Origin of the sequence: Mycolicibacter sp. MU0102 (assembly GCF_963378105.1) — a bacterium.
Taxonomy (GTDB): domain Bacteria; phylum Actinomycetota; class Actinomycetes; order Mycobacteriales; family Mycobacteriaceae; genus Mycobacterium; species Mycobacterium holstebronense.
The window spans coordinates 2751859-2979351 of record NZ_OY726398.1; the positions used below are offsets into that span (position 1 = coordinate 2751859).

Here is a 227493-nt window from a genome sequence, read left to right on the forward strand (position 1 = left end):
GACCCGCTAGGCCACCGCGACGGCCGGCTCGCCTGCCGTGGCCGCCTGATCCCGCGAGAGCGCCGCGACCGCGGCAATCAGCGCCGCCACCGCCAGTACCAAGGTGAACGCCGCATCGCGGCCGGGGTTGAGCACCTCGCCGAGCAGGACTATGCCCAGCGTCGCGGCCACTATGGGTTCGAGCACCGTGATCGTGGGCAGCGAGGCCGTCAGGGCGCCGGCCCTAAACGACGACTGCTGATACACGGCGCCGGTCAACGCGACCGCTGCCCACGCATACAGCTCCGGTGCGGTGAACATTGCGCGCGGACCGTGGCCGATCAGATCGACCACCCCCTTGGTCAACACCGCGAAAATGCCCCACGACATGGCCGACACCGCAGCCAGCAGTACGGCCGCCGCCGGCCACCCCGCGTAGGCTCGCGCCCCGATCAGACACAGCAACACCGTCGGCGCCAGCACCGCGATCACCCAGACCCAGGCCTCCAGCGAGGCCCTCGCCTGCCCGGCGGTGGGATGGCCGACGGCAATGATGATGGTCTCGGCGGCGACCAGCAGGGCCGACCACAGCCACACCGAACGGCGCAGGCGATGACCGGATTGGCGGGCACCCAGTGGCAACGCGAACAGCAATGACGTGACCAGCAACGACTCCACCAACAGCACCGACCCGAGGCCCAACGCCACGGCTTGCAGGCTCAAAGCCACCAGGCCCGACGCCGTGCCCACCCACCACTGCCGATCGGTCAACAGCCGGGCGAACAGTGCGGCGGCCCCGATCCCCTGGTCACCGAACCGGTGGGCACTGCGCTGCTGAATCACGTCGCTGATCGCGCCGAACAGCGCCGCACCGAGCGCAAACAGCACGGCGATGGTCTCTTTCGCCAATGCCGGCCTCCTACAGGTTGGCGGGTGCCGCGGGTAAGTCCGGTGGCGATCGGACAGGCTACCGCCCGGCCCATACGGCGGTCCCAGCATCGCCTCTCCCACGTCGAACCTCGCTGAACCGCCCGGCCCATACGGCGGTCCCAGCATCGCCTCTCCCACGTCGAACCTCGCTGAACCGCCCGGCCCATGCGGCGGTCCCAGCATCGCCTCTCCCACGTCGAACCTCGCTGAACCGCCCGGCCCATGCGGCGGTCCCAGCATCGCCTCTCCTACGTCGAACCTCGCTGAACCGCCGAGTTGGCGGCACAGTGTGGCGGGTAACTGCTTGAATACTCTTGAATGCTTCTAGGCAGATCGAAGGCGCCGCGGTGCGCGGCAGATGCGCGGGTTATCCCGCGAAGGGTTAGGTGACGACAGCGATGACCACTGACAGCGGTTCGTCCGCCCCCACCCCACGGCCGGGGCCCCGCCCCGGCCCCAGGCCTGGTGCCCACGTGGGACCCAAGCCAGGTGCCCGGCCTGCCCCGGCCGTTATCGCGCCGCCCACCTGTGACCCGCACCGATTCGGGCGGGTCGACGACGACGGCACGGTGTGGCTGGTCACGCCGGCCGGTGAGCGACAGATCGGCTCCTGGCAGGCCGGTGACCGCGAGGCCGCGTTCGCCCACTTCGGCCGCCGCTACGACGACCTGAGCACCGAGGTGACCCTGCTCGAGGAGCGGCTGTCGTCCGGCACCGGCGACGCCCGCAAGATCAAGGCATCCGCGGCGGCACTGGCCGAGCAGTTGCCGACGGCCAGCATCCTCGGAGACATGGACGCGCTGGCGGCGCGGATCGCGGCGGTCACCGAGCACGCCGACAGCGTCGCCGCAGCCAGCCGTGCGCAGCGCGATGAGCATCGGGCGGCCGCGACCGCACGCAAGGAGGCGCTGGCCGTCGAAGCCGAGGAGTTGGCCGCGACGTCGACACAGTGGAAGGCCACCGGCGACCGGCTGCGCGCCATTCTCGACGAATGGCGCACGATCACCGGCCTGGACCGCAAGGTCGACGACGCGTTGTGGAAGCGCTACGCCGCGGCCCGCGACGGCTTCAACCGGCGGCGGGGCTCGCACTTCGCCGACCTCGACCGCGGGCGAGTGGGGGCGCGCGAGGAGAAGGAACGACTCTGCAAGCGGGCCGAGGAGCTGTCGGGGTCCACCGACTGGGCATCAACCAGTGCCACGTTCCGCCAGCTGTTGGCCACCTGGAAGACGACCGGGCGGGCCTCCAAGGACGTCGATGAGGCGCTGTGGCAGCGGTTCAAGGCCGCCCAGGACACGTTCTTCTCCGCCCGGAATGCCGCGAACGCCGAACGCGACGCCGAGCTGGAAGCCAATGCCACCGCCAAGGAGGCCTTGCTGGTCGAGGCGGAGCGGATCGACCCGACCAACCAGAACGCCGCGCGCGCCGCGCTGCGCTCGATCGTCACCAAGTGGGATGACCTGGGCAAGGCGCCCCGAGAGCGTTCCGCGGAGTTGGAACGGCGACTGCGGGCGGTGGAGAAGAAGGTGCGCGACGCCGGTGCAGCCGCCGAGGCCGCCGTGGTGGACCCCGAAGCCGAAGCCCGGGCCGCCCAATTCCGCACTCGCGCAGAACAGTTCGAACGTCAGGCACTCAAGGCCCAAGCCGCGGGCCGGGACAAGGAGGCCGCCGAGGCCACCGCCAACGCCGAGCAGTGGCGGCAATGGGCGCAGGCGGCCGAACAGGCGCTCAACCGGCGCTGACGACCTGCCGATGTTTGAGCATCGGCACCACCGGGCTACCACCCCCAGTGAGGCAACAACCCACTCACTGGAGGTGGCACATGAGCAATATCACCGCGGCACTCGACGTCAAGCGCCCGATCCGGACGGTCTACAACCAATGGACCCAGTTCGAGTCATTCCCGAAGTTCATGGAGGGCGTGGAACAGGTACAGCAACGCGACGCCACCCACCTGCACTGGAGAATCAAGGTGGGCCCGGCGTCGCGTGAATTCGACGCGACGATCACCGAGCAACACCCGGAAGAACGGGTCGCGTGGCGTTCGGACACCGGCCCGAGCCACGGCGGTGTGGTCACGTTCCACAAGATCGACGACGGCACCACCCGGGTCACCACGCAGATGGACATCGACCCCGATGGTGTTCTGGAAAACGTGGCCGACAAGCTCAACATCCTCGACCACCGGGTCCACGCGGATCTCAAGCGGTTCAAGGACTTCATCGAGAACCAGCCCGCCGAAACCGGTGCCTGGCGCGGAGACGTACCGCGACGATGATCGACCCGACCGGGTGGGTGTTTCGCTGGGGTGCCGCGCTGCGCCATCGCCGGTTCTTTCACCCCGACGGTGTGCTGACGACGGGTTTTCTCGAACGAGACGCACCGGCAGACGAGGGGCTGCCGGTGCCTTCCGCAACCGTCGTTGCCCGCATATCCAAGGCCACCGGCACCCCTGGCAGGCTGCCGGACGCCGTCGGGCTGGCGCTACAGATACCTTTGCCGCCGGCCGATCACGGCTGCTGGGACATCTTGCTGGTCTCGGCGGGCTCCGGGGTGATCGGCCGGGCACTGGGCGTACGCCCCGTGGTGTCGTGGACGGGGCTGCGGATGACCACGCTCATGCCGCTGCACTATCGAGAGCAGCTGTGGTGGCTGCGGGCTCGACTGACGACACGAGTCGGTGGCTACGGATTGGCGCTGAACAGCCTCGGCGAGCAGCTCCACGGCGGCCAAATCCGCTTCGAACTCGACCAGGCCAGCGGCGCAGGCGAGTTTCGCCCGCTGGCCCACCTGGTTCTGCGCGACCATCAGGCGAACGACGGGGTGGGCCGCGACGTTTCATTCGACCCGATCGTGCACACCGCACCGGGGGTCCAACTGCGTCCCGGATGGCTCGCGGAGCTGCGAGCCCGCGCCTACCGCGGAAGCCGCGAAGGCCGCAGCGCAACCGGGGCTACTCGCCCGCTTGCGGGTCCTCGGGACGGCTGAGATCGTCCAACAAGTTTCGTGACTGCAGCTGCGCAGTACTCTGCCGGCGCTCGGCCTCAGCGGCTAGCTGCAGGGCGGTGCGTGACCACACCACGCGGGCCCAGTGAAACGTCAGCACGATCAGCGTGATCCACCCCAGGATCAGGCCGATACCCGGGCCCGGGTCGCCCAGTACCGCCGTCTGCCGAGACCACACGGCAAGGAGTCCGACCGCGGAGGCCACCGCCGAGCCCGCCAGGGCCACCCACGCCACCGTCCAGCGCCGGGTCACCAAAGCCAACAGCGAGAACCCCACTCCGAATACCAAGGCCAGCCACATGAACAGCTGTGACGGCAGCGTCACCAGGGCCTCGTCGGTGCCCTCGCCGGGGAACAGGACATCCCAGCCGCGGACGGAACCGGTGTGCGGCAACAGGAACGACCCGAGCAACACGAAGACGCAGATCGCGACGACCAGCCCCCTGCCACCGGGGTCGATTTCCCCGGCGACGCGCCGCTCTGCCGCCTCGATGTCGGCGCGGTAGGCCTCGAAGTTGGGCTGGTTTTCCCCGTTGCCGCTCATCGCGCCACCCCCGGCATCTTCGGCATGCCCAGTCCGACACCGGGCGCTGGTTCGGCATGGCTGTCACCGGCTCGGGTACGCCGGTGGCTCAGCAGCGCCCCGTCGGCCAGCAGGTGGTGCGGTGCCGCACCGGTGACCGTCGTGGTCACCACGTCACCGGGGCGCACCTGCGCGGGCCCCGGGGCGAAGTGCACCAGCCGGCCATCGCGCGCTCGACCGCTCATCCGCGCCGTCTGGGCGTCTTTGCGACCCTCACCGACTGCCACTAGCAGTTCGACGGTGCGCCCGACCTGGGCCTTGTTCTCGTCCCAGGAGATCTGTTCCTGCAGCTCGATCAGCCGGTCGTAACGTTGCTGGACAACTTCTTTGGGCAGTTGATCGGGAAGTTCGGCGGCCGGTGTTCCGGGCCGCTTGGAGTACTGGAAGGTGAAGGCGGCCGAGAATCGCGCGGCGGCAACCACCTCAAGGGTCTCGTCGAAGTCCTGCTCGGTCTCACCGGGAAATCCGACGATCAGGTCGGTGGTGATGGCTGCGTCCGGAATGGCGGCCCGAACCCGGTCGAGGATGCCCAGGTAGCGCTCGGCGCGGTAGGAGCGGCGCATCGCCCGTAGAACCCTGTCCGAGCCGGACTGCAGCGGCATATGCAGTGTGGGGCACACGTTCGGGGTCTGTGCCATCGCCTCGATGACGTCGTCGGTGAATTCGGCCGGATGCGGTGAGGTGAAGCGGACCCGCTCCAGACCGTCGATGTCGCCGCAGGCCCGCAGCAGCGACGCGAACGCACCGCGGTCGCGCGGCAGTTCCGGGTCAGCGAAGGAGACCCCGTAGGCGTTGACGTTCTGGCCCAGCAGGCTCACCTCGAGAACGCCTTCGGCGGCCAGCGCCCGCACCTCGGCGAGGATGTCCTCAGGGCTGCGGTCCACTTCGCGGCCACGCAATGACGGCACGATGCAGAAGGTGCAGCTGTTGTTACAGCCGACGGAGATGGAAACCCAGGCCGAATAGGCCGAGTCCCGCGCGGCGGGCAGCGACGACGGGAATTCCCGCAGCGATTCGACGATCTCGACCTGGGCGCTCCGGTTGTGCCGGGCACGCTCCAGCAGTGCCGGCAACGACCCCAGGTTGTGGGTGCCGAAGACGACATCCACCCACGGCGCACGGCTGAGCACGCTGTCCTTGTCTTTTTGCGCCAGACAGCCCCCGACGGCGATCTGCATGTCGGGGTTGCTGCGCTTGTTGGGGGCCAAGTGGCTCAGGTTGCCGTAGAGCTTGTTGTCGGCGTTTTCGCGCACCGCGCAGGTGTTGAACACCACCAGGTCGGCGTCGGCGTCATCGGGAGCCCGGCGGTAACCGGCCTGCTCGAGCATGCCGGCAATGCGTTCGGAGTCGTGAACATTCATCTGACAGCCGTAGGTACGCACCTCGTAGGTGCGCATCTGTTCGGAAATCACCGGCAAACTCACCCGGTCTATGGTACGGCGGCCGAGTCGATCGGAGTGACCAGGCCGATAGCGGCGCCCGCGCGAGGCCTTCCTGGGTAGGGTCAGATCCCATGACCAGCGGCGGCCCCGATTTGGTGCCGATGATCGCCATCCACCACGTCAACAAGTACTTCGGTGGCCTGCATGTGCTCAAAGACGTCAATCTCGAGGTCGCTCGCGGCGAGGTGGTGGCGATCCTGGGCCCGTCGGGCTCGGGCAAATCCACCCTGTGCCGCACCATCAACCGGCTTGAAGTCATCGACTCCGGTGCGATAACCGTCGACGGCCAGCCGCTGCCGGCCGAAGGGGCGGCGCTGGCCCGCCTGCGGGCGCAGGTCGGCATGGTGTTCCAGTCGTTCAACCTGTTTCCGCACAAGACCATCCTGGACAACGTCACACTGGCACCGATGAAGGTGCACAAGATGCCCCGAGCGCAGGCGCAGCGCCAGGCGATGGCGCTGCTGGAGCGGGTCGGCGTGGCCGATCAGGCCCACAAACATCCCGCAGAATTGTCCGGCGGACAGCAGCAGCGGGTGGCGATCGCACGGTCCCTGGCGATGAACCCGAAAGTGATGCTGTTCGACGAGCCGACCAGTGCCCTGGACCCGGAGATGATCAGCGAGGTACTCGATGTGATGACCACGCTGGCCGACGACGGGATGACCATGGTGGTGGTCACCCACGAGATGGGCTTCGCCCGCCGTGCAGCCGACCGGGTGGTGTTCATGGCCGACGGGGCCATCGTCGAGGAATCCGCCCCCGCAGAGTTCTTCGGGGCGCCGAAATCGACGCGGGCCCAAGATTTTCTCGCCAAGGTCCTTGACCACTGATGTGGACTGCGCGAACCCTGCAGGAGCTGGCACGGGCCTGGGCGGTCCTGGCGGCGGCGTCCGCGTTGGCCGCGCTCTGCACAGCGTGCACCGCTCACGACAGTGGCAAGATCACCGTCGGCGTCAAGTTCGACCAACCCGGCTTGAGCGTCAAGAAGCCCGACGGCACGCTCGGCGGATTCGATGTCGACGTGGCCCGCTACGTGGCGGCCCGGTTGGGCTACCCGCCCGACCGCATCGCCTGGATCGAGGCCCCGTCCGGTCAGCGCGAGATGCTGCTGCGCAACGGTCAGGTCGATTACCTGGTGGCCACCTATTCGATCACCGACTCGCGGCGCCAGAAGGTCGATTTCGCCGGCCCCTACCTGCTCACCGGGCAGTCGCTGCTAGTGCGCGCCGACAACACCGACATCACCGGCACCGCTTCGCTGCAGCGACACAAGAAGCTGTGTTCGGTCTCGGGCTCCACTCCGGCACAACGGATCAAGGACCGCTATCCGGGCGTGCAGCTGCAGCGCTACGACACCTACTCGGCGTGTGTGGAGGCGCTGCGCAACGGTGCGATCGACGCGGTGACCACCGACGACGTTATTTTGGCCGGCTACTCCGCCCAGAGTCCCGGCGCCTTCAAACTGGTCGGCGAACGATTCTCGCAAGAGCTCTACGGGATAGGTGTGAGAAAGGGCGCCGACGGGTTGCGCCAACGGATCAACGATGCCCTCGAGGAGATGGAACGCGACGGTTCGTGGCGAGCCGCGTTCGTGGACAACTTCGGCCCCGCCGGCTTCGCGGTGCCCGAACCGCCGCCGATCGAACGATGATGTTCACTGAGTATTGGGGACAGATTCTCCAATCCTTCACCGTCACAGTCGAGTTAGCAGTGCTATCCGGCACGCTCGCGCTGATCTTGGGCACCGGGTTGGCCGCGATGCGGCTGGCCCCGGTACCGGTGCTGCGGTGGCTCGGCGGCGGCTATGTCCATCTGGTGCGCAACACCCCGCTGACCCTGCTGTTATTGCTGTGCTCGTTCGGCCTGGCCCAAACGCTGGGGGTCTCGCTGACCGATCCGCAGTCGCCAACGTCGATCGACGACAGCAACTTTCGTCTGGCCGTGCTGGGCTTGAGTGTGTACACGGCGTCGTTCGTCTGCGAGGCGGTGCGCTCCGGTGTCAACACCGTGGGGATCGGGCAGGCCGAGGCCGCTCGCTCGCTGGGACTGAGCTTCACCCAAAATCTTCGGATCATCTTGCTTCCCCAGGCTTTTCGGGCCGTGATCATCCCGCTGGGCTCGGTGCTGATCGCGCTGACGAAAAACACCACCTTGGCCTCGGCGATCGGGGTCGCCGAAGCTGCGCTGCTGATGAAGTCGATGACCGAGAACACCGCGGCACTGCTCGGGGTCGGCGCGGTGTTCGCCGCCGGCTTCCTTGTGCTCACCCTGCCGCTAGGTTTGTTGTTCGGATATCTGGACCGGCGCTGGGCGGTGTCGCGATGAGGTCCGCGCCCCGCGCGACGGTGCTGTTCGACACCCCGGGGCCCCAAGCCCGCGCCCGCTACCACGCATTGTCGGTGGCAACGGTCATGGCGGCCGGACTGCTTGGTTGGGTGATCTATTCAAGGTTGTCAGCCAAAGGCCAGCTCACCGCGGAGAAGTGGACACCGTTTCTGACCGCGGACCTGTGGCGCACCTACGTACTGCCCGGCGTGGTGGGCACACTGACCGCGGCAGCCTGGTCCATCGGACTCGCGCTGATCCTGGGAGTCGGGCTCGGGGTCGGCCGACTGTCGCAGATCAAGCCGGTGCGCTGGACTTGCGCGGTGACGGTGGAGTTCTTCCGGGCGATCCCGGTGCTGATCATGATGATCTTCGCCTATTTCATCTACGGGCTACTCAACGTCTTCCCGCCGCAGCAGATCGCGCTGGCCGGAGTGGTCACCGGGCTGACCCTCTACAACGGGGCCGTCATCGCCGAGATCGTGCGGGCGGGCGTAAAAGCCCTGCCCGGCGGGCAATCCGAGGCGGCCGCCGCGTTGGGGCTGGGCTGGGGCGCCTCGATGCAGCTCGTCCTGCTGCCGCAGGCCGTTACCGCGATGCTGCCGGTGCTGGTGTCACAACTGGTGGTGGTGCTCAAGGACACCGCAATCGGCTACCAGATCACGTTTGTGGAGATGGTGCGCCAAGGCACCGTCGTCGGCTCTCAGTACAGCAACTACCTGCCCGCACTGCTGGTGATCGCGGCGCTGATGATCACCGGAAATCTGGTGCTCTCGGCCGGTGCCATCAGGCTGGAACGGCGACTGCGCCGGGCCCGCCACTCCCCCTTGGGGGCGGCCACAATTGAGCCGGAGGGCACCCCGGGCGCCCGGGTCGTTTAGGGACTGCGCGCACGGTGTCCGCCGTCTAGAGTCGGACTCGACAGCTAACGACAGGAGACTCGGATGGCCATCACCCCCAAGGACGCATTCAACGCTGCACGCGACATCGCCGCGCACGCCGTCGAAAAGGCCTCGGACATCGTCGAGGACGCCGGCGACATCATTCGCGGAGACATCTCCGGCGGCGTCAGCGCGATCGTCCAGGACTCCATCGAGATCGCCACTCACGCCGTCGAACGGACCAAGGAAGTCTTCACCAGCACGGACGAGGCCGAGGACTCCGAAGAGGTCTGACCTGATCCCTCACACCCGCCGGCGTTCGCGTTCGGCGGCCAACTCGGTGCTGACCACGTCATAGGCCATCGACGGGTTGTAACCGCGCCGGGCGAGCATCGCCACCAGCCGACGGGTGATCTTCACGTCGTCGGCGCCGAGTGTCTCCCGGCGAAGCTTGGCATGTACCAGTTGCTCGGCGCGGTCGCGCTCGGCGGCGGCGTCGATGCCCTCCAGCGCTCCGGCGATCACGTCCTCGTCGACACCTTTGGTGCGTAGCTCGGCCGCCAGCGCCTTGCGTCCCTTGCCCGCGTGTTCGCGTCGGGATCGCACCCACTGTTCGGCAAAGTCGGTGTCGTCGATCAATCCGGCGGTGGTCAGTCGGTCCAGCACCCGGTCACTGACGTCGTCGGGGTAGCCGCGTTTGGTCAGCTGGCCGGCGAGCTCGGCGCGGGTGCGGGCCCGGGCGGTGAGCAGGCGAAGGCACAGTGCCTTCGCCTGCTCCTCGCGTTTGGGCTCTGCTGCCTCGACCGACTCAGAAGTCGACGGGGGCGGGCAGAACATCATCGGCCAGCTCATCGGTCAGCACGGCGCCGATACCGAGCTTCTCCTTGATCTTCTTCTCGATCTCGTTGGCCACGTCGACGTTGTTCAGCAGGTAGTTGCGGGCATTCTCCTTGCCCTGCCCCAACTGCTCGCCGTCGTAGGTGAACCAGGAGCCGGACTTGCGGATGAAGCCCTGGTCCACGCCCATGTCGATCAGCGAACCCTCACGGCTGATGCCCCGACCGTAGAGGATGTCGAACTCGGCCTGCTTGAACGGCGGCGACACTTTGTTCTTGACCACCTTGACCCGGGTGCGGTTGCCGACCGCATCGGTGCCGTCCTTGAGGGTCTCGATCCGCCGAACGTCCAGGCGTACCGAGGCGTAGAACTTCAAAGCCTTTCCACCCGTGGTGGTTTCGGGGCTGCCGAACATCACCCCGATCTTCTCCCGCAGCTGGTTGATGAAGATGGCGGTGGTACCCGAGTTATTCAGCGCGCCGGTCATCTTCCGCAGCGCCTGGCTCATCAGCCGGGCCTGCAGGCCGACGTGGCTGTCCCCCATCTCGCCCTCGATCTCCGCGCGCGGCACCAGGGCGGCCACCGAGTCGATGACCAGGATGTCCAGCGCGCCGGAACGGATCAGCGTGTCGGCGATCTCCAGCGCCTGCTCCCCGGTGTCGGGCTGGGACACCAGCAGTGAATCGGTGTCCACGCCAAGCTTCTTGGCGTATTCGGGGTCCAGCGCGTGCTCGGCGTCGATGAACGCCGCGATCCCGCCGGCGGCCTGGGCGTTGGCCACTGCGTGCAGCGCCACGGTGGTCTTACCGGAGGACTCTGGGCCGTAGATCTCGACGACCCGCCCCCGGGGCAGACCGCCGATGCCCAGCGCCACGTCCAGGGCGATCGAGCCGGTCGGGATGACCGAGATCGGCTGACGCACCTCGTCCCCGAGGCGCATCACCGAGCCTTTGCCGAAGTTCTTGTCGATCTGGGCCATCGCCAGTTCGAGTGCTTTTTCGCGATCGGGCGCTTGCGCCATGATGCCTCTCCTGTGGTTCGGTAGTTCGGTGACCGGTTCTCGGTCGGTTGGCCGTGACGCTAGCGACGGGGTCTGACAGACCCGTCAGGCCGAACGAACTGCCTCCACAGTAGGCGAACGAATGTTCGAATCAAGTCCGACACGCGGCGTGTCGGCGTGTCGGACTTTGGCGCCCGGTCAGGCCACCGCCATAACGTGCGCGGACGCTCCGATCGTGGTGTCGCCGGCTCCCATCATGGTGCGCATGAACGCCTCCTGCTCGCGCCGCCCGCGCCGCGCCGCACGCTCCAGGCCGCCGGGCAGGGCCAGCGCCGCGGCACTACGGGCCAGGTTCACCGGCATCCGCAGCAGCGGGTACCAGGGCAGCACGAAGACCGGCAGGCCCAGCTTTCGCATCGTGCGCGGCCCGAGAAAGCTGCTGGTCAGCGAGAGATGCTGGGCACGGGCGATACGGCGTCGAAGACCGGGCATGGCAGCGAACTGCCATTCCAGCGGATCGTCGGCCATCGGGGCCGCCAACTGCTTGGTGGTCTCATCGGGAGCCGAAAGCGCACCGAGGGTCTGATAGAGGATGCGGATGCCATCCCGGAAGCTGCCGGGCAGCCAGTCGTCGCGGACCCCCATCAGCCAGCCGACGTAGCGGGTCAGGTGGGCGATGTCCTCCAGTTCGGCCGGAGACATCACGATGCCCAACGCCAGCCCGCCGGCCGGTGGCGCGATCAGCGCTCCCACCAGGGTGGCGGCCATATCGGTCTGATTGACCGGCAGACCCCATTCGTCACTGCGCCAATCCGGCAGCGCGGCCACGTGCCGGCGAACGTACTCATGGATCAGCCGGACTCGGATGGTGGCCTGATAGCCGACGCCGAGCGGCTCCAGTCCCCCGTCGGCACTGACGTCCAGCGCCCATTGCAGGGTCTCGGCGAAGCGCTTGTTCGAGCCCTTTTCCAGCACACCGGTGCGCAGCAGCGTCTTGTTGAACGAGGAGAACTGGTAGCCGCCGAGGAACGACACGTCCCGGGCGATGTAGGTGCCATCAGCACCGCCACGGCGCAGCGCTCGCTGACCCCGCCGCACCCGAGCCAGGTCGACCCAGTCCGGGATCGGCTCGAACTCACCGAAGAACTCCCGCAGCGGCGCAGGTGCGTCCGGCACGCTGTCCAGGCCGTGGGCCAGGATCTGCTCGAAGATCGGCCGCGTCTCGGCGGCTCCGGTATTCGACATCCACTCGACCAGCCGCTGCATCGGTTCGTCTCCGGCGGTCAGGTCTTCGCCGATCTGACGCCACCGCTGCGGCGTGGGTTTGGCGATCGCCAACACCGTCGCCAGCGCCCGAATGCTGACCGGAACCGCGCCCGGTCCACCCGGGTGACGAGCGGGGACGGTCAGTGCGGGCGCGTTCATCGGGCCACCTCCAGCGACAATTTGGATAACATCCGTATTCCGAATCTACGGTCGCTAGTAGGGTGATGTCAATGAAACGCCCTGAGGTGGTGCGTGATTACGGCGGTATCAGCGCGGTGGACCGCCGCGCCGAGCGCCGCAGCAAGCTGCTGGCCGCCGGCCGCCAGATCTGGGGCGAATCGGGCATCGGCGAGGTCACCGTCCGCGGAGTCTGCACCTCCGCCGGCCTCACACCGCGCTATTTCTACGAGCAGTTTCCCAACCGCGACGCGCTGTTCTTCGCGGTCTCCGACGACGTTCGCGACCAGCTGCTCGAAGCGATGGTCACCGCCGGCATCGGCGACCCCGGCACACTGGCCGACAAGCTCCGGTCCGCGCTGACCGCGTTTCTCGACCTGATCGCCGCCGACCCCTGCATCCACCGCATCGCCACCAGCGACCTGTCGGCGATTCCCGGGCTCAACGAGCACCGCGCAGGCATCCTCGACATGATCACCGACGCGGTCGTCGAACATGCCCCGGGCGTTCTCGACGGTCAGGACCTCGCACCCGAAGAACTACGCCGCGGTGCACTGTTCATCGTCGGCGGGGTCAACCAGATCATCGAAACCTGGCTCGCCAATCCGGTCGAGACGACCACCGAATTGGCTGCGATCTGCTCCGACCTTTCCGTCGCCCTAGTACGCAGCATCGTGGCGCGCAGCGATCAGCCTCACCACTGATCGCGCGGCACGTCGAAGTCCGAGCACAGCGCCCACCACACGTCACGCGGCTCCACACCGTCCTCGATGGCCTGCGCCGCGGTCCGTCCACCCACCGCGGCCAACACATGATCTGCCAGCACCGAGGCGCCATACGCGGCACCGAAACGCATCGCGACCCGTTCGTGGAATTCGGTCAGGCGCACGCACCCAACTTACCCAGTGCCTGACAGCGCCTCGTGGCACACCCGCACCGGATCGGCGACGTCGGTGGCGGTGCCGGCGGCCCGTCGCGCGGCATCGCGATAGCTCGGCGACGCCAATACGGCACCCACCGCCTCGGCCAATGCCGGCCCACTCAACGGCCGGATCAGCCGGCCACTGCCTTGGCGCACCACGCGATTGGCGATCTCCCACTGATCGCCGCCACCGGGCACCACCACCAGCGGCACCCCGCCCAGCAGCGTCTTGGCCACCATGCCGTGTCCGCCGCCGCAGACCACCACATCGGCGTGCGTCAACAGTTCGTCCTGGCGACCCAACCCGGCGACGGCCCACGATGGCAGCTCCAGGGGCGCACCGCCCAGCCGCGACACCGCCAGCCGGGCGCCGTCGGGCAGTCCGGCACCGGGCACCAGGTGCTCCAGGGCGAGCTCGGCCAGACCGGCGGCTCCGGTGGCGGCGGTCGACGGAGCCACCACCACCAGCGGGCCCGAGCCCGGTGGCACGGCCAGCACCTGCTCGGTCGGCTCAAAGTGCAGCGGACCGACGATGACGGCATCGGCGGGCCAGTCGGGCCGGGGCACCTCGAGTGCGGGCAGCGTGGCGATCAGGCGCCGCAGTGGCCCGGCATCGTCGGCTGGCAGACCGATCCCCACCCGCGCTTCGGCGCGCTGGCGCAGGCCGCCGCGCACCGACCGTGCCGTCAGCGAGCGCATCACCGCATCCCGCAGCCGCCCGCCTACCCCAGTGCCCGGCGCCAGCCCACTGCCGATCGGCGGCAGTCCCTTCGACGGCAGGTACAGCGGATGCGGACTGAGTTCGACCCACCCGATACCGAGTAGCTCGGCGGCCATTCCCCCACAGGCGGTGATGACGTCGGAGACCACCAGATCCGGCGCCAGAGCCCGCAGCTGATCACGGTTCTGGGCCGCCATCCGCGCCGCGCGGTGGTGCAGCTTGGCCCCGTCGTCGGCGTCGTCGTCGGCGGCGGTGGGGTCGAGTCCCAGCAGCTCTGCGGCGTCCACCCCGGCGGCCCGCGCGGTGTCGAGCCACTGCACCCCGGTCAACAGTGTGGGGGTGTCCCCGGCCGCCGCGAAGCGCTTGCACAAGGCGATCGCCGGGAACGCGTGACCGGGATCTGGGCCGGCAACCACTACGACTCGCATCGGCCTACCGTGCCACAGCCCCACAGGCTTAGGGTGGCAGGCATGACCGAACTGACCGGCCAGCCGAGTGCTGTCGAGGCCGCCGCCAACATCCGCACCGTAGAGACCTTCCTCGACGCCCTGCGCGACGAGGACCTCGACACCGCGGCAGCGGCTCTCGCCGAGGACGTCGTGTACCAGAACGTCGGCCTGCCGACCATCTACGGCCGCAGTGCCACCATCGGGGTGTTTGGGCGCATGGCGGGCCGGGCCGGCTTCGATGTGAAGATCCACCGCATCGCCGCCGACGGCTCATCGGTCCTCACCGAACGCACCGACGCGCTGACGCTGGGGCCGTTGCGGCTGCAGTTCTGGGTGTGCGGGGTCTTCGAGGTGCACCACGGCCGTATCACGTTGTGGCGCGACTACTTCGACTTCCTGGACATGTTCAAGGCGACGCTGCGGGCGGTGGCGGCCACCGTGTTTCCGGCACTGCGGCCGACGTTCTAGGGTCAGCTCTGTGCGTCAAAGTCCCAAGCCTCAGCGCCCAAGCCCGATCCAATACCTCCGGTACTGCTACGGACGCCCGCTGCCCCCGGAACTGCTGGACTGGGTCCGCAACGACCTGGCCGGGCCGGGTGCCACCGTCCGGATGATCCTGCGTGCCGCCGTGCCCACAACGCTGATCCTGATTCCGTTCTGGCTGTTCCCGACAGACTTCATGACGCGGTTCAGCATGACGTTTCCGATCTGGTTCATGGTGATTCTGTTCGCACACGCGCTCAACAAGGTGTGGCGCACCCACATGCTGCGGATGCACGGCCTAAACCCGGAGCTCGCCAACGCACGTAAACGCGAGCGCGACGCCCACATTCACCGGTCCTACGAGGAACGCTACGGTCCGCGGCCGGAATCGGTCGATCAGCGAACCGACGACATCTAGACGACGCGGGGCAACTCGGCCAGTTCGTCGAAGGCCTGCGCCCAGCCCAGCATCTTCTCGGTCGCACCGACCAGCTCCTCGCGATAGCGCAGCTGCGACATCGGGGATCCCGCCGGATCGCCCGCCGATGTCATCGAGCCGTCATTGGCCGAGGCCACCAGTTGCGCTGCGGCGGTAACCATCTCGTTGTACTGGCGAACACCGGCACTGAGCTGCGCGGTGAACGCATTAATCGTCGGCACCAGATATTGACGTGATTGGGCGCTGTGCTGCACGGCGCGCTCCATGGAGACCACCTCAGCCGCGGTGGCCGCCATGGTGGACGAGGCGCGGTTGACGGCGGCCGTCAGTTCGGTGATCTCATCGGCGGGCAACAGCCGGCCCCGCTCGAGCACGCCGAGCAGCGAGACCATCCCCCGCTCGGAGGCACCCAGCGCGTACATCGCCGGCCGCGCCGCCGAGCCGGGCGGCGGCAGGCGCCGTGCCGCGGTGGAGCGCACGGCCGGCAGCGGCGCCGCGCGCAGCCAGCGATAGCGCAGCAGCAACAGCGTCGCCGGTGCGGCCGCGCCCGCAGCCACCAGTCCGGTGATCAGCAGCACCCACACCGGCGTCGACCACGACGCCAGCACTGCGGTCACCAACGTCCAGAAACCGCATGTGGCAGTGAAGAACAGCCCCAGCCGAAGCGCCCACCGGCGCTTACGCAGCATCCTGGCCCTCGGGTCAGCGATCGCACCCAGCTTGTCGGCGAGCAGGTCGGCAGCCTCACTGGCTCGGTCTACGGCGCGCTGCAGTAGTGGGTGCCGTGCGCTGCCTCCGAGTGTCGCGGCCACCTGACTACCGTCCCAGCGGGTTCTCGGGGGTGGGGTTGGTGCCCGACTGCGGGGTTGCCGGGGTGGCCTGGCCCGGGGCGGTGGTAGAGCCACCCGCGGGCAGCGACTCGCCCCGCATGGACGCTCGGATCTGCTCCAGCCGGGAGTGGCCGGCCATCTGCACACCGGCCTGCTCGACCTCGAGCATCCGGCCCTGCACCGAACCCTGCGCCAACTCGGCGGCCCCGATCGCGTTGGCGTAGCGCCGTTCGATCTTGTCGCGCACCTCGTCGAGGCTGGGAGTGGTTCCGGGGGCGGCGATCTCGCTCATGGAGCGCAGCGAGGCGCTGACCTGCTCCTGCATCTTGGCCTGCTCGAGCTGGCTGAGCAGTTTGGTGCGCTCGGCGATCTTCTGTTGCAGCACCATGGCGTTCTGCTCGACGGCCTTCTTGGCCTGCATCGCCGCCGACAGCGCCTGGTCGTGCAGCGCCTTGAGGTCTTCCACGCTCTGTTCGGCGGTGACCAGCTGGGCCGCGAACGCCTCTGCGGCGTTGTTGTACTCGGTGGCCTTCGCGGCGTCTCCGGCGGAGGTGGCCTGGTCAGCCAGGGTCAGGGCCTGGCGCACGTTGACCTGAAGCTTCTCAATGTCGGCCAGTTGGCGGTTCAGGCGCATTTCCAACTGCCGCTGGTTACCGATCACCTGCGCGGCCTGCTGGGTCAGGGCCTGGTGCTGACGCTGCGCCTCTTCGATCGCCTGCTGGATCTGCACCTTGGGATCGGCGTGCTCGTCGATCTTCGAGTTGAACAGCGCCATCAAGTACTTCCACGCCTTGACGAACGGGTTGGCCATCAGTCAGCTCCGTCTGCTTGTTTTCCAGTGTTGTCGCTCTACCGCCGGTACCGGTGATCAATTTATCGGGTCGGCGGTTATCGGGTGAGTGTTCAGCCCGGGCGCGTCACGCCGAGGCTACCGATGCCAGCGTCCGAATCGGCGGGATGACAACCTTGGTGCCGGCATCGATGCGGGTCACTGCGCCGCCGCGGGCGTTGTGCACGGCCAGTTCGGCCCGCTCGGCATGCGCCAGCCGGGTCCCGGCGTCGAAGAGCACCGTCGACAGCGGGATCCGCAGCGCCGCGCAGATCGCGTTGAGCAGCTCGCTGGACGCTTCCTTGCGGCCCCGCTCGACCTCCGAGAGGTAGCCGAGGCTCACCCGCGCCGCGTCCGACACCTCACGCAGCGTGCGGCCCTGGGCGGTCCGGGCTTGACGCAGCACCTCGCCGACCGACTCCCGCAGCAATGTCGTCATCGTGCACTCCCCCTCACGGGTCAACCTTGGAAAACCGACAGTCACCAAGGTCAACGCGCGCGACTGCCGAATGGGTTCCCGGATTCGACAGATTCATGCGGCGGTCCTGGAGTCCACCGCCGGGTTCATGCGGTCAGGTCCTGACCGGCCCGCCGCGCAGGTCGGTCACCGCCGAAATGACGTAGTCCAGGCCGGTCAGCACCGTCAGGATCACCGCCGCGGTCATCACCGTCCACGCCGTCACCAGCCAGGGACCTTCCAGCGGCAAGACGAGCAGCCCGATACCGACCGCCTGCACCAGGGTCTTGAGCTTGCCGCCACGGCTGGCCGGAATCACCCCGCGGTGCAGCACGGCGAACCTGAGCAGGGTGATCCCGATCTCGCGGACCAAAATCACGACCGTCACCCACCACCAGAGGTCGCCCAGCATCGACAGGCCGATCAGCGCCGCGCCGATCAGCGCCTTGTCGGCGATCGGGTCGGCCAGCGTGCCGAACTCGGTCACCATGCCGTAGTTGCGCGCCAGGGTGCCGTCCAGCCGATCGGTGATGATCGCGATGGCGAAGATGACGAATGCCGCGATGCGCGTCTTCGGATCGTGGCCGTTCTCGGCGAACAGCGCCAGCAGGAAGACCGGGACCAACCCCATCCGCATGACGGTCAACGCGTTCGCAAGATTGACGACGGGGACATGCGTCACCGCTGGACCGGTTTTTGGCTGTCCCGACACGGAGGTCAGAATATCTGTTGCCCAGCCCGAAATGAGAAACCGATACTGTGCAGCTGTGAATCGTGCTGCGGATCGACCGGCCGGACGGCCCGTGGTCCGGCGTGCGCGCACCTCGGACGTGCCGGCGATCAAGCAGCTGGTGGACGTCTATGCGGGCAAGATCCTGCTGGAAAAGAACCTGGTGACGCTGTATGAGGCGGTCCAGGAATTCTGGGTCGCCGAGGACGCCGATCAGCGGGTGGTGGGCTGCGGCGCCCTGCATGTGTTGTGGTCGGACCTCGGCGAGGTCCGCACCATCGCGGTGGACCCGACCCTGACCGGTCGCGGTATCGGGCACGCGATCGTCGACCGTCTCCTGCACGTCGCACGCGAGCTGCAGTTGCAGCGGCTGTTCGTGCTGACCTTCGAGACCGAGTTCTTCGCCCGGCACGGCTTCACCGAGATCGACGGCACGCCGGTGACCGCGGAGGTGTTCGAGGAGATGCAACGCTCCTACGACGTCGGGGTGGCCGAATTCTTGGATCTGAGCTACGTCAAGCCCAATACCTTGGGCAACACCCGGATGTTGCTGGTCCTCTAGTCTCCCCCAGTCTTCGCCTAGTCGATGACCAGATCGCGTGCCCGGCGGGTGGCGCCGATGAGAAAACTGAACTGCCCGTCGGATTCCATCCGGCCCTCCCGGACTACGGACAGGTCGGCGATTCCCTGTTTGCGAGCCTGCTCGCGGACCTGTTCCTCGGTGATCATCTCTTTGCGCATGTTGGCGTAGAGGAAGGCGCCGTCGTAGATCACCAACAGCGGCCCCGGCCGCAAGATCCTGGCCACGCCGGGCCAGCGGTGCGCCATCCAGTTCAGCAGGTATGACCAGCCGATGATCACCCCGACGAGCAGGATGCCGTCGCTGATGGATCGGTAGCCACCGGCCATCCCGTTCTGCGCCGCGTCGGCGATCAACACCACGACGATGAGATCTGTGATGCCGTTGGTGCCCGCCTCGCGTTTCAATACCACCCGCAGCAGCGCGTAAATCGCGATGTAGATGACGGTTCCTCGGACAAAGATCTCCGAGGGCGGGGTATCGAAAGCGAAAAGTCGTGCCCAATCCACGTGGCGAGATTACGCGCCTTCCCGGCTCTGGAAGACCGCTGGTGTCCAGTCCGTGTCCAGCTCGTGTCCGGTGCGTGTCTAGTGGGGCAACAGTCAAACCTGGGGACTTCCGACCCTGCCGCACGCCGCCCAAACGGGAGATAGTGGTACTGACAGTTGCAGACAACTGGAGGTAGCCGTGGCCGAGCACCTGAGCCCCCTGGACGCCGGCTTTCTGGGCGTCGAGGATTCTGACCACAACGTCAGCTTGGCCACCGGGACGCTGGCCGTCCTCGACGGCCCGGTTCCCGACCACGCCGCACTGCAGGCAACGCTGGCCGAACGCCTGCGCGGCTGCCCGCGGTTCGGACAGCGACTGGTGCGCCATGCCTTGGATCTGAGCGCACCCGAATGGGCGGACGACCCCCACTTCGACCTTGCCCACCACATCGGCCGGATCGCGGTGCCCTCCCCCGGCGGAGACGCCGAACTGCACGCGGTGGTTGCCGACGTGATGTCCTGGCGGTTGGACCGCAACCGTCCACTGTGGGAGATCTGGGTGATCAGCGGGCTCAGCGGTGACCGGTGGGCCCTGCTGATGAAGGTGCACCACTGCATCGCCGACGGCACTGCGGCCGCACACATGCTGACCGGCTTGTCCGACAACGGATTCGCCCGTTTGGCAGCCCACACCGCCGCGGTGCCGCGCGATGCGGCGCAGCCGTCACACGGCCGGCCGGCGCTGGACCTCAACCCGGTGCATTGGATCTACAACCTGCGCGGCGTCGTGGAACTCGCGACCGGCTTGCTGCAACAGAGTGCGTCGTCGCTGAACGGTCCGATCACCAGCCGCCGTCGCTACAGCGCGGCACGGGTTCCGCTCGGCGACATCGAGCAGGTCTGTCGCGTCTTCGACGTGACCGTCAATGATGTGGTGTTGGCGGCCCTGACCGAGAGCTACCGCGACTTCATGATCCGTCGTGGCCAAGTGCCCCAACCCGATTCGCTACGCACCCTGGTTCCGGTATCGACCGGCTCGGCGGATGCGCCGGGGAACCTCGACAACCGGGTGTCGTTGCTGTTGCCGCGTCTGCCGATCGAGGAGTCAAACCCGGTGAAGCGGTTGCTGGCCGTGCGCTCCCGTCTGGCGCAGGCCAAAGCCGGCGGGCAGCGTCACGCCGGACGCGCGATCATGTCGGCCGCGGGCCTGCTGCCCGTCGCGTGGTCGGCCTGGGCGGCGCGGCTGCTCGGACAGGTCCACCAGCGCGGCGTGGTGGCGTTGGCGACCAACGTCCCCGGCCCGTCAGAGCCGCTGCAGATCATGGGCTGCGACGTGGTCGCGGTGCTGCCGGTGCCGCCGATCGCGATGCAGCTTCGCACCGGCGTGGCGGTCCTGAGCTACGCCGGGGAACTGTTCGTCGGAGTACTGGCCGACTTCGAGTTCGCTGCGGTCGACGAGCTGACCCGCGGGTTGGAGGCCGCGGTGGCCCGGCTGGTGGCACGCAGCAAACGACGCAAGCCGTTGCGCGACTGGCATGGTCTGGCCCTGGTGCACAGCGCGTAACCGCGTCTAGAACTCGTCGTCGTCGCCGTCGTCGTCGGGGGCGCTGCCGCCGCGGATCAACATCAGCGTCCCGGCCAGCTCATCGGGTTTGACCAGCACCTGCCGGGCCTTGGAGCCCTCGGAGGGGCCGACGATGTCGCGGGTCTCCATCAGGTCCATCAGCCGGCCAGCTTTGGCGAAGCCCACCCGCAGCTTGCGCTGCAGCATCGAGGTGGAACCGAATTGGCTGGACACCACGAGCTCAACGGCCTGCAGGAAGACGTCCATGTCGTCGCCGATGTCGGGGTCGACGTCGGCGCGGTCGCCCGTGGCCTTCACGACGGTGACGCCCTCGGTGTACTCGGGCTCGGCCTGGTCCTTGCAGGCGGTGACGACGGCCTGGATCTCCTCGTCGGAGATGTAGGCACCCTGCAGCCGGATCGGCTTGTTGGCGCCCATCGGCAAAAACAGCCCGTCGCCCATGCCGATCAGCTTTTCGGCGCCCGGCTGATCCAGAATGACCCGGGAGTCGGTGAGCGACGACGTGGCGAACGCCAGTCGGGACGGCACGTTGGTCTTGATCAGGCCGGTGACGACGTCCACGGACGGCCGCTGGGTGGCCAGGACCAGGTGGATGCCGGCGGCGCGGGCCTTCTGGGTGATCCGCACGATCGCGTCCTCGACATCGCGGGGGGCGGTCATCATCAGGTCGGCGAGTTCGTCGACGACCGCGAGGATGTAGGGGTAGGGCCGGTAGACCCGTTCGCTGCCCAGTGGCGTGGTGATCTCCCCGGAGCGGACCTTGTCGTTGAAGTCGTTGATGTGGCGCACCCGGGACGACTTCATGTCCTGGTAGCGCTGCTCCATCTCCTCCACCAGCCAGGCCAGCGCTGCGGCGGCCTTCTTCGGCTCGGTGATGATCGGGGTGATCAGGTGCGGAATGCCTTCGTACGGCGTGAGCTCCACCATCTTTGGGTCGATCAGGATCATCCTGACCTCTTCGGGGGTGGCGCGCGCCAGCAGTGACACCAGCATCGAGTTGACGAAGCTGGACTTGCCCGAACCGGTGGAACCGGCCACCAACAGGTGCGGCATCTTGGCCAGGTTGGCGCAGATGAAGTCGCCTTCGATGTCCTTGCCCAGTCCGATCACCAACGGGTGGTGGTCGCCGCGGGTGGACGGCGCGGTCAGCACGTCGGCCAGTCGCACCAGTTCGCGGTCGGTGTTGGGCACCTCGATGCCGACGGCGGACTTGCCCGGGATCGGGGCGAGCATCCGCACACTTTCGGTGGCCACCGCGTAGGCGATATTGCGCTGCAGAGCGGTGATCTTCTCGACCTTCACGCCCGGGCCCAGCTCGACCTCGTAGCGGGTGACCGTGGGGCCGCGGGTGCAGCCGGTGACCGCGGCGTCGACCTTGAACTGATCCAGCACCGAAGTGATCGCGTCGGCCATCTGGTCGTTGGCGGCGGTGCGTGTCTTCGGGGGGTCCCCGGCGACCAGCAGGCTCAGCGCCGGCAGCGTGTAGGGGCCCTCCACCACGCGGTCGAGGACCACGGTGGCGTCGGCGGGTTTGGCCGCCTTGGGTTCCTTCGGGGGCTTGCGCCGCACGGTTTTGACCGGGGGCGGCGGCGCGGCGGGCTCTTCATCGAGCGGGTAGTTGTCCAGCGGGGTACGCGATTGCCAGTCGGGGGTGTCGTCGACGCGGGCGTCAGGCTCGATTGCGCCGAACCGGCTGGTGCCGCCGGCCTGCGTGCTGACGCCGGAGTCGTAGGCGGCGTCGTCAGCGTCGGCGTCGTAGTCCTGGTCGTAATCCTGATCGTCGTAGTCGTCGTAATCGTCGTAGTAGTCGTCGTCGCCGTAGTCGCCGCGGAACATCGTGCGCAAGGTCTCGGGTGCCTCACGCAGGGTGGTGCCGGTCAGCAACAACACACCGAACAGCACACCGATGCACAACAACGGCGCGGCAATCCACGCCGTGAGTCCGTCGGCGAGCGGGCCACCGATCGCGAACCCCACAAAGCCGGCGCCATGCAGACGGCCGTCGGGGCTCTGCGGCGAGCCCGACCACAGATGCCACAGACCCAGGATCGGCAGGCCGATCATCGCCGATCCAAGGATCAGCCGAGGCCGGTTCTCCGGGTCGGGCTCGGTGCGCATCAGCAGTACGGCCGCGGCGGCTGCCAGCAGCGGAAGCAGCACCACCGCTCCGCCGACCACGGCGCGCAGACCGGTGTCGATCCACGCCCCGACCGGCCGGGCGGCGTCCAGCCAGCAGCTGGCGGCGGTCACCACGGCAAATCCCAGCAGAGCCAGTGCAATGCCGTCGCGGCGATGGCCGGGGTCGATGTCGTGAGCGCGGCCCACCGAGCGCGCCGCGCCACCAGCGCCCTTGGCCACCATCAGCCAGGTCGCGCGGGCGAGGCGTCCGCAGGCCATCCCGAGCGCCACCGGACCCGAATGCTGCCGGGCGGCGCGGCGCGGCTTAGCTGCCGGGCGGGACCGAGCGGGCCGCGAACCACCCTTGGGCGCTGCCTTGGAACCGGCCTTTGCCCTGGTCGTTCGGGTACCGGAACGCGCGGGAGCCCTACTAGCAGCGGTCTTACTAGCCATATGGGCAAGCCTAGTCGCAATTACCCCATCTGCACCATAAGCCACACTGGCCCCGACGGATCGGTTCACCGTGTATCCGGCCCCAGGCTGGGTATGGTGACCCTGAATCCCCCATCAGCCAAGGAGTCGCATATGCCCGTGGTCGTCGTTGCCACCTTCACCGTCAAGCCGGAATCGGTTGAGGCCGTCCGTGAGATCTGCACCAAGGCGGTGGCACAGGTGCACGAAGAGCCGGGTTGCCAGCTGTACTCCCTGCACGAAGCCGACGGGGCCTTTGTGTTCATCGAGCAGTGGGCCGACTCCGACGCGTTGAAGGCCCACTCGACGGCACCTGCGGTCGGTGAACTGTTCGGCAACCTCACCGAGCACCTGGCCGGCGCACCCGACATCAAGATGTTGCAGCCGGTTCCGGCCGGCGACGCGGGCAAAGGCCAGTTGCGTCCGTGACAGCGCGTCCGTCGAGCGGAAGCCTGCAGGGCAAGGTCGCGCTGATCACCGGCGCGGCGCGTGGCCAGGGCCGCGCCCATGCCCTGCGGCTGGCCGCCGACGGAGCCGACATCATCGCCGTCGACCTGTGCGAGCAGATCGACAGCGTGCCCTACCCGCTGGCGGACGCCGAGGACTTGGCGGCCACGGTCAAGTTGGTCGAAGACGCCGGTGCGCGCATCGTGGCCCGCCAGGCCGATGTGCGTGACCAGGTGGCGTTGAGCGCTGCACTGCAGGCCGGCCTGGACGAGCTGGGCCGGGTGGACATCGTGGTGGCCAACGCCGGTATCGCCCCGATGGCCGCGGCCGACGGCTGGCACGACGTCATCGACGTCAACCTGACCGGCGTTTACCACACCATCGAGGCCGCGATTCCGGCCATGATCGACCAAGGTGACGGGGGGTCGATCGTGCTGATCAGTTCGGCCGCCGGCCTGGCCGGCATCGGCAGCCACGATGCCGGGGCCATCGGTTACACCGCGGCCAAGCACGGGCTGGTCGGACTGATGCGGGTCTACGCGAACCTGCTGGCGCAGCACAGCATTCGGGTGAACTCGGTGCACCCGGCCGGAGTCGACACCCCGATGATCAACAACGACTACGTCCGGGGTTGGCTGGCCGAGCTCACCGCCGCGACGGGTGCGCCACCGGACATGGGCAATGCACTGCCGGTAGCGGTGCTGGAACCGGAGGACATCGCAAATGCGGTGGCCTGGCTGGTATCCGATGCGGCCCGCTACATCACCGGCATCACCTTGCCTGTCGACGCCGGGTTCATCAACAAGAGGTAGCGCGTTGGCAGGCAACCCGGTAGCTCAGACGGCCTACGGCCCGATGGTGCTGGCAGCAGTCGAGCACCATGAGCCACCCGGGCAACGCCTGGTCGACGACGACCTGGCGACACCGTTCTTGCCGGCCGGCATGCGCTGGCTGGTGGCGGCCACGCGGCCCGCGCCGCTGCGACGGTGGTTCATCGCCGCGGTGGATCGCTCCGGGCCGGGTCTGTGGGTCAACCTGACCTGTCGCAAGCGGTTCATCGCCGACCGCGTCGACGAGGCGACCGAGGACGTTGACGCGGTGGTGATCCTCGGTGCCGGCCTGGACACCCTCGCCTACCGACTCGCCCGACAAAGCCCCATTCCGGTGTTCGAGGTGGATCAGCCGGTCAACGTCGCCCGCAAGGCCGCCACGGTCCGCAGGGTGTTGGGTGAACTGCCGCTGTCGGTTCGACTGGTGGCGCTGGACTTCGAGCGCGACGATGTGCTGACCACCCTCGTCGAGCACGGCTATCAGACATCGTTTCGGAGCTTCTTCGTCTGGGAAGGGGTGACGCAGTATCTGACCGAGTCCGCCGTCCGCACGACCCTCGCGGGGCTGCGCCCGGCGGCATCGGGCAGCCGACTGGTGTTCACCTACGTCCAGCGTGACTTCATCGACGGCACGAACCTCTATGGCTCGCCGACGTTGTATCGCAGGATGGTCAACAAGCTGTGGCATTTCGGCCTGCAGCCTGCCGAAGTGGCAGATTTTCTAGCCGAATACGGCTGGCGACTGATCGAGCAGGCCGGACCCGAACAGTTCCTCCAGCGCTATGTCGAGCCCACCGGCCGCAACCTGGGCGCGAGCGACCTGGAATGGTCGGTGTACGCCGAAAAGCTCTGAGCCGGCCTGCTCAGACCTCGATCACCGTCGGCACGATCATCGGCTGACGCCGGTAGACCTCGCCCACCCATTTGCCCACCGTGCGGCGCACCGCTTGCGCGATCCGAGCCGGATCGGTGACCTGCTCTGCGGCAAGGGATTCCAGCTCCGCCTCAACCTTGCGCGCCGCCGGCTCCAGGGCCTTGGGGTCTTCGGAGAAGCCCCGCGAATGCAGGTGCGGCGGAGCCACCGGCTTGCCGGTCCCGCGGCGGACCACCACCGTGATCGCGACGAATCCGCTGGACAGGATCAACCGCTCCCCCAGCGTCGCATCGCCGACATCGCCGTCGACGAGCCCGTCGACGAACATCTTGCCGGTCGGTACCGCCCCGGCGATGCGGGCCTGCCCGGCAACCAGGTCGACACTGACCCCGTTCTCGGCCATCAGGATCGACTCCTCCGGCACCCCGGTACGGACGGCCAGCGCGGCGTTGGCGCGCATCATCCGCCAGGTGCCGTGTACCGGCATCACGTTGCGGGGCCGAATTCCGTTGTAGAGGAACAGCAGCTCGCCGGAGTAGGCGTGCCCGGAAACATGCACACGCGCCTGGGCATTGGTGACCACCCGGGCACCGATCTTGGCCAGTGCGTCCATCACGCCATAGACGGCTTCCTCGTTGCCGGGGATCAGCGACGACGACAACACCACCAGATCACCGGCGGTCAGCGTGATAGACCGGTGCTCGCCGCGCGACATCCGTGACAGCGCCGAGAGCGGTTCGCCCTGGGTTCCGGTGGTGACCAGCACCACCTTCTCCGGCGGCATCTCCTCGGCGGCCCCGATGTCGATCACATCGCGGTCTGTGACCCGCAGAAAGCCCAGGTCCTTGGCGATCCCCATATTGCGGACCATCGACCTGCCCACGAAGGCCACCCGGCGGCCCTGGGACACCGCGGCGTCGACGATCTGCTGGACCCGGTCCACGTTCGAGGCGAAGCAGGCCACGATCACCCGGCCCTCGGCGCCGCGGATCAGCCGGTGCAGGGTGGGACCGACCTCGCTCTCGCTCGGACCCACACCGGGAATCTCGGCATTGGTCGAGTCGCACAAGAACAGGTCCACGCCCTTGTCGCCCAGGCGTGACATCCCGGGCAGGTCGGTGGGCCTCCCGTCCGGGGGCAGCTGGTCGAGCTTGATGTCGCCGGTGTGCAGCACGGTTCCCGCGCCGGTGTGCACCGCGATCGCCAGTGCATCCGGGATGGAGTGGTTCACCGCGAAGTACTCGCATTCGAACACCCCGTGGGTGCTGCGCTGGCCCTCGGCTACCTGGACGAAGACCGGCTTGATGCGGTGCTCCCGGCACTTGGCGGCGACCAGCGCCAGGGTGAACTTCGAACCGACCACCGGAATGTCGGCCCGCAGTTTGAGCAGGAACGGAATGGCGCCGATGTGGTCCTCGTGGGCGTGGGTCAGCACCAGCGCCTCGACGTCGTCGAGCCGATCTTGAATGTGGCGGATGTCCGGCAGGATCAGGTCGACGCCGGGCTCGTCGTGGCCCGGGAACAGCACGCCGCAGTCGATGATCAACAGCCGGCCGAGGTGCTCGAAAACGGTCATATTGCGGCCGATTTCGCTGATACCGCCGAGTGCGGTGACGCGCAGTCCGCCTTCGGTCAGCGGTCCCGGCGGGGAGAGTTCTTCAGTCACCCGCACCTCACCCGAGTACGGACGCGGCGCGCATGTCGATGGCCAGTTCGTCGACCTCGGCGGCGGACGCCGGGACCATCGGCAACCGGGGGTCGCCGGCCTCGAAACCCTGCAACCGCAGACCGGCCTTGACGAAGGTCACCCCGCCGACGCGACCCATCGCGTTGGACAGCGATGCGATCGAAATGTTGATCTTGCGGGCGGTCTCGACGTCGCCGGCCGCGAAGGCGGCCAGCATGTCGCGCAGCTGAGCGGCCGCGAAGTGCGAGATCACGCTGACGAATCCGGTGGCACCCATGGCCAGCCAGGGCAGATTCAGCGCGTCATCGCCGGAGTAGTAGGCCAATCCGGTCTCGGCCATGATCTGCGCTCCGGCGTGCAAGTCCCCCTTGGCGTCCTTGATCGCGACGATGTTGGGGTGTTCGGCCAGTTCGAAGATGGTGTCCGGCGCGATCGGCACCACCGAGCGGGCCGGGATGTCGTAGAGCATCACCGGCAGCGCGCTGGCGTCGGCGACGGCGGTGAAGTGCGCCAACAGGCCGGTCTGCGACGGACGCGAGTAGTACGGCGTCACCACCAGCAGGCCGTGCGCGCCGACCCCGGCGCAGGCTTCGGCGAGGCGCACGCTGTGCTCGGTGTCGTTGCTGCCGGCGCCGGCGATGATGCGAGCCCGGTCACCGACCGCCTCGACCACCGCACGCAGCAGCGTGAGCTTCTCGTAGTCCGCGGTGGTCGGCGACTCGCCAGTGGTACCCGAGATCACCAAACCGTCGCAACCGGCGTCGATGAGGCGATTGGCCAGGCGTACGGCGGCGTCGGTGTCCACCGAGCCGTCCGCGCCGAAGGGGGTCACCATGGCGGTCAGCACGGTGCCGAACTGCGCCTTGGCGTCGAATCCGCTGCTGCTCACGGCCCCAAGATTACCTGGCCGCTGGAGTTGCTCAGACCTCGGTGGCGAGCGGACTGGTCGCGACTTCGGTGCCGTCGGCCAGCGTGCTGATCTGGAAGTCCTCGAACGCCGCCGGAGCCACGTCGGTGAGCTGCCGTAGGCACTCGACGGCCAGCCGGCGAATCTCGACATCGGCGTGCTCGCTGGCCCGCATCGCGATGAAGTGCCGCCATGCCCGGTAATTGCCTGTCACCACGATGCGCGTCTCGGTGGCGTTGGGCAGCACGGCACGAGCGGCCTGGCGCGCCTGCTTGCGCCGCAGCGCCCCCATGGTCTCGCCGGCCTGGCCCGCCGCGAATTTGGCTTCCAGCCGGGCCAGCAGCTCGACGTAGGCGGCGCGACTGGCGTCCGCGGCGTCGGTCAGGATCTGCTGCAGTTCCGGGTCGTCCTCCATGCCAGGCGGCACCACGACCCGCGAGTCCGGTTCGGGCACGTAGCGCTGGGACAGCTGGGAGAACGAGAAGTGCCGGTGCCGGATGAGCTCGTGGGTGGCCGACCGGGAGATGCCGGTGATGTAGAAGGTCACCGAAGCGTGCTCCAACACCGAGAAGTGCCCGACGTCGATGATGTGCTTCAGGTAGGCGGCGTTGGTCGCGGTTCGCGGGTTGGGCTTGGACCAGCTCTGGTAGCAGGCCCGGCCGGCGAACTCGACCAGTGCCGACCCGCCGTCGGCGTCGGTGCTCCACGGCACGTCCGACGGCGGACTGAACTCGGTCTTGGCAATCAGTTGCACGCGCAGCGGCGCCGTCTCGGCCACGGCACTCACCTTAAGGCGTGCCCGGCCGGTCTCAGCGCCACCGCGCCCACACGTAGGGCACCAGCGCCCGCAGGAACTCCAGATCCGGGCCGGGGCGGGCGTCGGCGAACGCCCGCTCGAAGTACGCCTGGGCGGCCAGCAGAATGCCCTCGGCGTACTGGCGCGTGAACGCGATGCTGCCGTAGTCGTCCATCAGACTGCGCACCTGCTGCACCAGAGCCGCTGAGCGCTGCGATCGACTGCGGTGCAGGTAGTCCGCCAGCAGGTCTCGGTCGGGCGCCCGCGCCACGGATAACAGGTGGACCAGCGGCAGCGTTCGCTTCCCTTCGTAGAGATCGCCCAGGATTTCCTTGCCGTAAATCCGTTCGTCGCCAACCAGGTTCAACAGGTCATCGCGGATCTGAAACGCGGCGCCGAAATGAAAGCCGAATCGCACCAGCGGCCCCAGCTCAGCGGTACCACGCGATCCCACCATCACCCCCACCCGCAGCGGATGAATGGTGGTGTACCAGCAGGTCTTGTGCAGGATCAGGTTCAGGTAGTCCTCTGGCCGCAGGTCGTCGATGTTGTCGGCCTGCCAGCCCACTTCGATCGCCTGCCCCTCCAGGGTCCGCAGCGCCATCGTGTCGAACTCGGCCCACACCAATTCGGCCAGATCCCGGTCCAGCTGCCGGGTCGCCCGCCGCAGTACCTGGCCGGCGACCAATGCCAATGCATCGCCGGCGTTGATCGCCGTCGCCATGCCGTACATGGCACCCAAAGTCGGTCTACCCCGACGCATTTCACTGCCATCGGCGATGTCGTCGTGTACCAGGAAGGCGTTGTGCAGCAACTCGATCGCCACGGCGATACCCAGTAACGCGTCGGTGTCCGCGCCGAAGGCTCGGCCGGCCGACAGGCACAGTGCAGGCCGCAGTGCCTTACCCGGTCGCTGGGGGTACGCCCGCAGCGGTGCGTACAGCCACTTGGCGGGCTCACCGTCGGGCAGCGCGTCGAGCATCGAGCTGCGGACGATCCTGGCGACCTCGCTCAAGCGCTCATCGACCGCGACCACCGATTCGCGGTCGGCGATGTCGGTCACGGTTGCTGCGCCGCGACGACGAGCACCACGGGCAGCCACAGGTCGGGATAGCCGACCGCCAGGAGGGTGCCGCGGTAGGTGCCCGGGCAGACCTGGGGGCCGACGTCGACGGTGATCTGCACGCCACGGCTGGACCGGCGCGGCATCGGCACCGCGGCGGGCTCGACCCGCACGGCATCCGCCTCGATCACCTGGCCGCCATGGCCGAGCAGCTCGCTGCAGCGCAGCCGGACTTCCGCGCGGTCGGCGCTCTCCCGGTTGTGCAACCACACCTCGCCGGTCGCCGAGCCGGAGCCGGTGACGCACAGCGCCAAGGCGTCCTTGGACGCCGGATTGTTGACGTCCAGCGCCACGGACCCGCCATCCCCGGGCGGCCGCGCCGGCAACGACCGAAGTAGGAACTGCCCGGCCGTCGACCACCAGGCCCGCGTCAGCTGTTCCCATTCCGACAGCCCGGTTGGATCGGCGCCGTTGTCGCCGTTCGCAGAGTTGCGATCGGGCGAGGTCTCGGCCGTTTGAGCGAATCGATCGATGATTCGGCGAGCCGCCCGAAAGCCTTCGACCTGGATGGCACTGAGGGCACGCGCATTCGCCGCGGGATCGAAAATTGACGCCCACGGTAAATCATCGATAGTGCCGTCATCGAAAGATTTATTCACCGATTTCCCCTTGTGGAAATTATCCGTGTTACCGAGAATTTAACGCTGCGGGGCTTGCCGATAAACGACCTGAACGCCGTATACTACCTGCTTATTCGGGAGATCGGAGGCCCAATGGTGGCGACCGATATGGCAACTGTGTCTCAATCTCTGTTGGCGCTTTACGGCGCTCTCGATCAAGCGGTCACCAACACCGGAGACCCGGAAATCGAAGCCGTCGTCGAGCGTTATCTTCCGGGCAGCACCGGGGCCAATGCCGGGTGGTACGAAGAATTGCTCGGATTCCTGGCCAGTCTGGATCACCGAGAGGTGGGCGCTCCCGCGGTCCCCGATCTCGACCTGGCGTTGGCGACTCTGCAAAACGGAAACGGATCTGTGACAGATACACAGTCACAGCAGCTGACCGCGGTGCAGTTGTCCCGCTTGGTTTTCGCGGTCGGGGCCCTGAGCCACCTGCCCCAGTACTACCCGCCGGACCGGTGGGATGAACAGTTCGCTGCGACCCTGACCAGCGTTGGGGACACGCACGGCAGTGATCTGCTCAGCCTGCTACGACGCGCCTTCCACGATCGCTCCGACTGGCCCGATGTCATGCACATCGCTGTCAGTGCGGGATTGATCCGCACCGACGTCGCCGCGGTGCCGCTGTGCCAAACCAAACCCAAGATCGTCCGCGGCCGACTGTGCGTGGTGTACAACACCGAATTCACCAGCACCGCGGTGTCACTCGATGAGTTGAAGAACGTCGTCGACCCGCTCAACTGGCATCACTGCCTGCCGTTCTTCTGCTACATGCAGGGTTGGCCTGCTCGACCGGACGGTTGGAGCCGGGTGCTGGAACATTGCAGCACCACCTGCCCGATCGCCGGGACACCGCAGCTGGTGACGGCGCTGAAGTACTGGAAAAGCGCCGGCGTAGTGGGCCAGCCATCGACGCCCACCGCGTGCGTCGATTTCGCACTCGACGACGATCCGGCAACGGGTGAGCACGGCGACGGCCGGATGGTGATCGACGAGGGCTTCATCAGGATGACCGCAACCGGCGCTGCTTCGGCCAGCCCCGGCGTGCGGGTGCGAACGAGAAAGGTCGCCGGCTTCCGAGACCTCGGTTGGGTTCCGGCGGCCATCTTCGGCTGCGTGATGGGATACGGCGATCAGGGTGTGGAGCTGCTGCTCGGAGGTGTGGCCAAGCGCGCTCAGGCCGGCGGAGAGGGCTGGACGGATTGGGAGCCGTCGGCGTCGGACCAGATCGCCGGCGTCGCGGCGGCCCGGACGTCGCCGGAAACGAGTGACGACACCGCCGGGCGCGCCGTGAAGCTGGCCGTCGAGATGGTCAACCAGTGCATCGATGACATGTCCGGCAGGAGCGCGGCCCTGGCCGCCAAGTGGGCGACCGGTGCGATGCCCCTTCAAGAGTCGATGACATTCGCCACCGATCTGGCGGCCCGGCTTGCCTCCGATCCCTGGCGTTATCTGGATCGCCTGCGCGCCGACCTAGGAGGTGGAATGTGACCGATGCCGCCAGCTGGATCACCCAGTACGCCACCACATCACAGCGCCTGGTGAACGAGACGGGTGAGCTAATGCAGCAGGTTGACCGCCAGATCCGCAACGGCACGTACGGTTCCGAACACGTCGCCAAGACGGCGAACCAGCTTCTCAATCTGGCGATGGCCGCAAGCCTTGAGTGGACTGCGGCGGCGTTCTCGTTCTGGAGCCCGCCGTCGACCGATGCGGTGGAACTGTCCGAGTTCATCGAAGCCGAACCCGACAGTGACTGCGAGCGGGTGCTGTCGGTCGCCAAGCCCTTCCGCCGGCTCGGCGCTGAATCCGATGTGATCGGCGCACAGTCCCTGGTGTTCGTGCCGGGGATCTTGCGGGTGCACGCGGCCCGTTTCCGGGTCGGTGTCAGAGGCCAGAACTATTCCAGCGGCACGTATCGGGGCAGCGTCCGGCTCACCAGTGTGCGGGACGGGGTTTCGCGGAGCCACGAGATGGACGTCACCGTCGACCTGTGACCATGTCCGAGCCACCGAACACGATCGACGAATTGCTTGATCACGCAGTGCAAGCAATCAACACCGGCGACCGCATGACCGCCAGCGCGCTGGCCGAGCAGGTACTCACCATCGACGGCGACAACCAAGACGCCGAAGACCTGCTCGCCTCACCGGCGGTAGGCGGTGACGTACTTCGGCGAATGACAATACTTTTCGCCGACGTCGTGGACTCGACCGCGCTGTCCACCCGGATCGAACCGGAAACCTACCGCACGGTGATCGGGCGCTACCGCCAGCAGGTCAACGCTGTTATCGACCGCTACGAGGGCCACGTGTTCTCCACCAAGGGCGACGGACTGCTTGCGGTGTTCGGACATCCCAAAGCGCACGAGAACGACGTGCGACGCGCGGTCCAGGCCGGTCTGGACATCACCCGGGACGTGGCCGCGCTCAGTGAGCGAGTGCGATCGCGGTTCGGCTTCGACATCTCGGTACGAGTGGGCGTGCACCGAGGTCTGGTCTATCTCGACGTCGCCCAAGACGACGTGTACGGGCTGGGCGCGAATCTGGCCGCCCGGGTCGCCGGCTTGGCTCCGCCGGGTTGTGTCGTAGTGTCCGCGGCGATCGCACCGCTGGTGGCCGGGCACTTCGAGCTCGATGCTCGGGCAGCCCAACCGGTCAAAGGCATCGACGAGCCGGTCGAACATTATCGCGTTGTCGAGGAGCACATCGGCCGGACGCGCACCCCACTGCGACCTCTGATCGGCCGCGACCTCGAGCTGGCACATCTGCAGGAGGCCTGGAATCAGGCCAAACACGCCACGCTGACCGTTCCCGGCGTCTGCTTCAGTGGTGAGGCCGGCATGGGCAAGAGCCGGTTGGCTACCGCCGCAGCGGATCTGGCGGAGCAGGCCGGCAGGCCGGCCCTCGCATTGATCGGGTCACCGTTTCAGGCCGATGCGGGCCTCTACCCGATCCGCGCGTTGCTGGAGCAACGGTGCGGGATCGAGCGAACGACCGCCCCGGCCGGCCGGATGCGGCTACTCGAAGATGAGTTGCAGGCACACGGTTTTGAGCCAGCTGCCGCCGTCCCGCTATTGGCGCCGGTGTTGGGCATCGCGGCCGAGCACGGTTACCGACCTGTGCAGGCCGAGGGCACCAAGCTCTACCAACAGATCATCGAAGCCATCGTCGGGTACTTGCATGCCTGCGCCGGTTCCGGTCCGGCCGTCGTGCTGGCCGAAGACCTGCAGTGGTTCGATGCCTCGACACTCGACGTCATCGCGGCGCTACTCGGGGCCAACACCGGCAGGCTGCTCGTTGTGCTCACCGCGCGCGACACGCACCCGCTTCGCGCCCTAGCGGCGCACGTCAAGGTGTTCGACCTCGCACCGTTGACCCGACAAGAGACCGACCAGCTGATCGGCGCGTTGGACCCGGCGTTGTCCGGTGACGAGCGGGCTGAAGTGCAGCGCCGCTGCGACGGTGTGCCGCTTTACATCGAGGAGGTGGTCGCGAAGTTCCACGAGCAGCCCACCGATGCAGCCGGGTGGGCGCGTGCCCCCGACGCGCTCTACGAGCCGCTGTTCTCGCGGCTTCGGGCCAGCGACACCACCATTCAGGTCGTCGAAGCCGCCGCCACCATCGGCCGCGAGTTTGACCGCACCATCTTGACCAGTGTCGTCGAGATGACCGAGTCCGGCCTCGACGAAGCCATCCAGGCGCTGGCGGCCGCGCGCGTCTTTCTCCCGGCAGGCAAGGACCGCTGGCGCTTTCGCCACGAGCTGCTCCGTGAAGTCGCCTACGAGCTGCCACCGCCCAGCATGCGCCGCACCCTGCACGGTCGGGCCGCCGACGCGATCGTCGCCACTTCGGACAACCCCGACTGGCACCTGGTGGCGCTGCACTACGAACACGCACAACGCTTCGACGCAGCTGCCGACGCCCACCGACGGGCAGCATCCGATGCCCGGCTTCGAGGCGCCATCAACGAAGCCCGCGCCAACCTGACCCGCGCCATCATCCAGATCGAACGGGCGGCACCCGCCCCGGTCCGTGACGGATGCGAGACCAACCTTCGCCTGGAGCGCGCGTTTCTCACCACCGCGGTGAATGGACCCCTGTATCCCGAGGTCTCCGCAGATCTCGAACGCTGCCTGCAGCTTGCCAACACCAGCCTGCGCGAGGAGGACCGCTCGGCAACCCTGGCCACGCTCTGGGCCTACTACCTGACGCGAGGCGACCTCCGTCGATGCCTGCAACTCGCCAAATCGAGCCGATTGGCCGGACAGAGCTGGTTTCGCTCCGCGTACGGCACCGCCGCATTGTTCGGCGGAGACTTCAACAACGCACGCTCGGCCCTGGAACTGGTCGCAGGAGTGCTCGCCACTACCAACATCGACTATGAATCGGTGTATTACATCCCCTGCGACCCGATCACCTCGGTGCACACTCATCTGGCGCTGACGCGCTTCGTCCAAGGTGATCTCGCCGGTGCCGAAGACCAGCTGACCGCGACGGTGCGTCGGGTGGCCCGTCTCGGTTTCCCGCAGGGCCCTTTCAGCCTTGGCTACCAACGGTTCTACCAGATCTGGATGACCATCGAGACCGGGCAACTGGACCTCGCCACCGACATCGCCGACGAATCCGCGGTGCAGGTGGAACGTCACGGCTTCGAGTACGCGGCGATGTTGGTCACCATCCAACGGGCCACGATCCGCGCCATGTCGGCGCTATCTGCCTGCGGAGGCCATCCGGACGCGTTACAACCTCACATCGACGTAATGTCAAGGATCGTCGACCAATTCGGTGAGACCGAGTGGAACATCTTCGTCAGCTTCTACCACGCGGTCCTGGTACGGCTGCTGATCGCCGCGGGCCGGACTCAACCGGCACGAGAACGCCTCACCATGGCGCTGCAGGCGGCCGACGACACCGGCGTGAACTTCTACCGCTCAGAACTGTTTCGGTTACGCGCGCAGACTCTCGACGATACCGATGCGCGCGAGGCGGACCTGTGCGAGGCAATCTCGACGGCACGCGCGCAGGGCGCGACGATCTTCGAATTGCGTGCCGCGGTGGACAACGTCGAGCTGCACGGTGAAACAGCAACGGGAACACTGCGAGACGCGATCAACCGGTTCCCGGCCGACAGTGCCTGGCCGGAGCTCAGCCGGGCGCGAGCGCTGCTCAGGTGAACCAAGCCGGAGGCGGCGTCGCCATCTTGGGCGGCGGCATGGCCGCACTGAGCGCCGCGTGGCGACTCAGTGAACCCGGTTGGCGTGACCGCTTCGACTCCATCACCGTCTACCAGCGCGGCTGGCGACTCGGCGGCAAGGCCGCATCCAGCCGAGGCCCACACGGACGTGTGGAGGAGCACGGACTGCATGTTTGGCTGGGCTGCTACCAGAACGCCTTCCGGCTGCTTCGTGAGTGCTACACCGAACTCGACCGGGCCACAACCGATCCGATGGCGCCGCTAGCCACCTGGGACCAGGCGTTGATTCCGGCGGACAACGTCGGGGTCGCCGATAAGTTCGGCGACGACTGGCTGACCTGGCTGGCCACCTTCACCGCCAACGACGGCCTGCCCGGCGAGCCGGGCAGTACCGGGCGCGAGATGACGGTGGTCGAGTTCACCCGCCGAGCAGTGCAACTGGTGTGTGACCTCGCCCAGTCGCAGCGCGGTGCCGCATCGGTCGGATTCACGTTGTCGACCTCCCCCGATCCGCCGCGGAACGCGCGATTGAGCGAGACGATCGTTGACGCAGCCCTCGCTGTCTTTGCCGTACTGGCCGAACCTCGGGCGGCGCATCTCACGGTCCCCCAGCTGATCGACGATGCCCTGCTGGCGGTGCGAGCGGCCCTCGACTACGACCATCGGCCCGACCATAAGCGGTACTGGCTGCTGCTGTCGATGATGACCGCCGTGATCCGCGGCGTCCTGGCCGACAATCTGGTCACCGATCCCCGGGGTTTCCGGTCGATCAACGACGAAGACTTCATCGCCTGGCTGCTGCGGCACGGGGCACATCCCGACGTCGGTGATTTCGCGCTGGTCCGCGGCCTATACGACCTTGTCTTCGGGTATGCGGACGCCGACCCGGAGCGGCCGGCGTTCGGGGCGGGGCTTGCCGTCCTGATGACCGGTTCGGCGCTCTTCAGCCACCAAGGCGCGATCTTCTGGAAGATGACCGCCGGGATGGGCGATGTCGTCATAGCTCCGCTGTATCAGGCGCTACGACAACGCGGTGTCGAGTTCGAGTTCTTCCACCGCCTCGATGCGCTGCACCTCGATGACCGGCGGCACGCGGTCGATGCGATCACGCTTGCCCGGCAAGTGCGCCTCGCAGACGACCGCACCCACTATGAGCCACTGACCACGGTGCGCGGACTACCGGTGTTTCCCAGCAGCCCGCTGACCTCCCAACTGTCCGCACCCGATCAGATCCCCAGCGGCGGTTGGCATGCGCTGGAAACACATTGGTCCGACCACACCGACGTCGAGACGCGGGTGCTGCGTCGCGGTGTCGACTTCGAACACGTCGTCCTGGCCGTATCCCTGGGCATGCTGCCGGAGGTGGCCGCAGAACTGATCCAAGACCGGCCGGAGTGGCGGCGAATGACCACCCAGGTGCGCACCGTCGCCACCCATGCCTTCCAGATCTGGTTGCGCCCGGATGAACCAACGCTGGGCTGGAACGATCCGGGCGTGACGCTCAGTGCTTACGTTCCCCCATTCGAGACGTGGGCATCCATGCCTCAGACGCTGTGGGCCGAGGACTGGCCCGAGCACGACCGCCCCGGCACAGTGGCCTACTTCTGCGGCACCCTGGACGCGGCATGGCCCACCGACGAGGCCGGCCCCGGGTATCTACACCGCCATCAGCAGCGGGTCCGTCAGCAGGCCGTCGACCACCTCGACCGTCACCTGCATCGGTTCTTTCCCAACGCCGTCAGCGAAGCGGGGTTCGACTGGAACCTGCTCAGTGGAGTCAACGGCGAACGCGGCAGTGCGGCGCTGAACACCCAGCACGTCAGCGTCAACGTCGATCCCTCTGACCGGTACGTACAGTCCATCCCCGGCACCGACCGTTACCGACTGCGCGCCGACGAAAGCGGTTACGACAACCTGGTTCTGGCCGGCGATTGGACCGATTCAGGAATCAACGCCGGGTGTATCGAAGCGGCCGTCATGTCAGGGCTGCAGGCCGCGAACGCCGTGGCAGGGCGCCACCGATTCCACCGCATTGGCGGCTGGTATCTGCCCTGAATGTCAGCCGTTCGGCACTTTCGCAGCGATCTGCCTCGCGATGACCACCGCGGTGTCCCTGGGATCCGCACTGCAGGTGTTGACGTCGATCACGACGTTGTTGGCCACGGTCAGCGCCCGCCCGCAGGCCCAGCTCACGTCGTTGCCCGCATTGTCTTGGGTCGCGACGGTGCTCAGCATGCCGTCGGCGTTGACGATCGGACCGGCGCTCCAGATGGTGCCGCTCTGCAGATGGCTGTATTCGTGGCAGGCCGGCCATTGCCGGGCGGCAGCGGCGAAGAACGCAGCGGCCTGCTTGGCCGATGGGAACGCGACGACGGCCTGTTCGGCGAAGTGCTCGAAATTATCGCCCTCGCTGAGCGCCTGTTCCCGCACGCCGGAGTAGCCGCTGCCGGCGTATACCGGCTCCTGCGCCGCGCCGTCGATGGCCAGACACTCTTGAGGCGCCATGGTGGCACTGTCATCCGACAGGGCGGTGTGGGTGCGGGTGACGGCCATATCGGTCGCCTCCATGATCGGGTTGACCTGCTCGGGGGTGAGTAACAGAGCGCGCAGGCCATCCTCGGCGATGGGCGCGGCCGTCATGGTGGTGGTCGGCACCGTCGCTGTGGGGTTCGGCAGGACCTTCAGTTCGTGACTCCCGCAGCCGGCAGCCAGCGCAGCACCCCCGACAACAAGCACCCATGCAGCACAAACCCGCATACGATCACCCCGACATCCCCGACCCGGATCGGTACGCCAGTCATCAGCGCTGCCGATCAGCTCCCGGTCGCCACCCTAGCGCCGTCCGGGAGGCTTCGCCGGTGGCGGCCGGTCCGCCGGCTCAGACGTTTACGTCGTAAGCCCCGACGGGTATCCCGCTCCAAGGCCGCTGCGCAGGAGGCACGCAGCGTGCCGACAGTGATTCCACCGGCGATAGGGAGACCAGTGTTGCTACGGAAGATCGCACGTCCACTGCTCGCAGCGGCGTTCATCGGTCAAGGTGTGGAGGCGTTGCGCCGGCCGCAGCAAGCCGGGCAGGCGGCCCGTCCGGCGTTCGACGGGCTCAAGCAGTTGCCCGGCGAGATAGCGGCCAAGGTGCCGTCCGACGTCGAAGCGTTCGCCAAGGCCAACGCGTTGGCGCAGGTCGGCGGTGGCGTCTTGCTGGCAACCGGCAAGCTGCCACGCATTGCGGCCGCGGTACTGGCGTGCACGGTCATCCCGGGTAGCGCCGGGGCGCACATGTTCTGGACGGAGCCCGACCCGCAACGCCGGGCAGAACAACGCAAAGCGTTCTTGACCGACGTCAGCCTGGTCGGTGGATTGATGATCGCGGCCGCCGATACCGAGGGAAGGCCTTCCCTGGGCTGGCGGGCCCGTCGCGCCTATCGGCGTGCAGCCGACGCGTTGCCCACCGCCTCCGGTGATGCCGCGCTCGAGACCGTCGGCGAGAAGGTCAGCGCGGGCCTGCAGGCCGGCGTGGAACACGGCCGCGAACTCGCCGAGATGGTGAGTGAAAAGGCCGGACCGTTACTGGAGTCGGCCGGCGAACGGGGCGCACAGCTCGCGGAAGTCGCCGCCGACCGCGGAACCGAGCTGGCGCAGGCGGCCCGCGAAGGCGCGACCACACTCGCGGACAGCGCACGCCGGCGTATTCGTCAACACCACTGGTAGACCGTCACGCGGAGCCGGCGAGCCCCCGTCGGCGCAGCTCGGCCACCAGGTCCCCGCGCTCCCCCACCCGAACCTGACTCAATCCGAGCCAGGACGCCATCGACCACAGTTCGGTGGCCAGTGCCCCGGCCACTCGTTCGCGCGACTGCCCCTCTTCGGCGAACGCCCCGACGACGTGCAACACACCCTGTTGCCGATCGGCCTTGAGGTCCACCCGGCCGACCAGCTCCCCGTCCAACAGGAATGGCCACACGTAGTAGCCGTACTGGCGTTTGGCCGCCGGGGTATAGATCTCGATGCGATAAAAGAAGTCGAACAACCGCTGCACCCGAGGCCGGAAGAAGATCAGCGGATCGAACGGGCACAGCAATGCGGTGCCGCGATCGGTTCGCGGAATCGACTGCCCGGCACGCAGGTATGCCGCGGCGTCCCAGCCGTCGACGGCCACCGGTTCCAATTCGCCAGCTGCCACTAACTGCGCGATCGCCGGTTTGACCTGGGCAGCCGACAACCGGAAGTAGTCACGCAGGTCCGCTTCGGTGGCAACGCCCAGGGCGCCGGCTGCGCGGCGGATCAGCTCGCGGATCGCCTCGTCGTCATCGACCTCGACAGCCAGCACCTGCGGTGGCAGCACGTTCTCCACCAGGTCGTAATGCCGAGCGAACCCTACCCGGGTGGCCGTGGTCAGCACCCCGGAGGCGAACAGCGCCTCGGCCACCCATTTGGTGTCACTGCGGTTCCACCACGGCCCCTTACCGGCCCGCCCGGACGCTGACCATTTGGAGGCCAGGTGCTCTTCGATCTCGCCGGCAGTCGACGGACCCAATTGCCCGATCGCAGCGGTGACGTCGGTGACCAATTGCGGGTTGGCCTCCACGATGGCCGAACCCCACCGGCCATGGGGCCACTGCCGCATCCGCCAGCGCAACAGCGGCCAATCCTCGACGGCCATCAGCGCCGCCTCGTGCGCCCAGTACTCGACCAAGAGCCGCGGCGAGCGGGTGCTGTGACTCCACGCGGCTCGATCCAACACGGTGCGGTCATAAGGCCCGAGCCGGCTGAACACCGGCGCGTAGTGGGCGCGTACCGCCACCGAGACCGAATCGAGCTGCAGTACTTGGATGCGGGAGATCAGCCGTTTCAGGTGCGCCCTGGTGACCGCGGCAGTGGGTTTGGGATCCGTGAAACCCTGTGCGGCAACGGCGATCCGGCGCGCCTGCGCGGCGGTCAGCGATACCATCAACGACGGTAGCTGTGGAACCGGTACCGCAGGCCGCTGTCGCTGGACAACCACGGCCCCGACGTGCCATGCCATGACTCGTCCAGCACCGGCGCGACTGCGTCCGCGTCCTGTCGCGGCAGGTCGACGTCGACCTCGGTCACTTCGCACCGGGTGGCCAGCGGCAGCGCCAGCGAATAGATCTGACCGCCGCCGATCACCCAGGTTTCGGCATTGGTCAAAGCGGCGTCGAGCGTCGCAACCACCTCAGCACCCGCGGCCTGGTAGTCCGGGTCGCGAGTCACCACCACGTTGGTGCGCCCGGGCAGCGGCCGCACGCTGGCCGGCAGGGATTCCCAGGTCAGGCGGCCCATCACCACCCGGTGGCCCAGGGTGATTTCCTTGAAGTGGGCTTGGTCTTCCGGCAGCCGCCACGGGATCCCGCCGGCACGACCGATGACACCGCTGGTGGACTGCGCCCAGATCAGAGCAAGCGAGCTCATACCGCCACGGGCGCCTTGATCGCCGGGTGCGGGTCGTAGCCCCGGATCTCGACATCCGCGTAGGTGTAGTCGAAGATCGAGTCACGCGGCGCCAGAACCAATTGCGGATACGGACGCGGATCGCGACTCAGTTGTTCGGTGACCTGATCGACGTGATTGTCATAGATGTGGCAGTCGCCGCCGGTCCAGATGAACTCTCCGACGCCCAGCCCGGCCTGCGCGGCCATCATGTGGGTCAGCAGCGCATAGCTGGCGATATTGAACGGCACGCCGAGGAACAGGTCGGCACTGCGCTGATAGAGCTGGCAGGACAGCTTGCCGTCGGCGACGTAGAACTGGAACAGCGCGTGACAGGGGGCCAGCGCCATCTCGCCGATCTCGCCGACGTTCCAGGCCGAAACGATGATCCGGCGCGAATCCGGGTCGGTGCGCAGCAGGTGCAGCGCAGCAGAGATCTGGTCTACGTGCTCACCGGCCGGCGTCGGCCACGACCGCCACTGCACTCCGTAGACCGGACCGAGATCTCCTGTCTCAGAAGCCCATTCGTCCCAGATCGTGACACCGTGTTCGTTGAGCCAGGCGATGTTGGAGTCGCCGCGCAGAAACCACAGCAGCTCGTAGATCACCGACTTGAGGTGCACCTTCTTGGTGGTGATCAGCGGGAATCCGGCGGCCAAGTCGTAGCGCAACTGGTGGCCGAACAGGCTGCGGGTGCCGGTTCCGGTGCGATCCGCCTTCGGCGTTCCCTCGGCCAAAACCAGCCGCAACAGGTCCTCGTACGGGGTCGCGATCGGCACGCCGCCAAGCTTAGCGGCGATCGCAAGCGCGGCGAAGCCACGCGCCGCGGGTCGCCGCATTGAGTCGGACGTTGACAGCGGAGTACAACGGAGGCCATGCCCACGATCACCGACACCATCACCACGACCGACGGGGACTGCCCCGTTCGCCTGTTCACTCCGGAGGGCTCCGGGCCCTGGCCCGGCGTGGTCATGTATCCCGACGCCGGCGGAGTCCGGGCGGCCTTCGACGAGATGGCCGCCGAACTGGCGAGCTACGGCTACGCCGTGCTGCTTCCCGATGTGTACTACCGGCATCCCGGCTGGGCGCCGTTCGACATGGCGACGGTGTTCGCCGACGCCAAGGAGCGCGGCCGGCTGTTCTCGATGATCGGCGACGTGACCCCGGACCGGATGACCACCGACGCGCAGGCATTCTTCGACTATCTGGCCAGCCGACCGGAGGTGCGCGGGGAGAAGTTCGGGGTTTGCGGCTACTGCATGGGTGGACGTACGTCGGTGATCGTCGCCGGACGCGTGCCTGGCCGGGTGGCAGCGGCGGCGTCGTTCCACGGCGGCGGTCTGGTCACCGACTCCGCGGACAGCCCTCACCTGCTGGCCGATCAGATGACGGCCACCGTCTATGTGGCCGGCGCCGAAAACGACGCGTCGTTCACGAAGGCGCACGCCGCAACCCTGGATGAGGCGCTGAGCGCCGCGGGCGTCACACACACCGTCGAGTTCTATCCGGCCGCGCACGGCTTCGCGGTGCCCGACAACGCGCCCTATGACGCCGACGCCGCGGCCCGGCACTGGGCGGCGATGCGCGACGTGTTCGGCGGCGCGCTCCCAGCCGGTTAGACGTCCACGAGTTCGGCGTCTTTGGTCTCCTGCATCGCCAGCAGCGCCATGAACGAGCACGCAGCCGCAATGGACAGGTAGCCGCCCACCCAGGCCACGCCGTGGCTGGTGGCCAGCCAGGTGGTGATGAACGGCGCCACCGCCGCGCCCACAATGCTCGCCGCGTTGTAGGCGACACCCGAACCGGTGTAGCGGACATTGGTCGGGAACAGTTCGGGCAGCAGCGCACTCATCGGCCCGAACGCCAAGCCCATCAAGGTCATCCCGATGATCAGGAAGGCCAGGGTCACGCCGACGGAGGCGGTCGGTTTCAGGAATACGCCGAAGGTGGTTCCGTACACCATGATTCCGGCGGTGAAGATCAGCAGCAGCGGGCGCCGGCCGAAGTGGTCGGCCAGCCTGCCGACGATCGGCAGCACCGCCACGAAGAACAGCACGGCGATCAGCTGCAGTCCGAGGAACTCGGCGTAGCCATAACCCAGCCCGAAGCCCTCGGGGGGAGGCTTCGCGGTCCCGTAGCTCAGGCTCCAGGTCGTCACCGTGTAGAAGAGCGTGTAGGGCACCACCATCACCAGCGTGCCGATGACCAGCCGGCGCCAGCTGCCCCGCAGCAGCGCTGCGATCGGAGCGCTCACCGCTGCACCGGCGGCTTTCGCCTGCGCGAACACCGGGGTTTCGGTGAGCCGCAGCCGGACATACAGACCGACGGCCACCATGACGGCACTGAGCAGGAACGGAATGCGCCAGCCCCAGGTGAGAAATGGCCCGGTCCCGTCCGCACCGGCAGTGGACTGTCCCAACCAGGTGAACAGGATCAGGAAGATCGTGGTGGCCAGCAGATAGCCCAGGGGCGCACCCAGTTGTGGCCAGATTCCCGCCGTCGCCCGGCGGCCTGGTTTGGCGGTTTCGGTGGCCAGCAGCGCGGCACCGCTCCATTCACCGCCCAGCGCCAACCCCTGGCAGAACCGTAGGGCGGCCAGCAGCACGGGGGCGAGCAGGCCGATGTGGTGGTAGGTGGGCAGCACGCCGATCAGGAACGTGGCGACACCCATAAGTAATAGGGAGACGACCAGGGTGGATTTGCGGCCCAGTCGATCACCGAAGTGACCGAACAGGATTGACCCCACCGGTCGGGCCACGAACGCCAAGCCGAACGTCGCCAGCGAGGCCAACAGCGCCGCAGTGGGATTGCCCGTCGGGAAGAACAGGTGCGGGAAGACGGTGACCGCGGCGGCCGCGTAGACGTAGAAGTCGTAGAACTCGATCGTGGTGCCGACCATCGCCGCCATCGCGATCCTTCGGCGCGGGACACCGTCGACGAGGTCGGTCCCGCCGGCGGCGGCGCCGGCGCGATAGGACGTGCTCATCTGGCGATGCCCGCCTCGTCGGCGACCTCACGCGCCTTGTCCACCAAGGCGTCGATCCACGCGGTGATCGGGGTGCCGGCGGCGGCCTTGTTCGCCGGGTTGTCGAGCACCCGCCGCACGATGCCCTCGGCGATGATCGCGACCTTCCACAGCCCGAGCGCATGCCAGAACTGCAGCGACGCCGCGTCGCGCCCGGTCTCTTCCAGATACACCCGGGCCAGCTCTGCCCGGTCCGGGAAGCCTTCCAGGGTGCTGATGACGAACTCCCCGGCGATGTGCTCTTCGCCGACCTGTGGCCAATACGCCAGCAGGCTGCCCATGTCGGCCAGCGGGTCGCCGAGGGTGGACAACTCCCAGTCCAGCACCGCGATCACCTCCCCGCTCTCCGGTGAGGTGATCACGTTGCGCAGGTGGAAGTCCCCGTGCACCAGCGTAAGTTCCTGCTGCGGCGGCACCGCGGCGGTCAGACGCCGGGTCAGATCATCGAGTGCGGGCAGCTCGCGCGTCTTGGACTTCTCCCACTGACCGGCCCACCGCTTGAGCTGACGCTGCGCGTACGGCTTGTGGCTGGCCAGATCACCCAGGCCGACCGACGTGATGTCGACGGCATGAATCTTGGCCAGCGTCCTGGGCATGGACAGCCCGATCTGTCGGCGCCGCTGGGGAGAGAGCGCCTGCGCCACCGACATCCGGTCGGCAACTACGCCGTCGACGAACTCCATCAACAGCAGCGGCGTCTGTTCTGCGTCGCGAGTCAGCCCGTACACCTTCGGTGTGGGGACGTCGGTGTCGCCCAGCGCCGCCAGGATTCTCGCTTCCCGGGCCACATCGTGGGCCGAAGCCAGCAACGTTCCCAGCGGGGGCCGGCGCAGCACCCAGCTGTGACCGGCGTCGTCGGACACCCGGTAGGTCAGATTCGACTGGCCGATTCCGATCCGCTCGAAGTTCAGCGGCCCGTCCACGGGCAGGCCCAGTTCGGTGATCCACGCGGTCGCGGCCGCCGGATCGATGCCCAGTGGCTCGTCAGCCACCGAGACCGCCTCGGAATCCGGTTGCGTCACCGAGGATCTGACCGCCATCCATGACCAGGGTCTGCCCGGTGATCCAGCTCGCCGCATCAGACGCCAGGAACAGCACCGCGTCGGCCACGTCGACCGGTTCGCCGATCCGGCCCAGCGGTATGCCAGTCGACAGCCCCTGCTCGTGTTCCTTCCACAGCACCTCGGCCAGCTTGGTGCGCACCACGCCCGGGCAGATCGCGTTGACCCGGACTCCCGGGGACAGCTCCAGCGCAAGCTGTTTGGTCACATGGATCAACGCCGCCTTGGTGGCGTTGTACATGCCCATCAGCGGCGCGTAACTCATCCCGCCGATGGAAGCCGTGTTCACCACCACCCCGCCGTGATCGCCCATCCATGCTTTGACCGCGCAGGACGTCCACAGCAGCGGCCCCCACAGGTTGACATCGAAGATCTTGGCGAACCGGGCGTGGTCCTGGTCGATCAGCGGTCCGAACGCTGGATTGGTGCCGGCGTTGTTGACCAGGATGTCGATGCTGCCGAACCGGTCCAGGGTGACGTCGATGCAACGCTGGGCGGCGTCGTCGTCGGCGACGTGGGCGGCCACGCCCAGCGCATTGCCGTTGACCTGGGCCGCTGCCGCGTCGGCGCTTTCCTGGTCGCGTGAGGTCAGGACCACGTTGGCGCCCGCCTCGGCCAGGCGCTGCCCGATCGCCAACCCGATCCCCCGCGACCCGCCGGTGATGATCGCGGTGCGCCCGGTGAAATCCTGTGCCGTCATCGGGCGTCCTCGCGGTACTTGCGCAGTTCCTGGCGGGCGATGGCACGCTTGTGCACCTCGTCGGGACCGTCGGCGAGCCGCAGGGTGCGCAGGTGGGCCCAGAAGCCGGCCAGCGGGAAGTCTTCGGTGACTCCGCCGGCGCCGTGCACCTGGATGGCCCGATCGACGATCTTGAGCGCGATGTTGGGCGCCGCGACCTTGATCGCCGCGATCTCCACCTGCGCCGCCTTGTTGCCGACGGTGTCCATCAGGTACGCGGTCTTGAGCGTCAGCAGCCGGATCATCTCGATGTCGATGCGCGCCTCGGCGATCCAGTCGCGGATGTTGGCGTTGTCGGAGACCGGCCGGCCGAAGGCAACCCGGGACTGTGCCCGCTTGCACAGCAGCTCCAGGGCCCGCTCGGCCATGCCGATGGCCCGCATGCAGTGGTGGATGCGGCCCGGACCGAGCCGGGCCTGAGCGATCGCGAACCCCTCACCCTCCCCCTTGAGCACGTCCTTGGCGGGCACTCGTACATCTTTGAAGTCGATCTCGGCGTGGCCCTCGCGGTCCTGATATCCGAAGACCGGCAGTCCGCGCATGATCGTGACACCCGGGGCGTCGATGGGAACCACCATCATCGACTGCTGGCGGTGGGTGGCGGTGTTCGGATCGGTCTTGCCCATCACGATCATCACCTTGCAGTTCTGGTGCAAGGCGTTGGAGGCGAACCACTTCCGGCCATTAAGGACGTAGCCGTCACCGTCGCGCGCCATCGACAGCTGGACGTTGGTGGCGTCCGAGCTGGCCACCTGCGGCTCGGTCATCGCGAAGGCCGAGCGGATGGTGCCCTCCAGCAATGGCTTGAGGTATTTCTCCTTGTGTTCGTCGCTGCCGAACAGCGTGAACACCTCCATGTTGCCGGTGTCCGGCGCGTTGCAGTTGCAGGCTTCCGGGGCCAGATGCGGGCTGCGGCCCATGATCTCGGCCAGCGGCGCATATTCGAGGTTGGTCAGGCCCGGCCCCCATTCACGGTGGGGGTGGAACAGGTTCCACAGGCCGCGCTCACGCGCTTGGGCCTTCAGCTCCTCCAGGATCGGGGGCTGGAAGTGCGGGTTGCCGGCTTCGGCCATCTGCGTCTCGTAGACCGCCTCGGCCGGGTAGACGCATTCGTCCATGAATGCCAGCAGATCGGTCTGGTATTTCTTTGCGCGCTCGGATATTTCAAACAGGGACATACAGGCTCCTCACCTAGGAATTTTCGGAGTCGAGCAGGCCGCGCTGGTAGCGGCGCATGCCGCGCAGCCAGCGGTCGTAGTCGCCTGCCTTGTGCCGGAACATCTCCAGCACCACCGGGTGCGGCAGGATCAGGAAGCGCTCGTCGTCGATGGCAGCGAGCACCTCGGCGGCGACGTCGGCGGGTTCCAGAACCTCGCCTGCGGTGGTGACTGCGCGGGTGGCCAGATCGCCCAGCGGGTCACCGGATTGTTCACCGGCGTAGAGCAACTTGGTGTTGACGCCCATCGGGCACAGGCAACTGACCCGCACGCCCTGATCGCCGTAGGTGATGTTGAGCCATTCGGCGAATCCGACCGCCGCGTGCTTGGTCACCGAGTAGGTGGCAGCGCCCAGTTGGGTGAGCAGTCCGGCGGCGGATGCGGTGGAGACGAAATATCCTTCGCCGCGGCGCACCCAGTCGGGGATCAGCAGCTGTGCGGCACGGATGTGCGAGCGCAGATTGACGTCGATGGCCTGGTCCCAGTCGGCTTCGCTGGGCAAGCCGGGGGCGCCGGTGATCCCGGCATTGGCGAAGTAGAAGTCGACCGGTCCGTAGCGCTCCTGCGCCAACACGATCAGTTCCCGGATGGTCTCGGTGTCCGAGACGTCGCCGCCGCGACCGACCGCAGCACCGGGATACGCGGCGTTGATCGCCTCGGCTACCGCCGTCGCTGCCTCCGCGTCGAGGTCAGCCACCACCACGTTGGCTCCGGCCTCGGCCAGCGCCGCGGCCAGTGCTCCACCGATGCCGCCACCGCCACCGGTGACGATCGCGACCCGCTCGGCAACCTTCATAAGCAACGTCCCCGTTCTTCAGTTCGCAACAGCAGTGACATTAGTTGAACCCGATCTCATGTTCGTTTTTGCCGGTGCGGAATTGCAAGGCATTGGCCCATAGTCGGGTGACCGTGGCGACCAGGGCCTCGAAGTCGGCACCCGACCCGTGCGCGGCCTCCTCACCCACGAAGGTGCCGTACGCGAGCCTGCTGACCATCCCCGACAGCGCCCGCGACGCCAGCAGCGGATCGACGTCGGCGCCGGCGATGCCGCGCGCCTGCAGATCGGCGATGCCCGCGGCATTGCGTTGCACGAACGCGTCGGCTCGTCGCGCACGGAAAGCACGGAATTTCGGATCGATCTGGGCCACTTGTTCGAGCAGTCCCATCAACTGGGCATTGCGCCGATACGCCTCCAAGTAGGCGCGATTGCTCGCCTCCAGCACGGCATATGGGTCGTCGGAATCGCTCACCCGGCCCATGCCCGGATGCATCATGTCCTGCTGGGCCTGTTCGAGGACCGCGGCGAAGATCTCCTCTTTGTTCGCGAAGTAGGTGTAGAACGACCCGGTCGCACACCCGGCGGCCTTGGTGATGTCGGTCAGCTTGGCATCGAGGTAGCCGTCGCGCTCGAAGACCTTGCGGGCCGCGGCGACCAACCCCGCCCGGGTGCGTGCCCCGCGCACCGTCGCCGGCAACTGGCGGGCCGGGGCGGCCGGGACGGCATCCATCCGGGCAGCCTAACTGAATTCGATGTCAACTTCACTGACTTCTTCGGCACCGACGCCGAGCTCGCCGAGCATGGCTTCGGCCTCCGATTCGGGCAGCGATTCCACCCCACGCAGCTTGCGTTCGATGGCGCGGGTACGGACTCCAGCGGTGTCGATGGTGTTGCGGGCGGTGTCGAGTTGCTTGCGGGTCTTCTCCAGCACCGCCGCGAACTTCCCGAACTCGGTCTTGACCGCGCCCAGCACCTGCCAGACCTCGCTGCTGCGCTGTTCGATCGCCAGCGTCCGAAAACCCATGCGCAGGCTGTTGAGCAGTGCCGCCAGCGTGGTCGGGCCGGCCAGGGTGACGTTGTACTTGGCCTGAATCCGCTCGAACAGCCCAGGCTGGCGCAGCACCTCGGCGTACAGACTCTCGGTGGCCAGGAACAGGATCGCGAAGTCCGTGGTGTGCGGCGGCTCGAGGTACTTGTCGTGGATATCGCAGGCCTCGGCTTCGATCCGCCGGATCAGCGCCTGGCGCGCAGCGGCCTCCCCCACGCTGTCGGCGTGTTCCTGCGCGTCGAGCAGGCGCTCGAAGTCCTCACGCGGGAACTTGGCGTCGATCGGCAACAGCACCTCGCGGGCTCCGGTGGCGCCCGGCAATCGGATCGCGAATTCCACCCGGGCGTTCGAGCCCGGCACGGTGATGACGTTGGTGGCGTACTGCTCGGGCGTCAGTGTCTCGGCAAGCAAGGCGGCCAACTGGGTCTCGCCGAAGATGCCACGGGTTTTGACGTTGGTCAGCACTCGCTTGAGGTCGCCCACCCCGGTGGCCAGGGTCTGCATCTCTCCCAGCCCCCGCTGCACGGCTTCCAGTCGCTCGGAGATCTGCGTGAACGATTGCGCGAGACGGGTTTCCAGCGTGGCCTGCAGCTTCTCGTCAACGGTGGCGCGCATCTTCTCCAGTTGCGCGGTGTTCTCGGTCTGCAGGCTCCGCAGCTGCCGATCCAGCGTGGCGCCCAGTTTGTCCTGCGTGCCCTGCAGGGTCGATCCGAAGCGGTGCAGGGTCAGCTGCCACTGGTGAAAGGCCTGGGCGAGTTCGGCCCGCCCGGCATGCTGCTCTTCACGCAGGGTCCGCTCCACCCGTTCACTGTCGGCGCGCAACGCCGAGAGCTGCGCGGGCGAGATCGCCCCGCCGGCGGGGCGCACCAGCACCACCACCTGGAGGATCACCGCCAGCAGCGCCAGCGAGGTAAGGAGGATCAGCAGTGCTGTGTCCATGCCGGCAAGGTAACGCGCGCCACCGACAAGTCCGGAGTTACCGCAGCGGCGCGCCCCATTGCACCTGATCGCGCAGCTGCGCCTTGAGCAGCTTGCCGCTGGCGGTGCGCGGCAGCGCTTCGGTCACCACGGTGATGTACTGCGGCACCTTGAAGTCCGCCAGTTGGCCGCGGCAGTACGCCAGTACTGCGGCCACGTCGACCTCGCGCTGGTCGCCGATCAGCACCGCGCCGACCTTCTCCCCCATCACCTCGTCGGGCACCGCGAGCACACACGCGTCGGCCACACCGGGCGCCGACAACAGGGCGGCTTCCACCTCGACGCTGGAGACGTTCTCGCCGCCGCGATTGATGATGTCTTTGAGCCGATCGATGATGTGCACCCGGCCGGCGCCGTCGACACGCACCACGTCACCGGTGTGCAGCCAGCCGTCGATGATGGTGGCCGCGGTCGCCTCGGGCCGGTTCCAGTAGCCCCGCATCACATTCGCACCGCGTACCACTAGTTCACCGGTACCCGGATCGTCACCGAGTGGTACCACACCGAGGTCTCCCGACGGCACGGCGTAGCCGACCGAGTCCGCGTGCGCCACCGCGTCGGAGTCCGGCAGTACCGTCATGAGCGAGGCGGTCTCGGTCATGCCGTAGCCGTTGAACACCGTTGCCGCGCCGAATGCCTCGCGCAACGCGCGGACCAGCGCGGGTGCTGTCGGCGCACCGCCGTAGCCGACCCACCGCACCCCGCTCACGGCGACCGCGGCAAAAGCTGGATCCCGCAGCAGCAGCGAGTAGATCGCCGGCACCGTCACCATCGATGAGATCCGTTGCGCGGGAAGCATTGCGATCAACTCGGGAAGATTCAACGACGGCATGATGACCGCCGTTCCGCCGGTGTAGGCGGCGACCAGTAATTGGGAGTTGCAGCCGGTCACATGGAACAGCGGGACCGAGATCAGCGTGCGATATTCCTCGCCCAAGGCCCGGGTCCGACCCAAGGTGCGCATCATGTTCTCGGCGTTGGTCACAAACGCCTCGTGGGTGGTGGGCACCCCTTTGGGGCTGCCGGTGGTGCCGGAGGTGTAGAACAGCGCCGCGGTGTCGCCGGCTTCGAGGCCGTCCACCACATACGGTTGGCCGTCGGGCAGTGCGACCCCGGGCGCCAGGTCCACCCGAACGCCGGCATCGGTGAGCACGAAGTCGACTTCCGGTGCGGCCGAACGGGTGTTGACGGCCACCGGTATTCCCCCGGCCATCAGAGTTCCCCAGAACGCCAGCACCCAGTCCAGTCCCGCAGGGTAACGCAACGCGACCCGGTCGCCGCGTGCCAGACCGTCGGAGCGCAGCCCGCCGGATACTCGCGCGGCCCGTTGCCACAACTGCCGGTAGGTCAGCCGGTCGCCTCCGAGTTCCACCACGGCCTCACCGTCGGGGCGCTGCTCGACCTGTTCGCTCAGCACATCGAGCAGCGTCGCCGGCAGCCGCTCGTAATGGGCGACACCGCCACGGTCGCGGATTAGCCCGGTCGCCGGAAAAGGGTTGTGGTGCCGCGCGATTTCGACGACGTGCATCATGACCCGCCCGTCATCGCCGGCGTCGCCAGTTGTGCGTCACCACCCGCAGCGTCCCGCGCAGCGCGTAGGCCGCGGACACGAGGCAGGCGAGGATCAGCACGATGAACATCGGCAGCCAATTGCCGCGGTCGTGGTTGATGTGCCACCAGACGTAGGTGAACAGCACCGAGGAGACGAAGAAGACCACGTCGCGCCAGTTGCCCTGATAGGACAGCGCCGCGGCCCGCAACGCCCTCGTTCGGTCGGAGGCCGCAACCAAATCATCAACGCGCTCGTCGATGGTGCGCTGCAAATCCGCTCGCCGCTGCGTCTGCTCGGAGGGAAGCCGGTCGAGCAGGTCGAGGTCCTGTTTGATCAGGGCGCGTACGTCCGGGCCTTTCAGCTGCCCGGCGGCCGCGGCGAACAGGGCTCCGCCGAAGACCGGTGCCGCGCCCAACGCCATGCTCAGCAAAGAGGGCATCGTGGTGGGTGTTCCTTTCCCGTTACGTCTCGGCCACCCTACGACGTCAGCCCAGATTTACCGTGCCATCGGGCGCGATCCGCCAGCCGGGGTTGTGGGCGATCTCCCAGATCAGTCCGTTGGGGTCTTGGGTGTGGGCGTGGAACACGCCGCCGAATTGGCCGGGTTGCGGCGGCTTGATCACGGTGCCACCCGCGGCGGCCATGGCGTCGGCGAGTGCGATGACGGCATCGGGGCTGTCGACGTTGTGCGCGACGGTGACCCCGGAGACCCGGGAATGATCGCCGGGCAGCGCCAGGTCTTGGTTGAACTTGTCGGCATCGAAGAAGCCCAGCACCTGGCCCGGCGCCGTCTGATAGAAGACGATCTCACCCTCGACGTCCAGCAGGGGCCGCCAGCCCAGCGCGCCGTAGAAGTTCCTGGTCGCGTCCAGATCGGTGGCCGCGACCGTGACGAAGTGCACCTGTTGCTCCATGCGGCCGAGCCTAGAGCGGCGCAGCATTGTGTCAGACCCCCTAGCTAAAATCGCACGTATGTTCGATTCGAACAGGCTGGAGCCGGAGTCCCTGGCCGAGGCGGACGACAAGGCCCTGGTAGCGGCCATCTCGGAGTGGGCCCGGGCAGAGGCCGCCGCCTCGGCGCGCCGCCTGGCCGCCATCGGCGAACTGGTCGCTCGGCGCACCCGCGGCTCCGATGCGGTGAACCGGTCGCGCTGGTCATGCGACTACTGGGATGCCGCAGCCTCCGAGGTCGGCGCTGCCGAGCAGATCAGCCACGGGATGGCGTCCTCGCAGATGTATCTGGCCACAGCGCTGCGGGAACGGCTGCCGAAGGTGGCCGCACTGTTTCTCGAGGGGGCGATCAACAGCCGGCTGGTCGCCACGATCGTCTGGCGCACCACGCTGATCACCAACCCCTACCTACTGAACGCCGTCGACACCGAACTCGCCGCGATCGCCACCGGCCTGGGGCCCCTGTCGGCGGCCAAGACCGCGGCCGCCATCGACGCCCTGATCGACCGGCACGACCCCGACGCCGTCCGGCGCCAAGAGCGCGACGCCCGCGGCCGCGAAATTGTCGTCGACACCCGCAACAGCGAAAACGGCACCACCGGCCTATGGGGCCGACTGTTTGCCACCGATGCCACCGCACTCGAACGGCGCCTAACCCAACTGGCCCACACCGTCTGCGACGACGATCCCCGCACCCTGGCCCAACGCCGCGCCGACGCCCTCGGCGCCCTGGCCAACGGAGCCGACACCCTGGCCTGCGCCTGCGGCAACAGCGACTGCCCGGCTGCCGGCGCCGACGCCCGCGCGACCAACGTCACCGTCTACGTCCTCGCCGACCAGACCGCGCTGAACACCGCGGCCGATCCGCGATTCGGCAACGGCCAAGAGCCGTCAACCGTCCCGGCCGACAAACCCGCAGCGCGCTCCGGGCAGATCATCGGCGGCGGCACCGTGCCCGCACCGCTGCTGGCCCAGCTCATCAACAACGGCGCCACCGTCAAACCGCTGCGCGACCCGGCCGACCTGCCGGCCGAACCGCACTACCGGCCCTCGACAGCGTTGGCCGCCTTCGTCCGGGCCCGCGACCTCACCTGCCGATTCCCCGGCTGCGACCAGCCCGCCACCTACTGCGACATCGACCACGCCGTGGCCCACCCGCATGGAGCCACCCACCCGGCCAACCTGCGCTGCCTATGCCGAAAACACCACTTACTCAAGACCTTTTGGACCGGCCGCAGGGGCTGGAGCGACCGTCAGCACCCCAACGGCACCATCGAATGGACCAGCCCCACCGGCCACACCTACACCACGCAACCCGGCAGCCGCCTGTTGTTTCCCAGCCTGTGTCTGCCGACCACCGCGCCACCGGCCAGGGCTCCCTCGTCATCGGCAGATCGCAGCCTCATGATGCCTACGCGCAAGCGCACCCGCATCCAAGACCGCGCCCACCGCATCAACAGCGAACGCGCTCTCAACAAGGCGCCACCCTGACGAGGGTGGGCACCTAGCTCTTGAAGGGCAGGATCTTATTGAGCTGGTCGAGTTGCTTACGCAAGTCGTGGATCAGCGCGGTGCCCCTCGCGGTCTGGGCCACGGCATAGATGCCGTCCTGATGCTGGGCCAGCTCCGCGATGTTCTCGTAGGCGACGCGCGCAGACTCCAGCGTGCGCGCAAGCAGGTCCGTGGTGGACTCCGTCGTGGACGCGGTGTCTTTTGCATGGGTCACGGCATCGCAGCCTATCGCCTCACGATAGGAACTGCGAGAGAACCGCGGGCATAATCTGCGACAAACATCGGCCGCGTCCGGCATAGTCACTCGACAACACGACGCGATGAGAAGGGGTCGACCGTGAAGCGCTACCTCACCGGGGGCCTGACCACCGCGCTGGCGGCCACCGGGCTGGCAGCCGGGTGGCTGATCGCCTCGGCGCCGGCGGCCCAGGCAGGCTGTCAGGACAACCCGCTGCTGTTCTTCTCCACCGCCCAAAAGTGCGACGGTCCGGTTCAGCCCGACGGCAGCTGGCAGCGCTGCGTCATCTACTACTACGAGCCGCCGAAATCACCGCCCTCACAGCAGGACTGCCACTCCATGGGGCCAGGCCGGGATTACCCGTTGCACTCGTTCTACATGCCGGAGAACCACATCGACCCGTAGTGGGCTCAGTCCATCAGCTGCGCAGCCACCGTCGCGCCCAGCTCCCAGCACGCTTCCAGTTCAGGCTTGCCGGGCTTACCCGACACCACCACGTAGTCGGCCGCTTTGACCCATCCCAGCCCCGTCGTGATGGAGTCGACGGCCCGTTCGGCGCCCTCGGTTCCCTCGTTGCCGTGCAGGTAGAGGCCGAACGGCCGGCCGCGGGTCGAATCCAGGATCGGGTAATAACAGACATCGAAGGCGTGCTTGAGCGCGCCGCTGATGTAGCCGAGGTTGGCCGGGCTGCCCAGCAGGTAGCCGTCGGCGGCCAGCATGTCGCTCGGCGACACCTCGAGCGCGGCGCGGCGCACCACGTCGACGCCTTCGATCTGCGGGTCCGTCGCCCCGGACAGCACCGCCTCGAACATGGCCTGGCAGAACGGCGAGGGCGTGTGGTGCACCACCAGCAGCGTCTTGCTCACTGCTGCGCCTGCAGCGTGACCGCGGTCTTCATCGCCTCCCGCGCGCGTCGACGATCGCCGGCGAACTCGTAGGCCCGGGCCAGCCGGTACCAGCGCCGCCAATTGTCGGGGTCGGCATCGAGTTCGGCACGAACCGTGTGGAACAGGGCATCAGCGGCGTCACGTTCGATGCGTCCGGATGGCCGCCGAGGTAAGGCGCCGGGGTCGAGTTCCATGCCGTCCTCGGCGATCAGCCGCGACAGCCGTTGGTGGGCGAATCCGTCCCGCAGGGTGGCGATCATCGCCCACAGCCCGATGAACGGCATGATCAGCAGTGCCAGCCCCATCCCGATCGGAGCGACCGAACCGGAGGCGATCAGCAGCACCGCGATCCGGCCCAGAAACGCCAGATACATCAGCAGCGCCAGGCACATGAAGGCGATGAGCACCTTCACCCGCGTGGCCGGCGACACCTTGTTCACGACTACTTCAGGTCGAGGAGGGGTTCGATGCCGATCGTGAGTCCGGGGAACTCGGCGATCCGGCGCACCGCCAGCAGCACCCCGGGAACAAACGAGGTCCGGTCGATGCTGTCGTGGCGGATGGTCAGCGTCTCCCCCATGGTCCCGAACAGCACCTCTTGGTGAGCGACCAGCCCGGCCAACCGGATCGAATGCACCGGCACACCATCCACGTCCGCGCCGCGCGCTCCGGGTAGACCGGTGCTGGTGGCGTCGGGGTTGGGCGGCAGTCCCTTTCGAGCTTCGGCGATCAGCGCGGCGGTGCGAGCCGCGGTACCCGACGGCGCATCGGCCTTGTGCGGGTGGTGCAGCTCGATGACCTCGACCGATTCGAAGTATTTTGCGGCCTGGGTCGCGAAATGCATCGACAGCACCGCTCCGATGGCGAAGTTGGGTGCGATCAGCACCGCCGAACCGGGCTTGGCCTCGATCCAGGAACGCACCTGGTCGAGCCGCTCCTGCGTGAACCCGGTGGTGCCCACGACCGCGTGGATCCCGTTGTCGATCAAGAACTTCAGGTTGTCCATCACGACGGCGGGATGGGTGAAGTCGATCACGACCTCGGTGCCGCTGTCGGTCAACAAGCTCAGTTCGTCACCGGCGTCGACCGCCGCAGACAGGGTCAGATCCTCCGCGGCCTGCACCGCCGCAACCATGGTGGCGCCGACTTTGCCCTTGGCACCCAAAACCGCTACCCGCATGGCTGCCACCCTAACGGTTGGGCGCTTCAGGACACCTCACGGCGGGTCTCGCCGGACTCACCGGGGTCGGCGAGGCGTTCGGCGACGAAACGGACCATCAGGTCAAACGCCGCCCGGCTGTCCGGCAGGAATGGGAACAGCGCCGGGAACGCGTGCACCTGGTGGTCCCACAGCTCGAGCCGGCTGGACCGGCCGTGATCCAACAGCGCGGCGTGCAGCCGTTCGTTGTCGCAGCGCAGGATCTCCGACTCGGCGGCGATCAGCAGCGCCGGCGGCATGGTCTCCAGCCGGCCGTTGATCGGCGACAGGTCGTGACGCATCGGCAGCGACGGGCACACATGCTCGACGAGGTCCGGCAGCGCGTCCGCTATGCCGAATGCGTCGGTGCCCATGTTCGAGTGAGTACTGCGGGCCGTTCCCTCGAGCTCCAGCAGTGCCGAGATCCCGATGACTCCGGCAGGTGCCGGCAATCCTTCCTGCTGGGCTCGCAGCGCGGTGGCGAACGTGAGAAAACCCCCTGCGGAGTCGCCGGCGATCACCGTCTTGGCGGGGTCGGCCCCCTGCTCGAGCAGCCAACGGTAGGCGCCGACGCAGTCCTCCACCGAGCCGTCGACGCTCACGTCGGGGAATTGCCGATAGTCGACGTGCACGACCGGCAGCCGGGTGCGCCGGGCCAGGGCCGCCACGACGTGCAGATGGGTGTCGAGACCGCCGGTGAAGAACCCGCCGCCGTGAAAGTACAAGATGGCGCCGTCGCCCAGCGGGGCGACGCAATCTGCTCGGCGCACAATCTCGACCGGCACCGTTGCGGCGAACTCGCGGGCGAATCGGATCCGGAAATACGGTCGCAGCCGTTGCAGGCGGGCGGCGGTGTTGGTGCGGCGGCCCAACTGCGCCAACAACCCGGGCATAGCCTCGGGGCCCCCGCGGCGGCTGACCCACCGAACCAACCGCGGCATTACCGCCGAAAAGACGGCGTAGATGATTCGGGCCCGCAAACTCCCACGATGAATCTCAGGCACACCAGACATCCGGGCATCCTATCTGCACCGATACGGCTCGACTCAGGCGTCGATGACGATGCGTCCCTCGTTGGCCCGCGAGACACAGACCAGCATCTCGTCGCCGCCCTCCGCGGTGCGTCCACGCCGGTCGACGTCTCCGGAGACCACCTTGACCTTGCAGGTGCCGCAGAATCCCTGCCGGCAGGAGTACGCGGTCGTCGGATCGGCGTCGAGCATCACGTCCAGCGCCGAGCGGTCCGCGGGAATCGCCAGTACACGCCGCGATCGGGCGAGCTCAAGCTCGAACGGCACCCCATCGACCACCGGCGGCGGGCTGAACCGCTCATAGTGCAGCGGGGCTTTGATATTCGAGCAATGTTCATTGCGAGTGACACGCACCGCTTCGAGCATCGCGCTCGGGCCGCAGACGTACACCGCGGTCTGTGGCCCGGCGCCGGCCAGTAGCTCCTCGGTGCCCGCGAAACGCCCGTGCTCGTCATCGGCCCACACCGTGACCCGCTCGGCATCCACCGCCAGTACCTCGTCGAGCAACGGCATGTCAGCCCGGCTGCGGCCGGCATAGACAGCGCGCCAATCGATTCCGCGTTGGGCGGCCTCACGCAGCATCGGCAGCATTGGGGTCACGCCGATCCCGCCGATGACGAACAGCACCTCATCCTCACCGGTGCCCAGATAGAACGCGTTGCGTGGACCTTCGAACAGCAGCGTGTCGCCCTCGGCGTAGGCCTGGTGCATCTCGACCGAGCCGCCGCCCCCGTCGTCGAGCCGGCGTACCGCGATGCGGTACTCGGTGCGACGTCCCGGCACGCCGCACAGCGAGTACTGCCGACGGCGACCGGAAGGCAGCTGCACGTCGATGTGCCCACCCGGGGTCCACGACGGCAACAGTCCGCCGTCGGGATCCGCCAGGGTCAGGGCCACCACGTCGTTGGTCAGAATCTCCCGCTTGGTGACGACGGCCGCGATCGTTCGCGACACCGGCGTCACTCGAGACGGCTCCCACCGCGAAACCGCAGCCATCCCACCGAATACGGTGATCGCGCCCCAGAGTGCGTTGAACAGCCGGTCGTGCTTTCGCCGGCCGTAAAGGTCGGCGGGGCGCGATTTCCAGATCTGCGCTGTCATGTCAGGCGTGCGGAATGTCATTGCCGGACGCGCCGGCACCGCCAGCAACGTTGTGTTGCACCCACTCGTCGGTGAGCCGGGCGATCACGTCTGGGCGATCGGTCACCACCCAGTGGCCGCCGTCGATGTCGATCACGCGGTGGTTGGCCGGGATGGATCCGGTGTAACGCTGCAGGGCCGGGCTGACGAAGACATCCAGGCGAGGCGCGAGCACCTGCACCGCGACATCGGTGGCCGGCAACGGCCGCGACGGCTTCAGAAAAGGCGCCGGCATGTTGGCGCGGTAGAGGTTGAGACCGTTGACGTAGTCGTTCTCACCCCGGGGCATGGCCGGTTGCGGGTTGCCGGAGCGACCGATGCGGTCAAGCCACCCAAGCACTCGGGCGCCCAGCCCGGACCGGAAGGCCGCTTCGGGAACCCGCGGGGTCAGGAATAGCCAGATGTAGCTCGACTCCAGCAGCTGCCTGACCACATCGCCGAGCGTGCGCAGGTTGCGCGCCGAGCGCAGGAACCGGCCGGCGTAATCCAGGTGCGGACCCGAAATCGAGGTGTAGGAACCGACTTTGGCCTCCACGGCCGGGTCGGTGATCGCGGCCCAGCCCTGGATCGAACCCCAGTCGTGGCCCAGGAGGTGAACCTTGTCGAGCCCCAGACCGCCCAGGTGCTCGAGCACCGCGGCGACGTCCGCGATCAGGTGCGGGAATCGGTAGCCGGACCTCTCCGCCGGCGCCGACGACGTCCCGGCACCGCGTACGTCGTAGGCGACGACGTTATAGCGGCCCGGATTCTGCTCGATGAGCTCGCGAGCCACCCCGTCCCAGACGTGGTGGTTGTCCGGGTAGCCGTGGATCGCCAGGATGGTCGCCCGCTGCGGGTCCAGATCGGTGTACGCGTGTACCGCCAGCGTCACACCGTCTGCTGATGTCACGGTGGTGGTGGTCGGGGTAGTCATGGACTGCACTCCTCGTTGTTGGCCCGGCTCGGGTCAGTGCGTGGCGCGGGCCGCGGGCGAGACGGCCAGGTAGTTGACCGCCTTCTCCACCCCGCCCAGTTGCGACGGATGGAAGCCCGGACGGTAGTAGGAGGCGATCGCGGGCAGGAATTCGAACGGCGAGGGCACCAGCCCGCGGCGCGCGGCGATGAACCAATCCCGCCAGCGCGGCTTGGTTCCGGCCGGCAATTGCGGGTCCACCTTGTACATGAACCGCAGGCCACGCACCCACAACAGCAGCATCAGGGGCGTGACCGCCAACTGCGTACGGACCTGCCGGAAGAAACCGGCCCGCAGGTGCTTCATGACGTCGAACGCGACAGCCTTGTGTTCAACCTCTTCGGCACCATGCCAGCGCAACATGTCCAGCATCACCGGATGGGTGCCGACCTCGTCCAGCGCGGGGCTCTCCAGGACCCACTCCCCGAGAATCGCTGTGTAGTGCTCGACGGCCGACACCAGTGCCACCCGCTCCAGTAGCCAACGCTGCTGGCGGCGCTCACTCCAGGTCGGCCGGTCCCCGAGCAGCTTGTCGAAGAGCCACTTGATCTGGCCGGTGAACGGCGACATGTCGACGCCGCGGGCGGCCAAGTGGTCGACAACGGCGGTGTGCGCCTGGGAGTGGGTGGCCTCCTGACCGATGAAGCCCTGGACGTCGAGCCGCAGCTGGTCGTCCTTGATCAGCGGTAGCGCCTGCTTGAACACCTCGACGAAGAACTCCTCGCCGGCCGGCAGCAACAGGTGCAGCACATTGCAGAAGTGGGTGACGAAAGGCTCGCCGGGCACGTAGTGCACCGGCAGATCCGACCAGTCGAAACCGACGTCGCGGGCTTGCAGGACGATGCGCTCGTGATCAAGTGAACCGTCGTGCGGGCCGGCGGCGCTGTCATCGACCTTGAGCATGACGAACCTCCAGGTTGGGTTTACAAAACCCTGTCGATTGTCTTCACAATGGACAGATTGTCCGACGGGGTACAACGATACCACCGGTACCGCCTAAATCAGATTGTGACCGTCGCCACCCCCCTCCCGCCAGCCACTCGGGGTCTCGTAGCGACTGAGAGCCGTCAAAACGACAAATTCTGCGTCTTTGTGTAAACGTTTTGCTGCGAACGTTAAGAGGCTGTTAACCAGCTTGGAGTCCGGCGGACCAGTCAGGAAATCTGGAGGATGTTCCCAGAAAACCCCGAGCAACCCAGGGTCCGACTCCGCAAGAAGCCGGCCCTTTTTGTTGCCGCCGTAAATTTCAAGGAGAGGCCTTTGTCGTTCGTCAATGCACATCCCGAGACCCTGACAACCGCTGCCGACAGTCTGTCGAGCACTGGCTTTGCGCTCGCTTCCCAGAACGAGGCCGCGCACATCGTGACCACAGCGGTAGTCCCCCCATCCGCCGACGAAGTGTCGGCCATGCTGGCTGCCCGCTTCGCCACTCAGGCGCAGCTGTACCACCAGATGAGCGCCCAGGCCACCTCTATTCACGAGATGTTCGTCGCCACTCTCAACGCCAGTGCGAACACCTACGCGACCGCCGAGGCCGCCAACGTGATCGCGGCCGGATAAGAGAGGAGGTATAGCAATGGATTTCGCAGCATTACCACCGGAAGTCAACTCCGCACGCATGTATGCCGGCCCTGGTGCAGGGTCGCTGTTGGCCGCCTCTGCGGCCTGGGATGAGCTGGCTGTCGACCTGCAGTCCGCGGCAGCGAGCTACCGCGCGGTCGTCCAAGAACTGACCAGTGGCCCGTGGTTGGGCGTGTCATCAACGAAGATGGCGGCGGCGGCCTCACCGTATGCCACCTGGCTCACCGCCACGGCCGAGCAGGCGGAGCTGACCAGCACCCAGGCCAAAGCGGCAGCCACCGCCCATTCGAGCGCATTCGCCATGACCGTTCCACCGCCCTTGATCGCTGCCAACCGTGCACAGTTGGCCACGCTGGTCGCAACGAACTTCTTCGGGCAGAACGCCCCGGCCATCGCGGCCACCGAGGCTCAATACTTCGAGATGTGGGCCCAGGACGCAGCGGCGATGTACTCCTACAGCGCTGCCGCGCACGCCGCAGCACAGATGGTGCCGTTCACCACGCCGCCGCAGACGGCCAACCCCGGCGGCATAGCGGCGCAGCAGGCAGCGACCGCCGAGGTGGCTGCGGCCGCCACCGGCCAGGCCGCGACCAACCTGGCGATGGAGACGTTGCCGGGTGCGCTGGCGGGCGCAGCCGAAGCGGGATCGCTCAACCTTCCGCCCATCTTCGGCGACCTGGCGACGTTGGGTGCGGCTCCGGTGTCAACCATGATGAGCACCGCCATCATTGCCGCGTTCATACCCGAATACCTCATTGCCGGCGCGGCGCTCCCGTCGCCGTTCGGCCTTGAGGCGGCAGCGCCCGCTGCCATCGCGGCGGGTCTGCCATTGGGCCTGACGCCGACGCTGGGAAGTGCCGGCCTGGCTTCGGCGACATCGGCAGCATCGGCCGGGGTTGGCAATGCGGCCTCGGTCAGCGGCTTGTCGGTACCCAAGGCATGGGCCACTGCAGCCCCGGAAATGCGCTTGGCCGCAGCCGAATTCGCGGCGCCTGCGCTGGCAACCGCAGGAACGCCGATGATGGGTGGCTCGCCGCTGTTGTGCGCTCCGCCGCTGATGGGGATGGGTCCGCGTGGCAGCGCTGCGGCGCGGGCCAAAGACGACCAGAACGAAGAGGCCAAGCGAAAGGCAGCCAAGGGGCGACGGTCGTCGATGTGGTGAGTCGCCTCCGGCCGCCGGCGATCCCGACCGGTATCAGCCCGATGCCAAGTCGGCGATGATGTCGGCGGCCGCCGCCGACCGAACGGTCCGGTAGGCGGTCCCGGCCCACAGGCTCGTCCCATGCGGGTCGTCCAGGGCCACGGCCGCCGCCCGGATCGGGGTGGTCATGTGGTTGATCTCCGGGTATCCCACCGGAGCCACGTCCTCGAAGGCGCGGGTGAAGTCGTTCTCCAGGCCGCGTGCGTAGCGGCCGGAGAACGCACACGTCACCGTGGTGTTGGTGAATTCCGGATTGGTCAGTGCCGCACGGTGTGTCGGATTGGTCCCGGCTTCGTGGGCCAGCAACAGCGCGGTACCGACCTGGGCCGCGACCACGCCGCCACCCAGCACCCCGGCCACGTCGGCCGCGGTACCGAGCCCACCCGCCGCCACCAACGGGACCTGGCCATGGGCGTGGGCGATCTCCGCCAGCACATGCTCCAGCGAGTCAGTGCCCGGGTGCACGTCCGGTGCAAATGTGCCCCGATGTCCGCCCGCCTTGGGGCCCTGCACCACCAGTGCCTCGGCGCCATGTCCGAGGGCGACGCCGGCTTCGTAGGCCGACGTCACCGTGACCACCGTCAGGATGCGCAACGCCCGCAGCACTTGCATCTCGTCGGGCGACGGCGTCCCGAACGTAAACGACACCACCGTGGGCCGCAGGTCGGCGATCACCTCGAGCTTCTCCGGCCAGCAGTCGTCGTCGCCGAAGCGGGGCCGGCCCAGCTCTACGCCGTAATGCTCGGCCAGCGGATCCAGGAGATCGGCGTATTCGTCGAGCAACACCACGTCAGCGCCGCTGGGTTGGGGCACAAACAGATTGACACCGATCGGACCGCTGGTGGCCGCGCGCGCCGAGGTGATCTCCTCGGCCAACTGTTGGGCGGTGCGATAACCCCCAGCGACGAACCCCAGCCCGCCGGCCTCCGACACCGCGGCCGCCAGCGCCGGTGTGCTGGGACCGCCGGCCATCGGCGCGCCGATCAATGGGACTGTGAGTTCGGAGAAGCTGAACGCCATCCCCCTAGCCTGCCATCAGCCGGCGAGCGCCCGCAGACGGGATGGCAGCGCCCCTTTCGAGCGGTACGGACCCAGAACGGCGACGCCGTAGGGCTGGCGCAACAGCTGGCGGGCCACGGCGTTGACCTCGTCGACGGTGACCGCGGACAGTTCCCGCAGGGTGCGCGCGATGGGCCGATGCCGGCCATAGTTCAACTCGTTACGACCCAGCCGGTTCATCCGGGAACCGGAATCCTCCAGCCCCAGCACCAATCCCCCGCGCAACGATCCTTTGGCGATCCGACACTCGTCGGCAGTGATCCCATCGCGCGCCACCGATTCGAGCACCTCGGTGGTCACGGCTGCTACCTCGGCGAACCGGTCCGGCTGGCATGCGGTGTAGACCGACAGCGCGCCGGCGTCCGCGAAGGTGTCCACCGACGAGTAGATCGAGTAGGCCAGGCCGCGGGTTTCCCGAACCTGTTGGAATAGCCGGGAACTCAAGCCCCCACCCAGAGCCGTGTTGAGCACCGCCAGCGCCTGACGGTGCTGCCAATAGCGTCCGGGTGCACGTACCCCCAGAGACATGTGCGTCTGATCGGCGTCGCGGTTGACCACGGTCAGCCCGGGCCTGCCCGGCACCCGGGAAGTGCCGCGCCGCGGCTCGGCGGGCTTCTCGCCTCGAATCAGGCGATGCCCGAAGTGTTCCCGCACCAGCGCCACGACCGTGTCATGGTCGATGTTGCCGGCAACCGCGACCACCATGCGCTCCGGTGTGTAGCGGCGCTGGTGGAACGACCGCAGCTGTGCGCGGGTCATCGACGACACCGAGTCGACATTGCCGATCACCGGCCGGCCGATCGGATGGTCGCCGAACAGCGTCGACAAGAACACATCACCCAGCGCGTCCTCGGGATCGTCATCGCGCATCGCGAGTTCCTCGAGAACCACGTCGCGTTCGAGGTCGACGTCGGCAGCCGCGCAGGACCCGTTGAGCACCACATCGCTCACCAGCGCGACGGCCAGCTCCAGATCGGTGTCGAGCACGTGGGCGTAATAGCAGGTGTGCTCTTTGCCGGTGAAGGCATTGAGCTCACCGCCGACCGCGTCCATCGCCTGAGCGATGCCCGCCGCCGTGCGGGTCGGGGTCGCCTTGAACAGCAGGTGCTCCAGGAAGTGCGCCGCCCCGGCCACCGTGGCGCCCTCGTCGCGCGATCCGACGCCGACCCAGACGCCCACCGACGCCGAACGAACCGCAGGCAGGTACTCAGTGACTACCCGCAGTCCGCCCGGCAAAGTGGTGCGTCGCAATGAGGCGCGCGTTGGCGCCGCGATGTCAGCTTTCGGTAGCCGCGGCATCGGCAGACTCAGCGGGCCCCGCCTCTGAGGTCGACTCGTCCACGGGAACCAGCGAGATCTTGCCGCGGTTGTCGATGTCGGCGATCTCCACGCGCAGCTTGTCGCCGACCTTCACCACGTCTTCGACCTTGGCGACCCGCTTGCCCTTGCCGAGCTTGGAGATGTGCACCAGGCCGTCGCGGCCCGGCAGCAGCGACACGAAGGCGCCGAAGTCGGTGGTCTTGACCACGGTGCCCAGGAACCGCTCGCCGATCTTGGGCAGCTGCGGGTTGGCGATCGCGTTGATCTTGTCGATCGCGGCCTGCGCCGACGGACCGTCGGTGGCGCCGACGAACACGGTGCCGTCGTCCTCGATCGAGATCTGGGCGCCGGTCTCCTCGGTGATCGAGTTGATCATCTTGCCCTTGGGCCCGATCACCTCGCCGATCTTGTCCACCGGAACCTTGATGGTGGTGACCCGAGGCGCGTACGGGCTCATCTCGTCGGGGGCGTCGATGGCCTCGGCCATCACCTCGAGGATGGTCATACGCGCGTCCTTGGCCTGGGCGAGCGCACCGGCGAGCACCTGCGACGGAATGCCGTCGAGCTTGGTGTCGAGCTGCAGCGCGGTGACGAAGTCCTTGGTGCCGGCGACCTTGAAGTCCATGTCGCCGAACGCGTCCTCGGCGCCCAGGATGTCGGTGAGCGCGACGAAGCGCCGCTCGGTCTTGCCGTCCACCTCGACATCATCGGAGACCAGGCCCATCGCGATACCGGCGACCGGAGCCTTCAGCGGCACACCGGCGTTGAGCAGCGCCAGCGTGGACGCACAGACCGAACCCATCGAGGTGGATCCGTTGGAGCTCAGCGCTTCCGACACCTGCCGGATGGCGTAGGGGAACTCCTCGACGCTCGGCAGCACCGGAACCAGGGCCCGCTCGGCCAGTGCCCCGTGGCCGATCTCGCGACGCTTGGGCGATCCGACCCGGCCGGTCTCACCGGTCGAGTACGGCGGGAAGTTGTAGTGGTGCATGTAGCGCTTGGACTTTTCCGGCCCCAGCGAGTCGATCTGCTGTGCCATCTTCATCATGTCCAGCGTGGTCACGCCCATGATCTGGGTCTCGCCGCGCTCGAACAGCGCACTGCCGTGCGCCCGGGGAATCACTGCGACCTCGGCCGACAGCGCCCGGATGTCGGTGATGCCACGGCCGTCGATGCGGAAGTGGTCGGTCAGGATGCGCTGACGCACCAGCTTCTTGGTCAGGCTCCGGTAGGCCGCGCTGATCTCCTTCTCGCGACCCTCGTAGGTCTCGGCCAGGCGCTGGGCGACCTCGGCCTTGATCTCTTCGGTGCGCTCGTCACGCTCGGCCTTGCCGGCGATGGTCAGCGCCTTCGCCAGCTCGTCGGTCGCGATGGAGGCCACCGAGTAGTAGACGTCCTCACCGTAAGGCGGGAACAGCGGGTAGTCGGCGGTCGGGCGAGCGGCCGCGGCGCCGAGCTCCTGCTGGGCCTTGCACAGCGCCGCGATGAACGGCTTGGCAGCCTCGAGGCCCTCGGCCACCACGGTCTCGGTCGGCGCCTGTGCGCCGGATTCGATGAGCTCGATGACGTTCTCGGTGGCCTCGGCCTCGACCATCATGATCGCGACGTCACCGTCGTCGAGGAGCCGGCCCGCCAGCACCATGTCGAAGGCCGCGCCCTCGAGCTGCTCGACGGTGGGGAACGCCACCCAGGTGCCGTTGATCAGTGCCACCCGCGCCGCACCGACCGGGCCGGAGAACGGCAGGCCGGCGAGCTGGGTGGAGGCCGACGCAGCGTTGATCGCCACCACGTCGTACAAGTCGTTCGGGTTCAGGCTCAGCACGGTCACCACGACCTGGACCTCGTTGCGCAGGCCGTCGACGAACGACGGGCGCAGCGGGCGGTCGGTGAGGCGGCAGGTCAGGATCGCGTCGGTGGACGGCCGGCCCTCGCGGCGGAAGAACGAGCCGGGGATACGACCGGCCGCGTACATCCGCTCCTCGACGTCGACGGTCAGCGGGAAGAAGTCGAAGTGGTCCTTGGGAGCCTTGCTGGCGGTGGTCGCCGACAGCAGCATGGTTTCGTCGTCGAGGTAAGCGACGACGCTGCCGGCGGCCTGCTGGGCCAGCCGGCCGGTCTCGAAGCGGATAGTGCGCTTGCCGAAGCTGCCGTTGTCGATGACAGCGGTGGTCTCGAATACGCCTTCTTCAATTTCAATTGCAGACATAAAAGCCCGTACGGCCTTTCCTGGTTTGTTCAACTGTTTCGCAACGTCGGACGTGCGTCAGTGATGGACCTGGATGCGGCTACGGTCGTCGATCGAAGCGGCCGGATCCTGGCTTACGTACTGTCAAAGCACTCCTCAGGCCCGGCTGCCACTACCGAAGACCGCCCGACTCAGGTCTGGCTGATCGCAGGAACGTGTCCCGTCGTGACGTGCCGGAGTGGCGCACGCGGATGCGGGGGCCACACCGATGCCCGGGCCTGGGCGGCCCGGGACGGCCTCACTCTACACGGAGGCGGCTGACGCCGGCCCGATTCGTTGTCAGCGACGCAGGCCGAGACGCTCGATGAGCGAGCGGTAGCGCGCCACATCGGTCGCGGTCAGGTACTTGAGCAGACGACGACGACGACCGACCAGCAGCAGCAGGCCGCGCCGGGAGTGGTGGTCGTGCTTGTGCTTCTTGAGGTGCTCGGTGAGGTCGACAATCCGCTTGGTCAGCAGGGCGACCTGAGCTTCGGGCGAGCCGGTGTCCGTCTCGTGCAGGCCGTAGCTGGCCAGGATCTCTTTTTTCTGCTCGACGGTCAGCGCCACGAAGAATCTCCATCAATCGGTCCCGCGAATATCAAGTCGGCGGCCACCGCGGACTGCAGCACACCGAGGGGCGAGTCTAGCAGCGTCCTGGGCGCCCTTCCCAATCGTGCGGGTGGTCAGTCACCGGAGAGCAGGCCGCGGGTCTTCTCGACGTCGGTGTTCATCACGGCCACCAGGTCCGCCACGGAGTCGAACTTCTCCTGGCCCCGGATCCGACTGACGAAGTCGACCGCCACGCGCTGCCCGTAGAGGTCGGCGGTTTCGTCGATCACGAACGCCTCCACGGTGCGGGCCCGCCCGGAGAACGTCGGGTTGGTTCCCACCGACACCGCGGCCCGGCAGCGTTGACCGGCGACGACGGTGCCGGGCACCTGGCCGTGCCCCAACACGGTGAACCATGCCGCGTACACCCCGTCGGCCGGAATCGCCGCAAAGGCCGACGGCGCCACGTTGGCGGTCGGGAAGCCCAGACCGCGCCCACGGCCGTCGCCGCGCACCACCAGCCCCTCGACTCGGTGCGGCCGGCCCAGGGCCTCAGCAGCCGCCGACACATCGCCGGCGTCCACGCAGGACCGAATGTAGGTCGAGGAGAAGGTGACCGATTGGGCGGCGTCGGGGCGCTCGGCCACCAGCGACACCGATTCGACGCCGAAGCCGAACTGCTCGCCGGCGCGGCGCAGGGTCTCGACGTTGCCGGCCGCCTTTCGGCCGAAGGTGAAGTTCTCCCCCACCACCACTTCCACCACGTGCAGGTGCTCGACCAGCAGTTGGTGGATGTAGCGGTCCGGGGTGAGCTTCATGAATTCGGGCGTGAACGGGATCACCAGGAACACGTCGATGCCGAACTGCTCGACCAGCTCGGCGCGGCGCGCCAGCGTGGTGAGCTGCGCCGGATGGTTGCCGGGATAGACGACCTCCATCGGATGCGGATCGAAGGTCATCAACACCGTCGGTACGCCGCGCGCCTTGCCGGCCTTCACCGCATGGGTGATCAGTTCCGCATGTCCACGATGCACACCGTCGAACACGCCGATGGTGAGCACGCACCTGCCCCAGTCTGTGGGGATCTCGTCCTGCCCCCGCCACCGCTGCACCAGGACAGCCTAAACTGTCGTGCGTGAGCCCTTGGGAGCAGTCGGACGGGCTGAGTAGCGTCGCCCAGGACTATCTGAAAGTCATCTGGACCGCCCAGGAATGGTCACCCGACAAGGTCAGCACCAAGATGCTGGCGGAGAAGATCGGCGTGTCCGCCAGCACCGCCTCGGAGTCGATCCGCAAACTCGCCGACGCCGGCTTGGTGGACCACGAGAAGTACGGCGCGGTGACCTTGACCGACGAGGGGCGCCGGGCAGCGTTGGCGATGGTGCGCCGACACCGGCTGATCGAGACCTTTCTGGTCTGTGAGCTCGGCTATGGCTGGGACGAGGTACACGACGAAGCCGAAGTCCTCGAGCACGCGGTGTCCGACCGGCTGATCGCGCGCATCGACGCCAAGCTGGGCTTCCCGCAGCGCGACCCGCATGGCGACCCGATCCCGGCACCGGACGGGCAGGTGCCCACTCCCCCCGCCCGCCAACTGTGGGCATGCGCCGACGGCGAGACCGGCACGGTGGCCCGCATTTCCGACAACGATCCGGAGATGCTGCGCTACTTCGCCCAGGTGGGCATCAGCCTGGACGCTCGTCTGCGGGTGCTGACTCGACGCGACTTCGCCGGGATTATCTCGGTGGGTGTTGAGGGCTCTGATGGCGAGCAGGTCACCATTGACCTGGGAAGCCCTGCCGCCCAAGCGATCTGGGTGGTGTGACCGCTACTTCACGTGCCCGGCCAGCTGCCCCTCAGCCCCGAAGAGTTCCTGCTGCCAGTGCGCGACAAGTTCGGCGGTGTCGATCTGGTCGGGGTGAAAATCCCGCTTCTTGAACGGCCGCATGTCGGAGTAGAAGCCCTTCCACATCGGGTTGCGCAGCATCTGCACCGTTTCCTTGAGGACCCGGAATGGCTGACGGCGACCCTCGACATCGGTGGTGGCGATCGAGAGCCAGGAGAACAGCACCAGGATCGGGATTCCGCAGTTCTGAGCGAAGCGCATCCAACGGATGCGCGTCGACTCCGGAACGCCCACCGCGCGGTACACGTCGAACGCGACCGACTTGTGCTCCAGTTCCTCCAGCGCATGCCAATTGAGCAGATTGCGGATCTCGGCGTCATACATCATCGCCTGGACCGCCGGGCGTTTGAGGATGTTCTCCGCCCACACCGCGGTGAAATGCTCTGCGGCCACCGTGAATCCGAGGAAGAAGTGGCGAAGGCGGGGCAGCCGGTCCGGGCTGGGGTATTGCTTGTCGAGGAACTTCTCCATGCGCTCAGTGCTCTGCAGCAAGTACTCGAACCATGCGGTCGGGTATCCCATGGCGGCGAGTTGCTCATTGAGCTCACGATGCTGGCGGCCGTGTGTCTTCTCCTGCCCGATGAATCCGGCTACCCGCTTGGCCAATTCGGGGTCGGCAAGCTGGCCGGAGTAGCGGCGCACCGAGCGCACGAAGATGTCCTCGCCGGGCGGGAAGATCGCGGACAAGATGGCGACCAGATGACTGAAAACGATGCTGCCGTCGGCGAAATACCGGCTGCCCGCGGACTGTTCACCGAATCCGAAGTTCAGTCGTCGCACGGCCGGGTATGTCATCACGTTCGTCATGTCAACGACGCTAGGTCCGCCGACCGGGCGAGCGGAATGAGCGAGTCGGACAAGGATTTGATGTTTTCGGACAGTCGGCGGTCAGGCCCTGCGGCGCCGGTGTTTGCTGGGCGGAGTTCCGGCCCACCGGATGAAGGCACGACTGAAGGCGGCCGTCTCCGAATACCCCAGTTGACGGGCTGTTTCCTCGACGGTGAGGCCCGATTCAAGCATGGCCACGGCCAGGGTCACCCGCACCTCGTCCACCAGCGCCCGGTAGCTGGTGTGTTCGGCCAGCAGGCGGCGATGCAGGGTGCGCTCGGTGATGCACAGTTCGTCGGCGATCACCGCCATCGACGGCAACACTCCGGGATCGCGGACCAGCCGGGAACGCACCTGCGCGGCGATTCCACGACGCCGCCGACGCGTCTGCAAGAGCTCTTCACACTGTTGAGCACAGGCCTCGGCCGCGGCCGTGTCCGCCGCCGGCATCGGAAGCTCCAGCAATTCGAAGGGAAGGGTGATCGCGCTGCGTGTCGCGGACACGTCGAGTTCAATTGTCAGCCCGGGGAACTCGAGACGTCCGGCCGGAAAGTCGATACCGGGTAGTTCGACCTTGACCGGAGTGTCCGAGCTCAGCTGGCCGATCAACAACGGCACCATGCTGGTCAGCGCGAACAGATCCCGTTCCATCATGAAACCGCGAACGTCAGCGGGCACGGCACTGTCGTCGAACACGAGGACGGCGCCGTCGGGGGTGTCGTGGCGACTCAGCCGCAGAAACGTCGACGACAACGTCGCGTACCGACAGGCCAGGTTGACCGCATCGCCCAACGTCGGGCTCGCCAGCAGCGCATAGCCGAGCACGCCGGTATTGGCGAAGTTGTACTGCAGGCCGACATCGCGCGCGAATTCATGTGGATCGTCTACCCGGCCAAGAATGTTTCGCAGGATCGCCAGCTCCTGGCCCGCTTGGACCTCGGTACCACTGTCATCGATGTCGGCGGGCGTGACACCGGTATCGGCTAGGCAATCCGCCGCCTCGATGCCATGTAGGCGAGCAGCCTCCAGAAGATGCCGACAGGTCGCCACCGGCCGCGGAATGTCCCAATCCGCCTGCGCGGCATCGCCGATCGACACCTGTCCGAATCTATCAAATTTGTGTCGGCAGGCGCCGTCGGCCCTACGATCTGCAGATGGCAAAGCTTGAGCTCTCTCGTGAACTGTCGCTGCCTCCCGACCAAGCCTGGGCCCACGCGTCGAATCTGGCTGAGTTGGGTGACTGGCTGTCCCTACACCAGGGGTGGCGCTGCGACATCCCGGCCGAGCTCACCGCCGGAACCACGTTGATCGGGGTGGCGGGGGCCAAGGGTATGCGCAACCGAGTCACTTGGACGGTCCGCAAATTCGACCCACCCGCACTGCTGGAACTGACCGGCGACGGCGTGGGCGGCACCAAGTACGCGCTGACCTTGGCGATCAGCCCGGCCGCAACGGGATCGAAGTTCCTGCTGCGGATGGACCTGGGCGGCCGGCCGCTGTTCGGGCCGATCGGGGCGGCCGCCGCCCGCGCGGTCAAGGGCGACATCGAGGGATCGATCAAGCGATTCGAGCAGCTTTACAGTTGAGGCGTTAACCGGCGCATCAGAGCAGCCGAATCAGCGCTCACCCGCTGAGCAAGCCCTTGGCGATGTGGGTGACCTGAACCTCGTTGCTGCCGGCGTAGATCATCAGCGACTTGGCGTCGCGCGCCAGCTGTTCCACCCGGTACTCGGTCATGTAGCCGTTGCCACCGAACAGCTGCACCGCCTCCATCGCGACCTCGGTCGCCGCCTCCGAGGAGTACAGCTTGATCGCCGACGCCTCGGCCAACGTCGGGATCTTGCCGTGCTTGGCCTTCTCCAGCGTCTGGAACACCATGTTCTGCACGTTGATCCGGGCCACCTCCATCTTGGCCAGCTTGAGTTGGATCAGCTGGAATTGGCCGATGTTCTGGCCCCACAAGGTGCGGCTCTTGGCGTAGTCGACGCAGAGCCGATGGCACTCGTTGATGATTCCCAGCGCCAGTGCGGCAACCCCGACCCGCTCGGCGACGAAGTTGGCCCGGGCACTGTCACGCCCGTCACCGCCGGTGTGCTCCTCGGTCTCGCCCAGCAGCCGGTCGCGCCCCAACCGCACGTCGTCGAAGAACAACTCACCGGTCGGCGAGGAGTGCATGCCCATCTTCTTGAACGGCTTGCCCTGGGTCAGGCCCGGCATGCCGGCGTCGAGAACGAAGGTGAGCACCCTGCGGTTACGCGGATCGGCGCCGTCCTGTTCGTCCAGCTTGGCGTAGACGATGAGCGTGTCGGCGTAGGGACCGTTGGTGATGAAAGTCTTCTGGCCGTTGAGAATGTAGTCGTCACCGTCACGCCGGACATAGGTCTTCATCCCCCCGAACGCGTCGGAACCCGCATCCGGCTCGGTGATCGCCCAGGCGGCGATCTTCTCCAGGGTGACCAGCTCCGGCACCCAGCGCTCCTGCTGCGCCAGGGTGCCGCGCGACAGGATCGTGGCAGCCCCCAGCCCGAGACTGACACCCGCGGCTGCGACCAATCCCAAGCTGACGCCGGCGAGTTCGCTGACCAGGATCAATCCCATCGAAGCCTGGGCGCCCAGATCGCCGAAGCCGCCTTCCGACGACCCGCCCGGCTTGCTCTCGCCTTCAGATGTCTGCTGCGCGTGCGCCTTTTCCAGTCGGCTCTTGATGGCTTCGGCCGCGAGCACGTCGATCCCGAAGTCGGCGAACAGCTTCCGCAGGATCGGGTACGGCGGCAGTTCACCGCTCTCCAGTGCGTCGAGGTTCGGCCGAACCTCCCGGTCGATGAATTCTCGGACGCTGTCCCGGATGAGCTCGTCGGTGTCGGACCACTCGATCATGGCAACCTCGCCGCGATGTCGTCGATCTGCCAGATGCCGTCGGTCTCGATGGTGTCGGTGTCATGCCAGCCGGCCAGTTTCGAAATGGCACCGCCCTGCACCGCATACACCGTGCCGGTGATCGGACACTTTTCGGTGGCCAGGTAGGCCACCAGCGGTGAGATGTTGGCGGGGCTGAACAGGTCGACCTCGCCCTCCTCCGGCTCGGCCATCAGTGCGCCCATGCCGGGAGTCGCCAGCGTGAGTCGGGTACGGGCGATGGGGGCGATGGCGTTGACCCGCACCCCATAACGGTCCAACTCCTCGGCGGCGATCAGCGTCAGTGCGGCGATCCCGGCCTTGGCCGCGCCGTAGTTCGCCTGACCGGCGTTGGGCAGCGTGACCCCGGACCCCGAGGCGGTGTTGATCACCGCGGCGTTGGGCTGATCCCCCGCCTTGGACTGCGCCTTCCAATACGCCGCGGCGTGGTGCAGCATCGCGAAGTGGCCCTTGAGGTGTACCGCGACCACCGCATCCCACTGTGCCTCTTCCATGCCGGGGATGAATGCATCGCGCAGGATTCCCGCGTTGTTGACCAACACATCCAGTCGGCCGAACTCGTCGATAGCCTGCTGGACAAGACCTTTCGCGGCGTTCCAGTCGGAGACGCTGTCGGTGTTGGCCACCGCCCGCCCGCCGGCCGCCACGATCTCGTCGACAACCTGCTGCGCGGTGGTGCTGTCGGAGCCCTCACCGGCATTGCTTCCGCCCAGGTCGTTGACCACCACCGCGGCACCTTCGGCCGCGAAGAGCAGGGCGTGTTCGCGCCCGATGCCGCGTCCGGCGCCGGTGATGACGGCGACCCGGCCTTCCAGTACACCCATTGATTTTCCCCTTCAGTCGGCGATGACGGCCAAGCCGTCAGTGATCGCCATTTCGCCGGCGCCTACGCGCGCGGTCTCGAATGCGTACGTCGTGGCGTCGTCGCCGCGACCGCTGGTCCAGATCCGGGTTTCCAGGTCGTCGCCGGGCAGCACCATCTTGGAGAACCGAACCGCCAACCGCCGTAGCCGGCTGACATCCGAGCCGGCCACCTCGGTGAGCACCGCCCAGGACGTGAACGCCATGGTGCACAGGCCGTGCGCGATGATCCCCGGCAGTCCGGCGTCGCGGGCGACTTCCTCGTCCAGGTGGATCGGCATCGGATCACCGGCGGCCGGCCCGTAGCGGAACGTCTGATCGGCATCGACGTGCTGGACGACCTTGGCCACCGGCGCCTGGTCGCGCAGTGCGTCGTCGAACTTGTGTCCGGGGCTGAGTTCGCCGATCCGCTTTCCGGCATTGTGTCCGCGGAAGAAGCAGGTCACGTATTGCTCGTTGACCAGTTCGCCGTCCTCGGTGCGGCATTCGAGCAGAATCGCCGCGCGGGTGCCCTTCTCCAGTCCTTCGTAGCCGATCATCTTGCCGCGGGAGACCAGCTTGTCTCCCGGTCGGATGGGCCGGTGGAACCAGAAGTCCTGTTCGCCGTGTACCACCCGCGGGATCAGCTCGACCGGTGCCACCTCGACGGCTGGAACCAGCAGTGACTCGAACACCGGCACAATCCCAAACACCGGCGGCGCGAGGTCGCCGCTGCGGTGCGCGGCGATCGGGTCATTAGTCGCCGCGGCGTACTCGACGATCCGTTCCCGGGTGACCTCGAAGCGGTCCTCGTCGCTCCACTTGTCCAGCCCGGCGTCGTCGAATGCCAGATCGTCGTCCACCTCAGGCCGCCTCAGACCGCCGACGCGGCCAGCGCCTCGAGCTGGGCGAGCGTCTTGTCGAGTTGCTTGGCGCCGTCCTTCTCGACCGCCTTGCCCAGCGCACCCTTGATCAGCGCGCCCTCGAAGTCGCCGGCCACGCTGAATTGCGAGCCATCGCCGTCGGGCGTGACGCTGAAGTCGAAGCGGCACTTCACGCCCGCCATGCCGGTGCCCGACAGCGTCAGGCTGGTCGGGGCGTCCACCTTCTCGACCGTCCATTCGATCTTGTTCGCCATCCCCAGCATGACGATCTTGGCCGTCAACGTCGAGCCCGGTACCAGTGCGGCCGGTGGTTCGGTGAGCCACTTCTCGTGGATGGTGAACCACTTGTCCCAGCTGGACAGGTCGCTGATGGTGTCCCACAGCGCGTTCGGGCTGACGGCAAGGCTCTTGGTGGCTTCGATGTGTCCCATGATGTGTTCTCCTGCGCTGTCGATGGTTTAGCGCTCGGCGCGCTGGTAGGCGGTGACCACGGCGGCGCCGCCGAGGCCGATGTTGTGTTGCAGCGCGGCGGTGACGCCCGGCACCTGGCGCTTGTCGGCGTCACCGCGAAGCTGCCAGGTCAGTTCGGAGCACTGCGCCAGGCCGGTGGCCCCCAGCGGGTGTCCCTTGGAGATCAGGCCGCCGGACGGGTTGACCACCCAACGACCGCCGTAGGTGGTGTCGCCGTCATCGATCAGCCTGGGCGCATCGCCCTCGGCGCAGAGTCCCAGCGCCTCGTAGAGCAGCAGTTCGTTGGCCGAGAAGCAGTCGTGCAGCTCGATCACCTGGAAGTCTTCCGGCCCCAGTCCGGATTGCTGGTAGACACGTTGCGCGGCTTGCACATTCATGTCGTATCCGATCAGGTTCTTGGCGCTGCCGTCGAAGGTGGAGCCGAAGTCGGTGGTCATCGCCTGCCCGACGATTTCGACAGCCCGCCCGGCCAGGCCGTGCTTGTCGACGAACGCCTCGCTGGCCAGAATCGCCGCCCCGGAGCCGTCCGAAGTCGGCGAGCACTGGAGCTTGGTCAGCGGGTCGTAGATCATCCGCGATCCCAGGATGTCGTCGAGGCTGTACTCGTCCTGGAACTGGGCGTAGGGATTGTTGACCGAATGCTTGTGGTTCTTGTAGCCGATCTTGGCGAAATGCTCGGCGGTGGAGCCGTGTTGCTTGATGTGCTCGCGGCCCGCGGCGCCGAACATCCACGGCGCCACCGGGAACAGCACCTCAGAGATCTCGGCCAGCGCGAGCACATGCTTTTCCATCGGCTGGGCGCGGTCGTCGTAGGTAGATCCCAATGAGCCGGGCTTCATCTTCTCGAAGCCCAGCGCGATGGTGCAGTCGGCCAGCCCGCCCCGGATCGCCTGGGCAGCAAGGTAGAGCGCGGTCGAGCCGGTGGAACAGTTGTTGTTGACGTTGACGACCGGGATCCCGGTCAAGCCCAACTCGTACAGCGCTCGCTGCCCGGAAGTGGACTCGCCGTAGACATAGCCGACGTAGCCCTGTTCCACCTCGCGGTAGTCGATCCCGGCATCGGCCAGCGCCTTGGTGCCGGATTCCCGGGCCATGTCGGGGTAGTCCCAGGCCGATCCGTCGTCGTTTTGTCGCCGGCCCGGCTTCTCGAACTTCGTCATCCCGACGCCGATCACATACACCTTGTTCGCCATGGTTGCCTTTCGCCTCCGACCAGTGGCTAGAAACATACAGACCTGATTGCATCTTTACAAGGGTGCGCAGCGGGACGCCGCAAGAGCGAAGCTGCGGTGAGTTCTCGGCCCGGGAAATCAGTCGGCTTGCGGCAAGACGCCGGCCGCGACCTGACGCAGGTGCACGCACGCGCGATCCCAGCGCCGCCGAGCGCGCTGCGGATCGTCGTCGACGAAATTCGACACCAGGATGCCGCGCAGCACGTCCATCGCGGTGAAGACGACGTTGCGAATCTCCTTCTGCGCCGGGTGCCCCGGCATCAGCTGGGCGATCGCGGCGACCAGAGTCCCGTTGACGACGCCTTCGACCCGCTCGATGTGTTGCGCCAGCACCCGGTCCGTGCGTGCGGCAACCCAAAGTTCCACGGTGGCAATGAACATCGGCCCCTGGTGGGCCTCCCAAAGGAAGTCCAGGGCGGTTGCCACCGGGTCCGGAATCGACCGAACTCGGCCGAGTTCACGAATGGCGGCCTGGGTGCGCTGCTGGGCGAGGTGCTCGACGGCGGCGACGACGAGGTCTTCTTTAGACCGGAAATGATGGATCTGGGCGCCCCGGGTAACGCCGGCCAATTCGGCGATACGCGGTGTCGTGGTGCCGGAATAGCCGTAGCTCACCAAGCAGTCGATGGTGGCGTCGAGCAGGCGGGTCCGCATCGCGGCACTGCGCTCGGCCTGGGTACGCCGCGCCGCAGGTGCACTACTGCTCGCAGCCATCCCGCCACCTCCACCAGTTTCCAACCGCAACTCGCGCGTCAGCATAACTGGCGGAGACACGTTTACATACGTTCTCGCTGGCATGTAACCATCCCGGAGCGGCGCTCACCAGAGCATGTGCACCTGTTCGGTCCAGCCGAGAAGACCGTCGACGGCCACACTCGCGCCGTCATCGGTGCGGATCCGGCCGTCGTAGTGCCCGAAACACTGATGGGTCCCCGGCAACGGTGACCGGTGATGGAACGGGGTGAACGTCAGCTCTACCTGATCGTCCTCGGGCGTGCGGATCGTCCACGGCCCACTGTATTCGGGGTAGTGCCAGGCCAGTTCGGCACCGATCTTGGTCAGTCGACCGTCCACGCAGAGCGCGTTCTCGGTGCTTGCGGTGCCGGCAGTCCATTTGCCGCCCAGCTGCAGTCCGACGGTGTGGCCGTCGGTGTGCCCGGAGGCCGCGCCCCAGTTCCACACGATGTTGGCCGGCCATCGGCCGCGTCCGTGGTCGAGCACACCCCACCCGTCGGCGAAGTCGTAGGTGTCGTCGCCGATCCGCACGACACCCGACACCGGCCGCGCGGTGTGCTTGGCGGTGTACTGAAATCTCTTCTCGTTCCACGGCACCACCACCGCCAACGTCTCGTGCCCGGGCGGCAGAGCCACAAACAGGTCACCGGTCATCGGGCCGGCGGAGGTCTTGCAGGAGAACCGGATCCGCGTGCCGTCCGGCTCGGTGGCGAGGTCGATCGCGACTAGGCCACGAGCGGCGGCCGGGCCGTCACCGAGGCTGGACGGCAGCGTGATCCCCCACCCGCCCGGGTGCAGACAGCTCCGGCTCACCTCACGCCCGGCATAGTCCAGAAAGAAGACGTTGCTCACCCCGAGGTAATCGAGGTCGGCGACGGTGATCGCGATCAGGTGGGTGGGCGTCGTCAGGCACCAGTACTCCCACCGCTTGGTGCGGCCCCAGCCACGCAGGTTGCAGCGGTGTAGCGGTGTTCGGGTCCAACCGACGGCGGCGGGGTTCAGCAATCCGGCCGCATCGCACAGATCGACCGGCTCGGTGATCTCGCGTTCCTCGGTGGCCATCGGCGGACTATAGCGTCGCCGGCCGGATGACGACCACCGATTTCGTCCGCCTTCCCGAATCCTCCAGTAGTGCGATCACCTGGCCGTCGGCGTCGGTTGCCGCGTAGATCCCGTCGATGCCCGCCGGGGCCAACGGCCGGCCGTGGCTGACATCGATTGCCTCCTCGACGCTCAGGTCCCGGCGCGGAAAGGTCTGCAGGCAGGCGTCATCCAGGCTGTAGCTCAGCGCTGCGCTCTCCCCCAGATCGTCGAGGGTGCGAGCCTGATCCAGCCCGAAGCTGCCGGCCCGGGTGCGTCGCAATGCGGTCAGGTGTCCGCCGACCCCCAGCTCGTTGCCCACGTCACGGGCCAGTGCCCGAATGTAGGTTCCCGCCGAACAGTCCACCTCGACGTCCAGGTCGACAAACGACTCGTCGCGCCGCAGCGCCAACAACTCGAAGCGCGCGATATGTACCGGCCGGGCAGGCAGCTCGACGGCGTAGCCCTCCCGGGCCAACTGATAGGACCGCTTGCCGGCGACCTTGATGGCGCTGACCGTCGAGGGCACCTGCGCAATATCGCCGCGCAGGCCGGCGATCGCCGCGGCGATCTGACTGTCGGTGATATGGCCCGCCGGAGTCGTCTCCAGCACCTCGCCTTCGGCATCCTCGGTCGAGGTGCTCTGGCCCAACCGGATGGTGGCGGCATAGGACTTCTGCGACGCGGTCAATAACCCCAGAATCTTGGTAGCCCGTTCGATGCCGACCACCAGCACCCCGGTGGCCATCGGGTCCAACGTGCCGGCGTGGCCGACCTTACGAGTCCCGAAGAACCTGCGACACCGCGCAACGACGTCGTGGCTGGTCATTCCGGCGGGCTTGTCGACGATCACCAGACCGGCCGGCGGCGGCGTACTCACAGGACGATCGCCGTCAGCACCAGGCCGCCCGCCACCGACCACCGCCCGCGCAGTTCCGTCAGCGGGGGTCCAGCCAGCGCCGCGGGATCGATCAGGATGCGGGAGACGAAGCTGCCGTCGGAGTCGAAGCTGATGTGGGCGTCCTCGAAGCCCAACCACCGCCTGGTCAGCGGGAACCACACCTTGTAGGTGGCTTCTTTGGCACAGAACAGGATTCGGTCCCAATGCCAGTCTTGCGGCAGCGCCGCGAGTTCGTCACGCTCGACCGGCAGGCTGACCGCTTTGAGCACGCCGTCGGGCAGCACGTCGTGTGGTTCGGCATCGATACCCACCGATCGCACGTCGCCACTGCGCCCTACCACCGCGCCGCGGAAGCCCGCGCAATGCGTCAGGCTGCCGACAACGCCGTCGGGCCACGTCGGCTCGCCCTTCTCCCCCTTGAGGATCGGGACCGGCGGTTGCCCAAGCTCTTCTAATGCCAGCCGCGCGCAGTACCGCGCGGTGATGAATTCGTTGCGGCGCTTGGCAACCGAACGAGCAACCAGCGGCTCTTCCTCGGGCAGCGGAGCCAGCCCGGGCGGATCGTCGTAGCGTTCGGCCCAGGCCAGCGAACCCGACGGTGCTCCAACAAGCACCCTGTCCAGCAGCTTGCTCATCGCGCCTGCCGCTGGCGCAGTCGTTCGGCGAACTTCGCACTGGCCTCGCGCATCTCATCGGTGATGGCGAAGTGGCCGCCGAACTCGTTGAGGTAACCGGGCGGGTAGTGCGGCTCGGGCAGTATCTGGCGCAGCCACCGGTGCGGCTGGCGTCGGCGCCATTCCCGCGGATAGCCCACCGAGACCTCTTCGAAGCGCACGTCGTCGTAGTACGTGGTGCGCGGGATGTGCAGGTGACCGTAGACCGAACACGTCGCGTTGTAGCGCGTATGCCAGTCGGCTGTTTCGACGGTGCCGCACCACAACGAGAACTCCGGATAAAACAGTGCGTCGCAGGGCTGGCGCACCATCGGGAAATGATTGACCAGCACGGTCGGGGTCATCCAGTCGAGGTCTTCGAGCCGCTTACGGGTGGCCGCCACCCGGTCGCGGCACCATGCGTCGCGGGTGCCGTAGGGCTCGGGTGACAGCAGGAACTCGTCGGTGGCGACCACGTTGTTCTGCCGGGCGATGGCCAGACCCTCGGCCTTGCTCGTCGCTCCGGCCGGCAGGAACGTGTAGTCGTAGAGCAGGAACAGCGGCGCGATGGTGGCCGGGCCACCCTGCTCGGTCCAGACCGGGAAGGGGTGCTCGGGGGTGATGACACCCATCTGGTCGCACATGTCGACCAGATAGTCGTAGCGCGAGCGGCCGAACACCTGCATCGGGTCCTTGTTGGTGGTCCACAGCTCGTGATTCCCCGGGACCCAGATCACCTTCGCGAACCGCTTGCGCAGCAGATCCAGCGCCCAGCGGATCTCGTCGGTGCGCTCCGCGACGTCACCGGCGACGATCAGCCAGTCGTCACCGGTGACCGGATGCAGCGCCTCGGTGATCGGCTTGTTGCCCAGGTGGCCGGTGTGCAAGTCAGAGATCGCCCACAGAGTTGGGCCGTCGGCGGCCCTGCGCTGGTGGGTGGTCACGGGGATTCAGCGTAGCGGCGATCGCGAGCGCGGCGGAGCCGGGCGAAGCGGGTCGCCGCCATTCAGCCCAGCGGGTGCGCAGAATTAGAACGTGTTCTCGCCTTCGGGGCAGTGGCCGGGGCCACAACTTGTACACTCCCGGCAGAACACCGGGCGGAAGCGAGGAGTGTCATGCTCACCAAACTGCGTCTTATCACCGCGCTGGGGGCGCTGGTGATGGCCGTCGTGATGGTCTGGCAACAGACACCCCCCAACCGGGACGTCGCCGGCGGGTCCGCGGTGCAGTTGCGGTCCACCGCGATACCGCTGGCACCCCCGACCACCTCGAGCAAGGCCGTCAACATCACCAACCCGCGGCCCTTCGACGCCTGCGAGGACATCCCCTACGACGTCATTGCACAGTTGGGCCTGGCATTCACTCCGCCCAAGCCGGTCGAGGGTGTGCGCTGCGAATTCGACTCCGGCAACTACCAGATGGCCGTCGAGACGTTCGTGTGGCGCAGCTACGACGAGTCCATCCCGGCCGACGCGATCGAGATGGACATCAACGGTCACCGGGCGGCGCAGTACTGGGTGATGAAGCCCACCGAGTGGAACAACCGGTGGTGGTTCTCCTGCATGGTGGCGTTCAAGACCAGCTACGGGTTGATCCAGCAGTCGCTGTACTACTCGCCGGTGTACTCCAACCCGGACGTGGACTGCCCCACCGAGAACCTGATGCGCGCCCACCAGCTGGCTCCGCACTACAAGTACTGATCCCGTGGCCGCCACCAGCTCGCCGCGTCTGGCCGATGTTGTGGTGAACCGGGCGCTGCGGCGACTGCCGCCGCCCACCACCGGCTACACCGTGCGCCGAGAACAGATCCCGATGCGCGACGGGGTCGCGCTGCGCGCCGATCACTATCAACCGACCGGCGATGTGGTCGGCACCCTGCTGGTGCGCTGCCCCTACGGCCGCAAATTCCCGTTCTCCCTGGTGTTCGCTCGGATGTACGCCGCCCGCGGCTACCGGGTGATTCTGCAGAGTGTGCGCGGCACCTTCGGCTCCGCCGGTGTGTTCGAGCCGATGGTCAACGAGGCCGCCGACGGTGCCGACACCGTGGTCTGGATGCGTACCCAGCCGTGGTTCACCGGGTCGTTCGGCACCATCGGGTTGTCGTATCTGGGCTTCACCCAGTGGGCGTTACTCGCCGACCCACCGCCGGAATTGAAGGCCGCCGTCATCACCGTCGGGCCGCACGATCTGTACCAGTCGACCTGGGGTGTCGGGTCATTCGCGCTCAACGACTTTTTGGGTTGGAGCCACATGATGGCCCACCAGGAAGTCCGCCCGCGGATCCGGGCCGGGCTCCAGCAGCTGACCGCGCAACGCAGGGTCCGACGTGCCACTGCGGCGTTGCCGCTGGGTTCGGCCGGCCGGGCCCTGCTGGGCGGCGGCTCGCCCTGGTACGAGTCCTGGGTCGAGCACCCTGATCGCGATGACCCGTTCTGGGACCGGTTGCGTCACCCGGTGGCGCTGGAGCAGACCAGAGTGCCGGTACTGCTACTCAGCGGCTGGCAAGACCTGTTCTTGGAGCAGTCGCTGACCCAGTTTCAGACACTGCGCGACCGAGGAGCCGAGGTCGCGCTGACCGTCGGCCCGTGGACCCACACCGAGATGTTGACCAAAGGACTGCGCACCGTCACCACGGAATCCCTGGCCTGGCTCGGCACTCACCTGGCCGGCGCCGACAGGCAGGCGCGAACCAGCCCGGTTCGCGTCAACGTCACCGGCGGCGGAGGCTGGCGTGACATGCCGGATTGGCCGCCCGAGACGACCGAGCGAAGCTGGTGGCTGCAGCCCGGCGGGCGGCTGGCCGACTCCCCCGTGGCCGACGGTACGACAGACGCGGCGAGCTTTCACTACGATCCCGCCGACCCCACACCCACGGTGGGCGGGCGGCTGGCCGACTCCCCCGTGGCCGACGGTACGACAGACGCGGCGAGCTTTCACTACGATCCCGCCGACCCCACACCCACGGTGGGCGGGCGGCTGCTCGCCCCGGGCGGCGGCTACCAGCGCGACGACGCGCTGGCGCGCCGCGGCGACGTGCTGACCTTCACCGGCCAGCCCCTGACCGAGGATGTCGACGTGCTCGGCGGCCCCGTGGTGGAGCTGGCGCATTCCAGCGACAACCCAAACGTCGACTTGTTCGTCAGGGTCAGCGAGGTCGACTCCCGCGGACGCTCACGCAATGTCAGCGACGGCTACCGCCGGCTGAGCCAGTCCTCGGGCACGGTCCGGATCGACCTGGATCAGATCGCTCACCGCTTCGCGGCCGGCTCCCGTATCCGGCTGCTGATCGCCGGCGGCTGTCATCCCCGGTTCGCACGCAACCTGGGCACCGACGAACCCGCGATCAGCGGCGCCGCTCAGCGACCGGCAACGCACACCGTCCAGCTGGCCGGCTCACGACTGCTGCTGCCCGCGGACCGCCGAAACGGCTTTGACCAGCAGGTCTGACATCAGCCGCTGCGGGTCCAGTTGCGCATCCGCACTGCCCATGACGACGACCGAGGTTCGATCGTCAAGCGCCGCCGTGTACAGGTAGTCGGGGTCTTCCTCGGGGCCCGCGACGCTCAGCTTGACCCCGGTCGTGGTGATGCCGGCGATGGCCGGTGCCGGGATACGCTCCACGGTCCCGGTCGCCTCCGGCGAACCGGCCAGCGAGATCTGATCACAGCCCGCCGGTTCCGACTCAGCCGCAACGGGATTGGGCGATCGCAGGGCGACAACGTACATGTTGCCCTGATCGCCCTGCCCGATCACGCCGGCAGCTTCGGTGCCGACTGTCGGATCGACGTACGGCGGGATGACCACCGACCGGCACTGTGCCGGATCCACCTGGGCATCGGTGAACGCCGCGACCGCCGACCCGTCGATATCGGATTGCCCCAGCGTCTTAGCCTGGTGCGCTTGCGCGGTGAAGCCTTGCGGAAAGTCGTCGGCGACGGCGCCGACTCGCGAGATGTCGTAAGGTGCCGGGCTGGGCTCGGCGGCGGGCGGCTGCGACGCAACCGGACCGGCTGCGGGAGCGACTTCGGTGCTAGCGCCGCACCCGGCGAGGGTTGCCCCAACGCCGAGTGCGGCCAGCACTACCAGTCCGTGCCTGCCGGCATGTCGCCGACCTCGATCAACACGTGGCATGACCGACACCTCGATCACCACCACCACCACCACCGGTGCCACAGGCGATGACGCCAGTGGTGGCCCCACCACTGCGGCATGGGCGCCATACGCAGGTCGGTGGCGAACACGGTGTCCGCCGGTGCGCGGTCGATACCGAGCCGGCTCCCTAACCCGGCCGGAGCGCCGACCTGGTTACCGGCCACCTGGACGGTGGCAGGCGGTGCCGCAACCTCCCCTGGGAAGGCCTGCGCCGGTCCCGCGGGGCCGACCAAGAGCGCGCCGGCGATCGTGCCGGCACTGATCGCTCCGACTGCCATGCGTCGGCACGAATTCCGCGAAATCAACATGATTCCCTCTCCCTTGTCAAGATTCCCGAAATTATCTTGATATTCGGAGGCTAGCATCGGATACCGCGCTCGACAACGGTTGGATTGACATTTTTTTCGACGCCCGCTCATTGGACATCTAACGAGCCCCAATGAGGCAGGTAGCAAGATATTATACCTGTTCAGAGGCCATCTACTGATCTACTGAACCACTGATTCACGGATGTCCGTATTTAATGCAATCATGACCGATCAAGCGCGTTTAACATTTCTCTAACCTTGCATTGATATTGCCGCAGATAATTGCTATCGACCGAATTAGCGCGCATCCGATCAGGTAGCGCTCTCCAAACAGTCCTGGGGCATGCGGGTATGCGATCGTGAAGCAGCAATACGAGCGCCGCAGTAAGGCGATGGCCGCCGACCGCCTAGATGCGACGTTGCGTACTGCGATCGAGGCCCATGCCGCCGAGAACCGGCTCGGGCGATCCCGATCGCGAGCACCGGACCGTGGCCCTGCTAACTGCGCACTACCAGGCGACGGTTGACGGGTTACGCTGGCGTGAGTACCAGGGTGAGGTTCCGCCGCAACCGAAGGTCTACACAATGAGCACTGCCAGCGATTCCCTCAATAACCGCAGTATCGGCGCCCCGGCCACCGGCTGGGCACCGACTCGCGACACGGGGATGAAGCCGACTGAGCCAATCCCGCTGCGTCAGACGCGAACCCGCCGCACGGTCGATCTGTCACCGGCCCAACATCGCGGCCTCGACCTCTGGCAGCGCGACGCCGCCGACCGGGTGGGATGTGCGCGCATCACCGGGCAGGAAGTCATGACAGCGCTGATCGACCAACTGCTCGCCGACCCCGAACTCTCGGCACAGATCATTCGGACCCTGCGGTCGCGGCGGTAGCATTCGCCGCGACCACCGGACCTGCACTCGCCCAATCGCGACGGAACATCACTCGGCCAGGATTGCCGAGCAGTTCGAGTTGGTCGAGACACCGTTGAAGCGATCGCTGACCCAGGCCATACTCCGCTCACCATCGACGAACTGGGGCAACAGGATGTTGATGTCCATCTTGTTCAGGAACGGAGGCTGTTCGTTGGTCCATAGTTCGACGTCCGCGCCCAACTTGCACCAGTCGCGCGCGGTGTCACGGGCCGAGGTATAGGGCGCCAACGGGTCCCAGCGGTTGTGCGATATATACACCGGCCCCTTGGGTTTAATGTTTCCAACCCGTTGTGCAGAAAAGATCGTCTTGAGCGGTTCGGCCGAGGCGAGTTCATTCAGGTCGTCCTTGAACCAGAACTGCAAGTGACGGAACGCGTAGTCAACGCCGCCCTGCACCAAGCAGGTGTGCCCGCTCCAGTCCAGCATCTGGACTCCGCGCGGGGTAAGCGCATCCCAAATGGCTTGGTCGGTCTCGGGATACGACGCCTGAATGCCGCGCAACAAGTAGCCGGCGAGCACGGCCAAGAAGTTGCCGTCGACGCCGGGGATCGCCTCGACCACATTGCTGAGCGGCGCGTTGGCGTAAGTGCCCACAACGTTGAGTTCTGGCGCGTACGTCGGTGCCAGCTCGGCCGCCGACAACGACGCCTGCCCGCCGGATGCCCAGCCCCAGAACGCGACCGGCCCGTGCGGGTCCAGCGATGTGCCGGGCAGCTTCTGGGCTGCGCGGGCCGCGTCGATCAGCGCGGTTCCGGCAGCAACCCGATTCAGGAACTGTGGCGACTGCGGTCCGTGTGTGCCCAGCCCGACCCCATCGGTCACCACGATGGCGAACCCGCGTGCCAACAGCGTCGCAATGAAGCCCTCTTCGTAGTTGAACGTCAGATCGAAACCTTGTGAGAAGTGGATGCCCTGGTCGAGTAATCGCGACGGGGCGCACTGCTCACCGACCCCGTACGGACCCGTCGCATAGGCGATCAGGGGACGCGGTCCGCGCCCCGGCCAGGGCACGTCGGGCTCGATGTAGGCGCCGGTGACCGCAACCGGATGCGCCTGAGCATCCGTGCCGCGGTACATGATCCGCGTTCCAGTCCCGACGAAGGCACCCAATTGACCCGACGGCTCCAGAACCAGCCGCAGCGGCTCGCTTCGAATCAGGTCCCCGGGACCTCCGGCCGGCAGCGGAGCCGGCGGTGTGTAGAACGCTTCGTATTTGACGTCGTCGGCGTTCGCTACCGGGCCAGGTATCAGACTCAACCAACCGGCAGCCACCAGGACCGCCGCCACCACCGCTGCCAGGTGCGCCTGCACCCTCCGGCCCGTCACCGGACTGACCACTGACCCCGGGACTGCGCAATCGGTGCGCGTCCGCCACCGACGGATCACTGCGGACAAGTCATCACGATTAGTCGTAAACCTCATTGGTTCTTCCTCTTTGGACGCTTGGACCGTCGGCACAGCTAGGCCCGCAAGATCACCGTGCGTCGGACGGCGATTCAGGACGGAAGCAAAATTCACTCCACGCCGATAAGCAACAGGCGGCGCACTAGTGCTCAGAGGTCACAAAGCTGTGAACAGCGGCTTAGCATTCGATAACGGTTAAGTCCTCGCCGAACGAAAAATGCTGCGCCGGCTACTACGTCGGGCGCCGCGATCCTCTACCGGCAGTCCGCACCGCCACGAGGCGCACCGTCGCTGCTTTCCCAGCTGAATATCTGCGCTGTCCCCCACGCAATTCGAATCGCTTTGCTTTTAGCTCGTCGAAACAGCATCGGCACTGCTCAGCAGCGGTCGGCCGCCGCGACCGGCCGAAGCTCATGCTGGCCGGGATCGACTCCGGCACGTTGTATCTGGTGACAAAGCCAGACATCCGGTGTGCCACTGAGCCTGTCCAAGGAGTTCCCCATGACCGTTGTCACCGAGCGGCCGGCCGCCAGCGGCCAAACCCTCGCTAACGTGCTTGCCACCGCTGACCGGGTCGCTGAACAGCTTCACCAGACCGCGGCCGAGCGCGACAAGGCCAATGCGACACCGCGCGCCGAGATCGAGCTGCTGCGCACCAACGATCTGCTTCAGATCCAGGAGCCGGTCGAATACGGCGGATCGGGGCTGGACTACGCGCAGGCCTCGCTGGTCGCCAGGCGGATCGCCCGCGGCGACACCTCGATCTCCCACCTGCTCGGCTATCACTTCGCCCAGACCCGGGTCGCCCGGCTGTTCGGCACGCCCGCGCAGGCAGATGCCCAGTCACGTCGCAACGCCACCGAGAAATTATTCTGGGGTGGCATCCAAAACCCGCGTGGCAGTTCGGGATTGGTTTTGACCCGCGACGGAGATGGCTTCCTGCTCAACGGCAGCAGGACCTTTGCCAGCGGCGCGAGCACGGGTGACCAGTTGTCGGTCACCGCATTGCTGGACGGGGCGCAGGTCTTCCTCTCCCTCGACGCCCGCGGAGGGCGGCAGGGTTTCACCTTCCTCGATGACTGGGACAACATCGGCCAGCGCCTGACGGACTCGGGCGGTGTCCGGGTGGTCAACGCGCGCATCGAACATCACGAGGTACTCGGTGAGGAACCGTTCACCGGTGGCACCCTCAGTCCGTACCAGACGCTGATCACCCCGCACTGGCAGTTGGCCTTCGTCAACTTCTACGTGGGCACCGCCGAGGGTGCGCTCACCGAGGCATTGGCTTGGACCAGGGACAAAGCCACACCATGGGAGTCCTCGGGCGTAGACCGCGCCACCGACGATCCGTACATCCTGCAGACCGTCGGCGAGCTGGTCAGTCAGGTACGGGCCGCAGCGCTGTTGGCCGACCGGGCCGGCGAGGCGCTGCAGGAAGCCATCAACATCGGCCCCACACTGACCGAGGACCAGCGCGCCGAGGCCGCGATCGCCGTGTACGAAGCGAAGTATCTGTCCACCGAGGTCGGCTTGCGGACCGCCAGCCGACTGTTCGAGATCCAGGGCGCCCGAGCTACCACCAGTGCCTACGGCTTCGACCGGCATTGGCGCAACCTGCGTACGCACACCTTGCACGACCCGGTCGCATACAAAGCGCGTGAGGTCGGTGACTGGGTGCTCAACCACCGGCACCCCGAGTTCTCGCTCTACCGCTGATGGCCATCACATTGCACTGGTTCCTGCCCACCAACGGAGATTCCCGCAGCGATCTGAGTCTGGGGAACGCCGTCGGTTCGGCAGGCAGCCGCGTCAACCCCTACGGCGCCGACCGCGCGCCGGACCTGGACTACCTGCGTCTGGTGGCTGGAGCGGCGGAGAAACTCGGGTTCACCGGGGCGCTGACCCCCACCAGCAGCTGGTGCGAGGACGCCTGGGTGTTCACCGCCGCGCTCAGCCAGCTCACCACGCAATTCAAGTTTCTGGTGGCCTTCCGTCCGGGGCTGCAGGCACCGACTCTGGTGGCCCAGGCGGCGGCGACCTTCCAGCGGGTCTCGGGGGGCCGGCTGCTGCTCAACGTCGTCACCGGCGGTGACGACGCTGAGCAGCGGCGGTTCGGCGACGACTTGGATAAGACCGCGCGCTACGCCCGCGCCGCCGAGTTCCTGACGGTCTTCCGGCAGCTGTGGGCGGGAGATCCCGTCACATTCCGCGGCGATCACCTCTTCGTCGAAGATGCGACCATCGTGCCCGCATCGACCTGGCCGGAGATTTATCTCGGTGGGTCCTCGGCCGCGGCTATCGACGTGGCCGCCAAGCACGCCGATGTCTACCTGACCTGGGGCGAACCACCAGCACAGGTCGCCGACAAGCTCGATGCGGTTCGCCGGCGGGTCAAGGACGTGGGTTCGGCGCGGGCGGCCTCGGGCGAGCTGCGGTTCGGGATCCGACTGCATGTCATCAGCCGGCCCACCGCGGCAGAGGCCTGGGCTCAAGCCGACCGATTGCTGGCCGGCCTGCGCCCCGAGCAGATCCAGCGTGCCCAGCAGATCCAACAAAAATCCGGATCGGAAGGTCAGCGACGGATGACTGAGCTGCACGGCGGGCGGACCGATCAGCTCGAAGTGTCACCGAACCTATGGGCCGGTGTGGGCCTGGTCCGAGGCGGCGCGGGAACCGCACTGGTGGGCAGCCACGAGGAGGTCGCCGACCGCATCGAGGAGTACTACCGCCTGGGACTGGACGAGTTCGTTCTGTCGGGCTACCCGCACCTGGAGGAGGCGTTCTCCTTCGGGGAGGGTGTGCTGCCGATTCTGGCCGAGCGGGGGCTGCTCGACCACCCCGTTACCTCACTGACAACCTAAGGAAGACAAGGCAATGCCGACCAATGCCCCCACGCCGCTGAGCTTCGCCTACTGGGTTCCCAACGTCAGCGGTGGACTGGTCACCTCGACGATTGAGCAACGCACCGACTGGAGCTACGACTACAACGTCGCCCTGGCCCGGATCGCCGAGGAAGCCGGCTTTGAATACGCACTGACTCAGGTCCGCTACACGGCCAGCTACAGCGCCGAATATCAGCACGAGTCGACCAGTTTCAGCCTGGCCCTGCTGCTGGCCACACAGCGGCTCAAGGTGATCGCCGCGGTGCACCCGGGCATGTGGCAGCCGGGAGTGCTCGCGAAGTGGCTGGCGACCGCCGACCATCTGTCCAACGGGCGGGTGGCGGTCAACATCGTCAGCGGCTGGCTCAAGGACGAGTTCACCAAGCTCGGCGAGCCGTGGCTCGAGCACGACGAACGCTACCGGCGCAGTGCTGAATTCATCCAGGCGTTGCGGGCGATCTGGACCGAGGACCCAGCTAACCTGGCCGGCGACTTCTACCGCATCCGCGACTTCAATCTGCAACCCAAACCCCTTTCCTGGGATGGCCGGCCCCACCCGGAGATCTTCCAGGGCGGCAACTCCACCGCAGCCCGCATCAACGGCGGTCGCTATTCCGACTGGTATTTCTCCAACGGCAACGACTTCGACGGGGTCACCGCGCAGTTGGCCGACCTTCGCAGGGTCGCAGCAGATTCCGGACGCGCCGAGCCGCCGCGTTTCGGCCTGAACGGCTTCGTCATCGTGCGCGACACCGAGGCAGAGGCCAAAGAGGTGCTGCGCGAGATCATCGCCAAGGCCGATGTTCCCGCGGTACAGGGGTTCGGTGCGGCGGTGCGTCAGGCCGGCGCGTCGACCACAGACCAGCGGGGCATGTGGGCGGACTCCAGCTTCGAAGACTTGGTGCAATACAACGACGGCTTCCGCACGCAGTTGATCGGCACCGCCGAACAGGTCGCCGAGCGCATCGTCGCCTACCGCAAACTCGGCGTGAACCTGATCTTGGCCGGGTTCCTGCACTTCCAGGAAGAAGTCGAGGCGTTCGGCCGCAACGTGCTTCCGCTGGTGCGCGAACTGGAGGCACATGCCGGTTTGGCGCCCGTACCGGCGCCGGCACTGCCGTGACCGGTTCAGCAGCCTCATTGGGCAGCCACGCCGAAGCAGTCGCTGCCGCTGAGGCCTTCGCGGCCGCCGTGCGTCCGGGTGCGGCTGACCGAGACCGAGCCGGGAACGTCCCGCGTGTCGAACTGGCCGAATTCGACCGCTCCGGTCTGGCGGCGATCACCGTCCCCGCCGCGGACGGCGGATCCGGTTTGGGCCCGGTGACACTGGCCGAGGTGATCAGAACCATCGCCGCCGCCGACCCGGCGTTGGCGCAGATCCCGCAGGGCCACTTTCTAGCCATCGATGTCCTGCGCCTGTTGGGCACGCCAGAGCAGCGCAGTCGGGTCCTGTCCGCAGTCACCGAGGGCGGACGGGTTGCGCCGGTGCTGGCCGAGCGTGGCGGTACCCACGCCCTCGACCTCAAGACCCGACTGGTTGCCGACGGTCCGAGCTGGCGCCTGGACGGCATCAAGTACTACAGCACCGGTGCCATCACCGCCCGCTGGCTGGCCGCCAGCGCGCTGGACCCCGACGGCCGGTTGGTGCTGGCACTGGTCGAGCGCGACCGTGCGGGGGTGACCATCGGCGAGGACTGGTCGGCGATGGGACAGCGCTCCACGGTCAGCGGCACAACAACTTTCGACGGGGTGCACGTCGATGCCGGATTCGTCGTGCCGTACTGGACAGCGTTCACCGAACCACAACTGCTCGGTGCGCGAGCCCAGTTGGTGCACGCGGCCATCGAAGCCGGGATCGCGCAGGGGGCGCTGGCCGATGCCGCAGAGTTCGTGCGAACCCGCAGCAGACCGTTCTCCGAGGCGTACCGGGCCGACCATGCGCCGACTGCCGCCGAGGATCCCAACATCCGGTTGCGGTTCGGCAGATTGGCCACCCGCAGCCGAGCCGCCGTGCAGCTGCTGCGCTGGGCAGCCGACGTCCTCGATGGGCTGGGCTTGGTGCCGACCGGCCCCGACACCGCCGCACACGGGTCGATCGCGGTTGCCCAGGCCAAGGCGTTCGCCAGCGACGTGGCGGTCGACGCGGCCAACGAGCTGTTCGCGTTGACCGGGGCCAGCGGAACCGACCTCAAGCACGGATTGGATCGGCATTGGCGCAACGCCCGTACCCACAGCGTGCACGATCCCGTGGATTGGAAGTACCACCACATCGGAGCATGGGAGCTCGCCGCTGTTCGGCCGCCCAATCACGCACAGATCTGACCCGCCAGGCCGCTCATCCGACGGTGTCGCGGACCCGGGCGGTCACCGCCTGGAGCTGTTCGGCGGTGAACACCGGGGCACCCAACTCCGGGTCGGTGACCGGGAGCTGCACCCAGCTGGCACAGCCGGCATAGTCGGGGCTGCGCGGCAGCCGCACCGGTGTCGACAGCGGCAACACCTGGATCACCAGCGCCGTCAACCGATGTTTGGGCCGGAAATCCAGCCGATCGGCACGCACCGATTCAGCGGTCCAGATGTGCAGGTCCGCGATGTCCTCCAGCGCCTCGGGCCGCTCGACAGGCAGCGCTGCAACGACTTTCGCAGCGGCCCGCACCAGCACCTGCTCCGCGGTGGAGTCGGCAGCGGCCGGCGCAAGCAGGTCGCGGTGTTCGGGCCGGACGCGCTCGGCGTGGCTGTGTACCGAGGTCGGGAACAGCAGGAACTCGTCGGCGCTGACATCGAAGCGCTTCTCGTGAATGCCGCCTTTACGCAGCAGGATTCGTTGCCGGCCGGCCAGCAGCGCGGCAATGACAGCGCTCCACTCCTTCAACGCCATACCGTGCATTCCGCCCAGCGTAGCCGGGGTTACGGTGAACCGGTGAGCGACGACATTCTGCTGGTTCAGACACAGGACCGCATCCGCACCCTGACCCTCAACCGCCCGAAGGCCCGCAATGCGCTCTCCGGCGCGCTGCGTGCGGCCATCTTCGGCGCGCTGGCCGATGCGGACGCCGACGACGACGTCGACGTGCTGATCCTGACCGGCGCCGATCCGGTGTTCTGTGCCGGGTTGGACCTCAAGGAGTTCGGTGAATCCACTGGCATTGCAGACATTTCCCCGCAGTGGCCACCGATGACCAAGCCGGTGATCGGCGCCATCAACGGTGCGGCGGTCACCGGCGGGCTTGAGTTGGCGCTGTACTGCGACGTGCTGATTGCCTCGGAGCAGGCCCGATTCGCTGACACCCACGCCCGCGTCGGTTTGCTGCCGTCGTGGGGCCTCAGTGTCCGACTCCCCCAGAAGGTCGGCGTGGGCTTGGCCCGCCGGATGAGCCTGACCGGCGATTACCTGTCGGCTGCCGATGCGCTGCGGGCCGGGTTGGTCACCGAAGTGGTGCCGCACGACGAGCTGTTGCCGGCCGCCCTTCGGGTGGCGGCGTCGGTCGTCGGCAACAACCAGGCCGCGGTGCGTGCGCTGCTGGCCTCCTATCACCGCATCGACGAGTCGCAGACCGCCACCGGACTGTGGTTGGAGGCGATGGCGGCCAAACAGTGGCTGAACGCCGTGACCGGCGCCGACGTCGCCGCCAACCGGGCGGCCGTACTGGAACGGGGACGCGCCCAGGTGCAGTGACAAAACACGTCCCGGACGGTGCTGGCGCACCGCCCGGGACGTGTTTGTTGAGGCGAACTGCTAGAAGTCGAGCCCCAGGAACGCAGCACCCGGGTCCATCAACGCCGAGGCGTCGAAGGCACCGAACAGCCCGCTCAGGTCGAAGTCGCCGAACGGGGTCACGAACGTGTCGGTGATGGTGCTGTCGGCGCCGTCGAGACCGGGGATGGCGGAGTAGACGTTGGCGAAACCGCCACCGAGGCTCAGCACGCTGTACACCGAACCGATCTCAGGCAGGCCAACGGCGTCGCCGTCACCGGGCGTCACACCATCGATGACGAACTCCGTGGTGGTCAGGCCCAACAACTGGGTGACGGTCTCCTGCGCGTGCGCGGTGCCGAGCAGGTCGGTGCCGTCATAGATGTTGAAGTCCTGCGACGTGATCGGGAGCGGGAAGTAGGTGCCCCCGAGGTCGAGGCCGGGGGTGCCGCCGCCGATGTTCAGGAACGGCAGGGCACCGACGGTCTGGAAGACCGGCGTGAACCCCGAGGCGGCGTCGGCGCCGGACCCGGTGAACGGGTCGAAGGTGGTGCCGCCGATGGTGAAAGCGTCCTCGCCCACAGCGCCGTTGCTCAGGGCGCCGAATGCGGCTCCGGGGTCCATCGAGATCCCGGTGGCCATGCCGCTGAACAGCCAGCTCAGGTCCATGCTGCCGAACGGGGTCACGAACGTGTCGGTGATCGTGCCATTCTCGCCCGGGGTGGCGACGTAGACATTCGCGAAACCGCCACCGAAGTTGAACGCGTCGTAGACCGTCCCCACCGCCGGCAAGCCGTCGCCGGTTTCCGAGCCGTCGGTGACGACAAGCTGGGTGTTGGTCAAGCCCAACAGGTTGGTCACATCCACCGCGGTGTTGATGGTGCCGATCTGAGTGGCGTCGTCACCGGTGCCGCTGTACACGTGGAAGTCCTGGGAGGCCAGCCCGTTGCCCTGGTGGCTCGGGTCGCCCAGGGATGCGCCGCCGATGGCCAGCAGCGGCGCCGCGCCGCCGAGCGCGGTGACCGGTGAGAACCCCTCGACCGCGGAGTCGCCGGAACCGGTGAACGGATCCAGCGTGAGGCCACCGATGGCAAAGGCGTCCGCGCCGCCGCCCGACGCTCCGGCCTGCAGCGCGGCGAAGGCGTCGCCCGGCTGCAGCGGGTCCGCCGCGTTGAATCCGGCGAACATCGAGCTCAGGTCCATGCTTCCCCAGGGGGTCACAAAGGTGTCGGTGACCGTCCCGTCCTCGCCCGGCGTAGCGACGTAGACGTTCGCGAAACCCCCGCCGAAGTTGAAGACGTCATAGACCGAGCCTGACGTCGGCAGATCTGCTGCCGATCCGCCGGATGCTGCGGTGACTTCGGTGACGGTGAACTGGGTGTTGGACAGACCCGCCAGGTTGGTGACGACGACGCTGGAGTTAATGCTGCCCAGGCTGGTGCCGTCGGCACCGAACACTTCGAAGTTCTGCGGCGCGGTGGGCAACAGGCCGCCGGGGCTACCGCCACCCAAGGTCAGCAGCGGAGCAGAGCCGGTAAGCGGGTGAACCAGGGAGAACCCCTCCGCGCCGGTGGCGTCGTTGAAGGGATCAAACGTGTATCCGCGGATCGTGAAGGCGTCGGCACCGGTGGCACTCGGCGACACGGCGTCGTCGCCCGGAGCCGCCACGGCGACCGCGGCCTGCAAGAACGCCGCAGTAAGCAGCCCACCCCCGGTGGCCAGACCTGCGGCGATCAGTCGGTAATGCATCATTGTGCGCTTCCCATCTCCGTCGTTTTCCCAAGTCAGTGGATTACACCTACGCGGTCAGGCGTGCGCCACCGGTAACAGCGGGCAAAACGCTACCCGCGAGTAACCTAAATGTATAGATAGGCACTGTAGGTTTTTTCCTGTCAATAAGCTGGACAAATAGAACGCCCCGACGGGCTGGAGCGCGGTTACGCTGAGACAGCAAACCGGACACACCCAGGTGGACTTAGCCGTGACACAGAACTACCCGCCCCGTCCCCCGCGGCCCTACGGCAACGTTGCTCCGCCGCCGCGTCGGCGGCCCGGAGATGTGATCGCCGCAACGCTGCTCGCGGTGCTACTGCTTCTGACGTGCGGCCTGGGTTTGATCTATTCGATGTTCGCCGGGATGGCGACCGACGTGTGTTCCAGTAACCATCGTTGTGACTACAACCTGATCAACGGGGCGTACCTGGTTGCCTGGGGCGGCATTGGCGCGGCGGTGCTCACCACCTTGGCGGGCATGGGTGTCGGCGCGCGCCGAGGGGGCCGCATGGTCGTTTGGCCGGCACTGGGCTGGTTGATCTTCGTGGTCACCTTCGTGGCCGGCGGCTTCCTGTTGAACGCCGGAGTGGACGGCTGAGACCTCGCCGACTAGCCGATCGGCCGAAGGATCCGGCACGGATTTCCGGCCGCGAGCACGCCGGCCGGCAAATCGCGGGTCACCACGCTGCCGGCTCCCACGACCGTGTCGGCTCCAATCGTCACGCCGGGGCACACGATCACCCCTGCCGCCAGCCACACGTTGTCACCAAGGGTGATCGGAGCGGCCGACTCCCAGCCGGCCCGCCGTGCCTCGATGTCATCGATGGGGTGCAGCGCCGTCAGCAGCTGGGCGCGGGGTCCGATCGACACATGGTCCCCGATGGTGATGGGCGCGCAGTCCAGAAAGACCGCGTCGTAATTGACGAAACAGTTGACGCCGATGCTGATGTATATCCCGTAGTCGCAAGAGAATCGGGGCAAAATCTCCGAGTCCGCCCCGAATGATCCAAGCAGTTCGCCCAGCAGCTCACGGCGGCTGTCTTCGTCGTCTGGCCCGGTGGCGTTGAACGCCGCGACCACGCGCTGACATGCCCGCCGGCCGGCGACCAGGTCCGGGTCGTCGGGCCGATACAGGGCCCCGCGCAGCATCCGCTCTCGCTGATCACTCACGCCAGTCGATCCTACGGCCGTCCGGCTCGCACCCAGTGCCCAGACAGTGCCCGCCACCCGACGAACAGCAATCGCAACACCAGAGAAGCGGTCAGCCCGGACCAGATTCCGGCAAGCCCCCAACCGAAGGCCAACGACAGCCACACCAGCGGCAGGAAACCGACGAGCGCGCTGATCACCGTGGCGGTCCGCATGAACGCCGTGTCACCGGCTCCCAGTAGCACCCCGTCGAGGGCGAAAACAATTCCGGCAATGGGCAATTGGGCCACCAGAAACCACCATGGCACCCCGATCGCGGCCAGCACCGCATCATCGTTGGTGAACAATCCCGGCAGCAGGTGCGCACCGAGGGCCAATCCCGCCGCCAGCGCGGCAGCAGCAACCAGGGAGAACACCGTGACCCGGCCGGCCACCGCCTTGGCGTGTCGGACGTCAGATGCGCCCAGCGCCGCACCCACTAACGCCTGCGCGGCGATCGCCAGCGAATCAAGGGCCAACGCCAGGAAGTTGAACAGCTGCAACACGATCTGATGAGCAGCCAACGCTGCGGCCCCGAATCGTGCCGCGACCGCGGCGGCCGAGACGAAGCTGGCCTGAAATGCCAGCGAGCGTGCGATGAGGTCGCGTCCCATGACCAGTTGCGCCCGCAGTACTGCGCCGTCGAGCTTGCATGACACCGGTTCGCAGTACAGGGCACGCAGGAACAACAGCGCGGCAAGCCACTGGCCCACACAGTTAGCCACCGCCGAGCCGGCAAGACCCCAGCGCGGCATGCCCAGCGCGCCGTAGACCAGCAGCGGGCACAACAGCGCCGAAAGCGCGAAGCCGGCCACCACATAACGCGGCGGCCGCGCCGTGTCCTGCACCCCGCGCAGCCATCCGTTGCCCGCCAGCGACACCAGAATTGCCGGAGCACCAAGAATGGCGACCCGCAGCCACGCCCACGCGGCTTGCGCGATGCTGTCGCGTCCGGCGATGGTCGAGACCAGCGGCTCTCCCACCGCCTGCACCGCCAGCACGACGACCACGCCCAGGCCAAGGGCCAGCCAGGTGGCCTGAATACCCTCGGCGACCGCGGCGGAGCGATCGCCGGCACCGAAATGCCGCGACGATCGCGCCGTCGTTCCGTAGGACAGGAAGGTGGCCTGCGAGGCGACCAGACTCAGGACCATCCCGCCGATCGCCAGACCGGCCAGGCCCAGGGCGCCGAGCCGGCCGATGACCGCGGTGTCGAACAACAGATACAGCGGTTCGGCGGCCAACACCACCAGCGCCGGCAGGGCCAGCGCCGCGATCCGTTTGGTGCCGGCGCCGGAATCCTCAGCCAAGGCCGGCGACCAGCCCGGCAACCACGTCCGCTGCCGTGCCGGTGACCGAGTATCCGGCGGCCAGCCGGTGCCCTCCGCCGCCGAATGCCACAGCCACGGCGCTCAGGTCCACCGCCGACTTGGCGCGCATCGACACCGCCCAGCATCCCGGCGCGATCTCCTTGAACACCGCCGCCACCTCGGCCTGCGCGGTGGTGCGCACGATGTCGACGATGCTCTCCACCTCCTCCGGCCGCGCCGCGGTCCACTCGGCATGGTCGACCACCGCATAGACCAGCCCGCGCCCGGCCGCTGCGTCCGGCAGCAGTCGCGCGCCCGCCAGCACCCGCGACAGCATCGTCAGCCATCCGAACGGGTGGGTGTCCATCACGGTCCGGGCGACCGCGGCATTGTCGACTCCGGCGTCCACCAGCCGCGCTGCCAGCCGATGCGCGCGGGGACTGGCCCACCGGAACGACCCGGTGTCGGTGGCCAGCCCCGCATACAGGCAGTGCGCCACGTCCGCATCGATCGGCTCGCCCCAGGCGTCGATCAGTTCTGCCACCATCATGGTCGTCGAATCTGCTGACGCGTCAACGTAATTGGCTGTGCCGAACAACTGATTCGACGCGTGATGGTCGATCACCAGCAGCTCGCGTCCGACCGCCAGCTGCCCCAGCTCCCCGAGCCGATCCGCGCTCGAGACGTCGACGGTCACCACCAGATCGACGTCGCGACGCATCGCGTCGGCAGCGACCAGCAACTCGCCGCCCGGTAACGATTGCAGCGACTGCGGCAACGCCGCCGGCCGGGCGAAACTGACTTCGACCGCCTTGCCGCGCCGTCGCAGGACCGAGGCCAGCGCCAGCCCGGCGCCGATGGTGTCGGCGTCGGGATGCACATGACAGATCACCGCCAGCGTGCTCGCGCCCGCCAGCAGTGCCACGGCTCCGACGGCGTCGACCCGCCGGCCCGTGGGCAGCGGGTCAGTCGCCCGACTGCTCACCGTCACCGCTGTCGTCGGCACCCGCTTGTCCAGGTGCCTCGCGATACGGGTTGGCGTCCCCGACCGGCTTCTTGCCCTCCCGTATCCGGGCCAGGTCGGCGTCGGCGGCTTGGGCTGCGGCCAGCAACTCCGACATCCGATGGGCGGCGTCGGGGACGGTGTCCCGCACGAACGTCAGGGTCGGCGTGAACCGCACCCCGGTGCCTGCGCCCACCTTGGACCGCAGCACCCCCTTGGCGCCCTCCAACGCGGCAGCGGCACCGCCGTAGTTGGGGTCGTCGTCCAGAGATCGGCCCAGCACCGTGTAGTACAGGGTCGCGTCGTGCAGGTCAGCGGTCACCTTCGCGTCGGTGATCGTCACGCCGGCCAGCCGCGGATCCTTGATCTCATACTCGATCGCCGAGGCGACGATCGTGGAGATCCGCTTGGCCAGCCGGCGTGCCCGTGCTGGGTCAGCCACTACGTCCGAGCCTTCTCGACGAGCTCGTAGGCCTGGATGACGTCGCCTTCCTTGATGTCGTTGTAGGTCAGCGTCAAACCACACTCGTAGCCGTCGCGGACCTCGGTGACATCGTCCTTCTCCCGCCGCAGCGAGGAGATCGTGACGGTCTCGGCGATCACCACGTTGTCACGCAGCAACCGCGCCTTGGCGTTGCGGCGCATGATGCCCGAGGTGACCAGGCAGCCCGCGATGTTGCCCACCTTGGAGGAGCGGAACATGGCGCGAATCTCGGCGCGCCCCAGCTCCTTCTCCTCGTAGATCGGCTTGAGCATGCCCTTGAGCGCGCTCTCGATCTCTTCGATGGCCTGGTAGATGACCGAGTAGTACCGGATCTCCACACCCTCGCGGTTGGCCAGCTCGGTGGCCTTGCCCTCCGCGCGCACGTTGAACCCGATGATGATCGCGTCCGACGCCGATGCCAGGTTGACGTTGGTCTCGGTGATGCCACCGACACCGCGGTCGATCACCCGCAGCTGCACCTCGTCGTCGATCTGGATTCCCATCAAGGCCTCTTCCAGCGCCTCGACGGTACCGGCGTTGTCGCCCTTGAGGATCAGGTTCAGCTGGCTGGTTTCCTTCAGCGCCGAGTCCAGGTCCTCCAGCGAGATCCGCTTGCGCGAGCGCGCCGCCAGCGCATTGCGCTTACGCGCGCTGCGCTTGTCGGCGATCTGGCGAGCGATGCGGTCCTCGTCGACCACCAGCAGGTTGTCGCCGGCGCCCGGCACCGAGGTGAACCCGATGACCTGGACGGGCCGCGACGGCAGCGCCTCTTCCACGTCGTCGCCGTGCTCGTCGACCATGCGCCGCACCCGGCCGTAGGCATCGCCGGCCACGATCGAGTCGCCGACCCGCAGCGTGCCGCGCTGGATCAGCACGGTGGCCACCGGACCGCGACCGCGGTCCAGGTGAGCCTCGATCGCCACACCCTGAGCCTCCATGTCGGGGTTGGCCCGCAGGTCCAGGGCGGCGTCGGCGGTCAGCAGAACCGCCTCTTCCAGGGCCGCGATGTTGGTGCCCTGCTTGGCGGAGATGTCGACGAACATGGTGTCGCCGCCGAAGTCCTCGGCAACCAGTCCGTACTCGGTGAGCTGTCCCCGGATCTTGGCCGGGTCGGCACCTTCCTTGTCGATCTTGTTGACCGCCACCACGATCGGCACGTCAGCCGCCTGGGCGTGGTTGATCGCCTCCACCGTCTGGGGCATCACACCGTCGTCGGCGGCCACCACCAGGATCGCGATGTCGGTGGCCTTGGCACCACGGGCACGCATGGCGGTGAACGCCTCGTGACCCGGGGTGTCGATGAACGTGATCAGACGCTCGGAGCCGTCGAAGTCGACCGACACCTGGTAGGCGCCGATGTGCTGGGTGATGCCACCGGCCTCGCCCTCGCGGACGTTGGCCTTGCGGATGGTGTCCAGCAGTCGGGTCTTGCCGTGGTCGACGTGACCCATGACGGTGACCACCGGCGGCCGGCTCTGCAAGTCTTCCTCGCCGCCCTCGTCTTCGCCGTAGGTCAGGTCGAAGGACTCCAGCAGCTCGCGGTCCTCGTCCTCAGGCGAGACGACCTGCACCACGAAGTTCATCTCGCTGCCCAGCAGCTCCAGCGTCTCGTCACCCACCGACTGGGTGGCGGTGACCATCTCACCGAGGTTGAACAGCGCCTGCACCAGGGCAGCCGGGTTCGCGTCGATCTTCTCGGCGAAGTCGCTCAGCGATGCGCCGCGGGCCAGCCGGATGGTCTCGCCGTTGCCGTGCGGCAACCGGACACCACCGACGACCGGGGCCTGCATGTTCTCGTACTCGGCGCGTTTCGCCCGCTTCGACTTGCGTCCGCGCTTGGGTGCACCGCCGGGACGGCCGAAGGCGCCGGCCGCACCGCCGCGCTGGCCGGGACGACCGCCGCCGCCACCGCCGCCGGGGCGACCGCGGAAGCCGCCGGCGCCGGCGCCTGCGGGGGCACCTCCGCCGCCGGGACCGCCGGCCCCGCCGCCGCGGTAGTTACCGCCCGGACCGCCACCGGGACCGCCGGGACGGCCGCCGGGAGCACCGGGTCGGCCACCGCCGCCGGGACGAGGCGGACCGCCGGGACGTGCCGGGCGGCCCTGTGCGCCGAAGTTGCTGGAGCGTCCGGGCATGTTGCCCGGCGTCGCGCCGCCGCCGGGACGCGGCATGCCGGGCCGGGGTGCTCCGCCCGGGCGGGGCGCCTGCGGATGCGGACGCGGGATGGCGCGCTCAACCGGCTGCGCCGACGAGAACGGGTTGTTGCCGACGCGCGGGGTGCGGGCGCCGGGCTTGGGACCGGGTGCTGCCGGCCGGGGGCCGGGAGCGGGCGGAGCCGCCGGGGAGGGTGCTGCCGCTGCCGGCGGCGGGGTCTCGGCCGCGGGCGCGGCCGGAGCCGCTGGAGCTGCCGGAGCCGCCGGCTTTGCGGCGGCGGGAGCGGCGGGCTTTGCGGCCGCACCGTCAGCGGCAGGGGCCGGTGCTGCCGGTGCCGGTGCCGGTTTCGCCGGTCCCGGGGTTGCCGCCGGGGCCGGGGCGGCCTTGGCGGGCGCCGGGGCCGCGGGCGCTTCTGCCTTCGGCGCAGGCTTGCCGCCGCCGAAGGCCTCGCGCAGCCGCCGCGCGACGGGGGCTTCCACGGTTGAGGATGCCGACTTGACGAATTCGCCCTGCTCGCTCAGGCGGGCGAGAACTTCCTTGCTGGTGACACCGAGTTCCTTGGCCAACTCGTGTACGCGGGCCTTTGCCACTACATCTCCTGTCTATGAGGCGACAGCGGTGGTGGGCCGCGCCTCGGGTTTAGCTATGACGCATGGTCATCGGGACTTCACGGTGTGCTCATGTTCTTCGCTACCTGTTCTGTTGCCCGGGGCGGTGAGCCGATCTTCGAATTCTTCGAAGTACTCCTCCACCCCGGATACATCCGGGGAACCGCTGATCCGCAGCGCGCGCACGAATGCCCGTCTCCGAATCGCCGCGTGCAGGCAATCCGATGCGGGATGCAACCACGCACCCCGCCCCGGTTGGTTGCCCGCGCGGTCAATGATCACGGCGCCGTTGCCGTTCTCCGTTGACACCGCGACCACCCGAAGCAATTCGACGGTCAACGCACGTTTCCGGCATCCGACACACGTGCGCACCGGTCCATCTGGGGAACGGTGCGTCCGCGAGGCGGTTGTCGAAATCTCGCGCTGGATCACGGCTCAGTCTACCCATACAACGGCGATGACCCGAACCACCCGAATCCGAACCCGGCGGTTCAGCGAGGCTCGACGCAGGAGAGCCGAAGCTGGAACCGCCGCATGAACCCGGCAGTGCACGTGTGGCGCGCTGGTCGGGTCCCGCTCAGTGCTCCTGGTCGGGTCCCGCTCAGTGCTCTTGCGGCACGCCCTGACCGGCCTCACGCTCGGCGCCGTTGGCGCCGGGTTCCGGGATATCACTGCGGATATCGATGCGCCAGCCGGTCAGCCGGGCCGCCAGCCGGGCATTCTGGCCTTCCTTGCCGATGGCCAATGACAGCTGGAAGTCCGGCACCACCACGCGCGCGGCTCGGGCAGCCTGGTCGATCACGGTCACCGACATCACCTTGGCGGGTGACAGCGCGTTGCCGACGAAGCGCGCCGGGTCCTCGTCATAGTCGATGATGTCGATCTTCTCGCCGGCCAGTTCGCTCATCACGTTGCGGACTCGCTGGCCCATTGGGCCGATGCAGGCGCCCTTGGCGTTGAGCCCGGGAACCTGCGAGGCCACCGCGATCTTTGATCGGTGGCCGGCCTCGCGGGCGACCGCGACGATCTCCACCGACCCATCGGCGATCTCGGGGACCTCCAAGGCGAACAGCTTGCGCACCAGGTTCGGGTGGGTGCGCGACAGCTCGATCCGCGGTTCGCGCAGGCCCCGGGTCACACCGATCACGTAGCAGCGCAGCCGGTCGCCGTGCTCGTAGGCCTCACCGGGTGCCTGCTCTGCGGGGCGGATGACGCCGTCGAAGCCCTTGGCCTCGGTACCGAGTCGCACCACGATGACACCGCGCGCATTCTCCCGCGCGTCGCGCTGGACGACTCCGGCGACGATATCGCCCTCCCGCGCCGAGAATTCGCCGTAGGCCTTCTCGTTCTCGGCGTCCCGAAGCCGCTGCAGGATCACTTGACGGGCCGTGGTCGCCGCGATACGCCCGAAGCCCTCCGGCGTGTCGTCGTATTCGCTGATCACATTGCCGTCGTCGTCGATCTCGCGAGCCAGCACCCGCACCACGCCGCTCTTGCGGTCGACATCGATCACCGCGTCGGCCTGATGACCTTCGGTATGGCGGTACGCGGTGAGCAACGCCGATTTGATCGTGTCCACGACCACGTCAACCGAGATGCCCTTGTCTGCCTCGATCGCATGCAGCGCGGCCATGTCGATGTTCATTGGCGCCACTCCTCTCCGTCCCTATGTCCCCCTAGCCGTTGACCGGCTGGGGGTGCCCCCACCGCATCGTCGCCGGCGCAATTCATGCTCCGGCCTCCGTTCCCGGCTCGGGGGCCTTGATACCCGCTAACTCCAACTCACGTTCGCTCGGCGGCGAGAATTCGACTTGCACCACCGCTCGACTGATTTCGCTCAGTGGCAGACGGCGACGGTTCCAGTCCCGCCCGGCACGCACCACCAGCGTCAGGATCTCGTCATCGACGACGCCCACTCGACCGGTCAGACCTGACCCGTCGGACAGCGTCAGGTCAACTTTGCGACCGTGCGCACGCCGAAAATGCTTGGCGGAGGTCAGCGGCCGGCCCACGCCGGGCGAGCTGACCTCCAGCACGTATTGGTGGTCGAATTCCAAGGTGTCGAGCAATTCCGACGCAGAGCGGGCCAGCGCCGCGGCGGTGTCCAGATCCAGTGGGGTGTCGCCGTCGGCGACCACGGTGATTCGCGGCAGCGGGTCCTGATCGTCGACGACGACGTCTTCGATCTCGAATCCGGCGCGGGTGAACTCAGCATCGAGCAGCTCGATCACCTGCGTCTGGGAAGGTAGCCCGGTGGCCACGGCGAGCTCCTCATCTTGAGTTGTTCAGTCGGCGCGTTCCCACGCGCCAGGCGCGGCCGGGAACCAGTTATCAACGATACGCCGTGGAAAACACAGCCACAGCAAACCGGCAAAAGCGCCCGTCAGCGTACCTTGGCCCGCTCGCGGCCACGTCGCGTCCCTGCCGCACAGTCGCAATGGCAGGATGTCAGGGTGCCCGGCCCCCTGTCCGCCATCGACCGACGGCGCGTGCTCACCGGTGCCGGGATGCTTGCCCTGCTGGCCCTTGCGGCGCCGGCCTGCGGCTCGGCTCCAACGGCGCCCCTCGTCGACGATCTGGAAGCGCAGCGACAGCTGGCACTACGCGACAGCGAGCTGGCCACCGCAGCCGCCACAGCACTGACCGACCCGGAGTCCAAGGCGCTGGCCGCAGCACTGGATCAGGTGTCGCAGGAACGAACCGACCATGCCCGAGCGCTGGCAGCCGAGATCGCCCGCGCCGCCGGAAAGACGCCGGCGGACGAGACCGAAACCAGCACGCCCAGTGCCGCGCCGGACGCGCCCGCTCCGACCGTCTCGCAGGTGATCAACGCGTTGCGGGCCGCCGCGGACAGTGCCGGGAAGCTGGCGGTCGCCTCGTCGGGTTACCGGGCCGGGTTGCTGGCCTCCATCGCCGCGGCCTGCACGGCCTCCTACGCAGTCGCCCTGGTGGTGCAGGCATGACATCTCCCGAGCCCCGCCCGGCGTCGGGCCCCGACGCGGCCCTGACCGATGCCTTGGCCACCGAATACGGAGCCGTCTACGGCTACGGGCTGGTGTCGGCGTACTCGCTGCCGGAATTCAACGATCTGGTGGTCACCACCATCCGTCAGCACCGCGAACGGCGGGACCGCACCATCGCGATCCTGACCAGCCGCTCAGTTGCCGTCCCGCCCGCCGCGGCCGGATATCAGTTGCCCATGCCGGTGACCACGTCCAACGATGCGCTGCGGCTGGCGGTCCGGATGGAGAACGACACCGCGGCGGCGTGGCGCGCGGTCGTCGAACAGACCAGCGATGCCGCCGATCGGGAATTCGCCGCGACCGCGCTCGGCCAGAGCGCCGTGCTGGCCGCGCACTGGAATCGCGCGCTGGGCAATTGGCCGATCACCCAGGCCTTCCCGGGCGGCCCGGACTGAGGGAGACTGACCTCGACCGGGCGAAGGGAGCAGGAATGCTGGTGGTGCATAAGCGTGGTGCCCTGATCGCGACCGTGGTAGCAGCAGGGGTGTTGTTCGGTGCCGGGCCGGCCGCCGCCTGGCCGATCCCCTACACCTCCGAGGACATCAGGTACCTCGATGCAACCCGCGGCAACTTCCCCGGTGACGACGACCAGCTCCTGCTGGCCGGCAAGCAGGTCTGCCGGCAGCTCTACACCGGCCAGTCTGCGGGTTCGGTGACCGACCAGGTCGCAGCGCAGTACGGGGCCAGCCCCGAGCAAGCCGCCATCGTGGTGCGCGCGGCGCGCAGCGCCATGTGCACGCAGGCGCCGGGTTAACTGTCCTGGCCGCGGACCGCGGCCGCGATCTGCCCGGCCAACTCCGCACCGACGGCCAGCTCGCGGGTCTGCCCGGAGAAGCGGTTGCGCAGTTCGACAACGCCGTCGGCCCAGCCGCGGCCCAGCACGGCGATCCACGGCACCCCGATCAACTCGGAGTCTTTGAACTTCACACCCGGTGAGGCCTTCCGGTCGTCGAACAGCACCTCCAGACCAAGCCGGTCCAGTTCGGCGGCCAGTTCGGTCGCGCCCGCGCGCGCGGCGTCGTCCTTGTTGGCGACCACCACGTGTACGTCGAAGGGAGCGACCTGCGGCGGCCAACGCAGGCCCAGCTCGTCATGCTGCTGCTCGGCGATGACGGCCACCAGCCGAGAGACCCCCACGCCGTAGGAACCCATGGTGAGCCGCACCGGACGGCCATCCTCGCCGAGGACGTCGACGGCAAACGCGTCGGTGTACTTGCGGCCGAGCTGGAATATGTGAGCGATCTCGATGCCCCGCGCGCTGACCAGCGGCCCGGCCCCATCCGGCGACGGGTCCCCGTCGCGGACCTCGGCCGCCTCAATGGTGCCGTCGGCATGGAAGTCACGCCCGGCGACCAGCCCCACGACGTGCTTGCCGGGGGCGTCGGCGCCGGTGATCCAGCTGGTGCCGTCCACCACGCGCGGGTCGACCAGGTAGCGCACCCCGTTGTACTGCAGCGCCTTCGGACCGATGTAGCCCTTCACCAGGAACGGGTGTTTGGCGAAGTCACCGTCGCCGAGCAACGCGTACTCGGCCGGTTCGAGCGCCGCGCCGAGCCGCTTCTCATCGATCTCGCGGTCGCCGGGGACCCCGATGGCCAACAGCTCCCATTCGCCGTCGGGCTGGCGGACCTTGAGCAGCACGTTCTTGAGGGTGTCGGCGGCGGTGACGAGGCGACTGAGGCCCAGATCAGCAGAGTTGGCCCAGTCCACCAGGGTGGCGATCGTCGGGGTGTCGCCGGTGTCGTGAACCTGCGGCTCGGCCAAGCCGTCGACCGGTCGGGCCTCGGGGCGGGCGGTGGTCACGGCTTCGACGTTGGCTGCGTAGCCGGACTCGACGCAGCGCACGAAGGTGTCTTCACCGACCGCGCTCTCGGCGAGGAATTCCTCGGAGGCCGATCCGCCCATGGCGCCCGAGACAGCGGAGACGATCACATACCGCACACCGAGCCGGTCGAAGATCTTCTGATAAGCCACCCGGTGCGCGTCATAGGCGGTGGCCAGACCGGCGTCGTCGACGTCGAAGGAATAGGAGTCCTTCATCACGAATTCGCGGCCGCGCAGGATGCCGGCTCGCGGCCGCGCCTCATCGCGGTACTTGGTCTGGATCTGATACAGCACCACCGGGAAATCTTTGTAGGAGCTGTACTCCCCCTTGACCGTCAGGGTGAACAGTTCCTCGTGGGTGGGACCCAGCAGGTAGTCGTTGTCGCGGCGGTCCTTGAGCCGGAACAGGCCATCGCCGTACTCGGTCCAGCGATTGGTGGTCTCATAGGGTGCGCGCGGCAGCAGCGCCGGGAACAGAATCTCCTGGCCACCGATGGCGTTCATCTCCTCGCGGACCACACGCTCGATGTTGCGCAACACCCGCAGGCCGAGCGGCAGCCAGCTATACAGACCGGGTGCGATCGGCCGGATGTAGCCGGCCCGGATCAGCAGCTTGTGGCTGGGGACTTCGGCATCGGCGGGGTCGTCGCGCAGGGTGCGCAGGAACAGTTCGGACATCCGGGTGATCACAGGCCGAGAGCCTATCTTCAGCCGCGAGTAGACGCGGACTTGCCCGGCGCCCCTACAGTTCCCCGGCCTCCACCGCCTCCAGGGTGTGCTGGGCGCGGGCAATCTGTTCGGCCGAGAACCTGATGAACAGTGCCGCCGCACCCACCAGAACGGCGAGCGCGGCCACCCACAGCAGCGAATAGGTGTAGCCGTGGCCGAGGGCATCCAGTTCACTGTCGGTCATGTTCTTCACCGGGCCGGTAGTGCCGCCCAGGTACAGCGTGCGGGAGGTCTGCACGGCCTGGATGATCACCAGCACCACCGGGCCGCCCAAGTTGTAGACCATCAAGGTGACCGCCGACACCGGGCCGATCTCGCGTGGGCCGACGTCGGTCACCGCGCACAGCGGCAGCACCACCGAGATCACGCCGATACCGAATCCGCCGACCACGAACAGCATCACCAGATCGGGGACGTATGGCACGCCACGGTCCAGCGTCGACCCGAACAGCATGGCGCCCCAGACCAGGCTGCCGGCCCCGATGATGAGCCAGCGCGGCGCGATCAGCGCGGCCGCCCAGCTGGTCAAAAGGTTGCCGACACCCATGGCCACCGCAAACGGGATGAAGCAGATACCGGCGCGCAGGGCCGAGTACCCCAGCACGTCTTGAACCAGTAGTCCGATCATCACGCTCACCGTGAGCATCACGCCGCCGGCCATGAAGTACGCCACGAAGGTGGCGACCCGGCTGGGGTTGTCGAACACCGCGGCCGGCACCAACGGGTTGGTGGCGTTGCGTTCGACGAGCAGGAACGCCAGCAGGAACAACGCCGCCGCGATCCCGGCGCCGATCACCCACGGGCTTACCCAGCCCTGGGGCGGGCCCTGGGTGAATACCAGCACCGCCGCGGTGCACCCGCCGGTGGCCAGCAGCGCCCCGGTGAGGTCGAGCCGGAGCCGTTCGGTGTTGGTCTCGGTCAACCGCGTCACGGCGATGGCCACGATGGTGATCCCGATCGGGATGTTGATCAGAAACGCCAGCCGCCACGAGATGACGGTGAGGGCGCCACCGAGCACCAGACCCATGACCGAGCCGATGCCCTGCATGGCTGCCGACACCGCCATCGCCCGGTTCCGGGCCTGCCCGGCCGCGTAGGTCGTCGCGATGAGCGCCAGGCCGGTCGGTGCGGCAACCGCGGCCCCAATGCCCTGGACCGCCCGGGCGGCGATCAAGGTGGCCGAGTCGGTGGCCACTCCGCAGACCAGCGAAGCGATAGTGAACAACCCGACCCCGGAGACGAACGCCCGCTTCTGTCCGATGGCGTCGCCCACCCGGCCACCGAGTAGCAGCAGGCCGCCGAAGGTCAGTACGTAGGCGGTGATGACCCAGCTCTTGGCGGCGTCGGACAGATCAAGGTCGGCCTGCATCCGCGGCAACGCCACTATGACGATGGTGCCGTCCAGCGTCGACATCAGTTGCATGCCGGTGATCGCCACGATGGCGATACCGAGCACGTTGGACGACAACGACCGGCCGGCCGACTGGGATTCCCCCGGCGCGGCCATAGCAGGTCAGCTTAGCTACCGACGGACCCGTCAGCGCGGCGTCCGGGCGAAGTCACATGGCGCCGAAGGCGTCCTGCACATCCTGGGCATGCGCGACCTGCTGGGCGGTGTAACCGATCAGCAGGGAGATCCCACCGACCAGGACCGCCACGGCGGCAATCCACAGCAGTCCGTAGGTGTAGCCGGAATCCAACGCGGCGATCTGCGCGGGATTCATGGTTTTGACCGGCATGTTGGTGCCGCCGAGGTACAGAGTGCGCGAGGTGATGACGGCCTGGATGACCGCCAGCACGATCGGCCCGCCCAGGTTCTGCAGCATCAGTGCGATCGCCGAAGTCGGGCCGATCTGGTCGAAGCCCACGCCGGCGATCGCCGACAGGGTCAATGGCACCACGATCACGCCGATCCCGAGCCCACCGAGCACGATCAACGTGACGAAGTTCGGGAAGTACGGAAGATTCCGGTTGATCGTCGAGCCGTAGATCATCGCGCCCAGCAAGACGACGCCACCGGCGATCACCAGCACTCGGGGCGGAAAGCGGCGCACCAGTTGGGAGGACAGACCCAGTCCGATGCCCAGCCCGATCACGAACGGGATAAATCCCACGCCGGCACGCAAGGCCGAGTAGCCCATCAAATCCTGTACGTACAGACCGATGGTCACGGTCAAGGTGAACAGCACGCCGCCGGCGAGGAAGATCGCCGCGAAGGTCAGCAGCCGGTTGCGGTCGCGGAACAGGCTGAACGGCACCACCGGATTCTCGGCAGTGCGCTCCACCACGGCGAACGCCAGCAACGCCACGACCGCGACCACAGCGGAGCCGATGGTGATCACCGAGATCCAGCCCTTCTCCGGGCCGATCGTGAACGCGAACACCGCCGCCGTGCAGCCCATGGTCGCCAGCAGGGCACCTGCGGCGTCCAGTTTCATCCGCTCCCGGTGGGTCTCGGTCAATGCGGTGCGGGCCAGGTAGACCATCAGCAGGCCGATGGGCACGTTGATCCCGAACGCCAGCCGCCATGACACCTCGGTCAGCGCGCCGCCGACCACCAGGCCCATCACCGACCCGACGGCGGTCATGGCTCCGAATATCGCGGTGGCGGCATTACGGGCAGGCCCCTTCGGGAAGGTGGTGGCAATCAGCGCCAGCGCCGTCGGAGAGGCGATGGCCGAGCCGACACCCTGCAGGAGCCGTGCGATAACCAAGGTGGGGGCGTCCCAGGCCACGGCGCACAGCACCGACGCGATGGTGAACAGCGTGACCCCGCTGATGAAGGTGCGCTTGCGGCCGATGGTGTCGCCGAGTCGGCCGCCGAGCAGCATCAGGCCGCCGAAGGTCAGCACGTACGCACTGATCACCCAGCCGCGTCCCGCGTCGGACAAGCCCAGGTCGTCCTGGATCTTAGGAAGCGCGACGATAGCGACAGTGCTGTCCATGGTCGCCAGTAGCTGCATGCCACCGATGGCGATCACGGCGTAGATGAAGCGACGAGAAGGCAGCCAGGACGACACATACTTGCTGGTCCAGCTCACGAGATCGGAGCCGGTACGTCCAGGGGGAACCGCCCCGGCCGCACCCTCGGACCACTGCGCGCTCGCCCGCCCTGCATCATCGAGTGCAGTCATAACGGGCTACCCTACAGTAATATTAAGAGCTGTTTAAACCCCGAAGCCTGCGACGGCCCCGATAATCACGATCGCGGGAGGTCGGATGCCTTCCGCGCGGATTTTCTCGGGCGCGTCGGCCAGGGTCGCCCGCAGCGTGTGCTGGGCCGGCGTGGTGCCGTGCTGCACCACCAGAACCGGTGTATCCGCAGGTCGACCGCCCTTTTGCAGCACGGCGCTGAATTGCTCGATGCGTTCGACAGCCATCAGCAAAACGATGGTTCCGCGCATTGCCGCCAGGGCATCCCAATTCACTAACGATTCGGGATCGTCGGGCGCAACGTGCCCGCTGACCACCACAAATTCGTGGTTCACGGCCCGATGGGTGACCGGCACACCGGCCAAGGCCGGGACCGCTATGGCACTGGTCACACCCGGCACAACCGTCACCGGGATCCCGGCGTCGGCACAGGCCAGCACCTCTTCATAGCCGCGCGCGAACACGAACGGGTCGCCGCCCTTGAGGCGCACCACGAACTTGCCGGCTTTGGCGCGTTCGATCATCAGCGCGTTGATGGCGTCCTGCGCCATGGCCCGCCCGTAGGGGATCTTGGCGGCGTCGATGACTTCGACGGTCGGGGACAGTTCGGCGAGCAGCTCCGGCGGCGCGAGCCGGTCGGCCACCACGACGTCGGCGTGCGCGAGCATGCGACGACCGCGCACCGTGATCAGCTCCGGATCGCCTGGTCCGCCGCCCACCAGCGCCACACCGCCGCGCACCACATCGGGGGCTGCCTCGGCGTCCACGGTGATGGTGCCGTTCTGCAGGGCCTCCCGGATCGCCGAGCGGATCGCCGCCGACCGGTTGTGCTCGCCGCCGGCCAACACTCCCACCGACAGTCCGGAGTAACCGAAGGTAGCCGGGGTGACCGCGGATCCCTCGACGGCCAGATCCGCGCGCACACAGAAGATCTGGCGACGGTCGGCCTCAGCCACGATGGCGGCGTTGACCTCCGGGTCGTTGGTGGCCGCGATCGCGTACCAGGCATCGGCCAGGTCCCCGTCGCGGTAGCTGCGCGAGACCAGCGTGATGCCGGGCTTGCGCTCCCCCAGCGCTTCGACCGCCGGGGTGGCGCTGGGTGCGATCACCAGCACCTGCGCACCGCTGTCCACCAACAGCGGAAGACGTCGCTGCGCGACGCTTCCCGCGCCCACGACAACAACCTTGCGGCCGGCCAGCCGTAAACCGGCCAGGTAGGGGTTCTCGGTCACCCGATAACTCTAGTGGCGACCGTCAGCGCGGCGAAGCCGGGCGCAACGGGTCGCCACCATCAACCCCCGCGTCGATCAGCCGAGCTGAAGTTGCCGGCTGCCCCACTCCCACACCTGCTCGAACAACGTGGGTTCGTCGGACAGTCGCGTACCTAGCGACGGCACCATCTCTTTGAGCGTCGGCAGCCAGTCGGCGAACTTGCCGGCGAAACAGCGCGCCAGCACCTCCAGCATGGCCGGCACCGCGGTCGAAGCCCCCGGCGAGGCGCCGAGCAGTCCCGCGATGCTGCCGTCGCCGGCGCTGACGATCGTGGTGTTGAAATCGAGCTGTCCGTGGCGAATCACCTGCACCCGTTGGCCGGCCCGGATCTCGTGCCAGTCCGCGTGATCCGCATCCGGCAGGAACTCCCGCAGTGCCTGGACCCGGGTGCCGTGGGTCCGCCGCAGTTGGCCGAGCAGGTACCCGACCAGTTCACGCTCTCGGATCCCGGCGCCCAGCAGCGACCTGACGTTGTCGAAGCGGACCGATCTCGGTAGATCCGTGGCTCGACCGTGCTTGAGAAACTTCGGCGACCAACCGGCAAATGGTCCGAACAGCAGCGACGACGAACCGTTGACCATCCGGGCGTCCAGGTGCGGGGCGGTCGTCGACGGCGCGCCTGGAACCGGGGCGCCGTACACCTTGGCTCGGTGTGCGGCGGTGAGCTCGGCGGCCCCGCAGCGCAGGAATACCCCGCCGATCGGGAAACCGCCGAAGCCACGCACTTCGGGGATCCCCGAGCGCTGCAGCAAGCCCAGGGTCGCTCCCCCGGCGCCGAGAAAGACGAATTTAGCGTTGAGTCTTCGGGTTTCGCCGGTTCGGCGGTTGGCCAGAACCAATGTCCAGCTGGCGTCGGACTCTCGGCGCAGCGCGCGCACCTCGTGACCGAAATGCACGGCGGTGCCGTGGCGCACCCCGTAGCCGATCAGCTGGCTCGTCAGCGCGCCAAAGTCGACGTCCGTGCCGTGCGGAGCCCAGTCCAGGGCCACCGGCACCTTGCGGTCTCTGCCGGTGGCCATCGCGGGCAGGCGCGCGGCGAACTCGCCGAAGTCAGTGATGAAGTCGGTTCCGGCGAACAGCGGGTTGTCGGACAGCGCACGATGACGCCGTCGCAGGTAGTCCACGCCGTCGGCGCCGTGTACGAAGCTCACGTGCGGGATCGGGTGCACGAAGTCACGCGGATCCTCCAGCAGACCGTTCTGCACGGCATAGGCCCAGAACTGCCGGGTCACCTGGAACTGCTCGTTGACCCGCACCGCTTTGGCGATGTCGATCGAGCCGTCGGGCCGCTGCGGGGTGTAGAACAGCTCGCACAGTCCAGCGTGGCCGGTGCCGGCGTTGTTCCACGGATCGCTGCTCTCGCCGGCTGCGGAATCCAACCGTTCGACGACGGTGATCGCGGCACCCGGTTCCAGCCGGCGCAGCATCGCCCCCAAGGTGGCGCTCATGATGCCCGCGCCGATCAGCGCTACGTCGGTCATCTCGGTCTGAGCCGATGGGGACACGCCATCAGATTAGCCCGCACACCGTTTAGGCTGACGCAATGGAGAGCTACGACCTGGCGATCATCGGAACCGGTTCGGGCAACAGCATTCTCGACGAGCGCTACGCGAACAAGCGGGTGGCGATCTGCGAACAGGGCACTTTCGGCGGCACCTGCCTCAATGTGGGCTGCATCCCGACCAAGATGTTCGTCTACGCCGCCGAGGTCGCCAAGACGGTGACCGAAGCGTCGCGCTACGGCATTGATGCCCACATCGACGGTGTGCGCTGGGACGAGATCGTCTCGCGGGTATTCGGGCGGATCGACCCGATCGCCGCAGGCGGTGAGCAGTATCGCCGCAGCCTGCCGAACGTGGACGTCTACGGCGAGCACACCCGATTCGGGCCGGTGGGCTCCGACGGCCGCTACTTGCTGCTCACCGCGGGAGGTGAACAGTTCAGCGCCGAGCAGGTAGTGATCGCCGCCGGGTCACGCTCGGCGATCCCGCCCGCCATCGCCGACAGCGGGGCGCGCTACTACACCAGCGACGACATCATGCGGATCGCCGAGCTGCCCGAGCATCTGGTGATCGTGGGCGGGGGCTTCATCGCCGCCGAGTTCGCCCACGTGTTCTCCGCCTTGGGTGTCCGGGTCACGGTGGTGATCCGCGGCTCGACATTGCTGCGGCACTGCGACGAGACAGTAGCGGAACGGTTCACCCGGATCGCCGCGGCCAAGTGGGAGCTGCGTACGCACTGCAACGTGGTCGCGGCGCGCAACGATGGGAGCGGTGTCGTCGTGGAGCTCGACGACGGCTCGGTTCTGCGGGCCGACGCGATGCTGGTCGCCACCGGGCGGGTGCCCAACGGCGACTTGTTGGACGCCGAGCAGGCCGGTGTCACCATCGCCGGCGGGCGGGTAAGCGTCGACAAATACCAACGAACCTCGGCGCGCGGCGTTTTCGCGCTCGGCGATGTGTCTTCACCGTATGAGCTCAAGCATGTCGCCAACCACGAAGCCAGGGTGGTGCAACACAACCTGCTGTGCGACTGGGATGACGTGGACTCGATGCGGATCACCGACCACCGCTATGTTCCGGCCGCGGTCTTCACCGATCCGCAGATCGCCGCGGTCGGCTTGACCGAAACACAGGCATTGGCAAAGGGTCTCGACATCTCGGTGAAGATCCAGGATTACAGTGACGTCGCCTACGGCTGGGCGATGGAGGACAGCACCGGATTTGCCAAACTCATCGCCGAACGCGGCACCGGACGGCTGCTTGGCGCGCACATCATGGGCTACCAGGCGTCGTCGATCATCCAACCGCTGATCCAGGCGATGAGTTTCGGTCTCACCGCGCCGGAGATGGCCCGCGGTCAATACTGGATCCACCCGGCGCTGCCCGAGGTCGTCGAGAACGCGCTGCTTGGGCTGGAGTGAAAGGACCGCAGATGAAGTCCACCCTGCTGTCGCGGCAAGACCTCGATTTCCTGCTGTTCGACTGGCTGCACGTCGAGGAACTGACCGGACGGGACCGGTTCTCCGAGCACTCTCGGGAGACCTTCGCCGATACCTTGGATCTGTGCGAGCAGCTGGCGAGCCGTTATTTCGCCCCGCACAACAAGAAAAGCGACGCCCACGAGCCCACCTTCGACGGGACGAAGGTCACCATCATCGGTGAAGTCAAGGAGGCACTGGCGGCCTGCGCCGAGGCTGAGCTGATCGGCATGGCCATGGACTACCGCCTCGGTGGCGCGCAGTTGCCGGCAACGGTGGCCCAGGCCGGCTTCGCCTGGCTATTCGCCGCCAACGTCAGCACCGCCGGCTACCCGATGCTGACCATGGCCAACGCGAACCTGCTCGCCAAATTCGGTAGTGAAGAACAGATCACCGCCTTCGTCAAACCCATGATCGCCGGCCGCTTCTTCGGGACGATGTGCCTGTCGGAGACCCAGGCCGGATCATCGCTGGCCGACATCACCACCCGGGCAAACCGGTGCGCCGACGGCACCTTCCGGTTGTTCGGGTCCAAAATGTGGATCTCCGGTGGCGAACACGAACTGACCGAGAACATCGTCCATCTGGTGCTGGCCAAGATCCCCGGCGGTCCGGCCGGGACGAAGGGGATCTCGCTGTTCATCGTGCCGAAGTATCTGGTGAATCCCGATGGCACGCTGGGTGAGCGCAACGATGTCGTGCTGGCCGGGCTCAACCACAAGATGGGCTATCGCGGCATCACCAATACCGTGCTGAACTTCGGGGAGGGCGTCCACCAGCCCGGCGGCGAAGCGGGTGCCGTCGGCTATCTCGTGGGCGACGAACACCGCGGCTTGACCTACATGTTCCACATGATGAACGAAGCCCGCCTGGGTGTGGGAATGGGTGCCATCGCGCTCGGCTACACCGGATATCTGAAGTCGCTGGAGTACGCCCGCAGCCGGCCGCAGGGCCGTCCCGCAACGACGAAAGACCCTGCCGCACCACAGGTTGCGATCATCGAGCACGCGGACGTCAAGCGGATGCTGCTGGCGCAGAAGTCCTATGTCGAGGGGGCGCTCGCGTTGGCGCTGTACTGCGCGCGGCTCGTCGACGTTCAGAACGCCGCTGAATCCGATGCGGAACGCGAGCACGCCACCGCATTGCTGGACATCCTCACCCCGATCGCCAAGAGCTGGCCGTCACAGTGGTGCCTGGCCGCGAACGATCTGGCCATTCAGGTACACGGTGGCTACGGCTACACCCGCGAGTACGACGTGGAACAGCACTACCGGGACAACCGGCTCAACCCGATCCACGAGGGCACCCACGGTATCCAGAGTCTGGACCTGTTGGGCCGCAAGGTGGTGCAGCGCGACGGCGCCAGCCTGGCCGCACTACACGGCGCGATGAGCGAGAGCATCGCGGCCGCGCATCGGGCCGGTGGCGACGTGGCCGATATGGCAGCGCAACTCGACGCGGTGGTCCAGCGGTTGATGGCGGTCACCGCGGGCATGTTCGCCGCCGGTGACATCGATGCGGCGCTGGCCAACAGCGCGATCTACCTGGAGGCCTTCGGCCATGTGGTGATCGCCTGGATCTGGCTGGAGCAGTTGTTGGCCGCCGAGGGACGCACCGGGGACTTCTTTGACGGCAAACGCCAGGCGGCCCGCTACTTCTTCCGCTACGAGCTGCCCAAGACCGGCCCGCAGCTCGACCTGTTGGAAAGCCTGGACCGCACGACCCTGGAGATGCGCCCGGAGTGGTTCTGAAGTGGCATCTGCGCCCTCGCAGCGATGCAAACGAGCTGGGCGCGTGACTGCCGGTTCAATAGGATCCGGTGCACGCGTTCAGCGAGGCGCTCCGTATCCGTAAGTCAGTTCCTCTGTTTCCCAATTCATCCTGGCGTGATACTTCTCGCCAGACAGCGTGCCGTCGCCGTTGTCTTCGTTCGCGACAAAGCATTCAAATATTGTCGTTTGCTCCGAAAGATCGTCAGTGGACCCTCCCACTGGGTCGCACGAGACCTTCAGTATCGGACCATCGAACAAACCGTCTTGCATTTGTTGCTCAGCCAAGCTCCGGACGCTTTGCTCAATACGGTCGACGGCTGACTTCCGCTCCGAACGTTTCTCATCGTCCGCTACCTGTTTCCGTGCGGCCTCTGCCGCTGCGGCGGCGGCAGAAGATCGGGCCGAGGAAATGGCCTCCGCATTACGCGTGGCGAGCTCATGTGTGCTTTTCACGTAATACGCGACGACACCGCCAAGCACAATCGCGACAATAGCCGCAAGCACGCCGATCACCAGTTTCTTCGGGTCGCGCCCAGCGACCGGCGCCACAACGGAATCTATCGTTGCGAGCTGGGACGTGGGATCAGGCAATGGGAGCCAGCGTTCCCCATTCCAGTACCGGTTACTACCGTCTGGGGTCGGATACCATCCCGCGGGAATACGCTCTGAATCGTCCAACGCGCCCTAGCCTTTCGCTCGGAAAGTCAGAAGCCGGAGCCAAAGCTGCGAACAAACACCTCGGCCGCTAGGACCATAGCCAATTCGTTTCGCAGTAATGGCATTAATGCCGAAATTGGGCAGTCAGGCTGCTTGCGGCCGATGGACTCACGACGCACTTCGCCGCGCTTCAGCACCACACGTTAGACCAATTGGAATCCGCCTGGCGGAGAAATCCCGGCCTACAGCGGCGTGACGTACGCCGAGCTGATCCCGCCGTCCACCAGGAACGTCGAGCCGGTGATGAACGAGGCGTCATCGCTGGCCAGGAATGCGACCGCGGCAGCGATCTCCTCCGGCTCGGCGAACCGGCCCACCGGTACATGCACCAGTCGGCGCGCGGCCCGCTCCGGGTCGGCAGCGAACAGCTCTTGTAGCAGCGGGGTGTTCACCGGGCCGGGGCACAGCGCGTTGACCCGGATGCCCTGCCGGGCGTACTGCACCCCGAGCTCACGCGACATGGCCAACACGCCGCCCTTGGAGGCGGTGTAGGAGATCTGGGAGGTGGCCGAACCCATCACCGCCACGAACGATGCGGTGTTGATGATCGATCCCCGGCCGGCGGGCGCCATGTGCCGCAGCGCCGCCCGGCAGCACAGGTACACCGACTTCAGGTTGACGTCCTGAACCCGTTGCCAAGCAGGAAGTTCGGTGGTTTCGATCAGGTCATCGTCGGGCGGCGAGATACCGGCGTTGTTGAAAGCGATGTCCACCGAGCCGAACGTCTGGGCCGCGGTGTCGAACAGCGCATCGACCTGATCCTGATCGGAGACGTCGACCTGAACGAACAGGCCGTCGAGCTCATCGGCGACCGCTGCGCCCGCCGCCTGGTCGAGGTCACCGACCACGATCTGGGCGCCCTCGGCGCGCATCCGCCGCGCGGATGCCAAGCCGATTCCGCCACCGGCGCCGGTCACCACGGCCACCCGTCCAGCCAGGCGTTGGGTCAGGTCGGTCACTGCGTCTCCTTCACTGCGATGAATACGTTCTTAGTCTCGGTGAACGCCAGCGGGGCATCCGCACCCAGCTCCCGGCCCAGCCCCGACTGTTTGAAACCTCCGAACGGAGTGGTGAAACGCACCGAGGAGTGCGAATTCACCGACAGGTTCCCGGCTTCCACCGCCCGCGAGACGCGCAGCGCCCGGGACAGGTCGTTGGTCCAGATCGAGCCCGACAACCCGTAGACGGTGTTGTTGGCCATGGCGATGGCATCAGCCTCGTCGTCGAACGGCAGCACCGTCACCACCGGTCCGAAGATCTCCTCGGTGACGCATCGGTCGGTGGCCGCGGGAGTCAGGACGGTGGGCGGGAACCAGAAGCCGGGGCCGGTGGGCGCCTGGCCGCGGAAAGCGACCGGCGCGTCGTCGGGCACGTAGGAGGCCACCTTCTCCCAGTGCGGGCGCGACACCAGTGGGCCCATCTCGGTGTCGCGGGACGTCGGGTCGCCGACGACGACACCGGACACCGCGGGCTCCAGCAACTCCATAAAGCGGTCGTAGACGCTGCGCTGCACCAGGATCCGGCTACGTGCGCAGCAGTCCTGCCCTGCGTTGTCGAACACGCCGTACGGCGCTGTCGCCGCCGCCTGCTCCAGGTCGCAGTCCGCGAACACGATGTTGGCGCTCTTGCCGCCGAGTTCCAGCGTGACCCGCTTAACCCCGGCCGCCCCGGCCTGCAGCACCCGGGTGCCGGTGGTGGTGGAACCGGTGAACACGATCTTGGCCACGTCCGGGTGGGTGACCAAGCGCTCCCCCACCTCCGCGCCGCGGCCGGGTAGCACCTGGAAGAGGTCGCCGTCGAGGCCCGACTCCACGGCCAGTTCGGCCAAGCGCAGCGTGGTCAGCGGTGTCCATTCGGCCGGCTTGATCAACACCGCGTTGCCGGCGGCCAGCGCCGGCGCGAAACCCCACGCGGCGATCGGCATCGGGAAATTCCACGGGGTAATGATCCCAACGACTCCGAGCGGCTCGTGGAAAGTGACGTCGAGCCCGCCGGCGACCGGTATTTGCTTGCCGGACAGCCGTTCCGGGCTGGCGGCATAGAATTGCAGCACGTCACGGACATGCCCGGCTTCCCATTCGGCGGCCGACACCGGATGACCGGAGTTGGTGACCTCGATCGCGGCCAGCTCGTCGATGTGGGTGCCGACGATCGCGGCGAAGTCCCGCAGCGCGGCGGCCCGCTCGGCCGGGGCTCGTTTTGCCCACCGCTTCTGGGCGGCCTGCGCCCGGCGCACCGCGTCGTCGACGGCGGCGGCTTCGACGTGGTCGACGGTAGCGAAGACCGCCCCGGTGGCCGGGTTGATCAGTTCGTGCTTCATTCGCTCACCCGTGCCGCCGCGTACTTGCCCGCTTCGGCCACGATCGCGGCGAACAGCCGCAGATCGTCCGGCGATTCCTCGGGATGCCACTGAACCGCGAGCACGAAGTCCTCCCCGGGAAGCTCGATCGCCTCGATGACCCCGTCGTCATCGCGCGCACTGACCACAAGTTTCGCACCCACCTCAGCGATCGCCTGATGGTGGTAGCACTGCACCTGGCAGCTCTCGCCGAGAAGCTCGGCCGCCCGGGTGCCGGCCACGGTGCGCACCGGCATTGGGGTGAAGACGCCGTTGCCCGCCCGGTGGCCGTTGTTACCGATGACGTCTGGCAGGTGCTGGTGCAGCGTCCCGCCGAGCGCCACGTTGAGCACTTGGGCGCCACGACAGATCCCCAGCACCGGCATGCCGCGCCGCATCGCCTCGGCCAACAGGGCGAATTCCCATGCGTCCCGGGTAGTGTCGGGCCGATCGGTCTCGCCGTGCGGCGTCTGGCCGTACCCGTGGGGGTCGAGGTCGCGCCCGCCGGTGATCACCAGCGCGCTGACACCGTCGAGAACGCGCGCGGCGACCTGGGGTGTCACCGGCTGCGGTGGCAACAGGACCGCGATGCCGCCGGCGGCGGTGATGCCCTGGATGTACTGGGCAGGCAGTAGGCCCGCGCGAGCATCCCACACTCCAAACTTCGCGCGGTCCAGATAGGTCGTCAGTCCAATAACGGGCGAGTCGGGCTCAGAAGCGTTCAAAACCCCGGACCCTCTCCCAGTCGGTCACCGCGGTGTTGAATGCGTCCAATTCGACTCGCGCGCTGTGCAGATAATGCTCGACGACCTCGTCGCCGAATGCCTTGCGCGCGAGCGCTGATTCGGCGAACAGCTCCATTGCTCCACCCAGCGTCGTGGGCAGGCGCGGCAGCCCGGCCCGGTAGGCGTCACCGTCGACCGGCTCGGGCAGCGAAAGATCATTGTCGATGCCGTGAAGCCCCGCCGCGATCAGCGCCGCCACCGCCAGATAGGGGTTCACATCGCCGCCGGGCACCCGGCACTCCACGCGCATCGAGTCGCCGCGGCCGAGAACCCGCAACGCACAGGTGCGATTGTCCAAACCCCACGCAATCGCCGTGGGCGCGAAGCTGCCCCCGACGAAACGCTTGTAGGAGTTGATGTTCGGTGCGTAGCACAGAGTCAGCTCGGGCAGCGTGGCCAACACCCCGGCCAGGAAGGCGCGGAACAACGCCGACATACCGTGCGGGGCCGCCGGATCGGCGAAAACCGGAGATCCCTCGGTGCTGCGCAGCGACAGGTGCACATGGCAACTGTTGCCTTCACGTTGGTCGAACTTCGCCATGAACGTCAGGCTCTTGCCGTGCTGGTCGGCGATCTCCTTGGCGCCACTCTTGTAGACGCTGTGGTTGTCGCAGGTCCTCAACGCCTCCTCGTAGCGGAAGGTGATCTCCTGCTGGCCGGTGTTGCACTCCCCTTTGACGCCCTCACAGCGCAGGCCCGCGCCGGTCATCCCCAGCCGGATATCGCGCAGCAGCGGCTCCAGCCGGCTGCCGGCGACCAGACCGTAGTCGGCGTTGTAGTCCGTGCCCGGCGTCAGCCCGCGATACCCGCCGGCCCAAGCCTGCCGGTAGCTGTCCTCGAAGACCAGGAACTCCAGTTCCGTTGCGGCGTAAGCAACCAGCCCGCGCTCGGTCAGGCGGGCGATTTGGGCGGCCAGAATCTGGCGGGGTGCCACCGCTACTGGGCCACCGTCCGGCCAGTGTGCATCGGCCAGCACATGGGCGGTGCCGGGCAGCCACGGAATGCGTCGCAGGGTCGCGAAGTCCGGTTTGAGTACCAGGTCGCCGTAGCCGGTTCCCCAGTCGGCTATCGAGTAGCCGGGCACGGTGTTCATCTCCACGTCGACGGCCAGCAGATAGCTGCAGGCCTCGACGCCGTGTCCGGCGACCTCGGCAAGAAAGTGCTCACCGTCGACCCGCTTACCGACCAGCCGGCCCTGCATGTCGGCGAATGCCACCACGACGGTGTCTATCTCGCCGGAGTCGACCAGTTGTTGCAGCTCGGTCTGGGAGAGCATCGCGGGCCGGGTCATTGTGCTCCTTCGCCGACGACGGTCTTCCCTGACATTTGAGTGCTGTCAGGCTACCCGCCCGCGGTCAGTCGACGGGCTCCAGCCGACGAAATTGCGCCGAACGATAGCAGTCGGCGCATGTGGAACGGCGGATCTTTCCGCTGGTGGTGATCGGCAGCGATCCGGGAGCAACCAGCACGAGGTCGGCGACCCGGACCCCGTGGGATCGGGAAACCGATGCCGCCACATCTTTTTTCAGGGCTGCCATCCGTGCCAATTGTTCCTCGACGGTGTTGCCCCGGTTCTTGAGCTCGGCGATGACCACCAGCTGCTCACCACCCTCACCGCTGACCGGCACCGCGGCGACGCGGCCGCCGGTGAGCTCCTGCACGGTGGCCTCGATGTCGTCGGGGTAGTGATTTCGGCCGTCGACGATCAACAGGTCTTTGATGCGCCCGACCACCAGCATCTCGCCCTCGTAGATGACGCCGAGGTCTCCGGTGCGCAGCCACGGCCCCACCGGTGTGCCGGCGGACGGAGACTCGAGGTGGCCGCCGAAGGTGCGCTCGGTGGCGTCCGCGTTGTGCCAGTAGCCGCTGGCGACGTTGGGCCCGTGCACCCAGATCTCACCGACGCGACCGTTCGGGCACTCGGTGTGGGTCTCGGGGTCGACGATGCGTACCGTGCACGCCCGCGGGGCGCCGATGCTGACCAGCTCCGCCCCGCCCGGACCAGCTTGTGCGTTGCCGCCGACCAGGTTCTCGTAGTCGAGCCGAACGGTTACCGGACGGTTCTCGCGCGGCGCCGAGGCGACGTAGACCATTGCCTCGGCCAGCCCGTACGACGGTGCCAGCGCGTTGGCGGGGAGGTTGCATCGGGCGAAGCGGTCGTTGAAACGGCGGATCGTCGCTGCGTGGATGCGTTCACTGCCGCTCAAGATGGTGTGCACGCTGCTCAAATCGAGGCCGGCCATGTCCTCGTCGGTGGTCCGGCGCGCGGCCAGTTCGAACGCGAAGTTCGGCCCGGCCGTGAACGCGCAGGGGTTGATGGCGAGCTGCTGGATCCATCGAGACGGCTTCTGCAGGAACGCGATCGGGCTCATCACCACCGAGTGGCGGCCTAGCAAGACGGCTCCCATCACACCCAACAGCAGGCCCATGTCGTGGTAGAAGGGCAGCCAGGACACCAGCGTGGTGTCCGGCGGCGGCGCTCCCCCGTCCAGACCGAAGTAGTCCGCCATCACCTGCTCGATGTTGGCGAACACATTGCGGTGCGAGACCACGACGCCTCTCGGCGAGCCGGTCGACCCGGACGTGTATTGCAGCAGCGCCGTTTTGGTCGGCGGTGCCCCGGTTCCCTGCCAGGACACGGGGGCGTCGAGATCGATCAGATCCACCTCGATTATCGCGGGCGCACTGCCGCCGACCGCGCTGACGCACCCGTGGATCTCGCCGGCAACTGCCGATGTGGTGAGCACCGCGGCCGGTGCACAGTCCTTGAGTGCCGCAGTGACTCGCTCGTCGTGGCTGCCGAAGGCCGGTACCGGCAGCGGCACCACAATGCAACCAGCTTCCATCGCGCCGAAGAACCCGGCGATGTATTCAAGGCCTTGCGGCGCGAGCAACGCAATCCGATCGCCGGGTGACGCGATTGCGGCGATCTCCGCTGCGACGGCCTCGGTGCGGCGCAGAATCTGCCACCAGGTCAGGGTGTCGGCGTACCCGGCCGGATCCACCTCGTAATCGATGTAGGTGAACGCCGGCCGATCAGACCACTGCTGAGCTCGTTCACGTAGCAACGCTGGTATTGATTGCCCCCACGACAGCATGCTGTATCCCCCCAGATACGTATTCCATTATTTCTAGCCGACGCGCCCCTTGATCGCCGGCTACGCCGGAACCTACTCTCCCCCGCTGCGTTTTACCAGGTACTGGCGCGCAACACGATCTCCATGGCGAACTGTGCGGTGAACTCACTCGCACTGCGCCGCCCGGGCAGCATCACCAATCGGTGTTCGCCGTAGACGAACCGTTGGCTGGCGTTGGCCACCGACGCCGTGGCTCGGGAACTGACCAGCACGGTGGTGTTGATCTCCACCGGAGGGCAGCGCTCGTCGCGGATCGCACCGCTCAGATCAGGCGCGCGCGGATGTCCGCGGTCCAGCGCCACCAGCCCGGTGAAGCGGTCCGGGCGCGTGGCCGCCAGTTCCCAGGCGTTGTCGGCGCCGGTCCGATCGCCCACCAGCACGCCGCACTGCACGCCCAGCGAATCGAGGATGCCGATCACCGACTTGGGTGTCAGACGCGGATCTGCGCCGATCACGATGGTGCGCAATGAGGCGGTGTGCAATCGCTGGCAGACCGCGTCATAAGCGGTGAGCGGGTGCTGCGCCGCGGCGAGCACGACCACGACCGGCCCGTTTTGCGGGCCGGTCACATCGACTGGGATCGGGAATCCGTCGATGGTCATCATCGTGCCCGGCATCTGCGCCACGCTACCGCCCCTGCGGCAGCAGGGGGCGATTTTGGCGGGCCCCTTAGCGGCTCAACAGACATCGGCCGAAAGTCACGGCAGCGTCAATATCTCGGCGCCGTCATCCGTTACGACCAGGGTGTGTTCGAACTGAGCACTCCACTGGCCGTCGCTGGTGACCACCGTCCAGTCGTCGTCCCAGATGTCGTAGTCCAGGCCGCCGAGGTTGATCATCGGCTCGATGGTGAAGGTCATCCCCGGCTCGATGATGGTGTCGACTTCGGGCTGGTCATAGTGCAAGATCACCAGCCCGTTGTGGAAGGTCGGGCCGATGCCGTGACCGGTGAAGTCACGAACCACGCTGTAGCCGAACCGGTTCGCGTAGGACTCGATCACCCGGCCGATCACCGACAGCGCGCGGCCGGGTTTGACCGCCTTGATGGCGCGCATGGTTGCCTCGTGGGTGCGCTCGACGAGCAGCCGATGTTCCTGCGAGACGTCCCCGGCCAGGAAGGTGGCGTTGGTGTCGCCGTGCACGCCGTCGATGTACGCGGTGACGTCGATGTTGACGATGTCGCCGTCGGCGATCACCGTCGAGTCCGGGATGCCATGACAGATGACTTCGTTGAGCGACGTGCAGCACGACTTGGGAAAGCCCTTGTAGCCCAACGTCGAGGGATAGGCGCCGTGGTCGATCATGAAGTCGTGGGCGATGCGATCCAGCTCATCGGTAGTAACGCCGGGCGCGACGGCCTTGCCCGCCTCGGCAAGTGCACCCGCCGCGATCCGGCTCGCCACCCGCATCTTCTCGATCACCTCGGGCGTCTGCACCCACGGCTCGGAGCCCTCGGCAGCCGTGGCGCGGCCGACGTATTCCGGACGCGGGATCAATCGGGGCACCGGCAGCGTCGGAGACAGCACGCCAGGAGAAAGCGGGGCACGAACGGGCATTACGCCAGCTTAACGGAGCTGGTCAGCGCCGCCAGCGGAGCTTGCGTCGCGGCCCCCTGATGTCCACCGAGCCGCACACCACGCGACCGGTCAGCACCAGGTGCGGAGCTCCTTCGGCGGGCGGGTCGGTGCGGCGGTCGCGGGCGCTGCCGCCGTAGACCTCGACATCGTCGATCGAGGCGCTGGCACCGTCGGGCAAGCGGATATCGACCGAACCGAATCGCATGTCGAGCTCGATCACGACGACCGGGCCAGCGAAGCGGGCCTTGGTGAGGTCGAGGTCAACCGAGCCCAGGCGTCGCACCAACGCCAGCCGGGTCGGCACGATCCACTCCCCGTGGCGTTTGAGCGACCCGGCCCAGCCGCGCAGCTCGACCCGGTCGGCCGCCGAGGTAACGATGGCGCGCGGGCCGGGCAAGTCCCCGATCAGGGTGTCGAGGTCCGAACGCATCCGCGCCTGCGACACCTGCGCCGCGCGCTCCTCGAACTCCCCGATGTCGATCAATCCGAGGGAGACGGCGTTGTGCAGGCGGCGCAATGTGCCGTTGCGGTCCGCATCCGAGATACGCAAGGCCACGTCGGCTATGTCGTCGCTGAGACCCGTCATGGGTTCTCAATTTACGCCGCTACAGCAGGAAGTTGTCCGGCAGCGAGTCAAACATCACCTTGGTCATCCGGACGGCGTACTGCGAGCTGCCACCGCCGACGATCAGCGACGCGAAGGCCATGTCACCCCGGTATCCGGCGAACCAGGAGTGCGAGCCACCGGCGAATTCTGCCTCCCCGGTCTTGCCGTAGACCGGGCCGCAGCCGGCGATGTCGCGTGCGGTGCCGTCGGTCACCACCAACCGCATCATTTCGCGTAGGCCATTGAGCATCTCCGTGCTCACCGGGTCGGCCACCGGACCGTTGACCGCCGTCGGCCGGCCTTCGATCAAGCGGGGTACCGGTGTGCGTCCCGCGGCGACCGTTGCCGCAGCCAACGCGACGCCGAAGGGGCTGGCCAGCACCTTGCCCTGGCCGAAGCCGTCCTCGGTGCGTTCGGCCAAGTCGACGGTCGGCGGAACCGAGCCGGTGACCGTGGTAATCCCGTCAACCAGGTAGTCCACCCCGATCCCGTAGCGGCTGGCCGCCTGCGACAGCGCCCGCGGCGGCATCCGGCTGGCCAGCTCGGCGAAGGTGGTGTTGCACGAATTGGCGAAGGCGCGCGACATCGACACCAGACCCAGGTCGAATCCGCCGTAGTTGGGGATGGTGCGTTGGCCGATGTCGAGTTCACCGGGACAACCCACCATGGAGTTCGGCGTCGCCATGTCCCGTTCGATCGCGGCGCCCGCGGTGACCATCTTGAACGTCGATCCGGGGGGATACAGACCGCTGGTCGCGACCAGCCCGTCGGCATCGGCAGCTGCGCTCTGCGCAACGGCGAGCAGTTCACCGGTCGACGGCTTGATCACCACCATCATCGCCTTGTCGCCGCGGGTGTTGACCGCGTTCTGGGCGGCGCGCTGCACCGCTCGGTCCAAGCTGATGGTCAGCGAGGGTGCCGGTGCCGCATCGACCTCGTGCAGGACCGCGACGTCGACGCCGTTCTGGTTCTCGCTGACGACACGCCAACCCGCGGCGCCTTCGAGTTGGGTCGCGACCGCCTTTTTGACTTCGCTGATGAGCATCGGCGCGAAGTGGTCGTCGGTGGGCAACAGGTCGGGGCGCGGGGTCACCACGACTCCGGGGAGAGCGCCGATAGCGGGTTCTACACGGTCGTGGTCGGCTTTGCGCAAGGTGATCAGGTCAAGTGGAGCCCTCGAGGAACTGGCCTGCTCGGCCAGCCACTGGGGGTCGCCCAATGCGTCGTCGAAGGGCCGCAAGGTCTCGACCACCGCCCGCGCGGTGCGCATCAGGTTTCGTCCGGCCCGGGTGGCGTCCAACATGTAGTGGTAGACGTAGCCCGGCACCAGCACGTCGGTGCCGCCCACTTCGTTCACCGCGGCGCGGCGCGGCGGGTCGGCCCGCAGCGCGAAGGTCTGGTGCTCGCCCAGTTTGGGGTGCAGGCCGGTGGCCGTCCAGCGAACCGTCCAGTGGCCTTCGTTTCGGACCATCTTCAGCTGGCCGTCGTAGGCCCAGGTCCGGTTCTTCGGCAGCTTCCAGGTGTAGCGGTAGGCCACGCTGCCGGTGTCGTCGTTGTAGCGGGCGCCGAGCAGTTGGGCATCCAGGTGTTCGGCCTGCAAGCCCGCCCACGCTGCGTTGAGTGCGCTGCGCGCCGCAGACGGGTCGTCACTGAGCTCGGCGGCCGCCGCGGTGTCGCCGGTGGCCAGGGCCGCGAAGAACCGCTCGGCGACGGGCCCTGGACCGTCGGGGCGGGGCGTGCAGGCCGCCATGCCGGCTGCGGTCAGCAACACGGTGACCAGACCCGTGACGCGTGTGACGAATGAGCTTGCAGTTGTCATTGGGGCTGATGTTACGAAATAGAAACGGCCGCCGGGCGGAGGCGCACCGAGACTGCCGTTGGCGTGTCCGCTACTCGAACTTTCCCGCGCTAACCGCAGTTTCGGCGAAGAGCCCGAAGCGATCCCGAGATCAGTCGAGCAACACGGTCGCGAAGGTGCCGACCTGGGTGAATCCCACCCGCTCATAGGTGGACCGCGCCACCTCGTTGAAATCGTTGACGTAAAGGCTGGCGATGCGCCCGGTGCCGACAATCACCGCCGCCAGCATCGCAGTGCCGCCGGCGCCCAGCCCGCGGCCGCGTCGGTCCGGGTGCACCCAGACACCCTGGATCTGCCCCACCGCCGGCGACTGGGAACCCACCTCGGCCTTGAACACGACCTCGCCCCGCTCGAAGCGGGCCCAGGCCCGGCCCGACGCGATCAGGTTGGCCACGCGCCGACGGTAGGCGCGGCCGCCGTCACCGGCCCGCGGATCCACACCGACCTCACCGATGAACATGTCGACGGCAGCCACGAGGTACGCGTCGAGTTCGTCGGGACGCACTTGGCGCACTTCGGCATCCATCGGACAGGCTGGCATGGTGTGCAGCGCCATCAGCGGTTGGCTTTCCCGCACGTCACGAGCCGGGCCCCAGGAGTCGGCGAGGCGCTGCCACATCGGCAACACCAATTCCGCGCGGCCCACCAACGACGAGCAGCGCCGGATCGCACCGACCGCCTTGTCGGCGAACGCAGTGAGGTCGGCCGGGGCACCGCGCAGCGGGATCAGGTTCGCGCCTGCGTAACACAGGGATTCGTCCACCCCGCCGCGCGTCCACAATTCCCCGCCGATCGACCGGGGATCGACACCGTGATCGGCCACCCGCGCGGCGACCATGCAGGAACCGATCGGATCCTCTTCGAGCACTCGCCAGACCGCGGCGGCGTCACGCGCTACGGACACCCGTCGCTGGTCGAGACGGAACTCGGGCGGAGCCGACATAGTGACTCTTTCTGGCGAACTCAACTGCCGCGCGCCTATGGCGATCCGGCTGGGATCAGCTTACGGCGACGGTGGGCGCACCGCCGGGAGATCCATCCTCCATCTCGGCGGCCAGGCGCATGGCCTCCTCGATCAGGGTCTCCACGATCTGCGCCTCGGGAACGGTCTTGATCACTTCGCCCTTGACGAAAATCTGGCCCTTGCCGTTGCCGGACGCCACACCCAGATCCGCCTCACGCGCCTCACCGGGGCCGTTGACCACACAACCCATCACCGCGACCCGCAGTGGGACGTCGATCCCCTCCAGCCCGGCGGTGACCTCGTTGGCCAACCGGTAGACGTCCACCTGAGCCCGCCCGCACGACGGGCACGACACGATCTCCAGACCGCGCGGCCGCAGGTTCAGCGACTCCAGAATCTGGTTGCCGACCTTGACTTCTTCCACCGGCGGCGCCGACAGCGACACCCGGATGGTGTCACCGATGCCGCGCGACAACAGCGCGCCGAACGCGACGGCGGATTTGATTGTGCCCTGGAAGGCCGGACCGGCCTCGGTGACGCCCAGGTGCAGCGGGTAGTCGCAACGCTCGGCCAGCAGCTCGTAGGCGGCCACCATCACAACCGGGTCGTTGTGCTTGACGCTGATCTTGATGTCGCCGAAGCCGTGCTCCTCGAACAGCGACGCTTCCCACAGCGCGGACTCCACCAAGGCTTCGGGGGTGGCTTTGCCGTACTTGGCCAAAAACCGCTGGTCCAACGAACCGGCATTGACGCCGATGCGGATCGGGATGCCGGCGGCGCCGGCCGCCTTGGCCACCTCGCCGACGCGGCCGTCGAACTCCTTGATGTTGCCCGGGTTCACCCGGACCGCGGCACAGCCGGCATCGATCGCGGCGAAGATGTACTTGGGCTGGAAGTGGATGTCGGCGATCACCGGAATCTGACTGTGCTGGGCGATCTCGGCCAGCGCGTCGGCGTCCTCCTGCCGAGGGCAGGCCACCCGCACAATGTCGCAGCCCGAGGCGGTCAACTCCGCGATCTGCTGCAATGTCGCGTTGACGTCGTGGGTCTTGGTTGTGCACATCGACTGCACCGCGATCGGATGGTCGCTGCCCACCCCGACCCCACCGACCTTCAGTTGGCGGGTCTTGCGACGAGGCGCCAGTGTGGGCGGAGGGGCAGCCGGCATTCCTAGGCCGACGCTCATGAGGGGGCTCCTATCAAAACAGCCTGATCGGATTGACCAAGTCGGCGGTCACGGTGAGCAGCATGTAGCCGACCACCACCACCAAGACTACGTAAGTGGCCGGCATCAGCTTGAGGTAGTTCACCGGTGCGGCCGCGACCTTCCCACGGGCCGACCTGAGCATGTTGCGCAGTTTTTCGAACAGCGCGATCGCGATGTGCCCGCCGTCGAATGGCAGCAGCGGCACCAAGTTCAGCACGCCCAGGATGAAGTTCAGCTGCGCGAGGAAGAACCAGAACGCCACCCACAGTCCGTGATCGACGGTGTCGCCGCCGATGATCGAGGCGCCCACCACGCTGATCGGGGTTTCGGGGTCGCGCTGCCCGTGCGGGTTGCCGATGGCATGCACCAGCGCGCCGACCTTGGAGGGGATGTTGGCCAGCGACTTGCCCAGCAGCACCGACAGGTCGCCGCTGAAGGCGAAGGTGGCCGGCACTGCGGTCACGGGGTTGTACTGGGTCGGCCCGAATTGGGCGGCGCCCACCCCGATCGCGCCGACGGTGCTCGGGACGGCCTCGCGGTCCGCGCCGTCGGCGATCCAACGCTGGGTGGGGGTCACGTCGACATACTTGGTGAGCTTGGTGCCGTCGCGTTCAACGACGATCGGCGTCGTGCCGTGCTGCTTGCGCACGGCGGCGGCCATCTCCTCGAAGGTCGAGACCGGGGTGTCACCGACCTTGACCACCACGTCACCGGACTCGATGCCGGCCAGCGCCGCCGGGCCGGGACCCGAGCAGGTGCCCAGTTCGCCCTTGACGACTTCGGGTGCTACACAGGCGGTTTCGCCGATGACGGCGGTGGTGGGGGCGTGCAGGTTGGGCAGACCCCAGATCACGGCGATGGAGTAGACCAGTACCAGGCCGATGATGAAGTTCATGGCGGGGCCGGCGGCCAGCACGGCGACCCGCTTCCACGTCTTCTGCTTGTACATGGCCCGCTCGACCTCGTCGGGCTCCAATTCCTCCACCGAGGTCATGCCCGCGATGTCGCAGAAGCCGCCGGCCGGGATCGCCTTGAGGCCGTACTCGGTCTCGCCGCGGCGCGTGGACCACAGCGTGGTTCCGAAGCCGACGAAGTAGCGCCGCACCTTCATGCCGGTGGCACGCGCCACCCACATGTGACCGCATTCATGCAGCGCTACCGAAATCAAAATGGCCAGCGCGAACAGCGCGATGCCGACCGCGAACATCATCGGGTGCTTCCGACCTTTCTCGTAGCTATCGCCTCGACGGCGCGAGCCGCTCGCTGCTTGGCCCAGCGCTGCGCATCGAGTACCTCATCCACGGTAGCGGGTTGCGCAGCCCACTGGTCGGCGGCGCCCAGCACCTCGGCGATGGTGGCCACGATCGCCGGGAAACTGATCCGGCCCGCCAGGAAGGCTTCGGCGGCTTCTTCGTTCGCGGCGTTGTAGACCGCGGTCATGCAGCCACCGGTCTGACCGGCGTGGCGGGCCAGCTGCACCGCCGGGAACACGGCATCGTCGAGCGGTTCAAACTCCCAGGTGGAGGCGGTGGAGAAGTCGCAGGCCGCCGCCGCACCGGGGACCCGTGCGGGCCAGCCCAGCGCCAGCGCGATCGGTAGGCGCATGTCCGGCGGGCTGGCCTGGGCGATCGTCGATCCGTCGGTGAAGGTGACCATGGAATGCACGATCGACTGCGGGTGAACGACGACGTCGATGCGCTCGTAGGGAACACCGAACAGCAGGTGGGTTTCGATGAGCTCGAGGCCCTTGTTCACCAGCGAGGCCGAGTTCAGGGTGTTCATCGGACCCATCGACCAGGTCGGATGCGCTCCAGCCTGCTCGGGTGTGACGTGCTGAAGATCCGCTGCGCTCCAACCGCGGAACGGCCCACCCGAAGCGGTGAGCACCAAGCGGGCGACCTCGTCGGGAGTGCCGCCGCGAAGGCACTGCGCCAGCGCGGAGTGCTCGGAGTCCACCGGCACGATCTGCCCAGGCTCGGCCGCCGCCAGGACCAGCGGGCCGCCGGCGATCAGTGATTCCTTGTTGGCCAGGGCCAGCCGCGCCCCGGTCTCCAGCGCGGCCAGCGTTGGCCGCAGGCCGAGCGCGCCGACCAGGGCGTTGAGGACCACATCGGCCTCGGTGTCGTACACCAAGCGGGTGACGGCGTCGGGCCCGCAGTAGGGAGCGTCGAGCGCCTCGCCGACCTGCGGGTCGGCGACGGCGATGTTGGTGACCCCGGTCTCGGCGCGCTGGTCGGCCAGCAGCTGCGGATTACCACCCCCGGCGGCCAGCCCGACGATCTCGAATCGGTCCGGGTTCGCCGCGACGACCTGTAACGCCTGGGTTCCGATCGAGCCCGTGGAGCCCAACAGCAGAACTTTGATCCGGCGGCCCGTGCTCACCCACCTATTGTGCTCCCGCGTAGTTGCCGAAGCTCCACAGGTTGCCTTCCGGGTCGCGGACGGCGAACTCGCGGGCGCCGTAGTCGGTGTCGGTCAACGGTCGGATCACCTCGGCCTGGTGATCGAGGACCCGCTGGTAGAGGCCGTCGGGGTCGCTGGTGACCACGAAGCCGCCGGCGGTGCCAGGCTCGCGACACCAGTCGTTGCCGGGTTTGTAGCTGCCGAGCATGATGCCGCCGACGCCTTCTGGCCAGCGCAGCTCAGCATGGGCGATGGTGTCGCCGTCATCGCCGTGGCGGGCCGTGACGACGAAGCCGAACGTATCGACGTAGTAGTCGATGAGTTTGCGCGCGTCATGCGCTTGCAGGGTCAACCAGACGGTCGGGTTCTGATGCGTCATGACTCCACTCTGACCGCGGGGCGTGACCGCCGTCTTGAATGTTTTGGAACTCATCGGCCAACCATGCCGCCGGCGATGTTCCGGCGAATCGAACGAAGTCACGGGTCAGGTGCGCCTGATCCGCGTATCCGGCACCGGCCGCGATTCCCGCGAGGTCGACACGGCGATGCCGACGAGCGTCATCGGCTATTCGGGCGGTCGTGTACTCGAATCGCATCAGCATGGCCACCGCTTTCGGGTTGCGACCGACCTCGCGGCGAAACAGCGTGGTCAGATGCCGCTGGCTCAGTCCGACTTGCTCGGCGATGTAGGCGACCGGCGCCCTCCCCCGTCTGCGCTGCAGCAGCTGCCAGGCGTGGGTCACCTCGGGCCGCACGGCGCTGTCGCGTCGCCGCTGCTCGGCCACCAGATAGGCAGACACCAACGCAAACGCGTCCGGCCAACACCGTGTGGCGGCAAGCTGCTCATGCAGCCGCACCGCACGCCGGCCCAACATCGGTGCGGCGTCGAAGTCGGTCACGCTCAGCTCGGCGGCCGGGACGCCGAACAGCGCGCGCGACGCCAGCGGATGCACCGCCAACTGAACACCGGCCTGGCCGCGGCGCTGGCGCACATGACTCGCCTGCACATGCAGGCCGCCGAGGACGACCGGATTCGGCGCGGCCGCCGGCAGTGCATGGGCGGTATCGGCCGCTTCCACGCCCTCGTCGAGGCTGACGATGAACGTCAACGTCGACGACGGCATCCCCCGGTGCACGGCCTCCGGGACGTCGAGCGCGCGGTAGCCCACCATCGACGTCACGCCCGGCACAGTGTGGGGTGCCGCAGCGAAATCCCAGATCCGCGGCCTGTCGTCGGCATCGGGGGCCATGGTGCCCACGGTATCCCCGCAATCTGCCCCTTGACCGTCCATCGCTCCCGATGCAGAATCCTACACAGTGTAGGAAAATGAACGAGCCAGAAAAGTGGAACGAGCCAGGAAATGGCGAAAGGCAGGCGAAATGAGCACGCTGCGTACGTGGCTGTCCCTACCCGACGCCGAGCCCGCTGAGGATTACGGCTTCTTCGGCCCCGACTCGGTGACGTGGAAGGTCTGGAGTTACCCGACCTCGCTGTCGATCGGTTTCCAGCGCGCAGTCGTCATTGAAGAACTCGACCCCGCACTGGTCGCCTCCGTCGACCACACCCAGGCGATCTACGACAGGCCACGGACCCGCTACGACCGCACCCTGCGCTACTTCGCAATGGTGGCCTTCGGTGAGAGCCGCGCCACCGCCGAAGCAGCCGACATGCTGGTCCGAATCCACTCCAAGGCCATCGGTGTCGATCCGGTCACCGGTGCGCACTACGACGCGAACGACCCGGCATCGCAGATGTGGATCCATCTCACGGCCTGGCACTCGATCCTGTACGCCTACGAGAAATACGGCCCCGGGCCGCTGTCCGCTGACGACGAGGCGTCGTACTGGGCCGACTGCGCCAAGGCGGCCGAGCTGCAGACTCTGGACCCGGCCGACGTACCGCGCACCCGGGAGGGCATCGCGGCCTACTTCGAGCAGATGCGCCCGCAGCTGATCAACTCCGCTATCGCCCGGCGCGCGATGGCACACCTCCTGCACGCCGAGGTGATCTTGCCTGAATCGCTGCCGAAGCTGCTGTGGCCGGGCGCGCTGGTCGTCACCGCGTTCCTGCGCCGCGGCACCCTCGCGACCATGCCCCGCTGGATGCGCAAGCTCGGCGGCGTGGGCACCTCTCGGGTGCTCGACGCACTGATCGTGCCGCCGCTGAGTGCCGCGTTCACGCTGCTGAGCCTGAGCCCGCGCGTGCAGCTGATGCTGCTGCGACTGATCTCGCCGATGACGCTTCCGATCGGCACCCGGGTGCTGCGGGCGATCCCGCCGGTGAACCCGGTCACCACGACTCCGCGGGAAGCCCAGAAACGCTTCGGCTACGCCTTCCCGGCGCAGGCCCATCTGGAGTTCCGGGCCAAGCAGTCGCATCGGGTCTTCGGCGAAGGTCTGGCCCCCAGCGACGAGGGGCTTATCGAGTCGCAGCCGATCCTGGGAAGCATCCGATGAACCTCGAAGCTCTGCAGCGCTTTCTCGACCGCCAGTTCAGCATTCGCCAGCTCTTCTTCCTCGGTTTCATGGCCTCGGCGCTGCTCGGCGCCTACCTGGTGATCGGACTGTTCTGGGCCGGCAGCCACTACCAGCACCTGCACGACGTCCGCGGACTGGACAAGGTGTTCTCCGTTCTTGGAGAGATCGTGGCCTGGCCGGTGCTGACCATCGCCGACATCCAATTACGCTGAACCGGTGCCGGAACCAGCCGCGAACCGGTCCCGCGCCGAGCATCTCGGCCCGCAGCGACGTCGGCCGCAGGTGCTCGACGCCGCTCTGCAGATCGCTGCCGAGCACGGCGTCGCCGGGGTGACGATGAAGGCGATCGCCGAGCGCATCGGAGTCACCCGCCCGGTGGTGTATGCCTGCTACGACGGCCGGGGCGAGGTGCTGGCCGCGCTGCTCGACCGCGAGACCGAGCTGATGCTGACCAGTCTGCTCGGGGCGCTGCCGCCACGACGGACCAGCAGCGTCGAAGACCGGTTCGTCGCAGGGTTCCGCGCGTTCCTGTCTGTCGTGCGTGAACGGCCTGCATCGTGGCGGATCATCTTCACCGCCGACCAGGATCCGGTGCTGGCCGCCGCTGTCATCTCCGGACGCGCCCGGCTCACCGACCGGGTCGCCACCGTGATGCGGCCACTGCTAGAGCAGCGAGACCCGACCACCGACACCCTGACTGCGCTCACCGAGGTGTTCCTGGCGATCTGCGAGGCCGCCGCCCGGATGCTGCTCGACAATGACCAGCAGTGGACGCCGGAGAGCCTGGCCGCGATCGTCGGCCCGGCCGCTTACCGGACATTCGCGATCTAGGCGATCGCAGGCGCGGCGGAGCTGGGCGCTGAGGGTCGCCGTCGTGCGATGAGCTGACTCACCATATGCCAGAATGATCCGAACCTGCTGCGAACCTAAGGAGTCGAAGTGGCCAGTACCGAGGTGGAGCGCCACAACGGGGTTGACCCTGTCGAGGTGCCGTCTGCGGCGTGGGGTTGGAGCGCCATCAACTACCGCACCTGGCACATCGTCGGCTTCGGCATCGTCGGTTTCTTGCTGCTCATGCTGCGCGGCAACCACATCGGCCACGTCGAGGACTACTTCCTGCTGGGATTCGCCGCGCTGACGCTGTTCGTCGTGGTGCGCGATATCGTCCTGCGCAACCGCGGCCGGCTGCACTAGCCGCCAGATCGTCCGGCGCCGATTCCCCGAGATTGCATCCACCCGGTTAGATCGGCGATTTTCCCGGCGTCAGTGCAATCTCGCGGGGCGATTACTGGTTCTCGGCCAGCTGGCCGCACGCAGTGGTGATTCGCCTGCGCTCCAGCTACCGACCTTCGGCCGCCAGCTGGCCGCACGCGGCGGCAATCTCCCGCCCGCGGGTATCGCGGACCGTGCATTCCACGCCTTGAGCCCGAACTCGCCGGACGAACTCCCGCTCCGCCGGCTTGGGACTGGCGTCCCATTCGCTGCCCGGCGTGGGATTGAGCGGAATCAGATTGACGTGCACCAGCGGCCCCAGCGCCTTGTGCAGCTTCTTGCCCAAAAGATCTGCCCGCCAGGGCTGGTCGTTGACGTCGCGGATCAACGCGTATTCCACTGAGACCCGCCGGCCGGTGACGTCGGCGTAATAGCGGGCGGCATCGAGGGCTTCGGAAACCTTCCACCGGTTGTTGACCGGCACAAGCGTGTCGCGCAGCTCGTCATCGGGGGTGTGCAGCGACAGTGCGAGCGTCACCCCGAGGCGCTCGTCGGCAAGCTTGCGGATCGCCGGGGCCAACCCGACCGTGGAAACCGTCACCGATCGCGCCGAGATGCCGAAGCCGTTGGGCGCCGGCTCGATGATGCGCCGCACCGCGGCCACCACCCGGGCGTAGTTGGCCAGCGGCTCCCCCATCCCCATGAACACGATATTGGACAGCCGCCTCCCAGAAGATGGAGCACCGTCCCGGTCGCGGAGTTCGACCGACGCCGCCCGCACCTGCTCGAGAATCTCGGCGGTGGACAGGTTGCGGGTGAGGCCGGCCTGCCCGGTCGCACAGAAGGGGCACGCCATCCCGCAGCCGGCCTGCGACGAGATGCACACGGTGTTACGGCGCGGATAGCGCATCAGCACCGATTCGAACTTGGTGTTGTCGTGGGCGCGCCACAGCGTCTTGCGGGTCTCACCGGCATCGCATTCGATCTCGCTGGACGCGGTCAGCAGCGTGGGGAACAACGCGTCGGCCACCGAGGTGCGCACCGCGGCGGGCAGGTCGGTCATCTGCTGCGGATCGGCGATCAATCGGCCGTAGTACTGGTTCGCCAGTTGCTTGGCGCGAAATGCCGGCAGGCCCAGCTCAGCGACAGCGGCCACCACGCCTTCGGAGTCGAGGTCGGCCAGATGCCGCGGCGGCAGTGCCCGCCGCGGTGCGGTGAACACCAGCTGTTGCTTCATGATCCGTTCCAGTATGCCGGTGACTCAGGGCAGGACGGTCAACACGATCCAGGTCACCGCCGCCGACGGCAGCAGCGCGTCGAGCCGGTCCATGAGCCCGCCGTGGCCGGGCAGCAGCCGACCCATGTCCTTAATGCCCAGATCGCGTTTGACCTGGGATTCGATCAGGTCGCCGAAGACTCCGGTGAACACCAACAGCAGCCCCAGCGGCAGGCCCACCCACCACGGACGATCGAGGAACACCGTCACCGCGAACACGGCCGCGCCTACGCCGAGCACCAGTGATCCCCCGAGCCCCTCCCAGGACTTCTTCGGGCTGATTGCCGGCGCCATCGGGTGCTTGCCGAACAGCACACCGACGGCGTAGCCGCCGATATCGGAGAAGACCACCGGGAACAGCAGGCACAGCACCCGGCCGGGGCCGTCGTCGCGGAAAACCAGCAGGGCCGCGAAGCTCAGACAAAGCGGCACCCAGACCGCGATCAGAATCGTCGCCGACACGTCCCGTAGATAGTTGACCGGGGCGTTGTGCAGCCCCTGGCCCACCAGCCGCCAGATCATGACGATCACCACGGTCGCACCGAAGGCGCCCAGCACTCCCCGAGCGCCGAACGGCAGCGACAGCCACAGCATCGCCTGGCCGCCGAGTGCCAGCGGGATGAACGGCACGTCATAGCCGACTTCGCGCAGCCGCCGGGTGATCTCATGGGTGGCAACCGGGGCGGCCACCGCCAGAATCAGCACCCAGAAGCGCGGGGCGAACAACAGGGTGTAGACGAGAGTCCCGCCCAGCAGGGCGCCCACGGCGATAGCCGCCGGAAGGTTGCGTCCAGCTCGCGACTGTTTCGGTTGTGCATCCGCGGCGTCTACGCCGGTGTCTTGGTCTGCCACGGTTGTGCCTGCTGAATGGCCGCTAGACCTCCAGCAGCTCGCCTTCTTTGTGCTTGACCAGTTCGTCGATCTGGGTCACGTACTGCTGAGTGGACTTGTCCAGGTCTTTCTCCGCCCGGCCCACCTCGTCCTCGCCGGCGTCGCCGTCTTTGCGGATGCGGTGCAGCTCTTCCATCGCCTTGCGGCGGATGTTGCGCACCGAGACCTTGGCGTCCTCCCCCTTGGCCTTGGCCTGCTTGACCAGCTCCTTGCGTCGCTCCTCGGTGAGCTGCGGCACCGACACCCGAATCAACGAACCGTCGTTGCTGGGGTTCAGGCCGAGGTCGGAGTTGCGGATCGCGGTCTCGATGGGTCCCAACTGCGAGGCCTCGTAGGGCTTGATCACGACCAGCCGTGCCTCGGGCACGTTGATGCTGCACAGCTGGGTGATCGGGGTAATCGAGCCGTAGTAGTCGATGACGATCCGCGAGAACATGCCCGGGTTGGCCCGGCCGGTGCGGATGGTCGAGAGATCGTCACGGGCCACCGACACGGCCTTCTCCATTTTCTCTTCGGCATCGAAGAGAGCCTCGTCGATCATGTGCCCCGCTCCTCGTTATCGCTTCGCTCTGGCGCCGTCGCCGCCGGTGGTCATCTGCACCGCGCCCTTCAGCTGGTGACCAGTGTCCCGATCTTCTCACCCGCGACCGCCCGCGCGATATTTCCATCGGTCAACAGGTTGAACACCAGGATCGGCATGCCATTGTCCATGCACAGACTGAACGCGGTGGCATCGGCCACCTTCAGGCCCCGCTCGATGACCTCGCGATGAGTAATCGAGGTGAGCAGTTCAGCGTCCGGGTCGACGCGAGGATCCGCGGTGAAGATGCCGTCGACCGCCTTGGCCATCAGCACCACCTGGGCGCCGATCTCCAGCGCGCGCTGAGCCGCCGTGGTGTCGGTGGAGAAATACGGCAGTCCCATGCCGGCGCCGAAGATCACTACCCGGCCCTTCTCCAGGTGCCGCGCTGCCCGCAGCGGGATGTAGGGCTCGGCGACCTGTCCCATGGTGATGGCGGTCTGTACCCGGGTGTCGATACCTTCCTTTTCCAGGAAGTCCTGCAGCGCAAGGCTGTTCATCACGGTGCCGAGCATGCCCATGTAGTCCGAGCGCATGCGTTCCATGCCGCGCTGCTGCAACTGGGCGCCGCGGAAGAAGTTGCCGCCGCCAATCACCACGGCCACCTGCACGCCATCGCGGACCACTTCGGCGATTTGGCGGGCTACCTGGGCGACCACATCGGGATCGAGCCCGACCTGCCCGCCGCCGAACATCTCCCCACCGAGCTTGAGCAATACCCGGGAAAAAGGGGGGCGGCCGTCCGGCCGGTCTCCGTCGGTACTCGTCGGCTCCGTCATCAGGCTCCTCCGGGCTGCGCGCATATGACAGCGCCATCGCGGGAATCGTCCGCGACGGCATTGTCATCCTGCCCTACCGGAGCGGTCAAACACAGCCCGGGGTGGCGACGCCGTCCTCAACCGTCACAACATATGAAAATATTTTCAATTGATGCTTTCACTGCTATGGTCTGCGCTGTGCCGAACTCGCTCCATCAGGTGAAAGCCGAGTTCTTCAAGACCCTCGGGCACCCCGCCCGGATCCGGATCCTGGAACTGCTCTCCGAACGCGACCACACCGTCGGTGAGCTGCTCCCCGAGATCGGGCTCGAGGCATCGAATCTCTCCCAACAACTGGGTGTCCTGCGTCGCGCAGGCGTGGTGACAGCGACCAAGGACGGCAATGCGGTGGTCTACTCGATCGCCTCGCCGGTGATCACCGAACTGCTTGCCGTGGCCCGCAAGGCGCTGACCGGATTGCTCAACGATCAAGTGGCCATCCTCGATGACCTGCGGGCCGGGCAATGAGCTGGCTCACCAGAATCCGTGCCCTGGGCCGTGTCACCGAGCCGGCCGGCGCCCGTCCGCCGGCCGCCACCGAACCGCCGGGAGGCGTGACGGGCTCGCTGCAGATCCGCCACGTCGACGCCGGATCGTGCAACGGCTGCGAGATCGAGATCGGCGGGGCTTTCAGCCCGGTATACGACGCCGAGCGATTCGGCGCCCGACTCGTCGCCTCGCCGCGTCACGCCGACGCCCTGCTGGTCACCGGGGTGGTCACCCGCAACATGGCCGAGCCGCTGCGCAACACCCTGGAGGCCACGCCGCAGCCCCGCAAGGTCATCGCGTGCGGGGACTGTGCCCTCAACCGCGGGGTGTTCGCGCAGTCCTACGCGACGGTGGGGGCCGTCGGCGAGGTGGTTCCGGTCGATGTCGAGATCCCCGGCTGTCCGCCGACGCCCGAACAGATCCTCGCCGCACTGCGGTCGGTGACCGGCCGGTGAGCACGCTGACGGTTTCGACCCCCGATACAACGCACCACCAAGCGCTCCCAGCGGCCCTCAGCGGTACCGCCACGGCCGGCATCGGTGCCGCCGGAGTCGGCATCGGCCTGGCCGGTGTGTTCGGCACCGTGCCCGCGATTCGCATCGACTGGCTGGTGCCACTGCTGGGTGTACAGCTGCGCATCGATGCGCTCGGCGGTTTCTTCATGGCGCTGACCGGTGCGGTGGCCGTGGCCGCCGGCCTGTATTGGATCGGCTATGCACGCCACGAGCGCTATGGTGCGGTCCCGCTGCTGACGCTGCCGCTGTTCGTCGCCACACTGCTGACGGTTCCGGCGGCGGGCTCGGTAACGACGTTCCTGCTTGCGTGGGAACTAATGGCGCTGGCGTCGCTGGTGTTGGTACTCACCGATCAACAGCGCAGTGAGGTGCGTTCGGCCGCGCTGATCTACGCGGTGATGACCCAGTTGGGCTTCGTCTCGCTGCTGTTGGGCATGGTGGTGCTGGCAGCTCACGTCGGCGACGACTTCGCCGGTATGGGCGCGCTGCCCGACCGCGTGCGCGACACCGTGTTCGTGTTGACCCTGATCGGCTTCGGCTCCAAAGCCGGGCTCATGCCCCTGCACGCGTGGCTGCCCAGGGCGCACCCCGAAGCACCCAGCCCGGTCTCGGCGTTGCTCAGTGCCGCCATGGTCAACCTCGGCATCTACGGGATCATCCGCGTCGACGTGCAACTGCTCGGGCCCGGCCCACGGTGGTGGGGTCTGGCGCTGCTGATCGCCGGTGGCGCATCGGCGCTCTACGGCGTTTTGCAGGCGTCGGTGGCAACCGACCTCAAACGGCTGCTTGCGTATTCGACGACGGAGAACATCGGGCTGATAACCCTGGCTCTGGGCGCGGCGACGTTGTTGTCGGGTGCGGGATCACGCGATGCCGCCGCCGTTGCCGCGGTCGCGGCGCTGCTGCATCTGCTCGCCCACAGTGCCTTCAAGAGCCTCGGATTCCTGGCCGCCGGGTCGGTGCTGACCGCCACCGGCCTGCGCGACCTGGATCGACTCGGCGGGCTGGCTCGCCGAATGCCTGGTACCACAACGCTGTTCGGGGTGGCCGCGCTCGGCGCCGCCGGCCTGCCGCTGGGCGCAGGTTTCGTCAGCGAATGGCTGCTGATCCAGTCGCTGATGCACGCCCGAGCCGACCACGACCTCACGATCACCTTGGTGACACCGCTGGCCGTGGGCGCGATCGCACTGACCGCCGGCCTGGGGGTGGCCGCCATGGTCAAGGCGTTCGGCATCGGCTTCCTGGCCCGCCCACGCTCGGATGCCGCAGCGGCGGCACGCGAATCGCCCCCCACGATGCTCGCCGGCATGACGCTGGGCGCGCTCGCCTGCCTGGTTCTGGCCGTCGCGCCGGGCACCGTCGGCCCGCTGTTGCACCGGGTGCTCGACACCCTGCCGGTGTCGGGGGCAGCCCCGGCGCTCGGAACCTACCTGCGCATTCCCGGGCTCGACGCGTCCATGTCCCCCGGCCTGCTGGCCGCCGTTCTGGCCGCCGCCGTCGTGCTGGTGCTGATCGGTTCACGCTGGCGGGCACGGCAGCGCCCGAGTACCGCCACCGTTCCGCTATGGGCCTGCGGCGCAGACGAACTGAGCCCACGCATGCAATACACCGCGACGTCGTTCGCCCAACCGCTACAGCAGGTTTTCGACGATGTGCTGCACACCGACACCGCGGTCGAAGTGACCCGCCAAGCCCCGTCGAGCTACTACGTGGACCGGATCGCCTACCGGGCGCGAGTGGCCGATGTCGTCGAAGACCGCTGGTATGCGCCGCTGCTGCGGGGCGTGGCCGCCGCCGCGCAACTGGTGCGCCGCGCCCACACCGGCAGCGTGCACCTCTACCTGGCCTACGGTGCGGTGGGAGTGCTGATCGCGATGTTGGTGGCGCGATGAACGCACTGACATACCTGGCAGGCTTCGTGCAGGTCGCCGGCGTCATCGCAGGCGCCCCACTGGTCATCGGCCTGATGCGCCAGGTCCGAGCCCGCGCCGAGGGCCGCACCGGGGCCGGAATCTGGCAACCGTGGCGCGACATCCGCAAGCTGCTGGGCAAGCAGAACCTCAAGCCGCTCGGTACCACCTGGGTGTTCGCCGCGGCGCCGGCCGCGTTGGCCGCCACCACGCTGGTCATCGTCGCCACCGCACCCCTGGTGGCGACCGGCTCGCCCCTGGACCCGATCGCCGACCTGATTACCGTTGTGGGCCTGCTGTTCCTGGGCACAGTGGCCCTGACCCTGGCCGGAATCGACACTGCAACGGCTTTCGGCGGCATGGGCGCCAGCCGCGAGATCACCATCGCGGCGCTGGTGGAACCGACCATCCTGGTGGCGGTGTTCGCCCTTTCGATCCCGGCGAACTCGGCCAACCTGGGAGCCATCGTCGGCAACACCAGTGCGCATCCCGGCCAGGTGATCTCGCTGGCGAGCGCGCTGGCGTTCGTCGCACTGGTCATCGTGATCGTCGCCGAGACGGGCCGGCTGCCGGTGGACAACCCGTCCACCCACCTGGAGCTGACCATGGTGCACGAGGCCATGGTGCTCGAATATGCCGGCCCCAAGCTGGCCATGGTCGAATGGGCCAGCGGCATGCGGCTGACGGTGTTGCTGGCGCTGCTGGCAAACCTGTTCTTTCCCTGGGGCATCGCGGGCGCGGACCCTAGCGCGCTCGACCTGATCGTCGGCGCCGGCGCGATCGCCCTGAAAGTGGCCGCGCTGGCCGCAGTCATGGCCGCCGTGGAGGTCTTCCTCGCCAAGCTGCGCCTGTTTCGGGTGCCTGAACTACTCGCTGGGTCCTTCGTGCTGGCGTTGCTGGCCGTGACGGCGGCGAACTTCTTCACGGGAGCGGCGGGATGAACGACGGGTGGATCGACTACGTCAACTTGCTGGACCTGGCTGCCGGCGGTGTGCTGCTGGCCGCGGTGCTGGCGGTCTGGCACCGCGACCTGTCGGTGGTGGTGCGCCGGTTGCTCGTCGCCCAAGGCGTCGCGCTGGCCGCCATCCCAGTGATTCGCGGTGTGCACGAGCATGATCGAGCCCTGCTGTTGGTAGGCCTCGGCGTGCTGGCGGTACGTGCGGTACTGCTGCCGTGGCTGCTGCACCGAGCGTTGGGCGCCGAACGCCAAGAACGCCGTGAGTCCGCTCCCCTGGTCAGTACGACCGCTTCGCTGCTGATGGTCACCGCACTGGTGGTCGCGGCGTTCACCATCGCCCAGCCGGTGGTCGCGCTGGCGCCCAGTACCTCGACCAACGCTGCCCCGGCGGCCATTGCGACGGTGCTGATCGCACTGTTCATCATGGCGACCCGCCGTCATGCCATCTCACAGACGGTCGGGCTGCTGATGCTGGACAACGGAATCGCTGCGACCGCGTTCCTGCTGACCGCCGGCGTCCCGCTGATCGTCGAACTCGGCGCCTCGCTCGACGTGCTGTTCGTGCTGATCGTGCTCGGAGTGCTGACCGGACAGCTGCGCAACGCCTTTGGCGGCGTGGACCTGGACCTGTTACGGGAGCTACGCGACTGATGACACTCCTGATTGCGCTTCCACTGCTGGCACCGGTGCTGGCGGCGCTGTGCTCGGTGACGCTCGGCTGGCGCCGGTTCAGCGCTGCCGTCACAGTGATGTCGGCGCTGACCATCCTCGGATGCGGTGTCGCCCTGGCCGTCCGGGTCGGCGACGGCGCCTATCTGGCGCTGGGTGGCCTGCTGCGGGCCGATGCGCTGTCGGTGACGATGCTGATCGTCATCGGTGTCGTCGGCAGTCTGGCCACCTGGGCGAGCATCGGCTACATCGACGCCGAAGTAGCTTGTGGGCACACCGATGAACGCGGCGCACGGTTGTACGGCATTCTGACTCCGGCGTTCTTGGCGGCGATGGCTCTTGCGGTGTCGGCCAACAACATCGGCGTGGTGTGGATCGCGGTGGAGGCCACCACGGTAGTCACCGCGTTTCTGGTCGGGCACCGCCGCAGCCGGGCCGCACTGGAGGCTACCTGGAAATACGTCATGGTGTGTTCGGTGGGCATCACGATCGCCTTCCTGGGCACCGTGCTACTGCATTTCGCCGCGCTGCATGCCGGGGCGGGCGGACAGGACGCGCTGGACCTCGACGTGCTGGCCGCCCACGCCAGTGGGCTAGACCCGGCGGTGACCCGGTTGGCGGGCGCACTGCTGCTGATCGGCTACGGAGCCAAGATGGGCCTGGCGCCGTTTCACACCTGGCTCGCCGATGCGCACAGCCAGGCCCCAGCGCCTGTTTCGGCGTTGATGAGTGGGGTGCTGCTCTCCGTCGCGTTCTCGGTGCTGATCCGGATCAAGCCGATCATCGATGCCGCGGTGGGTCCGGCGTTTCTGCGGACGGCACTGCTGGCGGCCGGTTTGGTGACACTGCTGATCGCTGCACTGCTGCTCACCATCACGACCGATCTCAAGCGGATGCTGGCCTATTCGTCGATGGAGACGATGGGCCTGATCGCTGTCGCCGCGGCGGCGGGCACCCAGCTGGCGATCACCGCGCTGCTGCTGCATGTCCTGGCTCACGGTGTCGGCAAGACGGTGCTGTTCCTGGCCGGCGGGCAGTTGCAGGCCGCCCACGGCAGCACCGCGATCGGCGAGATCACCGCGGTGTTCGGCAGGTCACGGTTGGTCGGCGGCGCGTTCGCGGCCGGGATGGTGGTACTGCTCGGTCTGCCGCCGTTCGCGATGTTCGCCAGCGAGGTGGCGATCGCGATCTCGCTGGCCGACGCACGTCTCGCGTGGGCCCTCGGTCTGGCATTGGTGGCACTGGTGGTGGCGTTCGCCGCCCTGCTGCGCAACTCCGGCCGCCTGCTGCTGGGCACCCCGGACGCCGGCAGCCCGGCCATCCGGGTACCGGTGACGGTTGCGGGCGCGCTGGTGGCCGGGGTGCTGCTCTCACTTGTCCTGGGAGTGACCGCCGGCCCGCTGACCGATTTGTTCACAACCGCCGCAAGCCAACTCGGAGTCCGCTGATGAAGCCGATCACCAGCACGCAGCCGGTCACCGGCGATGAGCTGATCGACACGGCCACGGCTCTGCTGGCCGACCGTTTCCGGCTGGCACTGATGGCCGCCCACGATGACGGCGACACTCTGCGGGTCGTGTACCTGTTCCTCGCCGGCCGCCCGGACCGCCGCAGGGAGCTGACCCTGACCGTTCCGGCGGAGGCCCCCGCGATCCCGTCGCTGGCCCGGCTCTCTTTTCAGGCCGGCCGATTCGAGCGCGAGATGCTCGATCTGTACGGAATCACCCCGGTCGATCATCCGCAGCCGCGCCGCCTGGTACGGCACGCGCATTGGCCGCAGGGTTGGCACCCGATGCGCAACAATGCCGGGCCACCCGGCGACTTCGTTGCGGCGGACCACTTTCCCTTCTTGACCGTGGACGGCGCCGGGGTCTACGAGATCCCCGTCGGCCCGGTACACGCCGGTCTGATCGAGCCGGGCCACTTCCGGTTCTCGGTCGTCGGCGAATCGGTGTTACGACTCAAGGCTCGACTGTGGTTCGTCCACCGCGGGGTCGAGCGACTCTTTCAGGGCCGGCCGGCCCTCGCGGCGGTGGAGCTGGCCGAACGGATCAGTGGTGACACCTCCGCCGGTCATGCGCTCGCACACAGCCTGGCCGTCGAGGACGCTCTCGGTGTCGAGCTGCCCGATCCGGCGCATCGATTGCGCGCATTGCTCGTCGAGCTCGAGCGCCTCTACAACCACGCAGCCGATCTGGGGGCCCTGGCCAACGATGTGGGCTTCGGCCTGGCCAACGCGCACGCCCAGCGCGTCCGCGAACTTGCGCTGCGCATCAACGCACAAGTGACCGGACACCGACTCTTGCGCGGGGCGATCAGTCCCGGAGGTGTCGTGCTGCAAGCACTTCCGGACCCGGACCGGCTACAGGACCTGGCTGATGACATCGCCGAGATCGCCGAGCTGACGTTGGGCAACTCAGTGATCTATGACCGGTTCGCCGGCACCTCGATATTGCACCGCGACGACGCCGTCGCAATGGGCACGCTGGGCTACGTGGCTCGGGCCAGCGGAATTGTCACCGACGCCCGCCTCGACCACCCGACCACCGAGCTCCCGGTGACCGAGGTGACCGCGACCGCCGGGGATGTACTGGCTCGCTACACCGTTCGCCGCGACGAGTTCGCGGCCTCGGTGGCCCTGTGCCGCAACCTGATCGACAATCACGAAGGCCCGCTCGATATCCGAGCGTCCGTGCCGGCGGCGACGGGCCCGCGTAGCGGGATCGGCATCGTCGAGGGCTGGCGCGGCAGCATCGTGCACCGGGTGGAGATCGGAGCCGACGGCGTCATCGGCCGGGCCAAGATCGTGGACCCGTCCTGGTTCAACTGGCCCGCGCTGCCGGTATCGATGACCGACACCATCGTCCCGGACTTCCCGCTGACGAATAAGAGCTTCAACCTGTCCTACGCGGGAAACGATCTATAGCGGCTCAGCGCAGAGACCTTGTATGTCAGGATATTTGACATGGATGACGTGGACGTTGCTCCGCTGGGCTACCTGCTGTACCGGGTCAGCTCGGCGCTGCGCCCCCAGGTGACCGCGGTACTCGGGCCGCTGGGGCTCGCATTGCCCGAATTCGTCTGCATGCGGGCGCTCTCGTTGCGTCCAGGGCTCTCCAGCGCCGAGCTGGCACGCCACACCGGCGTCACCCCGCAGGCCATGAACACCGTGCTGCACCGGTTGGAGAACCGCGGCGCGGTCAGCCGCCCGGAGTCGGTGCCCTCCGGGCGTGCACTGCCGGCGAATTTGACCGAGGCCGGTCGGGATCTGCTGAAGCAGGCCGAAGATGCCGTACGCGTCGCGGACGGTCGGGTGCTGGCTGCGCTAAGCGCGGCCGAGCAGCACCGACTGCGGCAAATGTTGGAGCGAATCGGCGCGGAGTGACCGCTAAGTGGATGGCGGCGACCCGCTAGAGACCCGTCAGACCCCAGCTGCGATCCTGGGCCAGGGCTTGGCGGCCTCCAGTTCGTAGGCCAACTCCAACAGCCGGGCATCCTGCCCGATGGGGGCACTGAACATCATGCCCACCGGCAAGCCGGCCGCGGACTCGGCCAGCGGCAGCGAGATCGCCGGTTCCCCGGTGACATTCTGCAGCGGAGTGAACGCCACCCAATCCATCAGCCGGTCGATGACCTGCTCATAGCTGGCCGTGGGGTCCAGGTGGCCCACCCTCGGTGTCTCGTGGGCCAGCGTCGGCGTGAGCACGACGTCGTAGTCGCCGTACAGCCGTGAGGTGTGCCGCCGGCGCACGGACGCCAGGCGGGCGACCGCCAGCGGCAGCCGGTAGAGGTGGCGGGTGGCATGGCGATCCAGCCCCAGTGTCAGGTTGTCCAGCTGGGTGCGATCGAAGGTGGGGCCGAACATCCGTCGTCCACCCCTGACCAACGCCGTCGCCAAAAACGCCCAGTAGAGCAGGAAGTCGTCGGCGAAGTGCGCCGGCACCGGTGGCCGGTCGAGATACTCGACGCGGTGCCCCAGCTCCTCGAGCAGCGCCGCCGTCTTCAACGTCAGCTCGCGCATTTCCGCCGACGTCTCGCGCGCGATCGACTGGGTGATCACCGCGATCCGCAGGCGCTGAGCACCCGGTGCCCGGATGTCACCGATCGGCGGCAGCTTGGTGTTGCGCGAGATCCGTTCCGCCTCTGCGTAAAAGGCGGCGGTGTCGCGCACCGAGCGGGTCACCACTCCGTTGAAGACGATCCGCACCGGCATGGCACGCAAGTCCTTGTCCAACGGCAGCCGGCCCCGCGACGGCTTGAGCCCGACCAGACCGTTGCAGGCCGCGGGAATGCGGATGGACCCGCCGCCGTCGTTGGCATGCGCGATCGGGACCACCCCGGCAGCGACGAACGCCGCCGACCCCGACGACGACGCCGCCGCGGTGTAGTCGGTGTTCCACGGGTTGCGGACCGCGCCGATCCGCGGATGCTCGGCCGAAGCGCTGAAGCCGAACTCGCTCAACTGCGTTTTGCCCAGCGGAATGAGCCCGGTGCTGCGATAGAGCTTGGCGAAGTCGCCGTCGGCCGTGGCCGGGTGGGGCTGCCAGGCGTCGGTGCCCTGCATGGTCGGCATCCCGGCGACGTCGACATTGTCTTTGATAAACGTCGGGACGCCCTGGAAGAACCCGGTGTGGCCGCCGCTGCCCTGCCCGGCGGTCTGCCGCGCGCGGTCGAACGCCCGGTAGGCCAGGGCGTTCAGCTGCGGGTTGACCGCTTCGGTGCGCGCGATCGCGGCGTCGACCAACTCGGCGGCCGACACCTCGCCCGATCGGAGTCGTTCAACCAGACCGACCGTGTCCGAGTCACCGAGCGCGTCATTACCGAATGCGTGCGCATGTTGCATGGGGTGACATTAGCCGACGCACCAGTCGGGTCTGTGCCACCCAAACGAAAATCACCGCCAGGCCCGATTACGGGCGCTGGCGGTGAGTTTCGTACGAGTGGACTAGGCCTGTCCGACCTCGAACCGCGCGAAGCGGGTCACGGTCACGCCGGCCTCGTCGAGCAGCGCCTTGACGCTCTTCTTCGAGTCGGAAACCGAAGACTGGTCCAGCAGCACCACGTCCTTGAAGAAGCCGGTGACCCGGCCTTCGACGATCTTGGGCAGGGCGGCCTCGGGCTTGCCCTCCTCCTTGGCCGTCTCTTCGGCGATGCGACGCTCGTTGGCCACCAGCTCGGCGGGCACGTCGTCGCGGCTCAGGTACTTGGCCCTGAGCGCGGCGATCTGCAGCGCCACGGCGTGAGCCGCCTCGGTGTTGTCGCCGCTGTACTCGACCAACACGCCGACAGCCGGCGGCAGGTCGGAGGCCCGCTTGTGCAGGTAGGCCTCCACGGTGCCGTCGAAGTAGGCGACGCGGCGCAGTTCGAGCTTCTCGCCGATCTTGGCCGACAGCGCCTCGATGGCCTCACCGACGGTGCGGTCACCGAGCTTGGCGCTCTTGAGCTCCTCGACATCGGAGGTCTTGGCCGCCGCGGCGGCGGTGACGACCTCGTCGGCGAGCGTCTTGAACTCGTCGTTCTTGGCGACGAAGTCGGTCTCGGAGTTCAGCTCGATCAGGGCGCCGCCCTTGGCGGCGACCAGACCTTCGGCGGTGGCACGCTCGGCGCGCTTGCCGACGTCCTTGGCACCCTTGATGCGCAGCACCTCGACGGCCTTGTCGAAGTCGCCGTCACTCTCGGCCAGCGCATTCTTGCAGTCCATCATGCCTGAGCCGGTGAGCTCCCGAAGCCGCTTAACGTCGGCAGCGGTGTAGTTCCCCACTGTTGTGTGCCTTTCCTACGATGCGTCGTTGGTGGTTTCGGCGCCGGCAGCAGCGGCGTCGGCGTCGGCGTCGGGCGCCGCGGTGGTGGCACCCGCCAGCAGCTCCTGCTCCCACTCGGCCAGCGGCTCAACCGTTTCGGCCGCAGCCTTGCCCTCGCCGTTGCCCTGACCTGCCCGAGCCTGCAGCCCCTCGGCCACCGCGGAGGCGATGACCTTGGTCAGCAGAGCCGCCGAGCGGATGGCGTCGTCATTACCCGGGATCGGGTAGTTCACCTGGTCGGGGTCGCAGTTGGTGTCCAGGATCGCGATGACCGGGATGCCCAGCTTGATGGCCTCCGCGACCGCGAGGTGCTCCTTGTTGGTGTCGACGACCCAGACGGCCGACGGCACCTTGTTCATGTCGCGGATACCGCCGAGGCTGCGCTCCAGCTTGTTCTTCTCGCGGGTCAGCATCAAGATTTCCTTCTTGGTGCGACCTTCGAAGCCACCGGTCTGCTCCATGGCCTCGAGTTCCTTGAGGCGCTGCAGGCGCTTGTGCACGGTGGAGAAGTTGGTGAGCATGCCGCCCAGCCAGCGCTGGTTGACGTACGGCATCCCGACCCGGGTGGCCTCGGCCGCGACCGATTCCTGAGCCTGCTTCTTGGTGCCGACGAACATGATGGTGCCGCCGTGCGCGACGGTCTCCTTGACGAACTCGTACGCCTGGTCGATGAACGTCAGCGTCTGCTGCAAGTCGATGATGTAGATGCCGTTGCGGTCGGTGAAGATGAACCGCTTCATCTTGGGATTCCAACGACGGGTCTGATGCCCGAAGTGGGCGCCGCTGTCCAGCAGCTGTTTCATGGTTACGACAGCCATGAGTCCATGGTTCCTTTTTTGTCGGTTGTCGCCCGGCGTCGGGTGAGGCCGGGCCCTGGTGCCTGCTGAGATGTCGGACCCCTGCTGGGGACCACCCGGCATCTGCGTTGTGGCGCAGGCACGCGAAGTCAGCCCGCATAGCGAACTGCGCAAATGAGTTTACACGGTCCGAGCAGGTGCTTTGTCCACAGCGGTGACTGGCTCGATTCGGGGCTACCGAGGTGAACTGGGCACATGCGATGCGTGGCATTGTTGCTGGTCGGAGGCCTTTTGCTGGCCGCACCGGCGCACGGCGACACGGTTCGGCTGGATTGGCCGCTGCGGCCACGCCCGGCGGTGGTGCGGCGATTCGATGCCCCGCGCCCGGATTGGCAGCGTGGCCACCGGGGCGTGGACCTGGCCGGGGAACCGGGCCAGCCGGTGTATGCCGCCGGCGGCGGCACGGTGGTGTTCGCCGGACGTTCCGGTGGGCAGCCGGTGGTGTCGCTGGCCCATCCCGGCGGGTTGCGCACCAGCTACCAGCCGGTGTTCGCGGCTGTCCGGATCGGTCAGCTGGTGGCCGCGGGGTCGGTGATCGGCACCTTGGAGCCCGGCCATCCGGGCTGCGCGACTTGCCTGCACTGGGGCGCGATGTGGGGGCCGGCGTCGCGGGCCGACTACCTCGATCCGTTGGGATTGCTGGCCTCGACGCCGATCCGACTCAAGCCGGTGACGGGCGGGACGGGGGCTACCGCGAAGGCAGTCGACGCAAAAAATCCAGCATGGCGGCGATGACGACGTCAGGCTGATCCCGTTGGACCCAGTGCCCGGCACCGGCAATGACTTTCAACTCGGCGTGCGGAATCAGCGCGGCCGCCGCGCGTGCACGTGCAATGGGCACGCCGGCGTCCCGGTCGCCGTGGATGATCAGCGCCGGACGCGGGAACGACGCCAGCTGAGCCGTGTAGTCGGTTTTCAGCCGGTTCCACAACATCTCGTCGTGCTGCCATTGCTCGAAGGCGGCAAACCCGGGGTGCCGTGCGGCGGAGATGATCTCCGCGATCAGCTCGGGGTTGCGTTGGGCTGGATCACGGATCAGCGATTTGAGGCTCCACGTCAGTGCGGCGCGGTTCGTGGACATCCACCGAGTGGCGAGATCCAGCGCTCCGGTGCGCTGCATCGCCCACGCCAGCAGCTGGCGGCCGCCGGCCAGCCGCGGCATCAGCCCGTAACTGTCCAACAGCAGTGCCGCAGTAACCCGTTCTGGCCGGTCCAACACATGCCCGATCGACAGCGCCCCGCCCAGCGACAACCCGCCGATGGCGTAGTAATCCAGTCCGAGCGCGTCGATGAACTCCCCCACGTAGGCGACCAGCCGCTGCTGGGTCACCCGCCAGGTGGGCATCGGGCTCTTGCCGCAGCCGGGGTGATCGGGAGCGATGACACGGAAGCCGCCGGCAGCCAAGCGCGGTCCGACCTCTCCCCAGGACAACGCGGCGCTGTCCGTGCCGCCACCATGCAGCAGCACCACGGTGCCAACTGCGTTGTTGTCGGGACGAAAGTCGAGGTAGGAGATCGGTCCGGACGGCAGTTCGAGATGTGACCGCACCGTCACGCCCGCGGGTGGGCCTGATCGTGCACGGCACGCAGCCGGGCGACGGTGACATGGGTGTAGAGCTGCGTGGTGGCCAGGCTGGAGTGACCGAGCAGTTCCTGCACGATCCGCAGGTCTGCCCCACCCTCCAACAGATGCGTGGCCGCGGTGTGGCGCAGCCCGTGCGGCCCCATATCCGGTGCTCCCCCGACCGCGGCGACGGTCTGGTGCACCACGGTGCGGGCCTGACGCGGGTCCAGGCGCCCGCCGCGGGCGCCGAGCAGCAGCGCCGGGCCGGACTCCAGCGTCGCCAGCGACGGGCGCCCCCGGGTGAGCCATGCCTGCAGCGCGTCGGCGGCGGGTTCCCCGAACGGCACCGTGCGTTGCTTGTTGCCCTTGCCCACCACCCGCAGCACCCGTCGTGAACTGTCGACGTCGTCGATGTCCAGGCCGCACAGTTCGCTGACGCGCACCGCGGTGGCGTAGAGCAACTCGGCGATCAGTCTGTCCCGCAACGCCAGGGGATCGTTCTGCTGTGCCCCGGATTTGGCAGCAATCATCGCGTCATGCGCCTGGTCTCGACGAAGTACCGCCGGCAGCGTGCGGCGCGACTTCGGCAGCTGCAGGCGCGCACCGGGATCCGACGACAGCAGCCCACGCCGCACCGCCCACGCGGTAAAGGTCTTGACCGTCGATGTGCGGCGCGCCAGGGTGCTGCGCGCAGCACCGGCGCCGGCCTGCGCGGCCAACCAGCTGCGCAGCACCGGAAGGCTCAGTCCTTCGATGCCGGTGTGTCCCTGCTCGGCGAGGAATCCGAACAGCGATCGCAGATCACCGAGGTAGGCGCGCCGGGTGTGCTCGGAACGGCCCCGTTCCAAAGCGAGGTACTCGTCGAACTCGTCGAGAATCGCTTCCACGTCGACCACGGTCTCAGACGGCGCCCGGGGGCGCTCAGGTGACGCGCCGCAGCGTTTCCGGGGTGAGATCAAGCCGTGACGGATAGCCGTCGACAGCCATGATCAGATCGGCTTCGGCCAGCAGCGAGCGCAGCACGTGCACGATCCCGGCGGTTCCCCCCAAAGCCAGGCCGTAGGCGTACGGTCGGCCGATACCGACCGCCGTGGCCCCCAGAGCAAGGGCCTTGATGATGTCGGCCCCGGTGCGGATGCCGGAGTCGAAGAGCACCGGCATCCCGTCGGCGGCCGCCACCACGTCAGGCAGGCAGTCCAGGGCCGGCAGTCCGCCGTTGGCCTGGCGACCGCCGTGCGTGGAGCAGTAGATGCCGTCAACCCCGCCGTCTCGAGCGCGCCGTACGTCGTCGGGGTGACAGATGCCCTTGACGATCAACGGCAGGTCGGTCAATGACCGCAGCCACGGCAGATCATCCCAGGTCAGCGGATTGCCGAAGGTCTGGATCCAGGACAGGATGGCGGCTTGCGGATTCTCCTCGGGCGGCTGGGACAGGCCCGCCCGAAACACCGGGTCGGACCAGTAGTTGGACAGGCAGTGCCCGCGCAGCTGCGGGAAGTTCGACGTGGATAGGTCGCGGGGACGCCAGCCCGGAACCCAGGTGTCGAGGGTGACGACGATCGCCTTGTACCCGGCCGCCTCCGCGCGACGCACCAGGCTGGCCGCCAGCTCCCGGTTTTTGGGCGTGTACAGCTGGAAAAACCCTGGCGTGTCACCGAATTCGGCGGCGACGTCCTCGAGCGGGTCCGCGGTGAGGGTGGACACCATCATCGGAACGCCGGTGGCCGCCGCAGCACGTGCGCTGGCCAAGTCGCCGTGACCGTCCTGGGCGCAGATGCCGATGACACCGATCGGCGCCATGAAGACCGGCGAGGGCAGCCGCAATCCGAACATCTCGATCGACAAGTCACGCTCGGCGGCGCCGACGAACATCCGCGGTATGAGCCCCCACCCGTCGAAGGCGGTGACGTTGGCCCGCTGGGTGCGTTCGTCGCCGGCACCGCCGGCCACATACGACCACACCGAGGGGGAAAGCGCCGCTGCGGCTTTGGTTTCCAGCTCGCTATAGGTCATCGGCAACGCGGGTACCACCCCGGCCAGGCCCTGCAGGTAGATCTCGAACTGGTAGTCCCCGAATGCCATGGCTTTAGCCTGTCTTCTCTTCAGCCGCCGCTGCGTTTTCCGTCGCCTCTGCACCTGCTGCGCCCTCTAAGGCGGCGAGTTCCTTCTTCCACTGCCGGAAAGTCTCTTCGGTGCGCCCACGCCGCCAGTAGCCCGAGATCGACGCCCACTTGGCGTCGACGCCGCGCTCCTTGCGGACATAGGGCCGCAGATTGTGCATGACGGCCTGGGCCTCACCATGGATGAAGACCTGAACCTGGCCTGGCAGCCACGCAAAGGTGGTGACCGCTTCGATCAGCGGCGCGTTGTCCCCGGCCCGCTCCTGCCCCACCAGGTCCGCACGTCCCCCGCGGTGCAGCCAGCTGAGCTCGATTCCGTCCGGCGTCTCCAGCACGATCTCGTCTTCGGGGCCGGCGACTTCGATGAATGCCCTGCCCACTGCGTCGTCCGGCAATGCCTCGAGCGCGGCAGCGATCGCCGGCAACGCGCTCTCATCGCCGGCCAGCAGGTGCCAGTCGGCGTCGGGGTCCGGCGCGTAGGCACCGGCGGGCCCCATCAAGTAGACCGGATCCCCGGGCGCAGCGCTGGCCGCCCACGGGCCGACAACGCCGTGGTCGCCGTGTACCGAGACGTCGATGGCGATCTCCCGGGCGAGCGGATCGGCGCGGCGCACCGTCAGGGTGCGGACCACTGGACGCTGCTCGTCGGGAAGCCCGTCGAAGCTGTCCAGAGTCAACGGCTGCGGTAGCGCCGCGACATCGACGTCATAGCGCACAAAGATCACCTTGACGTACGAATCGGTGAAATCGCTGGGCTTGAATGTGTCGAAACCTTTGCCGCCCAACACCACTCGGATCATGTGTTCCGAAGCCTGCTCGGTACGGACAACTTCGAAGGTGTGAACCGGTCGTCCCGCCACGCTGTCTCCCCTCTTCGCCCTGCCCAGCCGACTATACGAGCTACCGATTCGGGCGAGCGATCGCCCAGCATCCGTCGCGCCGCGCCGCGAGGCCAGCGACCTCCAGCATCGCCAGTGGCCCGAACACCTGTGCCGGCGCCAACCCGGAGGCCACCGCGATCTGATCGACGGTGACCACGCCGCGCCCGGGCAGTGCTTCGTAGACCTGACGTTCGGCGGCGCTGAGCCCGTCCAGCGGTGTGGCCGGCCGCGGCGGATCGTCGGCAAGTTCCCCAACCCGCCCCACCAGCTCGATCACTTCGTCGACCCGGGTCACCAACTCGGCACCGCCGCGCAGCAGTACGTGGCAGCCGGCCGAGGCCGCGCTCGTGACGGGGCCGGGGACCGCCGCCACCGGCCGGCCCAGCAGCCGGGCCCACGCAGCGGTGTTGGCCGCGCCACTGCGCAGTCCCGCCTCCACCACCACCGTCGCACCTGCGAGCGCCGCGACCAGCCGGTTGCGGGTCAGGAACCGATAGCGGGCCGGACGTACCCCGGGCGGATACTCGGTGACCAGCAGGCCGCTGGCGCCGATGCGATGCAGCAGCGCGGAATGGCCTGCCGGGTAGGCGATGTCGATACCCCCGGCCAGGACCGCCACGGTGGTTCCGTCTGCGGCCAGCGCCGCACGGTGCGCCGCGCCGTCGATTCCGTAGGCGCCGCCGGAGACCACCGCCACGTCGCGTTCGGCCAATCCGGCGGCCAGATCCGCGGCCACCAGCTCGCCGTAGGCGGTTGCTGCCCGGGTCCCCACGATCGCGGTGGCCCGCTCGGCGATCTCGTCGAGGCGTGCCGGCCCCACCGCCCAGAGCGCGAGCGGTGGCCGGCAATCCGGTTTGCAGGCGGCGTCGGCGCCCCCGAAGCCGGCGAAGGCCAGCACCGGCCACTCGTGGTCGTCGGGGGTGACCAGGCGGCCTCCGCGGCGGTCGAGGTTCTCCAGATCGTCGGCAGCGACGTCGATCTCGCGTCGGGCCTCGGTGTGGCGGGCCAGCTCCGGGCCGACTGCACCGCACCGAATCCGTTCCGCTGCTTCCACCGGACCGACGCGGTCGACCAGTACGGCCAGCTCCGGGCGCGGCGGCTCGGCAACCCGGGACAGGTAGGCCCACGCCCGCTTCGTGGTGGCGTCTGTGGTGGTCATCGGGCCGCACCCGCTTGGCGGAAGCTCAGGGCCGCGGAGACCTCGTCCAGTCCCGGAGACGTCCGCCCGGCCAGATCGCAAAGGGTCCACGCGACCCGCAGGGTGCGGTTGGCGCCCCGGATCGATAGCAGACCGCGGTCCAGCGCAGTGCGCAGCGGGGCCATCGCCTCGGCAGTGAGCCGAAACTTGCGGCGCAGCAACGCCCCGCTCACCTCGGCATTGGTGTGGAAGCCGTGCGGTGCCCACCGGTGTGCTGCGGCGGCGCGCGCCTGCGCGACCCGGCTGCGCACCGCGGCGGTCGACTCCCCATCCGCCGCCGAGAACGCACCTGCGCGCACCGGATGCATCTCCACTCGCAGGTCCACCCGGTCCAGCAGCGGACCGGACAGCCGGCCCAGGTAGCGCCGCTTCTCCATCGACTTACAGGTGCAGTCCCTGGGATCGGCCGGGGCGCATGGGCACGGGTTGGCCGCCATGACCAGCTGGAAGCGGGCCGGGTAGCAGGCCACCCCGTCGCGGCGGGCCAGCCGGATCTCCCCGTCTTCCAGCGGTGTACGCAGCGCCTCTAGCGCACTGACCCGAATCTCGGCGCACTCGTCGAGGAACAGCACACCTCGGTGAGCGCGGCTCACCGCGCCGGGCCTGGCCATCCCGGAGCCGCCGCCGACCAGCGCCGCGACGCTCGAGCTGTGATGCGGCGCGATGAAGGGCGGCCGGGTGATCAGCGGCGCACTGCCCGAGAGCAGACCCGCGACCGAATGAATGGCGGTGACCTCCAGCGACTCACTTTCGGTGAGCGCCGGGAGCAGTCCGGGAAGGCGTTGGGCCAGCATGGTTTTACCGATTCCGGGCGGACCGGTCAGCATCAGATGATGGGACCCGGCGGCGGCCACCTCGACGGCGAATCGAGCCTGAGCCTGGCCGACCACCTCGGCCAGGTCCGCGACCGGCTCGGTCACCGGGGCCGCGGTGGTGATCCGGTCCTGCAGCCGTGCGGCCCCCTCCAGCCAGCCGTGCAACTGCCCCAGCGTCGCCACGCCGTACACGTCGATGCCGTCCACCAGGCTGGCTTCGGCGAGGTTGTCCACGGGAACCACCGCGGCAGCCCAGCCGTCGTTCTTGGCGGCCAACACCGCGGGCAGCACCCCGTGGACCGGCCGCACGCGCCCGTCGAGTGCGAGTTCCCCCAGCAGCACCGTCTTCTCCAACCGGGACCACGGCGCTTTGCGGTCAGCGGAGAGCACGGCGGCGGCCAGCGCGATGTCGTAGACGGAACCCATCTTCGGCAGCGTCGCCGGCGAAAGTGCCAGGGTCAGCCGGGCTGCGGGCCAACGCTGCCCACTGTTGGTGATCGCCGCGCGGACGCGATCCCGCGACTCCTGAAGTGCGGCATCGGGCAGCCCCACCAGGTGCACCCCGGGAAGCCCCGAAGTGATGTCAGCCTCGATCTCCACGATCAAGCCGTCGAGGCCTCGTACCGCCACCGAGAACGCCCTCCCCAGAGACATTCAGCTCACCCCCTGTAGGTGCGTGATCTCTGGGACTCGGTTCCGCCCGATCCGCACCCCGATCACGTCGAGACGTACTTGGTCCCAGTGCGCCTGCTGGCCCACCAGCCAGGCACCGGCCAGCCGGCGCAACCTGCGCACCTTCTCCGGCCCCACCGCGTACGCCAGCCCGCCGAAACCCTCACCGCTGCGGGTCTTCACCTCGACGAACACCACGGTGCGCGCCACCGGGTCCGCGGCAATCACATCCAGTTCGCCGTACCGGCAGCGCCAATTGCGGGCCAGAATGGCCCAGCCCTGTTCGATCAGATGGTCGACGGCCAGTTGTTCTCCGAGCGCACCCAGCTCGGTGCGAGACATGGTTGTCATGCCGGTCAGGGTCGGTCAATGCCCCGACACCGTCGAGCCGAGACGATCCGAAATCAGCTGCCAGGCAGGCAGTTATCCCCAGCCTGGCTTTTCATCCACAGCTGCAGATGCCGAGATTCCGGCTCACTCGCTGCGACCGCGGACCCGTTGCCGCTGCCCCACGTGGGCTTCGGCGTGCAACCGTTCCGTCATGTGGGGATAGTGCAATTCGAAGGCGGGGCGGTTCGAGCGGATCCGGGGCAGTTCGGTGAAGTTGTGCCGCGGCGGCGGGCAGCTGGTGGCCCATTCCAAGGAGTTGCCGTGGCCCCACGGATCGTCAACGGTGACCGGCTCGCCGTAGCGGTAGCTGCGGAAGACGTTCCAGATGAACGGGAGCATGGAGACGCCCAAGACGAATGCGCCGACCGTCGCCACAATGTTCAACGGTTGGAAGCCGTCGGTGGCCAGGTAGTCGGCATAGCGCCGCGGCATCCCGGCCGCCCCGAGCCAATGCTGCACCAAAAAGGTGGTGTGAAAGCCGATCAGCGTCAGCCAGAAGTGGAGCTTGCCCAACCGCTCGTCGAGCAGTCGGCCGGTCATCTTCGGAAACCACAGATAGATACCCGCGAAAGTGGCGAACACGATGGTGCCGAACAACACGTAGTGGAAGTGGGCAACGACGAAGTAGGTGTCGTGGACGTGGAAATCCAGTGAGGGGCTGGCCAACATCACACCGGTCAGGCCACCAAGCAAGAACGTCACCATAAACCCGATCGAGAACAGCATCGGCGTCTCGAAGGTCAGCTGTCCTCGCCACATCGTGCCGATCCAATTGACGTACTTGATGCCGGTCGGCACCGCGATCAGAAACGACATCAACGAGAAGAAGGGCAGCAGCACGGCCCCGGTCGCGAACATGTGGTGCGCCCAGACCGAGGCGGACAGGAAGACGATGGCCCACGAGGCGTAGATCAACGTGGTGTACCCGAACAGTGGCTTGCGACTGAATATGGGAAGTACTTCGCCGATGATGCCCCAGAACGGTAGCGCCACGATGTAGACCTCGGGGTGCCCGAAGAACCAGAACAGGTGCTGCCACAGGATCGGCCCGCCATTGGCCGAGTCATAGACATGGGCGCCCAAGTGGCGCTCGGCGGCCAAACCGAACAACGCCGCAGTCAGGACGGGAAATGCCAGGAAGATCAAAACGCTGGTTGCCACGATGTTCCAGGTGAAATTCGACATCCGAAACATCGTCATTCCGGGTGCGCGCAGGCAGACGACCGTGGTGACCATATTGACTGCGGCCAAGATGGTTCCGAGCCCCGACACGATGAGACCCACAATCCACAGGTCCGCGCCGGGGCCCGGTGAATGGACGCCGTCACTGAGTGGCGCGTAGCCGGTCCAGCCGAATTCCGCCGCGCCGCCGGGGGTGATGAATCCCGACAGGACCAGGATCCCGCCGAACAGGAACAGCCAGTACGACAGGGCGTTCAGGCGCGGAAACGCGACATCGGGCGCACCGATCTGCAGCGGCAACACCAGATTGGCGAAACCGAATGCGATCGGCGTGGCATACAACAGCAGCATGATCGTGCCGTGGATGGTGAACAGCTGGTTGTACTGCTCATTGGACAGAAACTGCAGGCCCGGTGCAGCCAGTTCGGCGCGCATCAGCAACGCCATCAGTCCCGCGGTCAGGAAGAAGCCGAAGGCGGTCACGACGTACATCTGGCCGATCACCTTGTGGTCGGTAATGGTCAGCAGCTTGACGACCGTCTCGCCGCGGGACTTGCCGCGCGGCGGGAATGGTCTAGATGCAACGACCTCTGCGGGGGCCGTGCGCGCCTCGCCGAGGACCATTGCTCTCCCGTCACCACGCACAACAGCGATCAGCTGTGTGGCCGGGATACCCGTAGGGGGCGAGCCGAAAACCCGGGGCGACGATCCGTCGTTTAGCCGGCGTGCGCACCCGGTGCGCGAACGATCAACGGCACTCCGGGGAAGTAAGCCGCCATCTCGGTGCGGGCACGACGCAACGCGGCGGTGCCGTAGCCCTTCTTGCGGTGTTCCGGATGAATCCAGATCCGCACGTTGACCTCACCGTGGTTGAGGTCGCCGAAGACCATCCCGACCTTCTGCCCGGCGTCGATGGCGACGAACAGCGCCGCGTCCTCGTCGTCGACGCGGGCCAGGGCCGAGCTGATCTCGTCGCCGATGTCGCCGGCCGGTCGACCGGTCCCGTCGGCGCTCGCGCCGACGTCCGCGGTCCGATCCGCCAAAATGTCCCGGTCCTGCTCCCCGGAGAAGATCCGGAGCGCCAACGTCTCGCCGGAACTGGCCGGCCGGTCACCGAGGGTGAACGTCAGCTCGTTGTTCAAGTCGTTGAGCTCGTCGGCGATCTTGTCCCGCGACTCTTTGGTGAGCTGATCCAGCGACATTCCGATCACCGCTTCGCAGCCCAGCGGCGAGACACCCAGCAGATCCGCGATCGCCTGCACGGCCGACGCGCGGTCGTCCGAATCGACGATCACATCCAGCACCTCGTGGCGGCGTTCCATGGCCTTGAGCAGGGCATCTGTTATTTCACGGCGGGAGACGGCACGGTCGACAGCGGTCATAGGTGTCAGCCTAGACCGAACTGCACGCCGACGCGGGGGTGTTCATTTGCGAGGCGTCAGCCTGCGAATTGCTCGCGCAGGACCCGCTTGAGAACCTTGCCGGTCGGGTTACGCGGAATGGCGTCGGCGAAGATCACCTTCTTGGGCACCTTGTAGCGCGCGAGCCTGGCTCCGCACTCGGCGATGATGTGTTGTTCGCTGAGTTCGGCGTGATCGCCGACGACGATGGCGCACGCGATCTCTCCCCACTTCTCGTCGGGCAGACCGATGACGGCCACCTCGTTGACGCCGGGGATTCCGATCACAACGTTCTCGATCTCCGCCGGGTAGATGTTCTCGCCGCCGGAGATGATCATGTCCTTGAGGCGATCCTTGATGTACAGGTAGCCCTCGTCGTCGATCTCGCCGATGTCACCGGTGCGAAACCAGCCGTCGTCGAAAGCGCCGCGGGTGGCGTCCGGGAGGTTCCAGTACTCCTTGAGCAAGAAATCGGCCTTGATCACGACTTCGCCTTCGCCGCGTTGGCTGATCACTCCGTCGTCGCGGCGTACCCGGACGTCGGCGAACATGCAGGCCCGCCCGGCGGATCCCACCTTGCGCAAGGCGTCGTCGCCGAGTAGCAGGGTTCCGCCGCCGCACGATTCGGTGAGCGCATAGCCCTGTACGACCTGCATGTTCTTGGCGGCGTACAGCTTGATCAGCGGCTCGGGCATGGGAGCGCCGCCGGTGATGAAGAAGCGGAAGTCGGGCGCATCGAGTTCGTCGAACCCGGGCACTTGGCGCATGAAGTTCAGGATCGCCGGCACCGCTCCCCCGATGGTCACCCGTTCTTGCACGATCAGCGTCCACACCGTCGCCGGGTCGAACTGCGGCATCGAGATCAAGGTGATGCCGCGCATGGCGCAGAAGATGACCGTGGTGAGCGCAGCCACGTGGAACATCGGCAGTGGCAGCAGCACCCGGTCTCCGGCACGCACATCGACGGTGAGCGACCACGACGTTGCCGCCGAGTGCACGGAATCATGCGTGTGAACAACGCCTTTCGGGCTGCCCGTGGTTCCGGAGGTGTACATGATGAACAGGTTGTCCTGGTCGCCGCACTCGACATCGGGCTCCTTGGCATCCACGGCTGCGAGGCGTTCTTCCAGCGAGCCGGCACCGCCTGCCGCCGGCACCCAGTCGGTGACAGTGCAGGGATGGCTGCCGCCCGCCCGCACCGCGTCGGCTACCGCCGTGAATTCGGCACCGTAGATCAGTGCTTTGCTGCCGCTGTTGGACGCGATGAACTCCAGTTCCGGTGCGGCGAGGCGGGTATTGAGGGGCACGACGACGACCCCGATCTTGGCCGCGCCGTAGAACAGGCCGCAGAACTCGACGCTATTGGGCATCAGCAGCGCCACCCGGTCGCCCTTGCCGAGACCGAGCGAGATGAGCACGGCGGCACAGCGATTGGCTAACTCATTGAGCTGCGTGTAGTTCAGCCGCACCGCTGACGACGGCTCGACGTAGGCCTCTAGCCCGGGGCTGACGACGGCACGTTGTGCGAGCATGGCGCCGATGTTCTTCATGGTTTCCTCCGTGTCGTGGCCTGCAGTCTCTGGAATGACTGGTCCATCAACCGGGCCAGTCTCAGGGGTTCGTCCACGGCCTCCGGGGCGGCGCCGATGGCGATGCGGACGGTGTCGTTGACGCTGGCGAAGGTGACGTTGAGTCCGGCGCCGGGCGGCAGAATCGGCAGGCCCAGAAAGGCGACCAGTGGTGCACCGGCCAGGTAGAGCTGTTCGGTGGGGCCCTTCATGTTCGAGATCACCACGTTGGCGCTGGGCGCGTTTCCCAAACCGGGCAGGGAGTCTGACACGGCCATGCTGCCGGCCAACAGCAGCGCGTAGACCTGACGCGAGGTCGTCTGCATCCGGCGGCCCTTGTCCTTGGCCTTCTTGGTGGCGCCGTTGATCTGGCGCAACCGCTCACCGATATCCACCCCGGGAGCGCCCATCGAGATCAGTTCGGCGCTTACCTGATTGCCGCCCGCCCCGCCGGACTCATGAGGCCCCTCACGCAGCGACATGGGCATGAAGGCCACCAGCGGCCGGTCGGCGGGCGCCCCGCGCTCGCCGAGGTAGGTGTGCAGGGCGTCGTCGATGACGGTCATGACGACGTCGTTGACGGAGGTGTTGGTAGCCGTGGCCACCTTCTTGACGTCGGCGAGCGGCAGCCCGGCGTCGGCGTAGGCGCGCGCAGCCGATTTCGCGGTGTTGTTGAACAACGTTCGTTGCGCCGTGAACGGCACCGACGCCATGCGCGGCTTCAGGTGCAGCGCCTGCACGCCGAACTCGACGATGTCGGCTCCGATGCCGAGCATGTCTGCGGGCAGCTTGGTCAGTCCCCGCAGCTGCCCCTGCAGCCGCTGGGTCTGGGAAGCCCTGGGACGCCGACGACGCACCTCGGCACCGCCCTGGGGCGCCATCCACGGGGCCGCCAGTCGCTCGTCATCGGGCGAGGCGCTCATGAAGTTGCGCATCACCCGCAGCCCGCCTTCACCGTCGATGAGGGCGTGGTGCACCTTGATCATGACAGCGAGACAGTCGTTTTCGAGGCCGTCGATGATGTAGCACTCCCAGAGTGGCCGGCTGCGGTCGAGCAGCCCGCTGTTGAGCGTGGAAACCAGCTCATAGAACTGCGCCATGGAGCCGGGCGCCGGCAGGTCGATCTGGCGGACGTGGTTGGCCAGGTCTGGCTCGACGTCCTGCCACGCCGCAATACCGGTGCCGGCCCAGGTGAGTTTGTGCGTGAAGGGCTTGACCGCCTGGCTGCGTCGATAGGCGTCGAACAGCCGGGGCCCGAAGGTCGATTCCTGCCCCTGCGGCTTCTTGAAGATCGTCATGGCAGCCATGTGTAGTGGCCGGTTTGGGTTCTCCAACAACAGAAAGGTCAGGTCGGTAGGGCTAATCATTTGACTCATTGGGCGATCTCATTCGTTTCAGTAGCGGCAAGCAGAGCGTTCAGTTCATCGACGAAGTGGCCGAAGAGTTCCCAGCCGTCGTCGAGGACTTCCCGGTCCGCCAGCATGCAGATGTTGGCCCGCCCGCAGTAACTCCACATCGTGACGTTGAGTCCGGTGCCGTCGGCGAGTTGACCGGTGGAGAACCAATTGTCGAGCTTCCAGTTGTCCAGGTAGAGCGCGCCTTTGGGCCCGGGGACGTTGGAGAGCACCAGGTTGCCGAATAGGCCGAAGCTGCCTCCCCGGCGGTGGATCGCCTTGCGGATGAGTGTGATGCCCCAGGGTGGGACGACTTGCAACAACGCGCTGATGTCGGCCCCGGCCTCCTTGACCGCCTTGATGTGTTCTTTCATCTCGAGGTTGGACTCGCGGCTGGCCGCAAGCCGCTGCAGCGGATCGGCGATGTCACTGCGGATCCAGCAGAAGTCCTGGGTGGCGAAGTTGCCCCGGCCCTCCATCCCGGTGGGCCGCTCACCCGCGAATGGGGTGGCGCCGATCAGGGGATGCTCATCGGGGTCGTAGTCCGCGCCGATGAGGAGACGTCGAACCGCGCCGGCCACGCAGCTGCTGAAGACGTCGTTGATGGTGACGTCCAGCGCCTTGCTGACGGTGACGAAGCTGTCCAATGGGAGGCTGTCGCAGACGAAGGTCCGCCCGGCGCTGAGGTTGACGTTCAGCGGTGTCTGCCGCATCATTCCGGCTGCCGGCGGTGGCGGTGCGCCGGCAGATTTTCGCTTGCGTTCCAACATGAACCGCTGCCATAGCCCGGCGGCCACCTTCGGCAGGTTGGCGATGGCGACTTCGGGAAAATCGCGTACCGCCCAACCGAGACGGCGCAGCCACGACGGCAGTGGCGGTGGGTTGTAGGGCGGCGGCTCGTCGGACTTGGCGCCCGGCTGCGGCTGGTAGAACCGCTGCATCAGCCAGGACGCGCCGACCCCGTCGACGTAGGCGTGGTGCACCAGCATCACACAGGCGACCTTGCCGTCGGCAAGTCCCTCGACGACCCACATCATCCACAGCGGTCTGCTGCGGTCGAGTTGATAGGCGTAGATGTCGGCCATGAACTCGCACAGGCTCTTGTGGTCGGCCGGCGGCGGGCAGGCAACCCGGCGAATGTGGTACTTGAGCTGGAAGTCCGGATCCTCAACCCAGTACGGATGATTGAGGCCCAACGGCGAGTCGAGGTACTTCCACCGCAGGATCGGCATCAGATGCAACCGGCGCGCCGCCTCGGCGCAGAACTTGTCGAAGGACCAGCCGTCGGGGTCGGTGGACGGGTCGAGGATCGCCACCTTGAACGTATGCATATACGCCTTGGGTGTCTCCATGCCGAGCATGAATGCGTCGACCCCGTTGAGCCTCTCCATTATCGCCTCCGCGCCGTTTGGTCGCTGTGCTCGCCTTTTCCGGATTGCTTGCGGCCCAATCGATAGGACCGATGAGCCTCACTGAGGAAGATCCCGATCGCTGTGACGGCCGCTGGGGTTCGGGCACCGTCGGTCACGTCGAACCCGTGGTGGGCGCCGGGCAGCTCCAGATACGCGACTGCCGCCTGCGACGTCGCGCGGAGGCTGTCCGCGAAGGCGGCCGCCTGAGCGACCGGGATGATGGTGTCGGCGGTGCCGTGTACCACCAGGAATGGCGGTGCGTGCGGCCCGGTCCGCGCGATCGGCGAGGCCGCCCGGAATAGCTCGCGGTTCCTGTCGTGGCGCTTGCGTACTACGACCCGCTCGATGAAGTCTATGAACCGGCGTCGCTCCGCAGTCGACCGGTCTTCCCAGTCGTAGCGCCCATAGATGCCCACCACCGCATTCACCGACGTATCGGCGTCGGCCGGCAGATCCGCTTCCAGGCTGCGATCGCCGGCGGTCAGGCCGGCCAGGGCGGCCAGGTGGCCGCCGGCCGAGGCGCCGGCAATGGCGACGAAATCGCTGTCGCCGCCGAAGGTGTCGGCGTTGGCCCGCGCCCAGGAAACGGCGTTCTTGACATCGTTGAGGTGGCGCGGCCAGCGATGACGCGGCGAGACGCGGTAGTCGATCGACAGGCATACCCAGCCCCGCTCGGCGAGGTGGCTCAGCAGCGCGTCGCCCTGCAGCGTGCGGCGGCCGTGCACCCACCCGCCTCCCGGTACGAAGATCAGCGTGGGCGCCGATGTGGCCAGCGGCCCGGGGCGGCGCCAGATGTCGAGCACTTGTTCGGGAGAGTTTCCGTAGCTCACCGATTCCCGGTAGAGGTACCGCCGCCGGTTCCGGTGATGGCTCAATACCGGTGGCAGCCGGCCGGGTGCGGGCCAGTCGATGTCGAGCCGCGTTGCCGGAACGATGTCGCGCAGGGCATCCGCGCATACCTGCGCCGTGGTCTTGCTGGGCTGTTCGGCACGCGTACCTCGGCGCGGCACGAACATTCCTTTGACCGCCGCGGAGGCGATACCGGGAGCACGTCCCCCGGCCCACAGGCCCGCTGCAACCATCGTCCCGAGTGGGGTGAGGCGCTTGCCGACGACGGGCACGGTGGCCAGCGACTCGCTCAGTGCCATGAGGTAGTCGACCGGACCGGTCCGCGGTTCGACGTCCGCGTTTGCTTCCACTGTGTGCCTCCTGTGTCCGCCGCGGCGTCAGCGCAGTAGGTGTCGGCTCATGACGACGCGCTGGATCTGGTTGGTGCCCTCATAGATCTGGGTGATCTTGGCGTCACGCATCATCCGCTCCACCGGGAAGTCCGTGGTGTAACCCGCCCCACCGAACAACTGCACCGCATCAGTAGTGACCTCCATGGCCACATCCGACGCAAAGCACTTGCTGGCCGCGGAGATGAAACCCAAACCGGTCTCACCGCGCTCGGCCCGCGCCGCCGCGGAGTAGACCATCAGCCGCGCCGCCTCCAGCTTCATCGCCATATCGGCCAACATGAACTGCACACCCTGGAAGGTGCTGATGTTCTTGCCGAACTGCTTGCGGTCCTTGGTGTATTCGATCGCCGCATCCAACGCGCCCTGCGCGATGCCGACAGCCTGCGCACCGATCGTGGGCCGCGTGTGATCCAACGTCCGCAACGCGGTCTTAAACCCCGTCCCGGGCTCACCGATGATCCGATCACCGGGGATGCGGCAGTTCTCGAAGTACAACTCGGTGGTCGGCGAGCCCTTGATGCCCAGCTTGTGCTCCTTGGGCCCGATGGTGAAGCCCTCATCGTCGATGTGGACCATGAACGCCGAAATCCCATTGGCGTCCAAGTCGGGGTCAGTGACCGCCATCACCGTGTACCAACTGGACTTACCACCATTGGTGATCCAGCACTTAGAGCCATTGAGGATCCAGTCATCACCATCGGCCTTGGCCCGAGTGCGCATCGCCGCGGCATCACTGCCGGCCTCGCGTTCGGACAGTGCGTAGGAGGCCATCACCTCACCGGCCGCCAAACCGGGCAACACCTGCGCCTTCAGCTCGTCAGAACCCGACAAGATCAAACCCATCGTGCCCAACTTGTTCACCGCCGGAATCAACGACGACGACGCACACACCCGGGCGACCTCTTCGATCACAATGCACGCCGCCACCGAATCAGCACCCTGCCCGCCGTACTCCTCCGGGACGTGCACGGCGTTGAAACCCGACGCATTCAGCGCCGCCAGAGCCTCTTCGGGGAACCGGGCCTTCTCATCGACATCCTTGGCGTACGGAGCAATCTCCTTCTCCGCCAACGCCCGAATCGCCGCCCGCAACTCATCGTGCTCCTCGGGCAACTTGAACAGATCAAACGAGGGATTCATCGGGCGCTCCCCGCCTTCGCCCACGGAAAGAAGCGCCCCGCCGCGGCGGCGGTGAGCCGCTGATAGCCCGGCCCGATGACGCGAACGAGTGCGTCGAGGGCGTGTGCCTCCCAGCCGATCAACACCCGGGCACGGCCGGCGCGGACGCCGTCGAGGATGGTCTGTGCGGCCATCTCCGGGGAATGCAGCAGCAGGTAGCGGTCATAGAACTCGGCCAGGGTCTGGGCGTCTTCGCCGTCGCAGACGGTCGCGTTGCGGGCCACCCCGGTCTTGATGCCGCCCGGGTGTACACACGTCACCTTGACCGGATGACCGTTGATCAGCATCTCTTGACGCAGCGCTTCGGTGAAGCCGCGAACAGCGAATTTGGCGGCGTTGTAGGCACTTTGACCTGGCACCGCGATCAGCCCGAACAGGCTGGAGACATTGACAATGTGACCGTCGCCGGATGCGATGAGGTGCGGCAGAAAAGCTTTGGTGCCGTTGACCACGCCCCAGAAGTCGACGTCCATGACGCGCTCAATGTCCTTGAACGACGCCTTTTCGACGTCGCCGTTGTAGGCGATTCCGGCGTTGTTGTAGACCTGGTGAACGCAGCCGAAGTGGTCGACTACGTCGTCCGCGTACGCCAGCACCTTCGCGCGTTCGGCCACATTGAGCTGGTCGGCCTTCACCTGCGCTCCCAGCGCCTGCGCCTTGTGCGCGGTGTCGGCGAGTCCGTCGGTGTCGATGTCGGACAACGCGAGCTTGGCGCCGTGGGCGGCGAGGTTGAGCGCCAACGCTTTACCGATCCCGGAGCCCGCTCCGGTGATGACCACGACTTTGCCTGCGAATCGGGTGTCGGGGTCAACCGGGCGGCGGCCGCGCAGTCCGGCCAGGGCGATGACGATCCCCGAAGAGCCCAGTCCCAGCGCCCAACGGGGTAAGCGTTGCGAATTCATGCCCCGATTTTGTCGACCGCCAGCGGGATAGGTCTTGACATTTTCCGACGTTTTTTTATCATTTTCCGACAACTGGGTGGTGGAGGGTGGTGAGCGAGATGTCGTCGGGCAGTTTCATCCGCGCGCCGGCCGCGTCGGGTTACACCGAGCTGGTCCGCGAACTCGGCGGCGACCCAGCGGCGTTCCTGACCCGCTTCCATATCCCGGCAGAGGTGGAACAGCTGGAGGACGCGTTCGTTCCGGTCGACGCCTTCGCTCGGTTGCTGGAGACCACCGCCGACGAGCTTCGCTGCCCGGAGTTCGGGCTTCGCCTCGCTTACCTGCAAGGGCTGCATATCCTCGGACCGATCGCGGTGATCGCGCGCAACGCCCAGACCGTGCTGAGTGGTCTGGCCGCGATCTCGCGGTTTCTGTACATCCACTCCCCCGCCCTGGAGCTGACCGAACGCCGAACACCGCGGGGCATCGCGTTCAGCTACGAGGTGACCGAGCGAGGAATCCCCTACCCACGGCAGGCCTACGAACTCAGCATGGGTATCGCGGTCCGCATCCTGCAACTCCTCGGCGGTCCCGGCGCACGACCGGAGTGCGTCTCGTTCATCCATCGCCAACAAGCCCCTGACAGCGCCTACCGCGAGGCACTGGGTTGCCGAGTGAATTTCGATCAGAGCTGGTGCGGGTTCGAGTTGCCCACCGATCTGGCCGAACGGCGGATCGAGAACGCCGACCCCCACACCAGCCGCATCGCCACCCAGTACCTGGAGTCGACCTACCTGCCGAAAACCTCGCCGCTGGCGGCACGCGTGGCGGAGCTGGCCCGCCGACTGTTGCCCACCGGGCAATGCAGCATCGACGTCATCGCCGCCGAGCTGGCCCTACATCCCCGGACCCTGCAAAGACGACTGGCGGCCGAAGGGGTCAGCGGCCGCGACATCATCGACGAACAGCGCCGCACGCAGGCAATACGGTACTTCGCCGAACCCGGGTTACCGGTACGGCAGATCGTTGTGCTGCTCGGCTACACCGAACAAAGCGCGCTGAACCGGTCGTGTCGCCGGTGGTTTTCAAAGACGCCGCGCGAGTGTCAGGTCAGTGGGTGCGACTAGGCGCCTGTGGCGCTACTCCGGGAGGCGCAGCTCGGGCTTCTCGACCTCTTCGATGTTGACGTCTTTGAAGGTCACCACCCGCACCTGCTTGACGAACCGGGCCGGCCGGTACATGTCCCACACCCAGGCGTCGGCCAGCCGAAGCTCGAAATACACCTCGCCATCGGCGTTGCGGGGCACCATCTCCACGCTGTTGGCCAGGTAGAAGCGCCGTTCGGTCTCCACCACGTAACTGAACTGCCCCACGATGTCCTTGTATTCGCGGTACAGCGAGAGTTCCATCTCGGTTTCGTACTTCTCGAGATCTTCGGCACTCATCTGCTCAGCCGTCCTTCTGCTCGGTTCGTCGACCCCATTGTCCCCGCAACCGGGGCGGCCGCCCCAGTCCCGGCCAAGGCCATCGCCACGTTGCGCACGTTGATGAACGAGAAGCGATGCTGGCTGCACGGTCCTAATGCAGTCAGTGCCGCGGTGTGCGCCGCGGTGGAGTAGCCCTTGTGTACCGCGAAGCCATAGCCGGGGTGGTCGGCGTCCAGGGTCGCCATGTAGCGGTCCCGACTGACCTTGGCCAGCACGCTCGCCGCGGCAATACACGCCGCCGCCCCGTCGCCGCCGATCACCGGAAGCGAGGGCATCGGCAGCCCCGGGACCCGGAACCCGTCGGACAGCACATAGCCCGGCCGCAGCGGCAGACCCGCCACCGCACGCCGCATGCCCTCGATGTTGGCCACGTGCACGCCGCGCGCGTCAACGTCGGCAGGCTCGATGAACACCACGTGGTAGGCCAGCGCGTATCGGCAGATCAGCGGGAACAGCTGCTCACGGACCTTCTCGGTGAGCTTCTTGGAGTCGTCGAGCGCAGCCAGGGCCGCGGGTTTCCCCGGCCCGAGCACACAGGCGGCCACCACCAGCGGTCCGGCACAGGCACCGCGGCCGACCTCGTCGACACCGGCGACCGGGCCGAGCCCACTGCGGTACAGCGCCGACTCCAACGTGCGCAGCCCCGGTGAACGACGAATCACCGTGCGCGGCGGCCAGGCCGGAGCCATCGCTACGGGCCCTGCTGCGGGTTTATCGCTTTCACCGGCCCCCAGCGCGACGGCGGCCAGGCGATGAACCTGGTCTTGCCGATCACGTTGGCCACCGGGACGGTGCCGGCGTCCAAATCTTCTCCGGTGCACAGGATCCGGCGTTGCAGGTCGGGTTGGACCTGCACCGAGTCGCAGTGCGCCCGCGAGTCCGACGAATGGGTGCGGTTGTCACCCATCACCCACAGCCGCCCCTGGGGCACGGTCACCGGACCGAACTCGTTGCCCAGGCAGGGATAGACCAGCGGGTCGACCATCAGGGTGGCCGGGTTCAGGTAGGGCTCGTGGAGCAGCTTGCCGTCGACGGTCAGGCCGGTGTCGTTGCGGCACTGAACCGTCTGACCGCCTACCGCGATGACGCGCTTGACCAAGTCGTTCTCGTCGGGCGGGACGAACCCGATGAACGACAGGGCGTTTTGTACCCAGCGCACCGGCGTGTTGGTCGACCGGATCGACTTGTAGCCGACGTTCCACGACGGGGGGCCACGGAAGACCACGACATCGCCGGGCTGCGGTGCGCCGAAGCGGTAGGTGACCTTGTCCACCATGATGCGGTCGCCGACGCAGCCGTGGCAGCCGTGCAGCGTCGGCTCCATCGACTCCGACGGAATGAGGTACGGACGTGCCACGAACGTCAGCATCAGGTAGTACAGCACCAGCGCGATCGTGATCAGCACGACCGACTCGCGCAGGGTGCTGTGCTTGCCGTCCTCGGGCACCTCGACAGCCTCAGCCGCCTCGGGGGAACTTTCGGGTGATGAGCCCGTGGTTTCGGTCACGAGATCAGGGTAATGACCGCGTCAGCGGTACCGGTGACCGATCGGAAAAAGCCCGGCGCGGGCAAGATCAGCGCTTTTCCTTGATCTTGGCCTTCTTGCCGCGAAGCTCACGCAGGTAGTACAGCTTGGCGCGCCGAACGTCACCGCGGACCACAACGTCGACGTGGTCGACGTTGGGCGAGTGCACCGGGAAGGTCCGCTCCACGCCGACGCCGTAGCTCTCCTTGCGGACGGTGAACGTCTCGCGCACGCCGCCACCTTGCCGACGGATGACCACACCCTTGAACACCTGGATGCGCTCCTTGGAGCCCTCGATCACCTTCACGTGCACGTTGACCGTGTCGCCGGGGCCGAAGGCCGGGATGTCGTCGCGCAGCGACGCCTTGTCGACGATGTCCAGCGTGTTCATTGGGGAAACACTTCCTCGCGGGTCGCGGCTTCGGACCGGCCGACACGCGTTGTGAGCATGCAGACGGTTACCGAGCCGATGGGTTCGGGCATGTTGTCGCGCTGTGCGGTGACCGGGACGCCAGGACTCCGCTGCACCATCAACCGCAGGCGACAACTGCTCAATTGTGCCAGACGCAGCGCAACCAGTGAAATCGCGCAAATCGCCGCTGGTCGTTCCACGCCGAGCCCCGTCGCCGTGATAATTCTGGAGGCGACCGAACTGCGCGATCCGCATGCCCACGCGGTAACCTATCCGGCGGGCCGATGGCAGCAGTTGTGGCGAGCCCGTGAACCCCATGTCGGTGCAATTGCGCGACTGATACCCGTTGAGGAGGCCACCAGCCGTGCGGCCATCGATGCTTCTGTTGACCATCGTTATGGTGATTTCCACGGTGGTGTTCGGCTGCGACGAGAAGGTCTATGGCGCCGACGCCGTACGGCCGACGCCGTACCACGCGCCCGAGGTGACACCGGTGGCCACGGCGATCGAAGCCCCCCGGGCGCCCGCGATTCAGCCGGCCGCGGTGGTCGATGGCCTCTCGGCGCGCATGCAGGAAGCCACCGACGACGCAGCCAAGGTCGGCGCCAACATCTCGGTGGCGGTGCTGGACCGGATCTCGCACCAGTTGATCACCAACGGCAACAGCCGGCCGATCGCCACCGCGTCGGTCGTCAAGCTGTTCATCGCAGACGACCTGCTGCTCCGCAAGCCCGAAGGCGGCCTGTCGGCTGACGACCGGGCTGCTCTCGATTCCATGCTGCGTGCGTCCGACGACGGGGCGGCCGAGACGTTCTGGAACCAGAACGGCGGCAACGCGATCATCACCCGGGTGGCGAGCCGCTATGGCCTGGCCAACACCTCACCGCCGTCGAACGGCGCCTGGTGGAACACCATCAGCACCGCACCGGACCTGGCGCGTTACTACGACATGCTGCTCAACGGTTCCGGCGGTCTGCCGCCGGCGCAGGCCAACATCATCATCAACAACCTCGCGCAGTCCACGCCGAGCGGCCTCGACGGCTACCCGCAGCGCTTCGGGATCCCGGAAGGCTTGTACGACGAGCCGGTGGCGGTGAAGCAGGGCTGGATGTGCTGCATCGGCAACAACTGGATGCACCTGTCGACCGGCGTGGTCGGGGCGGATCGTCGCTACATCGTGGTGATCGAGTCGCTGCAGCCCAGCGATGACGCCACGGCGCGCACCACCATCACCGAAGCGGTGAAGACCATCTTTCCCGGCGGCCGGATCTAGGCCGGCGGATCTAGTCCAGTAGATCCGGACGGCGTTGGCGGGTCCGCTCCAGGGCGGCCTCGTGCCGCCAGGCGTTGATCCGGGCGTGGTCACCGGAGAGCAGCACGTCAGGCACATCCAGGCCGCGCCAGCTCGGCGGACGGGTGTAGCTCGGCCCCTCCAGCAGCCCGTCGCGATCCGGCGAATGCGAATCGTCACGCTGGGACGCCGGGTTGCCGAGCACGCCGGGCATGAGCCGCAGCACCGCTTCCAACATCACCAGGACTGCGGGCTCCCCGCCGGCCAGCACATAGTCCCCGATCGACACCTCTTCGACCCGCATCCGCCGAGCGGCGTCGTCGGCGACCCGCTGATCGATGCCCTCGTAACGGCCACAGGCGAACACCAGATGCTCTTCGTGGCTCCAGCGCTGCGCGGTGGCCTGGTCGAACAGTGTTCCCGCCGGGGTCGGGACGATGAGAACGGTCTGCTCCGAACAGATTTCGTCCAGCGCTTCACCCCAGACCGGCGCCTTCATCACCATTCCCGGGCCGCCCCCGTAGGGCGAGTCGTCCACCGAGCGGTGCACATCGTGGGTCCAGCGCCGTAGGTCGTGAACCTCGAACGCGACCATCCCGGATTCGATCGCCTTGCCGGGCAGTGATTGCCGGATCGGAGCCAGGTAGTCGGGGAAGATCGTGACGACATCGATTCGCATGCCGCGCTTTACCCGTCCAGCTCCAGCAGCCCGTCGGGCGGGTCGATCAGCACGGTGCCCTCAGCCAGCGACACCGACGGCACGAACGCAGCGATGAACGGCACCAACAATTCCCGACCACCGGTCCGTTTGATCGCGAGCAGTTCGCCGGCAGCCGTGTGCAACACCTCGGTCACGGTGCCGATCTCCTCCCCCGCCACGGTGCGCACCTGCAGACCCTCGAGTTGATGGTCGTAGTAGGTGTCCGGCTCGGTGATCGGCGGCAACTCCGCAGAATCGACGACGAAAACGCTGCCGCGAACCGCGTCGGCGCCGTCACGGTCGACGACCCCGGCCAACCGCACCAATAGGCGTGCCCCATGCGGGCGCGCCGCCTCGACGACGTAGTCGCGTTGCGGCGCACCCGACTTACGGGCGTGCAGAGTTGCACCCGGCGCGAACCGAATTTCGGGATCGTCGGTACGGACATCGACGACGAGTTCGCCGCTGATGCCGTGGGCCTTGACCACACGCCCGACTATCAGCTCCATGAGCCGGTCGACTACCGGTCGGTGTCCACCACGTCCACGCGGATACCACGTCCACCGATACCGGCGACGAGGGTGCGCAACGCAGTGGCGGTGCGACCGCCGCGACCGATTACCTTGCCCAGGTCGTCGGGGTGCACATGCACCTCGACGGTGCGGCCACGGCGGTTGGTCACCATGTCGACTCGTACGTCATCGGGGTTGTCGACGATGCCGCGCACCAGGTGCTCGACAGCGTCTGCCACCACGGCACTCATCGCCGCGGTCAGCTCTCGCTGGCCGACTCGGCGGCCTCAGCAGCGGGAGCCTCGGCGGCGGCGTCCTCGGCGGGAGCCTCAGCCTTGTCGTCGGCCTTCTCAGCCTTCTTGGCCGGCGCCTTCTTCTTCTTGGCGGTGGTGGCCTCGGTGGTCGGGCCACCCTCGGCCTCGGCCAGCGCGGCGTTGAACAGCTCCAGCTTGCTCGGCTTGGCCGGCTTGACCTTCAGGCGGCCCTCGGCGCCGGGCAGGCCCTTGAACTTCTGCCAGTCACCGGTGATCTTCAGCAGCTTGAGCACCGGCTCGGTGGGCTGGGCACCGACCGACAGCCAGTACTGGGCGCGCTCCGAGTCGATCTCGATCAGGCTCGGCTCTTCCTTCGGGTGGTAGCGACCGATGACCTCGATGGCGCGGCCGTCCCGGCGGGAGCGCGCGTCGGCAATCGCGATGCGGTACTGCGGGTTGCGGATCTTACCGAGGCGGGTGAGCTTGATCTTGACAGCCATGAATACTCCTGCGATATCACGCTGCAATTCAGCGATGCGGGCGGGATTGCCCACATCCGGTTTTGCCTCGCGTGGTTGCGTCACCCCGCGCGGAGCCCCAACAGGGTCGCATCGCACGGCGGACAGCCGCCCATTGTGCCAGAAGCAGACCGGTCAGCAGAAATCGCCTCAGGGCATCTTCTGAAAGCACTTGATTTCGGAACGCCGGCTCATCCGCCAGCCGTCGGCGGTGCGGACGAACTGGTCGTCGTACCACAGCCCCACCAGCATCATGGGGTCGTTCTCCCCGCTGAACACCATCGGGTTGAAACAGAAGGTGCGTGCGGTGGCACTGTCGCCGTCGACGCGGATCGCCGGTAGACCCAGCATGTGGGCGTAGTTGGCGAATTTGGGCAGTACCTCGGCCAGCCAAGCCTTGACCTCCGGGAAGCGCCCGTCGATACCGCCCAGGGCGCGGTAGTCGATGTAGGCATCGGGGGTGAACACCGCGTCTAGACCGTCGAAGTTGCGGGTGTCGATCGCAGTCGAGTAGTCGACCAGCAGCTGCTGGATCTCCCAACGGTCCGAAATTTCTTGTTGGCTCAGCATTCCTCGATTGAACACCACAGCGGTAAGGTAGGCCGCCATGCGGAAAATCTTGGCCGCAATCGCGGCTCTCGCAACAATGTTCGCCTCTCCCGCCGTGACTGCCCACGCCGACGCTGCACAGCCCCTCGGCTCGGCGCCGGTGCCGGTCGGCCCGGCCCCGAACTGGCTGATCGCCGACCTGGATTCCGGGCAGGTGCTCGCCGAGCAGAACGGCTACGCCGCGACTCCCCCGGCCAGCACGATCAAGGTTCTGCTGGCACTGGTGGTACTCGACGAGTTGAATCTCGACGACACCATGGTCGCCACCCCGGCCGACACCCACGTGGAGTGCAACTGTGTCGGGGTCAAGGCCGACCACAGCTACTCCGCACGGCAGCTGCTGGAAGGCCTGCTGCTGGTTTCGGGCAACGACGCCGCCAACGCACTGGCAGACATGCTCGGTGGGCCGGAAGCGGCGGTGGCGAAGATGAACGCCAAGGCCGCTGCGGTCGGGGCGACCGATACCCACGCCAGTACACCGTCCGGGCTGGACGGCCCCGGCGGCCCGGGCGCGAGCACCCCGCACGACCTGGCGGCCATCTTCCGGGCGGCGATGGCCAACCCGGTGTTCGCCGAGATCACCGCGCAGCCCGCGGCGACGTTCCCCACCGATGCCGGGGAGCGTCCGATCGTGAACATGAACGAACTGCTGGCCCGCTACCCGGGGGCGTTCGGCGGCAAGACCGGCTTTACCGACGCTGCCCGCAAGACCTACGTCGGCGGCGCGGCCCGCGACGGCCGGCGGTTGGTGGTCGCGATGATGTACGGACTCATCCATGAGGGCGGGCCGACCTATTGGGACCAGGCGGCCGCCCTACTGGATTGGGGTTTCGCGCAGTCGCCGATGTCGAGCGTCGGGAGCCTGTAGGTCGAGCATCGCCGAACGTGTAATCAGCGCGAGAAATCGCCGGAAATATCGCGCTGTGTGCACGTTCGGCGCCGGTTAGCTAGTAGACCCGGCCGCGCAGCATCACCAGATCGGGACGGCTCAGCACCTCGGGGCCGTCGCGCGGGTCGTCGGCAAAACAGACCAGGTCGGCCGGCGCGCCCTGCTCCAGCACCGGTGCCCCCAGCCAGCGCCGGGCATCCCAGCAGGCCGCACCCAGTGCTTCGGTGCGGCTGAGGCCAACCCCGGACAGGGCGTCGACTTCGTCGGCGATCCGGCCGTGGGCCACCATTCCACCGGCATCGGTGCCGGCGTAGATCGGCACGCCGGCTTCCCGAGCCGCACCGATCCGCGATCGACAGCTGGCGTGCAGCGCGCGCATGTGCGCGGCGTAGGTCGGGTATTTGGCCGCCGATTCGGCGATACCCGGGAAGTTGTCGATGTTGATCAGCGTGGGCACCAGGGCCGTGCCGTTGGTCAGCATCAGCTCGATGATGTCGTCGGTGATGCCGGTGCCGTGCTCGATGCAGTCGATGCCGGCATTGATCAGACCGGGGAGCGCATCCTCGCCGAAGACGTGCGCGGTGACCCGCGCGCCGTTGGCGTGCGCGGCGTCGATGGCCGACTTCAGTACGTCGTCGGACCACAGCGGCGCGAGGTCGCCGACACCCCGATCGATCCAGTCCCCCACCAGCTTCACCCAGCCGTCGCCGCGACGGGCTTGAGTGGCAACGGCTTCCGGCAATTGTGTCTCGTCGTCGACGTCGATCGGCAGTCCGGGGATGTAGCGCTTGGTCCGGGCCAGGTGCTGCCCGGCGCGGACGATGCGCGGCAGGTCGGCACGGTCGTCGAATGCGCGGGTGTCGACCGGTGAACCGGCGTCACGGATCAGCAGTACCCCGGCACGCCGTTCGGTCTCAGCCTGGCGCACCGCCTCGTCGACGTCGACCGGCCCACCCGGCCCGATCCCGACGTGACAGTGCGCGTCGACCAGGCCCGGGATGATCCAGCCGTCGGAGAAGACGGTCTCAGCGCCGTCGACCGGCTCGAGGCTGATCGTGCCGTCGACGATCCAGTACTCGACAGGCTGTTCGTCGGGCAGCCCGCGACCGGAAACGTGGAGCGCCAAATTACTTCTGGCCCGGGAAGTTCAGCTTGGACAGGTCGAAGTCGGCCAGCCCGGGGGGCAGCTCGTTGAGGCCCTCGGGCATTTGCGACAGGTCAGGGAAGCCGGCGGGCATCCCCGGGCCACCGGGACCGAACATGCCTCGCATCTTCGGCGGGGTCGGGCCGCGGCCCTTGCCCTTCTTTCCGGCCTTACCCTTGGCCTTGCGGTTGGAGCTCTTGCGGCCCATTCCGGGCAGACCCAGGCCGCCCATCATCGACGACATCATCTTGCGGGCCTCGAAGAACCGGTCGACGAGCTGGTTGACGTCCGAGACGCTGACCCCCGAACCGTTGGCGATGCGCAGCCGCCGGGAGGCGTTGATGATCTTCGGGTCGGCCCGCTCGGCCGGCGTCATGCCGCGGATGATGGCCTGCAGGCGGTCCAGCTGACTGTCGTCGACGGCGGCCAGCGCGTCCTTCATCTGGCCGGCTCCGGGCAGCATTCCCAGCAGGTTGCCGATCGGACCCATCTTGCGGATCGCCAGCATCTGCTCGAGGAAGTCCTCCAGCGTGAGCTCTCCGGAACCGATCTTGGCTGCTGCTTCCTCGGCCTTGCGGGCGTCGAAGACCTGCTCGGCCTGCTCGATAAGGCTGAGCACGTCGCCCATGCCCAGGATGCGGCTGGCCATCCGGTCGGGGTGGAAGACGTCGAAGTCTTCCAACTTCTCGCCGGTGGACGCGAACAGGATGGGCGCGCCGGTGACCTCCCGCACCGACAGTGCCGCACCACCTCGGGCGTCGCCGTCGAGCTTGGTGAGTACGACCCCGGTGAAGCCCACCCCTTCGCGGAACGCATCGGCGGTGGTGACCGCGTCCTGGCCGATCATGGCGTCCAGGACGAACAACACCTCGTCGGGCTGCACCGCATCGCGGATGGCGGCGGCCTGGGCCATCATCTCCTCGTCGATGCCCAGGCGCCCGGCGGTGTCGACGACGACGACGTCGAAGTGCTTGGCCTTGGCTTCGGCCAGGCCGGCTGCGGCCACGGCGACCGGGTCGCCCGGCGTGCCGGTGTCGCCGGCGACCGAGGTCCCCGGATGCGGGGCGAACACCGTGACTCCGGCGCGCTCCCCGACGACCTGCAGCTGGTTGACCGCGCCGGGGCGTTGCAGATCGCAGGCCACCAGCAGCGGAGTGTGTCCCTGGCCGCGCAGCCAGGTGGCCAGTTTGCCGGCCAGCGTGGTCTTACCCGCACCCTGCAGACCGGCCAGCATGATGACCGTCGGCGGGGTCTTGGCGAATGCCAGCTGCCGGGTCTGCCCACCGAGGATGCCGATGAGCTCCTCGTTGACGATCTTGACGACCTGCTGGGCCGGGTTGAGCGCACCGGAGACCTCGGCGCCCTTGGCACGGTCCTTGATCCGGCCGATGAATGCGCGCACCACCGGCAGCGACACGTCGGCTTCCAGCAGGGCCAGCCGGATCTCGCGGGCGGTGGCATCGATATCGGCGTCAGTGAGACGGCCCTTGCTGCGCAGCCCCTGCAGGGCCCCGGTCAACCGGTCGGAGAGGGATTCAAACACGCCGCCAGCCTATATCTGGTCTCAGCGCGGGCGGGCGGGCCGAGGCGACATGGGGTGGCCCGAGCAGGCGGAGGGTCGCTGGCACGTCCGATATCCGCGGCGCGCAAATTGTAACCGCAACGTTAGATAAATTGCACAGTTAATGCCGCAATTCTTATCCGTTAAACGGCGGTTTCCGAGCTTTCACAATCGGACTACTGCCGTTAAGGATTAGCGCACAGCCGCTAAGAAAACGTTACCGATCTACTTAAGCTCTCCGATTCCTGCAAGGCTTCACAGCATCGAAGACCGGCTCGTCGGACCATCACATTCTGGTCCGGCTTCCTGCGAGGAGGATGCATGTCGTTTGTGAAAACACTCCCCGAATCAATGACGCATGCCGCGGGTCAACTCGCAGGTATCGGCGAAGCCCTGTCCGCCGAGAGCGGCGCGGTGGCGATCCCGACCACGGTGATCGCGCCGGCCGGTACCGACCCGGTCTCTGCGCTGCAGGCCGCGGTGTTCGCGACCTACGGCAACCTCTACCAGTCGATCAGCGAGCAGGCGGCAGCCGTTCACCAGCAGCTGGTGCAGGTCCTCGGACAGAACGCCGGGGCCTATGGCACTGCCGAGGCGACCAACCAGGCGACATCGTCGATGGACTCGGGCCTGCAGTGGTTCCTGACCAATGTCCTCGGTGTGCCGTCCAGCGGCAGTGGTTCCCTGCTCTCGGGCAACCTGGCCAACATCGAAAACATCGGTATGGGTAACTGGGCCTCGGCCGGCTCGGCCGTGCTTGGCCTGGCAGGTGGTGGTCTGCTGGACTTCCCCGAAGAGGTCGCCGCCGAAGGCGCCGCCGGACTTGTGGGCTACGAAGCACCTGCGTCAATGGCCGGCATCGGCGCGATGCCGGTGGCAGCCGGGATGGCACAGGCCACCACGGTCGGCTCCTTGTCCGCACCGCCCAGCTGGGGAACAGAGCCCGTGGCGGCCGCGACCGCTGCCCCAGCCCGTTTGGCGGCTGCGAGCAGCATGGCTACACCGCACTCCATGCCCACCATGGCGGCCGTGCCGGCGGCCATGGCGGCAGCCGGAGCCGGCGACCGCGGCGTCGGGAAGTTCGGCGCCCCGCGCTACGGCGTAAAGCACACCGTCATGCCCAAGCCGACCGCCGTCTAGCAACCCGCCCCACCAACGAGAAGGGGAATACATATGTCATTCGATTTCGGAGCACTCCCCCCGGAGATCGTCTCTGCGTGGATGTACAGCGGAGCCGGTTCCGGACCGCTGATGTCGGCCGCCGCGGCGTGGGGCAGTCTGGCCGCCGAGCTGGAGGCGTCGGCCACCTCAGCCCAGCTGGTGGTTTCCGAGCTGGTCGGCGGAGACTGGACGGGCCCAGCCTCAGCTGCCATGACCAGCGCGGTCTCGCCCTATCTGTCATGGCTGCAGACCACTTCGGCGGCCGCCCACCAGGCCAGTTCGCAGGCGATGGCCTCAGCAGGAGCGTTCGAGGCCGCCCGCGCGACGGTCGTGTCTCCCGCGATCATCGCCGCCAACCGGGCCCAGCTGGCGGCATTGGTTGCGTCGAATTTCCTGGGGGTGAACACCCCGGCGATCCTGGCCACCGAAGCCCACTACATGGAGATGTGGGCGCAGGACACCATGGCCATGTTCGGCTACAGCACCGCGTCATCCAGCGCTGCTGCGCTCACCCCGATGACTCCGGCGCCGCAGACCACTAACCCGGTTGGCGCGGCGGTCGCCACTGCCGGCAGTGCCACTGGTGGGCTCCAGCAGGAGCTGACTCAATCGCTTACCTCACTACAGGGGGCCCTGCAATCGCTGCTAGCACCGCTGACAGGGGCATCAGAGCCGACACTGGTGAACGCGATCGACGTCTTGTTAGGAACCCCCTTGTTCGCCAATGCCATCAACGGCGGGGTGAACACCGCCGCCTGGTTCACCGCCACCGCCATCCCGACGGCGGTATCACTGGGGCACACGCTGGCCCTGGCGGGCCCGGCCAGCCTGGCGTCCGACGTCACGGGCATGGACGGCCTTGCCGCCGGACTGGGATCGGGGGTTCTGGCGGGTATGACGCAACCAGTGGGCGCGGTGGCTGCCGCCGGAACTCCGGTCCTGGCGAGCCTGGGTCAGGCGTCCACGATGGGCGGGATGTCGGTCCCGGCCAGCTGGTCGGGCGCGGCAGGCACTCAGCTGGCCGCATCGACGGGCTCGGGCTGGACGGTTGCCGCAGAAGAGACCGCTGGCATGCACGCCGTGCCGGCCGGAATGGCTCCGATGGGCGCCGGTGGACGGGGCGGCCTCGGTTCCGGCGGCCCGCGCTACGGCTTCCGGCCTACGGTAATGCCGAAACAGGTGCTGGTGTAAGACCGGGTGCGCCCTCTTGGTCGCCGGCAAATGCGGGAGCCCCGTCGAGCCGCGCCTCAGGAGGGCGCACCGCGTGCTTCCGCCGGTCCGCGGGGCAGGTGCGGCCCCGGATGCAGCCGCAGTTCAGGCCGATGATGCAGGTCTGGGGGCTGACGGGTGTCACACCCGGCAAGGGGGCCACACCACTCACAGGGACAGGCGATGCCTGCGCGATGCCGGCTGCTCCGGCTCCGGTGAATCCGACTACCAAAGCTGCGCCTGCTGTACTCAACAGCGCGGCCGTCATCCTGCCGAAGCGTCTCATCGCAATCCCTATGTTTCGTCCGTGTTTCACCCCCTTCACAAAACGTACTTCTCGTTCCTGGCATAGATCTGAATCTTCCTGACATCCGTCTGAGTCTCTGCAGCTCGTAGCCACCCCGGGGCATGCGGACGATCTCTCGGGATGACCGCGGCTCCCGTACTTACAACCCCGAAAGCCGCCGAAGAATATCGGCGCGACCCGCCCGCCTATATCGCCTGACGTTCTAAATCAGTGGAAAACAATTCCGATCGAACGACAGAAACGCGGCCTTTTATTGCCCCAAGACGGCGTCCGGCCCAATACCGCCAGGCCGCACGTCTCGAATGCCAATCATTGAAATGGGGATATTTACGCCGTAATTGGGGCAAGTAATAACTACGGAGACGAGGACATCGCGACCACGCTGTGCGCCGCTAGCAAATTGTTCAATTCGGCGGCTCTCATGCCCCCAAAGCCGACATCCCGTGCCTCGGCGACACTGTGACGGCACTCAGCACGGCGTCGACACGCCGGCTGATCGTGCGCGCCGCATCGAAGAGCCTGGCCGACAACTCGTACCTGTCGCCGAGCTCCAACGCGGCACTGACCTCGTCGGCGTACTGGGGCGACAGCAGATCGTAGGCGCGCCCGCCCGCCCGGTGCAGTTCGGTACGCACGTCCAGCACCGTGCGATAGGCACCGCGCAACGAACTCCCGATGCCATCCGGCCGACGCCTGGTCCAACCGCCGGAGACATGGGCCACCGTCAGCGCATCGAGCAGTTGAACGTCACGCAGGCCACCTCGGCCACATTTCAGATCGGGTTCGGCGCTACCCGCTATCTCCCCGCTGCGCTGCCACCGGGCGTGTGTCACATCGACGAGTTCGGCGTAACGGGTGCCGATCCTGTGGCGCCATTGCTGTCGGACGCCGGCGATCAGGCGTGTCGACAGCAGCTCATCGCCGGCGATATGGCGTGCGTCCAGCATGGCCAGAGCGGCGAGGATATCGGAGTCTGCGACCCGCAGCGCCTGCGGAACTGTGCGCACGCTGTGGTCGAGACGAACATTGGCGTCCCACAAGGGATACCAGAGCAGCTCCGCCGTCCGCCGCACCGAATCGGGAGGCATGCCGTCGTGCACCAGCAGCAGGTCCAAGTCCGAGTGCGGAAGCAACTCGCCGCGGCCCAGCGAACCGGTGGCAACAACCGCGAAACCACTTCCGGCCACGACCCCGATCTCGCTCGCCTTGGCGGCCAACCACGACTCGTGCACCTGGCGCCATATCTGCCGCAGTGCGACCGAATCCCATTGCGCTGACGTGGTGGACCGCAGTGCCGCCCGGACAGCGGCCAGGTCGGTTGCGGAGCAGCCGGGTCGACGCTGCTCAGGGCTCAAGGTTGGACCCCCGCGGTTCATGGCCGTCTACATCGGCTCGGATCGCACTACCGACTCATACCGCGTCGGCGCCGCGTTCGCCCGTGCGCACCCGGACCACGGACTCCACCGCGCTGACCCACACCTTGCCGTCGCCGATCTTGCCGGTACGTGCCGCTCGCACGATGATCTCGACGATCTTGTCGACTGTGAAGTCGTCGACCAGCACTTCGATCCGCACCTTGGGAACGAAATCGATCGAGTACTCGGCACCCCGGTAGACCTCGGTGTGGCCCTTCTGCCGTCCGTATCCCTGGACCTCACTGACCGTCATCCCCAGGACTCCGGCCCCTTCCAAGCCAGTCTTGATGTCCTCCAACGTAAACGGCTTCACGATCGCGGTGATCAACTTCATCTTCTCTCCTGTCTTCAGCCGAGTAGGCAAGAACAGCACTGCCGGCACTCACGAGGTCGTAACCGCTTTGGAGGTGCTCGGCCTCATCGATTCCCGACGCTTCATCCTCGGCGTCCAGTCGCAGTCCGATGGTGTATTTGAGGATCAAGGCCAAGATCGCGGTTCCCACCGCCGAGTACAGCGCAACACTGGACGCGCCAATGAGTTGGCGCCACAGCTGATCGAAGCCGCCGCCGTAGAACAAGCCTGGCGACACGTCGGACGCACCGTCGATCGCCGCGGTGGTCGGCGCCGCGACCAGGCCCACCAACAGGGTTCCGACAAGACCGCCGACCAGGTGCACTCCGACGACATCCAGCGAATCATCAAAGCCAAAACGGTATTTCAGGCCCACTGCCAGTGCGCAGGCGACGCCGGCAACCGCGCCGACAACCAGCGCGCCGACAACATCGACAGACGCGCACGCCGGCGTAATCGCCACCAGCCCGGCCACGATTCCCGACGCTGCGCCCAACGAGGTGGCGTGGCCGTCGCGGATCCGCTCGGCCAGCAGCCAGCCCAGCATCGCAGCGGCTGTCGCCACCGTCGTGGTGATGAAAGTCGAACCGGCAACACCATTGGCGCTCACCGCCGATCCGGCGTTGAATCCGTACCACCCGAACCACAACAGGCCGGCCCCCAGCATCACCAACGGCAGATTGTGCGGCCGCATCGGAAGGGCAGGCCATCCCTGGCGCTTGCCGAGGATGAGCGCCAGCACCAAGGCAGCCATGCCCGCGTTGATATGGACCGCGGTGCCGCCCGCAAAGTCGATCGCATGAAGCTTGTTGGCGATCCAACCGCCGTGCGGGGCGGTGCCGTCGTCAAATGCAAACACCCAGTGGGCGACAGGGAAATACACGACGCTTACCCACAGAGCGGAAAACAACAACCAGCTGCCGAACTTCATCCGGTCCGCCACCGCCCCAGAGATCAACGCGACCGTGATGATCGCGAACATCATCTGGAATCCCACGAAAACGGTCGCTGGCACCGTGCCGACGAGCGGAATTTCTACCGCAGGCGTACCACTGGCCGGATCGGCGGCGACCGCGTTGACCCCGATCAGGCCCTTCAATCCCCAGTAATCAGTTGGGTTTCCCGCGACGTTGCCGACATCATCGCCGAAAGCGATCGAGAATCCGTAGAGCACCCAGAGCACGGTCACCACACCCATGGCACTGATGCTCATCATGATCATGTTCAAGACACTCTTGACCCGAACCATGCCGCCATAGAAAAAGGCCAGTCCGGGTGTCATCAAGAGCACCAGGGCGGCGCTGATCAACATCCAAGCTGTGTCGCCGGTGTCGGGCACCCCCATCGCCGGGAATTGATCCATGCACCAAACCTCCTCCGCCGCGACCGGTTGCGGTATGAACCAGGCTGGTCATAACCATGCGCAACAGTTGTTTCAGCGAAAGCGCTGCTCCGTTGCAGATATGTGACCAGCTGCTCACAGCGGTGAGCCAGGAAGACGGCAGGAAAGGCCTAGGGACGTGCGCCGGGAGCGCCCCCGGCACCACCGGCACCACCGGTGCCGTCGACGTTGGACCCGCCGGGCTTGCCCGCGCCTCCGGTAATACCTCCGGTGGAACCACCGTTGCCACCGTCACCGCCGTCGCCGCCGACGCCCAAAGAACCGTTGCCGCCGGCGCCACCGTTACCGCCGCGGCCACCGGAACTGCCGATCTGATCGGCTGCGGCGCCGCCGTTTCCGCCGTCGCCGCCGTCGGCGCCTACCCGGCCACTGCCGCCGGCACCACCGACTCCCCCGGCACCGCCGTTCCCACCGGTCGTCCCGACGCCGCCGGCCCCGCCCGCGCCGCCGTTGCCACCGTGGCCCCCGATACCGAACGGGTTAGTCAGGCCTGCGCCACCCGCACCACCGGCGCCACCGTCGCCGTCGTCACCGGCCTGCCCGACCGCGCCGATCCATCCGACGCCGGTGCCGGCAACACCGCCTCGCCCGCCGTCGCCGCCGTCACCGCCGTTACCGCCGTTGGGCTGGCTGGCGGTACCGATGCCGCCGGCCGCACCCACCCCGCCGACGCCGCCGGCGCCGCCGTTGCCGCTAAAGCCCAAGAGCCACCCGGCATTACCGCCCACGCCGCCGTTGCCACCGGCACCGCCGTTCAATGCGGTCACGTCGGGGCCGTTGACGCCGGCCCAGCCGGAGCCACCGCGGCCCCCGGCGCCCCCGAAGCCCCAGCCGGACAAGGCATCACCACCCGCACCGCCTTCACCGCCGGTATGCGCGAGCAGCGAGCCTCCGTCGAAGGTGTCGTGGAAGCCAGTACCGCCCTGGCCGCCGACACCACCGTCGCCGAACCACATTCCACCGGTACCGCCCTGGCCGCCCGCGCCGGCCTCGATCACTGTTCCGCCGGCCCCGAGGTAGGCCGCGGCGCCCTGCCCGCCCGCACCGCCGTTGCCGAACAATCCGGCATCGCCGCCGTCACCGCCCGCACCGCCGTTGACGCCGGCTACGCCGGCGGCGCCGTCGCCGCCGTCACCGAAAAGGAACCCGCCGTCACCGAGGTCCCCCAAACCAAGCCAGCCGAACAACGAGGTGTTGGGACCGTTGAAGCCATCGACACCGTCGCCGATCAAGTACCTGCCAAACGTCATCACCCAGGGCGCGTTGATCATGTCGATCAGCAGCTGGTTGCCCACGTTGTGCAGGAAGCTCTCCATGGCGTCATGGATCGGGAGGTAGAAGCTGTCCTGGTAGAGGTCAGCCAGGTCGGGTTGCGCCAACGAGGTGGCATCGACGCTGCCGACATCGCCCGCTTCCAGGCCGGCCAGGTTGAGGCCGGGCATGTCGAACCAGGTGCCGGGGTCCAGGAAGTCGAAGTCGGCCTGAGCCGCCGGCACAGTCGTGAGGGGCGCCAGTGCCAGCGCCAACGCCGACACGGCGCCGCCGATGGCGCGACTCATCCGACCGGTTGAGTTACGTCCATGCTGCCCCGCGCTCCGACGAAGACGACGATTCATTTCGATAGGCCTTTCTGCGGCTGGTCAGTGCCGATGGCGGAACCCGACTTAGGCGGGGGTGAGAGAGTCGAAGCCGAGTAAATCCGAGATCCAGGACAGGCCGAGATTTCCGTCCACAACAGACGCGACGGAGTTCAGAAAGTCCGCACCATCGCCGGGTTCAGTCGCCGTCGCCGAACCACCGAACAGCCCGCCGAACAGCGGCGCAGGGTCCTGGATATCAAACAAGACGCGTTGCGCTGCATTCCACAGCAGCGAAAACGGTTCCTGCTCCATGAACGACCCGAATACGTAGTTCGCCGGATCCTGTAGGTCGCGAATGGCGGCCTGGACGCCCTGCGACCACGCATCCGTGAGGGCGGCGTTGACCTGGTCCCAGCTGATGTTGCTGGGTAACAGGTCGAAGCTGAACGACGTGGGCACGTTGGCCGGACCCTGATTCCAGCCCTCGGTGAGACTGCCATAGCCGAGATTGACCAGGATGCGCATGCTCGGCTCCAACAGGTCGGCCAGCGGGTTGCCCCAGATCGGGTTCACCCGCAGCAAGTCCAACAACGGCAGAGTCTCGGTAGGGATCATGTAGTAGTTGGTGAGACTGTCCCCGCTCGTCTCCAGGTGAATGGCGTTGGCAATGTCGTCGGGGCTCAGTCCGAAATATCCGTCGTGCAGCAGAAACATGCCCGCAATCGCATTAAGATCTGCCAGCAGATTCAGCGGATAACGCGGAAAGTCGGCGAATCCGTCGTATTCCATCGTGTAGACGTCGGTAGTGAAATAGTCCGGCGTCGGATGCCCAAGGGTCAGCCCATTCCAAAAACTGAGGTTTCCACCCCAAATGTTGAGCATTTCGACCAGCCCGCCGTTGGGATTCGCTGAATTGCCCACGAACACAAAATGAATGTCCTCGGCCGCCACGCCGTCATGGTGAAGTTGTTCCATCGTCATCGACGACATGGCCGAGCTCTGCGAGTACCCGAACACGTACAACGGATTCTCGGCGTTCACGCCTCCACCGGCGATCTGCTTCTCGATCGCATCCGCGAGGATCTGGGCGCCTTGAGCTTCCGAGAGGTTGCCCGGGAAGTACAGCTGGGGCGTGAACAGTGACTGCGCCGTTCCGGTAAAGCCGTGGGGCTGCAGGTATAGGAGGTTGGCCGCGTTGACGTAACCGTCCGGCGGCAACGGAATGCCACTGCCTCCCATGACGAACGCGATCTGACCGGCTGCCAGTTGCAGATCCGCGGACGCGGCGGCCGAGGACCGCGGAGCCGGCGGGGACCCGATACCAAGCCCTCCCAGGCCGGCGCAGACGACGAGAATGCTTACGACAGTGAGTACTGCTCGACCACGGCGGGACGAACGCCCCAGCTGCGGACCGGTCATCGCGGAGACACCAGCCATGCCAAACCCCTTGAAAAGCTCTTCAACGCACCGCCGACCGCGGAACCCCACCCGAAATTAGACCACCCGCAACAGTTTTAGTCAGTCGTTCCACGGAAAGCCAGCCAGATTGACATAACCCCTGTTATTGGGGTGTGATAACTATTTAGGCTCTTAGCTTCCCCGAATCGCAGCGCGGAACACCGTCCAAGTAAAGTGTCCTTCGTGGATATTAATGGAGCAAGCGCGATCGTCACCGGTGGCGCATCAGGAATCGGCGCGGCTACTGCCCGCCAGTTGGCCGACAGGGGCGCACGGGTCGTCGTCGCCGACCTGCAGGCGGACAAGGGTGAGGCGCTGGCCCACGAGATCGGCGGCGTGTTCGTGTCCGTCGACGTGACCAGCACCGAGCAGATCATCGACGCGGTCAACACCGCAGCGGACCTCGGCCCGCTGCGGGCGCTGGTGAACTCGGCCGGCATTGGCTGGGCGCAGCGCACGATCGGCAAGGACGGCGAGTTCGACTCGGCGCACAACCTGGATGCCTACCGCAAGGTGTTGGCGATCAACCTGGTCGGGACCTTCGACTGCATCCGGATCGCGGCCACCGCGATGAGCCGCAACGAGTTCACCGACACCGGCGAGCGCGGCGCAATCGTCAACATGACCAGCGTTGCGGCCTTCGACGGCCAGATCGGCCAGGCCGCCTACTCGTCGTCCAAGGGCGGCGTCGTGGGCCTGACCCTGCCGGTCGCCCGCGACCTGTCGGCGGCGGGCATCCGCGTCAACACCGTGGCCCCCGGCCTCATCGACACCCCGATCTACGGCGAGGGCGAGGCCTCCGAGGCCTTCAAAGCCAAGCTCGGTGAGTCCGTGCTGTTCCCGCACCGGCTCGGCAAGCCCGAAGAGCTGGCCTCGATGGTGGTGGAGCTGCTCACCAACTCCTACATGAATGCCGAAGTCGTCCGCGTGGACGGTGGCATCCGGATGCCACCGAAGTAGTTTTCCAACCCGAGGTTGAGATTGCGTCCAGGGTCGCGGATACCGCGAGATGTACAGCCCTGGGCGCAATCTCAGCGGACTAAGACATCTAGGGGCTTGCCGTGGCACGCCGGCGCGTGGCACCCCAGAGCCCAACCCCGATGCCGACGACCGCTCCACCGAGACCGACGATCTGCTGTCCACGCTTGAGATCGGCGTGCACGCTGATCCCGCCCAGCAGGTCGGCCGCGTCGGCACCACCGGATGCGAGGAACCAGCCGCGCGTGTCGCTACCGCGCAACGCCCCGTTCACGAGTAGCCCGCCGATCAGGGCGTCGCGGTAACCCATCGAACGCAGCAGCAGGCGCGCGGACGGCCCAGGATCGTCCGGCTCTCCCCACAACCGATTCGCCCGAAGCGGATCGACGAGAAAAGAGATACCCGACGCCAGCCGGATACAGCCCGCGACCAGTGCGGCACGGTCTTTGATCATGGAGCGCAGCCTAGGGCCCGACGCCTGCGCCCGAAGCTATTTCCAGGCGAATACCGGTTGCTCCAACTCATCGACCGGGTCCCCTCGGCCCTCCAGGCACAACCACCGCAGTTGCAACAGCACCGCCCCGGTCGGCGCGTGGATGAGGTCATTACCCAACGGGATCTGCACGACCGGACGTGGGCTCTGGGGAATACTGACGAAGCGCGGCGAATCATCGCGTTGCAGCTGATGTAGTCCCACGCGGTAGACCGCCACTACCTCGGCCGGCGCGGGACGGAGATCGAGCCGCCCCCCGCCCCAGATCACCACCGGCGTGATGACGTATCCGGAGCGAGTCGGATAGTCGTCGAGTACGCCGAGCACAGCCGAATCGGACAACCGGACGCCGACCTCCTCGTCCAACTCACGCAGGGCCGCGTCGACCGCGGATTCGCCAGGATCCACGCGGCCACCGGGCAGCGCCCACTGAGCGGCATGCGAGGTGAGACGAGAGGCTCTGCGGCACAAGAGGAATGCAGCACCCCCGGATACATCGACCATGCGGCCGTCAAGACCAGCCTCCGGCATGGGCCGACCGGCGATCCAGTCTTCCACGGGCGCGGGGTCGACCCGGTCTTCGGCGATTTCGGAGTCCACGATCACCACCGCGACGGCCGCGTGCCGCTTCGCCGGGTCGGTCACGGTGCGGCGGTCGTGCCCGGCCAGGTGTGCCCGGATCCGTTCCCGCAGCGTCTCGTCATAGCTGATCGTCACCGCTTGACCATAGGCGGCGCGGCGGGAACGACCTCGGGCACTTGGCCCTCGGGTGGGTCAGCCGGCGGCCCACTGCTTGGCCCGTTCGACGTCATCGAGGCCGAACACCGCAAGCTCGCCGGGAATCATCCATTCGAGCGCATGCAGCACATGGGCAACCCATTCCTTGTCAGACACCACCGCGATGCGTTTGAACGCCGAGTGATGCGGCAGTACTGCGCCCAGGCCGAGCTTGATGTCCTCGGCCAGCCCACCGGGCCCAAATCCCTCATAGTCGGAGTCGATGACCTCGACGATGCGGACATCGCCGCCCTGCAGAAGCTCGTGCAGCGACGGCTTTATCTCCCGGAGTTCGTCACCGCGAAGTCGTCCCGATACCCGAATGCCCATCACACCCGGCGGCATGTCCGGTAGTAGCTCGATCATGGGAATGCTCCTTCCGGCCGATGCCGCCACTGTAGCCCCGCCAGGAGCGACTATTCGAAGTCGTTGCCGTGGGACTGGTGTTCGCGAAGCCGGGTCGCGAAGGCCATCCAATCGCCGGCTTCGGCATCCTTGAGCAGGCTCCGATGTTCGGCCAGCACCAGGTCTGGCTGCCCGCGGACCGTCGAGTTGCGCGCGATGGAGAGGTGCTGCCGATCTTGCAGTCGGTCGTAGAACGCCAGCATCGTGGCGTTTCCGGCGAGCTCCACAAATGCGCGATGAAACTGCCTGGCCAATACCGCAAAGCCGGGATAGTCGCGCCGGTGTAGCGCCTGCTCCTGCCCGTCAAGGTTTTCCTGCAGACGCGCACTCAGAAGCTGGCGCGCCTCAGGGTCGCCCAGTTGCACCCCGGCGCATTCGAAGGCGTGCCGCACCTGGTCGGACTCGCGGATCTCATCGACGGTCAGTTCACGTACCAGTGCACCGCGCTTGGGGTAGATCCGCACCAGCCCTTCATCTTGCAGACGCCCCAGCGCCGCCCGCACCGGCGTACGGCTCATCGACATCGACGCCGCCAGCGTTGCTTCGCTGAGCATGGCCCCGGCGGGGAACTCACCGCTGAGGATGCCCGCACGAATCAGGGCGTGAGCACGTTGCGCGGAGTTGACCATCACGTCGCTCATGGGGACCTCCTGGCCGGCGGGGACAATCTAGGATACCGCTAGTATCCTAGATAGAGACAGCGGGCGCAGAGGATTCAAGGAGTGTCGTGACAACACCAGCGAACGCGCATCAGCCGACGGAATCGACTACGCAAGCACTGGCATTCGCTGAGCGCGTCACCGAAGCGCTGGACGCCGCCAGCCTCGCACTGCTACTGAGCCTCGGACATCAAAGCGGCCTGTTCGACGCCCTGGCCACCCTGCCGGAACCGGCAACCAGCACCCAGATCGCCACCCGCACCGGACTCAACGAACGCTACGTTCGTGAATGGTTGGGGGGCACGACCGTAGCCGGCGTTGTGGATTACGACCCTGCCAACAAGACATATCGTTTGCCGCAGCACCATGCCGCGGTGTTGACCCGTGCCGCCGGGGCCGCAAACCTGGCGCGTGTCGCGCAGTACATCGCGCTGATGGGCGAGGTTGAGCAGAAGGTGCTGGACTGCTTCCAGCGTGGCGGCGGGCTTCCCTACAGCGACTATCCCCGCTTCCACGCGGTGATGGCGGAGCGAAGCGGCGAAGTCTTCGACACGGCGCTGGTGGACGTCGTCCTGCCCCTCGTCGAGGGCTTGCCGCAACGACTCCACGACGGTGCGGAGGTGGCCGACTTCGGCTGCGGCAGTGGCCACGCCGTCAACGTGATGGCTCAGGCGTTCCGCGACAGCCGGTTCACCGGCATCGACTTCTCGTCCGAGGGCATCGAGCGAGCGACGCGCGAGGCGGCTGCGCGGGGACTGACGAACGCCGCCTTCGAGGGCCACGATCTGACGACGTTCGACCGAGCTTCGGCCTACGACCTGGTCACCGCATTCGACGCCATTCACGATCAGGCGCAGCCGGCGCGGGTGTTGGAGAACATCTATCGATCCCTGCGGCCGGGGGGCATCTTCGTGATGGCGGATTCGAAGTCGTCGAGCAGCCTGGAAGACAACATCGGCGTTCCGATGAACACCTACCGCTACACGGTCTCCCTGATGCACTGCATGCCCGTGTCGCTGGCCTTGAACGGCGCCGGCCTGGGCACCATGTGGGGCCGCCAACTCGCAATGTCGATGCTGGCCGACGCCGGTTTCACCGACGTGGAGTGCGCCGAGATCGACGAGGATCCGTCGAACTACTACTACATCGCGATCAAACGCTAGGCCTGCCCGATCAGCCGGCGTTGCGCGCCAGATTGATGGCGTAGTCGCTGACGAAGTGCCCCGCCGCGGGTTCGCCGGAGCCGCAGCTGCCGTCGGACTCCCCAACTCGCTTGACCCACAGGTAGGCGTCGGCGTGCTGCCCGGCGGTGTTGGTGGTCGGCGGCGTGCCCAGGGCCCGTCCGCTGGGGTTGCACCAGCCGTAGGGGTCGCCTTCGGCGGGGCCGGCGCCGTTGCGGGAGGTGTCGATCACGTAGTGCGCGCCGCCGGTCATCCCCGAGATCTCTTCGCCGTAGCCGGTTTCCTCTTCGGTGGTGAAGTAGTTCGTGCTGTTCAGGGCAAAGCCCCGCGCGCGCCCCACGCCGGCCTGGTTGAGGCGGTTGGCCATCTCGCCGGCGCTGACCCACCGCGAGTGCCCGGCGTCGACGTAGACGGCCGTGGCCGGGTTACGGCCCAGCGTGTCGACGGCATAGCTGATCAGGTCGAAGCGCTCCTGACGCGCATCACCGGAGAGGCAGTCGGCCATCGCGAGTGCGTCGGGCTCGAGGATGATCGCGGCCGGGTTGCCACCGATCCCGTCGGCGACGCTGTCGATCCAGGCGCGGTAGGACGCGCCGGAGGAGAATCCGCCCGCGGCGTAGCTGCCGCAGTCACGGTGCGGGATGGCGTAGAGCACCAGCACCGGCATGGCTCCGGCCGCCGCGGCGGCGCCGGTGTGCCGGGCCACCGTCGAACCGACAGATCCCACGCCGAACGCCTGGTCCAGCCAGTACGCCTGCGGGGTGTTGGCGACCCGGGCCAGCTCGGCGCTGTCCGGCTGCGCGTTGGAGGCATGCATCGCCTTGGAGATGGGATCGACATAGAAGGGCATGCCGCCCAGCGGGTTGTCCCCGTCGGCCTGAGCGGGGGCCGCGCCGGCCAAAGCCGCAACGGCAAGGAGGGGGGTGAGGCAGCGCGCGACCGCGCCAAATGCTGAGGGGATCACAGGCAAAAATTACCCTATGGCCGACCCGAGGTCACAAGACGGTCACGATCGAGGCTGGAGCGCTCAGCCGAGCAGCGCGTCGACGAAGGCGCCCGGCTCGAACGGGGCCAGATCGTCGGGCCCCTCCCCCAGGCCCACCAGCTTGACCGGCACTCCCAGCTCCTGCTGCACCCGGAACACGATCCCGCCTTTGGCAGTTCCGTCCAGCTTGGTCAGCACCACCCCGGTGATGTCGACGACGTCGGCGAACACCCGGGCTTGGGCCAGGCCGTTCTGCCCGATGGTGGCGTCGAGGACCAGCAGCACCTCATCGACGGCGGCGCGGCGCTCCACCACCCGCTTGACCTTGCCGAGCTCGTCCATCAGACCGGTCTTGGTGTGCAGCCGTCCCGCGGTGTCGATGACCACGACGTCAACACCGTCGGCTACGCCCTTGTCGACGGCGTCGAACGCCACCGAGGCCGGATCGGCGCCCTCGGCGCCGCGCACCACCTCGGCGCCCACCCGCGCTGCCCAGGTCTGCAGCTGGTCGGCCGCGGCGGCCCGGAACGTGTCGGCCGCCCCCAGCACCACGCGGCGGCCGTCGGCCACCAGCACTCGGGCCAGTTTGCCGACGGTGGTTGTCTTACCGGTGCCGTTGACGCCGACCACCAGCAGCACCGACGGGTGATCGTCGTGCGGCAGGGCCCGAATGGAACGCTCCAGACCGGGCTGCAGCTCGCCGATGAGCACGTCGCGCAGCACCGCGCGAGCCTCGGCCTCGGTGCGCACCTGACCGCCGGCCAGCCGTCCGCGCAACTGATTCACCACCGATTCGGCGACCACCGGGCCCAGATCGGCCACCAGCAGGGTGTCCTCGACGTCCTGCCAGGAGTCGTCGTCGAGGTCTCCGCCCCCCAGCAGCCCGAGCATCCCGCGGCCCAATGCGTTCTGCGACTTGGCCAATCGACCGCGTAGCCGCTCCATCCGACCTTCAACCGGTTCGATGTCCGGCTCGACGGCCTCTGGCGCCGGCGCTGCCTGAGATACGGAAGGGACTTCGGGCGGCGCTTCGGGCAGTTCGATGTCGGTGATGGTGCGCCGGGGCGCGTCACGCGGAACGGTCGCGTCGTCACCGATGACGGGCGCGGGCGGCTCCGCCGTGTCGGTCCGACTGAAGGTGATACCCGAGGAGGCGGTGTAGCCACCGGAGCGGTCCAGACTCTCGCGTTGCGGTGCGGACAGGCTGATACGGCCTCGCCGATGCCGCACCAGGCCCCAGACCAGGGCACCGACCAGGATGAGCGCGACAACGACCGCCGCGGCGATCACGAGAGTTTGAGACGACACGACCGTCATTGTGGCAGCAGGGACTTAGTCGGGTTTCAACGCCGGGCTAGTGCGGGTTCACGCCTGGCTGGAAACGAGCTCTTCGCCCCGGATGCGTTGGGAGATCACCGCAGTGATCCCGTCGCCCTGCATCGTCACCCCGTACAGCGCGTCGGCGACTTCCATCGTCGGCTTCTGGTGGGTGATGACGATGAGCTGCGAGCGGGCCCGCAGCATCTCGAACAACGCCAGCAGCCGGCGCAGGTTGGTGTCGTCGAGCGCGGCCTCGACCTCGTCCATGATGTAGAACGGCGACGGGCGGGCCCGGAAGATCGCGACCAGCATGGCGATGGCCGTCAGCGACTTCTCCCCGCCGGACAGCAGCGACAGCCGCTTGACCTTCTTGCCGGGCGGGCGGGCTTCGACGTCGACGCCGGTGGTCAGCATGTCGTTGGGGTCGGTCAGCAGGAGGCGCCCCTCCCCACCGGGGAACAGCGCCGCGAACACCTCGGTGAACTCGCGCTCCACGTCGGCGTAGGCGTCGGTGAAGACCTGCAGGATGCGTGCGTCGACCTCGGAGACCACGTCGAGCAGGTCTTTGCGGGCCGCCTTGACGTCCTCGAGCTGGGTGGACAGGAAGTTGTAGCGCTCCTCGAGCGCGGCGAACTCCTCGAGCGCCAACGGGTTGACCCGACCCAGTTCGGCCAGCTCGCGTTCGGCGCGTTTGGCCCGGCGCTCCTGGGTGGGGCGGTCAAAGGGCATCGGGGCGGGAGCCATCACCAGTTCGCCGCGGTCGCGGGCCTGCTCGTACTCGGCCATCTCCAGTTCGGTCGGGGGCAGCGCGACATCCGGACCGTATTCGGCGATCAGGTCTGCCGAGCTCATACCGAACTGCTCGAGCACGGTCTGCTCGAGTTGCTCAATGCGCAAGGCGGCCTGCGCCTTGGCGACTTCATCGCGGTGCAGTGATTCGGTGAGCGCGGTGAGCCGGGTGCTCTGGGCGTTCACCTCATCGCGGACGGCGACCATCGCGGCCGCCCGCTGCTGACGTTCACTGGCGAGCCCGTCACGGATCCGTGCCGCCGCGGTCACCACATGTTGCAGGCGCTCGGCCAGCGCACTGCCGGCATCGGCCACCGCTGCCGCCGTCGTCGCCGCGCGTGCGCGTGCGGCGCGGGCCTGCTCGGCACGGACTCGTGCCTCGCGTTCGGCCGCGGCCGCCCGGCGCAGCGAGTCCGCCTTGCCGCGTACCGCATTGGCGCGTTCCTCGGCGGTACGCACCGCCAGCCTGGCCTCCACCTCGATGCTGCGCGCCGCCTCGGCTGCTGCCGCGATCTGCTGGCGATCCACCGGTTCGACGGTGGCGGTCGGCTGATCCTCTTCGGCGTTGCGCAGGCGGGTTTCCAGCTCGCTCAGCTCGGTGACGGTCTGCGCCCGGCCGGACTCGAGCTCGTCACGCTCGCGCAGCCGGCGGCGCCACTCGGTCTCGGCGGCGCGTGCCTCTTGGCCGAGCCGGCCCAGCTGCTCATGGGTCGCGGCGATGGCCGCGTCGGACTCGTTGAGCGCGGCCAGTGCCTGCTCGGTGGCGTCCCGGCGCGCGGACTGTTCGGCCAGCGCCCCGGCGAGGGCCGCGCCCAGTTCGCTGGCCTGTGTCTCAGCGGCGGCTGCCTCGGCGCGGGCCTTGTCGATCTCGCTGTTGATCTCCAGGGTGGACGGCTTGCGATCCGATCCGCCGCTGACCCAGCCCGCCCCGACCAGGTCACCGTCTAACGTCACCGCGCGCACCCCGGGGCGGCCAGCCACCAGCTCCAGAGCCTTGGGCAGGTCCTCGACCACCGCCACCGCCGACAGCATGGCCGTCATCGCGCCGCGCAACTTCTCGGGGGCCTCGATCAACTCCACTGCCCACAGCGCTCCGTCCGGCAGCGCCGCACGCTGTTCGGCGGCGGGCAGCGGCCAGTCCCCCAGCACGATCGCGGCCCGGCCACCGTCGGCGGTCTTGAGCGCGTGCAGCGCCGAGCGGGCCGCTCCGGCGTTTTCCGCGGCCAGCGCATCGGCAGCGGACCCGAGCACCGCGGCCAGCGCCGCCTCGTACCCCGAGCGCACCTTGACCAGCTTCGCGACCGACCCGAACAGGCCGGGGCCACTGTGGTTCGCCGAGAGCCAGGCGGCGCCATCGCGGCGTTCCAGCCCCATCGACAGCGCCTCGATACGAGCATGCAGTGAAGCGACTTGGCGCTCGGCGGCACGCTCGGCGGCCTGCAGCTCGGCGACGCGCTCATCTGCCAGCTGCAAGGTGGCCACGGTCCGCTCGTGGTGCTCGTCCAGACCGACTTCGCCCTGATCGAGCTCGGAGACCCGGCCCTGAACCGTCTCGAATTCCGCCTGTGCGGCCTGGGCCCGTCCGGCGGCCTCCTCGATACGCGTCGTCAGCTGCCCGACGTGAGTGTCGATCGACTCGACTCGCGCCCTAATCGTCTCGACCTGACCGGTCAACCGGGCCAAGCCCTCACGCCGGTCGGCTTCGGCACGAACAGCAGCCAGGTGCGCCTTCTCCGCCTCGGTGCTGCGACGCTCCCGCTCAGCCAGCTCGGCGCGGGCCGCCTCCAGCCGGATCCCGGCCTCGGCCAGCTCGGCCAGCAGTTGTTGCTCGGCCGCGGCCACCTGCTCAGCCTCGGCATCCAACGCGTCCGGGTCGACGCCGGCGGTGGTGATCGGCTCCTCGTCGAGATGGTGTGCGCGTTCGCTGGCGATGCGCACCGTGGCGCTGACCCGCTCGGCCAGCGCGGACAGCGAGAACCAGGTCTGCTGGGCGCCTTCGGCGCGCTGGGTCAAGCTGGCGACCGCGGACTCGTGGGCGGTCAGTTCGTCGGCCGCCACCGAGAGGCGCTCGGTGATCTGGTCGTGTTCGCGGCGCAGCGTCGCCTCGGCGTCGGTGGTTCCGGCGAACTCGGCCTGCCGCGACACCAGGTCATCGGCGGTCAACCGCAGCTTGGCGTCGCGCAGGTCGGCTTGGATGGTGGCCGCTCGCCGCGCGACTTCGGCCTGGCGGCCCAGCGGTTTGAGCTGGCGGCGCAGCTCGGTGGTCAGGTCGGTCAGGCGGGCCAGGTTGGCCGCCATCGCGTCCAGTTTGCGGACCGCCTTCTCTTTGCGCTTGCGGTGCTTGAGTACCCCGGCGGCCTCTTCGATGAACGCCCGGCGGTCCTCGGGCCGTGACTCCAGGATTTGGGCCAGCCGGCCCTGGCCGACGATGACGTGCATCTCGCGGCCGATGCCGGAGTCGCTGAGCAGCTCTTGGACGTCCATCAACCGGCAGCTGGCGCCGTTGATCTCGTACTCGCTGGCTCCGTCGCGGAACATCCGCCGGGTGATCGAGACCTCGGCGTACTCGATCGGCAAGGCGTTGTCGGAGTTGTCGATGGTGACGGTGACCTCGGCGCGACCGAGCGGGGCGCGCGACGAGGTGCCGGCGAAGATGACGTCTTCCATCTTGCCGCCGCGCAACGTCTTGGCGCTGTGCTCGCCCATCACCCAGGCCAGCGCGTCAACCACGTTGGACTTGCCTGAACCATTCGGTCCGACCACCGCGGTGATGCCAGGTTCGAAGCGCAGAGTCGTGGGCGCGGCGAAGGACTTGAAGCCCTTCAGCGTCAGACTCTTGAGGTGCACGGGGTGTGAGACTACCGGTCTAGCGTTCGGCGAATCCGTCGATCGGGTCCCCGGCGTCCATCCAGTCGGCGACAACAGTGTCCACCCGACCCGGCGTGGTGCCACCCTGCAGCAGCTCCAGCAGGCGTTGGCAGTTCGCGCGGGGGCCCTGAGCGACGACGTGTACCCGGCCTCCGGGCCGGTTGGCGGCGTAGCCCGTCAGGCCCAGCTCGAGTGCCCGCGAACGCGTCCACCACCGAAATCCGACGCCCTGGACGTGGCCGTGCACCCAGGCGGACAGCCGGACGTCAGGACCGGTCACCGGAGTCGATCTCGAAGCGCACCTCGGTGCCCGATTTCAGGGTGCGTCCCACCGTGCAGACCTGATCGATCGCCCGGTGCACGACGGTCAGAAGCCGCTCCCTGTCCGCGTCATCCAGGCCCGACAGGTCCAACTTCAGGACCTCCTCCAGCAGCGGATAGCGCTCCTGCTCCCGATCAGCGGGGCCGGAGACCTCGATGGTGGCCTGATAGTCGTCGCCCAGCCGGCGGGCCAGCGGGGCGTCACTAGACATTCCGCTGCACGCGGCCAACGCGATCTTCAGCAGCTCGCCGGGGGTGAAGACGCCGGCGACGTCTTCACTGCCGATCAGCACCTGCGCGCCCCTCGAACTGCGTCCGGTGTAGCGGCGGGTCCCGGTTCGTTCCACCCATAGTTCGGTCATGGGGACATCTTGGCAGCCCCAACAGTGACCGCACCGAACGTGCGCCCCGGCTCCGCCGCGCTTGCGATCCCCGCTGGGCCAATGGCGGTGACCCGCTGCGCCCGGCTCCGCCGCGCTTGCGATCCCCGCTGGGTCAATGGCGGTGACCCGCTGCGCCCGGCTCCGCCGCGCTTGCGATCCCCGCTGGGTCAGTCGGCGACCGCCGCTGCAGGCTTTCTGCCGTACTGGCGCTCCATCATGGCCGTGTCGCCGTACACCTGCACCCGCACGGTCTTGCCGTTACGCAGGGTGTAGACCTCGGCACTGTGCCCGCGTTCGCCGCCGATCGCCGCCTCGCTGAGAACGACGACGGTCTCACCGTCGGCCAGGAAGCTCTTCGGCGTGATCGTCGGTGACTTCTGCCCCAGCTGCATCAGGAATTCCATGAGCTCCGCTTTTCCTCGATAGGTTCCGCTGATCGCACTGTCGCCGGGCTGCACCCATTCGACGTCGTCATCGAAGAGAGCCATCAGGGATTCGGTGTCGCCGGTGGCGAACGCCTGGTAGCCGTTTCGCACCAGCGTGATGTTCTGCTCAGACATCTGTCGGGTCCTTTCGTAGGTATTCGCTTGCGCCCGTCCCGCTTTCACGCATCCGAGCCGGAACATCTCACAACCGAAGACCGCTTCGAGTCGGATGCTGCGAGGCATTCATAAGGCAAGCACCGATGCTGCAAAATTGCCTCATCCCAATGGACGAGATCCGCGTAAACTTTTGCGGCAAGAAGACAGGCGTCTTCGCATCTTTCTGCAACGGGGGGCGAGCCGAATGTCCAGGCCTACAAATGGATTCAGGGCCGGCGATGAGCGACATCGATGAATTCTCACAACTGATCGCTCGTATTTACTCCGCGGCGCTGGTGCCCGACGAATGGGATCCCACCATGGCCGCCATCGCCGACGCCTTCACGGCGCATACCGCATCGCTGGTGCTCTCCGACAGCGGCTCGCGCACGCTCAAGCACGCGCAGATGCCGATGTCAGCGGCTGCGTCCTACACGGCATATTACGAACGGCTGGATCACGTTCTCTACGCCGTCGAGACCGGACGCGAGGGTGTGGTGCGGACCGGCGCTGAACTCATGTGGCCCTACCAGAATTGTGAATTTCAGGTCGACTGGGCTCGCCCAAATGGGCTGCACGACGGACTCTTCGTTCGGCTCACCTCCGGAACGACGATGACGAGCCTGGCCATCGCGAATGCGAGACAATCGGAGCGGTTCGACAGTCCCGAACATCTCGCATTGATGCACCGCCTCATTCCGCATTTGCAACAAGCGTTGCGCATCCAGGACCGCCTCGAAGATCTCGATCGCCGCAATGGCGATCTCGCGGAGGCAAGCGAAGCCGTCAATCACGGAATCGTCATCGTCGAAGGGCGGCGGTACATCTACGCCAACCGTGCCGCGGAACGCATTCTGGCCGCCGACGACGGCTTGCGCATCGAAAGAGGCTGCATCACCGCGGAGTCGTCGCACGCCGACACCGAGCTGGGTTACAGCATCGCCCGACTGTCCAAGTCCGACGGTCAAGACATCTGGGGCGGATCATTCCTGTGCGCACGCCCCTCGGGGCGGCGTCCTTACATCATTCACGTTCTGCCGGTCGAAGCGAATTCCTTTGCGGCGCTGCACCATGGACGCGCCATGGTGATCATCGTCGACCCCGAACGACAGCCGGAACCACCAGCGATACTGCTGCGGCGCCTGTACGGGCTGACGAAGGCCGAGGCGCAGGTCGCGCTCTTGGTGATGCGAGGCGAGGGGCTGACTCCGATCGCCGAAGAGCTGTCGGTGTCGCTGACCACCGTGAAGACCCACCTCCGGCACATTTTCGACAAGACCGGAATCCATCGCCAGGCCGAACTCGTTCGGCTGCTGATTCTGCTCGATCCCGTTCACGGCTGAGGTGACGGAATCTGCGCGTTCGGCGCCGGAGGACTATTGTCGGGCTTGCCCCGCAACACCATTCGCCGGACAGCCTAGGGGAAATCCGTGCAGGTAGCGATCCCACTCTTCCCGCGGTTCACCGCCTTGGACGCCATCGGGCCATACGAGGTGCTGCAGCGGATCCCGGACGTCGAAGTGATTTTCGTCGGGCACCGCCGCGGTGAGGTCCGCGCCGACAACGGGATGCTCGGAGTCCTCTGCGATGCCCAATTCAACGAGCTGACTGCACCGGATGTCCTGGTCGTCCCCGGCGGCGTCGGGACACGAACATTGCTCGACGACGCGGAGTTGCTCGACTGGGTGCGCAAGGCCCACACCCACACCAGGTTCACCGCCTCGGTATGTACCGGCTCCCTGCTGCTGGCCGCTGCGGGGCTCTTGGACGGGCTGACTGCGACCACCCATTGGAGCGCCGTCGAGCTGCTAGAACACTTGGGCGCCCGCTACGTGGAACAACGGGTGGTCGAGCACCTGTCCCAGCGGATAGTCACTTCAGCAGGGGTCTCCAGCGGCATCGACATGGCGCTGCGGCTGGTCGAGCTGCTGGCGGACGCCGACACGGCGTGCGCCATTCAGCTGCTCATCGAGTACGACCCGCAGCCACCGTTCGATTGCGGATCGCTGACCAAGGCCGGCGAGGATGTTCGACGGCGCGCCGCGCAGCTGCGGCGCTGACACAGCCGACCACCGCGGGCATACTGGGCTTTTATGGCGACAGTGGTCGCATTCCACGCCCATCCCGATGACGAGGCGATTCTGACCGGGGGAACTCTGGCGCGGGCGGCCGCCGAGGGCCATCGTGTCGTCGTGGTGGTGGCAACCGATGGACGCGTGAATGACGGCGACGGTGATCGGCTGGTCGAATTGCACGCCAGCGCAACGGCCCTGCACGCAGACCGGGTCGAATGTCTGGGCTACGCCGACAGCGGCTTCGGGGCCGAGTTCTATCCGGATCCGCCGGGGCGGGTCAGGTTCGCCCGCGCTGACCTCGAGGAGGCGGCGCAGCGACTGGCGACCATCCTGCGTGAGGAAGACGCGGATCTGCTGCTGAGCTACCAGTCCAACGGCGGCTACGGCCACCGTGATCACGTGCGGGTTCATCATGTCGGTAAGCGGGCCGCTCAGATCGCGGCGACACCGCGTGTGCTCGAGGCGACCATGCCCCGGGAGATGCTGAAGCGGGTCGCAGAGGGCGCTCATCTACTGCACCTACCGGCCCCCTACGGGCGTGAGGTGGTACGCACCGCCTACGCACCGGCATCGAGCATCACCCATCGGATCAACGTGTTTCGGTTTGCCCGGCAAAAGCGGGATGCCTTCGCCGCGCATCGCTCTCAGATCGGTGCCAGCGCCGCCGCGGCACGCCTGTTCGCGGTGCTGATGCGACTTCCCCCACAGGCGGCCGGCCTGATGTTCGGCCGCGAGTGGTTCGTCGATCCAACTCTGCCGCCCGGCAGGGTGCACCGCGACATCTTCGAGTGACCCCGACCCAATTCCCGCGTCAGCGTTGGCAGTTCGGGCAGTAGTACGACGAGCGGTTCATGAACTTCGCCCGGCGGATCGGCGTCCCGCACCGCCGGCACGGCTCGTCTTCACGGCCGTAGGCGTCCAGTGACCGGCTGAAGTAGCCGGATTCACCGTTGACGTTGACGTAGAGCGAGTCGAACGAGGTGCCCCCGGCGGCCAGCGCGTCGTTCATCACCTCTGCTGCGGCAGCCAGCAGTGCCCGCAGCCGCGGCCGCGACAGCCGGTCGGCCGTTCGGGTACCGCGAATCCCGGCCCGCCACAGCGCTTCGTCGGCGTAGATGTTGCCGATACCCGACACCACCGTCTGGTCGAGAAGTTGGCGTTTGATCTCGGAGTGCTTGCGGCGCAACACTTCGATCACCGATTCGGCGTCAAAGCGCGGGTCCAGGGGGTCGCGGGCGAGGTGGGCGACCGGCACCGGCAGCACGCTGCCGTCCACGGCGACCAGGTCAGTGAGCTGCCACCCGCCGAACGTCCGCTGGTCGACGAAGCTGACCTTCGTCCCGTCGTCGAGCATGGCGGCGATCCGCAGGTGCCTGGTGTCGGGTAGCTCCCCCAGCAGCATCTGACCGCTCATGCCCAGGTGCACCACCAGTGCCTCATCGGCCGCGGCCCCGCTCAGCAGCAGCCACAGGTACTTGCCCCGCCGGTCGGTGCCGGTGATTCGGGAGCCCAACAGCCGGGCGGTCAGATCGGCGGGACCGGCGTCGTGGCGGCGTACCGCCCGCGGATGATGCACCCGCACCCCGGTGATCGTGCGTCCAACCAGGTGCTCGTTCAGGCCACGCCGAACCACCTCGACCTCGGGAAGTTCGGGCATTCTCAGGCCTGCGGTGCGTCGTTCACCGCACCCGGTGCGTCTGGGGCGTCCAGCGCCTGCCAGGCCGCGGCCGCGGCCTTCTGCTCGGCCTCTTTCTTGGTCCGGCCAACGCCGGTGCCGTACGCGGTGTCCGATACAACGGCGGTCGCGGTGAACTCGCGGTCATGGTCGGGTCCGGTAGAGGTGACCTGATAGGACGGCACACCCAGACCGCGGGCGGCCGTCAGTTCCTGCAGGCTGGTCTTCCAGTCCAAGCCGGCACCCAGCGTGGCCGCGGTGTCGAGCAGCGGACCGAACAGGCGCAAGATCACCTCCCGGGCAGTGTCGATTCCGTGCTGGAGGTAAACCGCTCCCAGCAGGGACTCCATCCCGTCGGCCAAGATGCTGGATTTGTCGGCGCCGCCGGTGTTTTCCTCGCCCCGGCCGAGCAGCAGGTGGGCCCCCAGGCCGTCCTCGGTCAGGCCCCGCGCCACATCGGCCAAGGCCGTGGTGTTGACCACGCTGGAGCGCAGTTTGGCCAGGTCTCCCTCGGGCCTGTCCGGGTGGCGATGGAACAACTCGTCGGTAATGGTCAGCCCGAGCACGGCATCGCCCAGGAACTCCAGTCGCTCATTGGTGGGCAGACCGCCGTGCTCATAGGCGTAACTGCGATGCGTGACTGCCAACGTGAGCAGGTCGTCGGCGAGATCCACGCCGAGGGCATCCAGCACGGCTTGCCGGGGACGGCTCACCGCTCACCGTCGTCGCTCGGCCCGGCGTCTTCGGGTTCCAGCATTCCCGCCAATTTCGCCCAGCGCGGATCGATCTTGTCGTGGTGGTGGCCGGGTTCTGCGGTCGCCAGCACCACGCCACAGTCCGGGCACAGTCCGGGGCAGTCCGGGTCGCACAACGGGGACAACGGCAGTGCCAGGCCGACCGCGTCAACGATGGCCTGTTCGAGATCGACCGCGTCATCGACGACACGGCCCATCTCGTCCTCGTCGGTGGTGGCGTCGGTGGTGCTGTCGGGGTAGGCGAACAACTCAGTCAGCTCGACCTCGACATTGCCGGTCAGCGGTTGCAGGCAACGCGCGCATTCGCCCGCGGTGCGCGCGGAGACCACGCCACTGACCAGAACACCCTCGGAGACCGACTCCACCCGCAGATCCAGATCGACTGCGCCATCCGCAGGAATCGCCACCAGATCCAGCCCGATGCGGGTCGGGCTGATCCGCTGCTCCTGCAGCGGCATCAACGCACCGGGGCGCCGTCCCAATCGGGAGACATTGACCACGAACGGCGCAGGCAACTGTCGCCGTGCTGCCTTCATACCTGCGCCGGGGTGCCTCGCCATGCCGCGATTCTACGCAGCGCGTAACTCGGCGTTCCCGGGTCAGCGAGTCGCGTAGTCGTGAGTGCCCGCGGCGGTACGCAGTTGGTGACGACCGCGGTTGATCGAACGCAGCGTGCCGTTGAGGAAGTCCTCGAATTCGGCCAGCTTGGCGTCGACGTAGATGTCGCATTCGCCGCGCATCCGGTCGGACTCGGCGTGTGCCGAATCGATCAGCCGGGTGGATTCGGCGCGCGCCGAGGTCACCACCTCGTTCTGCGAAACCAGGCGCTGCTGTTCCTTGATGCCTTCCTGGACAGCCTTCTCGTAGGCGGCGTTGCCGTTCTCGACCAAGCGGTCGCATTCCGCCTGGGCGCGGCTGGTGGCGGTCTCGAACTCGCGTTTGGCGGTGGCGCTGAGCCGGGCCGCTTCCTCGCGTGCTTCGCCGAGCATCCGCTCGCTGTGTCCGCGGGCCTCGGCCACCATCCGGTCAGCCTGCCCCTTGGCGTCGGCCAGCAACCGGTCGGCCTCCGCGCGCGCATGGGCGACCAGCGAGTCGGCTTCGGCGGTGGCCGAGCTGACCATCGATCCGGCGTGCTCCTTGGCCTCGTTGAGGACCGAATCGCGGGCGTCAAGGACGTCTTGGGCGTCGTCCAGCTCACCGGGGATGGCGTCGCGGATGTCGTCGATCAGTTCCAGGACGTCACCGCGGGGTACCACGCAGCCTGCCGTCATCGGCACGCCCCGGGCCTCTTCAACAATGGAGCCCAGTTCGTCAAGGGCTTCGAACACTCGGTACACGGCAGCACCCTCCAGGCATAGTTGTTGTTACTAGTGTGCCCTGTGTTACGCGTGTGACTGTGTTAGTCGCCCGGTGTGTCGGATTCTCGTCTACTCCCCCGGTAGCCTGACCCGTTGAAGTCGGAGATCGGCGAAGGGCGGCCATGACGAACGGTTCTGGGGGCCACGGGGGCACCGCGACACCAGGGCAGGCCCCACAGGCCTATCCGCAACAGTCCGGCGCCCAGGCGAGCACCGATATCGGGCGACTGCTGTTGAGCTGCCGGGACAGCCACGGGATCATCGCCGCGGTCAGCGCCTTTCTGGCCGAGGCCGGCGCGAACATCATCTCGCTGGATCAGCACTCGACTGCTCCCGAAGACGGGACTTTTGTGCAGCGGGCGATCTTTCACCTGCCCGGTTTGCCGGCGGCCCTGGACGGGCTCCAGGAGCGCTTCGGCGCCACGGTGGCCCAGCGGTTCTCGATGGACTACCGGTTCACCGAGGCCGCCAAGCCCAAGCGGGTGGCGATCCTGGCGTCCAAAACCGACCATTGCCTGTTGGACCTGTTGTGGCGCAACCGCCGCGGCGAGCTGGAGATGAACGTGGCGATGGTGATCTCCAACCACCCGGACCTCGCAGAGCAGGTACGCCCGTTCGGGGTGCCGTTCTTCCACATTCCCGCCACCCGCGACATTCGTGCCGAGGCTGAGCAGCGGCAGCTGCAGTTGCTCTGCGGCAACGTGGATCTGGTGGTACTGGCCCGCTACATGCAGATCATCACCGGTGACTTCATCGAGGCGGTGGGCGTTCCGCTGATCAACATCCACCATTCCTTCCTGCCGGCGTTCATCGGCGCGGCGCCCTATCAGCGAGCGCGGGAACGCGGCGTGAAACTGATCGGCGCCACGGCGCACTACGTCACCGAGGTGCTCGACGAGGGTCCGATCATCGAGCAGGACGTGGTGCGAGTGGACCACACCCACAGCGTCACCGATCTGGTGCGACTGGGCGCCGACGTGGAGCGGGCGGTGCTGTCGCGGGCGGTTCAGTGGCACTGCCAGGACCGGGTGATCCGGGTGGGCAACGAGACGGTGGTGCTCTAAGCGGCTCCGCAGTTGACATCTGTCAAGTACGGTGTTGCCCATGGCTGTCCAGGACTTGTTTTCGAACGTGCCGACGTCCACCGCGCAGGCCTGTGAGATCTTCGACGCCGCCGAGGCGGTCGATCCCGATTTCATGGTCGGGACCTGGCATGGGTTCGAGCTGCCGACCGGCCACCCGCTGGATGGACTGTTGGCGGCCACCGGCTGGTGGGGCAAGCAGTTCGTCGATGCCGAGACGGTTCATCCGCTGCTGTTCCCCACCCGTGACGGGGCCGCGCTGTGGGCGTTCAACCCGGTGCTGGCGTTCAGTGTTCTGGGACTCGCCACGAAGGTGCCTGCGCTGAAGAACCGCTCATTCCTCGGGCAGATCAACGCGTTGCAGCCACTACTGCGGACCCGTTCGCCCCGGGCCCGGCTGCGCACCACCAGATACCGCGGAGTCGACAGCGCCACGATGGTCTATGACCAGGCGCCGGTCAACGATGTCTTCCGCCGGCTCTCCGATGACGCCGTGATCGGCGCGATGGACCTGCGGGGCTCGTCCCGACCTTACTTCTTCGTGTTGTGCCGCGACGATTCGCTCAAATTGGCCTAACCACGGGCGATTTCGCCGGCGTCGTGCCACGCATTGCGCTCCGCGGTGAACGCGGCGACCTGTTGGTCGCGGAATCCTGCGATGCTTTCGGCGTGGTCGGCCAGGAATCGCTGGTAGGCCGGCAGTGAGAATTCACCGTCGGTGATCTCCACCCGGCCACGCCCGGCCGCCATGTCGGCACGCAGTTCCAGGAGCTCCTCGGCTCCGACCGGATAGAAGCTGATGCGGTCGAAGTAGCGCAGCAGCCACGGGGTTTCGGGATCGAACAGGCCCACGGTGGCGTGCCGGTGGTTCCACACCTGGGTGGTGCGTCCGACGAACTGGTAGCCGCCGGGTCCCTCGATGCCGTAGATGCACAGGTAGGCGCCACCGATCCCGACGGCGTTCTCCGGGGTCCAGGTGCGGGCCGGGTTGTATTTGGTGGTCACCAGCCGGTGTCTGGGGTCCAGCGGGGTGGCCACCGGCGCGCCGAGGTAGATGTCGCCCAGGCCCAGCACCAGGTACTGGGCGTCGAACACGATGTCGTACACCTGCGCGATGTCATCGAGCCCGTTGATGCGCCGGATGAACTCGATATTGGATGGGCACCACGGCGCGTCGGGCCGAACGCCGTACATGTAGCGGCGAATGGCCTCGTGGGTGCCGGGGTCGTCCCAACTGAGCGGTAGCCGCACCGAGCGGCTCGGCACCACCAGTTCATCGCAGGGCGGCAGCGCATCGTCGATGGCGGCCACTTCGTCGATCACCTCGGCGCACGAGAACTGCTCGGGGTCGAACTGGATCTGCAGTGATCGCACCCCGGGGGTCAGTTCGGTCAGGCCGGGCAGCCCCCGTTCACGGAGTTGGTCATAGAGCACCTGTACCCGCGCCCGCAACGCCAAATCCAGTGTCATCGGCCCGTATTCGAGCAGAACTCCGCTGTCACCGGAGCGCCGTAGGGTAACGGCCGTCCCGTCGCGGCCGGTGTAGCGCTGCAACACTCCGTCGTCGCCGTCGCCTGCGCGAGAGACCACGACGGGCAAGGCTGCGCGACGTTGCACGCTCAACGCTGCCGTCGGTGGGGCGTAGTCGGCGCGGATCGGTACCAGCCGCACGGTGTCGCCGGGCGAGAGCTGGCCCAGTTTCCATCGGTCGCCGCGTACCACCGTCACCGGGCAGACGAATCCGCCCAGGCTGGGCCCGTCGGGACCGAGCAGGATCGGGGTGTCACCGGTGAAGTCCAGTGCACCGATGCTGTACGCGGTGTCGTGAATGTTGGACGGGTGTAGGCCGGCATCGCCGCCGTCGGGGCGGGCCCATCGTGGTTTCGGCCCGACGAGCCGCACGCCGGTGCGGTCGGAGTTGAAGTGCACGGTGTAGTCGGTGGTGGTCAGGGTGGTCATGTCGGCGCGGGTCATGAACTCCGGCGCCGCATGCGGCCCTTCGGTCACCGCGAGCTCCCAGTGCCGCCCGATGCTGGGCTGGATCTGACTGGGGGCGCGGGTGAGGGTCGGTGGGGCGCCGTCGCGGCCGACGGCGCTGAGGCGATCCGATTCGCGCAGTGCCCGTCCGTGATGTCCGCCGAACACACCTTGGGTGAAGGTTGCTGCACTGCCCAGGAATTCCGGCGCGGCGATGCCTCCCTCGATCAGCACGTAGCAGCGCATTCCAGGACCTGCAATGGTGCCGACCTCGAGCAGTCCACCGGCGGGTATCCGCACCGACTGCCATTGCGGAACTGCGACACCGTCGAGGCTGACCGGTACCGCGGCACCGGTGACGCATACCCAGGCGGGGCTCGAAAAGCGCAGGGCGGGACCCGCCTTGGTGCATTCCAAGCCGGCCGCACCTTCGGGATTGCCCAGGACCTGGTTGCCGATTCGAAACGACAGGTCGTCCATCGGACCGGACGGCGGCACCCCGACATGCCAGTAGCCGACGCGCCCGGGCCAGTCCTGCACCGTGGTGAACATGCCCGGGGAGACCACCTCGATGCCGATCATGTTCGGCTGATCACCATCCGCACCGGTGTCGGGGCAAAGCCGTTGCACGGGTTGTTGATCTGCGGGCAGTTCGACACCAGCACCAGGGTGTCGGTCTCCGCACGCAGCGTCAGGCTCTTGCCCGGGGCCGAGAGACCGTCGACGATGCCCAGCGTGCCGTCGGCTTCGACGGGGACGTTCATGAACCAGTTGATGTTGGAGACGATGTCGCGTTTACCCAGGCCCCACCGGGCCCCCTCGGCGAGGAAATTCTCCACGCAGGCGTGCTGGTGGGCGGTGTGGTGCCCGTAGCGCAGGGTGTTGGATTCCTGCGAGCAGGCTCCGGCGATGGTGTCGTGGTTGCCGACGTCGTCGGCGACGACGGTCATCAGGGCGGTGCCGTCGGCGCTGCGCAGCACCGAGCCGGTGCTCAAGAAGATGTTGCGCGCGGCGGCGACGGTGGCCTGGGCGCTGTACCGGCGGGTGTGGTCGGCGGCGTCGTAGAGCAGGCAGTCCACCGCCTGGTTTCCGTGCAGATCGATGATCTGCAGCAGATCTCCGGCGCGCACCACTGCCGACCAGGGCGCCCGGGCCGCCACCACCGGATCGGAGATGAGCTGCGAGGCCTGAGATGGGCTGGTCATGAGCACTCCCCCGTTCCAGCGGCCCAGGCCGCCTCGGTGTTCTGCACCGCGCGTAGGTATTCCGGATCTTGGTTGACCAGGTCGGCCAACTGCTCGCCAGCCCGCCAGGCAACTACGTCCAATGCCGTTGCAGGCGGGTCGGGATCCAGCGGGTGCGCGGCATTGGCGACCACCAGCACAACCGGAAGGTGGATCAGCAGGTCGATCGCTGCGCCGGGTCCCGCGGATCCGGTGAATTCCAGTGCCCCGCTGACCGGATCGACGCGAACACCGCGGAACAGCGACACCGACGGTGCCACATCTCGAATTCCCATGCCGTGCTTGATCGCGCCCAACAGCAGCAGTTGCCGGCCAGTGGCGTCCGGGCCGCAGAGCATGTCGTGGTGCCCCGAGGAGTCGGCGACGACGGTGGCCAGCACGCGGCCCTGATCGGACAACAGCGGATGGCCGACACCGAGGTAGGCCTGCCACGGGACCTTCATGGTGTCGGCGACATTGAGCCGTTCCCAGGGCGCTTCGGCGCGGAACAGCAACAGATTCGCGCACGCGCCGCCCTCGGTATCGACCAGCCGTATCCGGCTGCCGCGGGCCAGCACCTTGGTGGCGTAACCGCTCGCCGGGATCGACTCGGCCCAGATCATCGTCGCCGTGTCGACGCCGTCCGGGGCCGCCGGGATGCGCATCGACGCGTCCTGCGCCTGAGCGCGCGCGTGGAGGCGGGCGCCGTCGGTGGAATCGGTGCGTGGGTTGTCCATGACCAGGAAGCTAGCACATTTTCTATCAACTGATAGTTTTTAGTGCGCCGGGCCTGCGCGCGTGATAGGCAGTAAGGCGTGCAGACCGATCGACGAGGACGTCCCCGGCTGGTGGCTTCCAGCAGGCCCGGGCGTAGCGCGCGCGATGAGATCCTCGATGCCGCGGCGGAGCTGTTCACCACCGTCGGCTACGCCGCCACCTCGACCCGGCGCATCGCCGAGAGCGTCGGGATTCGCCAGGCCTCGCTGTATCACCACTTCGCCGCCAAGGACGACATCCTCGACGCCCTACTGGCCGACACCGTCGAGAACTCCGTGCAGCTGGCCGCCGAGCTCCTGGCCGAAACAGGGCCCAGCGCTCCCCGGTTACACGCGCTCGTCGTCGCCGATACCGCGCAACTGTGCGGCGGTGCCTGGAATCTGGGCACGTTGTATCTGCTCCCGGAGCTTCGCCTCGAGCGCTTCGCCGCCTTTCGACAGCGCCGCGGCGAGTTACGCAGCCACTACCAAGAGCTGTCGCGCGCGGTGATCGCCGAGTATGACGGTCCCGCGGATGCCGACGACCTGGCGTTCCGGTTGGTGGAGGCGGTGATCAACCGCCGCTCCGACGACGGCTCCTGCCCGCCGGATCATCCGTGGACCATTGCCGAAGCGGCGTTACGGATGTTGGGCTGCACCAGGGGTTTCACCGCGATGCGCGCCTCGACCGACCACCGCTTGGGGCGGCAGCCTCAGTAGGCGGCGTCGGTTCAGCGCGCGGCCAGCTTGGCGGCCAACCTGCGGTTCACCGGTTCGGGCAACAGGTCGGAGACATCACCGCCCATCGATGCCACTTCCTTTGCCAGCGACGACGACACGAACGAATACCGCGGTGCGGTCGCCACGAAAAACGTGTCGACACCCGCGATGTGCTTGTTCATCTGGGCCATCTGCAGCTCGTACTCGAAGTCGGTGCCGGTGCGCAGACCCTTGACGATCGCGGTCAGCCCCCGCTCCCGGACGAAGTCGACCACCAAGCCCTGACCCGACTCCGCGCGCACATTGGGCAGATGCGCGGTGGCTTCGGCGATCATCTCGAGTCGCTCGTCCAGGGTGAACATGCCCTTTTTAGACGGATTGACCAGAACGGCGGCCACCACCTCGTCGAACTGGGCGGCCGCGCGCTCCAGGATGTCGACATGTCCCAACGTCACCGGGTCGAAGGAACCGGGGCATACCGCGCCACTCATGTGCGCTGACGCTACACGTCAGGTGCGGACAGCTCGGCCAGCTCCAGGCGGGTGTCGCCGTAACGGCGCGAGGGCCAGGCTTCCCAGCCCTGCGGCCAGGCCACCGCGGGGCTGGAGGTGGCCCGTTCAATCACCACGACGGTGCCCGGGCCCGCCCAACCGCCGGCGGTCAACAACCCCGGCAACGCGTCGATCGCGGCCGCATCGACCTCGTAGGGCGGATCGGCCAGCACCAGGTCCACCGGTGTCTCGGTACCCCCGGCCAGAACCGCGGCCACCGTGCCGCGGCGCAGCACGGCACCGGCCAGCCCCAGTGCGGCAATATTGGCGGCCAGTACCTCGGCGGCGCGGCGGTCCGATTCGACGAACAGTGCCGATGCGGCGCCGCGAGACAGCGCCTCCAAACCGAGCGCCCCCGACCCCGCGTAGAGGTCCAACACCGACATTCCGGTCAGGTCCATCCGGGAATCGAGCACATTGAACAGCGCCTCGCGCACCCGATCTGTGGTTGGCCGGGTGCCGCGCGGCGGCACGGCGAGGCGTCGCCCACCGGCTGCGCCCCCGACGATGCGAGTCAGCTCAGCACCACCAGCAGGTCTCCGCCTTCGACCTGTGCGGTCTCGGCAACGGCGATCCGCGCGACGGTGCCGTCGGCCGGTGCGGTGATGGCCGCCTCCATCTTCATCGCCTCGATGGTGGCCACGGTCTGTCCGGCGCTGACCTTCTCCCCCTCGGCCACCCCGATGGTGACCACACCGGCAAACGGGGCCGCGACATGGCCCGGCTTGGTGCGGTCGGCCTTTTCGGCAATCGGCACTTCGCTGGCGATGCTACGGTCACGGACCTCGACCGGTCGCAGTTGACCGTTGATGATGCACATGACGGTCCGCATGCCGCGTTCGTCCGGCTCGGAGATGGCCTCGAGCCCGATCAGCAGCTCCACCCCACGCTCCAGCTTGACCCGGTGCTCCTCGCCTTGACGCAGCCCATAGAAGAACTGGTTGGCCGACAATCGCGAGATGTCGCCGTAGAGTTCCCGATGCGACTCGAATTCCTTTGTGGGGCCGGGGAACAGCAGGCGGTTGAGGCGGGCCTGGCGTTGCGGGCCAGACTTTGCCAACACCGCCTCGTCATCGGCCGAGAGCTGCTGCATCTCCCGTGCTGGGCCGCGACCCTCCAGGGCCTTGGTCCGCAACGGCTCCGGCCAGCCACCGGCCGGGTCGCCCAGCTCGCCGCGCAGGAAGCCGATCACCGAGTCCGGGATATCGACTCGGGACGGGTCGGCGGCGAACTCGTCGGCGCTCACGCCGGCACCGACCAGGGCCAGCGCCAGATCGCCGACCACCTTCGAGCTCGGGGTCACCTTGATCAGCCGACCGAGTACGGCATCCGCGGCGGCGTAGTTGTTCTCGACGTCCTCGAACCGGTCCGCCAGCCCCAGTGCCTTGGCCTGCTGGTGCAGGTTGGACAGCTGGCCACCGGGAATCTCGTGGCGGTATACCCGCCCGGTCGGTGCGGCCAGCCCGGACTCGAACGGCGCGTATACCTTTCGCAGCGCTTCCCAGTAAGGCTCCAGGTCGCCCACCGCGTCCAGCGAGATCCCGGTGTCGTAGTCGGTCTGGGCCGCCGCGGCGATGATCGAACTCAGTGCCGGTTGGCTGGTGGTGCCCGCCAGGGGCGCCGCGGCGCCGTCGACGGCGTCCGCCCCGGCCTGCCAGGCGGCAACGTAGCTGGCCAGCTGACCACCCGCGGTATCGTGGGTGTGTACGTGGATGGGCAGATCGAAGCGATTGCGCAACGCGCTCACCAATGTGGTTGCCGCGGAGGGGCGCAACAGGCCGGCCATGTCCTTGATCGCCAGCACGTGGGCGCCGGCGTTCACGATCTGCTCGGCGAGCCGCAGGTAATAGTCCAGGGTGTAGAGCGTTTCACCCGGACTGCTCAGATCGCCGGTGTAACACATGGCGACTTCGGCTACCGCACTGCCGGTTTCACGCACTGCGTCAATGGCCGGAAGCATCGAGTCGACGTTGTTGAGCGCGTCGAAGATCCGGAAGATGTCGATACCGGTCTCGGTCGCCTCCTGGACGAACGCAGAGGTCACCAACTCCGGATATGGGGTATACCCGACCGTGTTGCGCCCGCGCAGCAGCATCTGCAGACAGATGTTGGGCAGCGCCTCGCGCAGCGCGGCCAGCCGCTCCCAAGGGTCTTCCTTCAAAAACCGCAGCGCCACATCGTATGTCGCGCCGCCCCAGCACTCGACCGACAGCAGTTGCGACATGGTGTGGGCCACGTACGGCGCCACCTTGACCAACCCACTGGTGCGCACCCGGGTGGCCAACAGCGACTGGTGGGCGTCCCGGAACGTGGTGTCGGTGACCCCGACCGCACGCGACTCCCGCAGCCAGCGGGCGAACCCCTCTGGTCCCAGCTCGACCAGCCGTTGTTTGGAACCCGCCGGCGGCGGCACCGACAGATCCAGCTCGGGCAGCTTGTCCCGCGGGTACACCGCCGACGGCCGGGTGCCGTGCGGGCTGTTGACGGTGATATCCGCCAGGTAGTTCAAGATCTTGGTGCCGCGGTCGGCCGAGGAACGCGCGGTCAGCAGCTGTGGGCGCTCGTCGATGAACGAGGTGGTGATGCGCCCGGCGGAGAAGTCCGGGTCATCGAGTACGGCTTGCAGGAACGGGATGTTGGTGGCGACCCCACGGATCCGGAATTCCGCGATCGCCCGGCGCGCCCGCTTCACCGCGGTGGGGAAATCCTTACCGCGACAGGTCAACTTGACCAGCATCGAATCGAAGTGCGCGCTGATCTCCGCACCGAGGTTGGTGCCGCCATCCAGCCGGATGCCCGCCCCGCCCGGGCTGCGGTAGGCGCTGATACGTCCGGTGTCGGGCCGGAATCCGTTGGCCGGGTCTTCGGTGGTGATCCGGCATTGCAGCGCCGCCCCATGCAGGGTGATCGATTCCTGCGAGAGGCCCAGGTCCGCCAGCGACTCACCGGCGGCGATCCGCAGTTGGGATGACACCAGATCGACGTCGGTGATCTCTTCGGTGACGGTGTGCTCCACCTGGATGCGCGGGTTCATCTCGATGAACACATGGTGGCCGCGCTCGTCGACCAAGAACTCCACGGTTCCCGCGCAGGTGTAGCCGATATGGCGCGCGAATGCCACGGCATCCGTGCAGATCTTCTCGCGCAGAGCCGGATCGAGATTGGGCGCCGGCGCCAATTCGACGACTTTCTGATGCCGGCGCTGCACGCTGCAGTCACGCTCGTAGAGGTGGATCACGTTGCCGTGGTTGTCGGCCAGGATCTGCACCTCGATGTGGCGCGGGTTGAGTACCGCCTGCTCGAGGTAGACGTGCGGATCGCCGAACGCCGAATCCGCTTCTCGACTGGCCGCTTCGACCGCGTCTGCCAGCGCGTCGATGTCGGCGACCCGGCGCATCCCGCGCCCACCGCCACCGGCGACCGCCTTGACGAACAGCGGGAACGTCATGTCTTGGGCGGCGGCGAGCAGTTCCTCGACCGAGGACGAGGGCGCCGACGACGCCAGCACGGGCAGTCCCGCCTCCCGCGCGGCGGCTACCGCGCGAGACTTGTTGCCGGCCAGCGCCAGCACTGCCGCGCTGGGACCGACGAAGGTGATGCCCGCATCCGCACAGGCCTGCGCCAGTCGGGGATTTTCCGAAAGGAAACCGTAGCCGGGGTACATGGCGTCAGCTCCGCAACGTAGCGCGGTGCCGACGATCTCGTCGACTGACAGGTACGCGCGTACCGGATGGCCTTCTTCGCCGATCTGGTAGGACTCGTCGGCCTTGAGCCGGTGCAGCGAGTTGCGGTCCTCATACGGGTAGACCGCCACTGTGCCGACCCCGAGTTCGACGGCGGCCCGGAACGCGCGGACAGCGATCTCTCCGCGGTTGGCAACCAGCACTTTGGAGATCACAATCCACCCCTACAGCAGCGTTATCCAGTAATCCTGAAACCGAATAAATATCAACAGGAATAACGCGATAAACCATAACGCAGCGATGGTCCAACGCCAGCGGTGCAAATGCTGCAAATTTTTGCGTATACCACCCTGCTCAGATGCTAGGGCTGCGAATATCACCAGCAGGCACAGCGTGACCGCCCACACCACCATGCAATACGGGCACAGCGCGCCGATCCGGTACAGGCTCTGGAAGATCAGCCAGTGCACGAACCCGGCGCCGACCAGCGTACCCAGCGTCAACCCAGTCCAATACCACTGCGGCAATGGAACTTTCGCGACGGCCAATACCCCGGTGACGACCACCACGCTGAAGGCGATGATCCCCATCAGCGGGTTGGGGAACCCCAGCACGGAAGCCTGCGGGGTGACCATCACCGATCCGCAGGACAGTACGGGGTTGAGGTTGCACGACGGCACGTAGCCGGAGTCCGTGAGCAGCTTGATCTTCTCGACGGTCAGCGTGACCGAGGCAGCCAACCCGATGACTCCGCCGATCAGCACCGCCCAGGCTCGGGCCGGCGCGACCGGCACTACCTGGGCGGGCGATTCGACCGCCGGAGCCGTGATGGTCACGACTGCTGGGCCGGCACAGCCATGCCCGGGACGTCGCCGACGATCTCGCGGATCTTGGAGACCAGGGCCTCCGGAGTCGAGGGGCGGTAGTCCTCGCCATTGATCCGCAGCGTGGGCGTGGCGTGAATGCCCCCGGCGGCAGCCATACCGCCGACCATCTTGAGGTACTTGCCGCTGTTGATGCACGCCGGAACACCGCCTGCGGCGCCGGCTTGGCGGGCCAGCTCGATCAGGCGCTTGTTGTCGGGGAACTCCGTGCCGATCTCCGAGGGCTGCAGCTGCTCGGTGTATAGCGCGGTGTGGAACCGGCGGAAGGCGTCGTTGTTCTCGTCGGCGACGCAGTAGGCCGCAGCTCCGGCGCGCGAGGAGTAGTCATCGTTCTGCGGCCGGTCCAGGATCGCGACCATGTGGTAGTCGGCGGCAATCGCCCCGCTGTCGATCAGCCGGGACACGGTCGGGCCGAACGCCCGCTCAAGGTTGCCGCAGGCCGGGCAGAGGAAGTCTTCGTAGAACGTCAGCACGGCCTTGGGCTCGTCGGTCCCGTCCTTGGTGACCAGCTTGCTCGAGGTGACCCGGATCGCCTCGCCGGCGCCGGCGCCCTTCTTGTGACCGTTGGACACCACGATGTAGCCGATGAGTCCCACCGCGAAGACCACCACGATGGCGACAAGGCCGATCTGCATTGCAAGGTTGCGCTTCTGGTCGCCGGCCTTCAAGCCGGAGGCGCCGGGGCGTTTGGGTTTGCTGGCCACAGTCGATTGGTCCTCGTGTTCGGTGGTCGGTTTGCGGTTCAGCGTACCGGCGCGAGCCCCGGACCTCAGCCGCGGCTGAGGTGCGCGCGCAGCGCCGAGATCAACTCACTGGTCGCGGTCGCGCTACCGCCCCCCAGCGGAAACAGGTTGATGAAGGCGTGCGTCAGCGACGGCATCTGCCGCAGGTCCACCACAACCCCGGCCTCGCGCAGGGCGGCGGCGAACGCTTCGCCTTCGTCGTGCAGCGGGTCGAAGCCGGCGACGGCCACCAGTGCCGGCGGCAAGCCAGACAGGTCGTCGGCCAGCAGCGGCGATACCAGCGGGTCGGTCGGGTCTAGCTGTGAGCGGCCCACGTACTGGTCGGTGAACCAGTCGATGTCGTGCTTGGTCAGCAGAAAGCCGTCGCCGTAGAGGGTGCGCGAACGGGTCTGGGCGGTGCAGTCGGTGACCGGATAGATGAGCCACTGCAGGACCGGTGCCGGTCCCCCTTCGTCGCGCGCCCGTAGTGCGACCGCGGCGGCGAGGTTGCCGCCGGCGCTGTCGCCGCCGACCGCCACCCGCCCGGCAATCCCACCGAGTTCCGCGGCGTGCTCATGTGCCCAGCGGAATGCCGCCAGGGCATCGTCGAGCGCGGCCGGGGCGGGGTGCTCGGGCGCCAGACGGTAGTCGACCGACAGCACCGCGATGTCGCCGTCTCGGCAGGTCAGCCGGCAGATCGCGTCGTGGCTGTCCAGGTTGCCGATCACGAATCCGCCACCGTGGTAGAAGACCAGCAACGGCTTGGCGCCACCACCGACCGGGCGGTAGTGCCGAGCGGCGATGTCACCGGCCGGGCCGGGCAACACGATGTCGCGAACGTCGACATGGATATCACTGCCGCCCAGCCCGGCGGTCGTCTCGCGCAATTGGGCGCGGGAGGCAAGCGCGTCGTCACCGATGACGAAGCCGTTGATGCCCATCGCGCGCTGTGCGGCCAGCGTCAGTCGCAGGGTGGGGTCCAAGGTCTTGCCGTCGATGGTCACCGCGCGACCGCCGGTCATGATCCGTTGCACCCCGATCGGCAGCATCGGTGTCACCTTCATACCGACTGCCATCAAGGTGCTCTGCAGCTGATCGGTCCATCGCGCGCCCCGGCCGGAACGGGAGCCGCCTGGCAGACTTCGTGTCATGGCTGCTGAAGATAGCTTGCGCTGCGTCACGCTCAACGACGGTAATTCCATCCCGAGCGTCGGTTTCGGGGTTTACAAGATTTCGCCCGCCGAGACCGAGCAGGCGGTGCGCACCGCGCTGGCGGCCGGATACCGCCATGTCGACACCGCAGCCCTGTACGGCAACGAGCGGGAGGTGGGCCGGGCCGTCGCGGCATCCGGGCTGCCGCGCGACGAGGTGTATGTGGTCACCAAGGTGTGGAATTCCGACCAGGGCTATGACTCGACGCTGGCGGCATTCGAGGTGAGCATGGAGCGCCTCGGCCTGGATTTTCTGGACCTGTACCTGATCCACTGGCCGCTACCGGCGGCCGGCAAATTCGTCGAGACCTTCCGGGCGCTGGCTCACCTGCGGGATCAGGGCCGGATCCGTTCGATCGGGGTGAGCAACTTCGCGCCCGAGCACCTCGAGATGCTCATCGACGGAACGGGGATCGTGCCCGTCGTCAACCAGGTCGAGTTGCACCCGCGCTTCAGCCAGCCCGAACTGCGTGAGATGCATGCCCGTCTCGGGATCGCCACCGAAGCCTGGGCGCCACTGGGGCGGGGTTCGCTGCTCGATCATCCGGTGGTAACCGAGGTGGCTCGGCGTTGTGGAAAGACACCGGCGCAGGTGCTGATCCGATGGCATATCCAACTGGGTAATATTGTGATTCCGAAATCGGTGCACCCGGAGCGCATCGTCGCCAACTTCGACGTCTTCGACTTCGAACTCGGCACGGCGGAGATGGCCGAGATATCCTCGCTCGACGACGGCGCCCGATTGGGACCCGATCCGCGAACATTCGATTACACAGGTAGGTGAAATGACGTCGGGCACTGCGATCCCCTCGGTCACCCTCAACGACGACCGCACGATGCCGACTCTGGGCATCGGGGTGGCCGAATTGTCCGAAGCCGAAACCGAGCGTGCGGTCTCGACCGCGCTCGAGTTGGGCTGTCGGTTGATCGACACCGCCAAGGTGTACGGCAACGAGGCCGCGGTGGGCCGAGCTGTCGCCGCGTCGGGGATCCCCCGCGAGGAGGTGTTCGTCACCACCAAGCTGGCCAACGCCGACCAGGGACTGACCGCCGCCATCGAAGCCTGCAAGGCCAGTCTGGAGCGGCTCGGAATGGACTATGTGGACCTGTACCTGGTGCACTGGCCGGCTCCGTCGCTGGGTATGTACGTCGACAGCTACGGCGGCCTGATCCAGGCCAGGGAGCTGGGCCTGGCCCGGTCCATCGGGGTGTGCAACTTCACCGCGAATCACCTCGACGACGTGATCGACCTGGCATTCGAGACGCCGTCGGTCAACCAGATCGAGCTGCACCCGCTGCTCAACCAGGCTGAGTTGCGTGCCGCCAACGCCGAGCGCGGCATCATCACGCAGGCCTACAGCCCCCTGGCGGTGGGCCGGTTGCTTGAGCACCCGACCGTGACGGCGATCGCCGGCGAATACGGCAAGACCCCGGCGCAGGTGCTGATCCGGTGGAGCCTGCAACTGGGCAATGTGGTGATCCCCCGGTCCGCTCAGCCCGAGCGCATCGCGGCCAACCTCGACGTGTTCGGCTTCGAGCTGGCCGACGAGCACATGGAGAGCCTGGGCGGCCTCAATGACGGCACCCGGGTGCGGGAAGACCCGCTCACCTACACCGGCATCTGATCCCGGCCGATCCGCACACGCGGGTCAGCGCGCAGACACGCGGCGGTTGATCCGCTCCACCAGCCGGGCCCGCGCTTGCGGCCACTCCTGCCCGATCACCGAGTAGACGATGGTGGTGCGCCAGGATCCGTCGCGGCGCCGGGCGTGGTTGCGCAGGTCGCCCTCTCGGGTGGCGCCGATGGCCTGCACCGCGCGCTGCGAGCGCTCGTTGAGGTTGTCGACGTTGAACTGCACCCGGCCCGCGCCCAGGGCGCCGAAGCAGTGGTCGAGCAGCAGCAGTTTCGACTCGGAGTTGACCGCCGAGCCGCGGACCCGCTGGGCCAGCCAGGTGCTGCCCACCGTCAGTCGGCGGTCCACCTCGCTCATGTCGTAGAGCGAGGTGGTCCCGACGATCTCGCCGGTGCTGACCTCGACCTGAGTCAGCACCTGATGATCCGACGCCAGCGCCGCGGACACCGAGGCTTCGGTGGGCGGCTCGGAGTGCTGGCCGTAGAGGAAATAGCGGGTGCACTCGGTGTCGAAGGCGTGGGCCAGTCCGCCGACATCGGCGAGCACCGTCGGTCGCAACAGCACATGCTTGCCAGGCAGCGTCGGCGTGGTACGCCAGTGGTCGATCGTCATCGGCTCCCCTATCCGGTCGGGCAGGTGGCCGCTGCCTCACGCAGCACGTCGGCTGACGGCTGGTCGAGACGCAGCGCGTAGCCCCGCAGCACCGAAATGTAGGCAATGGCGTATTGGCACGCGAACGATTTATTCGGCGGCATCCACTGTCCAGGACCCGCATCGCCCTTGTCCTGGTTGCCCTGCCCGCCGACCGCCAGCAGGTTGGCCGGGTCGTTGGCGAAGCGCAATCGTTGCCGATACGGCCAGGCCGACGCCCCCATGTCCCAGGCGTAGGCCAGCGGCACGATGTGGTCGATCTGCACCGCCTCGCCGATCTTCGCGCCGCGGGTGAAGGCGACGACGGCGTTGGTGTAGGGGTCGTGCAGGGTTCCGGTGGCCACCGCATCCGGGCAGCGCTTGGTCGACACGTGCGTGATGTCCACCAGATCACGGTTGAGGATGTCGTCGCGGGTGTCGCAGCCGTTGTGACCGCCCGGCGCGTCGTTGTCGTCATCCCAGGCGTCGCCGAAAACCGAACGGCGGTAGTCGTAGCGGTGCGTACGGGCCGGAACGACGGTGATGCCGGCCAGGACATCGGCGCCGGCCGCCACCGTGGGCATGCCGGCCTGCGCCGCCAGGGCACGACTGCGATGGCCCACGGCCGACACCGTCTGGTAGGCCACCACGACGGCGAGCACCGCGGCCACGGCCAGCCACAGCAGGGTTTTACGACTGGTCATGATTTGTCCAGGTAGTCGATGTCGGTGAAATGCGCGGCGAGCGTTGCCAATCCGGGATCATCCGGGTTGGACTCCCAGGCCTGCATGCAGAAAGCGCGGGCCGCCTCGATCACCTCGCCGTGGTCGGCCAGCGACAACAGCTTCAAGCCGCCTCGCCAGCCGGACTGGTTGCGGCCCAACACATCTCCCTCGCCACGCTCGGCCAGGTCCAGATCGGCCAAGGCGAATCCGTCCAAGGTGCCTGCGACGGCCTTCAGGCGCTGCCCCGCCTTGGATCCCGGACCGCTGGAGGTCACCAGCAGGCAGAGGCTGGCATGCTTGCCGCGGCCGATCCGGCCGCGAAGCTGGTGCAGCTGGCTGATACCGAACCAGTCGGCGTCGGCGATCAGCATGACGGTGGCATTGGGTACGTCGACACCGACCTCGATGACTGTGGTGCAGACCAGCACGTCGATCCCACCGCTGCGGAACGCCGTCATCACCGCGTCCTTCTCGTCCCCGGTCAGCCGCCCGTGCATCAAGCCCAGCCGCAGCCCCGACAGCGGCCCGGCTCGCAGCTGATCGAACAGCCCCACCGCGGTGGCCGAGGTTCGGCCGCCCTCATCGGCTGAACCGGGTTTGCTCGGCTCGTCGGTCTCGTCGATGCGGGGTGCCGCCACGTAGGCCTGCCGTCCGGCCGTCACTTCCTCGCGGATCCGCGCCCAAGCCCGATCCAGCCAGGCCGGCTTGTCCTTGACGAAGATCACCGAGCTCGCGATCGGCTGGCGGCCGCGGGGCAGCTCGCGCAACGTGGAGGTCTCCAGATCGCCGTATACGGTGAGCGCCACCGTGCGTGGAATCGGGGTGGCGGTCATCACCAGCAGGTGCGGAGTAATGCCGTCGGGAGCTTTGGCGCGCAACTGATCTCGCTGCTCGACGCCGAATCGATGTTGTTCGTCGACGACCACCATGCCCAGGTTGTCGAATTCGACAGCGTCGACCAGCAGGGCGTGCGTGCCCACGACGATGCCGGCCCGGCCGCTGGCGATCTCGGCGCGAGCCTGCTTCTTGGCAGCCGCGGACATCGAGCCCGTGAGCAGCGCCACCGCGGTGGCATTGTCGGCCTCGCCCAATTGACCGCCGAGCGCCAGCGGCCCGAGCATGTCGCGGATCGATCGGGCGTGTTGGGCAGCAAGGACTTCGGTGGGTGCCAACAGGGCGCACTGATAGCCGGCATCAACCAGTTGCAGCATCGCCAGCAGCGCGACGATCGTCTTACCCGAGCCGACCTCGCCCTGCAGCAGCCGATTCATCGGACGGCTGGCGGCCAGTTCGCCTTCGAGCACGCCGAGCACCTCGCGTTGTCCGGTGGTCAGCTCGAACGGCAGCCGCCGCAACAGTTCTGCGACCATTCCGTTGTCACGGCGCGGTGCCGGTGGCCCGGATTCGGACAATTCACCGTTCCGACGCATCGCCAACGCCCACTGCAGACCGAACGCCTCGTCGACGGCCAGCCGAGCCCGGGCGCGGTCCCGTTCGGCGGCGTTCTCCGACAGGTGGATTGCGCGCAGCGCTTCGTCTTCGCCGAGCAGATCCCGTTCGGTGCGCACCGCAGCCGGCAGCGGGTCCGGGACCGGATCGAGCACGTCGAGCACCTGCCGCACGCAGTTGAAGATGTCCCAGCTCTGCAGTTTTGCGGTCGCCGGGTAGATCGGGTAGCAGCTGCGCTCGAAGTCCGACTGGTTGACCTGCCCGCTGACCTTTTGCGATGCATCGGCGATGTTGCGCAGCGAACTGCTGCCGAAGTTGCGATCGTGGTCTGCACCGTCGGCTTCCTTGAGTACCAGGAAGTCCGGATGGGTGAGCTGGATCGCGCCCCGAAACAGTTTGACCTCACCGGACAACATCACCCGGGTGCCGGGGGTCAACCGCCAGCGCAGGCCTTTGGGGTTGAAGAACGTCGCACTGACCTTGTTGCGGCCGCTACCGACGGTGACAGCGAGGTATTTTCCGTTGCGCCGCTGCATGTCTTTGAGCACCGCTGAGCTAATGGTGTCGACGATGGTGATGTGGTCGCCTTCGGCGGGGCGGCTGTCCTCCGCACCGCGCACCCCGGTGCCTTCGACATAGCTACGCGGGTAGTGCCGCAGCAGGTCCCCGACGGTGCGGATGCCGAAGCATTCGTCGAGTTTGTTGGCGGCATCGGAGCCGACGATGAAATCCAGCCGGTCGGCAGAGGTGACCATCGCTACTCGACCCCGATCAGCAGCGCGTCCCCCCGATGGCCGGTGAAGTAGGTCGCCAGTTCGGTTCCCGGGTGCTGGTCATGCACATGGCGGGCCAAGACGTCCATGACATCTTCCTCTAGCCCATCGATGCCCGCCCCGAACAACACCGTCACCAGTTCACCGCCGGCCGCCAGCAGCAGGTCGATCAGGCCGATCGCCGCGGCGCCGACATTGCGGGCCACGATCAGCACCTCATCACCGGCGATGCCCAAGCCGTCACCGGGCCGGCAGGAACCGGCCCAGGTCAGCGCCTGTTCGGTGGCGACCCGCACCGATCCGAGCCGGGTGCTGCCGGCAGCTCGGGCCATGGTGTAGCCGTCGTCGACCACCGGACGGCCAGGATCGTGGACCGCCAACGCCGACAGCCCCTGCACCATCGAGCCGGTCGGCACCGGCACCACGTCGATACCCCAGCCGATGGCCGCGGTACAGCCCGCCACCAGTTCCTCGGCGGCGACATAGCCGTTGGGCAGCAACATCACCTGCGCTGCGCCGGTGTCCACCACTGCCCGCAGCAGCTGCTGGGCGGTGACCATCATGACCGGCTCGGCACTGTGCGGGTCGGGCCGCAGGACGCACGCACCTTCGGAGTCGAACAGCGCCTCGGCGCCGTCGCCGTCGACCACGGCCAGCACCGCACGCTCCCGCGCCCAGCTGCCCGGGGACGGACCGGCGGCACCGGCCAGGGCCGAGATCTGGATACGCCGTGGCCGGCCGAAGGCCAGGCCCGCCTCGACGGCGGCACCGGCGTCATCGGTGTGCACGTGCACCGAATATCCGCCGACCACCCCCGAGGTGGCGATTGCCACAGATTCCCCGAGCTGATTCAGCCGTTCACGCAGCGCTTCGGTGTCTTCGGGAGCGCACTCACCAAGCAGGTACATGACCTCGAACTGCGGCGCGGGAGCCTCGGTGCCGGCCTCCGGCGGCCGCGGGCACGGCGCGGGCCGGTAGGGCGCCCGTACGGGCGCCTGCCCGGTGATCGTCGATCGCAGCGCGTCGAGCAGCACCAGCAGGCCGCGGCCGCCCGCGTCGACCACCCCGGCCTCGGCGAGCACGTCGAGCTGCGCGGTGGTCGCCTCCAGCGCCTGAGCGGCCGCGTCAGTGCCGGCCACCAGCGCCGGGCCCAACTCGGCTCCGCTGGCCGCGCACTGTTCGACGGCCGCGGCGGCGGCCTGCAACACCGACACGATGGTGCCCGGAACCTCGCGGCCGCCCATCGAGGTGACCACCAGTTCGACCCCGTGCCGCAGACCTGCGCCGAGCAGGGCGGAGTCGATGACGCTGACGCCGGTGTCGGCTGCGGTCACATCGGCCAGGCCGCGCAGGATCTGCGACAGGATCACCCCGGAGTTGCCGCGCGCACCGTGCAGTGCCCCGGATGAGAGGGCGGCCGCGACCCGGCGCACCTCGCCCGAGGCGGCCTCGGTGTTGGCTTCGGCCAGGGCCGAACGCATGGTGAACAGCATGTTTGTTCCGGTGTCGGAATCGGCGACCGGGAAGACATTGAGCTGGTTGATCTCGTCGGTGTGGGTGATCAGGTCACCGACGGCGGTGTGTGCCCAGTCCCGCAAGGTCGCCGCATCCAGCCGACGATCGGGGTTGCCCACCTCCACCCACCTTCCTGCCGACCACCTTCGGTGGCCGCAAGCCTAATCACTCCCGGCGACAGCACAGGTCACGTCCGTCCGCCCGCGATAGGGCGTTTTGGAGGTTGCCCCGCCGGGCGGGTATCCTGATCAGGTTGTCGGGCCACCCGCTGAGGTCGTTGGCCCTCAAGCAGACGTTTTGAGGAGTGTCACATATGGCTGCCGTGTGCGATATCTGCGGAAAGGGCCCCGGCTTCGGTAAGTCGGTATCCCACTCGCACCGTCGGACCAGCCGTCGGTGGGACCCGAACATTCAGGTTGTGCACGCCGCGCGTCCCGGCGGCAACAAGCAGCGCCTGAACGCCTGCACCTCGTGCATCAAGGCCGGCAAGGTCGTCCGCGGCTAAGTCCGCTCTTTCTCGCCGAGCGCAGGGACACCCCTGCCTCCTCGGCGATGCGCGCGACCCGCTGAACCGCGCTACTCCAGTCGCCAGTCGATCGGCTCGGCTCCCATCTGCGCCAGCAACTCGTTGGCACGGGTGAACGGCCGAGATCCGAAGAACCCGCGCGACGCCGACAGTGGCGATGGGTGCGGCGATTCGATCGCGACGCAATGGTCGGACAGCATCGGCTTGAGCGTCCCCGCGTCACGTCCCCACAGGATCGCCACCATCGGCTGACTGCGGGCCATCAACGCGCGGATCGCACATTCGGTGACGGCCTCCCAGCCCTTGCCGCGATGTGACGCAGGGGTGCCCGGTCGCACGGTGAGCACCCTGTTGAGCAGCAACACGCCCCGCTGCGCCCACGCGGACAGATCGCCGTTGGACGGCTTGGGATAGCCCAGATCCGCGGTGTACTCGGTGAAGATGTTCTCCAGGCTGCGTGGCAGCGGCCGCACATCCGGCGCGACCGAGAAGCTCAGGCCCACCGCGTGGCCGGGCGTCGGATAGGGGTCCTGCCCGACAATCAACACCCTGACGTTGTCGAACGGAAACGTGAAGGCACGCAAGATGTTCTGCCCGTCGGGCAGATAGCCGTGGCCGGACGTCGTCTCCTCACGCAGAAACTGCCCCAGTGCGGCGACGTGATCGGTCACCGGTGCCAGCGCAGTGGCCCAACCGCTTTCGACAAGTTCAGGGAGTGGACGCGCAGTCATGGTGTCTCAACGTAATGGGGCGTCGGAATCAAACGACTGCCAGCCCGCCTCCCCGTCCCACACCGCTCCGTCGACCAGCACGCGCGCCGGCCCCGCCAGCACCTGCCCGATCGCCCGCCAACCGGCCGGCACCGCTCCGGGAAACGCGGCGACCAGGGCGTGGTCTTCTCCCCCGCCCAGCACCCACGACCACGCGTCGGCGCCGACCGCTGTGGCCGCAGGCGCCAAGGCTCGATGATCGGCCGCCAGCGCCGCTGTAGATACCTGCAATGTCACCTGCGACGCGGCGGCCAGGTGCCCCAGATCGGCGATCAGGCCGTCGGAGATATCGGTCATCGCCTGCGCCCCGGCATCGGCGGCCACCGCGCCCTGCCCGTACGGCGGTTCCGGGACCAGGTGACGGCGCCTCAGTTCCGCAAATTCTTCCGCGCCCACACCGTCACTCCATAGCCGCAGCCCGGCCGCCGAGCGACCCAACTCGCCGGCCACCGCCAGCGTCGCCCCGGGCCGCGCCCCGGACCGCAGCACCGCTGTCCGGCCGGCCAGGTCCCCCAGTACCGTGACCGACACCACC

230 protein-coding genes (1 of these 230 only partly in view) are annotated in these 227493 nt (G+C 67.4%); 71 read left to right on the plus strand and 159 right to left on the minus strand.

Annotated elements, in window-relative coordinates:
- Positions 1–6 precede the first annotated feature (6 nt).
- Positions 7–888 (minus strand): DMT family transporter, encoded by an 882-nt coding sequence (locus RCP37_RS12830; RefSeq protein ID WP_308483474.1) that lies wholly within the window; start codon positions 886–888, stop codon positions 7–9.
- Between the two features lie 419 nt (positions 889–1307).
- Between RCP37_RS12830 and RCP37_RS12835 the strand changes: the two genes are divergently transcribed.
- The 3 genes from RCP37_RS12835 to RCP37_RS12845 all read left to right on the plus strand — a co-directional run bounded on the left by RCP37_RS12835 (position 1308) and on the right by RCP37_RS12845 (position 3897).
- Entirely contained in the window at positions 1308–2651 is a 1344-nt protein-coding gene (locus RCP37_RS12835; protein WP_308483475.1) for a DUF349 domain-containing protein, read from the plus strand.
- An 80-nt stretch (positions 2652–2731) separates the two neighbouring features.
- Positions 2732–3187 carry an SRPBCC family protein gene (locus tag RCP37_RS12840; protein ID WP_308483476.1) on the plus strand — a complete coding sequence of 152 codons (456 nt, stop codon included), beginning with the start codon at positions 2732–2734 and terminating at the stop codon, positions 3185–3187.
- The gene (locus RCP37_RS12845) at positions 3184–3897 is read left to right on the plus strand and encodes a phosphodiesterase (protein WP_308483477.1); all 714 of its coding nucleotides are present in this window, start codon (positions 3184–3186) and stop codon (positions 3895–3897) included. The genes RCP37_RS12840 and RCP37_RS12845 overlap by 4 nt, the downstream gene beginning before the upstream one ends.
- On the opposite strand, the gene RCP37_RS12850 is transcribed toward RCP37_RS12845, so the two are convergent.
- A complete protein-coding gene (locus RCP37_RS12850) occupies positions 3863–4459 on the minus strand; it encodes an Rv2732c family membrane protein (RefSeq protein ID WP_308483478.1) in 597 nt (198 codons plus the stop codon). The genes RCP37_RS12845 and RCP37_RS12850 overlap by 35 nt on opposite strands.
- The gene (gene miaB / locus RCP37_RS12855; protein WP_308487071.1) at positions 4456–5895 is read right to left on the minus strand and encodes a tRNA (N6-isopentenyl adenosine(37)-C2)-methylthiotransferase MiaB; all 1440 of its coding nucleotides are present in this window, start codon (positions 5893–5895) and stop codon (positions 4456–4458) included. Before miaB ends, RCP37_RS12850 begins: the two co-directional genes overlap by 4 nt.
- A 116-nt stretch (positions 5896–6011) precedes the next feature.
- Here miaB and RCP37_RS12860 point away from each other — a divergent pair, with 116 nt between their 5' ends.
- From RCP37_RS12860 to RCP37_RS12880, 5 genes are all read left to right on the plus strand, one after another.
- Positions 6012–6770, plus strand: a complete 759-nt coding sequence (locus RCP37_RS12860) for an amino acid ABC transporter ATP-binding protein (RefSeq protein WP_308483479.1) — start codon at positions 6012–6014, stop codon at positions 6768–6770.
- Positions 6770–7591: a glutamate ABC transporter substrate-binding protein gene (locus RCP37_RS12865; RefSeq protein WP_308483480.1), complete on the plus strand. Its 822-nt coding sequence runs from the start codon at positions 6770–6772 to the stop codon at positions 7589–7591. The genes RCP37_RS12860 and RCP37_RS12865 overlap by 1 nt, the downstream gene beginning before the upstream one ends.
- Positions 7588–8265, plus strand: a complete 678-nt coding sequence (locus RCP37_RS12870) for an amino acid ABC transporter permease (protein ID WP_308483481.1) — start codon at positions 7588–7590, stop codon at positions 8263–8265. The genes RCP37_RS12865 and RCP37_RS12870 overlap by 4 nt, the downstream gene beginning before the upstream one ends.
- Entirely contained in the window at positions 8262–9146 is an 885-nt protein-coding gene (locus RCP37_RS12875) for an amino acid ABC transporter permease (RefSeq protein ID WP_308483482.1), read from the plus strand. Before RCP37_RS12870 ends, RCP37_RS12875 begins: the two co-directional genes overlap by 4 nt.
- A 63-nt stretch (positions 9147–9209) precedes the next feature.
- Positions 9210–9440 carry an Rv1893 family protein gene (locus tag RCP37_RS12880; RefSeq protein WP_065038642.1) on the plus strand — a complete coding sequence of 77 codons (231 nt, stop codon included), beginning with the start codon at positions 9210–9212 and terminating at the stop codon, positions 9438–9440.
- A 9-nt stretch (positions 9441–9449) separates the two neighbouring features.
- Here the strand turns inward: RCP37_RS12880 and recX are convergent, their stop codons facing one another.
- The 3 genes from recX to RCP37_RS12895 all read right to left on the minus strand — a co-directional run bounded on the left by recX (position 9450) and on the right by RCP37_RS12895 (position 12408).
- Positions 9450–9986 carry a recombination regulator RecX gene (recX, locus tag RCP37_RS12885; RefSeq protein ID WP_308487072.1) on the minus strand — a complete coding sequence of 179 codons (537 nt, stop codon included), beginning with the start codon at positions 9984–9986 and terminating at the stop codon, positions 9450–9452.
- The gene (gene recA, locus RCP37_RS12890; RefSeq protein ID WP_373693181.1) at positions 9955–11007 is read right to left on the minus strand and encodes a recombinase RecA; all 1053 of its coding nucleotides are present in this window, start codon (positions 11005–11007) and stop codon (positions 9955–9957) included. The genes recX and recA overlap by 32 nt, the downstream gene beginning before the upstream one ends.
- Before the next feature lie 174 nt (positions 11008–11181).
- Positions 11182–12408 carry an oxygenase MpaB family protein gene (locus tag RCP37_RS12895; protein ID WP_308483484.1) on the minus strand — a complete coding sequence of 409 codons (1227 nt, stop codon included), beginning with the start codon at positions 12406–12408 and terminating at the stop codon, positions 11182–11184.
- 71 nt (positions 12409–12479) lie between these two features.
- Here RCP37_RS12895 and RCP37_RS12900 point away from each other — a divergent pair, with 71 nt between their 5' ends.
- Positions 12480–13130: a TetR/AcrR family transcriptional regulator gene (locus RCP37_RS12900; RefSeq protein ID WP_308483485.1), complete on the plus strand. Its 651-nt coding sequence runs from the start codon at positions 12480–12482 to the stop codon at positions 13128–13130.
- Here the strand turns inward: RCP37_RS12900 and RCP37_RS12905 are convergent.
- Together RCP37_RS12905 and RCP37_RS12910 are read right to left on the minus strand one after the other, a co-directional pair.
- Positions 13121–13315, minus strand: coding sequence for a DUF3046 domain-containing protein (locus RCP37_RS12905; RefSeq protein ID WP_046283555.1), 195 nt, complete (start codon positions 13313–13315; stop codon positions 13121–13123). The genes RCP37_RS12900 and RCP37_RS12905 overlap by 10 nt on opposite strands.
- A 9-nt stretch (positions 13316–13324) precedes the next feature.
- Complete coding sequence (locus RCP37_RS12910; protein ID WP_308483486.1) at positions 13325–14497, minus strand: glycosyltransferase; 1173 nt, start codon at positions 14495–14497, stop codon at positions 13325–13327.
- A 42-nt stretch (positions 14498–14539) separates the two neighbouring features.
- Here RCP37_RS12910 and RCP37_RS12915 point away from each other — a divergent pair, with 42 nt between their 5' ends.
- Both RCP37_RS12915 and RCP37_RS12920 read left to right on the plus strand, forming a co-directional pair.
- Entirely contained in the window at positions 14540–14986 is a 447-nt protein-coding gene (locus RCP37_RS12915) for a limonene-1,2-epoxide hydrolase family protein (protein WP_308483487.1), read from the plus strand.
- A gap of 10 nt (positions 14987–14996) precedes the next feature.
- On the plus strand, positions 14997–15419 hold the full coding sequence (locus RCP37_RS12920; protein WP_308483488.1) for a DUF5313 domain-containing protein: 423 nt from the start codon (positions 14997–14999) through the stop codon (positions 15417–15419).
- Here RCP37_RS12920 and pspM read toward each other — a convergent pair.
- From pspM to pgsA, 4 genes are all read right to left on the minus strand, one after another.
- Positions 15416–16252 carry a phage shock envelope stress response protein PspM gene (gene pspM, locus RCP37_RS12925; RefSeq protein WP_308483489.1) on the minus strand — a complete coding sequence of 279 codons (837 nt, stop codon included), beginning with the start codon at positions 16250–16252 and terminating at the stop codon, positions 15416–15418. The genes RCP37_RS12920 and pspM overlap by 4 nt on opposite strands.
- A gap of 4 nt (positions 16253–16256) precedes the next feature.
- Positions 16257–17081, minus strand: a complete 825-nt coding sequence (pspA, locus tag RCP37_RS12930; protein WP_308483490.1) for a phage shock protein PspA — start codon at positions 17079–17081, stop codon at positions 16257–16259.
- A 106-nt stretch (positions 17082–17187) separates the two neighbouring features.
- Positions 17188–17538, minus strand: coding sequence for a transcriptional regulator ClgR (gene clgR, locus RCP37_RS12935; RefSeq protein ID WP_308483491.1), 351 nt, complete (start codon positions 17536–17538; stop codon positions 17188–17190).
- 133 nt (positions 17539–17671) lie between these two features.
- Complete coding sequence (gene pgsA, locus RCP37_RS12940; protein WP_308483492.1) at positions 17672–18268, minus strand: CDP-diacylglycerol--glycerol-3-phosphate 3-phosphatidyltransferase; 597 nt, start codon at positions 18266–18268, stop codon at positions 17672–17674.
- A gap of 31 nt (positions 18269–18299) precedes the next feature.
- Between pgsA and RCP37_RS12945 the strand changes: the two genes are divergently transcribed.
- Positions 18300–18848, plus strand: coding sequence for an amino-acid N-acetyltransferase (locus RCP37_RS12945; RefSeq protein ID WP_308483493.1), 549 nt, complete (start codon positions 18300–18302; stop codon positions 18846–18848).
- 17 nt (positions 18849–18865) lie between these two features.
- On the opposite strand, the gene RCP37_RS12950 is transcribed toward RCP37_RS12945, so the two are convergent.
- Entirely contained in the window at positions 18866–19375 is a 510-nt protein-coding gene (locus RCP37_RS12950; RefSeq protein WP_308483494.1) for a DUF421 domain-containing protein, read from the minus strand.
- A gap of 178 nt (positions 19376–19553) precedes the next feature.
- Between RCP37_RS12950 and RCP37_RS12955 the strand changes: the two genes are divergently transcribed.
- Entirely contained in the window at positions 19554–20918 is a 1365-nt protein-coding gene (locus tag RCP37_RS12955; protein ID WP_308483495.1) for a wax ester/triacylglycerol synthase family O-acyltransferase, read from the plus strand.
- Between the two features lie 6 nt (positions 20919–20924).
- On the opposite strand, the gene RCP37_RS12960 is transcribed toward RCP37_RS12955, so the two are convergent.
- On the minus strand, positions 20925–23510 hold the full coding sequence (locus RCP37_RS12960) for a DNA translocase FtsK (protein WP_308483496.1): 2586 nt from the start codon (positions 23508–23510) through the stop codon (positions 20925–20927).
- Between the two features lie 132 nt (positions 23511–23642).
- Here RCP37_RS12960 and RCP37_RS12965 point away from each other — a divergent pair, with 132 nt between their 5' ends.
- From RCP37_RS12965 to RCP37_RS12975, 3 genes are read left to right on the plus strand one after another with little or no spacing between them, the layout of a single operon-like run.
- Entirely contained in the window at positions 23643–23957 is a 315-nt protein-coding gene (locus tag RCP37_RS12965) for a putative quinol monooxygenase (RefSeq protein WP_308483497.1), read from the plus strand.
- A complete protein-coding gene (locus RCP37_RS12970) occupies positions 23954–24787 on the plus strand; it encodes a mycofactocin-coupled SDR family oxidoreductase (RefSeq protein WP_308483498.1) in 834 nt (277 codons plus the stop codon). The genes RCP37_RS12965 and RCP37_RS12970 overlap by 4 nt, the downstream gene beginning before the upstream one ends.
- A 4-nt stretch (positions 24788–24791) precedes the next feature.
- Positions 24792–25658 (plus strand): SAM-dependent methyltransferase, encoded by an 867-nt coding sequence (locus RCP37_RS12975; protein WP_308483499.1) that lies wholly within the window; start codon positions 24792–24794, stop codon positions 25656–25658.
- A gap of 10 nt (positions 25659–25668) precedes the next feature.
- Here the strand turns inward: RCP37_RS12975 and RCP37_RS12980 are convergent, their stop codons facing one another.
- Genes RCP37_RS12980 through RCP37_RS13000 form a run of 5 tightly spaced genes read right to left on the minus strand, consistent with a single transcriptional unit; the run spans position 25669 to position 30791 of the window.
- Positions 25669–27345: a ribonuclease J gene (locus tag RCP37_RS12980; protein WP_308483500.1), complete on the minus strand. Its 1677-nt coding sequence runs from the start codon at positions 27343–27345 to the stop codon at positions 25669–25671.
- A gap of 7 nt (positions 27346–27352) precedes the next feature.
- The gene (gene dapA, locus RCP37_RS12985) at positions 27353–28255 is read right to left on the minus strand and encodes a 4-hydroxy-tetrahydrodipicolinate synthase (RefSeq protein WP_308483501.1); all 903 of its coding nucleotides are present in this window, start codon (positions 28253–28255) and stop codon (positions 27353–27355) included.
- 31 nt (positions 28256–28286) lie between these two features.
- Positions 28287–29051 carry an FAD-dependent thymidylate synthase gene (thyX, locus tag RCP37_RS12990; protein WP_308483502.1) on the minus strand — a complete coding sequence of 255 codons (765 nt, stop codon included), beginning with the start codon at positions 29049–29051 and terminating at the stop codon, positions 28287–28289.
- 31 nt (positions 29052–29082) lie between these two features.
- Positions 29083–30132, minus strand: a complete 1050-nt coding sequence (locus RCP37_RS12995; RefSeq protein ID WP_308483503.1) for a polyprenyl synthetase family protein — start codon at positions 30130–30132, stop codon at positions 29083–29085.
- Positions 30129–30791, minus strand: a complete 663-nt coding sequence (locus RCP37_RS13000) for a hypothetical protein (RefSeq protein WP_308483504.1) — start codon at positions 30789–30791, stop codon at positions 30129–30131. The genes RCP37_RS12995 and RCP37_RS13000 overlap by 4 nt, the downstream gene beginning before the upstream one ends.
- A 129-nt stretch (positions 30792–30920) precedes the next feature.
- Here RCP37_RS13000 and RCP37_RS13005 point away from each other — a divergent pair, with 129 nt between their 5' ends.
- The 4 genes from RCP37_RS13005 to RCP37_RS13020 are packed head-to-tail and all read left to right on the plus strand — an operon-like array spanning position 30921 to position 38063.
- Entirely contained in the window at positions 30921–32303 is a 1383-nt protein-coding gene (locus RCP37_RS13005) for a hypothetical protein (RefSeq protein ID WP_308483505.1), read from the plus strand.
- On the plus strand, positions 32300–32809 hold the full coding sequence (locus RCP37_RS13010; protein WP_308483506.1) for a hypothetical protein: 510 nt from the start codon (positions 32300–32302) through the stop codon (positions 32807–32809). Before RCP37_RS13005 ends, RCP37_RS13010 begins: the two co-directional genes overlap by 4 nt.
- Before the next feature lie 2 nt (positions 32810–32811).
- The gene (locus RCP37_RS13015) at positions 32812–35988 is read left to right on the plus strand and encodes an ATP-binding protein (RefSeq protein ID WP_308487073.1); all 3177 of its coding nucleotides are present in this window, start codon (positions 32812–32814) and stop codon (positions 35986–35988) included.
- A complete protein-coding gene (locus RCP37_RS13020; protein ID WP_308483507.1) occupies positions 35985–38063 on the plus strand; it encodes an FAD-dependent oxidoreductase in 2079 nt (692 codons plus the stop codon). Before RCP37_RS13015 ends, RCP37_RS13020 begins: the two co-directional genes overlap by 4 nt.
- Positions 38064–38066: 3 nt before the next feature.
- Here RCP37_RS13020 and RCP37_RS13025 read toward each other — a convergent pair whose 3' ends face one another.
- Positions 38067–38744, minus strand: coding sequence for a sensor domain-containing protein (locus tag RCP37_RS13025; protein WP_308483508.1), 678 nt, complete (start codon positions 38742–38744; stop codon positions 38067–38069).
- A 246-nt stretch (positions 38745–38990) separates the two neighbouring features.
- Between RCP37_RS13025 and RCP37_RS13030 the strand changes: the two genes are divergently transcribed.
- Positions 38991–39716: a DoxX family protein gene (locus RCP37_RS13030; protein WP_308483509.1), complete on the plus strand. Its 726-nt coding sequence runs from the start codon at positions 38991–38993 to the stop codon at positions 39714–39716.
- Between the two features lie 4 nt (positions 39717–39720).
- Here the strand turns inward: RCP37_RS13030 and RCP37_RS13035 are convergent, their stop codons facing one another.
- Genes RCP37_RS13035 through RCP37_RS13045 form a run of 3 tightly spaced genes read right to left on the minus strand, consistent with a single transcriptional unit; the run spans position 39721 to position 42235 of the window.
- Complete coding sequence (locus tag RCP37_RS13035; protein WP_308483510.1) at positions 39721–40956, minus strand: winged helix-turn-helix domain-containing protein; 1236 nt, start codon at positions 40954–40956, stop codon at positions 39721–39723.
- Positions 40956–41438 (minus strand): dihydrofolate reductase, encoded by a 483-nt coding sequence (locus tag RCP37_RS13040; protein WP_308483511.1) that lies wholly within the window; start codon positions 41436–41438, stop codon positions 40956–40958. The genes RCP37_RS13035 and RCP37_RS13040 overlap by 1 nt, the downstream gene beginning before the upstream one ends.
- A complete protein-coding gene (locus RCP37_RS13045; RefSeq protein WP_308483512.1) occupies positions 41435–42235 on the minus strand; it encodes a thymidylate synthase in 801 nt (266 codons plus the stop codon). The genes RCP37_RS13040 and RCP37_RS13045 overlap by 4 nt, the downstream gene beginning before the upstream one ends.
- 96 nt (positions 42236–42331) lie before the next feature.
- Here RCP37_RS13045 and RCP37_RS13050 point away from each other — a divergent pair, with 96 nt between their 5' ends.
- Positions 42332–43075, plus strand: coding sequence for a dienelactone hydrolase family protein (locus RCP37_RS13050; RefSeq protein ID WP_308483513.1), 744 nt, complete (start codon positions 42332–42334; stop codon positions 43073–43075).
- Here RCP37_RS13050 and RCP37_RS13055 read toward each other — a convergent pair.
- The 10 genes from RCP37_RS13055 to RCP37_RS13100 are packed head-to-tail and all read right to left on the minus strand — an operon-like array spanning position 43072 to position 52768.
- Positions 43072–44442 (minus strand): MFS transporter, encoded by a 1371-nt coding sequence (locus RCP37_RS13055; RefSeq protein ID WP_308483514.1) that lies wholly within the window; start codon positions 44440–44442, stop codon positions 43072–43074. The genes RCP37_RS13050 and RCP37_RS13055 overlap by 4 nt on opposite strands.
- Positions 44439–45473 (minus strand): phosphotransferase family protein, encoded by a 1035-nt coding sequence (locus RCP37_RS13060; protein WP_308483515.1) that lies wholly within the window; start codon positions 45471–45473, stop codon positions 44439–44441. The genes RCP37_RS13055 and RCP37_RS13060 overlap by 4 nt, the downstream gene beginning before the upstream one ends.
- Positions 45466–46242, minus strand: a complete 777-nt coding sequence (locus RCP37_RS13065) for an SDR family oxidoreductase (RefSeq protein ID WP_308483516.1) — start codon at positions 46240–46242, stop codon at positions 45466–45468. The genes RCP37_RS13060 and RCP37_RS13065 overlap by 8 nt, the downstream gene beginning before the upstream one ends.
- Positions 46239–47459: an acyl-CoA dehydrogenase family protein gene (locus RCP37_RS13070; RefSeq protein WP_308483517.1), complete on the minus strand. Its 1221-nt coding sequence runs from the start codon at positions 47457–47459 to the stop codon at positions 46239–46241. Before RCP37_RS13070 ends, RCP37_RS13065 begins: the two co-directional genes overlap by 4 nt.
- A 13-nt stretch (positions 47460–47472) precedes the next feature.
- Complete coding sequence (locus tag RCP37_RS13075) at positions 47473–48294, minus strand: SDR family oxidoreductase (RefSeq protein WP_308483518.1); 822 nt, start codon at positions 48292–48294, stop codon at positions 47473–47475.
- 40 nt (positions 48295–48334) lie between these two features.
- Positions 48335–49006, minus strand: a complete 672-nt coding sequence (locus tag RCP37_RS13080; protein WP_308483519.1) for a TetR/AcrR family transcriptional regulator — start codon at positions 49004–49006, stop codon at positions 48335–48337.
- A 9-nt stretch (positions 49007–49015) separates the two neighbouring features.
- Positions 49016–50263 carry a DNA recombination protein RmuC gene (locus RCP37_RS13085; RefSeq protein WP_308483520.1) on the minus strand — a complete coding sequence of 416 codons (1248 nt, stop codon included), beginning with the start codon at positions 50261–50263 and terminating at the stop codon, positions 49016–49018.
- A 37-nt stretch (positions 50264–50300) separates the two neighbouring features.
- Positions 50301–51833, minus strand: coding sequence for a class I adenylate-forming enzyme family protein (locus RCP37_RS13090; protein WP_308483521.1), 1533 nt, complete (start codon positions 51831–51833; stop codon positions 50301–50303).
- Positions 51834–51843: 10 nt separating this feature from the next.
- Positions 51844–52293 (minus strand): hypothetical protein, encoded by a 450-nt coding sequence (locus tag RCP37_RS13095; RefSeq protein WP_308483522.1) that lies wholly within the window; start codon positions 52291–52293, stop codon positions 51844–51846.
- A gap of 46 nt (positions 52294–52339) precedes the next feature.
- Positions 52340–52768 (minus strand): VOC family protein, encoded by a 429-nt coding sequence (locus RCP37_RS13100; protein WP_308483523.1) that lies wholly within the window; start codon positions 52766–52768, stop codon positions 52340–52342.
- A 58-nt stretch (positions 52769–52826) separates the two neighbouring features.
- On the opposite strand from RCP37_RS13100, the gene RCP37_RS13105 reads away from it, so the two are divergent.
- On the plus strand, positions 52827–54296 hold the full coding sequence (locus tag RCP37_RS13105) for an HNH endonuclease signature motif containing protein (protein ID WP_308483524.1): 1470 nt from the start codon (positions 52827–52829) through the stop codon (positions 54294–54296).
- Positions 54297–54309: 13 nt separating this feature from the next.
- On the opposite strand, the gene RCP37_RS13110 is transcribed toward RCP37_RS13105, so the two are convergent.
- Complete coding sequence (locus tag RCP37_RS13110; RefSeq protein ID WP_308483525.1) at positions 54310–54531, minus strand: hypothetical protein; 222 nt, start codon at positions 54529–54531, stop codon at positions 54310–54312.
- A gap of 123 nt (positions 54532–54654) precedes the next feature.
- Here RCP37_RS13110 and RCP37_RS13115 point away from each other — a divergent pair, with 123 nt between their 5' ends.
- Entirely contained in the window at positions 54655–54960 is a 306-nt protein-coding gene (locus RCP37_RS13115) for a CDGP domain-containing protein (protein ID WP_308483526.1), read from the plus strand.
- A 5-nt stretch (positions 54961–54965) separates the two neighbouring features.
- Here the strand turns inward: RCP37_RS13115 and RCP37_RS13120 are convergent, their stop codons facing one another.
- Genes RCP37_RS13120 through RCP37_RS13150 form a run of 7 tightly spaced genes read right to left on the minus strand, consistent with a single transcriptional unit; the run spans position 54966 to position 60666 of the window.
- Positions 54966–55367 carry a flavodoxin family protein gene (locus tag RCP37_RS13120; RefSeq protein WP_308487074.1) on the minus strand — a complete coding sequence of 134 codons (402 nt, stop codon included), beginning with the start codon at positions 55365–55367 and terminating at the stop codon, positions 54966–54968.
- A gap of 50 nt (positions 55368–55417) precedes the next feature.
- The gene (locus tag RCP37_RS13125; RefSeq protein WP_373693182.1) at positions 55418–55834 is read right to left on the minus strand and encodes a hypothetical protein; all 417 of its coding nucleotides are present in this window, start codon (positions 55832–55834) and stop codon (positions 55418–55420) included.
- A 50-nt stretch (positions 55835–55884) separates the two neighbouring features.
- Entirely contained in the window at positions 55885–56622 is a 738-nt protein-coding gene (gene dapB, locus RCP37_RS13130) for a 4-hydroxy-tetrahydrodipicolinate reductase (protein WP_308483527.1), read from the minus strand.
- A gap of 26 nt (positions 56623–56648) precedes the next feature.
- Positions 56649–57653 carry an alpha/beta hydrolase gene (locus RCP37_RS13135; RefSeq protein ID WP_308483528.1) on the minus strand — a complete coding sequence of 335 codons (1005 nt, stop codon included), beginning with the start codon at positions 57651–57653 and terminating at the stop codon, positions 56649–56651.
- A 33-nt stretch (positions 57654–57686) separates the two neighbouring features.
- Positions 57687–58772 (minus strand): PDR/VanB family oxidoreductase, encoded by a 1086-nt coding sequence (locus RCP37_RS13140; protein WP_373693014.1) that lies wholly within the window; start codon positions 58770–58772, stop codon positions 57687–57689.
- A 1-nt stretch (position 58773) separates the two neighbouring features.
- The gene (locus RCP37_RS13145) at positions 58774–59724 is read right to left on the minus strand and encodes an alpha/beta fold hydrolase (RefSeq protein WP_308483530.1); all 951 of its coding nucleotides are present in this window, start codon (positions 59722–59724) and stop codon (positions 58774–58776) included.
- A gap of 33 nt (positions 59725–59757) precedes the next feature.
- Positions 59758–60666 (minus strand): metal-dependent hydrolase, encoded by a 909-nt coding sequence (locus RCP37_RS13150; protein WP_308483531.1) that lies wholly within the window; start codon positions 60664–60666, stop codon positions 59758–59760.
- Between the two features lie 357 nt (positions 60667–61023).
- Here RCP37_RS13150 and RCP37_RS13155 point away from each other — a divergent pair, with 357 nt between their 5' ends.
- Both RCP37_RS13155 and RCP37_RS13160 read left to right on the plus strand, forming a co-directional pair.
- Entirely contained in the window at positions 61024–61323 is a 300-nt protein-coding gene (locus RCP37_RS13155) for a PE family protein (RefSeq protein WP_308483532.1), read from the plus strand.
- A 16-nt stretch (positions 61324–61339) separates the two neighbouring features.
- Complete coding sequence (locus RCP37_RS13160) at positions 61340–62506, plus strand: PPE family protein (RefSeq protein WP_308483533.1); 1167 nt, start codon at positions 61340–61342, stop codon at positions 62504–62506.
- Between the two features lie 33 nt (positions 62507–62539).
- On the opposite strand, the gene RCP37_RS13165 is transcribed toward RCP37_RS13160, so the two are convergent.
- The 5 genes from RCP37_RS13165 to RCP37_RS13185 all read right to left on the minus strand — a co-directional run bounded on the left by RCP37_RS13165 (position 62540) and on the right by RCP37_RS13185 (position 68812).
- Entirely contained in the window at positions 62540–63565 is a 1026-nt protein-coding gene (locus RCP37_RS13165; protein ID WP_308483534.1) for a nitronate monooxygenase, read from the minus strand.
- Positions 63566–63580: 15 nt separating this feature from the next.
- Positions 63581–64903, minus strand: coding sequence for a M16 family metallopeptidase (locus RCP37_RS13170; RefSeq protein ID WP_308483535.1), 1323 nt, complete (start codon positions 64901–64903; stop codon positions 63581–63583).
- Complete coding sequence (locus RCP37_RS13175; RefSeq protein WP_308483536.1) at positions 64881–67130, minus strand: polyribonucleotide nucleotidyltransferase; 2250 nt, start codon at positions 67128–67130, stop codon at positions 64881–64883. The genes RCP37_RS13170 and RCP37_RS13175 overlap by 23 nt, the downstream gene beginning before the upstream one ends.
- 318 nt (positions 67131–67448) lie before the next feature.
- Positions 67449–67718: a 30S ribosomal protein S15 gene (gene rpsO / locus RCP37_RS13180; protein ID WP_308483537.1), complete on the minus strand. Its 270-nt coding sequence runs from the start codon at positions 67716–67718 to the stop codon at positions 67449–67451.
- Positions 67719–67834: 116 nt separating this feature from the next.
- Positions 67835–68812 (minus strand): bifunctional riboflavin kinase/FAD synthetase, encoded by a 978-nt coding sequence (locus RCP37_RS13185; protein WP_308483538.1) that lies wholly within the window; start codon positions 68810–68812, stop codon positions 67835–67837.
- Positions 68813–68835: 23 nt separating this feature from the next.
- Between RCP37_RS13185 and mntR the strand changes: the two genes are divergently transcribed.
- The gene (gene mntR, locus RCP37_RS13190) at positions 68836–69525 is read left to right on the plus strand and encodes a manganese-binding transcriptional regulator MntR (RefSeq protein ID WP_308483539.1); all 690 of its coding nucleotides are present in this window, start codon (positions 68836–68838) and stop codon (positions 69523–69525) included.
- Positions 69526–69528: 3 nt separating this feature from the next.
- On the opposite strand, the gene RCP37_RS13195 is transcribed toward mntR, so the two are convergent.
- Together RCP37_RS13195 and RCP37_RS13200 are read right to left on the minus strand one after the other, a co-directional pair.
- Positions 69529–70413, minus strand: coding sequence for a metal-dependent hydrolase (locus RCP37_RS13195; RefSeq protein ID WP_308483540.1), 885 nt, complete (start codon positions 70411–70413; stop codon positions 69529–69531).
- An 81-nt stretch (positions 70414–70494) separates the two neighbouring features.
- Positions 70495–71532 (minus strand): AraC family transcriptional regulator, encoded by a 1038-nt coding sequence (locus RCP37_RS13200; protein WP_308483541.1) that lies wholly within the window; start codon positions 71530–71532, stop codon positions 70495–70497.
- A 56-nt stretch (positions 71533–71588) separates the two neighbouring features.
- Here RCP37_RS13200 and RCP37_RS13205 point away from each other — a divergent pair, with 56 nt between their 5' ends.
- Positions 71589–72020, plus strand: a complete 432-nt coding sequence (locus tag RCP37_RS13205; RefSeq protein ID WP_308483542.1) for a type II toxin-antitoxin system Rv0910 family toxin — start codon at positions 71589–71591, stop codon at positions 72018–72020.
- 37 nt (positions 72021–72057) lie between these two features.
- On the opposite strand, the gene RCP37_RS13210 is transcribed toward RCP37_RS13205, so the two are convergent.
- From RCP37_RS13210 to RCP37_RS13255, 10 genes are all read right to left on the minus strand, one after another.
- Positions 72058–73311, minus strand: a complete 1254-nt coding sequence (locus tag RCP37_RS13210; RefSeq protein ID WP_308483543.1) for an acyl-CoA dehydrogenase family protein — start codon at positions 73309–73311, stop codon at positions 72058–72060.
- Positions 73308–74174 carry an SDR family oxidoreductase gene (locus RCP37_RS13215; RefSeq protein WP_308483544.1) on the minus strand — a complete coding sequence of 289 codons (867 nt, stop codon included), beginning with the start codon at positions 74172–74174 and terminating at the stop codon, positions 73308–73310. Before RCP37_RS13215 ends, RCP37_RS13210 begins: the two co-directional genes overlap by 4 nt.
- Positions 74175–74186: 12 nt before the next feature.
- Positions 74187–75053 (minus strand): MaoC/PaaZ C-terminal domain-containing protein, encoded by an 867-nt coding sequence (locus RCP37_RS13220; RefSeq protein WP_308483545.1) that lies wholly within the window; start codon positions 75051–75053, stop codon positions 74187–74189.
- Positions 75054–75064: 11 nt separating this feature from the next.
- On the minus strand, positions 75065–75505 hold the full coding sequence (locus RCP37_RS13225; RefSeq protein ID WP_308483546.1) for a type II toxin-antitoxin system Rv0910 family toxin: 441 nt from the start codon (positions 75503–75505) through the stop codon (positions 75065–75067).
- 27 nt (positions 75506–75532) lie between these two features.
- Positions 75533–76738: a lipid-transfer protein gene (locus tag RCP37_RS13230; protein WP_308483547.1), complete on the minus strand. Its 1206-nt coding sequence runs from the start codon at positions 76736–76738 to the stop codon at positions 75533–75535.
- Positions 76739–76855: 117 nt separating this feature from the next.
- Positions 76856–77491, minus strand: coding sequence for a TetR/AcrR family transcriptional regulator (locus tag RCP37_RS13235; RefSeq protein WP_308483548.1), 636 nt, complete (start codon positions 77489–77491; stop codon positions 76856–76858).
- A gap of 105 nt (positions 77492–77596) precedes the next feature.
- A complete protein-coding gene (locus tag RCP37_RS13240; RefSeq protein ID WP_308483549.1) occupies positions 77597–78574 on the minus strand; it encodes a DUF2804 domain-containing protein in 978 nt (325 codons plus the stop codon).
- Positions 78575–78581: 7 nt separating this feature from the next.
- Positions 78582–79472: a tRNA pseudouridine(55) synthase TruB gene (gene truB, locus RCP37_RS13245; protein ID WP_308483550.1), complete on the minus strand. Its 891-nt coding sequence runs from the start codon at positions 79470–79472 to the stop codon at positions 78582–78584.
- The gene (gene pptT, locus RCP37_RS13250) at positions 79469–80128 is read right to left on the minus strand and encodes a 4'-phosphopantetheinyl transferase PptT (protein WP_308483551.1); all 660 of its coding nucleotides are present in this window, start codon (positions 80126–80128) and stop codon (positions 79469–79471) included. The genes truB and pptT overlap by 4 nt, the downstream gene beginning before the upstream one ends.
- Complete coding sequence (locus RCP37_RS13255; protein ID WP_373693015.1) at positions 80125–81090, minus strand: ACP phosphodiesterase PptH; 966 nt, start codon at positions 81088–81090, stop codon at positions 80125–80127. Before RCP37_RS13255 ends, pptT begins: the two co-directional genes overlap by 4 nt.
- Before the next feature lie 171 nt (positions 81091–81261).
- Between RCP37_RS13255 and RCP37_RS13260 the strand changes: the two genes are divergently transcribed.
- Positions 81262–81846, plus strand: coding sequence for a DUF3558 domain-containing protein (locus RCP37_RS13260; protein ID WP_308483552.1), 585 nt, complete (start codon positions 81262–81264; stop codon positions 81844–81846).
- A 4-nt stretch (positions 81847–81850) separates the two neighbouring features.
- The gene (locus RCP37_RS13265; protein ID WP_308483553.1) at positions 81851–83593 is read left to right on the plus strand and encodes a CocE/NonD family hydrolase; all 1743 of its coding nucleotides are present in this window, start codon (positions 81851–81853) and stop codon (positions 83591–83593) included.
- Here the strand turns inward: RCP37_RS13265 and RCP37_RS13270 are convergent.
- Entirely contained in the window at positions 83540–84277 is a 738-nt protein-coding gene (locus RCP37_RS13270; protein WP_308483554.1) for a DUF5642 family protein, read from the minus strand. The genes RCP37_RS13265 and RCP37_RS13270 overlap by 54 nt on opposite strands.
- Before the next feature lie 14 nt (positions 84278–84291).
- Positions 84292–84576, minus strand: a complete 285-nt coding sequence (locus RCP37_RS13275; protein WP_308483555.1) for a hypothetical protein — start codon at positions 84574–84576, stop codon at positions 84292–84294.
- Between the two features lie 615 nt (positions 84577–85191).
- Here RCP37_RS13275 and RCP37_RS13280 point away from each other — a divergent pair.
- Positions 85192–85500, plus strand: a complete 309-nt coding sequence (locus RCP37_RS13280) for a hypothetical protein (protein WP_065040154.1) — start codon at positions 85192–85194, stop codon at positions 85498–85500.
- A gap of 48 nt (positions 85501–85548) precedes the next feature.
- On the opposite strand, the gene RCP37_RS13285 is transcribed toward RCP37_RS13280, so the two are convergent.
- Complete coding sequence (locus RCP37_RS13285) at positions 85549–86832, minus strand: lipase family protein (RefSeq protein WP_308487077.1); 1284 nt, start codon at positions 86830–86832, stop codon at positions 85549–85551.
- 615 nt (positions 86833–87447) lie between these two features.
- Between RCP37_RS13285 and RCP37_RS13290 the strand changes: the two genes are divergently transcribed.
- Genes RCP37_RS13290 through RCP37_RS13305 form a run of 4 tightly spaced genes read left to right on the plus strand, consistent with a single transcriptional unit; the run spans position 87448 to position 92150 of the window.
- Positions 87448–88662, plus strand: coding sequence for an acyl-CoA dehydrogenase family protein (locus RCP37_RS13290; RefSeq protein WP_308483556.1), 1215 nt, complete (start codon positions 87448–87450; stop codon positions 88660–88662).
- Positions 88662–89807 (plus strand): LLM class flavin-dependent oxidoreductase, encoded by a 1146-nt coding sequence (locus tag RCP37_RS13295; RefSeq protein WP_308483557.1) that lies wholly within the window; start codon positions 88662–88664, stop codon positions 89805–89807. Before RCP37_RS13290 ends, RCP37_RS13295 begins: the two co-directional genes overlap by 1 nt.
- 13 nt (positions 89808–89820) lie before the next feature.
- The gene (gene sfnG / locus RCP37_RS13300) at positions 89821–90951 is read left to right on the plus strand and encodes a dimethylsulfone monooxygenase SfnG (RefSeq protein ID WP_308483558.1); all 1131 of its coding nucleotides are present in this window, start codon (positions 89821–89823) and stop codon (positions 90949–90951) included.
- A complete protein-coding gene (locus RCP37_RS13305) occupies positions 90948–92150 on the plus strand; it encodes an acyl-CoA dehydrogenase family protein (RefSeq protein WP_308483559.1) in 1203 nt (400 codons plus the stop codon). The genes sfnG and RCP37_RS13305 overlap by 4 nt, the downstream gene beginning before the upstream one ends.
- 13 nt (positions 92151–92163) lie before the next feature.
- On the opposite strand, the gene RCP37_RS13310 is transcribed toward RCP37_RS13305, so the two are convergent.
- The gene (locus RCP37_RS13310) at positions 92164–92715 is read right to left on the minus strand and encodes a DUF1802 family protein (RefSeq protein ID WP_308483560.1); all 552 of its coding nucleotides are present in this window, start codon (positions 92713–92715) and stop codon (positions 92164–92166) included.
- A gap of 33 nt (positions 92716–92748) precedes the next feature.
- On the opposite strand from RCP37_RS13310, the gene RCP37_RS13315 reads away from it, so the two are divergent.
- Positions 92749–93504: an enoyl-CoA hydratase gene (locus RCP37_RS13315; protein WP_308483561.1), complete on the plus strand. Its 756-nt coding sequence runs from the start codon at positions 92749–92751 to the stop codon at positions 93502–93504.
- A 60-nt stretch (positions 93505–93564) separates the two neighbouring features.
- Here the strand turns inward: RCP37_RS13315 and RCP37_RS13320 are convergent, their stop codons facing one another.
- A complete protein-coding gene (locus tag RCP37_RS13320; protein WP_308483562.1) occupies positions 93565–95274 on the minus strand; it encodes a hypothetical protein in 1710 nt (569 codons plus the stop codon).
- A gap of 229 nt (positions 95275–95503) precedes the next feature.
- Between RCP37_RS13320 and RCP37_RS13325 the strand changes: the two genes are divergently transcribed.
- Positions 95504–95893 (plus strand): hypothetical protein, encoded by a 390-nt coding sequence (locus RCP37_RS13325; protein ID WP_308483563.1) that lies wholly within the window; start codon positions 95504–95506, stop codon positions 95891–95893.
- A gap of 11 nt (positions 95894–95904) precedes the next feature.
- On the opposite strand, the gene RCP37_RS13330 is transcribed toward RCP37_RS13325, so the two are convergent.
- The 8 genes from RCP37_RS13330 to rimP all read right to left on the minus strand — a co-directional run bounded on the left by RCP37_RS13330 (position 95905) and on the right by rimP (position 104303).
- Positions 95905–96444 (minus strand): sugar O-acetyltransferase, encoded by a 540-nt coding sequence (locus RCP37_RS13330; protein ID WP_373693183.1) that lies wholly within the window; start codon positions 96442–96444, stop codon positions 95905–95907.
- A 32-nt stretch (positions 96445–96476) separates the two neighbouring features.
- Complete coding sequence (locus RCP37_RS13335; protein WP_308483565.1) at positions 96477–97793, minus strand: MATE family efflux transporter; 1317 nt, start codon at positions 97791–97793, stop codon at positions 96477–96479.
- The gene (locus RCP37_RS13340; protein WP_373693016.1) at positions 97786–98778 is read right to left on the minus strand and encodes a DHH family phosphoesterase; all 993 of its coding nucleotides are present in this window, start codon (positions 98776–98778) and stop codon (positions 97786–97788) included. The genes RCP37_RS13335 and RCP37_RS13340 overlap by 8 nt, the downstream gene beginning before the upstream one ends.
- Positions 98759–99238, minus strand: a complete 480-nt coding sequence (gene rbfA, locus RCP37_RS13345; protein ID WP_065040160.1) for a 30S ribosome-binding factor RbfA — start codon at positions 99236–99238, stop codon at positions 98759–98761. Before rbfA ends, RCP37_RS13340 begins: the two co-directional genes overlap by 20 nt.
- Positions 99238–102024, minus strand: coding sequence for a translation initiation factor IF-2 (infB, locus tag RCP37_RS13350; RefSeq protein ID WP_308483566.1), 2787 nt, complete (start codon positions 102022–102024; stop codon positions 99238–99240). Before infB ends, rbfA begins: the two co-directional genes overlap by 1 nt.
- A gap of 66 nt (positions 102025–102090) precedes the next feature.
- Positions 102091–102381, minus strand: a complete 291-nt coding sequence (locus tag RCP37_RS13355; RefSeq protein ID WP_308483567.1) for a YlxR family protein — start codon at positions 102379–102381, stop codon at positions 102091–102093.
- 262 nt (positions 102382–102643) lie between these two features.
- Positions 102644–103687: a transcription termination factor NusA gene (gene nusA / locus RCP37_RS13360; protein WP_308483568.1), complete on the minus strand. Its 1044-nt coding sequence runs from the start codon at positions 103685–103687 to the stop codon at positions 102644–102646.
- Positions 103688–103769: 82 nt separating this feature from the next.
- On the minus strand, positions 103770–104303 hold the full coding sequence (gene rimP, locus RCP37_RS13365; protein ID WP_308483569.1) for a ribosome maturation factor RimP: 534 nt from the start codon (positions 104301–104303) through the stop codon (positions 103770–103772).
- A gap of 246 nt (positions 104304–104549) precedes the next feature.
- Between rimP and RCP37_RS13370 the strand changes: the two genes are divergently transcribed.
- Genes RCP37_RS13370 through RCP37_RS13380 form a run of 3 tightly spaced genes read left to right on the plus strand, consistent with a single transcriptional unit; the run spans position 104550 to position 105819 of the window.
- On the plus strand, positions 104550–105005 hold the full coding sequence (locus RCP37_RS13370; protein ID WP_308487079.1) for a hypothetical protein: 456 nt from the start codon (positions 104550–104552) through the stop codon (positions 105003–105005).
- Entirely contained in the window at positions 105002–105460 is a 459-nt protein-coding gene (locus RCP37_RS13375; protein WP_308483570.1) for a ferritin-like domain-containing protein, read from the plus strand. The genes RCP37_RS13370 and RCP37_RS13375 overlap by 4 nt, the downstream gene beginning before the upstream one ends.
- A 35-nt stretch (positions 105461–105495) precedes the next feature.
- Positions 105496–105819, plus strand: a complete 324-nt coding sequence (locus RCP37_RS13380; protein ID WP_308483571.1) for a DUF732 domain-containing protein — start codon at positions 105496–105498, stop codon at positions 105817–105819.
- Here RCP37_RS13380 and RCP37_RS13385 read toward each other — a convergent pair.
- From RCP37_RS13385 to mqo, 5 genes are all read right to left on the minus strand, one after another.
- On the minus strand, positions 105816–107579 hold the full coding sequence (locus RCP37_RS13385) for a proline--tRNA ligase (RefSeq protein ID WP_308483572.1): 1764 nt from the start codon (positions 107577–107579) through the stop codon (positions 105816–105818). The genes RCP37_RS13380 and RCP37_RS13385 overlap by 4 nt on opposite strands.
- 52 nt (positions 107580–107631) lie before the next feature.
- Positions 107632–109125 carry an MFS transporter gene (locus RCP37_RS13390; RefSeq protein ID WP_308483573.1) on the minus strand — a complete coding sequence of 498 codons (1494 nt, stop codon included), beginning with the start codon at positions 109123–109125 and terminating at the stop codon, positions 107632–107634.
- A gap of 52 nt (positions 109126–109177) precedes the next feature.
- Complete coding sequence (locus RCP37_RS13395; protein WP_373693184.1) at positions 109178–110581, minus strand: MFS transporter; 1404 nt, start codon at positions 110579–110581, stop codon at positions 109178–109180.
- A 204-nt stretch (positions 110582–110785) separates the two neighbouring features.
- Complete coding sequence (gene cobA / locus RCP37_RS13400) at positions 110786–112003, minus strand: uroporphyrinogen-III C-methyltransferase (protein WP_308483575.1); 1218 nt, start codon at positions 112001–112003, stop codon at positions 110786–110788.
- 75 nt (positions 112004–112078) lie between these two features.
- Positions 112079–113524, minus strand: a complete 1446-nt coding sequence (mqo, locus tag RCP37_RS13405) for a malate dehydrogenase (quinone) (RefSeq protein WP_308487080.1) — start codon at positions 113522–113524, stop codon at positions 112079–112081.
- A 62-nt stretch (positions 113525–113586) separates the two neighbouring features.
- Between mqo and mtr the strand changes: the two genes are divergently transcribed.
- Positions 113587–114966 (plus strand): mycothione reductase, encoded by a 1380-nt coding sequence (gene mtr, locus RCP37_RS13410; protein ID WP_308483576.1) that lies wholly within the window; start codon positions 113587–113589, stop codon positions 114964–114966.
- A gap of 11 nt (positions 114967–114977) precedes the next feature.
- The gene (locus tag RCP37_RS13415; protein ID WP_308483577.1) at positions 114978–116774 is read left to right on the plus strand and encodes an acyl-CoA dehydrogenase family protein; all 1797 of its coding nucleotides are present in this window, start codon (positions 114978–114980) and stop codon (positions 116772–116774) included.
- Between the two features lie 78 nt (positions 116775–116852).
- Here the strand turns inward: RCP37_RS13415 and RCP37_RS13420 are convergent, their stop codons facing one another.
- From RCP37_RS13420 to RCP37_RS13495, 16 genes are all read right to left on the minus strand, one after another.
- The gene (locus RCP37_RS13420; RefSeq protein WP_308483578.1) at positions 116853–117344 is read right to left on the minus strand and encodes a DUF2510 domain-containing protein; all 492 of its coding nucleotides are present in this window, start codon (positions 117342–117344) and stop codon (positions 116853–116855) included.
- Positions 117345–117694: 350 nt separating this feature from the next.
- Complete coding sequence (locus RCP37_RS13425) at positions 117695–118471, minus strand: 3-oxoacyl-ACP reductase (protein ID WP_065042257.1); 777 nt, start codon at positions 118469–118471, stop codon at positions 117695–117697.
- Positions 118468–119832 carry an aldehyde dehydrogenase family protein gene (locus RCP37_RS13430; RefSeq protein ID WP_308483579.1) on the minus strand — a complete coding sequence of 455 codons (1365 nt, stop codon included), beginning with the start codon at positions 119830–119832 and terminating at the stop codon, positions 118468–118470. The genes RCP37_RS13425 and RCP37_RS13430 overlap by 4 nt, the downstream gene beginning before the upstream one ends.
- Positions 119829–120575, minus strand: a complete 747-nt coding sequence (locus RCP37_RS13435) for a gamma-glutamyl-gamma-aminobutyrate hydrolase family protein (RefSeq protein ID WP_308483580.1) — start codon at positions 120573–120575, stop codon at positions 119829–119831. Before RCP37_RS13435 ends, RCP37_RS13430 begins: the two co-directional genes overlap by 4 nt.
- Entirely contained in the window at positions 120562–121926 is a 1365-nt protein-coding gene (locus RCP37_RS13440; protein WP_308483581.1) for a glutamine synthetase family protein, read from the minus strand. Before RCP37_RS13440 ends, RCP37_RS13435 begins: the two co-directional genes overlap by 14 nt.
- Positions 121927–121990: 64 nt before the next feature.
- Complete coding sequence (locus RCP37_RS13445) at positions 121991–123733, minus strand: AMP-binding protein (protein ID WP_308483582.1); 1743 nt, start codon at positions 123731–123733, stop codon at positions 121991–121993.
- A 92-nt stretch (positions 123734–123825) separates the two neighbouring features.
- Positions 123826–124389, minus strand: coding sequence for an alpha/beta fold hydrolase (locus RCP37_RS13450; protein WP_308483583.1), 564 nt, complete (start codon positions 124387–124389; stop codon positions 123826–123828).
- Between the two features lie 81 nt (positions 124390–124470).
- Positions 124471–125328 carry a type I methionyl aminopeptidase gene (gene map / locus RCP37_RS13455; RefSeq protein ID WP_308483584.1) on the minus strand — a complete coding sequence of 286 codons (858 nt, stop codon included), beginning with the start codon at positions 125326–125328 and terminating at the stop codon, positions 124471–124473.
- A gap of 22 nt (positions 125329–125350) precedes the next feature.
- Positions 125351–125935: a DUF1707 SHOCT-like domain-containing protein gene (locus RCP37_RS13460; protein WP_308483585.1), complete on the minus strand. Its 585-nt coding sequence runs from the start codon at positions 125933–125935 to the stop codon at positions 125351–125353.
- Between the two features lie 19 nt (positions 125936–125954).
- Positions 125955–127775: a penicillin-binding transpeptidase domain-containing protein gene (locus RCP37_RS13465; RefSeq protein WP_308483586.1), complete on the minus strand. Its 1821-nt coding sequence runs from the start codon at positions 127773–127775 to the stop codon at positions 125955–125957.
- A gap of 130 nt (positions 127776–127905) precedes the next feature.
- Complete coding sequence (locus RCP37_RS13470) at positions 127906–128757, minus strand: GNAT family N-acetyltransferase (protein ID WP_308483587.1); 852 nt, start codon at positions 128755–128757, stop codon at positions 127906–127908.
- A gap of 55 nt (positions 128758–128812) precedes the next feature.
- Complete coding sequence (ispG, locus tag RCP37_RS13475) at positions 128813–129964, minus strand: flavodoxin-dependent (E)-4-hydroxy-3-methylbut-2-enyl-diphosphate synthase (protein ID WP_308483588.1); 1152 nt, start codon at positions 129962–129964, stop codon at positions 128813–128815.
- 13 nt (positions 129965–129977) lie between these two features.
- Positions 129978–131195: a M50 family metallopeptidase gene (locus RCP37_RS13480; protein ID WP_308483589.1), complete on the minus strand. Its 1218-nt coding sequence runs from the start codon at positions 131193–131195 to the stop codon at positions 129978–129980.
- Positions 131192–132367 (minus strand): 1-deoxy-D-xylulose-5-phosphate reductoisomerase, encoded by a 1176-nt coding sequence (gene dxr / locus RCP37_RS13485; RefSeq protein WP_308483590.1) that lies wholly within the window; start codon positions 132365–132367, stop codon positions 131192–131194. The genes RCP37_RS13480 and dxr overlap by 4 nt, the downstream gene beginning before the upstream one ends.
- A 4-nt stretch (positions 132368–132371) precedes the next feature.
- Positions 132372–132767 (minus strand): VOC family protein, encoded by a 396-nt coding sequence (locus RCP37_RS13490; protein ID WP_224977118.1) that lies wholly within the window; start codon positions 132765–132767, stop codon positions 132372–132374.
- On the minus strand, positions 132721–133560 hold the full coding sequence (locus RCP37_RS13495; protein ID WP_308487081.1) for a helix-turn-helix domain-containing protein: 840 nt from the start codon (positions 133558–133560) through the stop codon (positions 132721–132723). Before RCP37_RS13495 ends, RCP37_RS13490 begins: the two co-directional genes overlap by 47 nt.
- A gap of 208 nt (positions 133561–133768) precedes the next feature.
- Here RCP37_RS13495 and RCP37_RS13500 point away from each other — a divergent pair, with 208 nt between their 5' ends.
- From RCP37_RS13500 to RCP37_RS13515, 4 genes are all read left to right on the plus strand, one after another.
- Positions 133769–134845 carry an oxygenase MpaB family protein gene (locus RCP37_RS13500; RefSeq protein WP_308483591.1) on the plus strand — a complete coding sequence of 359 codons (1077 nt, stop codon included), beginning with the start codon at positions 133769–133771 and terminating at the stop codon, positions 134843–134845.
- Entirely contained in the window at positions 134842–135078 is a 237-nt protein-coding gene (locus RCP37_RS13505; protein ID WP_308483592.1) for a hypothetical protein, read from the plus strand. The genes RCP37_RS13500 and RCP37_RS13505 overlap by 4 nt, the downstream gene beginning before the upstream one ends.
- Positions 135079–135082: 4 nt before the next feature.
- The gene (locus RCP37_RS13510; RefSeq protein WP_308483593.1) at positions 135083–135697 is read left to right on the plus strand and encodes a TetR/AcrR family transcriptional regulator; all 615 of its coding nucleotides are present in this window, start codon (positions 135083–135085) and stop codon (positions 135695–135697) included.
- Positions 135698–135805: 108 nt separating this feature from the next.
- Complete coding sequence (locus RCP37_RS13515) at positions 135806–136060, plus strand: DUF2631 domain-containing protein (protein ID WP_308483594.1); 255 nt, start codon at positions 135806–135808, stop codon at positions 136058–136060.
- A 145-nt stretch (positions 136061–136205) separates the two neighbouring features.
- Here the strand turns inward: RCP37_RS13515 and rlmN are convergent, their stop codons facing one another.
- The 4 genes from rlmN to pyrH all read right to left on the minus strand — a co-directional run bounded on the left by rlmN (position 136206) and on the right by pyrH (position 139604).
- Positions 136206–137315, minus strand: a complete 1110-nt coding sequence (gene rlmN / locus RCP37_RS13520; RefSeq protein WP_308483595.1) for a dual-specificity RNA methyltransferase RlmN — start codon at positions 137313–137315, stop codon at positions 136206–136208.
- A 24-nt stretch (positions 137316–137339) separates the two neighbouring features.
- Positions 137340–138206: a phosphatidate cytidylyltransferase gene (locus tag RCP37_RS13525; protein ID WP_308483596.1), complete on the minus strand. Its 867-nt coding sequence runs from the start codon at positions 138204–138206 to the stop codon at positions 137340–137342.
- A 22-nt stretch (positions 138207–138228) separates the two neighbouring features.
- A complete protein-coding gene (gene frr, locus RCP37_RS13530; RefSeq protein ID WP_046284439.1) occupies positions 138229–138786 on the minus strand; it encodes a ribosome recycling factor in 558 nt (185 codons plus the stop codon).
- A gap of 68 nt (positions 138787–138854) precedes the next feature.
- Positions 138855–139604, minus strand: coding sequence for a UMP kinase (gene pyrH, locus RCP37_RS13535; RefSeq protein WP_308483597.1), 750 nt, complete (start codon positions 139602–139604; stop codon positions 138855–138857).
- A 165-nt stretch (positions 139605–139769) separates the two neighbouring features.
- On the opposite strand from pyrH, the gene RCP37_RS13540 reads away from it, so the two are divergent.
- The 8 genes from RCP37_RS13540 to RCP37_RS13575 are packed head-to-tail and all read left to right on the plus strand — an operon-like array spanning position 139770 to position 147569.
- Positions 139770–140111: an ArsR/SmtB family transcription factor gene (locus RCP37_RS13540; protein WP_373693017.1), complete on the plus strand. Its 342-nt coding sequence runs from the start codon at positions 139770–139772 to the stop codon at positions 140109–140111.
- Positions 140108–140587: an NADH-quinone oxidoreductase subunit B family protein gene (locus RCP37_RS13545; protein WP_308483599.1), complete on the plus strand. Its 480-nt coding sequence runs from the start codon at positions 140108–140110 to the stop codon at positions 140585–140587. The genes RCP37_RS13540 and RCP37_RS13545 overlap by 4 nt, the downstream gene beginning before the upstream one ends.
- Positions 140584–142539, plus strand: a complete 1956-nt coding sequence (locus tag RCP37_RS13550) for a proton-conducting transporter transmembrane domain-containing protein (protein WP_373693018.1) — start codon at positions 140584–140586, stop codon at positions 142537–142539. Before RCP37_RS13545 ends, RCP37_RS13550 begins: the two co-directional genes overlap by 4 nt.
- Positions 142540–142544: 5 nt before the next feature.
- The gene (locus RCP37_RS13555) at positions 142545–143498 is read left to right on the plus strand and encodes a respiratory chain complex I subunit 1 family protein (RefSeq protein ID WP_308487083.1); all 954 of its coding nucleotides are present in this window, start codon (positions 142545–142547) and stop codon (positions 143496–143498) included.
- Complete coding sequence (locus tag RCP37_RS13560) at positions 143495–144166, plus strand: hypothetical protein (RefSeq protein ID WP_308483600.1); 672 nt, start codon at positions 143495–143497, stop codon at positions 144164–144166. The genes RCP37_RS13555 and RCP37_RS13560 overlap by 4 nt, the downstream gene beginning before the upstream one ends.
- Positions 144166–145632, plus strand: coding sequence for a proton-conducting transporter transmembrane domain-containing protein (locus tag RCP37_RS13565; protein ID WP_308483601.1), 1467 nt, complete (start codon positions 144166–144168; stop codon positions 145630–145632). The genes RCP37_RS13560 and RCP37_RS13565 overlap by 1 nt, the downstream gene beginning before the upstream one ends.
- Positions 145632–147110, plus strand: a complete 1479-nt coding sequence (locus RCP37_RS13570; protein ID WP_308483602.1) for a hydrogenase large subunit — start codon at positions 145632–145634, stop codon at positions 147108–147110. Before RCP37_RS13565 ends, RCP37_RS13570 begins: the two co-directional genes overlap by 1 nt.
- 39 nt (positions 147111–147149) lie before the next feature.
- Positions 147150–147569 carry a MarR family winged helix-turn-helix transcriptional regulator gene (locus RCP37_RS13575; protein ID WP_308483603.1) on the plus strand — a complete coding sequence of 140 codons (420 nt, stop codon included), beginning with the start codon at positions 147150–147152 and terminating at the stop codon, positions 147567–147569.
- Between the two features lie 36 nt (positions 147570–147605).
- Here RCP37_RS13575 and RCP37_RS13580 read toward each other — a convergent pair whose 3' ends face one another.
- The 3 genes from RCP37_RS13580 to rpsB all read right to left on the minus strand — a co-directional run bounded on the left by RCP37_RS13580 (position 147606) and on the right by rpsB (position 150803).
- Positions 147606–149027, minus strand: coding sequence for an amidase (locus tag RCP37_RS13580; RefSeq protein WP_308483604.1), 1422 nt, complete (start codon positions 149025–149027; stop codon positions 147606–147608).
- A gap of 102 nt (positions 149028–149129) precedes the next feature.
- A complete protein-coding gene (tsf, locus tag RCP37_RS13585) occupies positions 149130–149945 on the minus strand; it encodes a translation elongation factor Ts (RefSeq protein WP_308483605.1) in 816 nt (271 codons plus the stop codon).
- Between the two features lie 15 nt (positions 149946–149960).
- The gene (rpsB, locus tag RCP37_RS13590; RefSeq protein WP_308483606.1) at positions 149961–150803 is read right to left on the minus strand and encodes a 30S ribosomal protein S2; all 843 of its coding nucleotides are present in this window, start codon (positions 150801–150803) and stop codon (positions 149961–149963) included.
- Between the two features lie 234 nt (positions 150804–151037).
- Here rpsB and RCP37_RS13595 point away from each other — a divergent pair, with 234 nt between their 5' ends.
- Entirely contained in the window at positions 151038–151577 is a 540-nt protein-coding gene (locus RCP37_RS13595; protein WP_308483607.1) for a M23 family metallopeptidase, read from the plus strand.
- Here RCP37_RS13595 and RCP37_RS13600 read toward each other — a convergent pair.
- From RCP37_RS13600 to RCP37_RS13670, 15 genes are all read right to left on the minus strand, one after another.
- Complete coding sequence (locus RCP37_RS13600) at positions 151531–152391, minus strand: alpha/beta fold hydrolase (protein ID WP_308483608.1); 861 nt, start codon at positions 152389–152391, stop codon at positions 151531–151533. The two genes, RCP37_RS13595 and RCP37_RS13600, sit on opposite strands and share 47 nt — an antisense overlap.
- 2 nt (positions 152392–152393) lie before the next feature.
- The gene (locus RCP37_RS13605; protein ID WP_308483609.1) at positions 152394–153293 is read right to left on the minus strand and encodes a tyrosine recombinase XerC; all 900 of its coding nucleotides are present in this window, start codon (positions 153291–153293) and stop codon (positions 152394–152396) included.
- A 34-nt stretch (positions 153294–153327) separates the two neighbouring features.
- The gene (locus tag RCP37_RS13610; protein ID WP_308483610.1) at positions 153328–154488 is read right to left on the minus strand and encodes an alpha-hydroxy-acid oxidizing protein; all 1161 of its coding nucleotides are present in this window, start codon (positions 154486–154488) and stop codon (positions 153328–153330) included.
- Between the two features lie 4 nt (positions 154489–154492).
- The gene (locus RCP37_RS13615; RefSeq protein WP_308483611.1) at positions 154493–155386 is read right to left on the minus strand and encodes a siderophore-interacting protein; all 894 of its coding nucleotides are present in this window, start codon (positions 155384–155386) and stop codon (positions 154493–154495) included.
- A 40-nt stretch (positions 155387–155426) separates the two neighbouring features.
- Positions 155427–156566: a DNA-processing protein DprA gene (gene dprA / locus RCP37_RS13620; RefSeq protein ID WP_308483612.1), complete on the minus strand. Its 1140-nt coding sequence runs from the start codon at positions 156564–156566 to the stop codon at positions 155427–155429.
- Positions 156563–158074, minus strand: coding sequence for a YifB family Mg chelatase-like AAA ATPase (locus RCP37_RS13625; protein ID WP_308483613.1), 1512 nt, complete (start codon positions 158072–158074; stop codon positions 156563–156565). The genes dprA and RCP37_RS13625 overlap by 4 nt, the downstream gene beginning before the upstream one ends.
- A complete protein-coding gene (locus RCP37_RS13630; protein ID WP_308483614.1) occupies positions 158075–158443 on the minus strand; it encodes a YraN family protein in 369 nt (122 codons plus the stop codon). It lies immediately after the preceding gene.
- Between the two features lie 123 nt (positions 158444–158566).
- Positions 158567–160288: an aa3-type cytochrome oxidase subunit I gene (ctaD, locus tag RCP37_RS13635; RefSeq protein WP_308483615.1), complete on the minus strand. Its 1722-nt coding sequence runs from the start codon at positions 160286–160288 to the stop codon at positions 158567–158569.
- Between the two features lie 92 nt (positions 160289–160380).
- Positions 160381–161046 carry a GNAT family N-acetyltransferase gene (locus RCP37_RS13640; RefSeq protein WP_308483616.1) on the minus strand — a complete coding sequence of 222 codons (666 nt, stop codon included), beginning with the start codon at positions 161044–161046 and terminating at the stop codon, positions 160381–160383.
- Positions 161047–161102: 56 nt separating this feature from the next.
- Positions 161103–162614 (minus strand): acyl-CoA synthetase, encoded by a 1512-nt coding sequence (locus RCP37_RS13645; RefSeq protein WP_308483617.1) that lies wholly within the window; start codon positions 162612–162614, stop codon positions 161103–161105.
- Positions 162611–163999, minus strand: a complete 1389-nt coding sequence (locus RCP37_RS13650) for a WS/DGAT/MGAT family O-acyltransferase (protein WP_308487084.1) — start codon at positions 163997–163999, stop codon at positions 162611–162613. The genes RCP37_RS13645 and RCP37_RS13650 overlap by 4 nt, the downstream gene beginning before the upstream one ends.
- Before the next feature lie 5 nt (positions 164000–164004).
- On the minus strand, positions 164005–165417 hold the full coding sequence (locus RCP37_RS13655) for a WS/DGAT/MGAT family O-acyltransferase (RefSeq protein WP_308483618.1): 1413 nt from the start codon (positions 165415–165417) through the stop codon (positions 164005–164007).
- Positions 165417–166637, minus strand: a complete 1221-nt coding sequence (locus RCP37_RS13660) for an alpha/beta hydrolase (protein ID WP_308483619.1) — start codon at positions 166635–166637, stop codon at positions 165417–165419. Before RCP37_RS13660 ends, RCP37_RS13655 begins: the two co-directional genes overlap by 1 nt.
- A gap of 27 nt (positions 166638–166664) precedes the next feature.
- Positions 166665–167819, minus strand: a complete 1155-nt coding sequence (locus tag RCP37_RS13665; RefSeq protein ID WP_308483620.1) for an acyl-CoA dehydrogenase — start codon at positions 167817–167819, stop codon at positions 166665–166667.
- Positions 167816–168760 (minus strand): SDR family NAD(P)-dependent oxidoreductase, encoded by a 945-nt coding sequence (locus RCP37_RS13670; RefSeq protein WP_308483621.1) that lies wholly within the window; start codon positions 168758–168760, stop codon positions 167816–167818. Before RCP37_RS13670 ends, RCP37_RS13665 begins: the two co-directional genes overlap by 4 nt.
- Positions 168761–168858: 98 nt before the next feature.
- On the opposite strand from RCP37_RS13670, the gene RCP37_RS13675 reads away from it, so the two are divergent.
- Positions 168859–169866, plus strand: coding sequence for an AraC family transcriptional regulator (locus tag RCP37_RS13675; RefSeq protein ID WP_308487085.1), 1008 nt, complete (start codon positions 168859–168861; stop codon positions 169864–169866).
- A 12-nt stretch (positions 169867–169878) separates the two neighbouring features.
- On the opposite strand, the gene RCP37_RS13680 is transcribed toward RCP37_RS13675, so the two are convergent.
- The 4 genes from RCP37_RS13680 to rplS form a co-directional block, all read right to left on the minus strand.
- The gene (locus RCP37_RS13680; RefSeq protein ID WP_012393608.1) at positions 169879–170184 is read right to left on the minus strand and encodes a DUF2469 domain-containing protein; all 306 of its coding nucleotides are present in this window, start codon (positions 170182–170184) and stop codon (positions 169879–169881) included.
- Positions 170181–170915 (minus strand): ribonuclease HII, encoded by a 735-nt coding sequence (locus tag RCP37_RS13685; protein ID WP_308483622.1) that lies wholly within the window; start codon positions 170913–170915, stop codon positions 170181–170183. The genes RCP37_RS13680 and RCP37_RS13685 overlap by 4 nt, the downstream gene beginning before the upstream one ends.
- A 2-nt stretch (positions 170916–170917) precedes the next feature.
- A complete protein-coding gene (gene lepB / locus RCP37_RS13690) occupies positions 170918–171673 on the minus strand; it encodes a signal peptidase I (RefSeq protein WP_308487086.1) in 756 nt (251 codons plus the stop codon).
- Positions 171674–171800: 127 nt separating this feature from the next.
- Positions 171801–172142 (minus strand): 50S ribosomal protein L19, encoded by a 342-nt coding sequence (gene rplS / locus RCP37_RS13695; RefSeq protein ID WP_308483623.1) that lies wholly within the window; start codon positions 172140–172142, stop codon positions 171801–171803.
- A 397-nt stretch (positions 172143–172539) separates the two neighbouring features.
- Here rplS and RCP37_RS13700 point away from each other — a divergent pair, with 397 nt between their 5' ends.
- A complete protein-coding gene (locus RCP37_RS13700; RefSeq protein WP_308483624.1) occupies positions 172540–173436 on the plus strand; it encodes a serine hydrolase in 897 nt (298 codons plus the stop codon).
- Between the two features lie 10 nt (positions 173437–173446).
- On the opposite strand, the gene trmD is transcribed toward RCP37_RS13700, so the two are convergent.
- From trmD to RCP37_RS13725, 5 genes are all read right to left on the minus strand, one after another.
- On the minus strand, positions 173447–174133 hold the full coding sequence (gene trmD / locus RCP37_RS13705) for a tRNA (guanosine(37)-N1)-methyltransferase TrmD (protein WP_308483625.1): 687 nt from the start codon (positions 174131–174133) through the stop codon (positions 173447–173449).
- An 8-nt stretch (positions 174134–174141) separates the two neighbouring features.
- The gene (gene rimM / locus RCP37_RS13710; RefSeq protein ID WP_308483626.1) at positions 174142–174663 is read right to left on the minus strand and encodes a ribosome maturation factor RimM; all 522 of its coding nucleotides are present in this window, start codon (positions 174661–174663) and stop codon (positions 174142–174144) included.
- A gap of 11 nt (positions 174664–174674) precedes the next feature.
- The gene (locus tag RCP37_RS13715) at positions 174675–174917 is read right to left on the minus strand and encodes an RNA-binding protein (protein WP_019736217.1); all 243 of its coding nucleotides are present in this window, start codon (positions 174915–174917) and stop codon (positions 174675–174677) included.
- An 8-nt stretch (positions 174918–174925) separates the two neighbouring features.
- Entirely contained in the window at positions 174926–175420 is a 495-nt protein-coding gene (gene rpsP / locus RCP37_RS13720) for a 30S ribosomal protein S16 (protein WP_308483627.1), read from the minus strand.
- 168 nt (positions 175421–175588) lie between these two features.
- Complete coding sequence (locus RCP37_RS13725; protein ID WP_308487087.1) at positions 175589–176008, minus strand: nuclear transport factor 2 family protein; 420 nt, start codon at positions 176006–176008, stop codon at positions 175589–175591.
- A gap of 37 nt (positions 176009–176045) precedes the next feature.
- Between RCP37_RS13725 and RCP37_RS13730 the strand changes: the two genes are divergently transcribed.
- Positions 176046–176915, plus strand: coding sequence for a D-alanyl-D-alanine carboxypeptidase family protein (locus tag RCP37_RS13730; RefSeq protein ID WP_308483628.1), 870 nt, complete (start codon positions 176046–176048; stop codon positions 176913–176915).
- A 79-nt stretch (positions 176916–176994) separates the two neighbouring features.
- Here RCP37_RS13730 and RCP37_RS13735 read toward each other — a convergent pair whose 3' ends face one another.
- Both RCP37_RS13735 and ffh read right to left on the minus strand, forming a co-directional pair.
- A complete protein-coding gene (locus RCP37_RS13735; protein ID WP_308483629.1) occupies positions 176995–178062 on the minus strand; it encodes an amidohydrolase family protein in 1068 nt (355 codons plus the stop codon).
- A 1-nt stretch (position 178063) separates the two neighbouring features.
- Positions 178064–179623, minus strand: coding sequence for a signal recognition particle protein (gene ffh / locus RCP37_RS13740; RefSeq protein WP_308483630.1), 1560 nt, complete (start codon positions 179621–179623; stop codon positions 178064–178066).
- 339 nt (positions 179624–179962) lie between these two features.
- Between ffh and RCP37_RS13745 the strand changes: the two genes are divergently transcribed.
- Together RCP37_RS13745 and RCP37_RS13750 are read left to right on the plus strand one after the other, a co-directional pair.
- Positions 179963–180781: a PPE family protein, SVP subgroup gene (locus RCP37_RS13745; protein WP_308483631.1), complete on the plus strand. Its 819-nt coding sequence runs from the start codon at positions 179963–179965 to the stop codon at positions 180779–180781.
- A 33-nt stretch (positions 180782–180814) separates the two neighbouring features.
- Positions 180815–181993 carry a PPE family protein gene (locus RCP37_RS13750; protein WP_308483632.1) on the plus strand — a complete coding sequence of 393 codons (1179 nt, stop codon included), beginning with the start codon at positions 180815–180817 and terminating at the stop codon, positions 181991–181993.
- Positions 181994–182737: 744 nt separating this feature from the next.
- Here the strand turns inward: RCP37_RS13750 and RCP37_RS13755 are convergent.
- The 5 genes from RCP37_RS13755 to RCP37_RS13775 all read right to left on the minus strand — a co-directional run bounded on the left by RCP37_RS13755 (position 182738) and on the right by RCP37_RS13775 (position 188555).
- Complete coding sequence (locus tag RCP37_RS13755) at positions 182738–183673, minus strand: [protein-PII] uridylyltransferase family protein (protein WP_308483633.1); 936 nt, start codon at positions 183671–183673, stop codon at positions 182738–182740.
- A gap of 55 nt (positions 183674–183728) precedes the next feature.
- Complete coding sequence (locus RCP37_RS13760; RefSeq protein WP_308483634.1) at positions 183729–184067, minus strand: P-II family nitrogen regulator; 339 nt, start codon at positions 184065–184067, stop codon at positions 183729–183731.
- On the minus strand, positions 183973–185448 hold the full coding sequence (locus RCP37_RS13765; RefSeq protein WP_308483635.1) for an ammonium transporter: 1476 nt from the start codon (positions 185446–185448) through the stop codon (positions 183973–183975). Before RCP37_RS13765 ends, RCP37_RS13760 begins: the two co-directional genes overlap by 95 nt.
- Positions 185449–185597: 149 nt before the next feature.
- On the minus strand, positions 185598–187046 hold the full coding sequence (locus tag RCP37_RS13770) for a hypothetical protein (protein ID WP_308483636.1): 1449 nt from the start codon (positions 187044–187046) through the stop codon (positions 185598–185600).
- A gap of 105 nt (positions 187047–187151) precedes the next feature.
- Positions 187152–188555, minus strand: coding sequence for a PE-PPE domain-containing protein (locus RCP37_RS13775; protein WP_308483637.1), 1404 nt, complete (start codon positions 188553–188555; stop codon positions 187152–187154).
- 153 nt (positions 188556–188708) lie between these two features.
- On the opposite strand from RCP37_RS13775, the gene RCP37_RS13780 reads away from it, so the two are divergent.
- Positions 188709–189485, plus strand: a complete 777-nt coding sequence (locus RCP37_RS13780) for an SDR family NAD(P)-dependent oxidoreductase (protein WP_308483638.1) — start codon at positions 188709–188711, stop codon at positions 189483–189485.
- Positions 189486–189573: 88 nt separating this feature from the next.
- Here RCP37_RS13780 and RCP37_RS13785 read toward each other — a convergent pair whose 3' ends face one another.
- Genes RCP37_RS13785 through RCP37_RS13800 form a run of 4 tightly spaced genes read right to left on the minus strand, consistent with a single transcriptional unit; the run spans position 189574 to position 191819 of the window.
- Positions 189574–189957, minus strand: coding sequence for a DUF4267 domain-containing protein (locus RCP37_RS13785; RefSeq protein ID WP_308483639.1), 384 nt, complete (start codon positions 189955–189957; stop codon positions 189574–189576).
- 36 nt (positions 189958–189993) lie between these two features.
- The gene (locus RCP37_RS13790; RefSeq protein WP_308483640.1) at positions 189994–190713 is read right to left on the minus strand and encodes an NUDIX hydrolase; all 720 of its coding nucleotides are present in this window, start codon (positions 190711–190713) and stop codon (positions 189994–189996) included.
- A 57-nt stretch (positions 190714–190770) separates the two neighbouring features.
- Positions 190771–191139: a SpoIIAA family protein gene (locus RCP37_RS13795; protein WP_308483641.1), complete on the minus strand. Its 369-nt coding sequence runs from the start codon at positions 191137–191139 to the stop codon at positions 190771–190773.
- Positions 191140–191189: 50 nt separating this feature from the next.
- Complete coding sequence (locus RCP37_RS13800; protein WP_308483642.1) at positions 191190–191819, minus strand: GntR family transcriptional regulator; 630 nt, start codon at positions 191817–191819, stop codon at positions 191190–191192.
- Positions 191820–191905: 86 nt separating this feature from the next.
- Here RCP37_RS13800 and RCP37_RS13805 point away from each other — a divergent pair, with 86 nt between their 5' ends.
- Positions 191906–193000 carry a methyltransferase domain-containing protein gene (locus RCP37_RS13805; protein ID WP_373693019.1) on the plus strand — a complete coding sequence of 365 codons (1095 nt, stop codon included), beginning with the start codon at positions 191906–191908 and terminating at the stop codon, positions 192998–193000.
- A 10-nt stretch (positions 193001–193010) separates the two neighbouring features.
- Here the strand turns inward: RCP37_RS13805 and RCP37_RS13810 are convergent, their stop codons facing one another.
- The 6 genes from RCP37_RS13810 to RCP37_RS13835 all read right to left on the minus strand — a co-directional run bounded on the left by RCP37_RS13810 (position 193011) and on the right by RCP37_RS13835 (position 200244).
- Positions 193011–193982: a glycoside hydrolase family 6 protein gene (locus RCP37_RS13810; protein ID WP_308483643.1), complete on the minus strand. Its 972-nt coding sequence runs from the start codon at positions 193980–193982 to the stop codon at positions 193011–193013.
- A 63-nt stretch (positions 193983–194045) separates the two neighbouring features.
- Positions 194046–195311, minus strand: coding sequence for a signal recognition particle-docking protein FtsY (gene ftsY, locus RCP37_RS13815; protein WP_308483644.1), 1266 nt, complete (start codon positions 195309–195311; stop codon positions 194046–194048).
- Between the two features lie 57 nt (positions 195312–195368).
- Positions 195369–198959 carry a chromosome segregation protein SMC gene (gene smc / locus RCP37_RS13820; protein WP_308483645.1) on the minus strand — a complete coding sequence of 1197 codons (3591 nt, stop codon included), beginning with the start codon at positions 198957–198959 and terminating at the stop codon, positions 195369–195371.
- Positions 198960–198978: 19 nt separating this feature from the next.
- On the minus strand, positions 198979–199260 hold the full coding sequence (locus tag RCP37_RS13825; protein ID WP_308483646.1) for an acylphosphatase: 282 nt from the start codon (positions 199258–199260) through the stop codon (positions 198979–198981).
- Positions 199247–199663 carry an OsmC family protein gene (locus RCP37_RS13830; RefSeq protein ID WP_308483647.1) on the minus strand — a complete coding sequence of 139 codons (417 nt, stop codon included), beginning with the start codon at positions 199661–199663 and terminating at the stop codon, positions 199247–199249. The genes RCP37_RS13825 and RCP37_RS13830 overlap by 14 nt, the downstream gene beginning before the upstream one ends.
- 188 nt (positions 199664–199851) lie before the next feature.
- Positions 199852–200244 carry a nuclear transport factor 2 family protein gene (locus RCP37_RS13835; RefSeq protein WP_308483648.1) on the minus strand — a complete coding sequence of 131 codons (393 nt, stop codon included), beginning with the start codon at positions 200242–200244 and terminating at the stop codon, positions 199852–199854.
- Between the two features lie 260 nt (positions 200245–200504).
- On the opposite strand from RCP37_RS13835, the gene RCP37_RS13840 reads away from it, so the two are divergent.
- The 3 genes from RCP37_RS13840 to RCP37_RS13850 all read left to right on the plus strand — a co-directional run bounded on the left by RCP37_RS13840 (position 200505) and on the right by RCP37_RS13850 (position 203132).
- Positions 200505–201608: a helix-turn-helix transcriptional regulator gene (locus RCP37_RS13840; RefSeq protein ID WP_308483649.1), complete on the plus strand. Its 1104-nt coding sequence runs from the start codon at positions 200505–200507 to the stop codon at positions 201606–201608.
- Between the two features lie 87 nt (positions 201609–201695).
- Positions 201696–202325: a DJ-1/PfpI family protein gene (locus RCP37_RS13845; protein ID WP_308483650.1), complete on the plus strand. Its 630-nt coding sequence runs from the start codon at positions 201696–201698 to the stop codon at positions 202323–202325.
- 33 nt (positions 202326–202358) lie between these two features.
- The gene (locus tag RCP37_RS13850; protein WP_308483651.1) at positions 202359–203132 is read left to right on the plus strand and encodes a PIG-L deacetylase family protein; all 774 of its coding nucleotides are present in this window, start codon (positions 202359–202361) and stop codon (positions 203130–203132) included.
- 19 nt (positions 203133–203151) lie between these two features.
- On the opposite strand, the gene mutM is transcribed toward RCP37_RS13850, so the two are convergent.
- The 4 genes from mutM to sepIVA are packed head-to-tail and all read right to left on the minus strand — an operon-like array spanning position 203152 to position 206107.
- On the minus strand, positions 203152–203997 hold the full coding sequence (mutM, locus tag RCP37_RS13855; RefSeq protein ID WP_308483652.1) for a bifunctional DNA-formamidopyrimidine glycosylase/DNA-(apurinic or apyrimidinic site) lyase: 846 nt from the start codon (positions 203995–203997) through the stop codon (positions 203152–203154).
- Positions 203998–203999: 2 nt separating this feature from the next.
- Entirely contained in the window at positions 204000–204728 is a 729-nt protein-coding gene (gene rnc, locus RCP37_RS13860; protein ID WP_308483653.1) for a ribonuclease III, read from the minus strand.
- Positions 204725–205330, minus strand: a complete 606-nt coding sequence (locus tag RCP37_RS13865) for a YceD family protein (protein WP_308483654.1) — start codon at positions 205328–205330, stop codon at positions 204725–204727. Before RCP37_RS13865 ends, rnc begins: the two co-directional genes overlap by 4 nt.
- 39 nt (positions 205331–205369) lie before the next feature.
- Positions 205370–206107: a cell division protein SepIVA gene (sepIVA, locus tag RCP37_RS13870; RefSeq protein ID WP_308483655.1), complete on the minus strand. Its 738-nt coding sequence runs from the start codon at positions 206105–206107 to the stop codon at positions 205370–205372.
- A gap of 143 nt (positions 206108–206250) precedes the next feature.
- On the opposite strand from sepIVA, the gene purU reads away from it, so the two are divergent.
- Positions 206251–207192, plus strand: coding sequence for a formyltetrahydrofolate deformylase (gene purU, locus RCP37_RS13875; RefSeq protein ID WP_308483656.1), 942 nt, complete (start codon positions 206251–206253; stop codon positions 207190–207192).
- A gap of 40 nt (positions 207193–207232) precedes the next feature.
- Positions 207233–207787, plus strand: coding sequence for a DUF4334 domain-containing protein (locus RCP37_RS13880; RefSeq protein WP_308483657.1), 555 nt, complete (start codon positions 207233–207235; stop codon positions 207785–207787).
- Here RCP37_RS13880 and RCP37_RS13885 read toward each other — a convergent pair.
- Genes RCP37_RS13885 through RCP37_RS13895 form a run of 3 tightly spaced genes read right to left on the minus strand, consistent with a single transcriptional unit; the run spans position 207784 to position 211147 of the window.
- Entirely contained in the window at positions 207784–209769 is a 1986-nt protein-coding gene (locus tag RCP37_RS13885; RefSeq protein WP_308483658.1) for a 5-oxoprolinase/urea amidolyase family protein, read from the minus strand. The genes RCP37_RS13880 and RCP37_RS13885 overlap by 4 nt on opposite strands.
- On the minus strand, positions 209766–210392 hold the full coding sequence (locus tag RCP37_RS13890; protein ID WP_308483659.1) for an urea amidolyase associated protein UAAP2: 627 nt from the start codon (positions 210390–210392) through the stop codon (positions 209766–209768). Before RCP37_RS13890 ends, RCP37_RS13885 begins: the two co-directional genes overlap by 4 nt.
- Positions 210389–211147, minus strand: a complete 759-nt coding sequence (locus RCP37_RS13895) for a DUF1989 domain-containing protein (RefSeq protein WP_308483660.1) — start codon at positions 211145–211147, stop codon at positions 210389–210391. The genes RCP37_RS13890 and RCP37_RS13895 overlap by 4 nt, the downstream gene beginning before the upstream one ends.
- Positions 211148–211258: 111 nt before the next feature.
- Between RCP37_RS13895 and RCP37_RS13900 the strand changes: the two genes are divergently transcribed.
- Entirely contained in the window at positions 211259–211885 is a 627-nt protein-coding gene (locus RCP37_RS13900) for a TetR/AcrR family transcriptional regulator (protein WP_308483661.1), read from the plus strand.
- Positions 211886–211896: 11 nt separating this feature from the next.
- Here RCP37_RS13900 and coaD read toward each other — a convergent pair whose 3' ends face one another.
- From coaD to RCP37_RS13930, 6 genes are all read right to left on the minus strand, one after another.
- The gene (gene coaD, locus RCP37_RS13905; protein ID WP_308483662.1) at positions 211897–212376 is read right to left on the minus strand and encodes a pantetheine-phosphate adenylyltransferase; all 480 of its coding nucleotides are present in this window, start codon (positions 212374–212376) and stop codon (positions 211897–211899) included.
- Positions 212377–212387: 11 nt separating this feature from the next.
- Complete coding sequence (gene rsmD / locus RCP37_RS13910) at positions 212388–212954, minus strand: 16S rRNA (guanine(966)-N(2))-methyltransferase RsmD (RefSeq protein ID WP_308487089.1); 567 nt, start codon at positions 212952–212954, stop codon at positions 212388–212390.
- On the minus strand, positions 212951–216334 hold the full coding sequence (locus RCP37_RS13915; RefSeq protein WP_308483663.1) for a pyruvate carboxylase: 3384 nt from the start codon (positions 216332–216334) through the stop codon (positions 212951–212953). The genes rsmD and RCP37_RS13915 overlap by 4 nt, the downstream gene beginning before the upstream one ends.
- Before the next feature lie 9 nt (positions 216335–216343).
- The gene (locus tag RCP37_RS13920; protein WP_373693020.1) at positions 216344–216955 is read right to left on the minus strand and encodes a vitamin K epoxide reductase family protein; all 612 of its coding nucleotides are present in this window, start codon (positions 216953–216955) and stop codon (positions 216344–216346) included.
- Positions 216952–217707 (minus strand): DsbA family protein, encoded by a 756-nt coding sequence (locus RCP37_RS13925; protein ID WP_308483664.1) that lies wholly within the window; start codon positions 217705–217707, stop codon positions 216952–216954. The genes RCP37_RS13920 and RCP37_RS13925 overlap by 4 nt, the downstream gene beginning before the upstream one ends.
- A 65-nt stretch (positions 217708–217772) precedes the next feature.
- A complete protein-coding gene (locus RCP37_RS13930; protein ID WP_308483665.1) occupies positions 217773–218876 on the minus strand; it encodes an alpha/beta hydrolase in 1104 nt (367 codons plus the stop codon).
- On the opposite strand from RCP37_RS13930, the gene RCP37_RS13935 reads away from it, so the two are divergent.
- Positions 218875–219720: an aldo/keto reductase gene (locus RCP37_RS13935; RefSeq protein WP_308483666.1), complete on the plus strand. Its 846-nt coding sequence runs from the start codon at positions 218875–218877 to the stop codon at positions 219718–219720. The two genes, RCP37_RS13930 and RCP37_RS13935, sit on opposite strands and share 2 nt — an antisense overlap.
- A gap of 1 nt (position 219721) precedes the next feature.
- The gene (locus RCP37_RS13940; RefSeq protein ID WP_308483667.1) at positions 219722–220561 is read left to right on the plus strand and encodes an aldo/keto reductase; all 840 of its coding nucleotides are present in this window, start codon (positions 219722–219724) and stop codon (positions 220559–220561) included.
- Between the two features lie 24 nt (positions 220562–220585).
- Here the strand turns inward: RCP37_RS13940 and RCP37_RS13945 are convergent, their stop codons facing one another.
- From RCP37_RS13945 to RCP37_RS13960, 4 genes are read right to left on the minus strand one after another with little or no spacing between them, the layout of a single operon-like run.
- Positions 220586–221182 carry a GNAT family N-acetyltransferase gene (locus RCP37_RS13945; protein WP_308483668.1) on the minus strand — a complete coding sequence of 199 codons (597 nt, stop codon included), beginning with the start codon at positions 221180–221182 and terminating at the stop codon, positions 220586–220588.
- 8 nt (positions 221183–221190) lie between these two features.
- On the minus strand, positions 221191–221904 hold the full coding sequence (locus tag RCP37_RS13950; protein WP_308483669.1) for an HNH endonuclease family protein: 714 nt from the start codon (positions 221902–221904) through the stop codon (positions 221191–221193).
- Entirely contained in the window at positions 221901–224129 is a 2229-nt protein-coding gene (gene recG, locus RCP37_RS13955) for an ATP-dependent DNA helicase RecG (protein ID WP_308483670.1), read from the minus strand. Before recG ends, RCP37_RS13950 begins: the two co-directional genes overlap by 4 nt.
- A gap of 2 nt (positions 224130–224131) precedes the next feature.
- Entirely contained in the window at positions 224132–225781 is a 1650-nt protein-coding gene (locus RCP37_RS13960) for a fatty acid kinase ATP-binding subunit FakA (RefSeq protein ID WP_308483671.1), read from the minus strand.
- Positions 225782–225975: 194 nt separating this feature from the next.
- Here RCP37_RS13960 and rpmB point away from each other — a divergent pair, with 194 nt between their 5' ends.
- Positions 225976–226167 (plus strand): 50S ribosomal protein L28, encoded by a 192-nt coding sequence (rpmB, locus tag RCP37_RS13965; RefSeq protein WP_024443272.1) that lies wholly within the window; start codon positions 225976–225978, stop codon positions 226165–226167.
- Positions 226168–226238: 71 nt separating this feature from the next.
- On the opposite strand, the gene RCP37_RS13970 is transcribed toward rpmB, so the two are convergent.
- The gene (locus RCP37_RS13970; RefSeq protein WP_308483672.1) at positions 226239–226919 is read right to left on the minus strand and encodes a uracil-DNA glycosylase; all 681 of its coding nucleotides are present in this window, start codon (positions 226917–226919) and stop codon (positions 226239–226241) included.
- Between the two features lie 6 nt (positions 226920–226925).
- Positions 226926–227493, minus strand: partial view of a thiamine-phosphate kinase gene (locus tag RCP37_RS13975; protein ID WP_308483673.1) — the 3' portion only. 410 nt of this gene lie beyond the right edge of the window; the window shows 568 of its 978 coding nt (coding positions 411–978); the start codon falls outside the window, past its right edge; its stop codon occupies positions 226926–226928.

Bases quoted from the DNA above. Each gene is read 5' to 3' on its own strand.
- RCP37_RS12835 (WP_308483475.1), top strand. From the start codon at position 1,308: ATGACCACTGACAGCGGTTCGTCCGCCCCCACCCCACGGCCGGGGCCC.
- RCP37_RS12840 (WP_308483476.1), top strand. From the start codon at position 2,732: ATGAGCAATATCACCGCGGCACTCGACGTCAAGCGCCCGATCCGGACG.
- RCP37_RS12845 (WP_308483477.1), top strand. From the start codon at position 3,184: ATGATCGACCCGACCGGGTGGGTGTTTCGCTGGGGTGCCGCGCTGCGC.
- RCP37_RS12850 (WP_308483478.1), bottom strand. From the start codon at position 4,459: ATGAGCGGCAACGGGGAAAACCAGCCCAACTTCGAGGCCTACCGCGCC.
- miaB (WP_308487071.1), bottom strand. From the start codon at position 5,895: ATGCGCACCTACGAGGTGCGTACCTACGGCTGTCAGATGAATGTTCAC.
- RCP37_RS12860 (WP_308483479.1), top strand. From the start codon at position 6,012: ATGACCAGCGGCGGCCCCGATTTGGTGCCGATGATCGCCATCCACCAC.
- RCP37_RS12865 (WP_308483480.1), top strand. From the start codon at position 6,770: ATGTGGACTGCGCGAACCCTGCAGGAGCTGGCACGGGCCTGGGCGGTC.
- RCP37_RS12870 (WP_308483481.1), top strand. From the start codon at position 7,588: ATGATGTTCACTGAGTATTGGGGACAGATTCTCCAATCCTTCACCGTC.
- RCP37_RS12875 (WP_308483482.1), top strand. From the start codon at position 8,262: ATGAGGTCCGCGCCCCGCGCGACGGTGCTGTTCGACACCCCGGGGCCC.
- RCP37_RS12880 (WP_065038642.1), top strand. From the start codon at position 9,210: ATGGCCATCACCCCCAAGGACGCATTCAACGCTGCACGCGACATCGCC.
- recX (WP_308487072.1), bottom strand. From the start codon at position 9,986: ATGATGTTCTGCCCGCCCCCGTCGACTTCTGAGTCGGTCGAGGCAGCA.
- RCP37_RS12895 (WP_308483484.1), bottom strand. From the start codon at position 12,408: ATGAACGCGCCCGCACTGACCGTCCCCGCTCGTCACCCGGGTGGACCG.
- RCP37_RS12900 (WP_308483485.1), top strand. From the start codon at position 12,480: ATGAAACGCCCTGAGGTGGTGCGTGATTACGGCGGTATCAGCGCGGTG.
- RCP37_RS12910 (WP_308483486.1), bottom strand. From the start codon at position 14,497: ATGCGAGTCGTAGTGGTTGCCGGCCCAGATCCCGGTCACGCGTTCCCG.
- RCP37_RS12915 (WP_308483487.1), top strand. From the start codon at position 14,540: ATGACCGAACTGACCGGCCAGCCGAGTGCTGTCGAGGCCGCCGCCAAC.
- pspA (WP_308483490.1), bottom strand. From the start codon at position 17,081: ATGGCCAACCCGTTCGTCAAGGCGTGGAAGTACTTGATGGCGCTGTTC.
- clgR (WP_308483491.1), bottom strand. From the start codon at position 17,538: ATGACGACATTGCTGCGGGAGTCGGTCGGCGAGGTGCTGCGTCAAGCC.
- RCP37_RS12945 (WP_308483493.1), top strand. From the start codon at position 18,300: ATGAGAAACCGATACTGTGCAGCTGTGAATCGTGCTGCGGATCGACCG.
- RCP37_RS12960 (WP_308483496.1), bottom strand. From the start codon at position 23,510: ATGGCTAGTAAGACCGCTGCTAGTAGGGCTCCCGCGCGTTCCGGTACC.
- RCP37_RS12965 (WP_308483497.1), top strand. From the start codon at position 23,643: ATGCCCGTGGTCGTCGTTGCCACCTTCACCGTCAAGCCGGAATCGGTT.
- RCP37_RS13005 (WP_308483505.1), top strand. From the start codon at position 30,921: ATGGCAACTGTGTCTCAATCTCTGTTGGCGCTTTACGGCGCTCTCGAT.
- RCP37_RS13015 (WP_308487073.1), top strand. From the start codon at position 32,812: ATGTCCGAGCCACCGAACACGATCGACGAATTGCTTGATCACGCAGTG.
- RCP37_RS13035 (WP_308483510.1), bottom strand. From the start codon at position 40,956: ATGGTATCGCTGACCGCCGCGCAGGCGCGCCGGATCGCCGTTGCCGCA.
- RCP37_RS13040 (WP_308483511.1), bottom strand. From the start codon at position 41,438: ATGAGCTCGCTTGCTCTGATCTGGGCGCAGTCCACCAGCGGTGTCATC.
- RCP37_RS13050 (WP_308483513.1), top strand. From the start codon at position 42,332: ATGCCCACGATCACCGACACCATCACCACGACCGACGGGGACTGCCCC.
- RCP37_RS13055 (WP_308483514.1), bottom strand. From the start codon at position 44,442: ATGAGCACGTCCTATCGCGCCGGCGCCGCCGCCGGCGGGACCGACCTC.
- RCP37_RS13065 (WP_308483516.1), bottom strand. From the start codon at position 46,242: ATGACGGCACAGGATTTCACCGGGCGCACCGCGATCATCACCGGCGGG.
- RCP37_RS13070 (WP_308483517.1), bottom strand. From the start codon at position 47,459: ATGTCCCTGTTTGAAATATCCGAGCGCGCAAAGAAATACCAGACCGAT.
- RCP37_RS13075 (WP_308483518.1), bottom strand. From the start codon at position 48,294: ATGAAGGTTGCCGAGCGGGTCGCGATCGTCACCGGTGGCGGTGGCGGC.
- RCP37_RS13080 (WP_308483519.1), bottom strand. From the start codon at position 49,006: ATGGATGCCGTCCCGGCCGCCCCGGCCCGCCAGTTGCCGGCGACGGTG.
- RCP37_RS13085 (WP_308483520.1), bottom strand. From the start codon at position 50,263: ATGGACACAGCACTGCTGATCCTCCTTACCTCGCTGGCGCTGCTGGCG.
- RCP37_RS13090 (WP_308483521.1), bottom strand. From the start codon at position 51,833: ATGATGCACGTCGTCGAAATCGCGCGGCACCACAACCCTTTTCCGGCG.
- RCP37_RS13095 (WP_308483522.1), bottom strand. From the start codon at position 52,293: ATGCCCTCTTTGCTGAGCATGGCGTTGGGCGCGGCACCGGTCTTCGGC.
- RCP37_RS13100 (WP_308483523.1), bottom strand. From the start codon at position 52,768: ATGGAGCAACAGGTGCACTTCGTCACGGTCGCGGCCACCGATCTGGAC.
- RCP37_RS13105 (WP_308483524.1), top strand. From the start codon at position 52,827: ATGTTCGATTCGAACAGGCTGGAGCCGGAGTCCCTGGCCGAGGCGGAC.
- RCP37_RS13120 (WP_308487074.1), bottom strand. From the start codon at position 55,367: ATGTTCGAGGCGGTGCTGTCCGGGGCGACGGACCCGCAGATCGAAGGC.
- RCP37_RS13125 (WP_373693182.1), bottom strand. From the start codon at position 55,834: ATGTGCCTGGCGCTGCTGATGTATCTGGCGTTTCTGGGCCGGATCGCG.
- dapB (WP_308483527.1), bottom strand. From the start codon at position 56,622: ATGCGGGTAGCGGTTTTGGGTGCCAAGGGCAAAGTCGGCGCCACCATG.
- RCP37_RS13135 (WP_308483528.1), bottom strand. From the start codon at position 57,653: ATGTCTGGTGTGCCTGAGATTCATCGTGGGAGTTTGCGGGCCCGAATC.
- RCP37_RS13140 (WP_373693014.1), bottom strand. From the start codon at position 58,772: ATGACAGCGCAGATCTGGAAATCGCGCCCCGCCGACCTTTACGGCCGG.
- RCP37_RS13145 (WP_308483530.1), bottom strand. From the start codon at position 59,724: ATGACTACCCCGACCACCACCACCGTGACATCAGCAGACGGTGTGACG.
- RCP37_RS13150 (WP_308483531.1), bottom strand. From the start codon at position 60,666: ATGCTCAAGGTCGATGACAGCGCCGCCGGCCCGCACGACGGTTCACTT.
- RCP37_RS13160 (WP_308483533.1), top strand. From the start codon at position 61,340: ATGGATTTCGCAGCATTACCACCGGAAGTCAACTCCGCACGCATGTAT.
- RCP37_RS13165 (WP_308483534.1), bottom strand. From the start codon at position 63,565: ATGGCGTTCAGCTTCTCCGAACTCACAGTCCCATTGATCGGCGCGCCG.
- RCP37_RS13170 (WP_308483535.1), bottom strand. From the start codon at position 64,903: ATGCCGCGGCTACCGAAAGCTGACATCGCGGCGCCAACGCGCGCCTCA.
- RCP37_RS13175 (WP_308483536.1), bottom strand. From the start codon at position 67,130: ATGTCTGCAATTGAAATTGAAGAAGGCGTATTCGAGACCACCGCTGTC.
- RCP37_RS13195 (WP_308483540.1), bottom strand. From the start codon at position 70,413: ATGACGAACGTGATGACATACCCGGCCGTGCGACGACTGAACTTCGGA.
- RCP37_RS13205 (WP_308483542.1), top strand. From the start codon at position 71,589: ATGGCAAAGCTTGAGCTCTCTCGTGAACTGTCGCTGCCTCCCGACCAA.
- RCP37_RS13210 (WP_308483543.1), bottom strand. From the start codon at position 73,311: ATGATCGAGTGGTCCGACACCGACGAGCTCATCCGGGACAGCGTCCGA.
- RCP37_RS13215 (WP_308483544.1), bottom strand. From the start codon at position 74,174: ATGGGTGTACTGGAAGGCCGGGTCGCCGTCATCACCGGCGCCGGACGC.
- RCP37_RS13225 (WP_308483546.1), bottom strand. From the start codon at position 75,505: ATGGGACACATCGAAGCCACCAAGAGCCTTGCCGTCAGCCCGAACGCG.
- RCP37_RS13230 (WP_308483547.1), bottom strand. From the start codon at position 76,738: ATGGCGAACAAGGTGTATGTGATCGGCGTCGGGATGACGAAGTTCGAG.
- RCP37_RS13235 (WP_308483548.1), bottom strand. From the start codon at position 77,491: ATGGCTGCGAGCAGTAGTGCACCTGCGGCGCGGCGTACCCAGGCCGAG.
- RCP37_RS13240 (WP_308483549.1), bottom strand. From the start codon at position 78,574: ATGGCCACCGAGGAACGCGAGATCACCGAGCCGGTCGATCTGTGCGAT.
- pptT (WP_308483551.1), bottom strand. From the start codon at position 80,128: ATGAGCAAGCTGCTGGACAGGGTGCTTGTTGGAGCACCGTCGGGTTCG.
- RCP37_RS13260 (WP_308483552.1), top strand. From the start codon at position 81,262: ATGCTCACCAAACTGCGTCTTATCACCGCGCTGGGGGCGCTGGTGATG.
- RCP37_RS13270 (WP_308483554.1), bottom strand. From the start codon at position 84,277: ATGCCACGTGTTGATCGAGGTCGGCGACATGCCGGCAGGCACGGACTG.
- RCP37_RS13275 (WP_308483555.1), bottom strand. From the start codon at position 84,576: ATGGCAGTCGGAGCGATCAGTGCCGGCACGATCGCCGGCGCGCTCTTG.
- RCP37_RS13280 (WP_065040154.1), top strand. From the start codon at position 85,192: ATGAGCACTGCCAGCGATTCCCTCAATAACCGCAGTATCGGCGCCCCG.
- RCP37_RS13290 (WP_308483556.1), top strand. From the start codon at position 87,448: ATGACCGTTGTCACCGAGCGGCCGGCCGCCAGCGGCCAAACCCTCGCT.
- RCP37_RS13295 (WP_308483557.1), top strand. From the start codon at position 88,662: ATGGCCATCACATTGCACTGGTTCCTGCCCACCAACGGAGATTCCCGC.
- sfnG (WP_308483558.1), top strand. From the start codon at position 89,821: ATGCCGACCAATGCCCCCACGCCGCTGAGCTTCGCCTACTGGGTTCCC.
- RCP37_RS13310 (WP_308483560.1), bottom strand. From the start codon at position 92,715: ATGCACGGTATGGCGTTGAAGGAGTGGAGCGCTGTCATTGCCGCGCTG.
- RCP37_RS13320 (WP_308483562.1), bottom strand. From the start codon at position 95,274: ATGATGCATTACCGACTGATCGCCGCAGGTCTGGCCACCGGGGGTGGG.
- RCP37_RS13330 (WP_373693183.1), bottom strand. From the start codon at position 96,444: ATGCTGCGCGGGGCCCTGTATCGGCCCGACGACCCGGACCTGGTCGCC.
- nusA (WP_308483568.1), bottom strand. From the start codon at position 103,687: ATGAACATCGACATGGCCGCGCTGCATGCGATCGAGGCAGACAAGGGC.
- RCP37_RS13370 (WP_308487079.1), top strand. From the start codon at position 104,550: ATGCTTGCCCTGCTGGCCCTTGCGGCGCCGGCCTGCGGCTCGGCTCCA.
- RCP37_RS13375 (WP_308483570.1), top strand. From the start codon at position 105,002: ATGACATCTCCCGAGCCCCGCCCGGCGTCGGGCCCCGACGCGGCCCTG.
- RCP37_RS13380 (WP_308483571.1), top strand. From the start codon at position 105,496: ATGCTGGTGGTGCATAAGCGTGGTGCCCTGATCGCGACCGTGGTAGCA.
- RCP37_RS13390 (WP_308483573.1), bottom strand. From the start codon at position 109,125: ATGGCCGCGCCGGGGGAATCCCAGTCGGCCGGCCGGTCGTTGTCGTCC.
- RCP37_RS13395 (WP_373693184.1), bottom strand. From the start codon at position 110,581: ATGCAGCTACTGGCGACCATGGACAGCACTGTCGCTATCGTCGCGCTT.
- mqo (WP_308487080.1), bottom strand. From the start codon at position 113,524: ATGACCGACGTAGCGCTGATCGGCGCGGGCATCATGAGCGCCACCTTG.
- mtr (WP_308483576.1), top strand. From the start codon at position 113,587: ATGGAGAGCTACGACCTGGCGATCATCGGAACCGGTTCGGGCAACAGC.
- RCP37_RS13415 (WP_308483577.1), top strand. From the start codon at position 114,978: ATGAAGTCCACCCTGCTGTCGCGGCAAGACCTCGATTTCCTGCTGTTC.
- RCP37_RS13430 (WP_308483579.1), bottom strand. From the start codon at position 119,832: ATGAAGCACGAACTGATCAACCCGGCCACCGGGGCGGTCTTCGCTACC.
- RCP37_RS13440 (WP_308483581.1), bottom strand. From the start codon at position 121,926: ATGACCCGGCCCGCGATGCTCTCCCAGACCGAGCTGCAACAACTGGTC.
- RCP37_RS13445 (WP_308483582.1), bottom strand. From the start codon at position 123,733: ATGCTGTCGTGGGGGCAATCAATACCAGCGTTGCTACGTGAACGAGCT.
- RCP37_RS13450 (WP_308483583.1), bottom strand. From the start codon at position 124,389: ATGCCGGGCACGATGATGACCATCGACGGATTCCCGATCCCAGTCGAT.
- map (WP_308483584.1), bottom strand. From the start codon at position 125,328: ATGCCCGTTCGTGCCCCGCTTTCTCCTGGCGTGCTGTCTCCGACGCTG.
- RCP37_RS13460 (WP_308483585.1), bottom strand. From the start codon at position 125,935: ATGACGGGTCTCAGCGACGACATAGCCGACGTGGCCTTGCGTATCTCG.
- RCP37_RS13465 (WP_308483586.1), bottom strand. From the start codon at position 127,775: ATGACAACTGCAAGCTCATTCGTCACACGCGTCACGGGTCTGGTCACC.
- RCP37_RS13470 (WP_308483587.1), bottom strand. From the start codon at position 128,757: ATGTCGGCTCCGCCCGAGTTCCGTCTCGACCAGCGACGGGTGTCCGTA.
- ispG (WP_308483588.1), bottom strand. From the start codon at position 129,964: ATGAGCGTCGGCCTAGGAATGCCGGCTGCCCCTCCGCCCACACTGGCG.
- RCP37_RS13480 (WP_308483589.1), bottom strand. From the start codon at position 131,195: ATGATGTTCGCGGTCGGCATCGCGCTGTTCGCGCTGGCCATTTTGATT.
- RCP37_RS13490 (WP_224977118.1), bottom strand. From the start codon at position 132,767: ATGACGCATCAGAACCCGACCGTCTGGTTGACCCTGCAAGCGCATGAC.
- RCP37_RS13495 (WP_308487081.1), bottom strand. From the start codon at position 133,560: ATGGTGGGCTACCGCGCGCTCGACGTCCCGGAGGCCGTGCACCGGGGG.
- RCP37_RS13500 (WP_308483591.1), top strand. From the start codon at position 133,769: ATGAGCACGCTGCGTACGTGGCTGTCCCTACCCGACGCCGAGCCCGCT.
- RCP37_RS13505 (WP_308483592.1), top strand. From the start codon at position 134,842: ATGAACCTCGAAGCTCTGCAGCGCTTTCTCGACCGCCAGTTCAGCATT.
- rlmN (WP_308483595.1), bottom strand. From the start codon at position 137,315: ATGAAGCAACAGCTGGTGTTCACCGCACCGCGGCGGGCACTGCCGCCG.
- frr (WP_046284439.1), bottom strand. From the start codon at position 138,786: ATGATCGACGAGGCTCTCTTCGATGCCGAAGAGAAAATGGAGAAGGCC.
- pyrH (WP_308483597.1), bottom strand. From the start codon at position 139,604: ATGACGGAGCCGACGAGTACCGACGGAGACCGGCCGGACGGCCGCCCC.
- RCP37_RS13540 (WP_373693017.1), top strand. From the start codon at position 139,770: ATGGTCTGCGCTGTGCCGAACTCGCTCCATCAGGTGAAAGCCGAGTTC.
- RCP37_RS13545 (WP_308483599.1), top strand. From the start codon at position 140,108: ATGAGCTGGCTCACCAGAATCCGTGCCCTGGGCCGTGTCACCGAGCCG.
- RCP37_RS13560 (WP_308483600.1), top strand. From the start codon at position 143,495: ATGAACGACGGGTGGATCGACTACGTCAACTTGCTGGACCTGGCTGCC.
- RCP37_RS13565 (WP_308483601.1), top strand. From the start codon at position 144,166: ATGACACTCCTGATTGCGCTTCCACTGCTGGCACCGGTGCTGGCGGCG.
- RCP37_RS13570 (WP_308483602.1), top strand. From the start codon at position 145,632: ATGAAGCCGATCACCAGCACGCAGCCGGTCACCGGCGATGAGCTGATC.
- RCP37_RS13575 (WP_308483603.1), top strand. From the start codon at position 147,150: ATGGATGACGTGGACGTTGCTCCGCTGGGCTACCTGCTGTACCGGGTC.
- RCP37_RS13580 (WP_308483604.1), bottom strand. From the start codon at position 149,027: ATGCAACATGCGCACGCATTCGGTAATGACGCGCTCGGTGACTCGGAC.
- rpsB (WP_308483606.1), bottom strand. From the start codon at position 150,803: ATGGCTGTCGTAACCATGAAACAGCTGCTGGACAGCGGCGCCCACTTC.
- RCP37_RS13595 (WP_308483607.1), top strand. From the start codon at position 151,038: ATGCGATGCGTGGCATTGTTGCTGGTCGGAGGCCTTTTGCTGGCCGCA.
- RCP37_RS13610 (WP_308483610.1), bottom strand. From the start codon at position 154,488: ATGGCATTCGGGGACTACCAGTTCGAGATCTACCTGCAGGGCCTGGCC.
- dprA (WP_308483612.1), bottom strand. From the start codon at position 156,566: ATGACCACCACAGACGCCACCACGAAGCGGGCGTGGGCCTACCTGTCC.
- RCP37_RS13625 (WP_308483613.1), bottom strand. From the start codon at position 158,074: ATGTCTCTGGGGAGGGCGTTCTCGGTGGCGGTACGAGGCCTCGACGGC.
- RCP37_RS13630 (WP_308483614.1), bottom strand. From the start codon at position 158,443: ATGACAACCATGTCTCGCACCGAGCTGGGTGCGCTCGGAGAACAACTG.
- ctaD (WP_308483615.1), bottom strand. From the start codon at position 160,288: ATGGTCCTCGGCGAGGCGCGCACGGCCCCCGCAGAGGTCGTTGCATCT.
- RCP37_RS13640 (WP_308483616.1), bottom strand. From the start codon at position 161,046: ATGACCGCTGTCGACCGTGCCGTCTCCCGCCGTGAAATAACAGATGCC.
- RCP37_RS13645 (WP_308483617.1), bottom strand. From the start codon at position 162,614: ATGAAGAACATCGGCGCCATGCTCGCACAACGTGCCGTCGTCAGCCCC.
- RCP37_RS13650 (WP_308487084.1), bottom strand. From the start codon at position 163,999: ATGATTAGCCCTACCGACCTGACCTTTCTGTTGTTGGAGAACCCAAAC.
- RCP37_RS13655 (WP_308483618.1), bottom strand. From the start codon at position 165,417: ATGGAGAGGCTCAACGGGGTCGACGCATTCATGCTCGGCATGGAGACA.
- RCP37_RS13665 (WP_308483620.1), bottom strand. From the start codon at position 167,819: ATGAATCCCTCGTTTGATCTGTTCAAGTTGCCCGAGGAGCACGATGAG.
- RCP37_RS13670 (WP_308483621.1), bottom strand. From the start codon at position 168,760: ATGAATTCGCAACGCTTACCCCGTTGGGCGCTGGGACTGGGCTCTTCG.
- RCP37_RS13675 (WP_308487085.1), top strand. From the start codon at position 168,859: ATGTCGTCGGGCAGTTTCATCCGCGCGCCGGCCGCGTCGGGTTACACC.
- RCP37_RS13680 (WP_012393608.1), bottom strand. From the start codon at position 170,184: ATGAGTGCCGAAGATCTCGAGAAGTACGAAACCGAGATGGAACTCTCG.
- RCP37_RS13685 (WP_308483622.1), bottom strand. From the start codon at position 170,915: ATGGCTCCGGCCTGGCCGCCGCGCACGGTGATTCGTCGTTCACCGGGG.
- rplS (WP_308483623.1), bottom strand. From the start codon at position 172,142: ATGAACACGCTGGACATCGTCGACAAGGCGTCGCTGCGCGACGACATC.
- RCP37_RS13700 (WP_308483624.1), top strand. From the start codon at position 172,540: ATGCTTCTGTTGACCATCGTTATGGTGATTTCCACGGTGGTGTTCGGC.
- trmD (WP_308483625.1), bottom strand. From the start codon at position 174,133: ATGCGAATCGATGTCGTCACGATCTTCCCCGACTACCTGGCTCCGATC.
- rimM (WP_308483626.1), bottom strand. From the start codon at position 174,663: ATGGAGCTGATAGTCGGGCGTGTGGTCAAGGCCCACGGCATCAGCGGC.
- RCP37_RS13715 (WP_019736217.1), bottom strand. From the start codon at position 174,917: ATGAGTGCCGTGGTGGCAGACGCTGTCGAGCACCTGGTGCGCGGCATC.
- rpsP (WP_308483627.1), bottom strand. From the start codon at position 175,420: ATGGCTGTCAAGATCAAGCTCACCCGCCTCGGTAAGATCCGCAACCCG.
- RCP37_RS13725 (WP_308487087.1), bottom strand. From the start codon at position 176,008: ATGCTGAGCCAACAAGAAATTTCGGACCGTTGGGAGATCCAGCAGCTG.
- RCP37_RS13730 (WP_308483628.1), top strand. From the start codon at position 176,046: ATGCGGAAAATCTTGGCCGCAATCGCGGCTCTCGCAACAATGTTCGCC.
- RCP37_RS13745 (WP_308483631.1), top strand. From the start codon at position 179,963: ATGTCGTTTGTGAAAACACTCCCCGAATCAATGACGCATGCCGCGGGT.
- RCP37_RS13750 (WP_308483632.1), top strand. From the start codon at position 180,815: ATGTCATTCGATTTCGGAGCACTCCCCCCGGAGATCGTCTCTGCGTGG.
- RCP37_RS13760 (WP_308483634.1), bottom strand. From the start codon at position 184,067: ATGAAGTTGATCACCGCGATCGTGAAGCCGTTTACGTTGGAGGACATC.
- RCP37_RS13765 (WP_308483635.1), bottom strand. From the start codon at position 185,448: ATGGATCAATTCCCGGCGATGGGGGTGCCCGACACCGGCGACACAGCT.
- RCP37_RS13770 (WP_308483636.1), bottom strand. From the start codon at position 187,046: ATGAGTCGCGCCATCGGCGGCGCCGTGTCGGCGTTGGCGCTGGCACTG.
- RCP37_RS13785 (WP_308483639.1), bottom strand. From the start codon at position 189,957: ATGATCAAAGACCGTGCCGCACTGGTCGCGGGCTGTATCCGGCTGGCG.
- RCP37_RS13795 (WP_308483641.1), bottom strand. From the start codon at position 191,139: ATGATCGAGCTACTACCGGACATGCCGCCGGGTGTGATGGGCATTCGG.
- RCP37_RS13800 (WP_308483642.1), bottom strand. From the start codon at position 191,819: ATGAGCGACGTGATGGTCAACTCCGCGCAACGTGCTCACGCCCTGATT.
- RCP37_RS13830 (WP_308483647.1), bottom strand. From the start codon at position 199,663: ATGACCGAACTATGGGTGGAACGAACCGGGACCCGCCGCTACACCGGA.
- RCP37_RS13835 (WP_308483648.1), bottom strand. From the start codon at position 200,244: ATGTCTGAGCAGAACATCACGCTGGTGCGAAACGGCTACCAGGCGTTC.
- RCP37_RS13840 (WP_308483649.1), top strand. From the start codon at position 200,505: ATGAGCGACATCGATGAATTCTCACAACTGATCGCTCGTATTTACTCC.
- RCP37_RS13850 (WP_308483651.1), top strand. From the start codon at position 202,359: ATGGCGACAGTGGTCGCATTCCACGCCCATCCCGATGACGAGGCGATT.
- mutM (WP_308483652.1), bottom strand. From the start codon at position 203,997: ATGCCCGAACTTCCCGAGGTCGAGGTGGTTCGGCGTGGCCTGAACGAG.
- RCP37_RS13865 (WP_308483654.1), bottom strand. From the start codon at position 205,330: ATGGCGAGGCACCCCGGCGCAGGTATGAAGGCAGCACGGCGACAGTTG.
- purU (WP_308483656.1), top strand. From the start codon at position 206,251: ATGACGAACGGTTCTGGGGGCCACGGGGGCACCGCGACACCAGGGCAG.
- RCP37_RS13880 (WP_308483657.1), top strand. From the start codon at position 207,233: ATGGCTGTCCAGGACTTGTTTTCGAACGTGCCGACGTCCACCGCGCAG.
- RCP37_RS13885 (WP_308483658.1), bottom strand. From the start codon at position 209,769: ATGATCGGCATCGAGGTGGTCTCCCCGGGCATGTTCACCACGGTGCAG.
- RCP37_RS13890 (WP_308483659.1), bottom strand. From the start codon at position 210,392: ATGACCAGCCCATCTCAGGCCTCGCAGCTCATCTCCGATCCGGTGGTG.
- RCP37_RS13895 (WP_308483660.1), bottom strand. From the start codon at position 211,147: ATGGACAACCCACGCACCGATTCCACCGACGGCGCCCGCCTCCACGCG.
- coaD (WP_308483662.1), bottom strand. From the start codon at position 212,376: ATGAGTGGCGCGGTATGCCCCGGTTCCTTCGACCCGGTGACGTTGGGA.
- RCP37_RS13935 (WP_308483666.1), top strand. From the start codon at position 218,875: ATGGCTGCTGAAGATAGCTTGCGCTGCGTCACGCTCAACGACGGTAAT.
- RCP37_RS13930 (WP_308483665.1), bottom strand. From the start codon at position 218,876: ATGACACGAAGTCTGCCAGGCGGCTCCCGTTCCGGCCGGGGCGCGCGA.
- RCP37_RS13940 (WP_308483667.1), top strand. From the start codon at position 219,722: ATGACGTCGGGCACTGCGATCCCCTCGGTCACCCTCAACGACGACCGC.
- RCP37_RS13945 (WP_308483668.1), bottom strand. From the start codon at position 221,182: ATGACGATCGACCACTGGCGTACCACGCCGACGCTGCCTGGCAAGCAT.
- RCP37_RS13950 (WP_308483669.1), bottom strand. From the start codon at position 221,904: ATGACCAGTCGTAAAACCCTGCTGTGGCTGGCCGTGGCCGCGGTGCTC.
- recG (WP_308483670.1), bottom strand. From the start codon at position 224,129: ATGGTCACCTCTGCCGACCGGCTGGATTTCATCGTCGGCTCCGATGCC.
- rpmB (WP_024443272.1), top strand. From the start codon at position 225,976: ATGGCTGCCGTGTGCGATATCTGCGGAAAGGGCCCCGGCTTCGGTAAG.
- RCP37_RS13970 (WP_308483672.1), bottom strand. From the start codon at position 226,919: ATGACTGCGCGTCCACTCCCTGAACTTGTCGAAAGCGGTTGGGCCACT.